The organism is Rickettsia endosymbiont of Polydrusus tereticollis, assembly GCF_964026385.1.
Lineage (GTDB): Bacteria > Pseudomonadota > Alphaproteobacteria > Rickettsiales > Rickettsiaceae > Rickettsia.
The window spans coordinates 1,211,103-1,441,788 of record NZ_OZ032142.1 but is presented as its reverse complement, the minus strand read 5'-3'; the positions used below and the strand labels follow the sequence as shown (position 1 = coordinate 1,441,788).

Below are 230,686 nucleotides of genomic sequence, written 5' to 3'. Positions count from 1 at the left end.
CCGCTTTCGATAGTAAAATTTATATTATGCAAAATAGGTCGCTCAGGGTTATAAACAAAGCTGACATTTTCAAAAGCTACTACTCCTTTCGGTATCTGTAATATCGTACTAGTAGGAGAATCCTGTATTTCAGCCGGCACATCTAATAACTCAAACATATCTTCCATACTAATTATAGCATTCTTAATTTCTCGATAGGCAAAACCAAGCATCGACAACGGAATAGATAATTGAAAAAGATAAGAATTAACCATAATTAAATCGCCGACCGTCATTTTATCCTGCTCAATGGCGATAGCGGAAAGTATCATAAGGCTAACTAGACCAAGCGATATAATGACATCTTGACCGACATTTAAAATAGACAGGCTAGTAGTAGTTTTTACAGCGGATTTTTCATATGTTACTAACGCTTCATCAAATTTTTTAGCTTCATATTCTTCATTACCAAAATATTTAACCGTTTCAAAATTTAATAAGCTGTCAATAGCTCTATTATTAGCGACGTTATCGCTTTGGTTCATTTGCCTTGCAAAGGAAATACGCCACTGACTAATTGCGAAAGTATAAATAGTATAAACTAGCATAGTAGCTAAAATAGTTGCCGCAAACCAAACTCCGTAACTATACCACAGCATTGTGCAAACTAATATCACTTCTACACTTGTCGGAATGATGTTAAATAACGAATAGCGTAGTACCGACTCAATCCCTTTAGTCCCTCTCTCTATCGATCTACTAAGCCCACCGGTTTTACGATCCAGATGAAAGCTCATACTAAGGCTATGCATATGCTTAAACACATTCAGAGCAATTAAACGTGTGGCTTGGTGTCCTACTTTCGCAAAAATAAAGTTACGTAACTCACTGAATATTTGTGCAAATATTTTAGTAGCACCGTAAGCAATAACCATGCCGATAATTACCGAAAGAACTATCTTATTATTTAATCCGTCTATTACATATTTATAGACAATCGGCACTAATACATTAATTATTTTGGCTATTAATAGACAAATAAGTGAGACGACAACACGCAACCGAATTTTAAAGTCATTCGGCCATAGATAAGGTAGAAGAGAAGAAAAGGCATTCTTTTTTAAAGATTTTTCAGTCATTATTTAGTTTGTTGTTGTTATTATTGTGTGAAAGCAATGTTGAGTGGATCGAGATTTTGCAAAGCGTTCGGTGTCATGCCGTGACTTGATCACGGCATCCAGTTTTATAACGTCATAAAAAGGCTCTAAAATAAGTCTAATATGGCTTTATTTTTCTGGATGCCGTGATCAAGTCACGGCATGACACAGCCTTTTCTTTAACGTTTGTACACTAGAGGGCTTGACCACGGTATCCAGTCTTTTTATTAAGGTTTTTTCTGGATTCCTGCTTTCGCAGGAATGACATATAGCACTTTTTTAGAGCCATGCAGCAATGCCATCTACCTTGCAACAAAAACTTAACTCCCAAGTGCCACCGGCGGAATTTTTTTCGGCTGACCTTCTAATAACTTATCTAGCCTTCCCTCTTTTTCAAGAGCAAACAAATCATCACATCCGCCGATATGCATATTATCAATAAATATTTGCGGTACTGTTTTTTTGCCGCCGGCTTTTTTTATCAATTTTTCCTTCTGTTCTTCAGTAAAATCCTCAACAGCTATCTCCTGATAAGCAACATTTTTACTATCAAGTAAAGCTTTTGATTTAATACAATAAGGACAATGAGCAAGTGTATAGATAATAATAGTGTGTAATATAGTTTTATTCATATTAATATGTTTTTTTATTTAGTTTTAGGCTATTTTATTATCTAGCACCGTAATTTTTAAAGCAAGTAAATAGATGAATAATTTTTCCATTGTCTCGGAATTTAAGCCCGCCGGTGATCAGCCGAAAGCGATAGATGCAATTGTCAAAGGACTAGCAGCTAAGGAACGCTCTCAGATGCTACTCGGTATTACCGGCTCCGGCAAAACTTTTACTATGGCAAATATTATAGCCAGAACCGGTAGACCGACGCTTATTATGGCACATAATAAAACCCTTGCCGCACAAATTTATTCAGAAATGAAATCGATTTTTCCACAAAACGCCGTCGAATATTTTGTTTCATATTACGATTATTATCAACCTGAAGCCTATATAGCACGGACGGATACTTTCATTGAAAAAGATTCATCTATTAATGAACAGATAGATTTACTCCGTCACTCCGCCACTAGGTCATTGCTTGAGCGTCGTGACGTAATAGTTGTTGCTTCTATTTCTTGTATTTACGGTCTCGGCTCGCCTGACCTTTATTATCAAATGACGATTAATTTACAGCCCGGCGAAATCTATCCACGTGATAAATTACTAAATGATCTGGTGAATTTACAATATGAGCGTAATGATATTGGTTTTGAGCGAGGAGCTTTTAGAGTAAAAGGTGATAATATTGACGTTTTCCCTTCACATTATAGCGAGAAAGCTTGGCGTTTGTCATTTTTCGGTAATGAGCTTGAACATATCCACGAATTTGATCCGCTGACCGGTGAGAAGTTGGCGAAGCTTGATAAAGCTATAATTTACGGTAATTCCCACTTTGTAATGCCGAAAGAAGCAGTACAAAAAGCTATCGTGCAAATTGAAGATGAATTACAGCAACGCTTAGCGTTTTTGAAATCGCAAGATAGGTTATTAGAATTCCAAAGACTTAACCAACGCACACAATATGATTTAGAAATGTTAACTGAAACCGGTAGCTGCAAAGGTGTTGAAAATTATTCTCGTCTCTTTACCGGCAGAAAACCGGGCGAGCCGCCGCCGACTTTATTTGAGTATCTTCCTAAAGATGCCTTATTATTCGTTGATGAAAGTCATGTATCAGTACCACAAATTAGGGCGATGTATAACGGCGATAGAGCTCGAAAAGAAGTATTAGTCGAACATGGCTTTCGCCTCCCTTCTGCTCTTGATAACCGCCCTTTAAAGTTTGAAGAATGGGAAGCTTTTAGACCGCAAACTATTTTTGTATCGGCGACGCCGTCATCTTTTGAACTTGAACAATCGGGCAACAATTTAATAGAGCAGATAATTAGACCTACGGGACTGCTCGATCCTGAATGCATAGTAAAACCTGCTACCAATCAAGTAGAAGATTTAGTTGGCGAGATTCAAGCAACGCTGCAAAAAGGGTTTCGTGTTTTAGTAACTACTCTTACTAAAAAAATGGCAGAAGATTTAACCGCTTATTTGCAAGAATTAAATTATAAAACATCTTATTTGCATTCTAATGTTCATACACTTGAGCGTATTGAAATCTTAAGAGATTTGCGGCAAGGTACAATAGATATATTAGTCGGGATAAATTTACTGCGTGAGGGTCTTGACATTCCTGAATGCGGGTTAGTGGCAATTTTGGACGCCGATAAAGAAGGATTTTTACGCTCGGAAGTATCGCTAATCCAAACTATCGGTAGGGCTGCCAGAAATAGCGAAGGCAGAGTAATACTTTATGCCGATAAAATGACTAAATCAATCGATAAAGCTCTTAGTGAAACTTTGCGTAGAAGGGATATTCAGGAAGAGTATAACAAGAAAAATAATATAATACCGAAAACTATTAACCGCACTATCCATGCTTTAATGGAACTTGAAAAAGTAGATAGTAAACTTCAAGATAAAAAACAAACTCATTTGTTATTTGATAATCCTGCCAAGCTAAAAGCTCATATTGAAAAGCTGAAAAAAGAAATGTACCTAGCTGCTAGCAACCTAGAATTTGAACGAGCGGCAAATTTGCGAGATCAACTAAAAACGCTGGAAGAGGCAGCCCTTGAATTGAGTTAACTCATATAGCGTCATTGCGACATTGTTGAGCGGCTCGAAAAACCCCGGGCGAAGCCACGAAGAGCTTTGCTGCATGGCTCGAATTTTTGATGTCATTCCCGCGAAGGCGGGAATCCAGGCTTTTTTTGTCATGCTGAACTTGTTTCAGCATCCCTTGAAAAATATCCTGAAATAAATTCAGGATGACTTAAAAATATTTTTTTCTGGATTCCCGCCTTTAGCTAGAATGACAGCTCAAGTACTTTACCTATCCACACAACAACGCCGGAGGCATTGTTGCGGGAACGGTATCACAACGGGCATTCTGTAAATTAACCTGGTATACAAATTTGTTGGTACAAGTCAAAACCGGCTGGTCTTAATTTAAAATCAACTTCGGCTTGCTGCAAGACTGCTAAAGTTTTTATACAATCTTGCAAACTAACTTGATTAGCGGTTTGTTTAAAGTCGTTAATATATTGATAAAAAATCGGCGGCGAGAGCGATTTTATCGCTAAATCAAGCTGTTCGCCGTTTGCTACTTTTGATAATACTATATATAAATTTAAATAATATCTAATTAATGCTCGAATCATCAGCACTTCGTTAATATTTTGTTTTTTTAATATAGTAAATTCATGCAAAAAATTATCGTAATCTTTTTTAGCAAAATAAATAGCTAAATCCGTACCGTTTGCCGTAATCTCGTCGCTAATTACAGCTTTTACGTCTTGTAAAGTAATTTCTTGTTTATCAAAAGCAAAATTTATTAATTTATCAATTTCATTACAAATTAACCCATGATCCCCTTTTAAGTGAGTTTTTAAGTAAACAAGTGCTTCTCCCCTGATAGTTTTCGCTGCTTTATTAAATTCATTTAATATTAGTTTTTCAATTTTCTGCTCGTTGTCATGGTAACAGGCAATAGCAGCCAATTGCTCTTCCGTTTCAAAAAATTTTTTAATAGTTGAACTAGCGGCAATTTCATCGCCGATAAATACCGGCAAATGAAAATAGTCGCCCGTAAGAACCGTTTTTAAACTTTTATCAATAGAGTTCGTTACCGATCTTATTTTGATTAATTCTTTTTGACCAAAAAAATTCCGTGAGTTAAGTAACGTCTCTAAAGAAGAAACATTAAGATTTGTATACTCCATAGAGGTTTGTAACATAGCGAATTTTTTGATTAACAACTTACAAATTTTATCTATATAACCTTTATCGGGACCGTAAAGTAATATAGCTTTAATTTTACCGGTTAAGATTAATTCAAATAATTGACTCGTCTGAGAAATATATAATTTCATGAAGCCCTTATATTCTTAGCAAAATATAAAATTAATCTACTACGAATTTCTTCGGCTGCTTGATGTGCTAGTTCTATTTGCGTTTCTTCTCTTTCGACATCAGCAGCATAAGGCATAAAAATTGCATTATATGAAGTAGTTTGATAAAATTTTTCAGAGATTAAAATTTTATTGGTTTTAATATCAATTAATTGATACTTAACTAATTGATTTATAGATTCTCGTAAAACATTAGAATTTTTTTCTATAGTTGCCGGCATACTTATATTGGAAAATTGGGCTCTTAATAAATATTGTGCTTTTGCCCTTTGCGGTAAAATACTAACGAGTCGGTGATAAAATTCTGCTCCGTCAACAGACTTTATCGGCTCAACATCAATAGCATTTAATTCATTATGCAAAAATTGATTATTATAATATTTTTCGTTATATACAGGTTTTAAAGTGCAAGAACTCAAAAAAAATATTAAGCCGAAAAATATTGAGCCAGAAAATATTGAGTTGGGAATGATCCGTAAATAATGCATAAGTTTCAAATTATTTATTATATATATTAATACTAGTTTCTTACGTCTACAACAATTTTCTCTATCAATATCTAAAGTTATACCTTAATGCTCTTTGCTATATAACAATATTATAAGAAATATTAATAATAATCGTTATAGATAATTAATATTTCTTGACATATAGAGATATAGCTTTATTTTGAGCACCTTAAATTAATAAAAATTTTAAATCGATAGGGAGGTGTATTAATATGTTATTTGATTCTTTACTTAATTCTCAAAGCATTAGTCGCAACAAAATTTTTAGTATTATTAACAATGCTCCTAGGATTATTAGCAAATTGAAAGAGAAAGCTTCAAGTTTATTCTTTGACAATAAAAATGAAGCACCTTGTAATAAAATAGTTGATACTGATCCTACTATGACATTACCGGATAACACGGTAACGGGAATAGCGGTTGCCGATAATAAAAAGCATTGTGGAATAATTAATTATAATAAGCCGGCTAACTTTATTTTTTCTTCTTTTGCCGGTAACACATATAAAAAGATTAAAGAAACATTTAGCCCGGATATTGCATGAGATATAGGAGACAAAATCCTCGTAAAGCTGTATAATACTGGTATTTCATTAGAATAATACAAAGGATTTTGTCATGACAAATTGTATAGCATATAGTTACCAGTTTTCCAAAGTAAAAAATCGGACAATAGAGATAAATTTCACTGGAGGTGATATTAGTAGCGATGGAGGTGTGTTGTTATTAAGAGAAGCAGATAAAAGGCTTGGTATAACAGAGGAGCTTGCTAAAATATTTCCTGATAGACGAGATGGTAGTAAAATTACCCATAATATGGCAACAATGCTGAGGCAACGAATTTATGGTATTGCATTAGGTTATGAAGATTTAAATGACCACAATTATCTACGAAAATGTCCTGCTATGCAAACAGCTATGGAAACAATTGATGATATGGCAAGTAGTTCTACCTTATGTCGTATAGAAAACAATGCTGATAGACACTTTGCAATTAAAGTGCATGAACTAATGCTTGATAAATTTATTAAGTCTCATAAAATAGTACCAAAGCAGCTAATACTTGATTTTGATGCTACGGATGATGAAATTCATGGGCAACAGGAAGGTAAGTTTTATCATGGTTATTACGGTCATAATTGCTTTTTACCTTTGTATGTTTTTTGTGGAAAGCATCTGTTAGTTAGTTATCTTAGGACGTCAAAGCAGGATCAAGCAAAACATTCTTGGGCAATATTATCATTGTTAGTAAAACGTTTTCGCCAAGCTTGGCCAGAGGTAAAGATTATTTTTCGTGGTGATAGTGGATTTTGTCGTCATCAGATGTTTGATTGGTGTGATATTCATAATATAAAATATATTGTAGGAATGCCCCAAAATAACAGACTAAATGAGTTACTGAAACCTACAATGGAGAAGTCAAAAGCAGCATTTATTATAACCCAAGAAAAGCAACGTCTTTTTAGTGAGTTTCCATATAAGGCTGGTAGTTGGAGTCATGAACGTAGAATAATTGGTAAGGCAGAAATGACAATGCTTGGAGAAAATCCAAGGTATATAGTAACTAATTTATCAGATAAACCTGAAGATTTATACGACAAAGTTTACTGTGGTCGTGGTGATATGGAAAACCGTATAAAAGAGCAACAACTAGAATTATTTGCAGATCGTACTTCTTGTCATAGATGGTGGGCTAATCAGCTCAGAATGATTTTATCGGGTCTTGCATACACTTTAGTAGAATATATCAGAGGTAATTTATTACAAGGTAGTGCATTAGCAAAAGCACAAATAGGTACAATACGTTTAAAATTATTAAAAATTGGGGTAGTAATTATCCGTAATACTAGGCGTATTAAGTTTTTGTTATCTTCATCATATCCTTACCGACAGGTATGGAATCATGTGATGAAGAAATTAGCATTAGAATAACCTAGATTAGCACTGTTCCCGGTGCTTAGAAAAAATGGGGTAAGGGGCATTACATCTAAAATTTGAAAATAACGGCTTCAAAGCACTTTTTGGCAAAATTTTTACAAAAGTATCATTGCTAATATTATAAATTACTCAATTTCTTACTTTAAATCTCACTTCATGCAATATCCGGGTTAGCATATATTCACACAGCTAAAAATAACATGTCTGATAATTATAAACAAAAAATAGTTACTGATTTTTTTGCTAGTGGCTTTGATAAAGAAAAAATTGAGCATTTACTTTTTAAAACTAATATTACCGACCCGAATGTTAGAAAAGATAATATTAAACCAGATTTTAGAGAAGCTGGTAATAGTGATTTATTAGCAGTAATAAAAACTCATGCGACTCCTGAGCAAAAAGCACTTTTACTTCAAGAATTTGAAAAATATGCTAAATCTACTATTGTAGAGCAATATTTAAAATCCTCAACTGATTCATTAAAAAGAGTATTACCTCTTGCAAATGCTAAATCGCTTGAAGATTATGCACAAACAATGGTTGATATTAAAACTCAAGGAATGGGATTTGTAGAAGCTAATAATATATTAAAGGCAAAAAATCTAATCACTAATGATTTAAACGAAGAAGAATTTCAAGCATTAGTAAAGGTCTTTAATAGTCGTGTGTACAATGAGCTGATGGGCGTTGTTGGTGAAAAAGTAAAAAGTGATGACGTAAGAAAAGATATAAAAGATAATAAAGAATTAGTCGGGCTAAATGCCCAAGCTCAACCTCAAATACAAGGAAACGGTGCACCGCCTCCGCCTCCTGGTAATGGAGCACCGCCACCGCCTCCTCTTCCCGGAGCAAGAAACGTTGGATTAGTAGTAAATAAATATTCAAATATTGAAGCTTTAAAAGGCGGTGTAAAAGATTATTTATATAATAAAGGTCAAGAATTAATAAAATTTGAAAAGAGAGATAATAGAGACGTACCGCTTCCACCTCCTGCACCGCCTGTTGATGAACCTGATGGGAATGTTGGGGTTGAAACTAAGTTAACTCCCGAAGGTAAGATTTACCAAGCTTATTATGCTCTTAAAAATCCTAAAAAACAACCTAACAATCAAAATAAATTAATATCTGCAGAAGAAGATTTAAAATCAGCAATACGACTTCGTGTTAGTGAAATTTTTGGAGATGATAATCCTGATTTAACTCCTAAACAGATTGTTGAATTATTTACTAATGAATCAGTAGATAAAGCTAAATTAAAAGCTGAATCTAAAGATATTTTTTTAAAGTTTAAAGAAGATGAGCATATAAACTATATATTATCAAATACTTCAAGTAAAAATATAGGTAGTGAACAATTTTTTGATAGTCTTTTTGAAGAAAAAAGAGAGGATGCACTTGAGCGTATGACCTTTTTTAATAAAGTGCATTTAGTACAGGATCCTTTAGATGCAAGAATAAACTTAGAGGTGGAATTTAAAATAGGAGATGATATAGCAGCTCAGAATTTAGTAAGCTATATTGCAGGTGAAAAAAATAAAATTCTTAGAGAAGACGAATTAAAAGATAAAAAACAAATTGTTGAAAGAGTCAATTTCTTAGCTACTCATGCAGCAATTTTTGACGCAAGAGATGCACATGGCGGCTTAGTAGAAACTGCAGTGAATAAAGAAGTAAAGAATATAGTTAACGATTTTGATAAAATTTCAACTGCAGATAAAATAGACTTATTGTTAAATAAGCAAGGTGTAAATAAGAGTATTGCAAAAGCCGGTGAGCATACTCAAAACACTCTAAAAACAAAGTTAAAAGAGTGGCTTAATGATAATATTATTCAGCTGCAACTGCAAAATAACCTTACAGCAGCAATAAATACGAAAATAAATACGAATGATTTAAATACGTTAACTGCTTTAGCTGATTATGAGCTAATAAGAAATTATTTTGAAGAATTAGTTGCTGCAAAAAAACAAATAATTGAAACAGCAAAATTATCAGGAGAGATCGCTGCAAGGATTCAGGAAAAAGACATTACTAATGATATAAGTAAGGCAATAAACGACTTGATGCCTGCGGGTTCTAAAAAATTCTCTAAAAAAGAAATAGCTCAATTAATTGAAAGCGGCACCGGTAAAGTAAAAAATGTACTTAAAGAAAAGAAGAAGCAAAGTATTGCTCGACTAGTAGTACCGATAGCCAATGTAGGAAATGGTGCTCCACCACCGCCGCCGCCGCCGCCTCCTCCTCCTCCTCCTTTAAGAAGAGGTGCTATTGCACTGGTTAATAATGAATTTACTAAAGACTTCCGTACTTTGCCAAACTCTGATGAATTTTTAAAGTCGTTAGATAATTTAGCTCAGCTAGAAAAAGAAAGAGCAGATTTTGCTAAGAATAATAAAGCTGACGACAAGCAAAAAGATAATGTTGCTGTTAAAGCAACCACTAAACTTGGGCAAAAATATCAAGATTTAATAAATACTAAATATGGTAAAAAAGATGATGGTAAAGAAGGTGATAAAAAAGATGACCGTAAAGGAGATTTTACAGTAGCATTAGCTGCAAAAAATCAAGGTTCAGATTTATTCAATGGTTTTATTCTTGAAGAATTAGCAGAAAAATTACAAGAGAGTAATCCAACTCTAAATGATGATACAAAATTAAATATTTTAAAAGAAGTTTTAAGTTCAGAATTTATCGGACCAGTACGTAAAGAAAGTTTTGAGTTACAACAAGAGCGTACTAAAATATTAGTCGAATTAGTGCAAGATGAAGGTTTTATTGCAACATATGAGAAAATTAACCTTGATGGTGCTAAAGCTTTTTATCAGGAAGTTGATCAAGTAACTGATGTAAGAATTCAAAATAATTTAAAGAAAGAAGCAGAAAAGCAAAGATTAAAAGAGGAAAAAGCTGCCAAAATGGAAGCTCAAAGGTTACTAGATGTAGAGCAAGAATTGCATTTAGCAGATATTGGAAATATGTTTGAGACTGCTGAAAAAATAGTCGAAATTAAAGAAAAGGCTAATATTGAAAAGAAAAAAAGAGCAGAAAAAAGAGTACAAATTAAACATAGAGTACAAGCAGGTCTTGAAGAAGAACAGCAGCAAAATTTAGCAAATGACGTAGTTGAGGATGAGGAAGTTGTTGTAGATAGAGAAATGCCGATACTTCCAGATAATGTACTACAAAATGGAGGTTTTGATGAAGGCAATGAAGAGATTGATTTTGACGAAGATGACTATGATGATGAAGATGATGAAATAGAGGAAGAAGATCAACAAGCTGACGAGCCGCAAGCCGTAGCTCTGCAGGAAGCTCTGCCGACTAAAGCTTATGAAGAGTTTAAGTCTGATATTACAGATCAAGCAAAGGAGCAAACTAAACAAGAAGAAAAGACAAAAATAGCTGAAGAAGAAGCTAACCCGCATATTGCATGAGATATAGGAGACAAAATCCTCGTAAAGCTGTATAATACTGGTATTTCATTAGAATAATACAAAGGATTTTGTCATGACAAATTGTATAGCATATAGTTACCAGTTTTCCAAAGTAAAAAATCGGACAATAGAGATAAATTTCACTGGAGGTGATATTAGTAGCGATGGAGGTGTGTTGTTATTAAGAGAAGCAGATAAAAGGCTTGGTATAACAGAGGAGCTTGCTAAAATATTTCCTGATAGACGAGATGGTAGTAAAATTACCCATAATATGGCAACAATGCTGAGGCAACGAATTTATGGTATTGCATTAGGTTATGAAGATTTAAATGACCACAATTATCTACGAAAATGTCCTGCTATGCAAACAGCTATGGAAACAATTGATGATATGGCAAGTAGTTCTACCTTATGTCGTATAGAAAACAATGCTGATAGACACTTTGCAATTAAAGTGCATGAACTAATGCTTGATAAATTTATTAAGTCTCATAAAATAGTACCAAAGCAGCTAATACTTGATTTTGATGCTACGGATGATGAAATTCATGGGCAACAGGAAGGTAAGTTTTATCATGGTTATTACGGTCATAATTGCTTTTTACCTTTGTATGTTTTTTGTGGAAAGCATCTGTTAGTTAGTTATCTTAGGACGTCAAAGCAGGATCAAGCAAAACATTCTTGGGCAATATTATCATTGTTAGTAAAACGTTTTCGCCAAGCTTGGCCAGAGGTAAAGATTATTTTTCGTGGTGATAGTGGATTTTGTCGTCATCAGATGTTTGATTGGTGTGATATTCATAATATAAAATATATTGTAGGAATGCCCCAAAATAACAGACTAAATGAGTTACTGAAACCTACAATGGAGAAGTCAAAAGCAGCATTTATTATAACCCAAGAAAAGCAACGTCTTTTTAGTGAGTTTCCATATAAGGCTGGTAGTTGGAGTCATGAACGTAGAATAATTGGTAAGGCAGAAATGACAATGCTTGGAGAAAATCCAAGGTATATAGTAACTAATTTATCAGATAAACCTGAAGATTTATACGACAAAGTTTACTGTGGTCGTGGTGATATGGAAAACCGTATAAAAGAGCAACAACTAGAATTATTTGCAGATCGTACTTCTTGTCATAGATGGTGGGCTAATCAGCTCAGAATGATTTTATCGGGTCTTGCATACACTTTAGTAGAATATATCAGAGGTAATTTATTACAAGGTAGTGCATTAGCAAAAGCACAAATAGGTACAATACGTTTAAAATTATTAAAAATTGGGGTAGTAATTATCCGTAATACTAGGCGTATTAAGTTTTTGTTATCTTCATCATATCCTTACCGACAGGTATGGAATCATGTGATGAAGAAATTAGCATTAGAATAACCTAGATTAGCACTGTTCCCGGTGCTTAGAAAAAATGGGGTAAGGGGCATTACATCTAAAATTTGAAAATAACGGCTTCAAAGCACTTTTTGGCAAAATTTTTACAAAAGTATCATTGCTAATATTATAAATTACTCAATTTCTTACTTTAAATCTCACTTCATGCAATATCCGGGCTAAGATGATTGCAGCTATCGAAGAGGCTAAAATTGCTGAAGAAGCAAAAAAGTTTGAAGCAGCGGAAAATTTAGCGATGAGTCAAGGCGTTCAACAAGATAAGGAAATGATAAATACAACGCATAGTACGGCACATATTCAAAATATTAATAATATTATCAGTAATGTTATCTCAAATAGAATGATGCATACTACAACGTCGGTTGCTGCGGTTGCTGCCGGTGATGAAGATGAGAGAGTTTTAGACAAAGGCGTCTGGATTGCAGGGCTTTACGGTACTAATAAGCAAGGATCGCAAAAAGGTTTTGCCGGTTATAAAGGTCATGCCTTAGGCTGTACAATCGGTTTTGACATCGGTTTTGACATCGGTTTTGATAACTATAAAGATATAGTAGGTATTGCTTATACTAAGCTAGATTCAAAGTTTAAATCTGTCGGTGGAAAATTAAATACTACTATCGATAGCCATATTTTAGCTTTATACGGTCAAAAAGAGTTACCGGAAAACTTTGCAGTGCAAGCAATGTTTGCTTATAACCATAATATTGTAAAGAGTAAAATTAACCGTTTAGGTACTATTACAACCGGTAAATATAAAAATGATAATTATAATTTTGAAACTTTATTAAGCTATAATTATCTGACCAGCGGCAATATCGCCTTTACTCCGAATATAGGTGTAAGATACGGATACTCTAAGGACGGTATGTATAAAGAAGGCGATATCGGTATACAACATTTAACTATTGCTGCTAAGAAGCAAAATTTGTGGACTGATATTTTAGGCGGTAGTGTAGCTTTAGCTCCGCAAAAAATATCTGAAGGGTTAAGTATTACGCCAATGCTTCAAGCATCTGTAGAAAATTACTTTAATAATAAAAGTAAGAAGCTTAATGCTAAAGTAAAATGGAAGAACCGAATAGTAGAAGATACTATAGTTTTACCAAAACAACCGAAAACCGGTTATAATATCGGTGCTAGTGTTCTTGCACAAAAAGGTAATGTTGATGTATTGGTCGAATATAACTGTCACTTACAAAAGAAATATCAAAGCCATCAAGGTTTTGTTAAGTTAAAAATTAATTTCTAAAAACTCTCCAAAACGTTTCAGTGTCATCTAGTTGCTTGACCCAGAAGTGTACGAACGTTCCCGATGTCATTCCCGCGCAGGCGGGAATCTAGACTTTTCTTTGTCATGCTGAACTTGTTTGCCGCACCTTTTTGTAATAGATCCTGAAATAAATTCAGTATGACTATTATTTTTCTGGATTCCCGTTTTCACGGGAATGACATACAACGAATACACTCATAAAAATTAATCCATGATTCTCAGTTTTTTTATAGCTTGTCTTAATAGTTGTATTATAATACTTGCAAAGTTAAATTAGATAAATAGAATCTATAAAAAATATAGGAGAGGAAAAAATATATGCTTAATATAAATTTTACTAAAGAAGAGTCGTTACACAATCAGGGAATAGTAGTTTTTATTAGTGATCAATTAAAGCTTGATAGTAATTTAATAGCACTTGATCAGCAACATCACGGTTTAATTTCTAAAACCATGCAGAATAAACTAAAATTTACCGGCAAATTCGGACAGGTGAAACTCATTACTTCCGTTATTAAAACCGGTGAAATTAAATATTTAATTCTAGTCGGTTTAGGAGCGGAAGAAAAATTAAAAGAATCACAAATTGAAGAATTAGGCGGTAAAATTTTATCGCAAAGCACTTGTGCAAAGATTAGCAGTATCGGGCTGAAATTAACCGGTAGGATCGGCAATTTTGCACCGCATATTTTTACTGCTCTAATAGCTAGCGGTGCTCTTCTTGCATCTTACCGATTTGATAAATATAGAACTACTTTAAAAGAAGAAGAGAAATTTGCCGTTGAGTCTTTGGAAATCGTTACTGATAACCAGCCTGAAGCAGAAAAATTATTTGAAGAGAAAAATTTAATCGCTAAAGCGGTATTTTTTACCAGAGACATTAGCAATGAGCCGGCAAATATCAAAAGCCCACAAGTTTATGCCGATAGAGCAGCAAAATACCTTGAAGAATTAGGAGTAGACGTTGCTATTATCGGCGAGCGAGAAATGAAAAATCTCGGTATGGGGGCGTTGCTCGGTGTCGGTCAAGGTTCACAAAACGAATCTAAATTAGTAGTTATGGAATATTACGGCAGCGATGAAGATACTGCTCCGATTGCTTTTGTCGGGAAGGGAGTTACATTTGATACGGGCGGAATTTCTATTAAGCCTGCCGGAAATATGGACTTGATGAAATATGATATGGCGGGATCGGCTGCCGTAGTCGGTGCTATTGCGGCACTTGCTGCTCGTAAAGCTAAAGTTAACGTAATCGGTGTAATCGGACTCGTTGAAAATATGCCTTCAGGTAATGCACAAAGACCCGGCGATGTTGTGACTACTATGTCCGGTAAGACTGCCGAGGTGCTAAACACCGATGCGGAAGGGCGGTTGGTTCTTGCCGATGCTATTTGGTATGCTCAAGAAAAATTTAAACCTGAATGCGTGATAAATCTTGCCACGCTTACCGGTGCTATCGTAGTAGCTTTGGGGCATACATATGGCGGGTGTTTTTCAAATAACGATGAGTTAGCAGAAAAATTAATTAAGAGCGGTGACAAAGTTAACGAAAAATTATGGCGGATGCCGCTACATAACGATTATGATGAAATGATTAATTCCGATATTGCCGATGTTGCAAATATCAGTAACGTTCCGGGAGCAGCCAGTAGTTCAACGGCAGCACATTTTATCAAACGTTTCGTAAAAGATGAAACGGCTTGGGCACATTTAGATATTGCCGGCGTTGCTGATCGTAAAAAAGCTTCTTCTCTTGGTCCTAAAGGTGCTGTAGGGTACGGCGTAAGGCTGCTTGAGCAATTTGTTAAGGACTATTATGAGCAAAGGTAATCCTCCTTATATATTTGTAGTCGGCAATGAAAAAGGCGGGGCAGGGAAAACTACCTGCTCCATGCATTTAGTAGTCGCTTTGCTTTATCAAGGATATAAGGTTGCAAGTATTGATATCGATTCACGCCAGGCCTCTTTAACAAATTACCTGAAAAATAGGGAGTTATATAATAAGCAAAATCCTGATAAACAAGTGGTAAGTCCTTGGCATTTTCATTTGTCTGAAACTCTTAAAGAAAATAAAGGCGACGAGGAAGAAGAGCAGAAAATATTATTTGAAAAAGCTCTAGTTGAAGCGAGTAGTGCTGATTATATAGTAATCGATACGCCCGGGAGTCATACATTTTTATCAAGGCTTGCTCATTCTTATGCCGATACAATCATTACGCCGATTAACGATAGTTTCCTTGATTTAGACGTAATAGCTAAAATTGATGATAAAGACAACATTATCAGCCCGTCAATTTATAGTCAAATGATTTGGGAGCAGAAAATGCAGCGTGCTGGTCGTGACGGCGGTAGTATTGAATGGGTTATTTTGCGTAATCGTTTAAGCAACCTTGATGCAGTAAATAAACGCCGAGTCGGTAACGTTTTAAATAAGCTTGCTAAAAGAATTAGCTTTAAATTAGCCGACGGTTTTAGCGAACGGGTAATATTTAGGGAATTATTTTTGCAAGGTTTAACTTTACTTGATTTAAAAAATGCTAACTATGATAAAGCGTTTAGTACGTCGCATGTTTTAGGGCGTCAGGAATTACGAAATTTTTTAAGTTTTCTAGGTATAAAGCCCAGTTTTTAATTGCACAATAGTAGGGTTTTATATATATCTAGAATATATTATTGCTCAAGACATGTCATCTCGTGGCTTGATCGGTGTTGTACGAACGTTAAAGAAAAGTGCCGTGTGTCATTCCCGCGAAAGCGGGAATCCAGAGAATATTTAAGCGAATTATATAGTAAATTTTTATATAATTTTACTTATTTTAGGTGTTTTTTCTGGATTCCCGCTTTTAGCTAGAATGACATACTGCTACTTTTGTCGATCCATGCAACAATGCCATGCGGGAATGACATATAACACTTTTTTCGAGCTACGCAACAACGCCCCTGTGCAGGAATGACATAAATTAGCTCATCATCAAATAAAACCAAAACAAAAAATGCATAAATATAGAACTCATAATTGTAATGAATTACAAATTACTCATGTCGGAGAGGAAGTTAAATTATCCGGCTGGATACATCGAAGAAGAGACCACGGTAATCTAGTTTTTATAGATTTACGAGATCATTTCGGCGTAACGCAATTAGTATTTACCGATCAAAATCCGGAGCTAATGGATGAGGCAAGTCGTTTGCGTTATGAGTCGGTAATTACTATTACCGGTAAAGTCGTAGCAAGGTCCGAGGATACTATCAACGATACGCTTACGACCGGACAAATTGAGATATTAGTTAAAGAATTTATTATTGAATCCGCTGCCGAAACTTTACCTTTTGTGATTAATATTGATAAAGAAGCACCGGAAGAAACTAGGCTTAAATATCGGTTTCTTGATTTAAGACGAGAAAAACTACATAATAATATTATTCTTAGATCGCAAATTATTTCGCATATACGTTATTTAATGACGCAAAGAGGATTTACGGAATTTCAAACACCGATTTTAACGGCAAGCTCGCCCGAAGGAGCTAGGGATTTTTTAGTACCGAGTAGGTTACATCCCGGTAAATTCTATGCACTACCTCAAGCACCTCAGCAATTTAAACAGTTATTAATGGTTTCGGGGTTTGACCGTTATTTTCAGATTGCACCGTGTTTTCGTGATGAAGACGCAAGGGCCGATAGATCGCCGGGCGAATTTTATCAGTTAGATATTGAAATGTCATTCGTCACGCAGGAAGACGTGTTTTACACAGTCGAGCCTGTTATGCATGAATTATTTACTAAATTTTCCGATAAGAAAATATCCTCATTGCCTTTTATCCGCATTCCCTACCATGAAGCGATGTTAAAATACGGCTCGGATAAACCTGATTTGCGTAATCCTATTATTATTGCCGACGTAACCGAAATATTTAAAGATTCTAATTTTACTATTTTTAAAGAGAATATTAAAAAAGGTTCGATCGTTCGAGCCATACCGGCACCCAAAGCTGCAAGTTTGCCTCGTAGCTTTTTCGATAAAATGATTGATTTTGCTATATCTGAAGGTGCGGGCGGTCTTGGCTATATTCAATTTAGCGATAGCGGTGAAGCCAAAGGACCGGTAGCAAAATTTTTAACGAAAGAGCAACTAGAAACTCTAAAAGCTACTGCTAATATTGAGAATGGTGATGCGGTATTTTTCTCAAGCGATAAAAAAGATAAAGCAGCAAAATTAGCCGGAAAAGTTAGGATAAAACTTGCAGAGGAGTTAGATTTACTGAAAAAAGATTGTTTTGAATTTTGTTGGATTACCGATTTCCCGTTTTATGAATTAAATGAAGAAACCGGTAAAGTGGATTTTAGTCATAATCCGTTTTCTATGCCGCAAGGTGGTTTAGAAGCCTTAGAAAATGCTAAAACTACCCAAGAATTGTTGGCAATTACCGCCTATCAGTATGATATTGTTTGTAACGGCATAGAACTTTCTAGCGGTGCAATTAGGAATCACAAACCGGATATAATGTATAAAGCTTTTGCTATTGCCGGCTATAGTGAAGAGGAAGTAGATAAAAGATTCGGCGGTATGATTAGAGCGTTTAAATTCGGTGCACCGCCGCACGGCGGAATAGCACCGGGCATCGACCGGATTGTTATGTTACTAGCCGATGCAGCTAATATTAGAGAAATAATCGCCTTTCCGCTTAATCAACAAGCTGAAGATTTGCTAATGAATGCCCCGAATTATGTAGAAGAGAAGTCTTTAAAAGAACTCAATATAGCATTATCGCCTTCTGCGAAGAATAATAAATAGCTTAACGTGTCATCCTTTCGAAAGAGGAGCGTTGTTGCGTGGCTCGAAAAAAGTGCTGTATGTCATTCCCGCGAAGGCGAGAATCCAGAAAAAACACTTAAAATAAGCAAAATTATATAAAAATTTACTATATAATTCGCTTAAATATTCTCTGGATTCTCGCCTTCGCGGGAATGACATCAAAAATTCGAGCCATGTAACAATACTTTCAGTCGCTCGCAATGACGTTTGGGGTATCCACGCAACAATGCCTCACCTTCGCAATAATGACATCAAAAATAGGAAAATTTAATAATATGCCGAGACCTAATTTTTCTGAACCTCATAATAAACTACAAGAAATTATTAGAGTTAATCATGCCGGCGAATACGGTGCAAAAAGAATTTACCAAGGGCAATTAAAATATACAAAATCCTCAACGGATTACGCATTAATAACAGAAATGCTTGAGCAAGAAGAAATACACTTAAATTATTTTATCGATGAATTACTAAAACGACAAATCAGACCGACAATTTTAATATTTTTCTGGCATCAATTCGGTTATTTGCTAGGAGCGGCATCGGCTATATTAGGTCCTAAAACTGCTATGCTGATAACTCAAGCGGTAGAAGAAGTAATAGAAGATCACTATCAAAAACAGATAGATTATTTAAAGGATAAAGATACGGAATTATTAGACAATATAACACAGTTTCAAGCTGACGAAATTGCCCACAAAAACACTGCTATAATAAATGATAGCGAAAAAGCTTTCCTTGCACCGATAATTAGCAAAATAGTTAAGCTAATTTGCCATATTTCCATTAATTTAAGTAAGAAGATTTAATAACAGAAATAAGTGGTGTTGCATGGCTCAATAAAAGCAGTAGTATGTCATTCCCGCGTAGGCGGGAATCCAGGCTTTTCTTTATCATGTTGAATTTATTTAAGCATTTCTTACAAAAGATCCTAAAACGAGTTCAGGATGACTATAATATTTTTCTGGATTCCCGTTTTCACGGGAATGACATCGAAATTGTTTGTATTTTGAGAGGTGAGCACTAGAGTATACAAATTTTTGAAGTTCCATCTGAGTCTATATGAGTGATTTACAAAGACAAGCATCAGACCCTGAATATTCCGTTTGGGTGGCGGCATCTGCCGGCACTGGAAAAACAAAAATCCTAACCGACCGTGTTTTGCGGTTATTAATCAAAGGTGCAGAATTTAAAAATATTCTCTGCCTTACTTTTACTAATGCCGCTGCTTTAGAGATGCAAACAAGGATTAGTAATAAACTCAGAAATTTTGCCCTTGCAGATGTAAGTAAATTAGAGGAGGAGCTTTTTTTAATAACGGGCGAAAAGCCTTTAGCTAGCGAAATAGCTAATGCTCAAACTTTATATCCTAGATTATTAAATACCGATGCCCCGCTAAATATCTATACCATTCATGCCTTTTGTCAAAGAATCCTTAAATCTTTTCCGCTTGAAGCCGGTGTTACGCCTGAGTTCCAAATTCTTGATGATTCTCTACTGCAAGACATTTTTCTGAAAATAAAAAGTGAGATTTATTTAAATCCTACACACCACTCGCTTATTAATTTTTTGCTTAGCAATTTTCATGAAACAACCATACAAGATATTTTTGATGAAATAATAACGCAAAAAATCAAATTTAAAAAACTATTTACGTTAGAGTCACGTGAAGTAAATAACGAATTATCCGCTGCTAAGCAATTATCGCATATGTACGATAATATAAAATCATTACTAGCAAAATATTCATTAAATATTAGCCCAAAAGAGTTATTTTTTACTAAAGACGGTAGCAAACGGAAAAGCATTTTTTCTAAAGAATTACAAAAACAATATCTGAAATTGTTAGTAGAGCTTGAAAATATTAGTACAGAAATTTATAGATTAGACCAATTAAGCAAAGCAGAAGAAATAACTTATTATTCAACTTTACTTATCAACCTCGCACAAATTTTTCTTAAAAAATATGAGCAATATAAGCTAGATAATAATTTTCTCGATTATGATGACCTTATTTATTATACGAAATTATTGTTGTCTAATGATAATATAGAGTGGGTGTTGCATAAGCTAGAAGGCGAAATACATCATATACTTATCGATGAAGCACAAGATACTGCACCCGATCAATGGGCAATTATCAGTGCAATCATTACCGAATTTAATACTTCCGCTAAGTCTAATAGCAGTATTTTTGTAGTTGGAGACGAAAAACAATCAATTTTTAGCTTTCAGGGAGCTAACCTTACTATTTTCAATAATATTAATAATGTTTTAAAAGACAACCTGGCTAAAGCTAATAAAAAATTTAAAAATATTACGCTTGAATGGTCATATAGATCAACTGAGGAAATTTTACAGGTTGTTCACAAAGTTCTCAAACAAATAAAAATCGATAACTCTTCGTTATTTATTTCCGATAATCCGTTAATTTCATCCTTTCGTCGGGTTAACAAATCCCACAACGGCAGTGTTGAATTATGGCCATTAGTCGTTGCCGATAAAAAGGAAGAATTATTTTGGTCACTACCGGAAGAGTATAATAAATCACTATCTTCCGCCGAGCTACTAATTGAAAAAATCACTGATTTTATAAAAGATCAAATAAAAAGCAAAAGAATTTTACCCTCTACCGGTCAAGAAATAACACCAAAGGATTTTATGATTTTGGTTAGAAAAAGAGACGATTTTAGTAACGGGCTGATAAATCACCTTAAACAATCAGGGCTTAAGGTAGAAGGCAGCGACAGGGTAACGCTAAAAGAAAATTTATCGGTAATGGATTTAACTTCAATAGCAAAATTTGTTTTGTTGCCGGATGATGATTTAAATCTAGCAAGCTTACTTAAATCGCCGATAATCGGTATGAGTGAAGGGCAGTTATATGAGCTTGCCTTGAGTCGCAAGGATTGTTCTTTATGGGCAGCTTTATTTGATAATATTTTACTCTACAAAAATATATATGAAAAATTAAGTTACTTGATAGAAATCTATCAAACTTCAAATGCCGGAAATTTTTTTATTTCAGTAATTAATAATTTAAATTTAAGAGAAATTTTAAATACCGCCAACGGAGCGGATAGTGATGATGCTATAAATGAATTGCTTTCTTTAAGTGCTGATTATGCTCATAAAATTGATAATTCTTTACAAGGATTTATAGCTTGGTTTGAAAATAACGACATTAAAATTAAACGAGATATTGAGCATTCAGATAAAATAAGAATAATGACCGTTCACGGTTCTAAAGGGTTGCAATCCCCGATTGTTATATTATGCGATAATACTATAATGCCCATTAACAAAAACAAATTTATCTGGACGGAAGAGGGAGAAGTATTTTTTTCTACGCAAACTAGCAATAGCCCTGATTTTTTTAAGGATTTAAAAGAACAAGAGCAACAAAAAGATATTCAAGAATATATTAGGCTGCTTTACGTTGCTATGACCAGAGCAGAAGATCATTTAATTATCTGCGGTTACAGCAATAAAGCCAAAATACCGGAAAATTGTTGGTATCAACTTGTAGCAAAATCAATTATTGTTGTGTAGCTCGAATTTTTGATGTCATTCCCGCGCAGGCGGGAATCCAGAAAAAACACTTAAAATAAGCAAAATTATATAAAAATTTACTATATAATTCGCTTAAATATTCTCTGGATTCCCGCCTTCGCGGGAATGACATATAGCACTTTTTGCTATTTTTTCTTTAGATTGCCACGGAGATAGCTGTGCATCTCCGTGCAATGGCGAAGTGGGATTGATTTGCTGTTTATGCCATAATTCGGCATAGCGACCTTTTTGTTGTAATAAAGTTTGATGGGTGCCACGTTCTAATATGTAGCCGTTATCTATAACAATAATCTCATCGGCATCGATAATTGTCGATAATCTATGAGCAATGATTAAAGTGGTATGTTGGCTGGAGATTTCCTTAAGGCTAGCTTGAATTAACTTTTCGGTTTTGGTGTCAAGTGAGGAAGTAGCCTCATCAAAAATATATATTGACGGATTTTTAAGGATAGTTCTAGCAATGGCAATGCGTTGTTTCTCTCCGCCGGAAAGTTTAAGCCCACGCTCGCCTACCATTGCATTATATCCTTCAGGCAGCGAGGTAATAAACTCATGAATATGTGCATTGGCGGAAGCCTTTAAAACCTCATCATCGGAAGCTGCACTATTCCCGTAAGCAATATTATAATAAATAGTGTCGTTAAATAAAACGGTATCTTGCGGTACGATGCCAATAGCTTTGCGTAACGACTCTTGCGTTACCTCTCTTATATCTTGTCCGTCAATAGTAATTTTCCCGCCCGTTACATCGTAAAATCTAAAAAGCAACCTTGAGATTGTTGACTTACCTGCTCCGCTGCTACCTACAATAGCTAAAGTCTTACCGCTTTCGATAGTAAAATTTATATTATGCAAAATAGGTCGCTCAGGGTTATAAACAAAGCTGACATTTTCAAAAGCTACTACTCCTTTCGGTATCTGTAATATCGTACTAGTAGGAGAATCCTGTATTTCAGCCGGCACATCTAATAACTCAAACATATCTTCCATACTAATTATAGCATTCTTAATTTCTCGATAGGCAAAACCAAGCATCGACAACGGAATAGATAATTGAAAAAGATAAGAATTAACCATAATTAAATCGCCGACCGTCATTTTATCCTGCTCAATGGCGATAGCGGAAAGTATCATAAGGCTAACTAGACCAAGCGATATAATGACATCTTGACCGACATTTAAAATAGACAGGCTAGTAGTAGTTTTTACAGCGGATTTTTCATATGTTACTAACGCTTCATCAAATTTTTTAGCTTCATATTCTTCATTACCAAAATATTTAACCGTTTCAAAATTTAATAAGCTGTCAATAGCTCTATTATTAGCGACGTTATCGCTTTGGTTCATTTGCCTTGCAAAGGAAATACGCCACTGACTAATTGCGAAAGTATAAATAGTATAAACTAGCATAGTAGCTAAAATAGTTGCCGCAAACCAAACTCCGTAACTATACCACAGCATTGTGCAAACTAATATCACTTCTACACTTGTCGGAATGATGTTAAATAACGAATAGCGTAGTACCGACTCAATCCCTTTAGTCCCTCTCTCTATCGATCTACTAAGCCCACCGGTTTTACGATCCAGATGAAAGCTCATACTAAGGCTATGCATATGCTTAAACACATTCAGAGCAATTAAACGTGTGGCTTGGTGTCCTACTTTCGCAAAAATAAAGTTACGTAACTCACTGAATATTTGTGCAAATATTTTAGTAGCACCGTAAGCAATAACCATGCCGATAATTACCGAAAGAACTATCTTATTATTTAATCCGTCTATTACATATTTATAGACAATCGGCACTAATACATTAATTATTTTGGCTATTAATAGACAAATAAGTGAGACGACAACACGCAACCGAATTTTAAAGTCATTCGGCCATAGATAAGGTAGAAGAGAAGAAAAGGCATTCTTTTTTAAAGATTTTTCAGTCATTATTTAGTTTGTTGTTGTTATTATTGTGTGAAAGCAATGTTGAGTGGATCGAGATTTTGCAAAGCGTTCGGTGTCATGCCGTGACTTGATCACGGCATCCAGTTTTATAACGTCATAAAAAGGCTCTAAAATAAGTCTAATATGGCTTTATTTTTCTGGATGCCGTGATCAAGTCACGGCATGACACAGCCTTTTCTTTAACGTTTGTACACTAGAGGGCTTGACCACGGTATCCAGTCTTTTTATTAAGGTTTTTTCTGGATTCCTGCTTTCGCAGGAATGACATATAGCACTTTTTTAGAGCCATGCAGCAATGCCATCTACCTTGCAACAAAAACTTAACTCCCAAGTGCCACCGGCGGAATTTTTTTCGGCTGACCTTCTAATAACTTATCTAGCCTTCCCTCTTTTTCAAGAGCAAACAAATCATCACATCCGCCGATATGCATATTATCAATAAATATTTGCGGTACTGTTTTTTTGCCGCCGGCTTTTTTTATCAATTTTTCCTTCTGTTCTTCAGTAAAATCCTCAACAGCTATCTCCTGATAAGCAACATTTTTACTATCAAGTAAAGCTTTTGATTTAATACAATAAGGACAATGAGCAAGTGTATAGATAATAATAGTGTGTAATATAGTTTTATTCATATTAATATGTTTTTTTATTTAGTTTTAGGCTATTTTATTATCTAGCACCGTAATTTTTAAAGCAAGTAAATAGATGAATAATTTTTCCATTGTCTCGGAATTTAAGCCCGCCGGTGATCAGCCGAAAGCGATAGATGCAATTGTCAAAGGACTAGCAGCTAAGGAACGCTCTCAGATGCTACTCGGTATTACCGGCTCCGGCAAAACTTTTACTATGGCAAATATTATAGCCAGAACCGGTAGACCGACGCTTATTATGGCACATAATAAAACCCTTGCCGCACAAATTTATTCAGAAATGAAATCGATTTTTCCACAAAACGCCGTCGAATATTTTGTTTCATATTACGATTATTATCAACCTGAAGCCTATATAGCACGGACGGATACTTTCATTGAAAAAGATTCATCTATTAATGAACAGATAGATTTACTCCGTCACTCCGCCACTAGGTCATTGCTTGAGCGTCGTGACGTAATAGTTGTTGCTTCTATTTCTTGTATTTACGGTCTCGGCTCGCCTGACCTTTATTATCAAATGACGATTAATTTACAGCCCGGCGAAATCTATCCACGTGATAAATTACTAAATGATCTGGTGAATTTACAATATGAGCGTAATGATATTGGTTTTGAGCGAGGAGCTTTTAGAGTAAAAGGTGATAATATTGACGTTTTCCCTTCACATTATAGCGAGAAAGCTTGGCGTTTGTCATTTTTCGGTAATGAGCTTGAACATATCCACGAATTTGATCCGCTGACCGGTGAGAAGTTGGCGAAGCTTGATAAAGCTATAATTTACGGTAATTCCCACTTTGTAATGCCGAAAGAAGCAGTACAAAAAGCTATCGTGCAAATTGAAGATGAATTACAGCAACGCTTAGCGTTTTTGAAATCGCAAGATAGGTTATTAGAATTCCAAAGACTTAACCAACGCACACAATATGATTTAGAAATGTTAACTGAAACCGGTAGCTGCAAAGGTGTTGAAAATTATTCTCGTCTCTTTACCGGCAGAAAACCGGGCGAGCCGCCGCCGACTTTATTTGAGTATCTTCCTAAAGATGCCTTATTATTCGTTGATGAAAGTCATGTATCAGTACCACAAATTAGGGCGATGTATAACGGCGATAGAGCTCGAAAAGAAGTATTAGTCGAACATGGCTTTCGCCTCCCTTCTGCTCTTGATAACCGCCCTTTAAAGTTTGAAGAATGGGAAGCTTTTAGACCGCAAACTATTTTTGTATCGGCGACGCCGTCATCTTTTGAACTTGAACAATCGGGCAACAATTTAATAGAGCAGATAATTAGACCTACGGGACTGCTCGATCCTGAATGCATAGTAAAACCTGCTACCAATCAAGTAGAAGATTTAGTTGGCGAGATTCAAGCAACGCTGCAAAAAGGGTTTCGTGTTTTAGTAACTACTCTTACTAAAAAAATGGCAGAAGATTTAACCGCTTATTTGCAAGAATTAAATTATAAAACATCTTATTTGCATTCTAATGTTCATACACTTGAGCGTATTGAAATCTTAAGAGATTTGCGGCAAGGTACAATAGATATATTAGTCGGGATAAATTTACTGCGTGAGGGTCTTGACATTCCTGAATGCGGGTTAGTGGCAATTTTGGACGCCGATAAAGAAGGATTTTTACGCTCGGAAGTATCGCTAATCCAAACTATCGGTAGGGCTGCCAGAAATAGCGAAGGCAGAGTAATACTTTATGCCGATAAAATGACTAAATCAATCGATAAAGCTCTTAGTGAAACTTTGCGTAGAAGGGATATTCAGGAAGAGTATAACAAGAAAAATAATATAATACCGAAAACTATTAACCGCACTATCCATGCTTTAATGGAACTTGAAAAAGTAGATAGTAAACTTCAAGATAAAAAACAAACTCATTTGTTATTTGATAATCCTGCCAAGCTAAAAGCTCATATTGAAAAGCTGAAAAAAGAAATGTACCTAGCTGCTAGCAACCTAGAATTTGAACGAGCGGCAAATTTGCGAGATCAACTAAAAACGCTGGAAGAGGCAGCCCTTGAATTGAGTTAACTCATATAGCGTCATTGCGACATTGTTGAGCGGCTCGAAAAACCCCGGGCGAAGCCACGAAGAGCTTTGCTGCATGGCTCGAATTTTTGATGTCATTCCCGCGAAGGCGGGAATCCAGGCTTTTTTTGTCATGCTGAACTTGTTTCAGCATCCCTTGAAAAATATCCTGAAATAAATTCAGGATGACTTAAAAATATTTTTTTCTGGATTCCCGCCTTTAGCTAGAATGACAGCTCAAGTACTTTACCTATCCACACAACAACGCCGGAGGCATTGTTGCGGGAACGGTATCACAACGGGCATTCTGTAAATTAACCTGGTATACAAATTTGTTGGTACAAGTCAAAACCGGCTGGTCTTAATTTAAAATCAACTTCGGCTTGCTGCAAGACTGCTAAAGTTTTTATACAATCTTGCAAACTAACTTGATTAGCGGTTTGTTTAAAGTCGTTAATATATTGATAAAAAATCGGCGGCGAGAGCGATTTTATCGCTAAATCAAGCTGTTCGCCGTTTGCTACTTTTGATAATACTATATATAAATTTAAATAATATCTAATTAATGCTCGAATCATCAGCACTTCGTTAATATTTTGTTTTTTTAATATAGTAAATTCATGCAAAAAATTATCGTAATCTTTTTTAGCAAAATAAATAGCTAAATCCGTACCGTTTGCCGTAATCTCGTCGCTAATTACAGCTTTTACGTCTTGTAAAGTAATTTCTTGTTTATCAAAAGCAAAATTTATTAATTTATCAATTTCATTACAAATTAACCCATGATCCCCTTTTAAGTGAGTTTTTAAGTAAACAAGTGCTTCTCCCCTGATAGTTTTCGCTGCTTTATTAAATTCATTTAATATTAGTTTTTCAATTTTCTGCTCGTTGTCATGGTAACAGGCAATAGCAGCCAATTGCTCTTCCGTTTCAAAAAATTTTTTAATAGTTGAACTAGCGGCAATTTCATCGCCGATAAATACCGGCAAATGAAAATAGTCGCCCGTAAGAACCGTTTTTAAACTTTTATCAATAGAGTTCGTTACCGATCTTATTTTGATTAATTCTTTTTGACCAAAAAAATTCCGTGAGTTAAGTAACGTCTCTAAAGAAGAAACATTAAGATTTGTATACTCCATAGAGGTTTGTAACATAGCGAATTTTTTGATTAACAACTTACAAATTTTATCTATATAACCTTTATCGGGACCGTAAAGTAATATAGCTTTAATTTTACCGGTTAAGATTAATTCAAATAATTGACTCGTCTGAGAAATATATAATTTCATGAAGCCCTTATATTCTTAGCAAAATATAAAATTAATCTACTACGAATTTCTTCGGCTGCTTGATGTGCTAGTTCTATTTGCGTTTCTTCTCTTTCGACATCAGCAGCATAAGGCATAAAAATTGCATTATATGAAGTAGTTTGATAAAATTTTTCAGAGATTAAAATTTTATTGGTTTTAATATCAATTAATTGATACTTAACTAATTGATTTATAGATTCTCGTAAAACATTAGAATTTTTTTCTATAGTTGCCGGCATACTTATATTGGAAAATTGGGCTCTTAATAAATATTGTGCTTTTGCCCTTTGCGGTAAAATACTAACGAGTCGGTGATAAAATTCTGCTCCGTCAACAGACTTTATCGGCTCAACATCAATAGCATTTAATTCATTATGCAAAAATTGATTATTATAATATTTTTCGTTATATACAGGTTTTAAAGTGCAAGAACTCAAAAAAAATATTAAGCCGAAAAATATTGAGCCAGAAAATATTGAGTTGGGAATGATCCGTAAATAATGCATAAGTTTCAAATTATTTATTATATATATTAATACTAGTTTCTTACGTCTACAACAATTTTCTCTATCAATATCTAAAGTTATACCTTAATGCTCTTTGCTATATAACAATATTATAAGAAATATTAATAATAATCGTTATAGATAATTAATATTTCTTGACATATAGAGATATAGCTTTATTTTGAGCACCTTAAATTAATAAAAATTTTAAATCGATAGGGAGGTGTATTAATATGTTATTTGATTCTTTACTTAATTCTCAAAGCATTAGTCGCAACAAAATTTTTAGTATTATTAACAATGCTCCTAGGATTATTAGCAAATTGAAAGAGAAAGCTTCAAGTTTATTCTTTGACAATAAAAATGAAGCACCTTGTAATAAAATAGTTGATACTGATCCTACTATGACATTACCGGATAACACGGTAACGGGAATAGCGGTTGCCGATAATAAAAAGCATTGTGGAATAATTAATTATAATAAGCCGGCTAACTTTATTTTTTCTTCTTTTGCCGGTAACACATATAAAAAGATTAAAGAAACATTTAGCCCGCATATTGCATGAGATATAGGAGACAAAATCCTCGTAAAGCTGTATAATACTGGTATTTCATTAGAATAATACAAAGGATTTTGTCATGACAAATTGTATAGCATATAGTTACCAGTTTTCCAAAGTAAAAAATCGGACAATAGAGATAAATTTCACTGGAGGTGATATTAGTAGCGATGGAGGTGTGTTGTTATTAAGAGAAGCAGATAAAAGGCTTGGTATAACAGAGGAGCTTGCTAAAATATTTCCTGATAGACGAGATGGTAGTAAAATTACCCATAATATGGCAACAATGCTGAGGCAACGAATTTATGGTATTGCATTAGGTTATGAAGATTTAAATGACCACAATTATCTACGAAAATGTCCTGCTATGCAAACAGCTATGGAAACAATTGATGATATGGCAAGTAGTTCTACCTTATGTCGTATAGAAAACAATGCTGATAGACACTTTGCAATTAAAGTGCATGAACTAATGCTTGATAAATTTATTAAGTCTCATAAAATAGTACCAAAGCAGCTAATACTTGATTTTGATGCTACGGATGATGAAATTCATGGGCAACAGGAAGGTAAGTTTTATCATGGTTATTACGGTCATAATTGCTTTTTACCTTTGTATGTTTTTTGTGGAAAGCATCTGTTAGTTAGTTATCTTAGGACGTCAAAGCAGGATCAAGCAAAACATTCTTGGGCAATATTATCATTGTTAGTAAAACGTTTTCGCCAAGCTTGGCCAGAGGTAAAGATTATTTTTCGTGGTGATAGTGGATTTTGTCGTCATCAGATGTTTGATTGGTGTGATATTCATAATATAAAATATATTGTAGGAATGCCCCAAAATAACAGACTAAATGAGTTACTGAAACCTACAATGGAGAAGTCAAAAGCAGCATTTATTATAACCCAAGAAAAGCAACGTCTTTTTAGTGAGTTTCCATATAAGGCTGGTAGTTGGAGTCATGAACGTAGAATAATTGGTAAGGCAGAAATGACAATGCTTGGAGAAAATCCAAGGTATATAGTAACTAATTTATCAGATAAACCTGAAGATTTATACGACAAAGTTTACTGTGGTCGTGGTGATATGGAAAACCGTATAAAAGAGCAACAACTAGAATTATTTGCAGATCGTACTTCTTGTCATAGATGGTGGGCTAATCAGCTCAGAATGATTTTATCGGGTCTTGCATACACTTTAGTAGAATATATCAGAGGTAATTTATTACAAGGTAGTGCATTAGCAAAAGCACAAATAGGTACAATACGTTTAAAATTATTAAAAATTGGGGTAGTAATTATCCGTAATACTAGGCGTATTAAGTTTTTGTTATCTTCATCATATCCTTACCGACAGGTATGGAATCATGTGATGAAGAAATTAGCATTAGAATAACCTAGATTAGCACTGTTCCCGGTGCTTAGAAAAAATGGGGTAAGGGGCATTACATCTAAAATTTGAAAATAACGGCTTCAAAGCACTTTTTGGCAAAATTTTTACAAAAGTATCATTGCTAATATTATAAATTACTCAATTTCTTACTTTAAATCTCACTTCATGCAATATCCGGGTTAGTTGGGTAAGTGAAAAAATACTTCCTGATTCTAAAGCAAAAAAAGAAGCGAAGTTATCTGAGGAAGAAGATATTTTTAAAGGGTTTTTCCCGGAAGTGAAAATTGATAATGATGGAGATGTCTTAGCCGTTAATAATGAACGGGGTTTTTTTGAAGCACGCAGTATTCCTACCGTAAAAGAAGATAAAGGCGTTAATTTAGGGACTATAGATAATGTCCTTAAAGAAGCAGAGATATTTATGTATAAGGGGGGATATTATTTGGTACATAACAATGATGAAGTTCTAAAGCCTTTTGTACAAAACTATCTTAACAAGTGTAAAAAGATTAATATAGTAGACGGTAAGATTACATTAGTGCAGCCGGATTTAGATAGTGTAAGGGATGCAGATGAGAAAATTGATATAATGCAAGCAAAATTAAATGATGCAAATGCTAAAAAGATTGCAATATATTTAGAAAGCGGCAGTAATAAATGGTATGCCTTAAGCAATTACGGTTCGAATAATAAAAATGTCAAGAAAGAAGAATTAACTAGTATCCTTAAGAAAGGTGAGGTAATTGCTCACAATAATGAATTTTATATATTACCAAAAAGTGTAAAAATGCCTTATGGATACAAGAAAATTGATATGGTAAACGGTAAGATTAATATAGTACAAACAGATTTAGAGAATATTGAAAAGGTAGCAATATATTTTGAGAAGGGGAGTGAAAAATGTTATGTCTTAAGTAATGGCGGCTCAAACGGCAAAAATATAAAAAAAGAAGAATTAAATATTATTCTTGAAGAATTTGAAATAATTGCTGTTAATAATGCATTCTATATATTTCCGAAAAATGCAAAATTGCCTGAGTCGTGTAAAAAAATCAGTATGGAAGGCGGTAAAATTAAAATAGTATCGGCAGGTTTAGATAATGCAGCTGTTAAAGTCGTTACCTCTATTGAGATAAAGCAACAAGATGAAGAGGAAGAAGAAGAGGAATATGAATATGAAGAAGATGAGGAAGAAGATGAGGGTTATAATTCTGACGGAGAAGAAAACGAGTATCTAATAAATGAAGTTATTGCCCAACCGATAAAATATGATAATATTCGTGAAAATGAGGATAGCGATTATTTCTCTTATGAAGTTCAGATACAAGGCGACGTGCCTGTGCCGGTTACCGAGCTTTAATAATTCCTTTTTTTTATATCCTAGCAGCTTAGGATATTCCAAGCTGTTGAGGACGTTGTTGCATGGATCAATTTTACCTCGTCATTGCGAGGAGGCATTGTTGCGTGGATCATAATTTACCGTATTATGGTTATTACAAGTATGGTGTCGTACCGTGGCTTGACCACGGTATCCAGAAAAAACCTTAATAAAAAGACTGGATGCCGTGATCAAGGAACTAGAATGACACCGAACGCTTTACAAAAATTCGATCCATGCAACAACGCCGTTGTTGAGTTGTAATAATTTCTTAAATTTATTCCTCTACGTCATTATTAATGCCCAGAAGTTCTAAAGCTTTATTATAAAGACATAAAACATAACTGTTATTTACTGTAGAATTTTGTGCATAATGGCTAAATATTTTTGCTATTTTTCTGGTATTAGTGATGTTATCCGTCAATATTTCGCCGCCAAATCCACGAGTTTCTCCGTAATAGACAAGTGTCTTACCAAATTTATCCGGTATATCAATTAATGTTGGTTTAGTTTTAAGTAGTATTTTAAATATTTCTATATTTGCTATACCTAAAACTGCCGAATGTAATACTGTCAAATTTTGACCAATTACTGCATCAATTGATTTCGGTTTTAGTTTTAAAATTTCTTCAACAAGTCCCTTTTCTCTGTGTTCTGCTGCTGTGTGTAGAATGTAAGGATGGTTTTCGAAAAAAGTTTCTATTGAATCTTTATCTTTATCCTTAATTAAAGTACGAAACTCTTCCAATATAAGAATATTATCTTTATATTTTATATTTTCCGGTTTATTTTCCGGTTCTTTAAATTCCGATAGCTCATCATCTTCTGAGCTTGGAGAATTTAACAATTGATTATTTTCCGGGTTTGCGGTCGATTGGTTTAAAGGTAGGATCGGTACGTGAGGTTTATTGCGCATTAATTCTCCTTAAATTTTAATTAATATAGGTATCTTAAAATTTAAGGGATTCTAAACTAAAGTAAAATATTATTATGATTAATTAGGTTGAATTTTTTATTTTAAAGTTGTTAATTTGACGCAGTTATTGCTCGCTAGCCCGGATATTGCATGAAGTGAGATTTAAAGTAAGAAATTGAGTAATTTATAATATTAGCAATGATACTTTTGTAAAAATTTTGCCAAAAAGTGCTTTGAAGCCGTTATTTTCAAATTTTAGATGTAATGCCCCTTACCCCATTTTTTCTAAGCACCGGGAACAGTGCTAATCTAGGTTATTCTAATGCTAATTTCTTCATCACATGATTCCATACCTGTCGGTAAGGATATGATGAAGATAACAAAAACTTAATACGCCTAGTATTACGGATAATTACTACCCCAATTTTTAATAATTTTAAACGTATTGTACCTATTTGTGCTTTTGCTAATGCACTACCTTGTAATAAATTACCTCTGATATATTCTACTAAAGTGTATGCAAGACCCGATAAAATCATTCTGAGCTGATTAGCCCACCATCTATGACAAGAAGTACGATCTGCAAATAATTCTAGTTGTTGCTCTTTTATACGGTTTTCCATATCACCACGACCACAGTAAACTTTGTCGTATAAATCTTCAGGTTTATCTGATAAATTAGTTACTATATACCTTGGATTTTCTCCAAGCATTGTCATTTCTGCCTTACCAATTATTCTACGTTCATGACTCCAACTACCAGCCTTATATGGAAACTCACTAAAAAGACGTTGCTTTTCTTGGGTTATAATAAATGCTGCTTTTGACTTCTCCATTGTAGGTTTCAGTAACTCATTTAGTCTGTTATTTTGGGGCATTCCTACAATATATTTTATATTATGAATATCACACCAATCAAACATCTGATGACGACAAAATCCACTATCACCACGAAAAATAATCTTTACCTCTGGCCAAGCTTGGCGAAAACGTTTTACTAACAATGATAATATTGCCCAAGAATGTTTTGCTTGATCCTGCTTTGACGTCCTAAGATAACTAACTAACAGATGCTTTCCACAAAAAACATACAAAGGTAAAAAGCAATTATGACCGTAATAACCATGATAAAACTTACCTTCCTGTTGCCCATGAATTTCATCATCCGTAGCATCAAAATCAAGTATTAGCTGCTTTGGTACTATTTTATGAGACTTAATAAATTTATCAAGCATTAGTTCATGCACTTTAATTGCAAAGTGTCTATCAGCATTGTTTTCTATACGACATAAGGTAGAACTACTTGCCATATCATCAATTGTTTCCATAGCTGTTTGCATAGCAGGACATTTTCGTAGATAATTGTGGTCATTTAAATCTTCATAACCTAATGCAATACCATAAATTCGTTGCCTCAGCATTGTTGCCATATTATGGGTAATTTTACTACCATCTCGTCTATCAGGAAATATTTTAGCAAGCTCCTCTGTTATACCAAGCCTTTTATCTGCTTCTCTTAATAACAACACACCTCCATCGCTACTAATATCACCTCCAGTGAAATTTATCTCTATTGTCCGATTTTTTACTTTGGAAAACTGGTAACTATATGCTATACAATTTGTCATGACAAAATCCTTTGTATTATTCTAATGAAATACCAGTATTATACAGCTTTACGAGGATTTTGTCTCCTATATCTCATGCAATATCCGGGCTAGGCAATGGCACTTGCATATATAGGATTTTTGGTGTCATACCAGCGAAAGCTGGTATCTAACTTACTAATTTTGTTATATTGTTAAGTAGATTCCCTCTTTCGAGGGAATGACACAAAGTGTAAAACCGATCCATGCAACAACACAGCTACAAGCCACGGTATGACATTGAAACCATTTTTCAGCCATGCAACAACGCTTGAGCGAGTTTGGAAAGAACTCTAATATTGAAAATAAACTTGAGATTGACCTTACCTGCAATGTATATATAATTAAAAGATTAGCTATAATTATATGACGCTACTTTTTAACTGCTTCTCTTATTATGCGAACCTAATTAATTCTTCTTACATTAATTATATTTATTTATATGTTTATTCAAACTGAAAATACTCCCAACCCAAATGCAATAAAATTTTTCCCCGGGTTACAGGTTAGTCCCGATCAACCGATATTTTTTAGTGATTTACTTGAGGTAAAAGGTAAAAGTAAATTAGCCGAATTATTATTTAGTATCGCTAATGTGAAATCGGTATTTTTCGGCAGTGATTTTATTACTATTACTAAACAGGATGAAGGCAATTGGCAGGTTTTAAAACCTGAAATTTTAATGACTATTATGGATCATTTTGTTGCCGGTTTTCCGGTATTTGAGGAATCAAATTTACCTGCGGATCATGCTGATAAATATAACAATGAAAATCTTTCCGAAATTGAAAAGCAAATTATAGAAATTATTGAAACTAGAGTTCGTCCTTCAGTTGCTATGGACGGCGGTGATATAGTCTATAAAGGATTTGAAAACGGTATAGTGAAATTAGAACTTCACGGATCATGTGCCGGTTGTCCGAGTTCTAGCATCACTTTAAAGAACGGCATCGAGTCAATGCTAAAGCACTTTATCCCGGAAGTCGAAGCGGTCGAGGCCGTGGAGGAGGGTTAAAGGTATCTAAATAAATTTGATGTTAATTTTTTTCGCACAAAAATATCTTACAAAGAAAAGCTACAAGAAAGCGATTTAATGTAATTCTCCATAAACTCCCAATCTGGTTCACCTTGAGAAGTTGCCGGTAGTTTGGTAGCTAATTTTTTGCAACCATTTAATCCAATTTTTCTTCCATAATTCCATTTATATTTTTCCTGATTCATAACTGTTGCTATAAATAAAGCTATATATTTATTAAATAACTTTTTACATTTTGGTATCAAGATTGTTACATCAGATGTTGGGACAAAAGGTATACTTTGATAATAAGTAGACATACCTATTTTGCTAACAGTTAAACAATTTTCATATATAGGTTCTAAGTCAGTAAACTCAATTACTCCATTATTATTTTCGCTTGCAGAGACTAGAGGGGTGTTTCCTTCTTCATATGATGATTCAAGGTGATGACGTTTGCCTGCTTTCATATCAAAAATATCTTCATAGTTAAAAATTTTCCATTTTTGAGTGTCTAATTCAATCTTTTTTTGATGGAAAGGTTTTTTTGATGGCATTTTTATTTTTTCAAGTACGCAATTAACATAAGAAGGTATACAATCTGGATGTGGCACAAGAATATGATCGATCGTTTTATTTGCTTCTCTACCATGAGAAGTATAGCGAAACCTATTTTTTGCAATTATGTAGCAATAGAAAAGTTTAACTTCTATTGTCATATTTTCATCTATTGAAGTGAGAACTTTAACATTTTGTGCAGTATAAAAAGGTTCTTGCTGTAAAAATGCACTTAAAAGATATTCTCCGCCAAGAGAAATTGTAATACATCCACTATTAAATGGGAGTATGTTATTAAACTTTAAAACTTTACATATTATCCCACAGTTTTTAGAGGTTCTGCTGACAAAATTGATACCATTTGTATCTTTAGCTTTTCCTAATTTATTTAGGTCAAATTGATTACCGTATTTAATAGAAAAAATTTCATTTAAAGGAACTAATTTATTCATTTTTAGAATTTAAAAATTGGAATGCTATATACTCTTTAATTGTTTTAATAAAATCATTTTCGTTTAAACTAGAATAATCTGTTTCCATATAAGCTTCTGCACACCACTCATCCTCGGCTGAAACGTGTTGTGTAACACTAAGGGCTGGTTGTGATTCTTTATTAATATATAAATTTAATATTTGCTCTTTTTTCTCTTGCCAAAAGCCTTTATCAATTCTTCCTTTATGTTTTCTTAATACATAACCGTCATCTTTTAAATACCCAAAAAATGTCTTTTTATTATTTGAATGTGGGCTATGTGCTTTGAAAATTAATATAGATGTTATTACTCCAACCGGATAAAATAAATCATTCGGCATTGAAAATACAGCTTCTAAAGTATGTTTTTCAAGTAACCTTTTTTTAACTTCTAAAACTTCTTTTTTATTCGAAACAACTGTAGACATTTGGCAAATTGCAACACAAATTCCATCCTTTACTAAGCATTCTAAAGTATTTTCTATAAATTCTAATTGTTCGTTCGCATTTCCGTCTTGATAAGGCGGGTTTAAAAAACCTTTATTAGATTCATATTTTTTAATTATTTCTTTGTTTTTTTGATCAAAGCAATTGCCATATAAAATATGGCTTTTTCCATCCCCTCTCATCATCATATTTGAACAAGCATGCGAAAACATATCTGGCCTTTTCTCAATTCCAATTAATTGATTTGATTTAATATTTTTTTGTTTGTCTATATCATTTCCTGCTTTTTTGACCATATAGTTCATTGCAGAAACTAAAAAACCTGCTGTCCCGCAACATGGATCAAAAACAATATCATCAACACTTAGTTCAGCTATATCACAAAAAAAATCTGTAATGTGAGAAGGGGTTAATACTAGACCGGTTTTCTTATCACTTCCGGCGTATCTTATAAATTGAGTATAAAATTTACCTAGTACGTCAAATCCACTTTCATTTATATGAGGTAAAATATCTTGATTAATCGATAAAATAAAATCTCTTAGTAATGTATTAACTTCATCTTTTTTAATTTTTTTATTATAAATTAAATCAGAATTAAAATCGCTATTGTTACTAAATTTTGAGTATTCTGATATTATAATTTCCCTTCTTTCCGGCTCTAAACCATTTTTCTTTAAAACACTCTCGCAGGCTAAAAGTAAAGCAGAGATTAATTCTTTGTTTGAAGTATAATATTTATAACTATTTAAAAAAGGGACGTGTTGTAACGCTACTAAGATGGCACTGATTAAAGTACATCTTTCAACTTCGGGAATGGAGTAATTATGTAAAAATCCATTATATTTTATCGCTTTAGTAATTAACTCTTCTTCTTTAAACGGTTTGGATTGTTCTTTAATGATATTTTCAACTTCTACCGATTTTAAAAGTATCCTATCTTGAATATTTTTGTAAGTGTAGTGCCGTTTTAACCACAAGAAAGTTGAAATTTTTTTGTCTCGTTCGTTTTCTCCACTAACGGCAAACGCTATAATATTAAACTCTTTACTTAAATAGGAAGCATATAACAAAACTCCATCAACGGCGTAATCTTTGTATTTTGTTCTATCTTTACTTTCGTGATAAACTGTAGTTGCTTTGCATTCTATAATAATTAAATTATCAGGATTGTTTTTAAAAGAGATAATAAATTCAGGTTTACCAACACCATCTCCACTTTTTGAAGCGTTTTGTAAGAGTTTATTTATTTGGGGATTTTGTGATTTTTGTTCTTCTACTAAAATATTTTGGTCATCGTAATAACCTTTTTCTCGCAAAAGATTTCTAACAATATTTTCAGTAATACGTTCATTTAGCATAAATACTCTGCTTCGCCAATAAATTACCCATATGGCTTAATGTCCTTGTTATCCATAGTAAGCTTTTCATCATTGGGTAACTTAGTAATTTTTCTTCTAAAATTATGAACATATTCTTAAATCAATCCCTCTTCTTCCTTAAAAAAGCAGGGATATCGTGGATATCCGATTCTGCTTTAGTGTCTTGGTCGGTTGAGGTAACTACAATATTCTTAGAGCGTTCCTGTGTTTGAGAATTTGGCGTTTTTAAAGAGTTCCACATTCTGCCGAATAGCGAAGGTTTTGGACTGTCTTCTACCGGTTTATTTGCCGTATTTACCGGCAAGATTTGGGTGCTTTCACTTAAATCTTGATTTAAAGAATCGATTATTTCTGCTTCTTCAGTATTATACCGGTTAAAATCAGGTATTTCTTCTATCTCTGTTGACGGTGGAATATTTTCGGTATTTTTACCTTCTCGAGATGTTAAAGCAGCTTCATCAGCTAAAGCTTTATGAGCTATTATTTTATCGGCATCAATGCCGGTTGCCACAACCGATACTCTGACGAGACCGTTTAATTCAGGGTTAAAGGTTGAGCCGAAAATAATATTTGCTTCTAAATTATCAACCTCTTCTCTAATTCTATTAGCGGCGTTATCAACTTCAAATAAAGTCATATCGGAGCCGCTAATGTTAATTAATACCGCTTTAGCACCTCGCATTGAACTGTGGTCAAGTAAAGGGTTAGAGATCGCCGCTTCTGCCGCCTTAATGGCTCTGTCCTCACCGTTTGCTTCGCCTGTACCCATCATTGCTTTACCCATTTCGCTCATTATGGCTCTAATGTCGGCAAAATCAAGGTTAATAATTCCGGGCATAATCATTAAATCCGTTATACCTCTGACGCCTGCATGAAGTACGTCATCTGCCATTTTGAAGGCGTCGGAAAATGTCGTTTGCTCATTTGCTATGCGAAATAAATTTTGATTCGGTATAACAATTAAAGTATCGACGAATTGCTGTAATTCTATCAGCCCTTTATCAGCTGTTTTCATACGATGACCGCCTTCAAAATGAAAGGGTTTGGTCACTACCCCGACAGTAAGGATACCTAATTCCTTAGCAATTTGGGCAATAATAGGTGAAGCACCTGTACCTGTACCGCCGCCCATACCGGCAGTGATAAATACCATGTTGCTACCTTCTAGATAGCTACGAATTTCATCTCCTGATTCTTGGGCAGCAAGTGCACCGACTTCCGGTGATGCTCCTGCTCCAAGACCTCTAGTAGTTGTGACTCCTAGCTGGATTTTATTATTACATAAAGAATGTTCAAGCGATTGAGCATCGGTATTAGCTACCACAAAGTTAGCACCTTGTAGTTTATCGTTGATCATATTATTTACTGCATTGCTGCCGGCACCGCCGACGCCGAAAACCGTAATAACCGGCTTAAGTACTATATTTTCCGGTGCTTTAATGCTTAGAGCCATGATAATTTTTACCTAAATAAAGTATTTTTGCTTAAGTATAATAAAAATTAAGTGATATTGCCATAGTCTTTTATAAAAAATGCGGATTATTTTCTTTTAATAAAGGTACACCGTTATTATGACATGCTTTGATTAATGCTTTATCGTTAGTAGCTATAGGAAGTCCCTCATGCATGGCAGTTAGCAAATAAGTTGCATCATATGCAGTAAGATTATTGCTTCTTGCCGCTTGGATAATTTCATGTATGGAAAAATTAAAATTTGATATGTTAAGAGGTAGAGAATTATATAAATCTATAAATTTAACGGTATCGGCTATATATAATCTATTACGTTTTTCTGATACTAATAGTGTATTAGTTATTTCAAGTTTCCAAAGAGAAGGTACTGTAGCTCCGTGCTTCATACAATAATTTAACACGAATTTTGAATAGTCATTATTTTCATCTTCAAAACACCATGTTATAGCTACAGAACAATCTAATATAAAAGAAGGATTATTCATCTTCTACCTTCATCTCTAAGCTCTTTAATAGTATAAGGTGCTAATGTCTTGCCTTTACTAAATTCAGCAAATTTTTCCACAATATTCTCTATTTTAGGTCTTTCTGTTATAGGTATCAGCTTTGCAACCGGCGTATTATGTTTACAGATGGTAATTTGTTCGCCGTCTTGTACACGTTGTATAAGATTTGAGAAATGAGTTTTTGCTTCAAATAAATTAATTTGATTAGGTAGATGTTGTTTCATATAGATAATATAATAAATTAAACTAGTCTTATGCTAGTCTATCTTTATTTCTTAATATTGTCAACCATATTTTCCGCTACTACTATTTTATCAAACTCCTCTGCCGATAAGAGTCCTAATTGCAGTGCTGCCTGTTTTAATGTGATTCCTTGTCTATAAGCTTCTTTAGCAATTTTTGCTGCATTATCATAACCGATATGAGGATTAAGAGCGGTCACCAGCATAAGGGATTGTTCACGTAAATTATTAATCCGTTCTATATTAGGTTCAAGTCCTTTTATACAATGCGAGACAAAGCTATTAATGCTATCTGAGAGTAACTCGATAGATTGGAGAATATTATAGATTATAACCGGTTTGAAAACATTAAGTTCAAGATGACCGTTTGAGCCGGCAATCGTCACGGTTACGTGATTACCCATTACTTGCGTACAGACCATTGTTAAAGCTTCGACTTGCGTTGGGTTAACTTTGCCGGGCATGATAGAGGAACCCGGTTCGTTTTCCGGTAGATGTAACTCACCGAAGCCGCATCTTGGACCAGAGCCGAGCAGTCTTATATCATTGGCTATTTTCATTAAGCTCACTGCAATAGTATTAAGTGTGCCGGAAAATTCCACTAATGCATCATGTGTGGCTAGTGCTTCAAATTTGTTGGGGGCGGTTTTAAAAGGATATTTAGTATGCTGTGCTACTTTTTCGGCAAATTTTATGTCAAATCCTGCCGGTGAATTTATACCGGTACCGACTGCCGTTCCACCTTGTGCAAGCAAATAAACTTTTTTAAGCGCATCTTCTATTCGCTCTAATGCATAAGCAATTTGAGTAATATAGCCGGAAAATTCTTGTTTTAAGGTTATAGGAGTAGCATCTTGTAGGTGGGTACGTCCTATTTTAATTATATGTTGCCAATTTTGTGATTTACCTTGCAAGCTAGTTAATAAATTTGTAAGTGCCGGTATTAGCTGCTCTTTCGTTGCAAGTACGGTTGCTATATGCATAGCGGTTGGGAAAGAGTCATTTGACGATTGCCCTTTATTGACGTGGTCGTTAGGATGTACAGGGGATTTACCGCCTTTCTTGCCGGTTAATTCTTCGTTAGCAATAGAGGCTATTACCTCATTCATATTCATATTAGTTTGCGTACCCGATCCCGTTTGCCATATTACTAGCGGAAAATTGTCGCTAAATTCACCGTTTAAAATTCTATCTACAGCTCTATCTATTGTACTTGCTATTTTAGGTTCAAGGCTACCTAATTCTTGATTGACCATTGCAGCACATTTTTTTAAAATCGCTAAAGAGCGAATTAAAATCAAAGGCATTTTCTGCTCGCCTATCTTAAAATTTTCTAAAGATCTTTGAGTTTGTGCCCCCCAATAAAATTGATCGTCTATTTTAACTTCACCGAATGAATCTGTTTCCGTCCTATAATTTTTCATATGTAATGTATAATTTAATTTTCTCGTGAAAATGATCGCTTATTGCTTCTAATCCTAGTTGTTTACATAATTTTGCAAAACTATAATATAATTTATCCTTTAAGGAAGAAGTTGCTAAGTTATTAGAAATAAAAGCTAAAGTGTTATCTAGCATAATATCATGGTTAAAATTATAAAATTTCTGCCATTGGTGTATGTCTCGGTCGGTAGATAAATCATTGCTCGGATAGGCTATATTTTCAATTATTGCCTTACCTCGATAGATATCAAACGTTATTTCGTTAATTAAATTTTTGTTTTTTAAATTATTAATTACATCATCAAGAAATTTACCGAGTATTTCTTTAGTAATTTCTTTTTCTTTTAACTCTTTTATAAACTTATCTAACTGCTTTTCAAAAATTTCAATAATTTTTTTATTTCGTTCTACGTTTTTCGGCATGACGCACTCATTATTTAGTTTATTATAAAAAGTTATGAGTTTGTATAAAGCTGTATTTTGCACTCAATTATAATATGATACTTAAATAAGCTATTTAAGTATCATATTATAGTAGACTACTCTTTTCCTGTTAAGTAAATAAAAAATGAACAAAACATAATATTTTATTTACTTAGGATGTTTTGTATATAACAAATGAAAAATTATAGAAGCGGCATTTGATACGTTAAGGCTTTCTACCTTATTGGAAATAGGTATTTTTACTAAATAGTCGCATGTTTCTCTAACTAGCCTTCTCATTCCTTTATCTTCCGAGCCGAGTACGACGACGATTTTATCCGAAAATAAATTATCGTTAAAAGAATTTACTCCTCCCGAGTCAAGCCCGATAATCCAAAAGCCTTGTTTTTTAAGATATTCCATAGAGATACGTAAATTAGTAACTTTTATAACTTGTACTAGCTCCAAACTACCTGAAGCCGCTTTAGCCATCATCGCATTTTCATCCGGAGCATTATCTGCCGGTAATATTACGGTATTAATTCCAAAGGCGGCGGCACTACGAATAATTGCACCGATATTTTGAGGGTCGGTTACTTGGTCAAGAATTGCAATTCTACAATTCGGATTATTGACGTCGATATCTTCGATATTATTAGAAAAAATAGTCTTAACTTTAGCTGCTATTCCTTGATGAATATGGCTTGGTTCTAAAAGTTTAGATAAAAAATCGTTAGTAATAATTTTATAAGGGTAAAGGCTTATTAATTCCTTGTTAGCATTAAAAATATCAGAGGTACAAAAGACGCTTTCAATTTGACGTTTTGGATTTCTAAGAGCTGAATATACAGGGTGTTTGCCGTAAAGATAATAAAAATTTTTAGAGTTAGGCTCTTTATTTCTCATGTTATTAAAAACCTAGAGTAATTTGTTCTTGACACAAACTACTATTTATTATAGAAACTTACAACTAAATAAACGTGCTAGCTGCTGTTTGTTTATTTGATGATTCGGCAAAAGATTTTATTAAATCCTATACTAATTTCTATTGTACTTTACAGTGAATTAGTCTATTTAATACAGTAGTCTTTGTAGGAGGGGTGGCCGAGTGGTCAATGGCAGCAGACTGTAAATCTGCCCGCGTAAGCGTACGAAGGTTCAAATCCTTCTCCCTCCACCACACTAAATGGTTCGGAGAAGCGTGCGGGTGTAGTTCAATGGTAGAACTCCAGCCTTCCAAGCTGGTTGCGTGGGTTCGATTCCCATCACCCGCTCCAGATATTTAGTAATAAAGTTTGTGAAGATTTAGCAAGATAAATAAATATGCACTTTAAAAATCAGTTTGTATTAAACCTAAAAAATTGTAGAGAGTAAATAATATGGCAAAAGCAAAGTTTGAAAGAAACAAACCACATGTTAATATAGGTACTATCGGTCACGTAGATCACGGTAAAACTTCTTTAACGGCGGCAATAACAATAGTGCTTTCCAAAGAAGGCGGAGCAAAGGCGACAGCTTATGATCAAATCGATGCGGCTCCTGAAGAGAAGGAGAGAGGTATAACAATCTCTACTGCACATGTGGAATATGAAACTAAGGCTAGGCATTATGCTCACGTTGATTGTCCAGGACATGCCGACTATGTAAAAAATATGATAACGGGTGCCGCTCAAATGGATGGAGCGATACTTGTTGTTTCTGCTGCTGACGGTCCAATGCCTCAAACCAGAGAACATATATTGTTAGCTAAGCAAGTAGGCGTTCCGGCTATGGTCGTCTTTTTAAATAAAGTAGATATGGTCGATGATCCTGAATTACTAGAATTAGTTGAAATGGAAGTAAGAGAGTTATTATCAAAATACGGTTTTCCCGGAGATGATATACCTTTTATTAAAGGTTCTGCACTTCAAGCGTTAGAAGGTAAGCCTGAAGGGGAAAAAGCTATTCATGAATTAATGGATGCCGTAGATAGCTATATTCCTCAGCCGAAAAGAGAAACTGAAAAGCCGTTCTTAATGCCGATAGAAGATGTATTTTCTATCTCCGGAAGAGGTACTGTTGTAACCGGTAGGATTGAAGCCGGTATAGTAAAAGTCGGTGATTCTATAGAAATCGTCGGTATGAAAGAAACCCAAACAACTACTTGTACCGGTGTTGAAATGTTTAGAAAACTTCTTGATAGCGGAGAAGCAGGGGATAATGTCGGTATATTACTACGCGGTACAAAAAGAGAGGAAGTTCAAAGAGGGCAAGTACTGGCGAAGCCCGGTAGTATAACTCCGCATGATGAATTTGAAGCCGAAGTATATGTGCTTACCAAAGATGAAGGTGGGCGTCATACCCCGTTTGCTAATAATTATCGTCCACAATTTTATTTTAGAACAACGGACGTAACCGGTGAAATAACCTTGAAAGACGGTAAAGCAATGGTTATGCCTGGTGATAATGCAAATCTAATCGTAAAGTTGATTGTTCCGATAGCTATGCAGGAAGGTCTGCGTTTTGCTATTCGTGAAGGCGGTAGAACGGTTGGAGCAGGCGTTGTATCAAAAATTATAAAATAACTTGTTTTATAAATGCCTATTATCTTGTATAATGGGCATTTATTATTTTGAGATATAGCAAACATATTTTAATAATATTGTTTTGAATAATCTTGCTGTTTGTAAATAAGGTTTACTAAATGAAAAATAGTCAAAAAATCAAAATTCGTTTAAAGTCATTTGATCATCGTATTCTTGATCAAGCTACGAAAGAAATAGTCGGTGCTGTTAAAAGAACCGGTGCTGATGTTAGCGGACCTATTCCTCTACCTAGAATGATTGAAAGATTTACCGTAAATAGATCTCCTCACGTACATATAAAGTCAAGGGAACAATTCGAGATTAGAACCCAAAAAAGATTGCTTATTATAAGCTATCCAACGCCGCAAACCGTTGATGCTTTAAAGAAAGTTGATTTGCCTGCCGGTATTGATGTTGAGATTAAATTAGAGAGTGGGGAGTAATGAGAACTGGTATAATCGCCCAAAAAATCGGTATGACTTCAGTATTTAATGAAAAGGGAGAGCGGGTTACTCTTACCTTAGTAAAGGTTGATAACTGTCAAGTTGTTGGGCATAAAACTGAAGAAAAACATGGCTATAATGCTATAGTTATCGGCGTAAAAGATAAAAAAATATCGAGAGTAACTAAGCCTCTAAAGCAAATATTTGCGAATGCTAAAGTACCGCCTAAAGTTAAATTAAAAGAATTTAGAGTTTCTAAAGACAATTTTATTGATATAGCTGCTAATTTAGAAGTGGATCATTTTACCGCCGGTCAATTTATTGACGTGTCTGGAACTACTATAGGTAAAGGATTTGCCGGTAGTATGAAAAGACATAATTTTAGAGGGCTTGAGGCTTCTCACGGTGTGTCGATATCTCATCGTTCTCATGGTTCTACCGGTGGAAGACAAGACCCGGGTAAAGTTTTTAAGGGGAAGAAAATGGCCGGACATATGGGATGTCAAAAAATTACTATTCAGAATCTAAAAATATTCGGAGTTGATAAAGAGCGTAGCGTTATCATGATTAGCGGCAGTATTCCTGGTTCTAAAGGTTCTTATCTTTGCATTAAAGATGCAATAAAAAAGGCATCAATAACGATATAAATTTAAGAGAATAGTTAAAAATTACTGTGTAATTGATAAGCACAGTGAAGTAATTTAAATGTCGTTCAATAAGGCGTATGGCGTTGTTGTGTGGCTCAAAAAATGGTTTCAATGTCATACCGTGGCTTGATCGGCGTTGTTGCATGGATCGAATTTTTGATGTCATTCCCGCGAAGGCGGGAATCCAGAAAATATTTAAGCGAATTATATAGTAAATTTTCATATATATTTTGCTTATTTTAAGTGTTTTTTCTGGATTCCCGCCTTCGCGGGAATGACATACGGCACTTTTTTAGAGCCATACAACAGCCATTATTTACTCGTAATTACGGTTAGAAGATATATAGGTTAAACAAATATGAAGACTAAAATATTAAATCTTGCAAATGAAGAAGTAGGCGAGATTAATTTAGATAAAGATATATTTGCTTTGGAATTTATCAGAGAAGATATTATAAAGCTTGTTGTTGATTGGCAACGTGTTAAGGCGATGTCCGGCACTCACCAAACTAAAACGGTATCAGGGGTATCCGGTACTACAAAAAAACCGTTTAAGCAAAAAGGTACGGGTAACGCAAGGCAAGGCTCACTCAGGTCTGCTCAAATGCGTGGCGGTGGCGTAGCTCACGGTCCGGTATCAAGAAGCCATGCAACAAAATTGCCTAAAAAAGTTAGAAAGCTTGGGTTGATGCACGCTTTATCAGGAAAATTAGCTGAAGGAAAATTATTAGTAATAAATTCTTTAAAGCTAGATGAGCCGAAAACTTCTATCCTTGCAAATATATTAAGTAAATTTCAAGGAAAAAGCTTTTTTGTAATTGACGGAAATGAGGTTGACGTTAATTTTTCCTTAGCGGCAAAAAATATTCATAATACAATAGTAGTTCCGCAAATAGGTGCAAATGTTTACGATATAATACGTCATGAATATGTGTTGATATCACAAGAGGCGGTTGATGTTTTAGAAAAGAGGTTAAAATGAATTCTTATAAACATTACGATTTAATTAGAAGACCGGTTATAACAGAAAAAACTACCGCTCTTTCTGAACAAAATAAATTTACTTTTTATGTAGATCAAATCGCTAAAAAAGCCTCTGTTAAAAAAGCTATTGAAGAAATATTTAAAGTGAAAGTTAAAAAAGTCAATATTTTAAATGTGAAGGGTAAAAAGAAAAGATTTAAAGGGTTTAACGGATGTCAATCTGATAAGAAGAAAGCTATTGTGACATTAGAAAAAGATCATACTATTGATTTTACTGGAGGAATTAAATAAAATGGCTTTAAAGAAATTTAACCCGGTCACTCCCTCGCTTAGAGAGTTAATACAAGTTGATAAAGCTAGCCTTTGGAAAGGTGATCCTTTTAAGCCTTTAACTAAGGGAATAACTAAGACGGGCGGAAGAAATAATCAAGGTAGAATTACCTCGTGGCACAGGGGTGGCGGGCATAAAAAACTATATCGTCTTATTGATTTTAAAAGAAATAAATTAGATGTGTTTGCTACTGTTGAAAGAATAGAGTATGATCCGAACCGCACCGCTTTTATTGCGTTAATTAAGTTTGAGGACGGTGAATATTCTTATATTCTAGCTCCGCAAAAATTATCTATAGGCGAAAAAATAATATCTAGCAAAGATGCCGATATTAAAATCGGCAATTGCATGCCGTTAAGGTTTATTCCGGTTGGAACTACTTTACATAATGTTGAAATGAAAGTAGGTAAGGGCGGTCAGATTGCAAGATCAGCCGGCACTTCAGTAGATTTGGTAGGTAAGGATTCAGGATATGCACAAATTAAGCTTAGATCAGGTGAATTTAGATTAATACCTTTAGATTGTAAAGCTACTATAGGTGTTGTTTCTAACTCTGATCAAAAAAATATTAATTTAGGAAAAGCCGGTAGAAATAGGTGGTTAGGACGCAGACCTCACGTTAGAGGGGTAGCTATGAATCCGGTCGATCATCCACATGGCGGCGGTGAAGGTAAAACTTCCGGCGGGCGTCATCCCGTTACTCCTTGGGGATTCCCGACTAAAGGTAAAAAGACTCGTAAAAATAAATCTACTTCAAAGTTTATTATTAAAAAAAGAAAGTAATTAAAATTAGGTATTAGTTATGGCACGTTCAGTTTGGAAAGGGCCTTTTGTCGACGGTTATTTGATAAAAAAAGTACATAAGTTAATGGAATCCGGTAAGTCGGAAATGATTAAAACTTGGTCCAGAAGGTCAACTATTTTACCTTTTTTTGTCGGTTTTACATTTTCGGTTCATAACGGAAATAAGTTTATACCGGTTTCCGTAAGTGAAGAAATGGTTGGCAGAAAATTAGGAGAATTTGCACCGACTCGAACATTCTACGGTCATGGAGCAGATAAAAAAGTTAAAAGAAAATAAATTATATGGCACAAGTAAGTAAAAATTTTGCTACGGCAAAAGCTAAGTCTATTAGGGTTAGTCCAAGAAAGTTAAATTTAGTTGCGGCTTCTATTAGAAATATGAGAGTTGCACAAGCATTAGTGCAGTTAACTTTTTCACCAAAACGAATTGCACATGATGTAAAAAATTGTTTACATTCCGCAATTGCTAACGCTGAAAATAATTTAGGTTTAGATATAGATAGATTAGTTATTACAAACGCCACGGTCGGTAAAGCTTTAGTGATGAAAAGAGTTATGCCGAGAGCTAAAGGGAGAGCGGCTCGAATTAATAAGTTTTTTAGTAATCTCTATATTACCGTTACAGAAAAAGAGGAGAATTAAAATGGGACAAAAAATTTGCCCACATGGTTTTAGAGTTGGACCGACATTAATTAAAGGATGGGATTCAGTATTATATGCTGAAAAACATTATAAAACTCTTTTTATACAAGATATAAGGATTCGGGAATTAATAAATAAAAATTGTAATCAAGCTCAAATTAGTAGGATACTTATCGAAAGACCTTCTAATAAAAGTATTATAATTAATATCTATGCAAAAAAACCAAATATTATTATCGGTAAAAGCGGTAGTGATATTGATAAATTAAAAAAGACTGTAGAAAAAATGGCTTCTTTGAAAGAAGTTTATATTAATATTCATGAGGTAAGGAAATCTAATATCGATGCTCCTATAGTAGCACAAAATATTGCTTCGCAACTTGAAAAAAGAGTTTCTTTTAGGAAAGCAATGAAAACCGCTATTCAAGCTTCTTTTAAACAAGGTGGTCTTGGTATAAGGGTTAGTTGTTCGGGACGTCTTGGCGGAGCTGAAATTGCTAGAACGGAATGGTATAGAGAAGGGAGAGTCCCTTTGCATACCTTAAGAGCCGATATTGATTATTCAACGGCTGAAGCTATAACTACTTATGGAGTTATAGGCGTAAAGGTTTGGATTTATAAAGGTGAGTATACCGAAAATAAAAAATATAACTAATTTTAAAGTACAAAAATGTTAGCTCCGAAAAAACAAAAATTTAGAAAAGCTCATAAAGGACGAGTCACTTCAAAAGCAAAATCAGGTACTATGCTTGCTTTTGGTTCTTTTGGGTTAAAATCTATAGACGGTTGGCGAGTGACTGCGAGGCAAATAGAAGCAGCAAGGAAAGCCGCAACCAGATGTATGAAAAGACAAGGTAGATTATGGATAAAAATCTTTCCTGATTTGCCTGTTTCTAAGAAACCTGCAGAGGTAAGAATGGGTAAAGGTAAAGGAACGCCGGAATTCTTTGCGGTAAGAGTCTCGCCCGGAAGAATTATGTTTGAAATTGAAGGAGTGGAAGAAAATATAGCCCTTAGAGCTTTAGAGCTTGCTAGTGCTAAACTACCGGTAAGAACAAAGATAGTGAGACGTTATGACTGATTTAAAATCCTTAAAAAAAGAGCTGGCTCCTAAAACTATAGAAGAGCTTAATAAAAATCTTATTGCTTTAAAAAAAGAATTGTTTAATTTGAGATTTCAGCAGACTTTAGGAGAATTAAAAAATACAAGTAGATTTTCTTTTGTTAAAAAGTCAATTGCACGTATTAAGACCGAATTAACCAAAAGATCTGAGAGCGAGGAATATTAAAATGCCAAAAAGAGTCTTACAAGGTGTTGTAGTAAGTGCAAAGGCGGATAAAACTGTTACCGTAAAAGTAGAACGTAAATTTAAACACCCTATTTATAAGAAATTCGTAAAAGTATCTAAAAAATATGCTGCTCACGATCCTGAAAATAAATTTCAAGACGGAGATAAAGTTAATATAATAGAAAGTCGCCCTATCTCAAAAACAAAAACATGGATAGTATTGAATGATGAAGCATAGTAAAAGCGGTTGAGTTTGCGTATAAGATGCTTTGTAATAGCCTAAAGTAATTAGGTAAACGACAAGCAATGAGGTAGGTAAGTTAAAATCACTTTACTATAAAGGCTTTTAGGGCATTGCCAAATAAAGATAGATACCTTGGAAAATCTACGTCATTGCGAGGAAATTACGAAGTGATTGACGAAGCAATCTAGCTAAAAATTAGCAATTTTTTGTTATTTTTTATGGATTGCCACGCTCCTTACAGTCGCTCGCAATGACGATATCTATCTTTATTTTACAATGCCGCTTTTAGTCTTTGACTTTATCGGATAGATTGTTTATTTTGTGTTTTGTAAAAAGTATATAAGTGGAAGTAATTTATGATTCAGATGCAAAGCATCTTAGATGTTGCGGATAATTCCGGTGCTAAGAAAGTTATGTGTATTAAAGTTCTAGGAGGTTCGCATCATATGATAGCTAAGCTCGGTGATGTTATTGTAGTTTCAATTAAGGAAGCTATGCCCGGCGGTAAAGTTAAAAAAGGTGATGTATATAAAGGATTAATAGTTAGAACAAGAACAGGTGTTAGAAGAATCGACGGCAATACAATAAAATTTGATAAAAATGCAATAGTACTTCTAAATAAGCAGGGTGAACCTATCGGTACTAGAGTTTTTGGACCGGTAACTAGAGAGCTTAGAGCTAAAAAATTTGTTAGGATAATGTCACTTGCAGAGGAAGTATTATAAATGATTAAGTTGAAAGTTAAAAAAGGTGATGAAGTTGTTGTTATCACCGGCAAATACAAAGGGAAAAAGGGGAAGATATTAAAAGTTTTTCCTGAAGATAATAAAATTATTGTTTCCGGGGTAAATTTGGTGAAAAAACATACCAAACCAAGCCAAGTAAGTGAAGGAGGAATAATAACTAAAGAATTGCCTATACACATCTCAAATGTTGCTCATATCGATCCTAAAACCGGTGAATCTACAAAAGTAGGTTTTAAAATTTTAGAGGACGGTTCTAAAGTTAGAGTAGCAAAAAAATCAGGTGAGATTATCGGCAAGGAAGGTAAATAATGTTATTAAGATTTAAAGAGTTATATACTCAAGAAATTATAAAAAATTTGCAAAAAGAATTTTCTTATAAAAATAAACACGAAATACCGGAAATTAAAAAAATCGTTATAAATATGGGAGTAGGTGCCGCAGTAGCCGACTCTAAAGTAATGAATAACGTTGTTAACGACTTAACTTTAATTTCCGGACAGAAGCCTGTTGTAACTTTAGCCAGAAAATCTATAGCAACCTTTAAGCTTCGTGAAGGAATGAAGATAGGTTGTAAAGTAACTTTACGCAAAGACAGAATGTATGATTTTCTTGAAAGGTTGGTAATTGTAGCGCTGCCGCGTGTTAAAGAGTTTCGAGGTTTTTCTTATAAAAGTTTTGACGGTAAAGGAAATTTTACTTTCGGATTAAAAGAACAAATAGTCTTTCCCGAAATTAATTACGATAAAATTGATGTAATAAGGGGTATGGATATTACAATTGTTACCACGGCTAAAAACGATAAAGAAGGTAAATTGTTACTTTCGGGCTTTAATTTACCTTTTTATAATTAATTTTTAGGATATGTAGATGGCAAAATTAAGTTCTATAAAAAAAAATGAAAGAAGAAAAAAATTCTCACAAAGCTTATATAGTAAGCGTACTAAATTAAAAAATAAGATTTACGATAAAAATATTTCGTTAGAAGAACGTTTTTCATTAGTGATGACTCTTGCTCAATTGCCAAGAAATTCAGCTGCTATTAGAGTAAGAAATAGATGTGAATTAACAGGAAGACCAAGAGGCGTGAGCAAAAAATTCGGTATTTCACGGAATATGTTAAGAGTTTTAGCGGGCAAGGGTTTAGTACCCGGAGTAATTAAGGCAAGTTGGTAAGAATTAAGAGATATATAATATGTCAATGACTGATAACGTAGCGGATATGCTAACTAGAATTAGAAATGCTTATAAAAGTAAATTAATGAGCGTTGCTTTTCCTGGTTCTAAAATGAAATGTGCAATTTTAGATGTATTGCAAAAAGAAGGTTATATAAAAGAATATAAGGTTACCCAAGAAAATAATATTAGCCATGTTGAAGTAGATTTGAAATATTCTAGTAAAGGTGAAGCCTCTATACGTGAAGTTCATAAGGTTTCAACACCCGGAAGAAGAGTATATTCAGCAATCAAAGATTTGAAAGGATATTATAATAATATGGGAATTTATATTCTTTCTACTTCTCATGGAGTAATGTCGGATAGAGAAGCTCATATTCAAAATGTTGGCGGTGAAGTAATTTGTAAAGTGTTTTAAGGTAAAAAAATGTCACGTGTCGGAAAGTTACCAATTATTATACCGGAAGGGGTGAAAATTGGCTTAAACGGTTTAGAAGTAAATATATCCGGACCTAAAGGTAAATTATCAAAAGCTTTTAAAGGCAGTATAGAAATTTTGTTAGAAGATAATAAAATTTTAGTAAAACCGTTAGCTCAAAATAAAAATGCTCGCTCTATGTGGGGTACCGCAAGAAGTATAATATCTAGCATGGTTAAAGGGGTAAAGGAAGGCTTTAAATTAGAGCTGGAAATTAACGGCGTCGGTTATAGAGCTATGGTAAAAGGAGAATATTTAAATTTAATGCTTGCCAAAAGCCATAACACAAAAATTGAAATACCTAAAGATATTAAAGTTGATGTTCCTAAGCAAAATGTGATTATTTTGGAAGGGACGGATAAAGAAAAATTAGGTCAGTTTGCATCAATTATTATAAAACAAAGACCGCCTGAACCTTATAAAGGTAAAGGAATTAAATTTAAAGGTCAGTATATACCACGGAAAGAAGGCAAGAAAAATTAAAATTTAAGAGTTAAATATGCATAGTGCGAAACTTAAGTTTGAAAGAAGACAAAATAGAGTAAGATATAAGATAGCCAAACTATCTAATAGACATAGATTATCTATTTTTAAATCCGGAAGACATATATATGCTCAGTTAATTGATGATTCAAAATCAATAACGGTTGCTTCGGCTTCAACTTTAGACGAAAAAATTAAAAAATTAAAAAAGTCTAATTGTAATGTAGACAATGCTACTAAAATTGGTGAATTAATAGCTGAAAAAGCTATTTTGAAAGGAATAGAGGAGGTCGTATTTGATAGAGGGGGGTATAAATACCACGGTGTTATCAAAGCTCTCGCTGATGCGGCACGGAAAAAATTAAGATTTTAGGTTAAGGTTATTATAAATGTCTAAAGTTAAAAAAAATGAAGAAGCTTTAAGCGAAACTGTAGTTGACATAAATAGAGTTACTAAAGTAGTTAAAGGCGGACGAAGATTTTCTTTTGCTGCATGCGTAGTTGCAGGAGATCGAGCAGGTAAAGTAGGTTATGGTCACGGTAAAGCAAAAGAAGTGACTGAAGCTAGAGGGAAAGCGACTCAAGAAGCTAGGAAAAAATTGACTAAGATTCCTCTTTATCAAAATAGAACAATTCACCACGATGTTGTTGGGAAAAGTGGTGCCGCTAAAGTAATTTTAAGAAGAGCTAAAGCAGGTACCGGAGTTATTGCCGGCGGTGCTATGAGAGCAATTTTTGATTCTTTAGGAGTACATGATATTGTTGCTAAGTCGTTAGGTTCTAGTAATGTATACGCAATGATTGCTGCAACATTTGATGCATTAAGTAAACTTTCTTCGCCAAAAACTATCGGATTACGAAGAGACAAAAAAATAAATGAAGTATCGGTAAAAGCTACCGATCTTCAAGTTAGTGAATAATATCGTATTATAAATAACAATATTAAATAATATTTTAGGTTTTTTAAAAGCTTGAGGTGTATTAAGGAATTATGAGTAATAAAAAAGAAGAAAAATTAGCTGATATACAATTAAAAGTTACTCAAGTTAAAAGTAGCATAGGTCGTAAATATGATCAGAAACAAACGTTAATCGGACTCGGTCTAAATAAAATCGGTAGAGTTGTTATTCTTGATGCTACTAATTCAATTAAAGGTATGCTTAAAAAAGTTGAGCATTTATTAAAAATAGAAAATATCAATTAGAGTTTCAAAATGAAATTAAACGAATTATATAATAATTTTGGTTCTAAAAAAAATAGAAAAAGAGTCGGACGAGGCATCGGCAGCGGAAAAGGTAAAACTTGCGGCAGAGGTGTGAAAGGACAAAAAGCTAGGTCAGGTGTGGCAATAAAAGGTTTTGAAGGCGGTCAAACTCCTATAATAAAAAGATTGCCGAAAAGAGGATTTAATTCTTTGTCTCCTAAAAAATATAATATTGTAAATGTTTATGATATCGAAGCTTTATTATTGGCCGGGTGTTTAAATGAGGCTGAAATAATTACTAAAGAAAAATTGGTAGAGGTCGGGTTAATTAAAAATAGTAATTTATTAGTTAAATTATTATCGGTTAGCACTGAAGGCTTCGCTGCCCCTTTATCATTTAAGTTAGATGCTTATTCTTCTAAAACCAAAGAATTGATTGAAAAAGCCGGCGGGCAAATATTATAACTTATGAATGCACATTCTTCAAAAAAGACCGGCAATGATCTTACTAATCGCATTATTTTTACTGTTTTAGTTCTTATAATATGTCGGTTTGGATCATTTATACCTATAGCGGGTATTGATTCGGTTGCTTTAAATAGTGTTGCTGAGCAGAATCAATCCGGTATACTTGGCATGTTTAATATGTTGTCAGGCGGTTCTTTAGGCAGGATGTCTATTTTTGCTTTAGCGGTTATGCCTTATATAACTGCGTCAATTATTATTCAATTGATGTCGGTAGCTTATAAACCTTTGGAAAATTTAAAAAAAGAAGGTGAAGCCGGAAAAAGAAAAGTTAATCAGTTATCAAGATATTTAACAGTTTTGCTAGCTTCTTTTCAAGCTTACGGGGTGGCCATAAGTTTGGAATCTATAGTAACAAATACCGGACCGGTAGTGATTATACCGGGTCTTTTCTTCAAGGTTACCACAGTAATTACCTTAGCTGTCGGAACAATGTTTTTAATGTGGCTGGGTGAACAAATTACGCTTCGTGGGATAGGAAACGGCACTTCTTTAATTATATTTATAGGTATAATTTCAGGCGTGCCTAGTGCTATTATTAGTATGTTTGAATTATCTCGTAAAGGGGCTTTATCTCCATTAGTGGGGATAACTGTCTGTATAGGAGTAGTCATTTTAATAGCTATAATAATTTTTTTCGAGAAGGCTCAAAGAAAATTATTAGTGCAATATCCTAAACGGCAAGTAGGAAATAAGATTTACGGCGGAGAAGCAACCCATATGCCGCTTAAACTTAATACGGCAGGTGTAATCCCGCCGATATTTGCTAGTTCAATTTTATTATTTCCTGCGACACTTGCAAATTTCTCTACTAATAATTCGGAAATTATGGGGACATTGACATATTATTTGGGTCACGGGAAGCCTATTTATATTTTGTTGTATGTCGCTTTAATAATGTTTTTTAGCTTTTTTTATACGGCAATAGTATTTAACTCTGAAGAAACAGCCAATAATTTAAGAAAATACGGTGCTTATCTTCCGGGTAAAAGACCCGGAAAAAACACGGCAGAATATTTTGATTATATACTTACTAGGCTTACGGTTATAGGGGGGATATATTTAAGTTTAATATGTGTGATTCCTGAATTATTAATGAATAAATACGTTGTATCACTTTCTTTGGGAGGGACAAGTTTTTTAATTGTAGTTAATGTAGTACTTGATACATTCGCCCAAATTCAAACTTACTTATTTAGTAGTAGATACGAAGGACTAATGAAAAAGGTAAAATTAAAAAATTAAAAATGAGTTAGAAGTGATAATAGTTCTTATAGGTCCGCCTGGAGCCGGAAAAGGAACCCAAGGGAAAAAATTAGCCGAAAAAAGTCATCTACCTCATGTGTCTGTCGGCGATATATTTAGAACAATTATTATGTCCTCAAGTGAGGAGAGTAGGTTAATTAATAATTATATAAAGCAAGGAAAACTTATTCCTAATGAAATAGTAAATGGAATAGTTGAGAAATTTTTATCGTCGGATAAATATAAAAACGGTTATATATTAGATGGATATCCTCGCAATCTAGAACAAGCCGAATTTTTTAAAACTATTAGCAATCAAAAAATAAAAATTATTTACTTTGATATTTCTGATGAAATATTAATTAAAAGAATTTTAGGCAGATATAATTGTGCAAATTGCGGCAAGATATATAATAATTATTTTTTAAAGCCTAAGGTTGAAAATATTTGTGATGCTTGTGGCTCAAATGCGTTTGTTTGTAGGAAAGATGATAGTGAAGAAATTATAAAAAAAAGAATAGAAGAGTATAAAATTGAAACTTCTCCCTTGATAAATTATTATAAAGATAACGGTGAATTTTATACAATAAATGCAAGTAAAAAAGAAGAAGAAATAGAAAGTGATTTATATAAAATACTAAAAATAAATTGACTTTATAAAAGTTTTTTATATTATTTTTTTAGTTGTTAGTGAAATTTTGGAGATTATTTGTGGCAAGGATTGCGAGCGTTAACATTCCCGATAATAAGCGTTTAGTAATAAGTTTAACATATATTTACGGTCTTGGAAATAGTATTGCAAAGGAAATTTGTAATAAAACAAAGATACCGGAAAGTAAAAAAGTTAAAGATCTTAATGATCAGGAACTTATTAGTTTACGTAATGTTATTGAAAAAGAATATAAAGTTGAAGGTGATTTAAGGCGAGAAGTTAACCTTAACATTAAAAAGAAAAAAGATATAAGGTGTTTTCAAGGGCTTAGGCATATACGCAAATTGCCGGTTCGGGGGCAAAATACTCATTCTAATGCTCGTACGAGAAAAGGAAAAGCCGTGGCAATTGCCGGTAAGAAAAAAGCCGTAAAATAATAGAGTAGAATATAAAGATGAGTCAAACTAAAGTTAAGAAAAAAAAGAAGACTATTACCCTTGGTGTTGTGCATATACAAGCAACATTTAATAATACTATTGTTACATTTACCGATGTTCAAGGTAATGCAATATCTTCATCATCCGCAGGAAGAAACGGATTTAAAGGTGCTAGAAAAGCGACCCCTTACGCTGCTCAGATAACTGCAGATAAAGCTTCTGAAGAAGCAAAAGAATATGGGCTTAAAACTGTTTCTATTAGAATTCAAGGACCGGGTGCTCAACGTGAATCGGCGATGCGTGCAGTATTTGGGCAAAATTTTGTAATTACATCAATTCTAGATGTTTCAGCCATTGCACATAATGGAGTAAGGCCGCCAAAAAGAAGAAGAGTATAAGGAAGACATAGATATAGGTATAGAATGTTATCGCTAAGTAAAAATTGGAACTCTTTAATAAAGCCGCATAAGGTAGCTTATCAAAGCTCTCCTGAAACTAACAATATCGCAAAAATTATAGTCGAACCATTAGAAAGAAGCTTTGGTTTAACATTAGGTAATGCTATGAGAAGGGTTTTACTTTCTTCTCTACAAGGAGCAGCCGTAACGTCTATAAAAATTCCCGGGATAGTGCATGAATTTTCTTCTATTCCCGGGATAAAAGAAGACTTAGTTGAGATAGTTTTAAATATTAAATCTATAGCAATAAAAATGCATGTTGCAGATAAAAAAATTGTTAAGTTAAAAGCTTCAGGACCTTGTGTAGTGACTGCCGGCATGATCGAAACCGGTCATGATGTAGAGATATTAAATCCGGAACATGTAATTTGCAACTTGGCTAAAGGTAAGCAGCTCGAGATGGAGTTAACTTGTAGAATAGGAAAAGGATATGTGCCTAATACAAGTAACAGTGAAAATAACTTACCTATCGGAGAAATTGCTATAGATGCTTTATTTAGTCCGGTAAAAAGAGTTACCTATAGAGTTGAAAATACTAGGGTCGGTCAAGTTACCGATTATGATAAATTAATTATGATGGTGGAAACTAACGGAGATATTTCTCCGGAAATGGCTATCGGTTTAGCCGCTCGTATTTTACAAGAACAATTGCAACCATTTATTTCTTTTGAAGAACAAGAGGAAGTTAAACAAGATAAAACAGAATCCTTGCCGTTCTCTCCTTATTTACTTAAAAAAGTTGATGAATTGGAGTTATCTGTTCGATCTGCGAATTGTTTAAGGAATGAAAATATAGTTTATCTTGGTGATCTTGTTAAAAAAACTGAAGCTGAAATGTTAAGAACTCCAAATTTCGGCAGAAAATCTTTAAATGAAATTAAAGAGATATTAGCAAAATTCAGTTTAAAATTCGGTATGGATTTACCTGACTGGCCACCGGAAAATATACAAGAATTATCTAAGCGTTACGAAGATTTCTATTAATTTAAGGATATATAAAAAAGATGCGGCATAAAATTAAAGGTAGAAAGCTTAATAGAACTAGTAGTCATCGGCAAGCAATGTTTGCTAATATGGCTGTAGCACTTGTTATGCATGAGCAAATACAAACGACGCTGCCAAAAGCTAAGGAATTACGACCTTATGTGGAAGCTTTAGTAACTAAAGCTAGAAATACTAATTTGGCAACCAGAAGAAGTGTATTAGCTAAGATAAAAGATAAGGTTGCGGTAGAAAAGTTAATTAATGTCTTAGGAAAAAGATATAGTAATAGACCGGGCGGCTATACTAGAATAATAAAAGCCGGTTTTCGTTACGGTGATTTAGCCCCTCTAGCGTATATTGAATTTGTTGATAGGGATGTGAATGCCAAAGGAAGCACAAATCATAATATTGATACTCAAAAAGATATTAAAAATAAGTAATAAATCTGTATAAGGGAAAATAATGGCTAATCATTCTTCAGCAAAAAAAGCTGCAAGGCAAACCATAAAGAAAACGTTGGTTAATAAAAAAAGATCAAGTGCAATAAAGACTTATATTAAAAAAGTTTTGCACGAAATTAATAATGGATCAAAAGATAATGCTAATCTTGCTTTGATTACAGCCCAATCTAAAATAATGAAAGGGGTGAAGAAAAACATTATTAAATTAAATACCGCCTCACGAAAAATTAGTCAATTATCTCAAAAAATTAAACAAATGGTTAAAGAAGAAGCATAGTTTCGGATTCGCTTTTTTTTAAGTGTTCCCGGAGCTTAATTTGTTGAAAATTTAATTCTCAAAATTTAGCTTGATTATTTTCCAAAATTAGTGCATATTTTGCTCGTAGAATGTGGGCGATTAGCTCAGTTGGTAGAGTATCTCGTTTACACCGAGAGTGTCGGCAGTTCGAGCCTGTCATCGCCCACCATTAATATAAAAAATTTTAGTGTTTAGGTTTAACTATATGAAAAGTTATTTAAAAAAAACTTTATTTGTTTTTGCGGGGCTTCTATTTATAGGTGGAGGTTTCTTTTTCGGTCAGCCGGGAAAGGTTGATGCAGCTTCTAAAGAAGAAAAGAAAAAATTTGGTAACTGGTCTTTGAATTGTAGTGTTGACGATAAGAAAAAGCAAATTTGTTTTTTATCACAGCAGATTAATAATACTATTAAAGGTAAAGAGCAAGAAGTTTTAGCTCTGTATCAAGTCGGTAATTTTGGTCAAGAAAAAGAAGTAAAAATAGTTGAAACATTACCGGCAAATATTCTAATTGCTCCCGGTACTTCAATTATTAGCGGGACACAATTAATAGCACCCGGTAAATACGTTAATTGTACCTTAGGTAACTGTCAGGCTGTGGCTTCAATTTCTCAAAGTGATTTGAAAACTATTTTGTCAAGTGATAATAACTTCGTGGGAGTAATGACGGCGGAAGGTAAGCAAGTAAATTTTCCACTTTCTAAAGAGGGTTTAGAAGAAGGATTGAAAGCTTTAAAAATAAAAATTAATTAAGTTTAGAGTTCTAAATTTAATTTTAAAATAGCAAAAATAAAAAGTGAGGAAATTATTTTTCTCACTTTTTTTATAGTGAGCGTTCACGGTTTATTATAGCAAAATTATTTTTATATTATGATTAACTATCCACGTGTTGGCATCGGTGTTTTAATATTTAATGCTAAAAATGAGATATTACTCGGCAAGCGTATAAGTTCTCATGGTGAATCTACCTATGCACTGGCAGGCGGGCATTTAGAATTTTGCGAAATGTTTGAGCAGTGTGCTATTCGTGAGGTTTTAGAAGAAACAAATCTTATAATTGAAAACCCTGAATTTATAGGTGTTACTAATGATATTTTTGAAAAAGAGCAGAAATATTACATCTCAATTTTTCTTAAAGCTCATTGTTTAAATGAGCTCGAATTACAGAATTTAGAACCACATAAGGTTGAAAGCTGGCAGTGGTTTACCTTGGGTAATTTACCAGATAATCTTTTCCCGCCATTGAAAAAGCTATTTAATGATAGAGGTTATGGAAAGAAGTTATAAATTAACTCACCTTATCTAATTTTAAATATCCGTAGGCATATTTATGTAAAACACTAGAAATAAGGTGACCGCTCGCTTTTTATGAGCATCGTCAAGTAATGTATAGCAAAGCTTATTAATGTCATTCTAGCTAAAGGCGGGAATCCAGAGAATATATATAGTAAATTTTTATATAATTTTGCTTATTTTAAGTGTTTTTTCTAGATTCCTGCTTTCGCAGGAATGACATATAGCACTTTTTTGATCCATGCAACAATGCCGCAACTGAAAGGAGTGCGGCAATCCAGGAAAATAATAGTTATCCTGAATTTATTTCAGGATTCTACTACAAGAGATGTGCAAAACTTGTTCAGCATGACAAAAGATTGCCGTGCCGGTGCTACGTACCTCCTCGCAATGACGAGGTAAGATCGAGCCATGCAAAAACGCTGATGAATAAGAAAAAGAGAAGGTTAATGAGGGATATTATTTGTTACCAAATGAAGATACTAACTTATTAATTAATGATTCCACATTAATGGCCGGTTGAGTATATTTTATTTGATCATTGGCGGCAAGGTTTTCGTCTTCGCTACCGGGAGTGATAGAAATATATTTCCCGCCTAGTAACCCGCTAGTAACCACTGATGCTCTTGAATCTTTAGGCAATTTTACATCATCATTTATACTTAAATATACTAGGGCAAAAAAACTATTCGGGTCTAAGGTAATTGCTTTTACTACACCTATTTTTATACCGGCGACCATTACGTCGCTTCCCGTAGCTATCCCCTCGACGCTTTGAAAGCTAGCGGTTACTTGATATCCGTTAGAGTTATTTGAAGAGCTGCCGGTTTTATAGGCAAAAGTTAAAAATAATACCGCAATAATTAGTACCGTAAAACCGACCATAGTTTCTATAATATTTTGCTTCATTGTTTTAATTCGTTATTTTGTATTTAAAATATTTATTATGGCTTCCATCTATTATAGTTAGAATTTACTATTTTATCCTCAGAGGCAGTATTAAGTAGGTGATTTTTTTGCCATGGAAAATTATTAATATGCGGCACTTCATTAATCATATGATGTAACCAAGCGTGCCACATAGGAGGAATTTTTGCAGGTTCACTTTCTCCTTTATAAACGATAAATCTTTTATTACGCCCTAGATAATCAAGCTTTTTGCTTTCATAATATTTATTAAAAAATGCATCTTCTCCAACTTTTTTATAAAAAAAAGCAATAAAAAAACTATTCATCCTTGAATTATTCATTTTGGGCATTTGAGCATCTTTATAGCTAGTTCTTTTCCTTTTACGGCTAACTTATCGGCGACAATATTACCTTGATTATCGGCATGACCTTTTACCCATTTCCAGATAATAGTATGCTTCCCGAGTTCGGCGTACAGATTTTGCCATAAATCGGCATTTTTAACTAGTTCATTGTTGCTTTTGTACCAGTTATTTTTTATCCATTTATAAATCCATTCGGTAATTCCTTGCTGGAGATATTTACTATCAGTATGGATTTCAACAAAACATGATTTTTTCAACGACTTTAATGCTTCAATTGCGGCTTTCATTTCCATGCGATTATTAGTTGTATGTAACTCATAACCGGTTATTTCTTTATTAAGACCGTTAAATTGTAGTAAAGCTCCCCATCCTCCGGGTCCGGGGTTGCCTGAGCAAGCACCGTCGGTGTAGATAATTACGTATGGTTTATCTTCTGTCAATATTTTACTAAAGAGTTAGTTACTTTGGCTTAGAGGGTTTAGATTTTGAAGAATTTCGAAATTTATCTAAAATTATTACATTCGGGGATAAATTAGTTTCGTCATCATCTTTATTTTTTTCTTCTAAAAGTTGTTTTTTAATTTTTAATATTTCGTTTTGAGAATTATTATATGAATTTAGCTGCCGGTTAAATGTTAAACTATAATTATTATTAGAATCAACAAAGCTAATAAGCGAATTAAACGGTATATAAATTGCCTCTTTTATCCCGTCAAAACTAACCGTTAAAGAAAATCCTTCATCTTTTACTATCAAATTTTCAAATTGATGTTGCAAAACTATCGTTATTTCTTTCGGATAGACTTCTCTTATTTTAAGCGGCAGTACTACTAACGGGTTATCGGTTCTATATGAGATATATATTAGTTGATCCCAATACAAATTTTCGCTTTGAATCCTTGTAAGAATTTTTTTTACGAATTCTAACATAGATTCATTAAGAAATTTTTGATATTGAATATTCATATTACAAATTAAGAATTTAAATAATATACATTATTAGCAAAACCAAAAGTCGGCATTGCAAGGAAGCATTAGCGTTGTTGTTTGGCTCAAATTTTTGCGAAGCGTTCGGTGTTGTCATTCTAGTTCCTTGATCACGGCATCCAGTCTTTTTATTAAGGTTTTTTCTGGATACCGTGGTCAAGCCACGGTATGACACCATACCAGTATATGGGGCTTTTTCTGTTGCCCGGTAAAACCCCCAACCGCGCAAGTTTAAGCTACAGCTAAAGCTGGGCTACCTGCGAAACGTTTATTATCATTTGCGTTTCTTTTGTTTGATCCATAGACTAAAAGTCCGGCGGAATCATCCCGAGTAAAAGCAATTTTTTTATTAAGTACGTCGATCCTATTTCGCCCCCCTAAATACTCGATGAACTTCAAAAATTGGCTGTGTCGTCTTATAAGTTCGCAGGTAGCCACGTATTAAGTATACGCTGTGCTCCTCGACTTATAGACTCCTTGCTCTTTTTGAAGTTGATCTTCGTATTACTGCTATATATTATTTCTGGTGGAAGCGCCGGGTACCGCCCCCGGGTCCGCAACTTCTATTCTAAACTACGTTTATTACTATAGCTATTACTAGCCTTACTATTATGCCTTAATTTAAATAAAATGTAAAGTTTACTTTTAAGAATCCTAGATTTATGTTTGAAATACTTTTATACTTAAACACGTCATTAGAATTAACAATATTTTATGCTAACAAAAATCGGAATTATAGCCGGCAAGGGTGCTCTTCCCTATTTAACAGCCAATAATTATACCAAACAGGGCGGTAAATGCTATATAGCTGCTATTAAAGGTGAAGCTGATACGGATTTGATTAAAGATTTTGAATATAAGGTTTTTAAAATCGGCATGGTCGGCGAGGTTATTCACTACTTTAAAAAACATAACGTGCAAAATTTAATTTTTATTGGCGGAGTTAATAGACCGAATTTTAGCAATCTAGCTGTGGATAGAATAGGCGGCTTATTACTTTTTAGAATAATTGGACAAAAAATTTTGGGAGACGATAAAGTATTAAGAATAATCGCAAATTTTTTTGAAGGTTATGGTTTTAAGGTAATTTCAAATAATGACATATATAAAAATCAAAAGTATTATGTCTACAATACTACCAATACCCTCCCTTCTGATTCAGATGAACGAGATATTGAGCTTGGAATAAAATTATTAAACCATTTAAGCAAGTTTGATGTCGGTCAGTCAGTTATAGTCGAAGATTCGTATGTGCTAGGTATTGAAGCCGCCGAAGGAACGGATAATTTAATAGCTAGATGTATAAACTTACGTAGAAAACGGCAAGGCGGAGTGTTGGTAAAAATACCGAAATTAGGTCAAGATATTAGGTTAGATATACCGACGATCGGACCTGATACTATATTAAATCTTGCTAAATATAATTATAACGGTATAGCAATCAAAGCAAATGACGTAATTATAGTCGAGCAAGAACTAACCGTAAAACTTGCCAATGAACATAAAATTTTTATGGTAAAATGTTAGCGATAGGCATCACGGGTAGTTACGCATCGGGAAAAACAGTTGTTTTAGATTACTTAGCAAGTAAGGGGTATAAAACTTTTTCCGCCGATGAATGTGTAAAAAATTTGTATAAAAACATAGAAATACAAAGCCAAATTTTAAAATTATTGCCTAGTTTAAAAATATTTGATCGAATAGAAATTAGTACATTAATTTATAATGACGATAAAGCTCGCCAAAAATTACAGGATTTTGTTTATCCGCTTTTAATAAAAGAATTAATCTTTTTTAAACAACAAAATAAAATTGCTGATAAAATTACTGAATTTATATTTGCAGAAATTCCTCTACTTTTTGAAGCCAATTTTAAAATATATTTTGATTTCGTAGTAACAATATTTTGCTCGGAAGAAACAAGAATAAAGCGTGCAATCGGTCGCCCGTCATTTGACCCGGAAATTTATAAAAAAATAGAAAAAATCCAATTATCTCAGGAAGATAAAATAGCAAGAGCAGATTTTGCTATAAATAGTGACTGTGATATGTTAAAGTTAGAAAAACAAATAATGCAATTAATAAAGAAATTAGAGTGTCACAAGTAAGAGAAGTAATTTTAGATACCGAAACTACAGGGTTAGAGCCACGAGACGGTCATCGGATCGTAGAAATCGGTGCTATCGAAATGATCAATAAAGTATTAACCGGCAAGCATTTTCATTTTTATATCAATCCTGAACGTAACATGCCGACGGAATCATATAGGATACACGGCATATCAGGTGAATTCCTTAAAGACAAACCTATTTTTCAAGATATTGCCGATGATTTTTTAGAATTTATAGCAGATAGCAAACTTGTTATTCACAATGCACCTTTTGATATTAAATTTATTAATCACGAATTATCTTTTCTCAAAAAATCCACGGTTAAGCCTCTAGAGCTTTCAAGTGCTATCGATACCCTAATTATGGCAAGAAATATGTTCCCGGGAAAAGGTGCTAGTCTTGATGCCTTATGTAAGAGATTTAAAGTTGATAATTCTTCTCGTCAATTACACGGTGCTTTGAAAGATGCGGCTTTACTTGCCGAAGTATATGTCGAATTAACAGGAGGCAGGCAAGCCGCCTTCAATCTCACTAAAGAGATATCTACAACAGATAGGTTAGTGGTGAGCCCACTGAGCCATTCGGCAAGCCGTACTAAAATAGTTGCACCCACTAAGGAAGAATTAAAAAAACATAAAGATTTTTTAGCTACAATCCTTTCTGCCGCTGCTGCTTCATAGTAATTTGCTCTTCAAGATAAAATTATAATTCCTTAGGTTCTGTGGGCGTTGTTGTGTGGATCATAATTTACCGTATTATGGTTATTACAAGTATGGTGTCATGCCGTGACTTGATCACGGCATCCAGAAAAATAAAGTCATATTAGACTTGTTTTAGAACCTTTTTATGACGTTATAAAACTGGATTCCGTGGTCGTAGCCACGGAATGACAGAATTTTTACCTCTTTATTTAAACGTTCATACAACGCCAGGTACAAGCCGCGGTATGATATTGAAATCATTTAATTAGCTCCCGGATTTCCTTCCTCTTTATTTTCTCCAAAATTTTCTCCAAATTTCAGCTCAAGCAAATTAATTGAACCGATATTTATTCCTTTATCAGAAAATTCTATATCAAATTTTGCTTTTTCAATTTTATTATACGGTATATTTGCTTCAGCTACCGTATCAGGATTTATAACGGGAGGCTCTGAAGCTAAAGATTCTGAAGAGGTCGTAGTAACGGCTTTGGCTATAATTGCTTTAATAATTTTTTTGGAAAAAATAATATTATTTGGTACTAACTTATCAATAATAGTGTGATAATTTTCAAGTTCTAAGTATAGTTTGCCCTCCGGGAGTCTACCGATAAAAAACTGCATCCCTCCTTTTAAATCAATTTTTGAATCATTATCGCAAGTAAAAATAAGGCGTTCTATAGTAAAATTACTTAAAGTAGTTGCTTCATTATTATCCTGAACAAATTTTAAAGAGGTAGCTAAATCTAGACTAGCATTTTTAAAATTAAGATGATTTTCCGGCGAATCATAATCTACGTTAAGTAATAAAAAGATATTCTCACCTTCTAAATTATTTGTTTTTCTTAATAAAAAACCTAAATTTTTAATATTAAAAATTTCTTGGTCTTGACCTTGATCTTGCTTAAATACTGATAATAGCTTATTACTTAATTGAATAGATTTAGTAATAGATTTTAAATCATCATCTTTAGCCATTTTATATAAAGGCTTATTTAGTTTGACTATACCTTTTATATCTTCATCGCCACGCACTAAATAATCTAATGATTTATCGCCGTAATTCTCAATTTTCTTTATATAAGGACCTAAATCAATAGTCGCTTTTTTAACGCTAAAATCGACGGTTAAAGTAATATTATTACCGGAGAATTCCTTAGAATTCACATGATCGATAAGCTTTACTTTCGGCTGCATTATAAGTATTTTCCAATTAAAGGGATAGCCGGAAATTTTAATATTCTCATAAGATATTTTAATATTATCCGACTCGGAATTTTTAATTAAATTTACCACATTATCCTTTATGGTATAGGCAATCGCAAACCATGTTACGGTAAAAATTAAAAAGGTAAAAAGAAGAGCTTTACGTATCACGGCTTAAATCCATTATAATTTGATATTACGGGTAGCAGAAGGAAGACGAACTTTTATACCGTCAAGTTCCTCGGTTATAATAATCTGACACCCTAATCTAGAAGTATCCGTAAGACCAAACGCTAAGTCAAGCATATCTTCTTCTGCTTCGGAAGGTTTTTTTAATTTGTGGTAAAATTCTTCATCAAGGATAACGTGGCAAGTAGCACATGCTAAGGAACCTTCACAAGCACCTTCAAGGTCAATACCGTTTTGATGAGCAATTTCCAGGATTGAAAGCCCGAGCGGTGCTTCTATTATTTTTTCTGCTCCGCTGTTATCTATAATAAAAATTACTTTTGGCATTATTTATGATTCCTTTTTTATATTTAGTTGTTGTCATGCTGAACAAGCGTTATTGCATGGCTCGAAAAAAGTGCTGTATGTCATTCTAGCTAAAAGCGGGAATCCAAAAAAAACACTTAAAATAAGCAAAATTATATAGAAATTTACTATATAATTCGCTTAAATATTCTCTGGATTCCCGCTTTTAGCTAGAATGACATCAAAAATTTGATCCATGCAACAAGGCTGATCAAGTCACGGCATGACACAGCCTTTTCCTTAACGTTCGTACAGTACTAATGACATACTGCCTTAATATTCCAACCTTTTAACGAAAGCTGAGCCTTTGTGCAATAAAATCTTTGGCTATAAATTCAAAATTTTTAGTTAATTTTATAATTAACTCACGATTTCTTAATGTTATTGCTTCCTTTAAACCCTTTATTGCTCGGTATATTTCTTGCCTTTCATTTTCCGAACGCAAATTAGGTAACTCTTTCATAGCATTTTCTACACTAAAAATCAAAGATTCCGTATTAATTATCGTTTCTTGTAATAACCTGGTAGTATAATCGTTTGCAGCATTTTTATAGGCATTTTCTAACGATTTAGTAATTTCTTCTTCATTTAAACCATGAGTCGGTTTTACCTCTATAGCGTGCGACTTGCCGCTAGTTTTTTCAAGTGCCGAAACCGATAATATCCCGTCGGCATCGATAGCAAAAGTTACCTCTACACGAATACCGCCTGCCTTCATGAGCGGCAAATTAGTTAACTCAAATCTAGCAAGCGAGCGGCAATCTGCTACCGTTTCTCTCTCTCCTTGTAAAATATGAAATTGAATGCCGGTTTGATTATCGGCATAGCTAGTGAATTCTTTAGTTACCGAGATAGGTAACGGGCTATTTCGTAGGATAATTTTTTCAACTAAGCCGCCATATAACTCCATGCCGAGCGATAAAGGTACAACGTCAATTAATAAAGAATTGATATTTGGCGAAGTTAAATTTTCTGCCTGCAAAGCTGCACCGAATACTACGGCTTTATCGGGATCAATATCAGAAAAAATCCTAGTTGCAAATGATTCTTTTAATCTATTAGTAATTAACGGAATGCGAGTCGTGCCGCCTACTAAAATAATCCCGTCAATATTGGGATTTTCCGCTTCTAGTAAAGTATCTTTTACTATAGTAATTGTTTTGTTTATTAACGGAAAAATTAATTGCTCAAAAGTTTGCTTATTTAATGATAGATACCCCTCTTTAAAATCATTTTGATAAGACAGTATTTCCTTAGCCTCTTTTGCTGCCTTCAAGATTTGCACCGAATATGGTACATTAAATTTATTACAAAAATATTCAGCAATTAAATTATCGATATCGTCACCGCCGAGCATATTATCACCGCCGGTAGCAATAACCTGAAAAATGCCTTCCTGCATATTAAGAATCGATACGTCAAAAGTTCCTCCTCCCAAATCATATATAAGATAGCAGCCACTTTGTTTTTTATTTAGTCCGTAAGCATAAGCGGCAGCGGTCGGCTCGGCGATTAATCTAAGAACTTCTAAACCGGCTATTTTAGCAGCCCACATAATTTCGCCTCTTGCCGCATCGTTAAAATGTGCAGGGACGGTTATTACGACTTTGGTAATTTCAGTCATTAATTCTTTTTCTGCTTGCTGCTTTAAATATATAAAGATTTTGGCGGCAAGTTCCGTAATACTTATTAACTCCCCGGCAAAATCTAGTTTAAGCTCCTTGCTATTCACCTCAATATAATCTTTAATCAGTGAAAAAAGTACGGCATTATTTAATATTTCTGCAAATGATTTTCCGAATAATCTTTTAATTGAGCGAATTCCCTTATTACTGCCTATAATAAAATTTTCATCTTTAAACTCTATAGTGGACGGGATTAGCTCCTGATTATTTGCGGTTTTGATAATTTTGGTTATTCCACCGTTTGAAACGGCAATTAACGAATTAGTCGTACCGAAATCAATACCGACGGCGATTTGTTGACCATTCTCGTGAATCGGCAAGCCCGGTTCTTGAATCTCTATTATTTGCATAGTTTCATTTTATCTTGAAGATTAGTAAGTAAAGTTTTAAAATATTTAAGCTTGATAGTTATATCACTCGCTTCCTTTAAATTTTGTTTGTGAAAAGCTTTAATTAAATGCTCAATTTCGCTAGTTTGCATTAATTTATATTTATCATACATTTTTTCTAAATCGGTAAATTTTTCCGTATTTTCTATAATTTCTAGCTCATCCCAAAACATACTTAACTCCGAGCTATTTAGCTTTTTGCGTGCTTCTTCGTCATTTAAGTCTATATTGTTTAAGCTAAGTAGATATTCCGCACGCTTCAACTCATCTTTAAGCACCCCGTAAGCCTTATTTAGTTCCGTAGAAACAACTAGATTTTGTTGTTTTTCTTGTGCTTCTCTTGCTCTATCGGGATGATATTTTGCTTGCATAGCAAAATATTGCTTTTCTAATATTTTTAAATCAATATCATAAGTTTTTTCGATGCCTAGCAATTCAAAGTAATTTTGCATTTTTTCACTTTATTTTTGTATATTATACATTAAAAACTAAAAAGAAACAATTATGGAAAAAGACATACTGCAGTTCGAGAAAAAATATAACCCGCTTGTCATAGCCGGAGTAGACGAAGCGGGCAGAGGTCCCCTTGCAGGACCGGTAGTAGCTAGTGCGGTAATAATCGATCAAACAAATATTATCGCCGGTATTAAAGATTCCAAAAAACTTAGTTTTAACAAAAGAGAATTTTTATACAAACAAATTACCGAGAATTATATTTGGGCGGTTGCTATAATATCCCACCTAGAGATAGATGAAATTAATATTCTTGAAGCTACCAAAAAAGCTTGCATAGCGGCAGTCGAAAAACTTGATACTAGCCCCGATATAGTATTAGTTGACGGTAACATGAAATTTTTTGATGAACGATTTATTAGTATTATTGACGGTGATAATTTATCCCTATCAATTTCCGCCGCCTCCATTATCGCCAAAGTAACCAGAGACCGTTTAATGCTTGAATACAGCACCGAGTTTCCGGAATATAATTGGCATAAAAATTTTGGCTACGGCACTAAAGAGCATATAAACGCTATAAATTTATACGGTCAGTCGCCGTATCATCGCAGAAGTTTTAAAGTGAAAATATCTACTAACCCCGGTTTAGGATAAGATTTTTAAAAAATCTTATCCTAATAAAATTATCGGATTATATAAATCATCTGGACAAATACAGATTAATCAATTATAAGAATTTAAGCCATACCTATATATACGTGAAGTATTTCGGGAATTAGATTTTATTTTGATGGGTGAACACGCACAGCATACTTAGAGTGGTGTTGTTGCGTGGATCGAGAAAAGTGCTAGATGTCATTCCCGCGAAAGCGGGAATCCAGAAAGAATATTTTTAAGTTATCCTGAATTTATTTCAGGATCTACTAAAAAGATGCTGAAACAAGTTCAGCATGACAAAAAAAGTCTGGATTCCCGCTTTCGCGGGAATGACATCAAAAATTTGATCCATGCAACAACGCTATTTAGAGTAGGTGAACACAGGCAAATCCAGAAAATTCGCTTGTATCAAGCGATCGAGATGACACTGTATAATGGCCGAATAGCTCAGTTGGTAGAGCAAAGGACTGAAAATCCTTGTGTCGCTGGTTCAATTCCGGCTTCGGCCACCACTTCTATATTAAATGCTTGCTTAGGTTTTTTATGGTATATAGTAACTTTTATAAAAATCTAGGTCCTCATAAATTATCGGCAATTATTGAATTTTTACATGATACTATAGAAGTTCCTATAGGTAATTATGAAGACATAATCATTGACGATATAAAAACCATCGAAGAAGCTTCCCCCTGTGATATTACTTTTTTAAGTAACCGTAAATATGCAAGTTTGCTAAAAGATACTAAAGCCGCTGCTGCAATAATTCCTAAAGATTTTGTTGAAGACGTCAATGCTCAAACTATTTTATTAAGAGCTCAAAATTCATATTTTGCTTACGGCAAGTTAATTGATTTTTTTTATAGCCCGGTAAAATCTTATCAGCCGAAAATAATGAAATCAGCATATGTGGCAGATTCGGCAGTTATCGGTAAAAATTGTTATATAGGTCATAATGTTGTTATTGAAGATAATGTTGTTATAGGCGATAATAGCGTTATAGAATCCGGAACTTTTATAGGTGCCGGCGTAATAATCGGTAAGAACGCTTTAATATACTCAAATGTTTCGATAACTTATAGCATTATCAAGGATGATGCGGTAATTTTATCGGGTGTTCGAATCGGTCAAGACGGCTTCGGCTTTGCTACTGAAAAAGGTACACATTATAAAATATTTCATACCGGTATAGTTAGAATCGGTAATAATGTTGAGATAGGGGCAAATACCACTATCGACAGAGGTTCAATAAGCGATACGATAATAGAAGATTTATGCCGTATAGATAATTTGGTGCAGATCGGGCATAGCGTAAAAATAGGCAAAGGATCAATTATTGTAGCACAAGTAGGAATAGCCGGCAGTAGCGTAATCGGTCAATATTGTGTTCTCGGCGGTCAAGTCGGTGTAGCCGGTCACTTAACGATAGGCGATAAGGTGCAAATAGCGGGGCAGGGCGGCGTAATTCAAAATATAGAATCAGGACGCATTGTCGGCGGAACTCCAACGGTATCACTTAGAGATTGGCATAAACAATCAATAATTATGAAACAATTAGTAAAAGAGAGAAGTAAATAAATGACTATTGAGATTGTCGAAATTATGTCGATGCTGCCGCATCGCTATCCTTTCTTGTTGATTGATAAGGTATTAGAGTTTGAACTTGGTAAGTCGATTAGCGGCATAAAAAACGTTACTTTTAATGAACCGCAATTTATGGGGCATTTTCCGGAAAAACCTGTTATGCCCGGGGTTTTAATAGTTGAAGCAATGGCACAGTTGGCAGCTATTTTGGTAGCAAAATCTTTAGACTCGACTGAAGATAAAGAAGTTTTTTTAATGTCTATTGAAGATTCGAAATTTCGGAAAATTGTTCAGCCGGGCGATACTATGCATATTTATGCTCAAATCGACCAGCAAAGAGGACCGGTGTGGAAATTTTATAGTAAAGTTATGGTTGATGGTGTGCTAGCTGCCGAAAGTAAATTTACTGCGACGGTTAGAATTCGTGTTTAAAATAGGAAGTAAAAATAGGAAGTAATAGTGGCAACATCTAATATACATCATACTGCAATAATAGATCAAAACGCTTCTATCGGTAAGAATGTAAAAATCGGTCCTTACTGTATTGTTGGTCCGCAAGTAGTGCTTGGCGATAATGTAGAATTAAAATCTCATATAGTGATTGAAGGGATAACTAAAATCGGTGCAAATACGGTGATTTATCCCTTTGCCTCTCTAGGTCAACCCCCGCAAATTTTAAAATATGCTCAAGAAAAATCCGAAACAATTATAGGTGCTAACAATACCATTCGTGAATATGTAACTATCCAAGCGGGCAGTAAGGACGGGGGAATGGTAACGATTATAGGTGATAATTGCTTGTTTATGGTCGGTGTTCATATCGGTCATGATTGCCGAGTCGGTAATAATGTGATATTTGCCAATTACGTAAGTTTAGGCGGACATGTCAAAGTCGGTGATTACGCAATAATCGGCGGGCTTTCTGCAGTTCTGCAATATGTACGAATCGGTACGCATTCAATGATCGGCGGGATATCGGCAGTAGTTGAAGATTTAATACCTTTCGGGCTTGCTAGTAGTGAAAGAGCAAAGCTTGAAGGTATGAATTTGGTAGGAATGAATAGGCGAGGTTTTGACAAAACAGAAACTTTAAATGCTATAAAAGCACTTGAAGAAATTTTTTCCGGCAAAGGAATATTTACCGATAGGGTTAAAAAAACCTCAGAAAAATATAAAGATAACTCCATTGTGCAGCAAATTATTGAGTTTATTAATCAAGATACCGCCAGAGCCTTTTGTTTTCCTAGGGAGAATAATAAATAAAATCCAAAATAATACTGGACAAAGTGTCGCTTTTGTACGACAATATTATTATATGTAAATTTTATTAATACTATAATGCAAAAAATTAAAGAAATACAATTTTTTGTAACAAAAAACGGTAAGTGTTATATTAAGACCTGGCTACAAAAACTGGATATTCAATTACGAGAGAGAATTATTACCAGATTGGTTAGATTAGAATATGGGGTATATGGTGATTACAAACATATAAAAGCAAACTTATATGAGCTGCGTTTTTTCTTTGGAAAAGGATATAGAATATATTTTATTGAAAAAGATAATAAAATTATTTTCTTATTAAACGGAGGAGATAAAGATACTCAAACAAAAGATATTAAAAAAGCTCAAGAAATAATGGAAGAAATTTATTAGGGATGAGATTCTATATGGAAAAATTTACAAATTATTTAAGAGAACAATTACAGAATGAAGAAGAAGTAGTGGCATATGTAAATGCTGCATTGGAGCAATATTTTTTAGATCATAACAAAGAATTATTTTTTGCTACTTTAAAAGAAGCTATTATTGCAAGAGGAGGAGTAACAAAAATAGCTAAAGAGGTGAGTATTAATAGACAGCATATATATAAAATGCTATCTCCTAAAGGAAATCCCAGTTTTGATAATGTTGGTTCTTTATTAAATATTTTGGGTCTTCAGCTGAAAGTTGAGAGCCACCCTAATCATTAGACTTCTTTAACAATCAATTATGAAAGCAAAGAGAAATATTGGAGCAGAAATTTTACAATCTATTCAAGATATAAAAATAGGAAAGGGAAATATAAAAAAAATAGAAACAAGATATGATATAATAGATATTAGAAAGCATTTATGAAAACTATTTTACCCGATCGCTCCCTGAAAATCCAAGTGAGGCTTAATTATAAGTTTAATGTCATTCCTGCGAAGGCAGGAATCCAGAAAAATTAAAGTGTAATGTACTGGGTATATATATTATGTTCTGATCGAAATGGTACTTTATATATTGGTATAACTAATAATATAATTCGCCGTGCTTATGAACATAAACAAAAAATAATTAAAGGATTTAGCACAAAATACAACGTTACAAAGCTTGTGTATATTGAAGAATTTACTGACATTAAAGAAGCAATTGCAAGAGAAAAAGTAATAAAAAAATGGAAAAGAGCTTGGAAATTAAAACTAATAGAACAATATAATCCTGATTGGAAAGATTTGTTAGAATAATTTTCTGGATTCCTGCCTTCGCAGGAATGACATTTAAGAGCAGCAAATTATAATAGCGAATTATGGGAAGTATTTCCTAAAGCAACAGAAGAACAAAAAGAGTGTTTTAAATTACTTCGAGATGCTTATGTAAAAGCTAGGTACGATAAAAATTATAAAATTAGTAAGGAACAACTGCTTTATCTTATTGAGAGAATAGAAAAATTAAAAGAAATCACCGAAAGAATCTGCATAGCAAGAATTAATCAGTGAATAAATTATTGAATTATATGGTTTATTAATTAATATTATATTAAAAAATGCAGGAGGTGCAAATGTATTTAACTAAAAAAGATAATTTAGGTCTATATATTTGTTAAAGAGCGTGTTATCATTTATCCTTGCAAATTTAATATTTAATGTTAAATTTACAAGAGTATAATGGTACCCAAAAACTAGACAAGAAAATAGAGAAAAGTAGGTATAATATCTCCTAGGAAAAGGAGCAAAAAATGAAAAAAAATGAAAAAACAAGTTAAAAAATATAGTGCAGAAGAAAAAGCAAAAATAGCAATTGAAGCAATATCTGGAGAAATGACTATAGCTCAAATTACCAGCAAATATGGTGTTCACGCTAATCAGATTTATAAATGGAAGAAAGAAGCTTTAGATTTTATGGTTTCTGGATTTAAATCGAAATCTAAACAACAAGATACCGGCCAAGAAGATTTAATTAAATCATTATTTGAGCAAATAGGCCAGTTAACAGTTGAAAGAGACTGGCTTAAAAAAAAATCTAGTATCTTTGGATTTAGAGGTTAGGAAAAAAATGATAAGTTATGCTTCAAATTTAACCATAGCAAGACAATGCAAACTTTTAGATTTAAACCGCTCAAGTTACTACTACCGAGCTAGGAATACCTTAGATGATAAGGAGTATAGAGTACTGAACAGAATTGATGAGATTTTTACAGAGCATCCCTATTATGGTACTAGAAGAATGTCTCATGTCCTAAAATCCGAAGGGTTAAATGTTAGTCGTAAGATGATAAGAAAATATTATAAAATACTTGGTATTGAAGCAGTATACCCAAAGATTAATTTAAGCCGTAGGAATCAGGCTCATAAAGTATACCCATATCTATTAAATAATATAGAGGTGGTTTGCTCCAATCAAGTTTACTGTGCAGATATTACTTACATAAGATTAAAGCAAGGTTTTGTATATTTGGTTGCTATAATGGATTGGTATAGTCGTTATATTTTGAGTTGGCGGGTGTCGATTAGTTTAGAAAATGATTTTTGTATTGAAGCTCTAAATGAAGCAATATCTATACATGGCAAGCCTGACATTTTTAATACGGATCAAGGAGTACAATTTACATCAAAAGATTTTACTCAAATACTTGAGCAACAAGGCATAGCTATTAGTATGGACGGCAAAGGCAGAGCCTTAGATAATGTATTTATTGAACGTTTTTGGTGATCTTTGAAACAAGAGAAGATTTATCGTTTTGATCTTGAAACGGTACGTGAAGCAAAGATAGCTATCAGAGATTATATAGAATTTTATAATAAGCAAAGACCTCATCAATCGCTTGAATATAAGACACCTGAAATGATACATTTTGCAGAAAAACTAGAAAATTATCAAGAGGCTATATGACATAGAAAATGCAAACTTTACTTTGAAAAACCAATACATTAATACAGGAGAATTACACCTCTAAAATTTAAAAAATTTGTCTAGACAAAGGGTACCACCTCACTCTTTTATTAAATTCTTCCATTTTATTTTATAGCTCCTTTCTAATGTCTTATCTTCGCTATTTCTCCTCATACTCTTACTCCGTTGACTTTAGTTATTACATTATAACTTTTTGTCAACGAATTACGTAACCTTTACAGGGGGCGACGTAGTGAATCCTGAAGCTATTAACTGGGGTTGTTTAGTTAAATTATCACCCCGTGGTTTGATCGGTGTTGTTGTATGGATCTAAAAAAGTGCCGTATGTCATTCCCGCGAAAGCGGGAATCCAGACTTTTTTTTTGTCATGCTGAACTTGTTTCAGCATCCCTTGAAAAATATCCTGAAATAAATTCAGGATGACTTAAAAATATTTTTTCTGGATTCCCGCCTTCGCGGGAATGACATAGAAAATTTGAACCACGCGACAGTGCCTAGTTTGAACTAGAAATAACATCATCAAAGAAGGAGTTGAATTCGATATGTTCCACAAAAATAATTTTCAGATTATTAAAATATTTCCACAAAAAATATGGAGTTTAGAACAAGTAAAAAATTATATGCGAATTGAGGGCAGTTATGACGATGATTTAATATTAGGGCTAATTGACGCCGCAATTACGGCGGCAGAAAATTTTACCAAATTAAATTTTATCTCAAAATATGTAAAATTTATTTGTAATATTCAAGGTAAAAATAATTTTGCTCTAAAATATCAGCCTGTAAAAGAAATATTGAAGGTAACAATACAAGAAAAAGAGCAAGAAGCCGGTAGCTATTTTTTTGACGAAAATATTTTAAGGTTAAAAAATACATTAGCGAGCGAGGAGCTAACTGTAGAGTATATTAGCGGCTTTGACGATAAAAATATCCCTCATGCGGTAAAACATGGGATTATGCTACATATTGCCGAAATGTATGACCGTCAGGGGCAAAGCTCGGTCGGTTTATCGCAGGAAGTAAAAAACTTATACCTGCCGTATAGAAACATTCAAATCTAATTTAAGGTAATAAAATGACAAAATCAATAATAAGGAATTTTCAGCATCAAATTAAGTTCTTAGAGAATTTTGCCGCAAGTAGCATAGATAAAGATCGCTGGGAAGAGAAGTTAACCGTCTATGCCGAAATAAAGCCTTTATGCGATAATAAATTTATTGCCTTAGAAAATATAAATTTCGGGCATGTAATAACGGAAGGGTTTTTTCTTTTTAAAATTAGGTTTATAAAAAATATCACTACTAAAATGCGTATTTTATTTAAGGAACGACAATTTGAAATTAAACGCATTATTAATGTTAATGAAAAAAGTAAATTTTTAAATATTCTAGCGTTAGAAATATATGTATCATGATGTTATCGGTGATTTTCAATTAAGCTTATATAAGTTGCTTGCAAATGATAATGAAATAAGGCAAAGCGTTGATCAAATATATCTTTCTGTTAAGCAGGATGCAAAATATCCATTTTTGTTAATCAATATGTTAAATGTTGATAATATAGCAAATTTGCAGCAAAATATTTCTAGGATAGAATTTGAAATATGTATTTTTGCCGGTGATAAAAGTCATAACATTTTGCTAGAGCTTGCTGATAAGATTATAAATAAAATAGCGGTATATTCATTTGAATTACAAAATTATATATTAGCCGGTATAAAAGCCGGTAATATGAAATTCCAAAACGGTAAAGATTTAATTAGTACAAAACTAACGATAAATTACCAAGCTTTGTTAAAACAAAAAATAATTAGGTAGATTATGACACATTTAATTGAAGGGATCGATATTAGCGGTTTACTTCGAGCAAGAAAAAAATTTGAAGAGTTTCGCTTGCATTTAGACACGGAGCAAAATAAAGCCGGGAGCATTCAGGCATTTGAGTTTTGTTATGAATTGAGCTGGAAAATAATGAAGCGTTTTTGTGAAAAGGCAGGCAAAACTCCTTACACTTTAAAAGAAATATTTCGTGAGGCTGCCGTTAGCGGTTTAATTTCAGATCCTCGTATATGGTTTAAATTTATTGAAATTCGAGAACTTGCTTTTCATACTTATAATGAGGAAAATGTTGAAAAAGTGATTAGTATTTTTGATGATTTTTCAAATGCCTTAAATGAGCTTTTAAGAAATTTGGAGAAGTATAATGATCCATCTTGATAAACAAGATTCATTGATATTACGCTCTATATTACAAAAATATCCGTATAAGTTTTATGCTTATGGGTCACGAACTAAGGATAACTATAAAAAATTCTCTGACCTTGATCTTTGTATTATGGAAAATATTAGTGATGAGCAATTATTTGCTTTGCAAAATGCTTTGGAAGAATCTGATATATCGATAAAAATTGATGTAAAAAGATGGTTTATAGATATGAATGCAGGGTTTCGTTCGTTGATTGAAAAGGATATAACTCCTTTGTCACCTAAGAATTAATAAGGTAGATTTATGAATTTTCATAATATCCGCATGCCGGAATTTATTGAAGCTTTTGCCGTAGGGAAGGCTGAATTTTCAACTTCTCATGCTTTAACTATGTCGGGGAGAGAAGTGAGGCATTTAGACCGCATAAATGCTTGTCAAAAATATTTAATTAAAGATTGTCGGTTAAGTGCTGACGAATTCAATCACTTTAATAGTTTTTTTAAAGCCAGGCGAGGTAGTAATTTTGCTTTTCGCTTTAGAGATTACGCAGATTATAAAGTAAGCGGTGAATTTGTTGCGAAAGGCGATGGAAGTCAAAAGCAATTTTGTTTAAGCAAGTTATATGACGATCCTATTTTCCCTTATAGCCGCACTATTACTAAACCCGTGGAAGATAGTATTGTGTTATATATTAATAATGTGAAAACCGATTATAGTGTAGATTATAATCAAGGAATAATTACTTTGCCGCAAGCTCTAGAGCATGAGCAAATTTTAACTGCCGATTTTATATTTGACGTAGCCGTAAGGTTTGGAAGCGATAGTTTTGAATATGCTTATTGTAGTGACGGGTCTATTGGATTGTCGACTATAGAGTTAGTCGAGGTAGCAGTATGAGTATATTATCATCCGAAAATATTGAAGAAATTACTGCAAAATTACAAAATTTTACTTATTGTTTTCAAATTAAATTACCGGAAGGAAAAGAGATATACCTAACAAGTAGCGATAAGCTGGTTAAAAACGGTGATATAAGTTTTTTACCGAATTCAGGTTTATTGGTAAAGCAAGCGGAGTTTAACGATTCTGCGCAAAATTACGTTGATATAGAAGGAATTTTTGAAAGCGGCGGGATAGAATATTCTATGGATTTGACCGGTGCAGCGGTAAAAATAATATTATATACCAACAATATTTTTGAGCATTTTATAACATATTATTGTAGTATCTACACCAAATATGATTTAAATTTTAAAATGCATTTAAAGCCTGAAGCGGTAAAATATAACCAAACCATAATTAATAGCTTTAGCAAAAATTGTCGTGCAAATTTCGGCGATGCTAAATGCAGCGTAGATAAAAGTTTATATAGTGCCGTCTATAACGTAAAAGAATTTTTTAAGAAAAGCTTTACTATAGCAAATTTAGACAAGGAAAGCGGGTATTATAGCGGCGGGGAAGCTAGGCTCGGAGATAATTTATTTAATAGTAAAATCCTTGATCATTTAGGCGATTTAATTATAGTTGAGAGTATTATACCGGAAAATGTTAAAGCTACCAAGAATATACGGCTCACTAGCGGCTGCGATAAAAAATTTATAACTTGTTGCAATAAATTTAATAATGCTATAAATTTCAGAGGTGAACCTTTAATTCCGAATTATAATTTTATAAATGTTAATTTAAATGAATAAAAATTTTATAAGGCTTGTTTTGCGGGAGATTATAAATACGTTCAGCATTACTAAAAATTCTATAAGAAAAAGAAAAGAAATACATATAGTTGATTATTTTAAAATAATTACAGATGATCTAAATTGCTCGTTTCAAAAAATAAGAAGTGACAAAAAATAGAAATGAATATGAAAGAGACCAAAAATTTTTTTACAAAAAATAATAGATTAAATAAAGGCTATTCTAAGCCTCTAAATTCACGCGAGCAAGATAATAATTTTTACCGTAAAAAATTCGAGCATATTTTACCGCCGATTGATGTAATGTCCGAATATGAAAATATTCACCCCGGTACTTTAGAGAAGTTAATAAGTATGGCACAGAAAGAACAAACTCATCGGCATGCTCTAGAGTTGAAAAATTTAGAGGTTCAGGAAAAGGCGACCAAAGTTAGTAAGGTCTGTGCGTTGGTATTTGGAATATTTTTGCTAAGCTCAATAATATTTCTTATATTGCTAGAAAAATTTATAATTGCCGGAATAATGATTTTATTTATTATCGGTTTTGGAATGTTCTTTTTACGCAAGACTACCAAGAAAAATGAGTATATAAGAAGTAAAAACTACACAAATTCATAGTTTTTATAGATAAACGAAATAATATAATGCTATTTAACTTGTAATTATACCTAAAATAAGTTATATGCGATATACTAATAGAATTGGAAACTGTCACGCCGTGGCTTGATCAGTGTTGCTGTGTGGATCGAATTTTTGATGTCATTCTAGCTAAAAGCGGGAATCCAGAAAAAATATTTTTAAGTCACCCTGAATTTATTTCAGGATCTACTACACAAGATGCTGAAACAAGTTCAGCATGACAAAAAAAGTCTGGATTCCCGCTTTCGCGGGAATGACATCAAAAATTTGAGCCATGCAACAACGCTGGCTTGACCACGGTATGACACCGTACTTGTAATAACCTAATAATTTTAAATAATACGGAGATAGGCTTATTTCTAAAGTTAAAAATAATTTTCCTAAAGCGAATAAAGATATTAAAGCTAGCAAAGTTCGCTTAGTAGGCGAAAACGGTGAAATGTACGGTATTGTAAGTATCAAAGAGGCCATGGAGGCGGCTGAAAAAGCCGGGCTTGACTTAGTTGAGATTTCGCCCAATGCAGAACCGCCCGTGTGTAAGATTTTGGATTTCGGTAGATTTAAGTATGAAAGTAAAAAGCGTTTACATGAAGCACGTAAAAAGCAAAAAATTATCGTACTTAAGGAAATGAAATTTAAGCCTAATATTAGTCAGGGCGACTTTGACGTTAAGGTGCGTAAAATAAAAGGGTTCTTGAAAGACGGCGATAAAGTAAAAATTTCTTTATGGTTTAAAGGTCGTGAAATTATTCATAATGAACTCGGTAAAAAATTATTTGAACGTATCGAAGTAGAATTAGAAGGATTAGCAAGGATTGATCAACCCGCTAAAATGGAAGGTAAGCAAATTACTATGATCGTAAGCCCTGATGTTAAAATAGCGGCGAAGTAAAGTTTGGTCGATGTCATTCTAGTTCAAACGGGGCGTTGTTGCGTGGTTCTAAAAAAGTGCTCGATGTCATTCCCGCGAAAGCGGGAATCCAGAAAAAACACTTAAAATAAGCAAAATTATATAAAAATTTACTATATAATTCGCTTAAATATTATCTAGATTCCCGCCTTTAGCTAGAATGACATCAAAAATTCGAGCCATGCAACAACGCTCGCCTTTAGCTAGAATGACATAAATAACTCAGGCTATACAACATAATACCCATATCACAAATCTTAAAAATTAAATTATGCCAATTAAAATTTTAATGCCGGCCTTATCCCCTACTATGCTTGAGGGCAACATTGCCAGGTGGTTAAAAAAAGAAGGGGACAAAATTAATCCCGGTGAAGTAATTGCCGAAATCGAAACCGATAAAGCAACTATGGAAGTAGAAGCGGTTGACGAAGGTATTCTTGCTAAAATATTGATAGCTGAAGGGACGGAGAACGTACCGGTAAACTCCCTTATTGCCGTTTTAATTGAGGAAGGTGAAGATATTTCTGTAGTTGCCGATTTTGTTAAAAATAACTCCACTGTGAAATTAGTAGAGAAATCACCGCCGCCGTTATCTAATAATGTAGCAGTGCCGCCAATAGAAGTTGCAGAAAACGGTAATAATAGTAAGGTATACTCAAACGACTCTTCAAATCAGAAGAGTATATTTGCTTCGCCGCTTGCAAGAAGACTAGCAGCTATCGACAATATCAACCTTAAAAATGTTAAAGGTAGCGGTCCGCACGGTAGGATTATTAAGAGAGATGTATTAGAGGCTTCTAATATCTCGGTTAAAGCTAATGATAAGGCTATAAGGAGAAATAGTGAAGAATATTATCTAGTCCCGAATAATAATATCCGCAAAATTATAGCTAAACGTTTGCTTGAATCAAAGCAAACAATACCGCATTTTTATTTATCTATTGAGTGTAATGTTGATAAGTTACTGGATATAAGAGAGGATATTAATAAATCATTTGGCGATGATAAATCACAAAAAATTTCCGTAAATGATTTTATTATTTTAGCGGTAGGAAAAGCTTTAAAAGAAGTGCCTAGAGCTAATGCGAGTTGGCAAGACGAAGCAATTAAATATTATAACAATATTGATATTTCGGTGGCAGTAGCAATTGAAGGTGGTTTAATTACGCCGGTAATTAGAAATGCCGATCAAAAAAATATTATTGATTTATCTCGTGAAATGAAAGAATTAATAAAAAAAGCTAGAGAAAATAAACTTACCCCTGCCGAATTTCAGGGCGGAGGGTTTAGTATTTCAAATCTCGGTATGTACGGGATCAAAAATTTTAGTGCTATTATTAATCCGCCGCAAAGTTGTATTATAGGAGTAGGGGCTAGCTCAAAACGTCCGATAATAGTAAATAATCAAGTGACAATAGCAACTATTATGGATGTTACGCTTTCTTCCGATCATCGAGTTGTGGATGGAGCGGTCGGTGCTGAGTTCCTAGCTGCATTTAAGAAGTTTGTGGAGAGTCCTGCGTTGATGTTGATAAGTTGTGGATAGGTAAACACGTTCGATGTCATTTCCGCATCCTTTTATGTCATTCCCGCGTAGGCGGGAATCCAGACTTTTCTTTTGTCATGTTGAACAAGTTTGCAGAGCCTCTTATAGTAGATCCTGAAATAAATTCAGGATGACTGTAATTTTTCTGGATTCCTGCTTTCGCAGGAATGACATATTGCTGCTTTTAATGACATCCTAATTTGATAATAACAAAAATATATGAGTTTTTCAGATAATTTAACAAAGATTTTGAATAAATACGAAGAATTATCTAAAAAGTTATCTACAGGTATAGTTGGAGATGAATTTGTTAAAGCTTCTAAAGAATATGCTGAACTTGAAAATATAGTTGAGAAGATTAAAGAATATAATAAAGCTATATCGGAATTAAAACAAGCACGGGAATTTAAGTTAGAAGTAGGCTTAGATAATGAAACTTATGAAATGGTGAATGAGGAAGTTAATCGCTTAGAGGATACTGTTCCTAAATTAGAACGGGCAGTAAAAATAGCCCTTTTGCCGAAAGATGAAGCCGATAGTAAAAGTGCTATTATTGAAGTGCGAGCTGGTAGTGGAGGCGAAGAGGCTGCACTTTTTGCGGCAGTATTATTTAATATGTATCAAAGATATGCAGAATTAAAAAAATGGCGTTTTGAAATATTGTCAATTTCCGATACCGGCATCGGCGGTTATAAGGAGGCTACCGCTTCAATAAAGGGCAAAGACGTATTTTCTAAATTAAAATTTGAGTCCGGCGTTCATCGAGTTCAAAGGGTACCGGAAACCGAGTCAAACGGTCGAATCCATACCTCCGCCGCAACGGTTGCCGTGCTTCCTGAAGTAGAAGAAGTTGACATAAAACTTGAAGAGAAAGATCTAAGGATTGACACTTATCGTGCTTCCGGTGCCGGAGGGCAGCATGTTAATACAACAGATTCGGCAGTTCGAATTACCCATATTCCTACCGGTATCGTGGTCGCATTACAAGATGAGAAATCCCAGCATAAAAATAAAGCTAAAGCGTTAAAAATCTTAAGAGCTAGAATTTACGAAGAAGAACGCCGTAAAAAAGACCAATCACGTGCAGATACCCGCAAAGGTCAAATCGGTTCAGGCGATAGGTCGGAGCGTATCCGTACTTATAACTTTCCGCAAGGGAGGGTATCCGATCATAGAATAAATTTAACTCTTTATAAAATAGAAGAAATAGTAAAAAACGGTCAATTAGATGAATTCATTGAAGCCTTAGTAGCGGATGACGAGGCAAAAAAACTTTCAGAAGTGTAAATTTTACTATTATCATGAGCAACAATTAGCCTTGTTGCGTGGAGCAAATTTTTGATGTCATTCCTGCGAAAGCAGGAATCCAGAGAATATTTAAGCGAATTATATAGTAAATTTTTATATAATTTTACTTATTTTAAGTGTTTTTTCTGGATTCCCGCCTTCGCGGGAATGACATATAGCACTTTTTTTCGAGCCATGCAACAACGCTGCAACAGTTAAGCGAGTATATATATTAACTTTTAAAATATTAATTATGAAAACAGCATTTATTTTTCCCGGGCAAGGGGCACAGTTAGTCGGGATGGGCAAAGATTTTTACGACAACTTTAAAATAGCTAGAGAAACCTTTGATATTGTCGATGAAGTATTAAATCGTAAACTCACCGATGTTATTTTTAACGGACCGTTAGAAGAACTTACACTAACTATTAATGCACAACCGGCATTAATGGCAGTATCTGCGGCAATAGTAAATGTTATTAAAGAGCAAACGAAAAAAAATATTGATGAGTTATGTAGTTACGTTGCCGGTCATTCTTTAGGAGAATACACGGCATTATGTGCAGCAGGTAGCATTAGCCTAGAGGATACAACGAAATTGCTAAACGTACGGAGTCGATCGATGCAAGAAGCATGCGTTGAAGGAGAGGGGGCTATGGCAGCTTGCATAAATATTAATTTAAAGGAGCTTGAGCAAATAGTCGAAGAGGTAAGTGAATTCGGCGTATGTCAAATAGCTAACGATAATATAGTCGGGCAAATAGTCATTAGCGGTAAAGTCCTAGCGGTCGAGAAAGTTATCTCTATAGTTAAAGATTTGGGATATAAAGCTATAAAATTAAAAGTTAGTGCACCCTTTCACTGTAGTTTAATGAAGCCTGCGGAGCAGAAAATGCAAGTTGCGTTAAATCAAACGGTTATTAGTAAACCGCTTATTCCGGTGATACAAAATTTTACCGCTCAGCCGGTAACGGATATTAATCAAATTAAACAAAATCTAATTTTGCAAATATGCGGTCGAGTAAGATGGCGAGAAACTCTCGAACAATTAAATAAATTACAAGTTACAAATATAGTTGAAATAGGCTCAGCTAGCGTTCTAACCGGTATGCTACGAAAAACCGATTATCAGTTTACATTAACTAATATAAGTAATTTAGAAGACATAAAGCTGTTTCTAAAAACTTATGAAATTGCAAATTAAATTCTTTGCTAATTTGTCTGATTTTTTAACTAAAGATTGTCATTAAAATGTTCAGCATCACACTAACGGAATTGTGGTTAATAATAGGGGTAATTTGTTTCATTATAGAATTTGGTGCTGCTCCTAATATTGGGTTTTTATTTTTTGGTTTCGGTGCATTATCAAATGCTATTATAACATATAATTATCCTATTTTATTAAAAGAGCAGTTAACAATTTTCGGCTTACTGTCTTTGTTATGGTTTATTATGTTATGGCGACCTATTAAAAAATATATTTATAAAAATAGTAACCTAAAACAAAGTAATTATTCTGATATGATTAATAAAGAAGTAGAGGTTTATAGCCCTACAATCTCTTCTAGCAAAATAGGACAAGTAAAATGGTCAGGGGTTATTATGAATGCATTATTAGAACAGAATGAGCCGGAAGAAGCTAAAGCCGGCGATAGGATTTTTATTGTAGAAGTACAAGGTAATATATTAATTTGCTCAAGGACCAGTAATTTAAAATGATTCAGTGTATTTCTGCGTAGATAAAGCCTATCATTGCGTGTGGAGTAATGGCGTTGTTGCGTGGATCAAATTTTTGATGTCATTCCCGCGAAGGCGGGAATCCAGAGAATATTTAAGCGAATTATATAGTAAATTTTTATATAATTTGCCTATTTTAAGTGTTTTTTCTGGATTCCCGCTTTTAGCTAGAATGACATACTGCCGCTTTTTGTTGAGCCATGCAACAACGCCATTACCTCCACGCAACAATGACGATTTTTATGCTAATTTTATTAATTGATTGGATTCTATAAACAAATTTATGAAAGAAACTTTTAATGTTAGTAAGCTTAATAACGGCTTAACTATCCTTACTTACAATATGCCTTATGTAAATTCGGTAGCGATAAATTTAATTGCCAAAGTCGGCAGTCGCTTTGAAACTTCTGAGGAAGAAGGTATGTCTCATTTTCTTGAACATATGGCGTTTAAAGGTACAAAAACGAGAAACGCTAAACAAATTGCCGAAGAATTTGATGAGATAGGGGGGCATTTCAACGCCTATACCGGTCATGAGCAAACAATATATTACTCAAAAATACTACCGGAAAACTGCCGTAAAGCTCTAGAGATATTGGCGGATATAATCCAAAATTCTACTTTTGCCGAAGAAGAAATCGCTAAAGAATATCAAGTAATTTTACAAGAAATTGCCCATAGCCAAGATAATCCCGATGACCTAATATATGAGAAATTTTATAATAGCGTTTATAAGGGGCAGCCTTTAGGCAAGCCCATTTTAGGAACGAGTAAAACCCTTGCTATTTTTAATAAAAAACATTTTTCTAACTTTATCGATAAACATTATACCGCACAAAATCTTTACTTATCGGTAGCAGGTAATATTACCCATGATGAAATAATAAAGATAGTGGAGCAATTATTTCCTTCTTTAAAACAGGGAACGAGTAATAATTTTGAGCCGGCAAGGTATGTCGGCGGTTACTGTCCCGTCATCAAAGATTTAGAACAGACCACTTTAATATTAGGCTTTGAAGGGGTAGGATATCTTAATATGCAACAACTTTACCAAGCCCAACTACTTGCTTTAATATTTGGCGGCGGTATGTCGTCAAGATTATTTCAGCAAATTAGGGAAAAATTAGGTTTAGCCTATGGAGTAGGCAGTTATAATAGTTCTTATTGCGATAGCGGTGTATTTACTATTTATGCTTCCACTGCTCATGATAAATTAGAATTATTAAGTACGGAATTGATAAATGAAGTAAAGAAAATTATGGAATCGGTACAGGAATCTGAAATTATTAGGGCTAAAACGCAATTAAGAAGTAATATTTACATGGCTCAAGAAAAGCCTGCTTACAAATCTGAGGAAATCGGCAAAAATTATGCTATTTTTAATAAATATATATCTATAGATGAAATTATGGAGCTTATTATGAATATAACAGCTGCAGATATTCTAAAAATAGCCGGCAAAATATTCTCGACAGTCCCGACGCTTGGAATCATCGGACCGGAAGTTAAAAATGTTGATTATTACACAAATATCGCCGATGTCATTCCTGCGAAGACGTAGCGTTGTTGCGGGACTCCCGGAATCGTCATGGCGAGGTGCCTCTGGTCTTGTTGCATGAATCAAATTTTTGATGTCATTCCCGCGAAGGCGGGAATCCAGAGAATATTTAAGCGAATTATATAGTAAATTTCTATATAATTTTGCTTATTTTAAGTGTTTTTTCTGGATTCCCGCCTTTAGCTAGAATGACATATAGCACTTTTTTAGAGCCACGCAACAACACTCTTGCACAGGAATAACATCGATCTCAATTTTTAGGTTATACTTGAGTATAATATATGAACGATACCAACGAAATAGAGCAATTAATCTATCTTTTTTCTAAGCTGCCCGGTCTTGGCGGGCGTTCTGCTCGGCGCATTGTTTTATATCTGTTACAAGATAAAGACGTAAGATTGAAAGGACTAATTACTAATTTAATAAATGTTGAAAATAAAATAGTAAAATGTGAGATTTGCGGCAATATGGATACGGCAAGTATTTGCCATATTTGTTCATCGCCGGTGCGAGATAAAGCCGTTATTGCTATCGTGGAAACGGTGGCGGAATTATGGGCTATGGAACGTAGCGGTATTTTTAAAGGCGGGTATCATGTGCTGGGTCATAATTTATCTGCCGCAGCTAGGCAAAACCCTTCGATATTAAGGTTGCCAGAATTACTTACTAGATGCCGAGAAGAAAATATAGAGGAAGTTATTATTGCGACCAACTCTACTCTAGAGGGGCAAACTACCGCTTATTTTATCACCGAATATTTAAAATCTCATCCCGCTAAGATTTCACGCCTAGCCAGCGGTATTCCTATCGGCGGGGAATTAGACTATTTGGATGAGGGAACATTATCGGCAGCTATCACGCTGCGACAACCATTTGAGTGATATGAATATTTTACTTACCAGAAGTATTGAAGGAAATAAGGAAATTATCGAAGAAATAGCAAAATATAATACCGATAATTTAAGCTTTCATTATATTCATTGTCCTTTAATTGAATATAAAAATTTAAACCTTACTCCGGAAATATTAGGTAACTACCACAATATAATTATAACTAGCAAATACGCTGCGACAATTCTTGCTAAGTGGCAGAAAGATTATACTATTAATAGAAAACATAGTATTTGGGTAGTAGGGGAAGCTTCCAAGGCAATTTTAGAGCGTGACGGCTTTATAGTAAAATACGCCGCAAAAAACGTCGATGATTTGATTAAGCATTTTCCAAGCCGATTATATAATCAAGCGATATATTTATCTTCCAACGAAATCACTTGCGATTTACCGCCCCCAATAAAGAGGCAAATTATCTATAACGTCAAATATTTAGAGCAACTACCGCTAATAGAATTGTTTAAGAACAATATAGATTATATTTTGCTTTACTCGCAAAATAGTGCCAAAATATTTAAAAAATTATTACTGCAAAATCATTTATCGGAAGTGTTGCAAAATTCATTAGTCATAGCTATTAGCTTGAAAGTAGCAAATATAATTAGACCTTTTTTTAAAAATGTGGTTTATTGTAATAATGAAAATTCACATACGATAATAAACTTATTAATGCATGATGCAAAAATCCGAAATTAATCTTAAAAATAAAAATATTTTTTCTATAGCGGTAATATTAATATTTATGCTACTTGCTTTTATGCTTTATTATGATAGAGCTGAAATTTTTAAGTTATTTAGCAGTGAAATTACTTCTTATAAAGATGATGCTCCACCTATAAACGATATTGACAACGTGACCACTAGCAATAATGAGCAACCGAACGAACCTTCTTCGGCTAAGTCCTTAATAAATTATGTAAATTCATTTATTCCTCCTATTCCTGCCCCTATTCCTGCAGTTCCTACCGCTACTATTAATTTTGAGATAAATGATTATCGTCATTACTTATTAAACGTGAATCTATTAATATTTAATTTCTTACAAGATCAAAATTATACTAAGCAATTGCAAGCAATAGAAATAATCTCATTACCACCGGAGATAAAAAACATTTTAGCCGATTTAAATAGCTATAATAACAATTATTTGCTCAATAAAATTGCAAATAGTGAAAAAATTTTTCCGACTAATTACCTATGGTTAGAAAAATTTATAAAAATAGAGAAAAAATCTTCCGCTGAAAAAGAGAAAGAACAATTACATATTGCTATTTTGGCAAAGTTAGAATTTTTTATTAACTTTTTTTATTCGGATAATTTTAAGGAAAAATTCATAAAATAATTATCCGGAATCGCCATTGCGAGCGGGCATAGATATTGTTGTGCGGCTCAAGAAATCAGTGTGTCATCCCGTGCATCGGTGTTGTTGCATGGCTCGAATTTTTGATGTCATTCCCGCGAAGGCGGGAATCTAGACTTTTTTTTGTCATGCTGAACAAGTTTTGCACATCTCATTAGTAGATCCTGAAATAAATTCAGGATGACTATGATTTTCTGGATTCCCGCCTACGCGGGAATGACATACAGCATACAACAACGCCTTTAATAGATGCTAAAACAAATTCAGCATGACTTTTTGAGTATTTATATGTTCAGACTCCTTATAATATGTATTGTATTTCTACTGCTTTATCTTGGATTTTCCATTATTGAAACGCTTGACTCGCAAGTTGTTTTGACCTTATACGATTATCATGTAGAAACTACGTTTTTTTCACTTCTGACTTTCGGGGTTTTGTCATTACTCATAAGTTTTATTGTTATTAAAATTTTAATATTAATTATCGATTTACCGTCAAAAATACAAGATATTTTTACTACACGAAAAATTAATAATAATCAATATTCCCTTGTTAGATCGATATCGGAATATATTATCGACAATAAAAGTAAAGCCGGTTCTATCGCAAGAAAAATTTCTTTACCTATAAAAAAAGAAAATAGAGAGCTTTATACTTTAATCTTAGCTAAAACTGAGGAAGAAATAAGTAAAAAAATTGCATATTTTGAAGAATTAGAAACATCTAAACAATTTACGTTTTTTGCCGCTAAAAATCTTGCTATATTATTTTATCGTAAAAGTTTTTACCAAGAAGCAGAAGGCTACGCTAGTAAAGCTTATAATTTAAATGAATTTGATAGCGATGTCATAGCAATTCTTATTAATTGCTATGGAAAACTTGCCTTATGGGAGAAATTTACTTTTGTAGTAGCCAAGCTTGCAAAGCTTAATAAGTCCAAATTTGCGATGATGAATTCGGAAATCGCCGAATATTATTTATCGGCAGCAAAAATGACGGTAGAGAATAATAATACTGAAATTGCAATTGATTATTTAGAGTTAGCCTTAAGCTTGAATTGCGTAACTCCGGCAATATTAGAGCTTTATTTAACTTTAAATTCTAATATCAATAACAATAAAAAAATCAAAATACTAAAAAATGCTTTTAACGCTCATCCTTCTTTAGAAATAGTCAAGATATTTAAGAAATTTACAGAATTGCTTAATTATCAAATCTATGAGGAACTAACTTCAGAGCTAAATATTAAAGATCATTTAATATTATTTTTAGCTATAGCAGCTTATTTAGATTTACCGGATAAAATAGCCTCTTTAAAAGCCGCTCCAAAGCTTTTATCTTTTTCTGAAGCGTAATTAATTTCTTTCCTTCAGAAGCTCAGCTATTAACTGATATGATTCAAAAGCTTTGTTTGGGTCTTGAGTAAGTAGTTCAAAACCAAGTTTCTCGTTATTATCGGCTTGCCACAATCGGCAATTATCCGGACTAATCTCATCGGTTAACATTATTATAGTTTCTTCGCCGTTAAATACTCTACCGAATTCAAGCGTACATTCAACAAGCCTAATACCGATGCCGGTAAATAAGCCGCTTAAAAAATCAAATATGCGGGTAGCTTGCTTTTTTACGGCAGAAATTTCAGCTTTGGTTAACCAACCGAAATTTAATATTTGATATTCATTAACGATAGGATATTTTAAATCACGGCTCCTAACTTTAAAATCAATAATCGGTTTATCAAATACATACCCTTCTTCCATACTAAATTCCTTAACAAATCTACCGCAAGCAACGGAAGAAATTGATAATTGCATCGGAAAAACTTCCACATATTGGATTAATTGCTCTCGCATATTTAGTTTTTCTATAAAATGATTTTCAATTCCGAGCATATCGAGCTTACCCATAATAAAAGAAGAAATATTATTATTAAGCACTCCTTTACCGGAAGTATCAATAATTTCTCCGTTTTCTAAAATAGTCTTATCGGTGAAAGCCATGATAATAAGAAAATCTTCTTCGGAAGTGTATAGGGATTTACGAGAACCTTGATAAAGTATTTTTTTCATTTTATTAAAAATTTTTATATATATTGTTACGCTCAGTTAAAAGCACCATCGACGTTATTCCTGCACAAGCGGAGCGTTGTTGCAGGGCTCGAATTTTTGATGTCATTCCCGCGAAGGCGGGAATCCAGACTTTTTTTGTCATGCTGAACTCGTTTCAGCATCTTTTTAGTAGATACTGAAATAAATTCAGGATGACTTAAAAATATTTTTTTCTGGATTCCCGCTTTCGCGGGAATGACATACAGCACTTTTTTCGATCCATGCAACATGCCGATCAAGTCCCGCTTGCAATGACGATTTGGGCAAGTTCTAGAGCCATGCAACGATGCCTGCAGGCGGGGCAATAACATTTAGGATGCTTTAAAAACTATTCGATCAAGCCTAACGCCTCTTGAGCCCTTTATTAAAATAAGTTCGTCTGTACCTAATAAATTCGGTAAATCTTTTATTAAAGTATCAACATTTTCAAAATATGCTTTAGTTAGTCCTTTCGGTAATAAGTCGTAAATACATTTAGTATGTGATCCGACGAGAAAGACCTTAGGGCAATCCGCATCTAAAATATATGGTATTAAATCTTTATGCAGCCGCTCGGAGTCTTTGCCGAGTTCTAGCATTTCCCCTATTATAGCTATCTTATTAGCATTTTTAAACAGTTTTAAATATCTTAAGGAAGCTTTCATAGATTCGGGGCTAGCATTATAATAATCACAAATTACTCGATAATTATTTACACCGATTTTTGCAGTAATTATTTCCCCACGACCTTTAGTTAACGGAATATTGCCAAGCTGCTGCGAGGCATTTTCTAAATTTTTACCAAGCAGATAAGATACTAAAAGAATGGCGGTAAAATTTTCTGCATAATGCTTAGGGATAAAAGGTATAGTTACCTCTATTTTATTATTACTTATTAAATATACTAAATGAACTTTATTATCATCATGCTCGTATGATATTAGTTTTGCATTTGTATTATTAGAATTACCGAAACTATATATGTTACTAATAGAGAGTTGCTTAAGATTTGCTAAAATATTATGATAATATTGAGTATCCGTATTAATAATTGCCGTTCCATTTTTTACTAAACCTGCAAAAATTTCGCATTTAGCATTAGTAATTTCCTCTAAAGAATCAAAAAACTCTAAATGTGCTTCCGAGATATTAGTAATAATTGCGATATCGGGTTTTATTATTTTACTAAGTTCTTTTATCTCTCCTTTGCGATTCATGCCCAGTTCAAAGATAGCATATTTTATACTATTCGGCATTGATGCAAGATTTATAAGTAATCCTAAATAATTGTTAAAGTTACCTCTACTAGAAAAAACGCTATCAGTACTTAATATAATTTTTAAAGCTTCCTTAGTAGAAGTTTTGCCGACACTGCCGGTAATACCGATAAATGTCGCCTTAGAGTTTTGCCTTTTATATTTAGCCATTCTTTCTAAAGCATCAAACGTATCGTTTACCATGATAGTTTTATGGCTTGGTACTCCTGGGATATTTTTGTTAACAATTACTGCAGTTGCACCTTGCTCAATTGCATGCATTACGTAATCATGTCCGTCTCTATTACCTTTTAGAGCAATGAATAAATCGCCTTGTTGTACGTCATTAGAATTAAATTGTACTTCATTAGCATAAATAGAGGAGGGTACTATTATGCCGAGTGCTTTACTTAGAGTTTCAGAGTTCCATATCATATATTTAGTTCTATTATGTGTTTATTGCATGGTTCTTATGTCATTCCTGCGAAAGCATTGTTGCGTGGATCATAATTTACCGTATTATGGTTATTACAAGTATGGTGTCATACCGTGGCTTGACCACGGTATCCAGAAAAAATGAGGTGGTACCCTTTGTCTAGACAAATTTTTTAAATTTTAGAGGTGTAATTCTCCTGTATTAATGTATTGGTTTTTCAAAGTAAAGTTTGCATTTTCTATGTCATATAGCCTCTTGATAATTTTCTAGTTTTTCTGCAAAATGTATCATTTCAGGTGTCTTATATTCAAGCGATTGATGAGGTCTTTGCTTATTATAAAATTCTATATAATCTCTGATAGCTATCTTTGCTTCACGTACCGTTTCAAGATCAAAACGATAAATCTTCTCTTTGTTTCAAAGATCGCCAAAAACGTTCAATAAATACATTATCTAAGGCTCTGCCTTTGCCGTCCATACTAATAGCTATGCCTTGTTGCTCAAGTATTTGAGTAAAATCTTTTGATGTAAATTGTACTCCTTGATCCGTATTAAAAATGTCAGGCTTGCCATGTATAGATATTGCTTCATTTAGAGCTTCAATACAAAAATCATTTTCTAAACTAATCGACACCCGCCAACTCAAAATATAACGACTATACCAATCCATTATAGCAACCAAATATACAAAACCTTGCTTTACTTATGTAAGTAATATCTGCACAGTAAACTTGATTGGAGCAAACCACCTCTATATTATTTAATAGATATGGGTATACTTTATGAGCCTGATTCCTACGGCTTAAATTAATCTTTGGGTATACTGCTTCAATACCAAGTATTTTATAATATTTTCTTATCATCTTACGACTAACATTTAACCCTTCGGATTTTAGGACATGAGACATTCTTCTAGTACCATAATAGGGATGCTCTGTAAAAATCTCATCAATTCTGTTCAGTACTCTATACTCCTTATCATCTAAGGTATTCCTAGCTCGGTAGTAGTAACTTGAGCGGTTTAAATCTAAAAGTTTGCATTGTCTTGCTATGGTTAAATTTGAAGCATAACTTATCATTTTTTTCCTAACCTCTAAATCCAAAGATACTAGATTTTTTTTTAAGCCAGTCTCTTTCAACTGTTAACTGGCCTATTTGCTCAAATAATGATTTAATTAAATCTTCTTGGCCGGTATCTTGTTGTTTAGATTTCGATTTAAATCCAGAAACCATAAAATCTAAAGCTTCTTTCTTCCATTTATAAATCTGATTAGCGTGAACACCATATTTGCTGGTAATTTGAGCTATAGTCATTTCTCCAGATATTGCTTCAATTGCTATTTTTGCTTTTTCTTCTGCACTATATTTTTTAACTTGTTTTTTCATTTTTTTTCATTTTTTGCTCCTTTTCCTAGGAGATATTATACCTACTTTTCTCTATTTTCTTGTCTAGTTTTTGGGTACCATTATAGAGTATGACATCGAGAAGCATATTTCTTTGCAATTTCAATATCGTCAAAGGGTAATTTTTTATCACCTATAATTTGATAATTTTCATGCCCTTTGCCGGCTATTAATAAAATATCATCTTGTTTTAAATTATTTATTCCATATTTAATTGCTTCTTCTCTGCTTTCTAGCTCAATATATTTATCCGATATTTTAATTACTCCGTCTATAATTTCTTTTCTAATATCACTTGGGTTTTCGTCTCTAGGGTTATCGTCGGTAATAATTATATTATCGGCAATTCTTGCTGCTATTTTGCCCATTAAACTTCTCTTCGCCTTATCTCTATTACCGCCACAGCCGAAAATTACAATTAGTTTGCTGCCTTTTAATTTAATATTTTTTAGCTCGGTTAAAGTTTGTTCTAATGCATCGGGAGTGTGAGCATAATCAACAAAAATATTTTTATGACGTATTCGCTCCATTCTACCTTTTACCGGTCTAACTTTGGGGAGGAGGTTTATGACTTCATCAAAAGCAAAGCCGGTATTATGCACGGCTAGAGCAGCAATTAATAAATTACTCGCCTGAAAACTGCCTATTATCTCGGTATTAAATTCATAATCCTTATTATTAAAAGTAAAATTAATATTTTGTCCACGAATAGAGCTAACAGTTTTAGTTATTTTCAAGTCTCCTTCTTGACCAATGGTTGTAAATTTAACGTTATGGCGGTTTAAATAGTCTTCTATTTCTGCTATGTCAGAATTTAGTATAGTTATACCGCTCGGCATTAAATTATCGGTAAATAATTTTAATTTAGCAAGCAAATAAGCCTCTTTTGTCTGATGATAATCTAAATGATCTTGACTAAAGCTAGTAAAGCAAGCGACATTAACTTTTATGCCGTATAGTCTTTCCTGGTCTAAGCCGTGGCTGGAAGCTTCAAAAGCCAAATATTCTATATCATTGTCAGTTAGATTATGGATAATTTTTCTAAAATTTATAGGGTCAAGAGTTGTCAAAGGAGGTATATTTTCTAAAATTTCAGGTAATTTAATAATAGAGTTCTTTCCAAACTCTACTTCTAGGGGTAATTTATACGTCGATCCGGTACTCGAATCCTCACGTACGTTTGAGTACGCTGCGGTTCTGCGTTCCGTGTCTCCTTTAAATTCCTCCCTATAAGCGAGTTTGGAAAGAACTCTATTACCAAAATACTCTACGCCGAGTGTCCCGATAGTAGCGGCATTTTTGCCGAGTAAGGAATATAATTGTGCTATGTAAGATACTACCGAACTTTTGCCGTTAGTACCGGTTACGGCTATTAAATATTTTGGTTCTTTCGGGTAAAGGATTTTTGCTGCCAAACTTAACGCTATACGTATATCTTCTACATATATTATTTTTGTAGGATTTAGCTCTACACTTTCTTTATTATCGGTAATAATAATTCCTGCCTTATGATTTAAAGCATCGAGAATAAATTTATTTCCGTCGTAATTTTCTCCCTTAATAGCAAAAAAAACCTCATTTTCTTTGATACTACGAGAATCAGTAGACAGACCGGTAATATTATGCTGCTGGAATAATGTTTGTAATTTCTGTAATAATAAGGAGTAGGGCATATAAATATTGTTTTTTTATTACTGTCATATTGTAGTGGCATTGTTGCGTGGATCTAAAAAAGTGCCGTATGTCATTCCCGCGAAAGCGGGAATCCAGAAAAAACACTTAAAATAAGCAAAATTATATAAAAATTTACTATATAATTCGCTTAAATATTCTCTAGATTCCCGCTTTCGCGGGAATGACATCAAAAATTCAATCCATGCAACAACGCTGACAAGCCACGGAATGACAGAATTTTTACCTCTTTATTTAAACGTTCGTACAACACAGGGTCAAGCCACGGTATGACAAAGACTAGATTGCCACGTCGGTACTACGTACCTCCTCGCAATGACGGGGTTTTTTGTAATGATTCCGATTCACGCAACAACGCCTTTAGTCACTCGCAATAACAAGTTAACTTATCCAGTAACTGATTCGTTTCCGTAATAATATTTTCATCGGTTAATTTCTTGGTAAATATTAATTTGTTATCAGGTTTTACTTTAGCTTGTTGTGAATATTGGCTTACGAATTTTATAATCTTCTCTGCCATATCGGCATTTTTATAAAATCTTATTACAAAACCGCCTTGACCTGAATCTAAATTTTCGATATTTAGCTTAAAGCATACTAATTTTATTTTTACTATATCGAGTAAATTATTAAATTCAGTAGGGATTGGACCGAACCTGTCAACCATTTCATCTTTAAATTTTTCTACTTCTGCGTTATCGCTTAAGCTACCTATCCTTCTATACAACCCAAGTTTAAGTATGCCGTCCGATATATAGCTGTCCGGAATAAATACCGGTAATCCTAAATTTATCGTCGGCACAAAATTTTGTTCTAAATTCTGCGGTTCATTTTTCAAAATAGCTATTTGCTCTTCTAGCATTTCTTGATAAAGCTCCGTGCCGACTTCCTTAATTTGCCCTGATTGCTCTTCACCGATTAAATTACCGAATCCTCGCAAATCCATATCATGGCTAGCGATCGTAAAGCCCGAACCCAGCACACAACTATTTTGTATTATATCCAAACGCCTTAGACTATGTTTGGTTATTTTTTTATAATTAGCTAATGTAAGATATGCGTACCCTCTAACTTTACTTCGTCCGATTCTTCCCCTTAATTGATATAGTTGACTAAGCCCTAGCATATCTGCTTTATGAATAATCATAGTATTTGCGTCGGCTATATCAATACCCGATTCAATTATTGTCGTCGAAATCAGTATATCAAATTTACCGGCATAAAATTCACTCATAATCTCATCGATTTTATTCGGTGCCATTTTGCCGTGAGCTATTTTATATCTTAGCTCCGGCACAATTTGCGTTAACTGTTTTTCAACTTCCGGAATATCATTAATTCGTGGCACTACGTAAAAACTTCTTCCGCCTCGGAAATGCTCACGCAGCAAAGCGTCTCTAACAATAACGGGATCAAAAGGCATAATGGTAGTGCGAACTTCCAACCTGTTCATCGGCGGCGTTGCTATAATGCTCAGCTCTTTTAGCCCGTTCATCGACATTTGCAAAGTTCGTGGAATCGGTGTTGCCGACATTGCTAAAACATGTACGGAGGATTTTAGTTCTTTGAGAAATTCTTTTTGACTAACGCCAAAATGTTGCTCTTCATCGATTATTAATAATTTGAGGTTATGATATCTTATATTTTTATGTAATAATGAGTGGGTGCCGATTATTATGTTTATTTCGCCGTTTTCAATTTGTTGCCTAACAATTTTAGCTTCCTTTGTGTTAACAACGCTAGATAACTGTTTGATATTTAGTCCCAAATCTTTAAATCTTTCCAGAAATCTTAAATAATGCTGACTGCATAAAATAGTTGTCGGTACTATTATAGCAATTTGCGGCAAATGTTCATTTAAGGATTTCGCTACCATAAAAGCGGCACGCATTGCCACTTCCGTTTTACCGAAACCGACATCGCCGCATATTAGCCTATCCATTAATATTCCGGAGTTTAAATCTGCTTTAACGTCGTTAACGGCATTTAGTTGATCTTCAGTTTCGGTAAAAGGGAATTTATTACAAAATTTGTTATACTCATCAAGGTCAAATTCTATAGCAGCCGCAAGGTTAAGCTTTCTTTTTGCGGCTATTTGCAGTAATTGCAAAGCAATTTCTTTGATACGGTTTTTTAACTTAGCTTTATTTCGTTGCCACGAAGAACTACCAAGCTTATCAAGCTCGGCATTGCTGTTGCCGTATTTTTTTATTACTTCAATATTTTCAACCGGTATATATAACTTATCGTTACCGGCATATAAGATTTTTAGAAAATCATGGGCTTTGCCTCTAACCTCTAAGGTCTCGACTTTTAAAAATTGTCCTATTCCGTGATCTTTATGAACAACAAACTCTTCTTCGTTTAAATTATCCAATTCCAGTAAAATATTTTTAAGCTTACGATTTGCATCTGACGGGGAATTACTAACTAATTTTTTTTCTAATACATCACTAGCGGCAATAAATAAATATTGCTCTGTATAAAAACTGTGATTAAGCGGAATGCGAGCAAGATTTACGACGCCGATTTTTGCTTCCTTCAGTTCGCTAACTTCATTATATTGATATTCGTAATTTTCTATTATGGTTTTTAACCTTTCTAAACCGCTGACGGAAGAGCAACATATTATCGGCATTTTAGAGTGATTAGCGGTTATTATTTCAAATAATTTATCAAAAACCGTTTTTTTCTCGGCAAAGCTAGTAGAAGCGATATTTTCAAGTAAACTAATTTGATCGGAATTTTCGGAAATAATTAAAATATTTTCTTCTTGTTCAAGTAATTTTGTTATTTCGAGAGATGAAAAATATAATTGCGAAGGTTCAAGAGCAGGGTAGAAGTTATTAAATTTAAGCTTATTTGATTCAATTCTTGCTTGATAGAAATCATTATAACTATGTTCAAATTCTAAAATAGCTTGTTTAGATAAATTATCAAAAATAATTATAGGTCTGTCTAAATAATCGATTAAATTATAACAGGAATCATAGAATAACGGTAGTAATTGCTCATAACCCGGGAATTTTCGCCCCTCCATTATTGCTTTGTATAAAGGCGTATTAGTATGGTTCACGCCGAAATTTTGTAAGTAATTATTTTTAAAATTACTTATCGTATCTTGATTTAATATTATTTCACTAGCGGGGCTAATAATTAATTCCGTGTGTGCCGTATGTGATTTAGTAGAAATTTGACTATCAATATCAAATTCCTTAATCGATTCAATATGATCCCAACTAAAGTTGATTCTGTAAGCTTTCGGACCGGATAAAATTACATCAACAATTTCACCTCTCACCGCAAACTCACCGCTATCGATAGCACTAGCATTCCTAGTAAAGCTATTACGTACTAAAAAATCGGCAAGCGAGGCGGCAGTAAGTTTCATCTTAAGATAAAGTTTTAAAGATGATTTGACAAAAAAATCAGGAGGGGGTAATTTATTCAGCAAATTAGTAGCTTGGGTAATAACTATATTCTTATTATTGTTCGTTACTAGCTTAGTTAAAATATTGGCTCTTGCCGATAAAATATTTTGATTAGGTGATATATGATCGTAAGGGACAGTATCGACAGAAGGAAAATATAGTATATTTTCTTGTGGAGAAAAAAATAAAGCCTGTTTATAGAGCTTTATTGCTTCTTCTTCATTACTCGCCAGTAAAATAATATTTTTGTGTGAATTGCTTATAGAATACCGGTTAGCAAAAAAACTTTTCGCTACCGATGGAAATTTTTGCGTCAACATTATTGATTTTTAACTTTTTGAAAATTCACGTAATTTATTCATTATTTCAGTATTTAGATAAGAAGGAATAGGGGATTTACCGGTAATCCAATTATAAAGCTCATTATCATTTTGATCAAGTATTAAAGCAAAGTCGTTAAGGCTTTTTTCGTCTAATTTAAATAAAAATTGTTCGGCAAATTTGCTAAATATATAATCTGTTTCTCTGCAACCACGATTTTTACTTCGGTAAAAGAGTTTTTTTTGAAAATCTTTTTTATTTAATTTATTCATAAACTAATCTTGCAAAAATTTTTTATAATAATATTATTAAAACTATCAAATACCAAGATAATTTTAAAAGCTTAAAGTTGTCAGGTATAAATTTAAACAGGTCGTCATTGTGAGGAGGTATTGGCGTTGTTGCATAGCTAGAATGACATACAGTACTTTTTAGAGCCATGCAACAAAGTCCTATTTTTACGGGAATGACATTGAGATTAGGAAGAGCAAATATATATAATTATGAACGTTAAAAATGTAAATTCTCTAGATGCTTATAGCTTACTTATGGTGGATGAAGATGCCGTTCTTATAGACGTTAGAACTCCCCAGGAGTGGGAAAAAACAGGTGTTCCGTATTTAGATGATAAAAATAAAATAGTTTTTTTAAGCTGGCAATTGCTCCCTAATATGTCGTTAAATAAAAATTTTGCACCGCAATTTATATCGTGTATTAAAAATAAAATGAGTAATATATTTTTTCTATGTCGCTCCGGAGATAGGTCACTTTCGGCAGCAACTTTCATAGCCCAAATGCACTATGAAAATTGTTATAATATTATTGACGGCTTTGAAGGAAATAACCGTAATATCGGATGGAAACAAAATAATTTACCGTGGCAATTTTAAGTGAATACTAATCAAAATCAGATAATTTTAGGAAAACAAACAGATATTTTTATAGATGTTTGGGGACACGTGGCCCAAGATCTTTATAAATATTACGGAGAAGCTTTATATAATAGTTGGTTTAGCAAAATCAATTTTATAGAATTTTCTGTAAATAACGTCATACTTTGTGCACCGACAAATTTTATCCGTGATTGGGTAAAATCAAAATATTCTATCGTTATATTACAATTATTTCAGCATTATAACGAGGGGATTAAATCAATAGAAATAATTACCAGAGAATTACCGTTATCCGAACAAACTATTTTGGAGTTACCTGCCAAGTCTTTAGCAGATTTGGAGACAACCGACCTAAATTCAGAAAATATTTTTTCAACGCTAGATATTCGTTTTACATTTGATAATTTTGTTGTCGGAGCACCGAACGAACTAGCATATGCAGCAGCAAGGGCGGTTGCCGAGTCCGGTAATGTGGTATCCGAATCGAATCCGCTTTTTTTATACGGCGGGGTGGGTCTTGGAAAAACGCATTTAATGCATGCAATTAGTTGGTATATAAAACAAAATAATCCGAACCGTAAAGTAATATACATGTCGGCGGAAAAATTTATGTATCAATTTGTTAAGGCACTTCGTAATAAAGAGGTTATGGCTTTCAAAGAAAGATTCCGCTCGGTTGATGTATTAATGATCGATGATATTCAATTTATCTGCGGTAAAGATAGCACGCAAGAGGAATTTTTTCATACCTTTAATACTTTGATTGATAATAATCGCCAAATGGTTATCTCTTGCGATAGGTCGCCGTCTGATCTGGATAATATTGAAGATAGAATTAAATCACGTTTAGGGTGGGGGCTCGTTGCCGATGTTCACAGTACTACTTATGAGCTACGCCTCGGTATTTTAGAGTCCAAGCTTGAACAAATGAATATTCATATCCCAAAAAATGTTATAGAGTTTTTAGCTGCTAAAATAATCTCAAATGTCAGAGAGTTAGAGGGGGCTTTAAATAAAGTTATTGCTCATTCTAATCTTGTCGGTAGGGAGGTAACTTTAGAAAATACCCAAAATATTTTACGAGATTTACTGCGTTCTAACGAAAGGATAATTACCATTGAAGATATTCAAAAAAAGGTAGCAAGCCGTTATAATATTAAATTTTCCGATATGTCTTCGGTAACACGGCAACGTGCAGTAGCTAGACCTCGGCAAATTGCTATGTATCTTAGTAAGGTGCTGACACCTAAAAGCCTTGCCGATATCGGTAAGAAATTCGGTAAAAAAGATCACACAACCGTTATGCATGCCATCAAGAAAGTAGAAGAATTATCGAAAACCGACATAGAACTTCGTGAAGAAATTAATTTGTTAATGAAAATATTACAGAATTAGAAATTAAACCACGAAACCGAATAATTCTTTTACTTCAGTAACCGTTTTTGTTGCCCTAGCACTCGCTTTCTCCGCTCCGTTATGTAATACTCTTAGCAGATAATCTTGATTATTCATTAAATCTAAATATTTGCTATGAATCGGCTGTAATTGAGAGGTAATAATTTCTGCTAAATCTTCCTTAAACTTAGCGAAGCCTTTATTTTGATAATTTTGGGTTATTGTCTCAATATTAGCTTCAGATAGGTTAGCATAAATATCAATTAAATTGCTAATTTCCGGTCGATTTTCCTTATCATAACTAATTTCGGTTAAATGATCAGTTTTAGCTTTTTTTATTTTTTGCTGAATAAGGTCGGCATTATCCTTTAAATTAATCCGTGAAGAATCAGAAGAATCGGACTTACTCATTTTTTTACGCCCGTCTTTCAAGCTCATTATTCTTGCTGCCGTTCCACCAATTAACGGTTCCGGCACTTTCAAAACTTCTTTATTAAATTTCCTGTTAATTACGCCGGCGATATCTCTAGTAAGCTCTAAATGCTGTTTTTGATCTTCACCGACTGGGACGCAATCGGCTTGATATAATAATATATCCGCTGCCATAAGCACGGGGTATGACAATAACCCAAGGCAAGCTTTTTCCGGGGTCTTGCCGGCTTTATCTTTAAATTGTGTCATACGTTTAAGCCAGCCAAGAGGCGTAACACAATTTAATATCCAAGCAAGTTCGCTATGTTCTTTGACCATACTCTGGGCAAAAATAGTAACTTTATCGGGAGAAAGTCCGGCAGCTAGATAAATAGCTAAAGTTTGCATTATAGAGTTTTTAAGCTCTTCAGGCGTACGCTCTATAGTAATAGCATGCAAATCAGCTAAAAAGAAAAAGCAATTATATTCTTCCTGCATTTTAACCCAATTTTTAATAGCACCTAAGTAATTGCCGAGATGTAAAGAACCTGTGGCTTGAACGCCGGAAAGGATAGTTTTTTTCATTTAGTACCTTATTTATTTTATTCATTATAAATTTATGCTATATATCTTAATACTTGCTCTAAATATGAGTCGAGGTTGTGGTGCGGATACTCTCAACGTCATTGCGAGCGATTGGAAACTTCGTTGCATGGCTCGAACTTTCGATGTCATTCCCGCGTAGGCGGGAATCCAGAGAATATTTAAGCGAATTATATAGTAAAATTTTATATAATTTTGTTTATTTTAAGTGTTTTTTCTGGATTCCCGCCTACGCGGGAATGACATACTGCTACTTTTATCGAGCCACGCAACAATGCCTGTCAAGCCACGGGATGACATGCTTTAACCTATTATACCGGCAGTATATTTTATTAACAATTTTAATTAATTAATTATTTATGTTTTGGCGTTTAAGGATTTTACTATTTTATGGCTTACTTGCCATATTTACTTTTATTTTTTTTCTTATATGTTACATACCCGTAACGTTTTTCAATGTCAACTACCAAATAAGATATAAAATCGGCGTTATTTTTTCCTATGCTTTTATTTGGTTGGCAAGATTTTGTTGTGGGCTTAAATATCAAGTTTCCGGTCTTGAGAAGCTGCCTAAAATACCTTCGATAGTTGTCTCTAATCATCAATCATTTTGGGATCAGATATTTATGCAACTAATTATTCCGGAGCATTCATGGGTATTAAAACGTGAATTATTTAATATGCCTTTGCTTGGATGGGGGCTTAGAATGGTTAAGCCTATTGCGGTAGATCGTAACGTTAATATTTCCGTTACTCAAATTTTAAGAGAAGGGCAAGAAAAAATAAAGCAAGGATTATGGTTAATTATTTTTCCCGAATCAACTAGAGTATTACCGGAAAAAACAGTAAAATTCAAACCGAGTGCCGTAAAATTAGCTTCGCTTGCAAAAGTACCGATCGTTATGATGGCACATAATGCCGGGCTTTTCTGGCCTAAAGGCTTTTGGTTTAAAAAACCCGGGACGATTCAAGTGAAAATTATTGATGTTATAAACACAGAAGAAGTAGAACAATCCGATGTACGAGAGCTTAATGAAAAAATAGAAAAGATAATTAACAAGGAAAAGCAAAAGTTGCTAAATTAATATTATTTTGATAGATTTAATTTTAATTGTAGTTATCATACTTAAGTTACATGGATAAAAATATTTTTGAGAGGTATTTATGAAAAACGGAACACAATTAAAGCTAGTTGCGGTTATTGATAGTTTGCATATGATGCTTTACGATGCTCAAGGAATAAAAATTACCGGTAAGCCTGAAGAAATATCGTTAATGCCCGAAGAACATCACCATCATAGAGAAAAAAGCCAAAGTCATTATCAAAATAAATCAAATCCGGGTTCTTTGTTTGAACCGCACACTTCCCTTAAAGACATAGAGCATAAAGAAGCAGCAAGAAGCGTTGCTAAGCATTTAGATAAAATAATGCAGATACCGCATAAATATAAAGAATTAATTATTGTTGCCGAGCCGCAAATGCTAGGATGCGTAAGACAAGAGTTAAATAATAATTTAAAGAAAATGATAACAAAAGAGGTGGCTAAGGACTTAGTTCATCATAAAGCGGAGGCAATTGAGCATGCGGTATTTTCTTGAATGAAGCATAGACACTAGAATTGTCATGGCGAGGAGATTGAAGCGTTGTTGCGTGGCTTGGATTTTTGATGTCATTCCCGCTTTTTGATGTCATTCCCGCTTTTTGATGTCATTCCCGCGAAGGCGGGAATCCAGAAAAAAATATTTTTAAGTCATCCTGAATTTATTTCAGTATCTATTAATGAAATGCTGAAACAAGTTCAGCATGACAAAAAAAGCCTGGATTCCCGCCTTCGCGGGAATGACATACAACAACACAGGTACAAGCCACGGGGTGACAACCTTACCTATAATATTCATCTTAACAAAAGGGTTACTTTATGCAAAATGATATACAAAAAATATGCGTATCGGTTCAGGAGTTATGGGGGCGGGAATCGCCGCTTTAATTGCTAACGCTTCTCATAAAGTCGTGTTATTGGATATTGCAGCGAATGACCCAGACGATAAAAATAAAATTGTTAAAAGTGCGATAGAAAATTTGCATAAACAAAAACCTCCTGCCTTGTCTTTTCCTGATAAAGCAAATCTTATTACTATCGGTAATTTAGAAGATGATCTAAATTTAATTAAAGATTGTGACTTAGTTATTGAAGTTATTATTGAGAAGCTAGAAATAAAACATCAATTATATGATAAAATTACTCCTTATTTAAAGAAAGATGCAATTATCGCCTCCAATACTTCTACATTGCCGTTAAAACGCTTAAAGGAAAATTTGAGTAGCGAGTTTAAGACTCGATTTGTAATTACGCATTTTTTCAATCCGCCGAGATATATGGAGCTACTTGAATTAATTACGGATAATGAAGTAGAACCGGAAGTAATCACCTTAGTTTCCGAATTTTTAACCGGAATCCTCGGTAAGACTATAGTAAAATGCAATGATACACCAGGCTTTATCGCTAACAGAGTCGGGTGTTTTTTACTTGAGCTAGTAGTTCGCAAAGCTATAAAAGAGAATTTAGACCCTGTAATTATCGATAAAATATTTACTACTCAATTTGGTTTGCCGAGTACCGGAATTTTTGGCTTATATGATTTAATAGGTCATGATGTAATGAAATTAATATCCGGTTCGTTGCTTGCTAGCTTGCCGGAAAATGATTATTACCACAAAATTTATTTAAATGCTCCCACCCTTGATAAGATGATTGAAAATAAATTAATCGGTCGTAAGGGAGGAGGGGGGTTTTATCGCTTCTCTTCAGTAAACGGGAAAAAAATAAAAGAGGTTATAAATTTAGCCGATTTATCTTATAAATCGGTACAGAAAATAGAAAATGAGTTTAAGGATGTTAATGAGCTTTTAACAAGCAATTCTATTTACGGCAAGTTTTTTGTTGAAGTTTTAACAGAATTTTATATTTATTTGACAGGTTTAATACCTGAAGTCACTAGCAATATTTATGATATTGATTTAGCTATGAAGCTTGGTTATAGCTGGAAATTTGGACCTTTTGAGCTACTGACATTTCATATAAAAGACAGCTGGCAATGGTTAATTCGTCAAGCTAATTTTATGAAATTGTCGTTGCCTGATTATCTAGCAAATGCCGAATATAAAAATATTGATAAAGAAAAATTTAGGTCAAGAAAAGATATAACAAAGCTAAGTAAACTAATAGCGGAAAATGATTCAGCTACGTTATTACTCTATCAACGCCAATTAGTGTTTGTTATTAATACTAAAATGAACTGCCTAAATAAAGAGGTCTTTGATTTACTACAAAAATCCGTCGAGATAGCCGAGAATAAAGAGCAAAATCTTTATATTTGGTCACAAGGCAATAATTTTTCCGCCGGTGCCGATTTAAAATTAATTCTTTCTTATATAGAAAATCAGGATTTTCAAGGCTTAGAAGAGTTTTTAAAGCTAGGGCAGCAAACTATGCAGAAGCTAAAATACTCATCTTCTCATGTTATTAGCTGTGCACTGGGGGTAGCACTCGGAGGTGGGTGTGAGTTGTTGCTGCATTCGAGTTTTATAGTAGCTAACCAGGAATTAAACGCCGGACTTGTTGAAGTTTCGGTAGGTTTAATACCGGGATGGGGCGGTGTTACCGAGATGTTTTTAAGAAGCGAAGGCGATAAAGATAAATTAGTTAAGAATATCAAAAATATTTTAACTTCAAATAAATCAAGTTCAGCCGATTATTTCGCCGCTGATTATAATATTGCTCATTTACAAATAAATATGAATAAGAATTATATTTTAGATGAAGCGTTGCAATTAAAATTACCTAAAAAAATCATACCTCCTGCCGGTAAAATAACTCTACCGAAAATCACTTTAGCCAATGAGCTAGATACCTCTAAATATAATGACGTACAAAATAAAATATTATCAAAGCTACAGGATTTTATAAATAACCACTCAGAGATAAGTGAAGAAGAAATATTATCGTTTGAGCGAGAAATGTTTTTAGAGTTAGCTGAAGAACCTAAAATTATAGATAAGTTGAGATTGGTGTAAAAGCTACTGTCATGTAGTTGCTTGACCGGTATTGTTGCATGGATAATTAAAGCACTCTCTATGTCATTCCTGCTTGAACTGGAATGACATACCCCCTTAGTGAAGTAATTAATTACTGATATATTATACCAAATTTAATTTGGTATGTTTATGATTACTTTACTTGCAACAATAATAGGTTTTATTAGCTCTATATTGCCTGAAATTTTAAAAATATTAAAAGACCTTAATGATAAAAAACACGAACTACATATTTTAGATCGGCAGATTGAAAATAATAAACTTAACCACTCTAAAACTTTTACGGAACTAACTATCTCTAAAGAAATGGCAGAACAATACTCGCTTTACTCAACTTACAAATCAGGAATAAGTTGGGTTGATGCCTTAAATAGTTCGGTACGCCCCGTTTTAGCTTACAGCTTTTTTGCTATGTATGCGGGGGTTAAATATATCCAATATAAAGCTGTAAAAAGCACGGCTATTTTGGTAGAGTATCTGGATGTTTTATGGAGCATAGAAGATCAAACAATCTTCGCAGGGATTATTAGTTTTTACTTCGGTCAACGCACTTTTAGTAAGTTTTGGAAGTAAAAAATATGCTGAACGATGTCATTCCCGTGAAAACGGGAATCCAGAAAAATAATAGTCATCCTGAATTTATTTCAGGATCTACTACAAAAAGATGCTGAACCAAGTTCAGCATGACAAAGAAAAGTCTGGATTCCCGTTTTCACGGGAATGACATCGAGCACCTAACACCTCTTTAACTAAAGGGATAGTTACTTTACGTTTGGATGTTAGAGCGAAATGATTAATTTGCTCTAATATTTCTATAATTTCTTTATGTTGTCTTGGCAGGTTTACTAATAAAAAATCTACGATGCTTTCGGGGATTGTTATAGAAGAAGTAGCAAAATGTTTGAAGATTAATATCCTCATTAATTCATCGTCCGGCGGCTCTATTTCAATAGTTAATACGGATTTTATTCTTGAAGATAAATCGGGCAATATAAAATTTTTGCTTATATTAGACTGCGTCAGCAATAAATATTTTTGCCGCTCATTAATTAGGTTAAATAAATACAATAAAATTACCTCTTGCCATTTTTCAATATCTTCAATAATGAAACTATTATATTTAGCTAAAATTTCTTCATCAAAAAAAATATCTTTAATGATAAAGCTGTTAGCTAGGTTTTGCCATATTTTTGCAAGGTAGGTTTTGCCTGAAGCAGGCTCTCCTTTAATTAACATAGTGGATTTATAAGGATTTACTCCCCAATTTGTTTGCCAGTTTTTTAACGTATTATGAGCGAGCTTATTAGAACTAGAAACAATAAACTCATCGGGATGATATTGTGTATTGTTAGGTAAAGGAAATATAAGTTGCTGCATGGCTCCGATGTCATTCCTGCGGAAGCAGGAATCCAGAAAAAATAACCTTAATACTGGTACAAAAATTACATATTTGATAAAATAAACATATAAAAAACAAGTTTTTTATATGTTTTACTGGATTCCCGCCTTTGCGGGAATGACATAATAAGTATCCCTAATCTTTATCGTTCTTGACTATAAAATTTGCTAGCTTTGTAAAAGTCAATTACGTTAAAAAGTAGAATTTTGGTAATGCCGGCGATCGGTATAGCAAAAAATATGCCGACAAAGCCGAATAAACTACCGCACGCCAAAATTGAAAATATTATCCAAACCGGATGAAGACCTATTTTATTACCGATAATTTTAGGCGTTAAAATATACGATTCGCCGATATTACCGATAAGATAAATCATTATTATATATAACAATTTTATTTTCATACCGAAAGTTAAATAGCCGACAATTAGTGCCAGAGAAAAAGATATTAAAGTGCCGATAAACGGGATGATAACAAGAAAACCGCTTAAGATACCAAGTAAAATGGCTAAATCTACCCCGACAATAGATAATGAAATGCTATAAAAAACCGATAATAATAAGCAGATATTTAGCTGTCCCCTTATATAAGCCGATAGTAAACTATTAATGGAAAATAATATTTCCGTTATTTTCTTTTTGCTGTGTAACGGTAATAATGATTCCATATTTGCTATAATTTTTGGCCAGTCCCGTAAGAAATAAAATAATATTATAGGTATTAATAACAATAATACAAATATATTGATTGTAACTATCGTATAGTGCCAGAAATTATTAGCAAGGCTGGTTAATATAGTGAATATATTATTTATAAAATTACTTAGCGAATCTTTAATTTTATCGGCAATATTCGGCTCTATTGAATAAATTTTTGCCGAAAGATGCGGCATTATTTCTGCTTGAAAATAATTTTTATATTTAGGTACGTTATTTATAAAAATAGAAATTTGTTGATAAATTATCGGTAATAATATAACAAGTGCTACAAAAAATACTCCTAAAAAAATCAGGAATATTATAGATGCCGCTAGGTTTCTCGGTAGTTTGAGCCGTAATACAATAAAATCAATGGTCGGCTGTAATAAGTAAGCAATTATAAAAGCAATAAAGAAAGGTTTTATAGCACCTGAAATTAATGTTGAGGCAGTTATAAAAACCCCTAAAAGGAGAAACCAAAATATAGCTATTCTATTCAAAATATTTCCCTTTTTTTGATTAGGTTATTCCGATGCCGTACCGCAGTTAATTTGATGCCATTCCCGTTAAACGGAGTGTCGTTGCATAGATTAAATTTTTGATGTCATTCCCGCGAAAGCGGGAATCCAGAGAATATTTAAGCGAATTATATAGTAAAATTTTATATAATTTTGCTTATTTTAAGTGTTTTGTCTGGATTCCCGCTTTCGCGGGAATGACATACGGCACTTTTTTAGAACCATACAATAACGCCGGCTTGACCACGGTATCCAGTCTTTTTATTAAGGTTTTTCTGGATGCCGTGGTCAAGCCACGGCATGACACCGAACGCTTTGCAAAAATTCGAGCCACGCAACAACACAAATACAAGCCACGGTATGACAACCTATTTATACTAATCATAGTACAATAATTATGATCCACTTAATAATGCAACTACTTAGCCACCTGAACAGTTGCAGGGCGTAATAGCCGATCTTTAATTTTATAACCTACTTGCATTACGGCAACTATACTCCCGGATTCATACTCGTCACTATCGATTTGTGAGATTGCGTTATGTATATTATAGTCAAATGCCTCGCCTATTGTCGGCTCTATCAATTCTATATTATGTTTTTTAAATATTTTTGCAAGCTCTAGTGCAGTCATTTCCACTCCTGAAATAACACCGGTGACAATATTAGCTGCTTCTCCTTCAAGATTTTGTGGCTTATACTCTAACGCTCTTGATAAATTATCGCTAACGGTTAGAATATCTTTGGTAAAAGAAACTATAGAATAGTCACGTGCATCATCACGGGATTTTTCTAAACGCTTCCTAGTATTTTCAGCCTCCGCTACACTTCTAAGTAATTTATCCTGTAATATTTCAATCTGATTCTTTAGCTTAATTACTTCTTCTGATTCTGGTTGCGGTGTTTCTTCCTGCTGTACTTCTTCTATAGCATTATTTACTTCTTCATCATTTTTTTCTTTATTATTATTATCCATTTTATTATCTATATTTATTAAAGATTAATGCTAATTATATAATGAAAAGCTTGAAGTTTTCAAGTAGCTTCTTTATTACTAATCATAACAATTATAGAATAAATTACAATTATGAGACCATCAGGCAGAAAAAACAATCAAATACGTCAAATATCAATAGAATTATCTCCTCTTGTTAATGCAGAAGGCTCTTGTCTGATTAAAATCGGCAATACCCATATTATGTGTAGTGCTACTTATGAAACAAGCATACCGCCTTTTTTGCGTGGTCAAGGTCAAGGGTGGATTACTGCTGAATACGGCATGCTGCCCGGCTCTACTAACCAGCGTATTAAAAGAGAAGCAGCTTTAGGCAAACAAGGCGGTAGAACGCAGGAAATCCAGCGATTAATAGGTAGATCAGTGCGTTCGATAATTAACCTTAAAGCCTTAGGGGAGCGTCAAATTATTATTGATTGCGACGTAATAAACGCCGACGGCGGTACTAGAACGGCGGCTATTACGGGAAGTTATATAGCTCTTCATTTAGCGATTAAGTCATTAATGAAAAGAAAAGTGCTAAAAGTGAATCCGTTAACTACTCAAATTGCTGCTATTTCTTGCGGTATATATAAAGGTGAGCCGATAGTTGATTTAGATTATTTAGAAGATAGCAATGCCGAAGTGGATGCGAATTTTGTTTTTGCCGGTAACGGCAATTTAATTGAAGTACAAAGTACAGCTGAACAAAAACCGTTTTCCGAAGAACAGTTTTTAGCGATGCTAAGCTTAGCAAGATCGGCAAGCACTGAATTGTTTGAGTTGCAAAACCGAGTATTGCTGGGGGAGTAAATATTACTCTGTCATCTTGCAACTTGATTGGCATTGTTGCGTGGCTCGAAAAAAATGCCGTATGTCATTCCTGCGAAAGCAGGAATCCAGAAAAAATACTTAAAATAGGCAAAATTATATAAAAATTTACTATATAATTTGCTTAAATATTCTCTGGATTCCCGCCTTCGCGGGAATGACATCAAAAATTTGATCCATGCAACAATGCTGGTCAAGCCACGGTATGACATTGAAGCCATTTTTCGAGCCACGCAGCAACATTAGCATTTTTCTTATTCCGTCGGTTCTACTGCCGTTTCTCCTAAAAATACAATTTTTGATAATTCATATGTTTCTCCTAAAGATATAACTTTTAATGTCTCATATTTATTATTACAAAGTATTATATCTTTACCTTCTGTAAAGACTATGTATGAGTTCAAGCTTTCCCCTATAGTACCTTCTATAGTTAAGGAGTTTGCGGATGTAAGCGTAATTGTGCCGGCCTTGCCTGTAGGCACGTTATTGTGCATCACTACGCCAGTATTAGCTCCATTCATTAAAGCTATACCAGCATTAGCATTTTTAGACATAAGTATCTCCTTTAAATGACTAAAATTTTCTTAATATAAAAATACTTATTAAGTACCCTCAAGTACAAATACAATAAAATATTTTATGTTTCAATTTAAATTTTATTAAAAAATCCATTTAGTCCTTTATTCAACTTTAAATTGTATTATAATGCTATATTTTTAAATTCATATGGCTTATAATGCTAAATCTACCTAAGTATTTTATTCCAATTTTGGTCTTTATTATTTTAAGCACTAATAAAGTTAATGCTTCGGCTTGGCTGTTAGAGGAGGGCAGGTATCGGTATAGTATAAATGTCAGTAATGTTGATAAAGCTTCAAAAAAAGAGAAAAAACAACGAGAGGTTTTTGCACGAGAGATAAAGGAAGAGATTGAGCAATTAGAGATGTATGCAGGGCAATTAAAAGCTAATTCGCCTGATTATAAAAAAATATTAAAACGCATAAAAAAATTACGGCAAGCAGCTCGACAATTACCGCCATATCAAGAGGAATGGTTTACTAGCGGAGCTATTGAATACGGCATTACAGACAATCAAAATTTCGGTGTTCATTTTTTATTTAAAAAAGAGAAATTTAACGGCAAAAAAACCTTTAATGAGGAAGCTAGCTTATTTTATAAGCTTAAATTATTCCAAGAAAATGATTTTGTTTTATCGCTGCAGCCTAAAATATTCGTTAGTAAAAATAAAGGTCGTGCAGAAGAATTTTTTGCTGAAATCTCATTATTAGCCGGTATGTCGGAAAAAATTTATTCTGCTAGTGTGTTTAATCAAAATACCGTAAGCATAGGTCATTACCTTAATTATTTCGGCTATAAAAAAAGATATTATAATGTTTCTACTACTGAAGGAGTTAAATTTAAAAATGGTTTTATGTTGGTAAGTTTTACCAAATACCATAATCGTCAGGATTACGGTTATATTTATGAAAAAACTGTCTATGAACAACTTTCAGTTGCAAAAATAATAAAATTTGATAATGTAGGGAAAAATTTTTTAACAACCCAACTTGGTTATTTTTGGGATCAGAGTCTATCAAATAAAAAATATAAAATATCGGGTATAACATTTTCAATATGGTTAGATGTATAGATGAAGAGATTATTTTACAAATCATTAAAGATAAAGGATTATTAGATGAGCTTCAAATTACTAACTTAAAATTGATTCAAGCAAAGACAAAAGAGACTTTTATTAAAATTATCATTCAGCAGGAGTTATTGATAATGAATTAATGATAGATATCTTATGTGAAAGTTTGTCATTCCGTGGCTTGACCACGGAATCCAGTCTTTTTATCCAGGCTTTTCTGGACTCTGTGGTTAAACCACGGGGTGATGCTTCCAACTCTTTACTTATAAAAAATATGAACGGCAAAATTCATGATTATTTTCGTTTTAAAGAATATATAATGAAGGGATATTTTATTTATGAAGATCATCAAAATAACAAAGTAATTGCAATAAACGACCTTAGAATGTTGTTTTTATTAGCAAACACTAAGAACTCTATACGCTTAATTAAAAAATCGGATTTTTATAAAGCTCTTGAAAATAACTTTGCTTATCTAAATATCATTAAGTCCAAATATTTCTTGGAATTTACTAGTGAGGCGGTCATCGCTAAAAATATTAACTATGGTCATAAAGTAATAATTTTCTTTGCTGTTTTTTTAATAATACTTATATATTTTCCTGTGCTATTTCATATCACCAATAATGCCGGTTATTTTTTACAAAATTTTTTGAAAATATTATTATTTTCTCGTGCTCTCTTGCCTTATAAGATTACTTTATTTAATCAAAAATCCAAGGAGTTTCCGATCTATACTATTCTGATACCTTTATATAAAGAAACCGGCAAATTAAAATCGATAATCAAAAATATCTCTCTTCTAAATTATCCTAAAAATAAATTAGACGTTAAAATTATTATCGAAGCCGATGATTATTTAATGATCAAAGAAATCGGCATATATGATTTACCTTCATATATTCACGTCTTGCAAGTGCCGGTTTCTTTACCGAGAACCAAACCGAAAGCCTTAAATTATGCTATAGAATATTCGCAAGGGGAATATTTAGTCGTATATGATGCGGAAGATATGCCCGATCCCGATCAGTTAATTACGGCATTAAAAGCCTTTGAAGCTTTGCCGTCTGAATATGCTTGCTTGCAAGCTAAACTTAACTTTTACAATAAAGACGAGAATTTACTGACCAAAATGTTTAACATCGAATATAGCTTATGGTTTGAATATATTTTAAAGGGGTTGAGTTTACTAAATTTACCGGTGACGCTCGGCGGTACTAGTAACCATTTCAAAACAAATATACTATATGAAATGGGCGGCTGGGACGCCTATAATGTTACGGAAGACGCCGAACTTGGGATAAGGCTTTATTCAAAAGGCTATAAAGTATATATGATTGATTCGTATACTTTAGAGGAATCGCCCATTAGTATCGGAAATTGGTTAAATCAAAGGTCACGTTGGATTAAAGGCTTTCTGCAAACTTCTTTTGTTTTTAAAGCATGCAAAGATAAATATAAAAAATTTAATTTATGGCAAATAATAACTATTTATATTTTTATCGGCTTATCTCCTTACTGTTTTTGGTGCTTACCTTTTGTAATATTTACCATTATCATAAACAAAAATCCTATAATTAATTATTTATGGCTGATTAACGGATTTTTTGCCTACTCATATTTATATATTAGTGCTTGTTATATATTAAAAACTTATCGCAACAAGGCAAAATTACATTTCCTTGATATTATTGCCTTAATTCTCTGGCCTAGTTATTTTATATTACATACGCTAGCGTCCTATAAAGCAATCTGGGAAATTATTTTTCAGCCGTTTAAATGGAATAAAACTAAACATGCCGTTAGTAGGCAAAATTTTGATTAAATAATTTAAAATTTTTTAGTGCTTACCTCTTGAACTAGTAAAAATAACCTATTATATAGAAGATACATTTAAAATATTTATAATTTGGAGGTTAGAAATGTCTTTTAAACCGTTATATGACAGAATTGCCATAAAACCGATTCAACAAGAAGAAAAAACTGCCGGTGGAATTATTATTCCGGATACTGCAAAAGAAAAACCGATGCAAGGAGAAGTAGTTGCGGTAGGTAAAGGTAGCAGAGGAGAAAAGGGTGAGCTTCATCCTTTAGAGCTTAAAGTGGGTGATAAAGTTCTGTACGGTAAATGGGCCGGTACTGAAGTTAAAATAGACGGGAAGGATTTGATCATCATGAAAGAAAGCGACGTTATGGGTGTTATCAATTAATGAGCTAGGAAATCCTTGTCATCCCGTGATTTGATCAGCGTTGTTGTATGGCTCGATTAACACTGCATCATTGCGAGGAGGCATTGTTGCGTGGATCGAATTTTTGATGTCATTCCCGCGAAAGCGGGAATCCAGAAAAAACACTTAAAATAAGCAAAATTATATAAATAATTTGCTATATAATCTGCTTAAATATTTTCTGGATTCCTGCTTTCGCAGGAATGACACAGAAAATCTGAACCATACAACAACGCAGGTACAAGCCACGGCATGACACCATACTTGTAATAACTAATAATAATTTATTTTAAGGAGAATTTAATATGGAAGCAAAAATAATTAAGCACGGTTCAAAAGCACGTGAACAATTGTTAGAAGGTATTGATATCTTAGCCGATGCGGTAAAAGTAACCTTAGGTCCGAAAGGCAGAAACGTACTTATTGAGCAATCATTCGGAGCACCGAAAATTACTAAAGACGGCGTTACGGTGGCAAAATCAATCGAAATAAAAGATAAAATTAGAAATGCCGGAGCTCGTTTAGTTAGGTCTGTTGCTACTAAAACGGCAGAAACAGCCGGTGACGGTACTACTACCGCAACCGTGTTAGCACGTGCTTTAGCTCGTGAAGGCAATAAACTCGTTGCAGCGGGCTATAATCCGATGGATTTAAAACGCGGTATGGATTTAGCAGTTAATGCTGTAGTAGAAGAAATTAAAAAATCTAGTAAAAAAATCAGTAGTCAGGAAGAAATTGCTCAAGTAGGTACTATTTCATCAAACGGCGATAAAGAAATCGGCGAAAAAATTGCTAAAGCAATGGAAGAAGTCGGCAAAGAAGGAGTAATTACCGTTGAAGAAGCTAAAAACTTTAGCTTTGACGTGGAAGTAGTTAAAGGCATGATGTTTGATAGAGGTTATTTATCACCGTATTTTGTAACTAATTCCGAGAAGATGATTGCCGAACTTGAAAATCCTTACATTTTGTTATTTGAAAAAAAATTATCAAATTTACAAGCAATGTTACCGATACTTGAGGCTGTACATCAGTCAACTCGCCCTTTACTTATTATTGCCGAAGATATCGAAGGTGAGGCTCTTGCAACTCTAGTTGTTAATAAATTACGTGGCGGTTTGAAAGTTGCAGCAGTAAAAGCTCCGGGTTTTGGTGATAGAAGAAAAGCTATGATGGAAGATATCGCCGTTTTAACCAAAGGTGAACTAATAACCGACGATCTTGGCATGAAACTTGAGAATGTAAATATTAAAAGCTTAGGTCAAGCTAAGAAAGTTACTATTTCCAAAGAAAGTACCGTTATCGTCGACGGGGCAGGTAGTAAAGAGGCTATAGAAACAAAAGCTTCGCAAATTCGTAAACAAATTAGCGAATCTACTTCCGATTACGATAAAGAAAAACTACAAGAGCGTTTAGCTAAGCTTTCCGGCGGTGTTGCCGTCTTAAAAGTCGGGGGTGCTACCGAAGTGGAAGTAAAAGAGCGTAAAGACCGTGTTGAGGATGCACTTCATGCGACTAGAGCAGCGGTAGAAGAAGGCGTTGTTGCCGGTGGCGGCGTTACTCTGCTACATGCAGTCGGAGTTTTAGAGTCATTAAAAGGAGCTAACCATGACCAGCAAGCCGGTATAGAGTTAGTAGCGAAAGCTTTGCAAGATCCGGTAAGACAAATTGCGGAAAATGCCGGTGAGAATGGCGGCGTCGTAGTCGGTAAACTTCTAGAAAGCAAGGACAAAAATTTTGGCTTTAATGCTCAAGATATGACTTATGTTGACATGATTAAAGCAGGAATTATTGATCCGGCGAAAGTAGTTCGTACAGCACTGCAAGATGCGGCTTCCGTTGCTTCATTAATTATTACCACCGAAACGTTAATTGTTGATGAGCCTTCCGAGAAAGAAGATTCAGCACCGCGTGGCGGTGGAATGGGCGGCATGGGTGGTATGGACGGTATGGGTTTTTAACCTAAATTGAGGCTACTCCGAAATGCGTTTTTAGCAAGTTCCTTCGAGTCCTCCTTGCATGGATCGTTAAACGTCATCGCAAGGAGGTACGTGGTCTGGAGCAGCAATTCAGGCTATCTCGGGAATGGGCATTGTTGCATGGCTCTAAAAAAGCACCGTATGTCATTCCCGCAAAGGTGGGCTGTGTTGTATGGATCAAATCTTTGATGTCATTCCCGCGAAGGCGGGAATCCAGAGAATATTTAAGCGAATTAATATAGTAAATTTTTATATAATTTTACTTATTTTAAGTGTTTTTTCTAGATTCCCGTTTTCACGGGAATGACATAGAGCATGCTGTAATCTATACACGCAACAATACATTCTCATATGTCACAGATCACTTACCCTTAGCTGCTACCCAATTGTCAAAATCTTCTTTGCTAACTACTTTGATGGCAATCGGCATAAAGCCGTGATTAATGCCGCAAAGTTCGGAGCATTGACCGTAATATACACCTTTTTTAGCAATTCTTGTCCATGTTTCGTTAATTCTTCCGGGGACGGCATCTATTTTAAAACCGAGTGACGGCACGGCAAAACTATGTATTACGTCGCCGGAGGTAACCAGGAATCTTACGGTGGCATTTTCCGGTATCACTATTGGGTTATCAACGTCCAACAGTCTTTTCTGGTCGGCTTTTAAATTCTCGTCGGTAATCATATAGCTATCAAATTCTACATTATTGTGATCGGGATATATATAATGCCAATACCATTGATAGCCGACGACTTTAATAGTTATATCGGCATTGGGAATTTTTTCGGCGATACGTAAAATTCTAAAAGACGGCACGGCAATAATAACCAAAATTATTATCGGGATTATAGTCCAGATTATTTCAATCAAAATATTATGAGAGAATTTAGCCGGCACCGGATTAGCTTTAGCGTTAAATTTAATACATACGTAAGCGAGCAAAGCGACGACAAAAAACACGATACCGCCGGATATGAAAAGTAAAAAATTATGAAACCAATTTAATTCTTCCATAATGGGACTTGCCGGAGGCTGAAATAACATTTGCCAAGGTTGCGGCTCCGAGCCTAAACAATTAGTGCTAATTATCAATAAACTAAGGAGGATAATAATATTTTTCATAATTTGTAGCTGAATATGTCTTTAAGGTTTATGTTTAATGTAGTCAATATAAAACGATATTGAGTTTTATTAAAGCAAAAAACAGATTAATTTTTATAAAAAATTATACAAATTTTTGTTGTAATTTGTTTTTCTATGCTTCATATTAAGCTTACTAGTAAAAAATTGATCCAATATACTGAGCAATTTTAATGAGAGACACAATACTATCTTATAATTTTAATTCCGTACTAATAAATCCTGATATTAGTTTTCGATTAAAAAAAATCCTTAACTATTTTTCATTATTATTATTTATTATTTTAGTTGTTTTTATTTCATCTAATGTTAATAAATATGTTAACGATACCTTATCGATAACATTAGTACAACCGGAGTCTGAAGATTTTCAAGAAAATATTTTTGCAGAGACTGTAACGGTTAAGAAAGGCGATACCTTAAAAACTATTCTCTTAGGTCAAAATATTCCCAAAATAGACATAGAAAAAATTGTCAAGTTAGTAAAAGACGGCAAGCTAGAAGCTTCGCTTAAAATAGGTCAACAAATTACTTTTGAATATGAAACAAAAATTATTGAAAATGAAGATGAGGAACTAGCTACCGAGTTACGTTTTTTTAATAAATTAATTATTGCGGTCGATAAATTAAAAACTATCGAGGTTATTAAAAGCGATGATAATTTTCTTGTACAAGATGTAATTATTCCTTTAAATAAAGAGCTTGCTAAATCCGAGATAGTTATTAATTCAAATTTTATGGCAGCTCTTAAAGCCCTAGGTTTATCAAATAATAGTATAATAGAGCTGATAAATGCTTATGCTTATCAAATCGATTTTCAGCGTCAGATAAAAAACGGCGATACCGCAACGGTAATAACGGAAAAATACGTAACGGAAGACGGGAAGTTTTCTCATCACGGTAAAATTTTATATGTCTCGTTAAATTTGTCGAGCAAAGAATATAATATTTATCGTTATTCACCTGATAACACGCAGAATAATCATAGTTTTTTTTCTGAGGACGGTAAAAGCGTCAAAAGAAGTTTACTTAAGACTCCACTAAAACTTGTTAAAATTTCTTCTCATTACGGGAATAGAAAACATCCGACACTTGGCTATACAAAAATGCATAAAGGAGTTGATTTTGCCGCTCCGACCGGTACTCCTATATATTCTGCCGGTAACGGTGTAATAACGGAAATAGGTTGGAAATCCGGTTATGGGAAATTTATACAGATAAAACATAGCGGCACATTATCCACGGCTTATGCTCATGCTTCTAGCTTTACTAAGAATCTTAAAATAGGTAGCATAGTAAAACAAGGACAAGTAATTGCCTTAGTCGGTAGTACGGGCAGAGCTACGGGACCGCATTTACATTATGAAGTTAAAATTAACGGCAAAAATGTTAATCCGATGTCGGTTAAAACTACGCCGGGTATAGAGCTAAACGGCAAAAAACTAGCAAGCTTTAATCAGTTTAAAAAAGAAATCAAAACGTTGAGCGTTAAGCTTGATAAGGGATTAAAGACTGACAGCAGGACGGAAGTATCTTTGTGAGTTGTCATACCGTGGCAGTACGAATGTTGTAATAATGTCATTCCTGCGAAAGCAGGAATCCAGAAAAATTAAACTAAATACTAACGATAATTTATAATTATATAGAAAAAAGCCTTACAAGTTAAGGCTTTTTAGCCTGGATTCCTGCTTTCGCAGGAATGACATCGAAAAGGTTTGCTAAAAACTCGTTCCTTAAACTACTATGTCTGCACTATGCCCACACCTACCTACAATAAAATATAAATATGCCGTTATTTCAGAAATTAAAAAAATTATATCTAACTTTTGCTCGCAGTAGTCGTATAATAATAACTTTAGTAAGTATTGACCAATTAACAAAATGGTGGTTCATTGATAATTTAAGGTGGAGACCCGGGTTAACGTTAAAGCTCACTTCTTTTTTAGATATGGTTTATAGCTGGAATTATGGAATTAGTTTTGGGTTACTACGAAATTATTACCAATATAGTAACAGTTTTTTTATAGTAACTAATTCGGTTATCGTCTGTTATTTATATTATATGATGATCTGCTCTACTACCATAGCCGCTTTTGCCGGCTATAGTTTTGTAATTGGCGGTGCTATCGGGAATTTAATTGATAGATTCGTTCGTGGTGCAGTATTTGATTTTATCCATTTTCATTATTACGATTATAGCTTTCCTATCTTCAATTTGGCGGATAGTTTTATTTCGCTCGGGGTGTTTGTCTTAATAAGAGATTTTTATAATAGTAAAAAAATTGTTGAAGAAAAAGCTAAGGCTGACTATGATAAAGCACAAATTGAAGCTATGGCGGAAAAAATCCGTCAAGCGGACTATAAAGATACTAATTTATAATATTAATTTAAGGGTAATTAAGTGCGTATAATTTTTTTATTATTTACAATTTTGATAATTACGTCTGCATGTAATAAAAAGTTTAAAGAAACTGTTGGAATATCAACGTCGGGACCGAATGAGTATCAAGTTCAGCGTAGCAAAATGCTAGAAGTCCCGCCGCATTACGATTTACCGCTTCCGGCTGTTCAGCAAATATCCGGTAATACAAGTATGAAAGCATCGGGAGAATTTAATGACGGTGAGAAAGCTTTGATGCAAGAAATAGAGTGATTGTTTGGGCGGTTATTTTCAGATTTTATGTCATTCCCGCGAAGGCGGGAATCCAGGCTAAAAAGCCTTAGCTTGTAAGGCTTTTTTCTGTATAATTGTAAGTTATCTTTACATTTCTAGTTTAATTTTTCTGGATTCCCGCTTTCGCGGGAATGACATCGGAGAGGTTTGCTAAAAACTCGTTTCTTAAACTGACGCATATGCGTCATTGCAACAACGCCCCGTTTGAACTAGCATGACATAAATAGTAATACAACATAATCATAATGGTTACCTCATCGCAAAAGCAAAATATCGGTATTTTCGGTCTCGGTAAAACCGGTCTATCAGTTTATGAAGTATTGAAAGAAGAAGCACAAATAATCGTTTATGACGATTCTAAAGATAATAGGGATATATTTGCCGGTTTATATGGAGAAGAATATCTAACTAATTTAGCAAGCTCTAAATGGCAAAGCTGCGATAAAATCATACTAAGCCCGGGTATTCCGCTCGATCATGAAATAGTCCGATTAGCAAGCCGTTATAACATACCTATTATTTCAGATATAGATTTATTATTTGAAAATTCTAAAAATTCCAATTTCATTGCCGTTACCGGTACGAACGGTAAAAGTACTAGCACTGCCTTAATCAGTCATATTTTAAATTTAAACGGTTTTGATTACCCGGCTGTCGGCAATATAGGGCTTCCTGCTTTAAAAGCCGGAACGGCTAGAGCAGGTTACGTACTTGAATTATCTTCTTTTCAATTAGATTTAATAAAAATTTTTAAAGCCAATATAGCAATACTTCTTAATATTACGCCTGATCATTTAGATAGGCATAAAAATATGGATTCGTATATTGCTGCCAAATGTAAGATTTTTGACCGCATGGCTAAAGGTGATTATGCAATAATTAATATCGATAATGATTATTGTCGAGAAATATTTTTAAGTTTGAAACAAGAGAAAAATATAAATGTAATTGCTTTTTCAGTTTCTGAAATTCTTAATAAGGGGATATCAATTGTCAAAGACAAAATTTATGATAAATTCTTTGCCGATGTGAGTTTTACTTTGCCGTTTAATAAGAATCTTCAAGGACTGCATAATTACGAAAATATCGCAGCAAGCTATGCTGCGGCAAGAGCTATGAGCCTCGAGCCTTCGCAAATACTCGCATCCATAAAACAATTCCAAGGTTTACCGCATCGGATGCAGTATATCGGTAGTGTGGGGCGGGTCGGTTTTTATAATGATAGTAAAGCAACCAATGCCGAAGCCGCCTCTAAATCGATTAAAGCACTTGATAATATTTACTGGTTAGCGGGCGGAATAGCTAAAGAAGGGGGGATTGAAGAAATAAAACCTTTATTTGATAAAATTAAAAAAGCCTATCTATTTGGACAAGCTAAGGAAATCTTTGCAAGAACGCTTAAAGGTAAAGTAGATTTTGAAATATGCGAGAATTTAGAACAAGCTTTTAATAATGCTTATGAAGATGCTAGTAAAGATAAGGAAGGGGTTAAAAATATATTACTTGCTCCTAGCTGTAGCTCTTACGATCAGTTTAAAGATTTCGAACAGCGTGGGGAGTTGTTTATTAAATTGTGTCAAGAGAAGATAGGTTAAAGTGTCGCAAAATAACCAAATATCTAATAATTTTATTAAATCATGGTGGCGTAGTACCGATCAGCAAATCATCATTTCGTTAATGATTTTATTTGCTTTTAGTCTAATGTTAGTTACTACATCAGGTTCGGCAGTGGCGAACAGAATCGGCTTAGAAGAAAATTATTTTTCTTCACGACAAATATTTTATTTAAGTGCAGCTTCAGGACTTATAATATTATTTTCGTGTTTTAATAAAAAATGGCTTAAACGATTTGCCATATTGGGTTTTATTTTTAGTATAATATTACTAATTTTAGTTAAATTTTTTGGCTATGAAGTAAAAGGGGCTACTCGCTGGATTAGTATTGGAGGCTTATCGATTCAACCGTCGGAATTTATAAAACCGTTCTTTGCGGTGGTTATAGGCTGGATATTATCGTTAAAATTTGAAAAAGATTTTCCTAGCTTTTTTGTCGGTATTATACTCTATTTTATCGTGGCGTTATTATTAATTATTCAGCCAGATTTTGGCATGTTAGTCATGATTACGGCAGTTTTCGGTATTCAGCTTTTTATCGCCGGTATGCCGATATTCTGGATTATACTAACTAGCTTTATAGGGTTGATAGGGGTAAGTGTTGCCTATTTTTGGCTGCCGCACGTGACGCAAAGAATCAATTCTTTTTTAGACCCCGATAGTAGTGAAAATTATCAGGTTAGTAAATCTCTTAGAGCCTTTGAGCATGGCGGTTTATACGGTCGTGGACCGGGAGAAGGTGCAGTAAAACAGGTGTTACCGGATTCACATACGGATTTTATTTTTGCGGTTGCAGGAGAAGAATTTGGGGCAATTATTTGTTTAATCGTCATCGGGATATTTGCTTTTATAGTGCTTAGAAGCTTTGTTAAAGTGATGAATGAAAAAAATAAATTCATCCAATTTGCTGCAAGCGGGATAATTGCCCAGCTAGGTCTACAATCAATTATTAATATCGGCGTAACACTGCATTTATTGCCGACAAAAGGCATGACGCTGCCGTTTATCAGCTATGGCGGGTCTTCAACACTTGCTATAGCGATTGCAACCGGTATGCTGCTTGGTTTTACCAAATATAAAACTCCTCTGACCTCGTATAAGATTCGTAATATTGAAATATGAAAAAAATAATTTTAGTAGCAGGCGGCACAGGCGGACATTTTTTTGCCGCCACAGCTATTGGCGAAGAATTAATAAGCAGAGGCTACGAAGTGCATCTTATTACTGATTTTAGATGTCAGAAATACATAACTCCCGATTTAAAATTGACGTTTCACGTAATAGATTTAAAAAGATACTCAAAATCCTCCTTGCAAAAAATTAAATTTTTCGTAGCTTTATTGGGAAGCGTGCTTAAATCCGTTAAACTATTACATAGCCTTAAACCAAGCGTGGTAGTTGGATTTGGGGGATACCCTGTTGTTTCCTCGTTATTTGCGGCAATGTGGCTAAGAATACCGATTATAATCCATGAGCAAAATTCTTACTTCGGAAAAGTTAATAAGTTTTTTGCAAAATTCGCTGCAAAAATTGCTTTAGCTTATGAGAAAACAAAGAATTTACCTGATATCCTAAAAAATAAAATAGTAATTACCGGCGGAGTAGTTAGAGCGAGTATTAGAGATATACTGCTCGTAAAGGAAGAGTTAGCAGTGTCATCCCGTGGCTTGACCACGGGATCCAGAGAATATTTGATACAAAAACTGGATTCCGTGGTCAAGCCACGGAATGACAAGTTATTCAATAGTAACACTTTTAGAATATTTATTTTCGGAGGAAGTCAAGGAGCTAAATTATTTTCCGAATTATTACCTGCAAGTATAAAGCTTTTAATGCAAAAACATTCGGAATTAAAATTGCATGTAATTCAGCAAGCTACTCGTGAGGATCAAGAAAAAATTAAAAAAATATATTCAAAATTAAATATCTCTTATGAGCTAGCAGAGTTTTTTGACGATATTGCTCACCGATACCAAAATACGGATTTAGTAATTTCACGAGCCGGAGCGTCTACGATAGAAGAGTTAACCTATATAGGCTTACCTGCTATTTTTATCCCGTTACCGACAGCTACTGAAAATCATCAATTTCATAATGCTAAATTACTAGAAGATGCAGGAGCGGGGTGGTGTATGGAGCAGTCAGATATTTCTGAGGAAAAATTAGCCGACAAAATATTATTGTTAATAAAAAACCGCAACATGCTTGAGCAGGCTACAAAAAATTTACTAAAAAGAAAAAAAGCAGGGCATAAATTTTTGAGTGATTTGATAGAAGAGGCGGTAAATTAGTATGTGATGCCATTCTTGTGCAGGCGGGGTATTGTTGCATGGATCGAATTTTTAATGTCATTCCCGCGAAGGCGGGAATCCAGAGAATATTTAAGCGAATTATATAGTAAATTTTTGTATAATTTTGCCTATTTTAAGTGTTTTTTCTGGATTCCCGCCTTCGCGGGAATGACATATAGCACTTTTTTAGAACCATGCAGCAACAGAGGTACAAGTCACAGCATGACACTGTACACTTTGCAAAAATTTGATCCATGCAGTAACGCCAACGCCAGGCGGGGATGAAAAATTACTATAAATCAAATACATAGCTTATGACATTTTTACATTCCAATATAGATGTTATCATTTTTACCGGTTTTTTAGTCGTTAATATAATAATAGGCTTCCTTAATATTAAAGGAATAAAAAATATTCGGGAATATGCTATAGGAAAAAGAAATTTTTCCACCGGTACTATAGTTGCAACGCTTATTGCTACTTGGATCGGTACTAGTAGTTTTTTAGTAGATAGTTCAAGAGTCTATACGGAAGGATTATTTTACCTAATACCGAGTATAGTCGGCAGCGTTGTTAGCTGGCTGTTGATTAGTTACTTTTTAGCTCCTCGCCTGGAAAGATTTTTAGGGGCATTGTCGATAGCGGAAATAATGGGTAATATCTACGGCAATAAGGTTCGAGCCGTTACGTCCGTAGCCAGTATATTAACGGCTATCGGCAAAGTTGCTATGCAATTTCACGTAGCTAGTTTGATATTAGAATTATTTTTTAATATTTCAAATTTTTATGTAGATTTACTCATGGCTGCCGTAATAATAAGTTATTCGGCTTTTGGCGGCATAAGATCAGTGACTTTTACCGATGCCGTACAGTTTTTTACTTATAGTGCCGTTATACCGGTGATAGGGGTAATTGCTTGGAATATTTTTAGCGATCCGAATATTACGGTTAACTCGGCGGTGCAAAGCCATATAATTAACTTCCACGAGTTATTTAGTTATAAAAATCCTAAATTTTGGATGTCGTTAAGTATTTTTGTATATTTTTCTATTCCGTCCCTCGGTCCGTCAATTTTTCAGCGGATTTTAATGGCAAAAGATATGAAGCAAATATCGAGCTCTTTCTTTATTGCGGTTATGATATGTTTTTGCTTATCGGCACTGTTTATTTGGATTGCTATGTTATTATTGTCCCAAGCACCCAATATTGAACCGAATATATTATTTTTGCAAATTATTAAAAGCTATACGGGCTTTAAGGGGTTAATAGTCGGCGGAGTTATGGCGATGATAATATCAAGTACTAATTCCTATATTAATGTTGCTACCGTGACTTTTTCAAACGATTTAGCTAAAAAATTTCCGCTAGCTTTTTCTTATATAGCGGCAATTATTATCGGTATATTAGGTTTTATTTTATCGCTTTATACGAAAAATTTAGTAAATTTATTTTTGATAGTAACCGGCTTTTATTCACCGTTAATTACTATGCCGTTAATTTTGTTAATATTCGGTTTCCGCTCTACTGCTAAATCCTTTTTTATCGGCATGGTTGCAGCAATAATAACTATTTTATTATGGTATTTATTTTCTTTAAGAGAATTTACCGGCATATATGCAATATTACCGGCAACGCTTGCAAATGTAATATTTTTTGTCGGTAGTCATTATATTTTGAAGCAGCCTGGAGGATTTAATTCTTTCGAGTTGCCTTTAGCATTAAAAATATTAAGGTTGGAGCGAAAACGTCAATTAATAAAATTATATAGTTTAATAAGAACATTTAATATTGTTAAATTTTGGCGAAATACGCTGCCTAAACAAGAAATTACTTATAGCTATGTCGGTATATTTATTGTTGCGTCTATTTTTTCCTCTTTATATACTACTCCGGCCGGTAAAATAAAAAATCATTTAGAGATATATAATTTTATTTATCACTGCGTGCTTGCCGTTTCAACGATTCTTATAACTTATCCGTTATGGCCGGTAAGATTTAAAAAAGAAAATATTATAGCATTTTTCTGGTTTATCGGCATATTTGTTATCTTAATATTTTTTGCCGGTTTACTTGTTATCACTAGTAATTTCCATAAATTAGAAGTGATGATTTTTATGATTAATTTAATAATAGTCGCTACCCTATTTAAATGGCATATTACTTTAATTATGACTATAAGCGGTGTCTTTGCCGGAGTTGAATTTTATAAATATTTTATGAAAGAAAAGTTGTTAATTGATGAGTATAACCTGCAAGCAGAGATAATATATTTGCTGACGTTATTTAGTAGTCTGTTAATAATTTTTTTAAAACCGAAACAGGAGCAGCATCAATTAATTGAGTCACAAAATACTCATTTAGAAAAACAGGTAAGTTATAGAGAAGAAGAATTAGAAAAATTATTAGATTTAAAACATGAATTTTTACGTAATATAAACCATGAAATCCATACACCTTTAACCGGCATTATTAGTTTAGGGGAAACTTTATGGGAAAAATATGACAAATTCGACGATGAACAGCGACGCAAGGCGGTAGAAATAATTGCTAAAAGTTCCACTAGGCTAAATAGCTTAATGAATAACATCTTAGATTTTTCTAAATTATCGACGCTTAGCTATCGTTTGCATAAGAAAAATTTAAATTTAAGCGAGCTTTTATATGAGAGAATTAAAGTTTGTCGTAAATTATATTTAAATAACAAAGAGCTAAGTTTTGCTTTTGAGATTGATGATAATATTATATTTAAGGGTGACCTTCATTATATCAAGCATACATTTGATAATTTAATTATTAATGCAATTACTTATAGTAATGAGGGCATTATAAAAATTACCTTAGAAAAAACAGAATTTGGTATTTTATTTAGCATAAAGGATAGCGGAATAGGAGTCCCTAAAGAAGAGTTAAAAAGTATATTCGGGGTGTTCGTCGTCAGCTCAAAGACTCGCAGTGCAGCAGGAGGAAGAGGGGTAGGGCTGGCGTTATGTAAGAAAGTAATAGAATTACATGGCGGTAAAATCTGGGCAGAAAATGATAGCAAAGGTAAAACTCGTTTTATTTTTACTTTACCGTTTTAGCTGTTAGGTGTCATTTCCGCATAGCCCGGATATTGCATGAGATATAGGAGACAAAATCCTCGTAAAGCTGTATAATACTGGTATTTCATTAGAATAATACAAAGGATTTTGTCATGACAAATTGTATAGCATATAGTTACCAGTTTTCCAAAGTAAAAAATCGGACAATAGAGATAAATTTCACTGGAGGTGATATTAGTAGCGATGGAGGTGTGTTGTTATTAAGAGAAGCAGATAAAAGGCTTGGTATAACAGAGGAGCTTGCTAAAATATTTCCTGATAGACGAGATGGTAGTAAAATTACCCATAATATGGCAACAATGCTGAGGCAACGAATTTATGGTATTGCATTAGGTTATGAAGATTTAAATGACCACAATTATCTACGAAAATGTCCTGCTATGCAAACAGCTATGGAAACAATTGATGATATGGCAAGTAGTTCTACCTTATGTCGTATAGAAAACAATGCTGATAGACACTTTGCAATTAAAGTGCATGAACTAATGCTTGATAAATTTATTAAGTCTCATAAAATAGTACCAAAGCAGCTAATACTTGATTTTGATGCTACGGATGATGAAATTCATGGGCAACAGGAAGGTAAGTTTTATCATGGTTATTACGGTCATAATTGCTTTTTACCTTTGTATGTTTTTTGTGGAAAGCATCTGTTAGTTAGTTATCTTAGGACGTCAAAGCAGGATCAAGCAAAACATTCTTGGGCAATATTATCATTGTTAGTAAAACGTTTTCGCCAAGCTTGGCCAGAGGTAAAGATTATTTTTCGTGGTGATAGTGGATTTTGTCGTCATCAGATGTTTGATTGGTGTGATATTCATAATATAAAATATATTGTAGGAATGCCCCAAAATAACAGACTAAATGAGTTACTGAAACCTACAATGGAGAAGTCAAAAGCAGCATTTATTATAACCCAAGAAAAGCAACGTCTTTTTAGTGAGTTTCCATATAAGGCTGGTAGTTGGAGTCATGAACGTAGAATAATTGGTAAGGCAGAAATGACAATGCTTGGAGAAAATCCAAGGTATATAGTAACTAATTTATCAGATAAACCTGAAGATTTATACGACAAAGTTTACTGTGGTCGTGGTGATATGGAAAACCGTATAAAAGAGCAACAACTAGAATTATTTGCAGATCGTACTTCTTGTCATAGATGGTGGGCTAATCAGCTCAGAATGATTTTATCGGGTCTTGCATACACTTTAGTAGAATATATCAGAGGTAATTTATTACAAGGTAGTGCATTAGCAAAAGCACAAATAGGTACAATACGTTTAAAATTATTAAAAATTGGGGTAGTAATTATCCGTAATACTAGGCGTATTAAGTTTTTGTTATCTTCATCATATCCTTACCGACAGGTATGGAATCATGTGATGAAGAAATTAGCATTAGAATAACCTAGATTAGCACTGTTCCCGGTGCTTAGAAAAAATGGGGTAAGGGGCATTACATCTAAAATTTGAAAATAACGGCTTCAAAGCACTTTTTGGCAAAATTTTTACAAAAGTATCATTGCTAATATTATAAATTACTCAATTTCTTACTTTAAATCTCACTTCATGCAATATCCGGGTTAGAGCTATTTTTCAGGAAGGTAGACGAAATTATGGATCTAGACCCATTAAAAAGGCTTTGTTGAGGCAAGGCATAATTGTTAGTCGTAGGAGAATTACAAGACTAATGAATGAAGCTGGCTTAGTATGTAAAACTAAGTATAAATTTAAAGCAACTACTGATTCTAAGCATAATAAGCAAGTTGCTCCTAATTTATTGGATAGACAGTTTAAAGTTTCTAATGTTAATTGTTATTGGGTTGGTGATATCACCTATATCCCAACTGGAGAAGGATGGTTATATTTAGCAACAGTTATTGATCTATTTTCTAGAAAAGTAATAGGCTGGTCAATGAATAGTAATATGAAAGCTGATTTAGTTAATAATGCTTTGCTAATGGCAATATGGCAACGTAAACCACCTAAAAAGCTTATTTGGCATACTGATAGAGGTAGCCAATATTGTTCTGATAGTCATTTAAAACTTATAAAACAACATGGTATTATACAGAGTATGAGTCGTAAAGGAAATTGCTGGGATAATGCTGTTGCTGAAAGCTTTTTTCATACTATAAAAACAGAATTAATTTATCAACATAAATTTAAAACTAGGGAGGAAGCAAAACATGCTATATTTGAATATATAGAGGTATTTTATAATCGTATAAGAATGCATTCTGCTAACGATTATCTATCACCAGTACAATACGAAAAAATACAAAAATGTGCGTAAAAAACTGTCCGGAAAACTGTTGACAGATCAGTTTGTACATAACTTAAACCTTCTTTGTTCTTTATCTTAAATACCTTTCTACGAAAATCTATACTATATGTCATAAGTCTTTTTTTATAGCCGTTTTATTAGCTTCTAGCTATAGAAAACAATGCTGATAGACACTTTGCAATTAAAGTGCATGAACTAATGCTTGATAAATTTATTAAGTCTCATAAAATAGTACCAAAGCAGCTAATACTTGATTTTGATGCTACGGATGATGAAATTCATGGGCAACAGGAAGGTAAGTTTTATCATGGTTATTACGGTCATAATTGCTTTTTACCTTTGTATGTTTTTTGTGGAAAGCATCTGTTAGTTAGTTATCTTAGGACGTCAAAGCAGGATCAAGCAAAACATTCTTGGGCAATATTATCATTGTTAGTAAAACGTTTTCGCCAAGCTTGGCCAGAGGTAAAGATTATTTTTCGTGGTGATAGTGGATTTTGTCGTCATCAGATGTTTGATTGGTGTGATATTCATAATATAAAATATATTGTAGGAATGCCCCAAAATAACAGACTAAATGAGTTACTGAAACCTACAATGGAGAAGTCAAAAGCAGCATTTATTATAACCCAAGAAAAGCAACGTCTTTTTAGTGAGTTTCCATATAAGGCTGGTAGTTGGAGTCATGAACGTAGAATAATTGGTAAGGCAGAAATGACAATGCTTGGAGAAAATCCAAGGTATATAGTAACTAATTTATCAGATAAACCTGAAGATTTATACGACAAAGTTTACTGTGGTCGTGGTGATATGGAAAACCGTATAAAAGAGCAACAACTAGAATTATTTGCAGATCGTACTTCTTGTCATAGATGGTGGGCTAATCAGCTCAGAATGATTTTATCGGGTCTTGCATACACTTTAGTAGAATATATCAGAGGTAATTTATTACAAGGTAGTGCATTAGCAAAAGCACAAATAGGTACAATACGTTTAAAATTATTAAAAATTGGGGTAGTAATTATCCGTAATACTAGGCGTATTAAGTTTTTGTTATCTTCATCATATCCTTACCGACAGGTATGGAATCATGTGATGAAGAAATTAGCATTAGAATAACCTAGATTAGCACTGTTCCCGGTGCTTAGAAAAAATGGGGTAAGGGGCATTACATCTAAAATTTGAAAATAACGGCTTCAAAGCACTTTTTGGCAAAATTTTTACAAAAGTATCATTGCTAATATTATAAATTACTCAATTTCTTACTTTAAATCTCACTTCATGCAATATCCGGGCTAAATTAGCGAGCATGGCATAAAGCTTTACTAATTCTTCCATATTAACCTCTACTGCTCCGAGTACCATAGATAAGCCGTATATTTCCGGTTCTCGTAATTTAGCAATTTTTGCTTGTCGTAAAAATTCGTAGAAGTTAGGGTTTTTTAATTTAGAAGCAAGAAATATTACCGGTATATTACGGCTTTTTATTAACGACTCTCCGGCACTTAACCCGCCGGTAAAACTACTGTCAAAATTTTCCGGCTTATAGTTATTGTAATGGATAGGAGAATCTTTTAATAAAGTTAAAGGATGAATTAAAGATTGATCAAAGGCTAAAGCATAAACGAAAGGCTTTAAAGTTGAGCCTGGGGATCGGTAGGATTTAGTGCCGTTTATTTGTCCTTCTATATCGGCATCGAAAAAATCACCGGAGCCGACACTTGCCAGCACTTCCATATTAGTAAAATCCACCAGCATTGCAGCGGCATTTGTTACGCCATATTTCCGGTGTGCATTGATATATAGCCGAATTTGTGTCTCTAAAATAGTTTGTAAATTCTTATCTATAGTGGTGAAAATATCTTTAACACTACTATTTTGTGCTAATGTATCTAAAGTAAAGTGCGGTGCTATAAACGGTAAATTTTTAGTTTGATTAAATTTGATGGGTAAATTAAATAAATTACTATAAATAATATCTTTTGGGTGCTTTTCTAACCATTTAGAAAATAGATATTTGCGGGCTTTAAAAGCTTTACTTGTTTCATCTCCTATAATCGATGGTGCTTTTTTAACCGGATTTTGCGGTATTATGGCTAAACTTAAAATATCCAGTAAATTTAAATTTTTAAGCTCTCGCCCGAAATAAATATAGCTTGCAGCTGCTACACCTTCAATATTACCGCCGTAAGGAATTAAATTTAAATAGGCTTCTAAAATTTCGTTTTTTGAGTAATGTAACTCCAAATGCATTGCTTTAATAATTTGATATAATTTGCCAAGTATAGTGCCGGAATTTATCCCGAACCTTATACGTGCTACCTGCATGGTGATAGTAGAGGCACCGATTTTTCGACCGTTTTTTAAATAGGTAAAGTAAAAAGCTTTAAGTAATGAAATAGGGTTAATTCCGCAATGTGAATAAAAATATTTATCTTCATATAATAATACCGCTTCGATGAATTGAGGCGGTATCTCGTTAATCGGCGTATATATTCTATATTTGTCATCTTTTGAGAGAGAAATACGCATTAATTGCCCGTTCCTATCAAATACTTTTTGCGAAAAGCTAACTTTGTCAAGCAGCGGTGGAGGGGGTACTATGAAATATATTATAATGCCGATTGCTAATAGCGTGATAATTAGCTTTGTTTTAGAGAACAAAATATATACCGCTTATTGTTGTTTTATGTTGATGTTATTCTGTCATTCCTGCGGAGGTACGACCTTGCTGCATGGCTCGAAAAATGATTCCAATGTCATACCGTGGTCAAGCCACGGTATGACACCGTACTTGTAATAACCATTACGATAAATTATGAACCACGCAACAACACCCCGTTTGAACTAGAATAACAAAAATCAAAGCTTAATTATACCAGAATAACATAATAAAAAACGCTGTATTTTAATATTATATGTAATTAAAATATTAATAATGTATTGACTATTTAATTTGCTTTTTGTATAATGCATTTTGAATTAGTTGATAATCAGCTAACTAACTAATTTTTACTAATAAACCTACCTGTGCCTGTCTCAATTAATTTATGTAAATCATAGTTAAATCCTCAACATACAACACAAAATTACAAAATCTACCTATAATATCTACGTATAAATAAATCTCTTGACTTTAATTTTTTATCCTATATAATGACTTCTAATTATATAATAATTTATTAATATTTTAATAAAAACATTAAGAATTATGAAAAATACCTTTTCTAAAAAATCAAATACCTTGAAATATTTTTTGTTAGGCTGTGCTAATGCTGCAATGCTTACTGCATTGTCGGGCGAGGCGTTGGGGAAGGTTGGGCTTGCGGATATAATAGGCAAAAAAACTGAATATACAAAATTACTTCCTAACCCGGATATTGCATGAGATATAGGAGACAAAATCCTCGTAAAGCTGTATAATACTGGTATTTCATTAGAATAATACAAAGGATTTTGTCATGACAAATTGTATAGCATATAGTTACCAGTTTTCCAAAGTAAAAAATCGGACAATAGAGATAAATTTCACTGGAGGTGATATTAGTAGCGATGGAGGTGTGTTGTTATTAAGAGAAGCAGATAAAAGGCTTGGTATAACAGAGGAGCTTGCTAAAATATTTCCTGATAGACGAGATGGTAGTAAAATTACCCATAATATGGCAACAATGCTGAGGCAACGAATTTATGGTATTGCATTAGGTTATGAAGATTTAAATGACCACAATTATCTACGAAAATGTCCTGCTATGCAAACAGCTATGGAAACAATTGATGATATGGCAAGTAGTTCTACCTTATGTCGTATAGAAAACAATGCTGATAGACACTTTGCAATTAAAGTGCATGAACTAATGCTTGATAAATTTATTAAGTCTCATAAAATAGTACCAAAGCAGCTAATACTTGATTTTGATGCTACGGATGATGAAATTCATGGGCAACAGGAAGGTAAGTTTTATCATGGTTATTACGGTCATAATTGCTTTTTACCTTTGTATGTTTTTTGTGGAAAGCATCTGTTAGTTAGTTATCTTAGGACGTCAAAGCAGGATCAAGCAAAACATTCTTGGGCAATATTATCATTGTTAGTAAAACGTTTTCGCCAAGCTTGGCCAGAGGTAAAGATTATTTTTCGTGGTGATAGTGGATTTTGTCGTCATCAGATGTTTGATTGGTGTGATATTCATAATATAAAATATATTGTAGGAATGCCCCAAAATAACAGACTAAATGAGTTACTGAAACCTACAATGGAGAAGTCAAAAGCAGCATTTATTATAACCCAAGAAAAGCAACGTCTTTTTAGTGAGTTTCCATATAAGGCTGGTAGTTGGAGTCATGAACGTAGAATAATTGGTAAGGCAGAAATGACAATGCTTGGAGAAAATCCAAGGTATATAGTAACTAATTTATCAGATAAACCTGAAGATTTATACGACAAAGTTTACTGTGGTCGTGGTGATATGGAAAACCGTATAAAAGAGCAACAACTAGAATTATTTGCAGATCGTACTTCTTGTCATAGATGGTGGGCTAATCAGCTCAGAATGATTTTATCGGGTCTTGCATACACTTTAGTAGAATATATCAGAGGTAATTTATTACAAGGTAGTGCATTAGCAAAAGCACAAATAGGTACAATACGTTTAAAATTATTAAAAATTGGGGTAGTAATTATCCGTAATACTAGGCGTATTAAGTTTTTGTTATCTTCATCATATCCTTACCGACAGGTATGGAATCATGTGATGAAGAAATTAGCATTAGAATAACCTAGATTAGCACTGTTCTCGGTGCTTAGAAAAAATGGGGTAAGGGGCATTACATCTAAAATTTGAAAATAACGGCTTCAAAGCACTTTTTGGCAAAATTTTTACAAAAGTATCATTGCTAATATTATAAATTACTCAATTTCTTACTTTAAATCTCACTTCATGCAATATCCGGGCTAAACAACAGTTAGAAGCAATTGAAAGTCTATATGAAAAAGGTTTAACTATTGCTCAAAGAAAACAATTAGATATTGTTTTAAAAGATTTAAGAAATAATCCTGATATATATAAAGTTAACAAAGATATTGATGTAATAGCTGAGCAGCGTGAAAATAATACTGTTAAGCTTGGTATAATGAATAACGAAAAAATCTTAAATGCACTTTTCAAAACTAAAAATCCAGCTTTATTAGCATTAAAAGAAAGTGCTCAATCTGCTGTACACCAAGAAGTATTACAAAATATAAATAATCCTCTTGAATGCTTAGCATATATTCACACAGCTAAAAATAACATGTCTGATAATTATAAACAAAAAATAGTTACTGATTTTTTTGCTAGTGGCTTTGATAAAGAAAAAATTGAGCATTTACTTTTTAAAACTAATATTACCGACCCGAATGTTAGAAAAGATAATATTAAACCAGATTTTAGAGAAGCTGGTAATAGTGATTTATTAGCAGTAATAAAAACTCATGCGACTCCTGAGCAAAAAGCACTTTTACTTCAAGAATTTGAAAAATATGCTAAATCTACTATTGTAGAGCAATATTTAAAATCCTCAACTGATTCATTAAAAAGAGTATTACCTCTTGCAAATGCTAAATCGCTTGAAGATTATGCACAAACAATGGTTGATATTAAAACTCAAGGAATGGGATTTGTAGAAGCTAATAATATATTAAAGGCAAAAAATCTAATCACTAATGATTTAAACGAAGAAGAATTTCAAGCATTAGTAAAGGTCTTTAATAGTCGTGTGTACAATGAGCTGATGGGCGTTGTTGGTGAAAAAGTAAAAAGTGATGACGTAAGAAAAGATATAAAAGATAATAAAGAATTAGTCGGGCTAAATGCCCAAGCTCAACCTCAAATACAAGGAAACGGTGCACCGCCTCCGCCTCCTGGTAATGGAGCACCGCCACCGCCTCCTCTTCCCGGAGCAAGAAACGTTGGATTAGTAGTAAATAAATATTCAAATATTGAAGCTTTAAAAGGCGGTGTAAAAGATTATTTATATAATAAAGGTCAAGAATTAATAAAATTTGAAAAGAGAGATAATAGAGACGTACCGCTTCCACCTCCTGCACCGCCTGTTGATGAACCTGATGGGAATGTTGGGGTTGAAACTAAGTTAACTCCCGAAGGTAAGATTTACCAAGCTTATTATGCTCTTAAAAATCCTAAAAAACAACCTAACAATCAAAATAAATTAATATCTGCAGAAGAAGATTTAAAATCAGCAATACGACTTCGTGTTAGTGAAATTTTTGGAGATGATAATCCTGATTTAACTCCTAAACAGATTGTTGAATTATTTACTAATGAATCAGTAGATAAAGCTAAATTAAAAGCTGAATCTAAAGATATTTTTTTAAAGTTTAAAGAAGATGAGCATATAAACTATATATTATCAAATACTTCAAGTAAAAATATAGGTAGTGAACAATTTTTTGATAGTCTTTTTGAAGAAAAAAGAGAGGATGCACTTGAGCGTATGACCTTTTTTAATAAAGTGCATTTAGTACAGGATCCTTTAGATGCAAGAATAAACTTAGAGGTGGAATTTAAAATAGGAGATGATATAGCAGCTCAGAATTTAGTAAGCTATATTGCAGGTGAAAAAAATAAAATTCTTAGAGAAGACGAATTAAAAGATAAAAAACAAATTGTTGAAAGAGTCAATTTCTTAGCTACTCATGCAGCAATTTTTGACGCAAGAGATGCACATGGCGGCTTAGTAGAAACTGCAGTGAATAAAGAAGTAAAGAATATAGTTAACGATTTTGATAAAATTTCAACTGCAGATAAAATAGACTTATTGTTAAATAAGCAAGGTGTAAATAAGAGTATTGCAAAAGCCGGTGAGCATACTCAAAACACTCTAAAAACAAAGTTAAAAGAGTGGCTTAATGATAATATTATTCAGCTGCAACTGCAAAATAACCTTACAGCAGCAATAAATACGAAAATAAATACGAATGATTTAAATACGTTAACTGCTTTAGCTGATTATGAGCTAATAAGAAATTATTTTGAAGAATTAGTTGCTGCAAAAAAACAAATAATTGAAACAGCAAAATTATCAGGAGAGATCGCTGCAAGGATTCAGGAAAAAGACATTACTAATGATATAAGTAAGGCAATAAACGACTTGATGCCTGCGGGTTCTAAAAAATTCTCTAAAAAAGAAATAGCTCAATTAATTGAAAGCGGCACCGGTAAAGTAAAAAATGTACTTAAAGAAAAGAAGAAGCAAAGTATTGCTCGACTAGTAGTACCGATAGCCAATGTAGGAAATGGTGCTCCACCACCGCCGCCGCCGCCGCCGCCTCCTCCTCCTCCTTTAAGAAGAGGTGCTATTGCACTGGTTAATAATGAATTTACTAAAGACTTCCGTACTTTGCCAAACTCTGATGAATTTTTAAAGTCGTTAGATAATTTAGCTCAGCTAGAAAAAGAAAGAGCAGATTTTGCTAAGAATAATAAAGCTGACGACAAGCAAAAAGATAATGTTGCTGTTAAAGCAACCACTAAACTTGGGCAAAAATATCAAGATTTAATAAATACTAAATATGGTAAAAAAGATGATGGTAAAGAAGGTGATAAAAAAGATGACCGTAAAGGAGATTTTACAGTAGCATTAGCTGCAAAAAATCAAGGTTCAGATTTATTCAATGGTTTTATTCTTGAAGAATTAGCAGAAAAATTACAAGAGAGTAATCCAACTCTAAATGATGATACAAAATTAAATATTTTAAAAGAAGTTTTAAGTTCAGAATTTATCGGACCAGTACGTAAAGAAAGTTTTGAGTTACAACAAGAGCGTACTAAAATATTAGTCGAATTAGTGCAAGATGAAGGTTTTATTGCAACATATGAGAAAATTAACCTTGATGGTGCTAAAGCTTTTTATCAGGAAGTTGATCAAGTAACTGATGTAAGAATTCAAAATAATTTAAAGAAAGAAGCAGAAAAGCAAAGATTAAAAGAGGAAAAAGCTGCCAAAATGGAAGCTCAAAGGTTACTAGATGTAGAGCAAGAATTGCATTTAGCAGATATTGGAAATATGTTTGAGACTGCTGAAAAAATAGTCGAAATTAAAGAAAAGGCTAATATTGAAAAGAAAAAAAGAGCAGAAAAAAGAGTACAAATTAAACATAGAGTACAAGCAGGTCTTGAAGAAGAACAGCAGCAAAATTTAGCAAATGACGTAGTTGAGGATGAGGAAGTTGTTGTAGATAGAGAAATGCCGATACTTCCAGATAATGTACTACAAAATGGAGGTTTTGATGAAGGCAATGAAGAGATTGATTTTGACGAAGATGACTATGATGATGAAGATGATGAAATAGAGGAAGAAGATCAACAAGCTGACGAGCCGCAAGCCGTAGCTCTGCAGGAAGCTCTGCCGACTAAAGCTTATGAAGAGTTTAAGTCTGATATTACAGATCAAGCAAAGGAGCAAACTAAACAAGAAGAAAAGACAAAAATAGCTGAAGAAGAAGCTAACCCGCATATTGCATGAGATATAGGAGACAAAATCCTCGTAAAGCTGTATAATACTGGTATTTCATTAGAATAATACAAAGGATTTTGTCATGACAAATTGTATAGCATATAGTTACCAGTTTTCCAAAGTAAAAAATCGGACAATAGAGATAAATTTCACTGGAGGTGATATTAGTAGCGATGGAGGTGTGTTGTTATTAAGAGAAGCAGATAAAAGGCTTGGTATAACAGAGGAGCTTGCTAAAATATTTCCTGATAGACGAGATGGTAGTAAAATTACCCATAATATGGCAACAATGCTGAGGCAACGAATTTATGGTATTGCATTAGGTTATGAAGATTTAAATGACCACAATTATCTACGAAAATGTCCTGCTATGCAAACAGCTATGGAAACAATTGATGATATGGCAAGTAGTTCTACCTTATGTCGTATAGAAAACAATGCTGATAGACACTTTGCAATTATAAGTGCATGAACTAATGCTTGATAAATTTATTAAGTCTCATAAAATAGTACCAAAGCAGCTAATACTTGATTTTGATGCTACGGATGATGAAATTCATGGGCAACAGGAAGGTAAGTTTTATCATGGTTATTACGGTCATAATTGCTTTTTACCTTTGTATGTTTTTTGTGGAAAGCATCTGTTAGTTAGTTATCTTAGGACGTCAAAGCAGGATCAAGCAAAACATTCTTGGGCAATATTATCATTGTTAGTAAAACGTTTTCGCCAAGCTTGGCCAGAGGTAAAGATTATTTTTCGTGGTGATAGTGGATTTTGTCGTCATCAGATGTTTGATTGGTGTGATATTCATAATATAAAATATATTGTAGGAATGCCCCAAAATAACAGACTAAATGAGTTACTGAAACCTACAATGGAGAAGTCAAAAGCAGCATTTATTATAACCCAAGAAAAGCAACGTCTTTTTAGTGAGTTTCCATATAAGGCTGGTAGTTGGAGTCATGAACGTAGAATAATTGGTAAGGCAGAAATGACAATGCTTGGAGAAAATCCAAGGTATATAGTAACTAATTTATCAGATAAACCTGAAGATTTATACGACAAAGTTTACTGTGGTCGTGGTGATATGGAAAACCGTATAAAAGAGCAACAACTAGAATTATTTGCAGATCGTACTTCTTGTCATAGATGGTGGGCTAATCAGCTCAGAATGATTTTATCGGGTCTTGCATACACTTTAGTAGAATATATCAGAGGTAATTTATTACAAGGTAGTGCATTAGCAAAAGCACAAATAGGTACAATACGTTTAAAATTATTAAAAATTGGGGTAGTAATTATCCGTAATACTAGGCGTATTAAGTTTTTGTTATCTTCATCATATCCTTACCGACAGGTATGGAATCATGTGATGAAGAAATTAGCATTAGAATAACCTAGATTAGCACTGTTCCCGGTGCTTAGAAAAAATGGGGTAAGGGGCATTACATCTAAAATTTGAAAATAACGGCTTCAAAGCACTTTTTGGCAAAATTTTTACAAAAGTATCATTGCTAATATTATAAATTACTCAATTTCTTACTTTAAATCTCACTTCATGCAATATCCGGGATAGGTGTCTGTGTTGTACGAACGTTTAAATAAAGAGGTAAAAATTCTGTCATTCCGTGGCTACGACCACGGAATCCAGTCTTTTTATTAAGGTTTTTTCTGGATACCGTGGTCAAGCCACGGTATGACACCATACTTGTAATAACCATAATACGGTAAATTATGAGCCATGCAACAAGCCCTGCCGTTGCTGGGATGACATCAAGGATACGGAAAGGGCATTAAAGAGTACTGAAACATAATTATCTTAATTTTATAGCCTATTCGGTAGTTAATGAAACAGCTTATTAAAATAGGGACAAGGAAGAGTCCTTTAGCCTTAATTCAAACTAATCTAGTGGTTGAGCAAATAAAACTTAACTTTCCCGCTATTGATTGCGAAATAGTCCCTATTGTAACTAGCGGGGATTTAATTCAAGATAAAGCTCTGTATGACATTGGCGGTAAGGCTTTATTTTTAAAGGAAATAGAGCAAGCATTGTTAGATAAGAAAATAGATTTAGCCGTTCATTCTTTAAAAGACGTACCCGGAAGAATACCGCAAGGATTAGTAATTGCTGCCGTGTTAGAGCGAGAAGACCCAAGAGATGCTTTTATTTGCACGCAGTACAAATCAATCGAAGAGTTGCCGCAACATGCAACAGTAGGTACGTCATCTCCCCGAAGAAAGGCATTTTTACAAAAAATAAGACCGGATTTGCAAATAGTAACTTTTCGTGGAAATATAGATTCAAGAATCAAAAAATTAATGAATAAAGAAGTTGATGCAACGATTTTAGCCTATGCCGGGCTTGCAAGGTTTGAATGCTTTAACCCCGAATATTGTAATTTAATTGATATCAGGCAAATGCTCCCCGCTATAGGGCAAGGGGTTATTGCAGTAGAAACCCGAGAAGAAAATCACAAGATGCTTGAGATATGCACTAAAATTAATCATTTACCGACCTTGGAATTAATAAAGTCTGAGCGAGCTTTTTTAGAATATTTAGATGCACATTGCCGCACGCCCGTAGCTGCTTATTCTAGTTACACAGAAGAAAAAGAGATTAAAACCGATTATATGCTAGGTAATTTAGATGGTAGTAAAATGGTTTTCCATACTGAATTTGCTACTATAAAAAATTCTAGACAATCAGGAATAAAAGCAGCAAAAATAATGCTCTCTAATCTCTCAACATCCTTCTAAGAACGTTATCTTTCCTAATAAAATGGTGATAAAGAGCAGCTAAGATATGAAGAATAATCAGAGCGGAGAATATAAAGGCACAGAATGTGTGAATTTTATTAAAGATTTTTGCCGCTTGTAGATTTTGCATGAATGGTTTAATAGTAAATAATCCATAAAAATCAATATCGTAATTTGCTAGGATCGTCATAAGAAAGCCGCTAATAGGCATGACTAGCATCAAGACATATAATAAATTGATATTGAAGTTAGCGGCTTTTTTTTGCCAATTCGGTAAATCATGAGGTAAAAGAACAGAATCATTATAGAATTTCCATAACAACCTTACTATTACTAACGATAATACTAATATACCGGTTGCTTTATGAAGGGCGTAAATCTCCCATTTTTGAGGTTGATCGGCAAGGTTAGACATAACAAAGCCGACAATAAGCATCATAATAATTATCACGCTCATTATCCAATGAAGGAGTTTGGTAATTAAGCCGTACGAATTTTCGGTATTTGTAAGTAACATAATGACCTCAAAATTTTAGCTGTTATTCTTATATAATGTTGCCGTCGTTCGGATGTCGTGCCGTGACTTGTACCTGTGTTGTTGCGTGGCTCTAAAAAAGTGCCGTATGTCATTCCCGCGAAGGCGGGAATCCAGAAAATAAGTAAATTTCTATATAATTTTACTTATTTTAAGTATTTTTTCTGGATTCCCGCCTTCGCGGGAATGACATATAACAAAGCCTTACGAAAATGACACCGAGGAATAAAATTTACTTACTTAATAGCCTAGTCAATAATTTTTTCTGCCGTGTCTCGCCGGTAAAGTTTTCTTTGTCGTTTAATATTAGGTTAGAGCCTTTTAAATCTGTGCCTATATGTTCTGCTCTGCCTTTTAATATTTTAGCTAAAAATTGCTCGGCTAAAGCATAATATGATAATCTATTTGCCGGTCTTGCAAAGCCGTGTCCTTCGTCTTTATAAAGTGCATAAATCACCGGAATTTTTTTAGCCTGCATAGCTTTTACTATTTGGTCGGATTCCGCTTGTACTACACGTGGGTCGTGAGCTCCTTGAGCAATAAAAAGCGGTTTTTTAATATTGTCGATAAAGTTTATCGGTGACCTTTGCCTTAAAAATTCTTTTTCTTCTTCGGTATCCCATGGACCGATTCTTGTTTTATAAATACTAAGAAGAGGGATTACGTAAGGTGCTTTAGTTTCTACGTGAGTTAATAAATTAGACATGCCGACCACATCGACACCGCAAGTAAATATGTCCGGGGTCATAGTCATACCCACTAACGTTGCGTAACCTCCGTAGCTTCCGCCCATAATAGCGACTTTATCGGGATCGGCTATATTATTTTTAATCGCCCAATTCACGCCGTCAATGAGATCGTAGTGCATTTTTCGCCCGTATTCTAAATTGCCGGCATTAAGGAAATTTTTACCGAAACCGGTAGAACCCCTGAAATTAATACTTAAAACCGCATAACCTCGATTTGCTAGCCATTGATGTTCCGGATTATACCCCCAGCTATCACGTGCCCACGGTCCGCCATGTACGTTAATTATTAGCGGCAATTTTCTACCTGGTATATTATCTTTATCAAGCTTAACGTCATTCGGGAAAGTGATATAGCTAACTAAATCTAAGCCGTCTCGTGACTTAATAATTACCGGTGTCATCTTAGCTAAGTTATATTGCTCTAATGCGGTGCGATTAGTAAATAAAAATTCGGCTTTTTTCTTTTCACGATCGTATTTATAATATTTTACCGGTGCATTATCACTTGAATACGCTACTAACCACATCTTATCGTCAAGTGTTCGGCTATTGATAATTAAGTCTCCACGATCAATATTTTGTAAATACTCAATATCTTCTTTAATTGAATTATCTAAAACTTTATAAGAAACTCTTTCATAATTAACTGCTACACCTTGCGGTATTCCTGTAGTTGGATGTACGGCAAATATCCCCATATCTGCTTTATCGTCTTCAGCGATCAACTCCGTCTTACCGGTAGTTAAGTTTAAAGCTTTGAGAGCAGAGGTATTACGGTCACGCCCGTCAAGTATATAAAGAATATCACCGCTAGCATCAAAACCAAGAAAGGAAGTATTAAAGGAATCTTCCATAGATATTTTGGTAAATAATTGCCATTCGCCGTTTTTCAGTTCGTAATATTCGGTGTTGCTGTTTTCATCTAATAGCTCGCCGAATCTTATTTGTAAGTCATTGTCAACCGTGAAGCCGGTAAATTTTTCGTTTTTAAATATTAGTTCTTTTTCTAAACTATTAAGGTTTAATTTATAAATATCGAAATATTTAGGATTGCGATCATTTAAAGAAATTAATATCTCATTAGGGAGCTTATGGCTAATTCCTAAAATAAAGGCTAATACTTTACTTTCAGGCGTAATAAGCTTTGTTTCTTTGGTCTCGATATTATAGCTATAAATACGAAAATTTTCGTCTCCTTTATGATCTTGAGAGTATAAAATATTTTTATTATTATAAGCTATGGAGTATGATCTAATACCCCGTTCCTTATCATTTGTTATTACTTCTGCTTTACTTAAGTCATCTGAAGGTGCTAGCCAAATATTTAATACGCCGTCTTTTGGTGCGATATATAAAATATATTTACCGTCATGGGTAAAAGAAACCTTCATTTTATCAGGATTACCGAATAAAACTTGTCGTGGGATTAGTGTATTGTCGTTAATTGTTTTAGCTTGGGTTTGAGACATAGAAATAGTTAATAATGTTAATATGAAGATAATAATACGGGAAAAATACATAAAGACTAAGTTATTTATTGTGTTATAGTAAATAAGGGGAAAAAATTGTTACCCCATGGCTTGTACCTATGTTGTTGTGTGGATGCCCCAAACGTCATTGCGAGCGACTGAAAGCGTTGTTGAGTGGCTCAAATTTTTGATGTCATTCCCGCTGCCCCCGATGTCATTCCCGCGAAGGCGGGAATCCAGAGAATATTTAAGCGAATTATATAGTAAATTTCTATATATATTTTGCTTATTTTAAGTATTTTTTCTGGATTCCCGCTTTCGCGGGAATGACATAGACCGCTTTTTCCTATCCACGCGGAGAAAGCTACACTAATGTATCACCGCACTATTCCATGGCTATTATTTTTCTTACTGGTGCCTGGCGTATCGTGAGGGCTAAACGAGGAGGAAGGAGTTTGTATCGAACTTTTGTAAGATGGGTTTAATTTTTCTCGTATTCCTTGAGCTATTTCTTTACTTTCCTTTTTATTTATTACATTACCGGAAATTTTTTTAGCGTTATTATTTTTTAATTCTGCTGCTAATTTTTCTTGGTTTAGCTCTCTTTTTTGCTCTTCTACATACCCCTTGTGATCTGTTCCATTAAGTTTTGCATATACTTTTTCTAAGATTGAGGGCTTGTTAAGATATTGATTATTATCTGTCCTATTTTTAAATTTTTCGGATACCGGTTTTTCTATTTTTTCTCTTAAATATTCTTGAACACGATAATTTAAGTCTCCCAGTTTTGCCTTCATATTTTCAAAAAATGTACTATTTCGAAAAACAGTTTTTATTCCTTCTGTTTCCGGTACTTGTGTTGTTTTTCCTGCTTTCGGTATACTTGGTTGTTCCTTGTCATTAATACCAGCCATAATAACCTATTTTAAAAGTTTTAAGAGTGATCAGAAGCTTTCTATAAGTTAATTGAACTATAAGTAATCAGTTTTTGCAACTTAACAAACCTTAATCAAGTTATTATTAGTACTACGCCATTGTGTAAAAAGCACGATGTCACCCGCATGGTTTGAAAAATCTCCAAAATAGCCATTGCGAGGAGGTATTGTTGCATGGCTCAATGTCATTCCCACGGAGGCGGGAATCCATTATTCGTCATTGCGAGAAGGCACAAGCCTTGTTGCATAAATCGATAAAAGTAACAGTATGTCATTCCCGCGAAAGCGGGAATCCAGAGAATATTTAAGCAAATTATATAGTAAATTTTTATATAATTTTACTTATTTTAAGTGTTTTTTCTGGATTCCTGCTTTCGCAGGAATGACATGCACTTTTTTAGAGTCACGCAGCAACACCAATGCCATGCGGGAACGGCAATAAGGTATTTTCAAGAATTGTGCAACAAGACCGGTTTTTTTAGGCAATGTTCTCTTTTTATCACACCCTTTCAACGTTACTTAAAAACCAATCTACCTCGTTAGCGTTAGTGCTACGGGTAAATGTCCATTCTTCTTTAAGGTTTTCAAGCTTATCAACAACATTTTTGCCTTGAAATAATAGCTTAATAAAAACATTATTGCCAAACATATAAATCTCGGAAAATTGGGCATTTAAACTAGTTGAATCTATAAAATCCCCGTAACTTGGTGCTATTTCTTCAAATTTTTCTAAAAATCTTTTATCTACTAATTGTGATAACTCATCTTTTTGCTTATTAGTTACTGCTTCAATAATCATTTGAAACGCTGCTTTGGCGTTATTTATAAAACTAATCGGTCTAAATGATCTAAGGCGTTTTTGTAGCATTTCCATACCGTCAACGACCGGCGTTAGATTTTGCTCGACTATCAAACCGTCTAAAGCTTTTAAATCTTCGGCAGTCGGTTCAGTTTTTTTAGCAGAATCATTTGAGTTTTTTGAAGTATAAGTAACGTCTTTAACAGGCGGCTCGCCGAAATATGATTTGTCTTTGGTCGGATCGTCGTCGGAAGTAGAGCCAAGTGTAGTAATTAGCTTATTAACGATAAAAAAAGCGATACCTGCAAAAATTAATAACTCGATTATTTGAGCGGACATTGATGTTTTACTCTCAAAATATTTAAAAATGATAATAATATTCTATTACAAAAGAGAAGTTTTTAAAAGTTATTTATGTTAAAGAGTCTATAGTTTTTAGAAATCAATTCGAGGAAATATTGCTTGTGGAGGTTAAAATTATTATAAAAAAGCTGTTTTGAATATATAAATAAATTATTTTAAGACTTCTTTATATAATTCTAAATTTTTTCGGAGCATCAAATCAAGAGAAAAATCATTAATTACAGTATGCCTTGCTGCTTCTTCAATTTTTTTAGCTTCATCGGTATTAAGGATCGATAAACAATAATCAATTTTTTGAGCTAAATCATTGGCATCATTCGGTTTGACATGAAAACCTGTTATATTATCGCTTATTGTTTCAACCGCTCCGCCGATATTAGTAGCAATAACAAGTTTTTCCATAGCCTGACCTTCAATAATAGTGCGACCAAAAGCTTCGGGTTCAATTGAGGCAGATATAATTATATCCGAAATGCCGTATAAATGTATTATATCGGCATCATTACCGAAAATTTGAATTTTATTTTGTAATTTTAAATTAGCAATAAGTTCTTTTACTCGATTTGTGAAACTAGGGTGTCTAGACAAATCTCCAACCATTAAACAATAAAAATCTCGATGTTTTAATTTACTTAACGCTTCCACTAAAACAAGGTGACCTTTCCAGCTTGTCATACGAGCGGGCAATAATATTATAGGAAGGTTGCTAGGTGCACCGTATTTTTCTCGGCATTTTGTGAGCTTTTCTTTGGTAAGATTCGTCGGATCAAAATAATCACAATTTACTCCACGATTAATTACCTCAATTTTATCTTCATCAACTTTATAATTTTCTAATAAATGTTTTTTTACGAAATTAGAAACGGCGATAATTTTTTCGCCTTTAAGCATGATGCTATTATAATATTTTTTAAGCGAATTGGAAATATTATAAATGCCGTGAAAAGTGGTTACGAACTTAGTATGAGTTGCTTTTGCCGCCAAGTAAGAACTCCAAGCCGGTGCTCGTGACCTAGTATGTATTAAATCCACCTTATATTTTTTAACTACTTTTGCTATTATTTTTGCATTACGCCAAATCATAAAAGGATTTTTAGTAGCACTATTCACGCAAATATGCAATATATCGTGGTCGTCTAATTCTTTAACTAAGGTACCGCCGGCAGAAATAACGATCGGGGTATGACCGAGTAGCTTAAGATGTTTTGCGACTTCTATCGTACCTCTTTCTACTCCGCCTGAAACCAGAGCAGGAACTACTTGCAAAATAGTATATTTATTGTATCGTTTAGTTGAGTCTGAGGAAGACATTAAACTAATATATTGTAATGAATAAGTTATATTATACACCACAAGAGGGGTTTGTTGTCTATAACAATTATAAAATTACCGACAAAAATGTTCCGTCTGTAATTTTTTTACACGGATTAATGTCCAATATGAGCGGAGAAAAAGCTCTTTATTTAATGGATTATTGTAAAAAAAATAATTATAATTTTATCGCCTTCGATAATTTCGGTCACGGCAATGCCTCGGGAAATTTTGTAAGCCAGACAATCGGCTCATGGCTTTCGGGGCTTGAGTTAGTGTTAGATAAATTGATAGACGATGAAGCCATTTTAATCGGCTCGAGTATGGGCGGATGGTTAGGCATACTTGCCGCTTTGAATTTTCCAAGCAAAATAAAAGCTAAGATAAAGGCTTTGATTTGTTTAGCGCCGGCGGCTGACTTTACCGAAGATATTTGGCAAAATTTATCGAAAGAAGATAAAACTAAAATGCAACAAGAAGGTTTTCTTGAAATAAGCGGACGGAATTGCCGAGATAAATATCCGATAAGCTATAATTTAATATTAGAAGCAAAAAATCATTTATTATTAATGCGTGATAATATTGATATAAATATTCCTATTCATTTAATTCACGGAATGCTTGATGAGGATGTGCCTTATAATATTTCTATTAAATTATTGGAAAAAATAGTAAGTAAAAAAATGGTAATGAAACTTATAAAAGACGGAAATCATAAACTTTCGAGAGAAGAAGACTTAAAAATAATCGTCAATTCCCTTGAGGAAGTAATTACAGCAACTAAACTTAAAAATATTTTATGAATCAATCTAATTTTACAAAAATAACTAAAGTTCACGATTTTAAAGAAATTATGGAAGAAGTTGAACAGGCAAACCATGATAGTTTAGTACTTTTCGATGTTGATGACGTAGTAGTTATGGATACCGATGAGTATAGGCAAACTCATGATTATAGAAGAGAATTATTTAGCAAGATTGAAAAACGACTATCAAAAGAGCAATGTGAATTATTAATTAGCGTCATTTTAAAAGAGCGAAAAGCACGCTTTGTTAATCCCGATATTCTTAAGATATTTGAGAAATTAAAGCAAAATAAAATTCCGACTATGGGTTTGACTAAACTTGCTACCGGTAAATTCGGCGTTATTGAAGATATGGTAGAGTGGCGTATTAAAGAGTTAAATGAGTTAGAGGTGAATTTTGCAGAATTAACACCGCTGAATGACGAAATATTAATAAAAGAATTTGATGCAGGTTATGGCATTCCAACCCTAAAAGCCGGAATAATATTTACGGCTGAATATGATAAAGGAAGCGTACTTGAATATATTTTACGTGAAAAAAATTATTACCCTAAATCAATAATATTTATCGATGATATTTTAGAAAATCTAGAATCATTACAAAAAACATGTAATGAGCTACAAATTAATTATCACGGGTTTGAATTTATGGGGTCAGCTATCGTACCTGAAGCCGATTTAGATGAGCAGCTTGAGAAAATTAGATTTGAGATTTTGGAAAAAGAATATCGCTGGTTAACTGATAAGGAGTTAAAGCTACATGTACAATAAATTTACTATTTTCTTAATCGTAATGGTGATTTCTCTATCTGTTGCAGCTGCTAAGCCGGTAAAATCAAATGCGGTAGGAGTAACGGCTGCCAAAGTTCAAATGGCTGAACTTTTTGACGTATTTAATGTTGTCGGGCAATGTAAAAACGATAATAGCCGTGATTATTATGCGAATGTTGCCGGTAAGCTGGAAGTAGTATCGTCAAGCCAAGGGAATAATGTAAATCAAGGAGAAGTGTTATTCATAATCGATAAGAATATAGCGGAAACAACCAAAATGAATGCCGAAGCTTTATTAAGTACTAAACAAGATAATTATACTAGAAATAAAATATTATTTGCTAAAAAATTTATTAGTGCTGAAGAATTAGAAAGGTCTAAAAGTGATTTTGAGGATGCCAGATTTAATTATTCTAAAGCGGTAAAAACCTATAATGATATGTTAATTACGGCACCTTTTGACGGTAAAATAGGTGTGATTAAACCAAAACCGGGAGAGGATATAAAACAAGGCGATTATCTTTTTAGTATCGTTGAAGGAGAGGGAACACAAAGTATTTTTATTGAGTTGCCTGAATCGTTATACGGAAAAGTATCAAATGATACCGAAGCGATAATAACGGTCAATAAAACAGACGGTAAAGACAAGCAAGCTACTCCTCTTAGTGAAGAGATTAAAGGAAAAATTTCCTCAGTTTCCGGGTATTTATCCGATAACGGTACTATGGATGCTAAAATAATGTTACCGGCTAACAATAAAATGATGCATAATAGTTATGTAAATGTTACGCTTATTCTCAACCCGCATAAAAATTTAGCCGTGCCGGAGCAATGTATACAAAGAAATAATCAAGGTAATTTTATTTACAAGATAGATAATAATATAGTAAAACAACTATATGTAGAAATCGGCTCACGAACTAACGGCTTAATTGAAATCACTTCAAAAGATATCCATGAAGGGGATTTAATAGTAGCGGAAGGTACAACCAAAGTCGATGACAGGACGGAAGTCAAGTTGCAGGAAAGTGAGGGGTAGAGAAGGTGTTGTTGCGTGGATCAAAAAAAGTTCTGTATGTCATTAAAAGCACTGTATGTCATTCTAGCTAAAGGCAGGAATCCAGAAAATATTTAAGCGAATTATATAGTAAATTTTTATATAATTTTGTTTATTTTAAGTGTTTTTTCTAGATTCCTGCTTTCGCAGGAATGACATACTGCTACTTTTAACCATCTATGCAACAACACAGGTACAAGTCACGGCATGACACTGAAACGCTTTGCAAAAATTAAATTTATATTAACTTAAAAAGGATCATCAAATGGAATATTTATTATTAGTTTTTAGTATTATAGCTATTTTAGTTATAGTGCAAATGGTAAAAGTCGTGCCTCAACAACAGGCATGGGTTGTGGAAAAATTAGGGAAATTCGATAAAGTCTTGCAACCCGGTTTAAATCTTTTAATACCTGTAATTCAAAGAGTAGCTTATAAACATACTTTAAAGGAAGAAGCAATAGACGTGACGGCACAAACGGCTATTTCCAATGATAATGTAACATTATCTATTGACGGGGTTTTGTATGTAAAAATTATTGATCCGATGGCAGCTTCTTACGGTGTTAATAATCCTTATTATGCAATCACCCAGCTTGCTCAAACTACTATGCGGTCGGAAATCGGTAAATTACCGTTAGATAGGACTTTTGAAGAAAGAGAAACCTTAAATGTTGCAATCGTTGCTGCCATTAATCAAGCAGCTATAAATTGGGGAATACAATGTATGCGTTATGAGATTAAGGATATTCAACCGCCTCAAACGATCCTTAAAGCTATGGAATTACAAGTTGCGGCAGAGCGTCAAAAACGTGCACAAATTTTAGAATCGGAAGGAAATCGACAAGCAAAAATTAACCATGCCGAAGGAGAAAAAGCACAAATTGTTTTAAATTCCGAAGCTTCCTATACCGATCAAGTCAATAGGGCAAAAGGTGAAGCGGAAGCGATCGGTTTAGTTGCTACCGCTACGGCAAAAAGTATTGAAATCGTTGCGTCTGCAGTGCAGAAAACCGGTGGCAGTGAAGCCGTATCGCTAAAGATAGCAGAGCAGTATATTAACGCTTTTAGTAATTTAGCTAAGGACAGCAATACAGTAATTTTACCGGCTAACCTTTCGGAGCCGAGCAGCTTTATAACCGGAGCATTAAGTATTTTTAATCAATTAAAAATACCCACCGAACAGAAAGCGGGTAAGTAAGATTTCTTTACGTTAACGTAAAAATTTACTGTTGTAATAATTAATTATCTTATATATCATGTAAACGTATTTTATAACATTTATAAGGGACATATAACAATGCAAGTATTTATCGGTAAAGCTGCTCCGGATTTTATAGCAAAAGCTATTATGCCGGATAATAATATAGAAAATGAATTTACTTTTAGTCATTACGCAAAAGGTCATAAAGTAGTGGTATTCTTTTATCCGCTTGATTTTACTTTTGTTTGTCCGTCGGAAATTATTGCGTTCCACAATAGACTCGGTGATTTTACGGAACGACATACTAAAATAGTAGCGGTAAGCGTTGACTCTCATTTTGCTCATCTAGCTTGGAAAAATACCCCCTATAACAAAGGCGGAGTCGGACAGATTCAAATCCCCATGGTTTCCGATCTTAAGAAAAATATTTCTTCAATGTATAATGTCTTAAATGAAGACGGTATTTCGCTACGTGGAACTTTTTTAATTGACGAAGATTTTATAGTACGTCATATGCTAGTTAACGACTTACCTCTCGGTCGTGATATTGATGAAGTATTAAGGGTTATTGACGCTTTAACTCACTTCAAACAACACGGTGAAGTTTGTCCTGCCGGGTGGCGTAAAGGAGGGGAGGCAATCACTCCGTCACATCAAGGAATTGCACATTATTTAGGCTCTCATGCGGAGAAGTTGTAACTATATCGCTATCTTTCAGGAATGGCGTTGTTGCGTGGATCAAATTTTTGCAAGGTGTACGGTGTCATTTTAGTTCCTTGATCACGGCATCCAGTCTTTTTATTAAGCTTTTTTCTGGATACCGTGGTCAAGCCACGGTATGACATCTGAACGCTTTGCTTGTAATATACCAATTTAAATTATCAATAAAGTTAAGGTGTCGTTTAAATAATGCTTAAAGAGTTATTTTTTGGGGAAAGGTCTCAGGCATCTTATACACTAGAAACGATTAATATTTTACGATTAATTAGAAGTGAAAATGTCGGTTCTAGAACTTTCTTTAGTTTGATAAAATTATTCGGTGATGCAAGTACCGCAATTGAAAATATTAAAGATTTTTCTGTTCGTGGCGGACGCTCAAAACCTATTAAAGTTTTTTCTCAAAGTGACGCAGAAAAAGAATTAGAACTTTTAGAGAAGAATAACGCTAAAATCATTACTTATAAATCTCCCGAATATTCAAAATTACTACTTGAAATTTATGACCCTCCGCCGATACTAAGCTATAAAGGCAATATTGAATTACTTGGATATAAAAAATGTGTGGCTATTGTCGGTGCTCGTAACGCCTCGGCAAATGGTCGCATCTTTGCTCATAAAATTGCCGAAGGGTTAGTTAATAACGATTATATAACCGTCTCAGGACTGGCTCGCGGTATCGATAGTGCCGTTCATCAAGCGAACACTTCAAGAACTATCGGTGTTATTGCCGGTGGAATCGATCATATTTATCCCGTAGAGAATAAAAAATTATTTGAAGCATTAGAGGCAGAAGGGCTAATAATAGCCGAATTACCTATCAAGTCCATTCCTTTGGGACAGCATTTTCCGCAACGTAACAGGTTAATCTCCGGTATATCTCTTGGCACTGTCGTAATTGAAGCTAGTTTAAAGTCCGGCTCATTAATAACCGCAAGGCTTGCTCTTGAGCAAAATAAAGAAGTATTTGCCGTGCCTGGATTTCCGTTAGACCCTAGATGTCAGGGTACTAATAAACTAATCAAAGAAGGAGCACATTTGGTGGAGTCGGTAGATGACATAGTAGCTAATTTACCACGATATGAAAATATTATAAGTAAAAAAGATAGTACGATGAAAGATTTTGTTGATGTAAATAGCGATTTCAAAAGACTAGATGCAAAATATATAAAGCAAATAACGGAAACCGATCGTACTACGATTATCGAATTATTATCGTCAGTGCCGCTCGATTTTGATTACTTACAAGAAGCAACAAATTTACCGCTGCCTATTATATATACGGTAATATTGGAGTTGGAGCTAGCCGGTAGAATTACTCGCCATTCTGGTAATAAGATCTCATTAATGTATAAATAATGTATACTACTCATCTTTCAAAAATTGTTTCTTCATTTTATCGGGGACTCACGTGCTCACGTACTAAATGTACGCTCCGCTCGCTCGCCCCTCAAAATAAAGTCCAATTTTCGAAATATAAGCAGTATATTTGAGCTAAGTTAGAAATTGGTAGATATGAAATTAGTAATAGTAGAGTCGCCCGCGAAGGCAAAAACGATCAATAAATATCTCGGTGATGATTTTAAAGTTATTGCCTCATTCGGTCATATTAGAGATTTGCCTTCTAAAAAAGGTTCGGTATTGCCTGATGAAAATTTTTCAATGAAATATGACATATCGGATAAGGCGGACAAGTATGTTGATGCAATAACGAAGGATGCTAAAAAAGCCGAAGCAGTTTATTTAGCAACCGATCCGGATCGTGAAGGAGAAGCAATTTCTTGGCATGTGGCGGAGGTGATTAAAGAAAAAAATGGCGTTAAATCCGATGATTTTTTTAAGAGAGTGGCTTTTAATGAAATTACTAAAAAAGCAATTATACATGCAGTTGAAAACCCTAGGAAACTTGATATTAACTTAGTTAATTCTCAGCAAGCAAGAAGGGCATTAGATTATTTAGTCGGCTTTACTTTATCACCCCTTTTATGGCAAAAACTCCCGGGCTGTAAATCAGCCGGTAGGGTGCAGTCGGTGGCACTTCGTCTTGTTTGTGAGCGAGAAGATGAAATAGAGCGTTTTAAGACGGAAGAATATTGGGATATTAGTCTTAAAATGCAAAATAGTAATAAGGAATCTTTTTTAGCTAAGCTAACTCATGTAGAAGGTAAGAAGTTAGAAAAATTTTCGATTACTAACGAGAAAGATGCTAAAGATTTAGTAGAGGCGGTTAAATCAAAAAAATTTCATATTGAAAAAATAGAGAAAAAACAGCAAAAACGCCAGCCGCAAACGCCCTTTATTACCTCTTCATTACAACAGGAAGCTGCAAGAAAATTAGGTTTTAGTGCTAAAAAAACTATGCAAATAGCACAAAAACTTTATGAAGGTGTGGATATAGGCAAAGAAACGGTCGGGCTTATTACCTATATGAGGACGGACGGCGTTACTTTGGCGAATGAGGCGGTTACGGAAATACGTAAGTTAATCCATAAAAATTTTGGTGATAAATATCTGCCAAACGCCCCAAGAGTTTATAAATCGAAAGTAAAGAATGCCCAGGAAGCTCATGAAGCAATAAGACCGACGACAATTACTTACACCCCGGAAAATTTAAAAGAAAAATTAGATAAAGATTATTACCGGTTATATGAATTAATTTGGAAAAGGACAATAGCCTGCCAAATGGAAAATGTTATTATGAATTTGGTAGTAGCGGGGCTTGAGTCTGAAAATAAAGAATTTTCAGCAAAAGCGACCGGATCAACCATAGCATTTGACGGTTTTTATAAAGTATATCGTGAGAGTGTAGACGATGAAGCGGAAGAAGAAAATAAAATGCTACCGCCTTTAAAAGAAGGAGAGAAATTATTAACCGAAGAGATAAAACCCAATCAGCATTTTACAGAGCCACCGCCAAGATATTCCGAAGCTAGCTTAGTCAAAAAACTTGAGGAATTGGGGATCGGTAGACCGTCAACTTATGCATCTATTTTATCGGTATTACAAGAGCGGAAATATGTAAGCTTGGGGAAAAAACGTTTTATACCGGAAGAGCTTGGGCGTTTGGTTACGGTATTTTTAGTCGGCTTCTTTAAAAAATATGTCGAATATGATTTTACCGCTAGTTTAGAAAACGAATTAGATGAAATAGCTGCCGGTAAACTTGAATGGAAAACGTCGCTGAGTAATTTTTGGGGCGGTTTTAATAATAATGTCGAATCGGTTAGTGAGCAAAAGATAGCCGACGTAATCGGCTATGTGCAAAAAGCTTTAGATTATCATCTATTCGGTGAAAATAAAGACGCAAAGAAATGTCCGTCATGTGCTACGGGTGAGTTAAGTTTAAAATTAGGTAAATTCGGGGCATTTTTAGCATGTAGTAATTATCCCGACTGTACTTTTAAAAAGCCGATTACTACCGGTAACGGTAATAGTGACACTGACGGCGATAATTATGCGGTTAATGAGAATAAAATTTTAGGTACTGACTCGGAAGGAGTCGAGATTTATCTGAAAAAAGGTCCGTACGGTCTGTATATCCAGCGTGGAGAAAAGGATGCCGCTAATGAAAAACAAAAACCCAAGCGTGTTCCCGTGCCTCCTGCGTTGCAGAAGGATATCACTTTTGAGACGGCTTTGAAGCTGTTAAGTTTACCTCTTAAATTAGGTATTCATTCAGAAACAGGAGAAGAAATTTTAGTAGGATTCGGCAGATTTGGTCCTTACTTAAAATATATGGGTAAATTTGTTTCAATTCCTAAAAAATATGATTTTTTAACTATCACGCAAGAGCAGGCAATAGAGTTAATTAAGGAAAATAGTAATAAGTTACAGAAGAAGGAAGGTACTATGTCATTCCCGCGAAAGCGGGAATCTAGAAAAAACACTTAAAATAGGCAAAATTATATAAAAATTTACTATATAATTCGTTTAAATATTCTCTGGATTCCCGCCTTCGCGGGAATGACATACAGCACTTTTTTAGAACCACGCAACAACGCAGGTACATCCTACGGCATGACATAATAACCATAATAAAATTAAATATGAAAAAAGTTATCACACGTTTTGCTCCGTCACCGACCGGTATGTTACATGTCGGTAATAGTAGAGCAGCCCTTATTAATTGGCTTTATGCCAGAAAAAATAATGGGCAATTTATTTTAAGGTTTGACGATACCGACCTTGAGCGTAGCCGTCAGGAATATAAAGATGCTATTGTAAAAGATTTAAAATTTTTAAATATCGATTGGGATCAAACATTTAATCAGTTAAGTCGGTTAGATAGATATGACGAAATAAAGAAAATACTGTTAGAAAAAAAACGATTATATCCTTGTTTTGAAACGCCTGAAGAATTAGAATTAAAGCGTAAATTTCAGTTATCAAAAGGCATGCCGCCGATTTATGACCGTGCCGCTTTAAATTTAACTAAAGAACAAACCCTGAAATATCAAGCACAAGGCCGGAAACCGCATTATAGATTTTTAATAAATCATACCCCGATAAGCTGGCATGATATGGTGAAAGGTGAAGTTAAATATGAAGGCAAGTCTTTAAGCGATCCGATAGTTATCAGGGCGGACTCGAGCATGACTTATATGTTATGTTCAGTTATCGACGATATTGATTATGATATTAGTCATATTATCAGGGGAGAAGACCATGTAAGCAATACCGCTATTCAAATTCAGATGTTTGAAGCTTTAGGCACAATTCCGCCGATATTCGGGCATTTAAGTTTAATTATTAATCGGGATGAGAAAATTTCTAAAAGAGTAGGGGGATTTGAAATTGCCTCTCTTCGAGACAAAGAAGGTTTTGAGTCAATGGCTATCGCTAGTTTTTTTAGCCTGCTCGGTTCATCGACGCAAATTTTGCCGTTTAAAACTATGAAAGAGTTAATAGAGCAATTTGCTATAAATAATTTTTCCAAAAGCCCGACTATTTACCAACCGGAAGATTTAGAGCGATTAAATCACAAATTACTTATACATTTAAGTTTTAATGAGATAAAAGACCGCCTTGTAGAAATCGGGGCGAGTCATATTGACGAAAATTTTTGGTTATCGGTGCGACCTAATTTACAAAAACTTTTTGATGTAAAAGAATGGTGGGATATTTGTCATGAATCGCCAAAAATACAAAATTTAGATAAGCAATATTTAAAACAAGCGGTAGAATTATTGCCTGCCGGAGAACTAACTAGTAATAGCTGGAGTGTTTGGACAAAAAAAATTGCTGAAATAACAGGCAGAAGGGGTAAAGAGTTATTTTTGCCGCTACGCCTCGCTCTAACCGGTAAAGAATCAGGTCCCGAAATGGCGAATATCTTACCGCTAATTGAACGTGCAAAGATTGTCCGACGCTTAAGCTAGTCTACTAATTAGAAGTTGTTTATCCGTGTTTGGTCAACCTATCCGATGTTGTCGTTCTAGCTAAAGGCGGGTGTTGTTGTGTGGCTCTAAAAAAGTGCCGTATGTCATTCCCGCGAAGGCGGGAATCCAGAGAATATTTAAGCGAATTATAGAGTAAAATTTTATATAATTTTGCTTATTTTAGGTGTTTTTTCTGGATTCCCGCCTTCGCGGGAATGACATCAAAAATTCAATCCAGGCAACAACGTCCGATCCACACGAAAATGACATTGAGAGTGTTTGCCAAGTCAACATTAAAAGAATAAAAATATGACGACTAAAAAATCGGTTAACGGTAAAATATGGCAGCAAAAATTTATTAATGAAAGTGATATTTCAGAGCTAAGCCGTAATCTAGTAGTAAGTGATTTTTTAGCTAGGTTATTATCTTGCCGAGTGAGTAATTTAGATCAGGCGGAAAATTTTTTATCACCGAAAATTAAAAATCTACTCCCCGATCCTTTCCATTTGCTTGACATGCGAAAAGCAGTCGATAGAGTTATTGCGGCGATTTTAAATAAGCAAAAAATATGTATATTTGCCGATTACGACGTTGACGGGGCAACTTCTGCGGCACTGCTTAAAAATGTATTTAGGGATTTAAGCCATAATTGTGATATTTACGTGCCTGACCGTATAGCGGAAGGCTACGGTCCGACGCCAAGCGCTATGCAAAAAATCAAAGATAACGGTGCAAAGCTGCTTATTACGGTTGATTGCGGAGCTATGGCATATGAAGCTTTAGAATATGCTAAAGAGGTGGGGCTTGACGTGATAGTAATCGATCATCATATCAGTGCAGACATACTACCGGAGGCTGTTGCTATAGTAAACCCTAATCGTATAGATGAGAAAAGCGAATATAAATATTTAGCCGCTGTCGGAGTATCTTTTTTATTTGCTACCGCCTTATTATCGGAATTAAAAAAACAAAGTTATTTTGTCGATATTCCAATGCCGAATTTAATGCAATATTTAGATTTGGTAGCACTTGGAACAGTTTGTGATGTGATGAAATTGATACAGCTAAATCGGGCATTTGTTGCTACCGGTTTAAAAATAATGACAAAAAGGCAAAATATCGGTATCAAAACCTTATATGATATTGCAGGGCTTAACGAAGTGCCGCGTTGTTATCATTTAGGATTTATTTTAGGTCCACGAATTAACGCCGGCGGTAGAGTCGGGAGATCGAGCTTAGGAGCTACTTTATTATCGACGGAATGCACAATAGAAGCAGAGAATTTAGCAACAGAGCTTGAAAAGCATAATAACGAGAGGAAAGTAATCGAGCTAATGATGATAGAGGAAGCAACTAATATTGCTTTGACTCAAGAAAATAATAGTTTATTATTTATCGCAAAAGAAGGTTGGCACCCTGGAGTTATCGGTATTGTTGCCGGAAGGCTAAAAGATAAATTCAATAAACCCGTAGCAATTATAGCTTTAAATGACGGGATTGGTAAAGCCTCATGCAGGTCTATTGCCAATATTGATTTCGGTGCTAAAATTATTAACGCTAAAAGTAAAGATTTGCTAGTAGCGGGCGGCGGGCATGCTATGGCTGCAGGCTTTTCCGTAAAAGCCGAAAAATTGCAGGAATTACAAGAATTCTTGAATGAAGCTATTAAATTTGATATAAGCAAATTAGGAGATTATACGCAAGCAGAATATGATGCTGAATTAACTACCTCGAGCGTTAATATGTCGTTAATGGAAGAGCTTAATAAGTTAGAGCCTTTCGGTCAAGGTAACCCGGAACCTATATTTAAATTTGATAATCTTTTTATTATCAAGGCAGATATCGTCGGCAGTAAACATATTCGGTGTTTACTTGCACCTACTCTTAAGGCTTACGGTAATAAAGCATTACAGGCAATTACTTTTAATGCAGTCGCAACGCCCCTTGAGGAAGCAATATTTAATGCTCAAGGGAAAAAGCATATTTCCGTGATAGGTTCGTTAAAAACTAATAACTGGCAGGATAATTATACTGTTCAGTTACATATAAAAGACATAATATTAACTTGATACTCGTTCAAAAGTAGTAAATTATCGTATTATGGTTATTACAAGTACGGTGTCATACCGTGGCTTGGACTAGTGTTGTTGCATGGATCTAAAAAGTGCTATATGTCATTCCCGCGAAAGCGGGAATCCAGAAAAAACACTTAAAATAAGTAAAATTATATAAAAATTTACTATATAATTCGCTTAAATATTCTCTGGATTCCCGCTTTTGCGGGAATGACATCAAAAATTCGATCTACACAACAATACCTTTGCAGGAATGACATACAACGATGCTAGGCTGTGAAGTGTCTTGCTCTTTTTCAAGAAGCTATATCTCAATTCTTTACTTAACAGGAAATATATAATGACCGATTTAAAAAAAACAAAAACTAAAATTACAAATTCAGCTACTTCAAAAGACTTAGCAGAAGTTCAAGAACATTATCAAGATTACCCTTATCCATATAGAAATCCTGAAGAGGAAAGAACCAGGCTGCTTTCTATTGTCGGTGAAGGTTTAGGAGAATTAAATCATTTCTTATATAAAGGAAAAGAGAATTTTAACAATGGCTTTCGCTGTTTAATAGCCGGTGGCGGTACGGGCGACTCTACTATTTTTCTTGCCGAACAGCTTAAGGATAAAAAAAATGCGGAAATAATATATTTGGATTTTAGTAAACCAAGCATGGAAGTAGCACAAAAACGTGCTGAAGTGCGGGGACTTACAAATATTAAATGGATTAATGACTCAATACTGAATATTCCGAATTTGAAACTTGGGAAATTTGATTATATAAATTGTACCGGTGTATTACATCACTTGCAAAACCCGCCTGAAGGTCTAAAAAATTTAAAAGACTCATTAACTCCTAAAGGCGGTATGGGATTAATGGTTTATGCTAAATATGGTCGTACCGGCGTTTATCATATTCAAGAAGTCATGAAAATGGTAAATAACCAGGTACAAAGTCGAGTAGAGGAGGTTATGAACGGGAAAATTATACTTGATAATTTACCTGCTACTAACTGGCATAAAAGAGGATGGGAGTTATTTTCGGATTATCAAAATTTCGGTGATGTAGGGGTATATGATATGTTCTTGCATAAACAGGACCGTGCTTATTCCGTGCCTGAATTATATGAATTTGTTCAAAATGCGGATTTAAATTTTGTCGATTACCTTGATCCGGTGGAGAAATTACTACTTAGACCCGAAAATTATATTAAAGACTTCTCGTTATTACAAAAAATTAAGAAGATGGATAAAATAACCCAGCAGGCAATTAGCGAGATAATTACCGGAAATATTATAAAGCATTCTTTTTACGTATCTAATCAAAAAGATAGTGTAGCCACTATTGATGACCTTGATAACGTGCCTTATTTCTATAATATTGCCAATTTTGCTAAGCAAGTTTTTGATTATCTAGAAGCTAATCCGGTGCTGGTAAATAACAGTGTTAATTTTACGGTAAATAACGGCGTATTAAAAAACGTCAATATATCAGTTTCCGTATTTGCTTATACTAAATATATTTTTAAATATATAGCAGAAGAGAAGAGTTTAAGGGAAATATTTGATGCTATACGTGAAGAATTAAAGCAAGAAATAACTAATGAAGCATTATTAAATGAGGTTAGAAATATTTTTACCCCATTATTTGAAGCAAATATTTTATTATTAAAATCAAAGAAACTGTAGTAAATTGCAGTATTGTTGAATGATTAACAAGCATATAGAGTCCCTGCGAAAGTTATTTATAGAACTCGGTATAAACGGCTACGTTATTCCCTCTAATGATAAATATATGAGTGAATACGTGCCGGAATATGCTAAAAGGCTTGAGTATATAACGGGTTTTACGGGTTCAAACGGGCTAGCGGTAATATGCGAAGATACGGCTTTATTTTTTACCGACGGTAGGTATTTAGAGCAAAGTGCTAGAGAGCTTGATCTAAGTATTTTTCAAATTTTCGATCTCAAAGACATATATTTATTTCCTTGGGAAAGTTATATAAAAGAAAATGCTATAATAGGTTACGATCCTGAACTTTTTACTTATCCGCTAAAATCTAGGCTTTTCGGGTCTTTAAAGTCACCTTTACATAAAATTTCCGGTAATTTAGTCGATCAGATTTGGGAAAATCAGCCGCAAGAGCCAGTTTCTAAAGTTTATTTACACGATATTGCCTTTGCCGGTATTTCTCATAAGGCAAAAATAGAGAAATGCCGGAAAGTTTTAACAGAAAATTCGGCAGATACAATTATTATTACTGATGCAAGCTCTATATGTTGGTTGTTGAATCTTCGAGCGAGTGACGTTGCTTATTCTCCTTTAATGTTTTCTCTAGTAATACTGACTCATTCGCAACTATATTTATTTATAAATCCTGCAAGAGTCGGCAAGGAAATTATTGCTGTCCGTCCCGAAATAACAATTTTACCGGAAAATGAGTTTGAAAATATCTTATTAAAAGATAGCCAAAAAATCCTAGTTGACGATAGTTTTTTATCGATTCATATAGTGGATTTGATAGTTGGTAAAGAGGTTAAGAAAACCCTGGATCCTTGTCAGCTACTTAAAGCTTGTAAAAATGCGATAGAAATCCGACATGCAGTTAACTTTCATATTAGCGATGCGGTGGCGTTATGCGAGTTTTTTGCCGAGCTTGAAGGCATAAATAACTTACATGAGCTTACGGAGTATGATTTAGCAGAAAAATTGACCAACTATAGAAGTAGCCAAGGCGGCTATATAAGTGATAGTTTTCCGACTATTTGCGGCTTTAAAGAAAATAGTGCTGTTATTCATTATCGTGCCGATCAAAAACACGCAAAGAAAATAGCAGGGGACGGCATTTTACTAATTGATTCCGGCGGGCAGTATCAAGGTTGTACGACCGATATAACTCGGACTATTGCAATAGGTGTACCGACAAGTGAACAAAAGAAACGTTATACACAAGTTTTGAAAGGGCATATTGCTCTAGCAAATGCAAAATTTCCCAAAGATAAAATTACAGGTAGCAATCTTGACATATTAGCACGGCAATATTTGTGGCAGGATCATTTGGATTATCCACACGGCACCGGTCACGGAGTCGGCAGCTTCTTAAGCGTTCACGAAGGACCACAAAGTATAAACTTACGTAATCAAATTATTTTGCAGCCCGGGATGATTTTGTCTAATGAACCGGGCTATTATATACCGGGTGAATTCGGTATCAGAATAGAAAATTTGATGTATGTTAAAGAAAATAATAATTGGTTAGAGTTTGAAACTTTAACCTTAGTACCTTACGCTAAAGAATTAGTGGAGTTCTCTATATTAAATATCGACGAAATAAATTATATAAAACAATATTACCAAAAAATTAAATCTAAAATTTATTCTTTATTGTCTACAAAGACTAAGATATGGTTAGATAAACAAATAAAATTTTTCTTAGAATAATAATTATTATATTTGACTGTCACCGTATTTATTGCTATAAATCATTCAAAAAACCCCGTCATTGCGAAGACATGTCTTGTTGCACGGATCATAATATGGTTATTATAAGTATGGTGTCATACCGTGGCTTGTTGACCACGGTATCCAGAAAAAACCTTAATAAAAAAGACTGGATGCCGGTGATCAAGGAACTAGAATGACAAAAACTGGATGGCCACGACGCCAAAAGGCGTCTCGCCATGACGGGTTAGGTATCCATGCCACAATGCTAGCCATGAAGCGGCTGTAGCAATTCCGGAATTACATTCGGAATTTAATGAGAATGCCAAAAAGCTTATATAAATGGCAAGTTTAGCATTCTAATATGTTTAACCGGATTGCCGCATTGAGACTAATGTCTCTTCTTGCAATAACGGTAATTAAATGGGGCGTAGCCAAGCGGTAAGGCAACGGTTTTTGATATCGTCATTCGGAGGTTCGATCCCTCCCGCCCCAGCCATTCGCCTCTTGAAGGACAAATTTACGAAGCTATTGAACGGCGGACGTAGATTATAATCAAGTTTCTCGCTGCTCAATGTTAAGTTCGCAAATACTAAATTTACTAAACCCCTTTTTTCTTCAATATTCGAACAGCTAAAGGTCTGAAGAGCGTTGAAGGCAAGACCTACTAAGGAAATTAGCATGTTTATAAACTCATCATCTGCTTTATGGTGTGCTTCGATTTCCCTAATGATCTCTTCTTTTTTTGTATTAATTGTAAGTGTTTCTCTTCATGTGTTGTTTTGTCTAATTCACCATCAAGGTATAAATCCATTAGCCTATCTACACGTGTTTTTACTTTTGTGTCTTCCGCATATAACACACTTAATCGTTGCTTATGAAAATCCTTGTACTACTAATCTTGTGTCTATAACCTTATAAACTAAACGATATCCTACTGTCCGAAGTTTAATTTTATAACAATCTGGCATTTATGCGAGAGACGAAAAATTAACAGGCTTAGTAAAACGCCGCCAGCTAGAGCGAGCGGTGTTTTTGGGTGAGGTGGATTTATCTTTGTTGAGCGAGAAAGTATAACAAGAGAAGTAGACATGCAGAAAGTTAAATTAATTTAATGTTCTATTTCAAATTATTTGAGAATTATTATAAATAATAAGGTTAAAAAAATATGCCCTGTTGCAATTTATTACTTTAAATTTTCAATAGAAAATGTTATAAGGATTAATCTAATAAATTTGGGTTAATTTTTGTGGAAGATATTAATTGCTGGGAAGAAAAGTTTGAGATGTGCGGTTATGCCGCAAAGCTATTGGATAAAATTACCTATTTAAACAGGTTGGTAAAACACCCGATAGATATTAGAGAAGTTAAAAAGGGCATTTACTACGCACGGAAGTATCACGGCACACAAATGCGGCAATCAGGCGATCCATATTACTCCCATCCGATAGAAGTTGCATATATGGTGGCGGAGTATACGGCTTATATGGAGCAAAATTTTTTTACTGCTGATATAATCATTACTAGTTTGCTTCACGATACTATTGAGGATACGGAGCTTAACGAAGAAATGATTACAAAAATTTTTGGAAGAGAGATAGCTATTCAAGTAGAAGGTTTAACTCGAATCAAACCACACGGGAAAATAACCTCGGCAGAAATGTTAAAATTATTATATCATAATTTAGAGAAAAAGTTATTAGTTATTAAATTATTTGATAGATTTCATAATATCCAAACTTTAAAGGTCAAGTCTCCTGAAAAAGCTAAAAAAATAATAGATGAAACTTTAGAGGACTTTTTAATTCTCGCAGAATATTTAAAACTACCTCACATAGCACAAGAAACAGCTAAATTTTGCAAAATCTATTATTAATAGCTGTTAGCTTTCTTTCCTAACGTTTCAAAATGGTTTATAGCAAACGCAGTGCCTAAAGCTATAGGAACCATGATAATTAGTAATCCAAAGTTATTAAAATACTTTACTAAATAAATAATTCCAAAAGAGGTAATTAAGTAAGTAATAGCCCTTGATATAGCAATTGTAAAGCAAGTATAAGTAAATCTTTTAAAAATTGGTATATACTGATAGAAAATTGATTTTGCTGGTGTAGTATCTAGAACAAAAAACATAGCAAAACATTGAAAATAAAATATTCCTGAAGGAGTACTAATATTATTTAATAAATAAGGACATGCTAAAATAAATATAGAATAGATTATTAACCTAATTTTTAATATAAGTAATGGATAAATATAGTATCCTAAGTATATTAGGGGTAAAATTCCTAGCATTTCTACTAATCCAACAAAAAAATTATTATGTATTATTTGATCTGAAGTATAACCAAAAGAATTTTGAAGTATATTACCACAATGAATGAACGCAATATAAAAACATACCGGCCACCCGCAATTTATTAAAAGTAAAGCAAGTAGAGTTTTTTTATTAACCTTTTCTTTTACTATATAATTATTATTAATTAACTTTGGGGCTTTTCCAAATTGCTCTAAAATACTTTGTACTCTACGTTTTGCGTCTGCAAATTCTGGCGTTTCCCTAAGTCTAGTACGTGCCACTCCCCCTACTAAGGCAATTACTGCACCAATCCCAAAAGCATACCGCCAATAACCCTTCAACAGTACTAAAAGATGCTACCCCTAGAGCTGCCACGCCCCCTAATGCAGCTAAGAGAGCTAATACTGATACGACTACAAATTGTAATGGTGGTTTTATTGTTTCAGTAAAATAAATTTCTGCTCCTGTTATTTCTCCCATAGAAGACATTCCTTGGACTATACGACAGATTACCATTACACATGAAGCTGTTACACCTACTTGCTTATAAGTCGGTAATATTGCCATTATCACACAAGAACAAGCCATCATAATAGTAGTTATAACTACTGTTGATTTACTCCGATATTATCACCTATCCAACCAAATATAAGAGCACCGAGGGGACGAACTACAAATGTTATACAAAAGATAGAAGCAGAGAGTAGTGAGGCAGTACGAGGATCATACTCAGGAAAAAATAATTGGTTAAGAAGTACCGCCATATGTACATAAAGCATAAAGTCAAAATATTCGAGAAACGTGCCTATAGATAATAATCCAACGGCTTCTTTTTCTTCTTTTGTTAAGCCTCTTTGCTCAGCTTGATATCCTAACAATTTCCTAACCCGGATATTGCATGAGATATAGGAGACAAAATCCTCGTAAAGCTGTATAATACTGGTATTTCATTAGAATAATACAAAGGATTTTGTCATGACAAATTGTATAGCATATAGTTACCAGTTTTCCAAAGTAAAAAATCGGACAATAGAGATAAATTTCACTGGAGGTGATATTAGTAGCGATGGAGGTGTGTTGTTATTAAGAGAAGCAGATAAAAGGCTTGGTATAACAGAGGAGCTTGCTAAAATATTTCCTGATAGACGAGATGGTAGTAAAATTACCCATAATATGGCAACAATGCTGAGGCAACGAATTTATGGTATTGCATTAGGTTATGAAGATTTAAATGACCACAATTATCTACGAAAATGTCCTGCTATGCAAACAGCTATGGAAACAATTGATGATATGGCAAGTAGTTCTACCTTATGTCGTATAGAAAACAATGCTGATAGACACTTTGCAATTAAAGTGCATGAACTAATGCTTGATAAATTTATTAAGTCTCATAAAATAGTACCAAAGCAGCTAATACTTGATTTTGATGCTACGGATGATGAAATTCATGGGCAACAGGAAGGTAAGTTTTATCATGGTTATTACGGTCATAATTGCTTTTTACCTTTGTATGTTTTTTGTGGAAAGCATCTGTTAGTTAGTTATCTTAGGACGTCAAAGCAGGATCAAGCAAAACATTCTTGGGCAATATTATCATTGTTAGTAAAACGTTTTCGCCAAGCTTGGCCAGAGGTAAAGATTATTTTTCGTGGTGATAGTGGATTTTGTCGTCATCAGATGTTTGATTGGTGTGATATTCATAATATAAAATATATTGTAGGAATGCCCCAAAATAACAGACTAAATGAGTTACTGAAACCTACAATGGAGAAGTCAAAAGCAGCATTTATTATAACCCAAGAAAAGCAACGTCTTTTTAGTGAGTTTCCATATAAGGCTGGTAGTTGGAGTCATGAACGTAGAATAATTAGTAAGGCAGAAATGACAATGCTTGGAGAAAATCCAAGGTATATAGTAACTAATTTATCAGATAAACCTGAAGATTTATACGACAAAGTTTACTGTGGTCGTGGTGATATGGAAAACCGTATAAAAGAGCAACAACTAGAATTATTTGCAGATCGTACTTCTTGTCATAGATGGTGGGCTAATCAGCTCAGAATGATTTTATCGGGTCTTGCATACACTTTAGTAGAATATATCAGAGGTAATTTATTACAAGGTAGTGCATTAGCAAAAGCACAAATAGGTACAATACGTTTAAAATTATTAAAAATTGGGGTAGTAATTATCCGTAATACTAGGCGTATTAAGTTTTTGTTATCTTCATCATATCCTTACCGACAGGTATGGAATCATGTGATGAAGAAATTAGCATTAGAATAACCTAGATTAGCACTGTTCCCGGTGCTTAGAAAAAATGGGGTAAGGGGCATTACATCTAAAATTTGAAAATAACGGCTTCAAAGCACTTTTTGGCAAAATTTTTACAAAAGTATCATTGCTAATATTATAAATTACTCAATTTCTTACTTTAAATCTCACTTCATGCAATATCCGGGCTAACAATTTTAATTGAACTGTAAAGAAATTATATTTTTTCTATTAAAAGTCAATATTTTTTTGCTTAAGGGATAAATGTGCGTTAACAATAAATTTCAACCGGCATTCAAAGCCGAATATCCGGAGCTTTACGGAGTTTAATAAATACAGCAATTAATAGTGAGGAGGGCGAGCTTATTATATTAGGCGGATTAATGAGTTTAGGGGACGCTTGAATAAAGCAGCAATTTTTTAAATGTGTTTATACTATAATTAAAGAGAAGGGGCAATTGCCCCGTCCATAGACTAGGTTTTGTTACAATTACGTATAACCTGCTTTCATGCGAAAAGTGTTGCATATTTCGGTTCTGTTTATATTGGTTAGCAAACTATGCACCAAGGTTCAGACATTCAACATTTTCGGACAAATTTACTAAATTCCCCGCTCAAATCTTTAAATTCCTTCTTATAAGCGAGTTTAGAAAGAACTAAAATAGATTAATTTTAATTTTGTTCACAGAGCCTAAATACTAATTAAATAATTATTAAAAACTATTTGACAGAATATAGAAACTAATATAACTTCTTTATTTTTTAATAAACCTTAATTATATAACTTAATATTGTATTCAAATGAAAAAGCTTTTTTGTCAATGTACAATTTTTATTATTTTGACTTCTTTACTTACCGGTTGTGCACGTGACCTTTCGAGTAACGTATATACTAGCGATTCAACATTAAACCTGACATTGGAAGGAGAAGTTATTTCCATACGTCCTGTTATAATAAAAGAATCGGATAGATTATCCGATAATAGCGGTGGAATGCTTGCCGGCGGAGTAATGGGAGGCGTATTAGGTAGCGGAGTAGGACAAGGAACCGGTAATGCCGCAGCTATTGTAGGCGGGGCTATTGCAGGGGCAGCTCTTGGCTCTGGATTACAAGGAAAATTAGGCGAGAAAAAAGGATATGAATATTTAGTTAAAGTTGATACCTCTAAAATAAAAAGTGATTATTACGAAGGTAATTCGGCAATGAGAAATGTTATTTCTACTGCCGTTACAAGCGGCTTAATTACAGTTGTCCAAGCTACGGATTCTAATATTAAGACAGGTCAAAAAGTATATATAATTTTTTCCGAAAAACGTACACGTGTAATTCCTGCTTAATAATGAATTAATTAATAGAATATTCTAATGTATTTCAAAAATTTTGTATCTTTATTCTTCGTAATTTTAGTAACTTCCGGCTGTGCAAAAGTAACTTCAATACGTCATGTTGCAGGATATAACAATAACATGGTTCAACCTAAAGAAATATTAATTTTACCCCCGCAGGTTGAAGTGTATACTTTAGATATATCTAGCCGTAAAGAACGTATGTATGATTACGAAGATCATTTAGAAGAACTTATTAGGAGAGAAATACCGTTAGCTATTCAAGAGAACGGTTTTAGAGTTAAATTATTACATAAAAGAGATATTAGAGATCAAAAACTGGATAATGTCGTTTCTCGTTTTCGTGACTCTTATAATTCGGCTCATAAAACACTTTATACCCCTCTATTATGGGAAGAAAGCAAAGCATTTGCAATTACGCAAAATGTCGGAGAAGCAGCGATAACTTTAGGGCAACAAACTAATAGTGATATATTGTTATTAGTTGATTATGCACAGATAATCAAGACTAATGGAGCCCGTGCACGTGATTTTGCCATGAGTATTATTTTCAATAATTCTAACGTCACGGACAATGCAGATAATTCAGTTCTGGCTATCGGAATTGTCGATACAAAAACCGGTAATATATTATGGACAAATATGAGTTCTACTTCTCAGGATCTTTATAGTTGTGCTATAAGTAATTTCTCTTCTCGTGATAAGGTAGAGATTGCCAATTTACATACACTTATAAAGGCTATTTTGCTGCCGTTACGGAAATAAAGAACTAAAGCTTTTCACTCTCTTACAATCTTGGCGTTGTTGCCTGGCTCAAAAAACCCCGTCATGGCGAGGCACCTCTTAGCACCATGACCATCCAGTTTTTGTCATGCTGAAACCCGTTTTGCATTGTTGCGTGAATACCTGTAACGTCATTGTGAGCCGCTGCAAGCGGCGTGGCAATCTAGAAAATAATAATTTTCATAGCATTTTTTGCTGTTTTTTTTCCTAGATTGTCACGTCGGCACTACGTCCCTCCTCGCAATGACGGGGTTTTTCGAGCCAGGTAACAATGCCCAGTATAGGACAGGATGCCGATAAATACCGTCATACTTGAACCCTCCACCTCGATATTTCCTTATTCTAAGGCGTTTTAATAACAGTTTTGCCAAAATTTTAAAAAATAAATAAAAATTCCTATTGACTTTCAATAGATACAGCTTAGCATAATTATAATTAAAAAATCGTAAAAATGTTAGGTTATGAAACAGAACAGCGAAGCTTAACAAAAGAACAAAAGCGGGCAGTTAGTTTGTTATCTGTGGGCACTTTCCTAGAGTATTTTGACCTAATGCTTTATGTGCATATGTCGGTACTTCTAAATGAGTTGTTTTTCCCTGAAACCGATCCTTATACTGCTTCTCTTATTTCGGCTGCGGTTTTTTGCTCTACTTTTGTTTTTAGACCGATAGGTGCACTTATTTTTGGCTATATAGGGGACAAGCATGGTAGAAAAGCTACGGTTGTTATAACAACGATGATGATGGCAATGTCTTGCCGTCGCAATGGCATTGATGCCGACTTATGCAGAAAAGGGGATTATAGCTACTATTGCGGTGATAATTTGCCGTATCGTGCAAGGACTTTCTTCTATGGGAGAAGTAATAGGTACAGAAATTTACTTAACTGAAAGTGCCAAACCACCTATACAATATCCCGTAGTAGCACTAGCAACTGTTTTTGCTACTGTTGGAACATTTGCGGCTTTAGGGATTGCTACTATTGTTACCTCATTCGGCTTTAATTGGCGAATTGCTTTTTGGATCGGTGCTATAATTGCCGTTATCGGAACGGTAGCACGAAGAGCTCTACGTGAAACACCGGAATTTGTCGATGCAAAGCTTAGGTTACGAAAAATTTTTGAAAAAGCCAATAGAGACCCCAAAATATTAGAAAATAACCCTATCTGGAAAGAAAAAATAAATAAAAAAACAGCAATAGCATTATTTGTAATGTATTGTGGTTGGTCAATATCCTTTTATTTAGCTTATATACATTGTGGAGAAATTCTTAAAACTTCCTTTAATTATACCCCTGAACAAGTTATTCAACAAAATTTTAATTTATCTATAGTCGAGTTAATTAGTATTTTAACCTTTGCAGGCTTAAGTTATTGGATATACCCATTAAAACTTTTAAAGATATTATTAGGAATGTTTACTATTGCTGCTTTAGCTTGCCCATATTTACTAGATCATGCTACAACTCCCTTTCATATATTTATAATTCAAGCATTTATTATGGCCTTCGCACTGAATGTTATGCCGGCCGTACCAAATTGTGTGAGACATTTTCCGATTTTTAAGCGTTTTACTTATGTTACCTTTGCTTATGCTTTATCGATGGCTTGTATGTATGTAATTAGCTCTTTTGGTATTATTCATTTGACAAAGTTTTTCGGTAATTGGGGATTGTTGGTTATTATGATTCCAACAAGTATTGGGTTTGGATTTGGTATACTTCATTTTGAAAAATTGGAGAAAGAAGCGGGGCTTTATCCTCTAAATCACCGAACAACTATTCTCAGGCTGTTGTTTAAGAGTAAAATATTGATAACAAATTTGTCTTAACTTGTCTGCAATATCTCTCAGCTCAAGATATTCTGCTAAAATTACAAAGTGATCAAAAGTTTCATCTATAATTTTTTTAGCTTTCTCCGGAGATTTTGCTCCTAATGTTTGTAAATTATGTACCCGATCAAAGATTTTTATAAGTGCCGTATCATGTTGTTTTTGCTGAATTAATAAATTTAAACTATCCTCAACACTGAGTTTTCCGGAAGGTTTAATTCTAGTTAAACCTTCCACATGAGTTGCAACGTTTCTATCGAAAATAGCAGCAATATTTTCTTCCGTAAGCAGCGTGTCTTCTATAGTATCATGTAATAAAGCAGCATTTAACATATTAGGGATGAAAAGTTTAGGGGCTTCATAAGCAGTAAATTCCGCCACCATATAAGCAACTTCTACCGGATGGGAGTAATAAGGCTCACCTGATTGCCGCATTTGAGAACTGTGATATTTTCGTGCATAATAAATACCCTTTTTAATATCCCTAAGGTCTATCGGATATTGTACTAACTTGTTTAAAGAAGTAATTTGATCTAATAGCCTTGCGGCATAATTACAAACTTCAAACTTTTCTTCCCAATAATTAAGGTCTTCCATAATACCTGGTATTTAATTTTATATTTTATACGATTTTTGATTAAAGAAGCAAATATAAATATTAAAGATGAGTAGGCTTTATGATAAAATAAAGGCTTATGCTGTATTTATATTCATTGTGTGAAGGTAATGGCCTTGCTGCGTGGCTCGAAAATTAATAAAAACTCCGTCATGGCGAAGACACGAAGACATTGTTGCATGGATCGAGAAAAGTAGCAGTATGTCATTCCCGCGAAGGCGGGAATCCAGAAAAAACACTTAAAATAAGTAAAATTATATAAAAATTTACTATATAATTCGCTTAAATATTCTCTGGATTCCCGCCTTCGCGGGAATGACATCAAAAATTTGATCCATGCAACAATGCCACCTCGCAATGACGGTTTCTTAGAGCCATTCAACAATGCCTGCTATCGCTCCTAATGACAAGATTTTTTGTGTTTTCAATCCCCACAACAATAACATCGACACAATTTTTTATTTTAAACGCTCTTTATCTTCATTTGATTCTTGCAACTTTTGTAGTTCTATGGCATTAATTAACGATATAGAAAGATTACTTAGGTTATATTATGTTAAAAAAGTGTATTATTTTATTTTTAGGATTGTTTCTTCTTTCAGGCTGTATTGATGGATTTAGAGACTATTTTAAAAAATCTGCAAATAATAAATTAGTTGATAGTAAAGGATTTAAAGGCGGTAAACGTAGACCTTTATATAATGGTAAATATATTAATTTGGCTAAAAAGAATATTGTCGAAGATAATCTTGATGAAGATAACGATGATGACTATAATGATAATCCTTTAAGTAGTGAAGCGATTAATCCATCAAAAAGAAATCGTGATATGTATCTTAAAATGATCAAGAGAGATATGACCCGTCAAAAGGCTCAAAAAAATATCGATGCTGACTATATAGATGATTCCTCCCTAGCTCAAGCAAATAAAAAAGTTAGAAAAAATAATAGCGATAAAGAAGAAAAACTGCAGCAGGAGCTAGCTCAGATTAAGGCTATGCTTAAGGAAACCAGGCAAGATTTATCAAAATATTCCTGTTCGGGTGCCGTGCAAGAGCGAAACTATACGCCGCCGGTTACAAATTATGCACCTTCGACTTATTCTCCCGTAAATGATAATAGTAAGACATATAACCGGAAATCTAAGGTAAAACAGAAATTTATCAGAGAAGACGAAGACGAAGACGATACGAGCAAAAAAGACAATGAATGTGCTATATAATTTCTATGGTTCACGGTAATGATTAATAATAGTTTACTTACACTTAGTTCCGTAACTCAAACAGTTATGACTAATAACAATGTAAGAAAAAAAATACTTGATAATATTAATCTTACTTTAAAATCTAATGAAATAGTTGCTATTCTTGGAAAATCGGGAGCCGGTAAGTCAACATTGCTTAGAATAATTGCCGGCTTAAGCAGCCCCGCTACCGGTAGGCTAATTTACCGTAACCAAGAAAAAGCTAATGATTGTTTTGAAATAGGTATGATATTTCAAACATTTGCTCTTTTTCCTTGGCTTACGGTTCTTGAAAATGTTGAACTCGGTTTAAAAGCTTTAGAAATTTCTGAACGGGAACGTCGAACTAGAGCATTAGCCGCTATAGATTTAATAGGACTTGACGGTTTTGAATCGGCATATCCAAGAGAGTTATCAGGAGGGATGAAACAAAGAGTAGGCTTTGCTAGAGCCTTAGTTTTAAGACCGGAAATTTTGCTTATGGATGAGCCTTTTTCTGCTCTTGACGTGTTAACGGCAAATAATTTAAAGAATGACTTTCTTGATTTATGGAGCAACGGTAAAACTCACATGAAATCGGTAGTTATTATTACTCATTCTATTGAGGAAGCTATAATTATGGCGGATAAAGTATTAATTTTTTCATCCAACCCCGGGCGTATTGTGTCCGAATTATCTATTACGTTGCCACGTCCAAGAGACAACCAAACGGCTGAATTTCGTGCTATAGCCGATAAAATCTACGGCTTGATGGTATCCGCTTCTGATAAACCCACTGTCAGCGAGAAGAAACTAGATATTTCTAATATTACTCAAAAAATTCATTTAACTCAAGTAAATCAATTAATCGGTAGTGTGGAAGCTTTATTTGTTCCTCCTTATAAGGGTGTTGCCAACCTTGCTGAATTATCCAAGATTTTTCATATTAATAATACCGAGGAGATACTGCGGATAGTCGGGGCATTAGACATGTTAAAGTTTGCAACCGTGACAAACGATAATATCAAGTTAAATAAAGCCGGCAAAGAGTTTGCAGCTGCAGATTCCGAAGCCCGTAAAAAAATGCTGGCACGGCACTTGCTGGATAACGTAGCGATTGCGTCTTATATATGTGAAGTTCTACATCAACGTTTTGATCATAAAGCACCTTTATCTCGTTTTCAAATGCAACTTGAGGATAAATTATCTAAAGAAGATGCCGCTATGACTTTAAAATCTATAATCACTTTCGGAAGGTACGCAGAAATTTTTTCATATGACGATAACAAAAAAGTCTTCAGTTTAGATAACCCGACCGGATAATAAATTAAATCTAAAATGATTTGGGCGTTGTTGTATGGCTCGATTTTACCTCGTCATTGCGAGGAGATTCGAAGAATCGACGTGGCAATCTAAAGAAAAAATAGCAAAAAATGTTATGAAATTTATTATTTTCTGGATTGCCGTACTCCTTTTAGTTGCTCGCAATGACGTTTGGGGTATCTATGCAACAATGCCAATGATTTGGAAAAATAACCTATCCAATACATAACTAAATATAAACCAATAAGTGCCTTTTTATTTTATAGAGCAACTTAAATACTTGACTATATTTTTATTTTCATTATTTTTAATTAAGATAACGTGGTGTTTAGCTTCCATCATCTATAAAAAACAATTTTATTACATCGAATTAACCGGTATATTTACGTATTAAGAAAATTTATCTTAGATCAGTAAAATCGTTACGTTAAAATAGTGGGAGCCGGTTTATAATTTTAGTAAACCTGTTGGTTGATTTATCTTAATAACCATATAAACAAGGAGAGGAAAAAATGAGTAATGAAGAAGAAAAAAAATTATTAACTCCTATGTACGAAGACGAGGAAACAGAAGAAGAAAAAAGGCAAAAAGCTGAGGATTCAAAAAAGCAGCTCAAAGCAATATTATTTACTTTTGTTCCTTTGTTAGTCGGCTTTTTAGTATTTACTTATTATTTCCTTAATTCTATAGAAGAAAAGGCAAGAGAACAAAGAAGGCTTGAAGCTCGAGAAGCAAAGAAAATAGAAAGACAAAATAGAGCTCAGCAGATCCAACAGACCCCACAGCTTCAACAGAATCAGCAGACACAACAGTAAAGAACTGTTGTTATAGGACAGTATCGGCCCTGTAATAACATTTTTTTGTTATTCTTGCGTGGATACCCCAAACGTGGCATTGTTGTATGGATAAAAAAAAGTGCTATATGTCATTCCTGCGAAAGCAGGAATCCAGAAAAAACACTTAAAATAAGTAAAATTTTACTATATAATTCGCTTAAATATTTTCTGAATTCCCGCTTTCGCGGGAATGACGTACAGCACTTTTTCTCGATCCACGCAACAACACCCCAAACAAGCTATAATTCCATCACTTTTTCCCTCATAATCTACCCTAAATATATATTGTGACAAAAATGTTATAAAAAACTATTGATTTCTTTTATATTCAGCACTAACGTATATACTTGCATTAATATTTTAAGGTAAACCAATGTCGCTAATAGATGTTCTTGTAGTAGATGATGAAGAAGATATAAGGAATATAGTTGCTGCAATTTTAAAAGATGAAGGATTTAATCCTAAAGTGGCAGCTAATAGTACACAGGCTTTGAGAATACTTGCCGAAAAGCCCGTATCGGCAGTTATTTTAGATATTTGGCTTCAGGGGAGTGAAATTGACGGACTCGGAATTTTAGAGATAATAAAAAAACGTTATCCGTTAATGCCGGTAATAATAATTAGCGGACACGGTACAATTGAAACTGCGGTAAATGCTATAAAAATGGGTGCCTATGATTATATAGAAAAGCCGTTTAGTAATGATAAGCTAGTTATTTTACTTAAAAGAGCATGCGAAGTAACAAAGTTAAAGCGTGAAAATATTGACCTTAAATCAAAAGTTATAGATAAAACCGAACTGATAGGCGAATCTTCCGTTAGTGTAAAACATAAAATAGAAATTGAAAAAGCAGCTTTTGCTACTAGCCGTGTTATGATTCACGGTAAAGTCGGTAGCGGTAAGGAACTTGCTGCAAGATTAATTCATAAAAAGTCTAAGCGAGTAAATAATCCTTTCATTATTTTTAGTCCGATGTGTATGAGTACCGAGAAGATTCATCAAGAATTATTCGGGGAAGTAGATAAAGTAGAAAACGGTAATAAACGTCCTACCTTACTGGAATTTGCTAATAACGGTACGTTATATATTGATGAAGTCAGTAATATTCCTATACCTATCCAAATAAAATTTCTTAAATTTTTAAAAGACCAATCAATAAAAAAACCTTGCGGGAAAAATATCAAACTTGATATAAAAATAATAACCGGTACTTCTAAAAATATGCAAGAAGAAGTAAATAACGGTAAATTTTTAGAAGATCTTTATTATTGTTTTAACGTTGCTTCTTTAAAAGTACCTTCATTATATGAACGGAAAGAAGATATACCTCTGTTAGTGAAGTATTTTGTAAAGCAGCTTTCTAAATTTTCAGGGTTAAAAGAGCGTAATTTTGCCGATGAAACTATCGCTGCTCTTCAATCTTATGAGTGGCCGGGTAATATTAGACAGTTACGTAACGTAGTTGAATGGACTTTAATTATGAATCCGTTAACGTCCGGCAATAATGAAGTAATCAAGCCTTATATGATACCCTCCGAGATTTTAACGAATAGTGCTAACCTTACTAAATTAGAAGATAGCTTTGATATGTTATCTATGCCGCTTAGAGAAGCTAGAGAAGTTTTTGAACGGCAATATTTATCGGCTCAAATGAGTCGTTTTAATAACAATATTTCTAAAACTTCATCCTTTGTAGGGATGGAACGCTCTGCACTACATCGTAAATTAAAATTATTAAGTTTACATGTTCCTCTAAATAGACTAAATGATGAAGAATATGAGGAAGGAAATGCTTAAAAACTTAAATATGAGCAATATATTATGTGCAGTAATTATCTTATTTTTAGTCGGTTGTTCAGAACCGACTCGTGATGCAAATGGTTTGCTGACTGATAAGCAAAGTCTAGTAATTAAAAATTATATAGCTGCCCAAAATGCTAAAAAACTTAAAGTTAATATTAAAGATAAATTCGGTTCAAATTTAAGGGGATTGAAATTAATTGGCGTAAAACTAACTAACGAAGATTTATCGGGAATAGATTTAAGTTTCTGTGAAATATTACGTGTTGATTTTTCCGGTACAAATTTACAACAAGCAATTTTAACAAACGGGATAGTACAAGAAAGCGATTTCTCAAATTCGGTAATACAAAATGTGTCTGCTTATAACTCTGATTTTCAAGGTTCTATTTTTGAAGGAACAACATTAATAGATACAAATTTTATCCAAGCAAATTTTACCGATACTGCATTTAATAAAACCCACATTAAAAATGTAAATTTTGAAAATACAAAATTTGCTTCCTCGCTTTGGAATAATGATAATATAGAAAATGTTAACTTTCAAAAAGCTAGCCTTAGAGATAGTAGTTTTAAAAATACGACAATATTAAACTCTATTTTTTACGGTGCCGATTTACAGGGAATATCGGCAAGTAATAGCAATCTAAGTAATAATTATTTTGAATCGGTCGACTTAAGTAAAGCTAAGTTAAATTCGCTAGTTATTAAAGATTCAAATTTTACTCAAAGCATTTTTAATGAGGCAAGTTTTAATGATATTCAAGCTAATAACTCCATATTTTCATTTTCTTCATTTCAATCTACTATTTTTAAAAATGTTAATATTGTCGGGTGTGATTTTCAAGATGCAGTTTTTACTAGTTCTATTTTCGAACAATTAAGGATTGAAAACGGCTTGCTAAATAATACAAATTTTAATGATAACAAATTAAATAATTTATCAATCAAAAATAGTAACGTTAATTTTGCCAAATTTAATAAAATACAAATGACAAATATTACCTCGGAAAATTCTACTTATATTAATACATTTTTTAATAATAATGAGGTCAAGCAGTTAGCGTTTATTAGCAGTGACTTAACCAATAGTGGAATAATAAACTCGAATATTTCAAATAGTCAATTTACTAAAGTCAATTTTGCTAAAGCTTTAATTCAAAATGTTAACTTTTTGGAGGTCAAGTTTGCTTTAAGCAACTTATCGCAAATAGCTTTAATTAATTCCACTCTAACAAATACGGTATTCGATACTTCCCCTATTACAAATTCGCAAATAAATAATACGGCTTATGTAAATTCTAGCTTTGTGAATGCTCTATTCACTAAAAATATTATTTTAAATAGTAATGATTTTAATAAATTCCAGACAGGAATAATAATAAGCTCAGTTAAGGACTTGCAAAAAATCAACGACTTAACGAATATGAATTTTCAAAGCCTTGATTTTAGTAATGTAACATTTGATAAAACAGATTTTTCCGGCTCAATCTTTAAAAATGCAAATTTATCAAATGCCGTAATCAAAGATTCTATTTTAGAAAATACTGATTTTACTAGGGCAACACTTAATAAAACAAATTTTTCCGGTTCAATATTAACTAATAGTGTATTAGAGTCAGCAAAGATTTATCAAACGAATTTTAGTAATACTGATTTAACAAATGCCGATTTTAGTAAGGCTTTTATTGAAAATATTTTATTGGATAATGCAAAAACCGCCAAGGTTACAGGTCTTAATCTTATCCCGTCAAATGCTAAATAATTCTTACTGAGTAAGGGCATTGTTGCATGGATCATAATTTACCTATGGTTATTACAAGTATGGTGTCATGCCGTGGCTTGACCCACTGCTGTACGAACGTTTAAATAAAGAGGGGAAAATTCTGTCATTCCGTGGCTACGACCACGGAATCCAGTCTATAATGTCATAAAAAGACTCTAAAATAAGCCTAATACTGCTTTATTTTTCTGGATGCTGTGATCAAGGAACTAGAATGACACAGCCTTTTCTTTAACATTCGTACAACACAGGGCTTGACCACGGTATGACACTGTACGCTTTGCAACATTTCGAGCCATGCAACAATGCCGATCAAGTCGCTCGCAATGACGTTTTTGGTACCCATGTAACAAATACCTTGCAGAAGACACGGTTTTAAGCAATATTTGCTTTATTTTGAAAGTTAAATTTCCATGGTTTAAGGTCGCCGACTTTAAAATATATCTCTTTATTTTCTAATTTGGACGATACAGGAATTATATTAGGATTACGTTCTAGTAAAATAAAATGTTCATTATTTTCATGAGCATATACGAATTGTTGAGTTGAAAAATTACCTCTAATCATTTCTTGAATTTGATAGATATCCGTGTCTAACTTTTGCCATTTTTGAAATTTAATAATTTCAGAACCCCACATTGCTAAATTCCAATCATTATTTACTAACTCCTCAAAGTTTTTGCAGCTAACAACAAGTTTAGATATTGTATCAGTTTCTGAAACGTTAATATTCGCCGCATTTTCAAACTTAACCACCGATCCTATATAAGTGCGTTTAGTTAAATTAGCTATTCTAATATAGCTAGAAGCTAATAAAACGGCTATAAAAAAAGACTTATGACATATAGTATAGATTTTCGTAGAAAGGTATTTAAGATAAAGAACAAAGAAGGTTTAAGTTATGTACAAACAGCCAAGCGTTTTGATGTAGGGAAGACAACATTAGTGCGTTGGGCAAAACGTTTGGAGCCTTCACGTACTCGTAATAAACCTGCAACAAAAATCAACATGGAAGCATTAAAACAAGATGTCAAGGACTATCCTGATGCTTATAATTATGAGAGAGCTGAACGTTTAGTTGTAAGTACACATGGCATTTGGAGAGCTCTTAAACGCTTAAATATTACATATAAAAAAAACACTGAATCACCCAAAAGCCAAAGCAAAAGAGAGGTTATGCTTTCAAAATAAAATTACTCAATATACACATGATGGAAAACCTATAGTATACTTGGATGAAAGTGGTTTTATGCATGACATGCCTCGTACTCATGGATATTCTATGAAGGGAGAAAGATGTTTTGGTACACATGATTGGGGAGCTAAAGGACGTACTAATGCTATAGGAGCCTTGCTAGACAAAGCACTTTTGACAGTTAGTCTTTTCGAACATAATATTGATACACAAACTTTTACTCATTGGGTAAAAGAGGATTTAATGCCTAAATTACCAGATGGTTGTGTAATTGTTTTAGATAATGCTGCTTTTCATAAGAATAAAGATATGCAATATTATATCAAAAATGCTGGGCATATCCTTGAATATTTACCGGCATATAGCCCAGATTTAAATCCAATTGAACATAAATGGGCTCAAGCTAAATCTATTAGGAGAAAATATCAATGTGATATTGATCAACTCTTTAGAGATTATTGTCCATAGCCGTTTTATTAGCTTCTAGCTATATAATCCTCACCGGACTCGGAAATATATAAAAATTGATTAATATTGCTCTGTAAATAAACAGCTAAATAAGGTTGGTTATTGGTACTGACAATATTAAAAGGCAGGTCAAGAATAATACATTTAATTTCTTCTAAACTAGTTAACTCTATCATATTAGCAAAGCTAGCTGCCGGTAAATAATAAGAATCTGCCTCATCGATAATACCGGTAACAAGAGAAGTAAGGTTTGATAATTCAATACTAACTATTCTCGTTTGATAGCGATAATTAAAATAATGTAACGCGAATAGTGAATTAATGAGAGTATAAAAAAGAATAAGAAAAAGTAGACAGGATAAGGGATCATAGGCTATTTTTTTGGTTTAAAAACTAAAGGAAATAACCTATGAAAACTGATTTTACCTCATTATTTTGTTTTGTCGATGATTTGTTTAAAGAATTTGATAAAAATACTCTAGCAATTAATAGTAGCAAAGCTAAACCTGGTCCGAAAAGTTCTTTAACTAAAAGTGAAGTTTTAACCATATTAATAGGCTATTATCAATCATCATCAGATTGCTTTAAAAATTATTATAAATACACAATTTTACCTATACATTCCAAAGATTTTAAGCTAGTTTGTTATGAGCATTTTAATAAATTGATAGGAGAATATCTGCCTTATCTTACGATTTTACTAAATCATCTATTTGATAAATGCACCGGTACTTCGTTCGTAGATTCAACTTCTATTGCTGTTTGTAAGAATTATCGTATTTATTCACATAAGGTTTTTAATGGCTTAGCTGCTCGAGGAAAAACAACAAAAGGATGGTTTTTTGGACTTAAATTGCATTTGATTATAAACCCGCAAGGCTCTTTAATAAAGGCATCTTTCAGTAGTGGTAATAAAGATGATCGCAAACATTTTTCTTCTAGGATTAAAGATATTTTTGGCAAGGTATTTGGTGATCGTGGTTATATAAGTAAAGAGTTATTTAATGATTTACTTGATAAAAATATTCAGCTTATTACAAGAATTAAGAAAGGTATGAAAAATATCTTAATGCCTCTTAATGATAGAGCACTACTGCTAAAACGAGCTTTAGTTGAAACGGTTATCGGCAAAATAAAATTGCTCAATAAGTTCGAACATTCAAGGCATAGATCAGTCAAAAATGCCTTCTCTCATATGATCGCTTCTCTTATCAATTACCAGTTGCTCCCTACCAAGCCTTCTATCGACACGATACTTAATTCTTCATCTCTTTAATTCGCTATTCGCGTTAATCTAACATAATCTTCTCACTTTTATCTTTTAATGTATCTTATCTAAAATAATTGCTAACGATATACTAAATTATTAACAGTTTATCAAGTATTGTTTTAAGCTAACAACCTTATAAGTGCACATAGGAGCGTTGTTGCATGGATCGAATTTTTGCAAAGCGTACAGTGGTGTCATGCCGTGGCTTGACCACGGCATCCAGAAAAAACCTTAATAAAAAGACTGGATGCCGTGGTCAAGCCACGGCATGACACGAATTTTTAATTATTATACGCTTTCTTTATCTTCTTTACTTAATTTAGTAACGGCAACAAGAGCTTTTTTTAATACCTCCATTGCGTCTTCTATTTCCCCCAAAGCTTCTAATGCTTCGGATTTACGATATAATGTAACTATATCGTAAGGATTAAGCTTTAATTTTTCATCGCAATATTTTACTACTTCATTCATTCTGCTTAAATCATTTGACTCTATTATTGCATCATAATAACTTGTATCAACTTTATTTTTATCGGTCATTTTTAACTCTGTTTATGACATTATTGAGTAACCTATTAAATTAATTAGAAAGAAGTAATAAATATTGAACTTAACTCTAAAAAACAGTAGTTTTTTGTTATTGTAGTTGAAATTTAATAGACTATTTTGCAATCAATAATGGAGTTTAAACATCATTAACGGTTTGCATATTAACAAAATAATAAAAATAATCAAGAAAATTAAGTTATTTTCTAAAATAATAACATAATTACTAGTTGTAGTTTGTGTCAAAAAGATTGTATAACTAAAATTCTTCGTGGCTTCGCCATGACGATTCGGGGCACCACGCAACAACGCCATATCTATACGGGAATGACAACGAAAGCATTTAACCTTGCTAAACTATTTGCTTTCCCTAAAATCTCAGCCATTTCAAATATTCCCGGGGAGGCAGTCATACCGGTCATTAAAGCCCTAACCGGCTGCATCAGCTCATTAAGTTTTAAGTTCTGAGATTTTGCTATTTCTTTAAATTTATTTTGTAATATATCTTTGTTAAAATTATCAATCTTTTCTAGCTCGGTTATTACCTGATTAATCAAATCACGATTGCATCCCTTTATTATTGCTTTTGCTTCTTCCGAATAATTAATAGGTGTATTAACTAAATAAATTTTAGCGAGATTTGCAAGGTCGATTAAAGTTTCGCTTCTAACCGTTAAGCTTGGCAAAGCTTGCTTAATATAATTTATTTCTCGTTCATTAATTATATAATCTTTCTGTAAAATTTCGGTAACCATTGAAATTAAACTATCATCATCAAGCTTCCGTAAATAATGTGCGTTGATATTATTCATCTTAACAAAATCAAGCTTAGAAGGTGACTTACCAAGCCCGTCAAGGTCAAACCATTCTATAGCTTGTTTTAGGTTAATAATTTCATCATCTCCATGTCCCCAACCGAGTCTTAATAGATAGTTACATAAAGCATTCGGTAAATAGCCCATTTCTTTATAAGCTTCAACACCGAGTGCACCGTGCCTTTTAGATAATTTAGCACCGTCTGCACCATGGATTAGAGGTATATGAGTCATAGAAGGTATTTGCCAATTAAAAGCGTCGTAAATGGCAATTTGTCTAGCAGCATTGGTTAAATGGTCGTCGCCCCTAATAATATGAGTTATGCCCATATCATGATCATCCACCACCACCGCTAGCATATAGGTAGTGCTGCCATCGGCACGGAGCAACACCATATCGTCAATATGGGAGTTTTCAATTACTACTTCCCCTTGTAAGGTGTCATGGATTATAGTATTACCTTCTCTACTAGCTTTAAGCCGTATCACCGGTTTTTTGTCAGTTGGGTAAGTAGCAGGATCGCTATCGCGCCAAGGACTATTAAAAATAAAATGCTGTTTATTCTCTATAGCTAGTTTCCTCTGCTGCTCTATTTCTTCTTGCGAAGTAAAACAATAATAGGCTTTCCCTTCTTTTAATAATTTTAAAGCGGCTTCCTTGTATAGTTCATTGCGTTTTGATTGAAATATAACCTCACCGTCCCAATTTAAGCCAAGCCACTTAAGCCCTGAAAATATAGCTGCCACCGCTTCCGTTGTTGATCTTTCTCTGTCGGTATCCTCAATACGCAGAAAAAATTTACCGCCGTGATGCCGAGCAAATAAATAGTTAAATAACGCTGTTCTTGCCGAACCGATATGTAAGAAACCGGTAGGGGACGGAGCAAATCTAGTAATTATATTTTTGTTCATGGATATTTAATTTGTTTATTTTTATAATTCGATGTTATTCTTGCAAGCCATAGGCGTTGTTGCATGGCTCGAATTTTTGCAAAGCGTACGATGTCATTCTAGTTCCTTGATCACGGCATCCAGTCTTTTTATTAAGGTTTTTTCTGGATACCGTGGGAGGGGCCTCGGTATGACACCATACTTGTAATAACCATAATACGGTAAATTATGATCCATGCAACAACGCCCAAGCCACAGGGTGATGCTTTTGACCTTTACCGCTTAAGTTAAGACCGCACAGAACCTAAATATGCAAAATAATTCACGTCTATATCATCACTTAATTGCCATTTATTGTCGGCAATATCAAATACTAAACCTTTTAGCTCTTTTATCTCCATATCTAGAGGCTTTAACATTTCGTAAATCTCCGACGGTTTTAGGAATTTACTATAATCATGCGTGTTTTTTGGCACCCAGCTTAATATATATTCTGCAGCTATTATAGCCAATAAATAAGCTTTTTTAGTGCGGTTAATCGTTGAAATTATTGCCATGCCGCCCGGCTTTACTAACTTTGTTAGATTGAGCATAAAAGCCGGCACATTATCAATATGCTCTACAACTTCCAAGCAAATTATTACATCATATAATTTACTATTCGGTAATTCTTCTATTGTTGATTGCAGGTAATTTATCGTTAAATTATTCTTTTTAGCGTAATCGTTAGCCGTATTAATATTACCCTCCAATGCATCAATAGCGGTAACGTTAAAACCTAACTTACTCAGCGGTGCACTAATCAACCCACCGCCGCAACCGATATCAAGGATGTTTAACCCCGAAAAAGGTAAGGCGGATTTTTCAATATTATAATGTGAAGTTATTTTATCTATTATATAATACAAACGAATAGGATTTATTCGATGCAAAATACCGAATTCTCCCTTTTCATTCCACCATTCATGCGAAATTTTAGCAAATTTTTCTAATTCCTTTTTATCAATCGAAGACATAATAGATATTTTTTGTTAACATTCACGGATTAAAGGTTTATTAGTGCCTCATTATCTGCTATTTTTTACCTTTTGTCATATATTAATTTAAAATGCTTTCAATAATACTAGCGTTAATTTTAATTAGCCTAATCTTCGCACCACTTGGCTGTATTGCTTTATGGAAGAAATACGTTTATTTCGGTGACGGTCTTGCTCATGCTAGTTTTCTTGCGGCAAGTATCAGTATTATTGCTAACTTTCCGTTAATATATTCCGGCATGGCAGTTGCTGTTTTTTTTGCAATTTTTGTTTTTATCTTAAAAAATTATTCCGGAAGAAGTGCCGTTATAAGCCTAATATCAAGTTTTATGTTATCTTTGGCATTAATTATAAATTATCTCAGTTCTAGCCAGAATAACATTATTAACTTATTATTTGGAGATATTTTGCTAGTATCACTTAGTGATTTAACATTATTATCTATAATGTTAGTACTAATTATATGTTTTATAGGGTATTTTTATAATCAGATTATCTTGATTATTATTAATAGGGATATTGCGGTAATAAGAGGGATACAGGTTAAAACAATTGAATTACTATTTTTGCTTCTTCTTTCTCTATCGGTATTTTCTACTATAAAAATAGTCGGTGCACTAATGGTAACGGCAATTTTATTAATTCCGGCTATGACTGCAAGATTTATTGCCCGCACTCCTTTGCAGATGATTATCTACTCAATAATAGTCTCGGTATTTATAAATTTTTGCGGGGTAATAGCGTCTTTTTACTTCGACATTCCTCTTACACCGATAGTTATTATAATAGGCACGTTTATTTACGGTATATTTTATATCGGGAATGTATATAAGCAGGGGTGAATTGAAACGGCGGGGGTTGTGGTATAGTTATTACAAATACTAGGGTGTCATACCGTGGCTTGACCAGGTTTGTTGCATGGATCGAATTTTTGATGTCATTCCCGCGAAAGCGGGAATCCAGAGAATATTTAAGCGAATTATATAGTAAATTTTTATATAATTTTGCTTATTTTAAGTATTTTTTCTGGATTCCCGCTTTCGCGGGAATGACATACGGCACTTTTCTAGAGCCACGCAACAATACCTCGTTTCCACGGGAATGACATCGAAACACAACAAACTTTTCTTGCAATAGCGGAATTCTTTACATATTATCAAACATTTGCTTACGAGCAACTTTTCTTATTCTTCTAGCAGCTTCTTGACCTTTGCGAACACGCTTTGCTGAGCGAGTTTCATAATAACGCTGTTCTTTCATTTTACGAAAAATAAGCTCTCTTTGTGACTTTTTTTTCAAAGCTTTTAGAGTATTATCACAATTGCCGGCGTGAACATTTACTAATATCACTAAAATTACTCTCCTTAAATAATTATATATATCATTGAACAATATTCGTATTATCTATATACTAGGCTTATGTGTCAAGCCTAAATATAGGTATCCTAATATGAATATCCCTGAAGAATACTATACCAAGAAGATAAACTTTATGCAATCTTTATTAACGTTATTGCCGTTTAATGAATGGAATAATAATTTGCTTGCGGAAGCTGAAGAACAAAGCGGGTTTGCCAGCGGATATAACACTCTACTTTTCCCTAACGGTTTACAAGAAGTAATAGATTTTTTTGAAAGCCGGCAAGATGATAAAATGTTAATGCAGTTAGCAGAAATTGAAGCTCCAAAAAAAATAAGAGATAAATTATCTTTAGCTTTAAAAATTAGAATTAAAAATTGCCCGCCGATTATTCATAGTAAAAACGCTGCTTATTTTGCCATGCCTAGTAATATATTATTTGCCACAAATTTAGCTATGCGTAGTTGTGATATTATTTGGCGTTATGCGGGAGATAAGTCCCTTGACTATAATTACTATACTAAAAGAGGGTTGCTATTTACTGTTTATCTACCTGCAATTCTATATTATATCCAAGATGAATCAGAGAATTATATTGAGACGGATAAGTTTATTGATGAGTCTCTAACAAATGTAATAAATGGTTTTACACATTTTAAGAATTTGTGTAAATTAGCCGAACCTTCAAACATACCGATTATTAGGTTGTTTGTATAATGTTAATTAACATATTGAGGTCGTCATTGTGGAAGCCGGAATAGCTTGTTGCGTGGATATCCCAAACGTCATTGCGAGCGACTGTAAGGAGCGTGGCAATCTAGAAAATAATAAATTTCATAGCATTTTTTGCTATTTTTTCTTTAGATTGCCACGCCGTTTGCAGCGGCGTCGTCGTTGCATGGATCAAAAAAAGTGCTATATGTCATTCCTGCGAAAGCAGGAATCCAGAAAAAACACTTAAAATAAGCAAAATTATATAAAAATTTACTATATAATTCGCTTAAATATTTTCTGGATTCCCGCCTTTAGCTAGAATGACATCGAAAGTTCGAGCCATGCAACAACATATGCAGCGGCTCGCAATGACGTTACAGGTATCCACGCAACAACGCCACCTCGCCATGACAATGAAAATATAAAAAACTAAATATCTTAAACAATGACAAAAAAATATTACCCTGAAGTAGGTTCAAATGCTGATTTTGCAGCCATAGAAAAAGAAATATTAGCCTATTGGCAAGAAAATAATATATTTCAAAAATCTATCGATAATAGAAGCAGCGAATCCGAATTTATCTTTTACGACGGTCCGCCTTTTGCTAACGGTTTGCCGCATTACGGGCATTTACTTACCGGCTTTATTAAAGATGTGTATGCTCGCTACCAAACTACGAAAGGTAAAAAAGTTGAGCGACGTTTTGGCTGGGATTGTCACGGCTTACCGGCAGAAATGCAATCCGAGAAGGAGCTTGGTATTTCGGGAAGGCTAGCCATTAATAACTACGGTATTGAAAAATTTAATGAACATTGCCGTAAGTCGGTTATGAAATATGCCGAGGATTGGGAAGAATACGTAACTCGTCAAGCAAGATGGGTAGATTTTAAGAATTCTTATAAAACGATGGATAAGAATTTTATGGAATCTGTTTTATGGGCATTTAAGGAACTCTATAATAAAGGGTTATTATATGAATCGATGCGAGTCATGCCTTATTCTTGGGCTTGCGAAACACCATTATCTAACTTTGAAACCAGGCTTGATAATTCATATCGTGAAAGAGCCGATAAAGCCGTAACGGTTAGTTTTATACTATGTCATCCCGGGGCAAAGATCCCGGGATCCAGTAAGAACCCTGAAACAACTAATATTATAAGTTGTTTTCTGGATACCGTGGACAAGCCACGGTATGACACCGGGGGCTTCGCGGGAATAACACAGGAGGGTAATTATGAAGAATATAGATTACTTGCTTGGACGACTACGCCCTGGACATTGCCGTCAAACTTAGCACTAGCGGTAGGTAGCGATATCGAATATGCGTTAGTTCCTAAAGATAATATTTGTTATATTTTAGCTAAGTCTTCGGTCGGTAAATATATAAAAGAATTAGGACTTAGCGGTGAAGAAAATTTTGAGATAATTAAAGGCAGTGAATTAGCCGACCTTTCATATAAGCCGTTATTTAATTATTTTGCCAATCATCCGAACAGCTTTAAAATATTTGCCGGCGACTTTGTCGTTGAGGGTGACGGCACCGGTATAGTACATATGGCACCGGGATTTGGTGAAGATGATCAAATTCTTTGCGAATCCAAAGGAATTGAACTAGTTTGTCCGGTTGATAATAGCGGGAAATTTACCAAAGAAATTCCCGATTTTGAAGGTCTACAAGTATTTGATGCTAACGATAAAATAATTATTAAACTTAAAAACCAAGGAAACTGGTTTAAAACCGAACAATATATTCATAACTATCCCCATTGTTGGCGGACGGACACACCGCTTATATATAAGGCTGTGCCGTCATGGTATGTTAAAGTTACTGAATTTAAAAACAGAATGGTAGAGTTAAATCAGCAAATTAACTGGATACCTACGCATGTAAAAGATAATTTATTTGGCAAATGGCTTGAAAATGCTCGTGATTGGTCGATAAGCCGTAATAGATTTTGGGGAACGCCGCTGCCGGTATGGAAATCCGACGACCTGAAATATCCACGTATAGATGTTTACGGTTCTATAGAGGAGCTAGAGAAAGATTTTGGCGTTAAAATTACCGATTTACATCGTCCATTTATTGATGAGCTAACAAGACCCAATCCGTCCGATCCGACAGGCAAATCCACGATGAGAAGAATAGAAGACGTATTTGATTGCTGGTTTGAGAGCGGCTCGATGCCCTATGGGCAAGCTCATTATCCGTTTGAGAACAAAGAGTGGTTTGAGGATCACTTCCCCGCCGATTTTATCGTTGAGTATTCCGCTCAAACTCGTGGCTGGTTCTATACTTTAATGGTATTGTCTACTGCACTTTTCGATCGCCCGCCATTTTTAAATTGTATATGCCACGGCGTAATTCTTGATGCTACCGGTCAAAAATTATCGAAACGCCTTAATAATTATGCCGATCCGTTAGAGCTATTTGACAAATACGGCTCGGACGCTTTAAGGGTTACAATGCTATCGTCAAATGTCGTTAAGGGACAGGAATTATTAATTGATAAAGACGGCAAAATGGTATTTGATACTTTGCGTTTATTTATCAAGCCTATTTGGAATGCTTACCATTTCTTTACTATGTACGCCAATGCCGATCAAATCAGAGGAGAACTTAATTTTACTTCCGCTAATGTGTTAGATATTTATATACTGTCAAAGCTTAAAATAGCCGTGCAAAAAATCGCAGAAAGTTTAGATAACTTTGATACGCAAACTGCTTATTATGCGGTGACGGATTTTTTTGAAGTTTTGAATAACTGGTATATTCGTCGTAGTAGAGCTAGATTTTGGAAAAGCGAAAAAGATGAAGATAAGCAAAATACTTATAATACACTATATTCTTGTCTTATAACTATGTCAAAAGCCATGTCCGCTTTACTACCGCTAATCTCGGAAGCTATTTATTTGGGATTGACTGGATCGGTAAAAACCGAAGTATGTCATTCCCGCGAAGGCGGGAATCCAGAAAAAAAACAGAGTTATCCTGAACTTGTTTCAGGATTTAATAAAAAGATGCTGAATCAAGTTCAGCATGACGGTCTGGATTCCCGCCTTCGCGGGAATGACACTGAAAAATGTATAAGCGTACATTTAACCGACTTTCCTATTCTTGCGGAATTTGAAATAAACCACGAATTAGTAAGCACGATGGATAAGGTGTTAGATATTTGTAGTAATAGCCTATTTGTTAGAAGTCTTGAAAATATTAGAGTACGCCAGCCATTGGCATCTTTGAGTGTTATAAGCAAAGATAATGAGCCTTTAAAAATTTTTGAAGACTTAATTAAAGACGAAATTAATGTTAAATCGGTAATTTATCGTGATGATTTAGAAAGTTACGCAACTAAAAAATTATCAATTAATTTTCCGGTACTCGGTAAACGCTTGCCGCATAAGATGAAAGATATTATAGTGGCATCTAAAAAAAATGCGTGGGAACTAACAAAAGAAGGTTTATTAATTAGCGGTGAAATATTAAATTCTGATGAGTTTAGTATAATTTTAGAGTCGCATCAAACTATAAAAGGTGCAAAAGCCTTTGCCGACAATAGCGGTTTACTGGTACTTGATTTAGAGTTAACGCCGGCATTAATCCAAGAAGGTACGGCAAGGGATTTGGTGCGTTCCATTCAGCAAGCTCGAAAAGATGCCGATTTTTCAATAAGCGACCGGATTATGATCGAAATTACCGGTGATTTAGATTTATCAGAAATATTAAAGCAATACGGAGATTTTATCCAAGAGCAAACTTTAGGTGAATTTAGCCATGATTTTACCGCCGATTATGTAAGCGATGTGGAACTTGAAGGACAGAAACTTAAAGTAAAGATTAAGAAAATAATATTGTGAAAATCTAAAATAAAAGCATCTATGAAAACCACTTTACCTAAACGTTCGCTTGAAGTTTAAGACAGGCTTGATTAAGTATGGTGTCATACCGTGGCTTTGATGGCATTGTTGCATGGTTCTAGAAAAGTGCTGTATGTCATTCCCGCGAAGGCGGGAATCCAGACTTTTTTTGTCATGCTGAACTCGTTTCAGCATCTTTTTTAGTAGATACTGAAATAAATTCAGGATGACTATAATTTTCTGGATTCCCGCCTTCGCGGGAATGACATATTGCTACTTTTACTGAGTCATGCAACAAGGGCGTCTCGCCATGACGATTCCGGGAGCCATGCAACAACGTCAATGCTACGCCGGAATGATATCGTAGAGGTTGGGATGTACCGAAATAAAAAATAATACTATGAAAATAATTGCACAAATCCCGCCTTGGATGCTTCTTTGTTTATTTGTTTTATCCCCTACAACGGAAACAATGTATACCGCAGGGCTGCCTAGTCTTTCGGCATTTTTTAATATTAGCGGCAATACGGCACAAATTACCTCTACCTTATATTTTTTAGGTTTCGCTTTCGGTATATTATCTTTAGCCCGGATATTGCATGAGATATAGGAGACAAAATCCTCGTAAAGCTGTATAATACTGGTATTTCATTAGAATAATACAAAGGATTTTGTCATGACAAATTGTATAGCATATAGTTACCAGTTTTCCAAAGTAAAAAATCGGACAATAGAGATAAATTTCACTGGAGGTGATATTAGTAGCGATGGAGGTGTGTTGTTATTAAGAGAAGCAGATAAAAGGCTTGGTATAACAGAGGAGCTTGCTAAAATATTTCCTGATAGACGAGATGGTAGTAAAATTACCCATAATATGGCAACAATGCTGAGGCAACGAATTTATGGTATTGCATTAGGTTATGAAGATTTAAATGACCACAATTATCTACGAAAATGTCCTGCTATGCAAACAGCTATGGAAACAATTGATGATATGGCAAGTAGTTCTACCTTATGTCGTATAGAAAACAATGCTGATAGACACTTTGCAATTAAAGTGCATGAACTAATGCTTGATAAATTTATTAAGTCTCATAAAATAGTACCAAAGCAGCTAATACTTGATTTTGATGCTACGGATGATGAAATTCATGGGCAACAGGAAGGTAAGTTTTATCATGGTTATTACGGTCATAATTGCTTTTTACCTTTGTATGTTTTTTGTGGAAAGCATCTGTTAGTTAGTTATCTTAGGACGTCAAAGCAGGATCAAGCAAAACATTCTTGGGCAATATTATCATTGTTAGTAAAACGTTTTCGCCAAGCTTGGCCAGAGGTAAAGATTATTTTTCGTGGTGATAGTGGATTTTGTCGTCATCAGATGTTTGATTGGTGTGATATTCATAATATAAAATATATTGTAGGAATGCCCCAAAATAACAGACTAAATGAGTTACTGAAACCTACAATGGAGAAGTCAAAAGCAGCATTTATTATAACCCAAGAAAAGCAACGTCTTTTTAGTGAGTTTCCATATAAGGCTGGTAGTTGGAGTCATGAACGTAGAATAATTGGTAAGGCAGAAATGACAATGCTTGGAGAAAATCCAAGGTATATAGTAACTAATTTATCAGATAAACCTGAAGATTTATACGACAAAGTTTACTGTGGTCGTGGTGATATGGAAAACCGTATAAAAGAGCAACAACTAGAATTATTTGCAGATCGTACTTCTTGTCATAGATGGTGGGCTAATCAGCTCAGAATGATTTTATCGGGTCTTGCATACACTTTAGTAGAATATATCAGAGGTAATTTATTACAAGGTAGTGCATTAGCAAAAGCACAAATAGGTACAATACGTTTAAAATTATTAAAAATTGGGGTAGTAATTATCCGTAATACTAGGCGTATTAAGTTTTTGTTATCTTCATCATATCCTTACCGACAGGTATGGAATCATGTGATGAAGAAATTAGCATTAGAATAACCTAGATTAGCACTGTTCCCGGTGCTTAGAAAAAATGGGGTAAGGGGCATTACATCTAAAATTTGAAAATAACGGCTTCAAAGCACTTTTTGGCAAAATTTTTACAAAAGTATCATTGCTAATATTATAAATTACTCAATTTCTTACTTTAAATCTCACTTCATGCAATATCCGGGTTAGGTAGATTATCGGACATTTACGGCAGAAGACCTATCGTTCTCTCAGGGTTATTTATTTATATCATATTCTCTATTGTCGGTATCTTAGCAGTTAATATAGAGATGCTAATGGTTGCACGTTTTGCTCAAGCTTTCGGTGCAAGTGTTGGTTCCGTAATAGGGCAGGCAATGGCAAGGGATTCATATCAAGGAAGTAGATTATCTTATGTTTATGCTAGTCTATCGGCATGGTTGGCATTTATTCCGTCACTCGGTTCATCGGTCGGCGGCTATATTGTTGAATATTCGGACTGGCGTTATGTTTTCGTCTTTTCAAGTCTTTTAGTTACTTTATTATTTATTTTATATTGTAAAATTTTACCCGAAACAAATCCCTATATGGATATCTCTCACGTTAGTAAATATTTTGAAGTTTTTAAAATAGTAATAAAGGATAAAATTATCTGGCTTTATGCTTTTATTATCGGTGCATTTAACGGCATGACTTACGGTTTTTTTATCGAAGCACCGTTTATTTTTATTGAAAATATGAGGTTATCGCCGTCTTTTTACGGTAAATTAGCACTCTTATTATGTTTAGCTAATATTTTTGGTGGCTTACTTGGCAGGTATTTAATAAAAAAACGCCGTGTGGATGATAAAAAAATAATGGTTTTGGGTCTCGGATTTAGCTTATTTGGCTGCATTATGCTAGTAATAGCAGCTTTTTTATTAACTAATAATCAGATCAACAATAATTTTGCTATAGCGGTAATATTCATTCCGATAATGTTGCATATGACCGGTCATAATCTTCTTATTCCGATGACGCTGCGTTATGCTTTAGAAGATTATGCCAAAGTTACCGGCACTGCCGGCTCAATTTTCGGCTCATTATATTATATGCTAATAGCATTAATAACTTTTATCGTCTCAAAATTACATAGTGAAACAATAAATAATTTTGCTTTATTGTTCTTATGTCTAAGTATTGGTTGCACCTTATCATTTTATTTGATTAGGGTTTTATCGTATTCTAGAAGGGCATCATCCGCTTAACGTAATTTTAATGAAGATAGACCGATAAGAGCAAATATGACGGCAATAATCCAAAATCTTATTACTACTTTTGACTCAGCCCAACCATTCTTCTCAAAATGATGATGCAAAGGTGCCATTTTAAAAATTCGCTTGCCGTTAGTAGTCTTAAAATAATATACTTGCAAAATCACCGAGATTGTTTCAATAACGAATAACCCGCCAATGATGCCAAGCACTAATTCATGCTTGGTAATGACACTTATAACGCCAAGAACGCCGCCAAGGCTTAAACTGCCGGTATCTCCCATAAAAACTTCCGCCGGCTGTGCATTAAACCATAAAAATCCAAGGCTCGCTCCCGCAATGGAAGCACAAAAAATAGTTAGTTCTCCGCTATTTGGAATATACATTATCTGCAAATAATTTGCATAAATATGGTTACCGGCTAAATAGCTTATTAAAGCAAAAGAGCCGGCGGTAAGTGCTATCGGAACAGTAGCAAGCCCGTCAAGACCATCGGTTAAGTTAACTGCATTGGAGGCACCGACTATGACAAACATCGCAAACGGGATATAAAAATATCCGAGATTAAGAAGTAAATTTTTAAAAAATGGGATGGCAAGCTGATTATCTCCGGGGTTACCGGTATATTGCAATGAAATACATATAATTAAACTGATAAGTATTTGCAGTAAAAATTTGTTTTTGCTCTTGATTCCCTTATGATTATTTTTGGTTATTTTTGCATAATCGTCTATAAAGCCGACAATACCGAAGCTAATAAAGCCAAATATCGATAGCCAAATATATTTATTAGTAAGATCGGCAAGTAATAGAGTAGAGAAGCAGACGGATAAAATAATCATTATCCCGCCCATAGTAGGAGTGCCGGCTTTCATCTGATGAGATTCAGGACCGTCGCTACGAATCGGTTGACCGTGTTTTTGCAAGGTATGTAAAAATCTAATAAGTCTTGGACCTATTAGGAAGCAGAAAATTAAGCTAATCAGAATAGCCAAGCTACTTCGGAAAGTAATATAATGAAATAAATTGGCAATGTGCGAATTATGCACATACGGTAGTAAAAGATTATATAACATGGTTATCCTTTAAAAACTTCAATATTAAAATCAAGCTATTTTAGTGCTTTTTAACTGCAAATTAAATGTCTTTTTGGGATAAATTAAAATATAAGTAAAGCCCATACAAGCTATGCTTATTCCAATAATTGAACCGTGATAATGAGCAGGCGTTACTATATTTATTCCTGCGATTCCAAAAGCAGTAAGTCCGCCGAATAAAAATAATATACTAGAGCAGATTATAGTTGCTTTGGTGCAAGTTTTGAAGTCATTCCTGCACAGGCGGGAATCTATAATTATTTTACTAGATTTTAGTCGTTGCCGGAATGACATTAATATCTCATATAACATTACCACCAAACTAATAACAGGTGCAAACCCGCCAAAATATTTCATATGACTCATATAATATTCTTTAAATTCACCGTCGATAATATCATAAAAAAAATGTCCGGCGACGATAAATAAGCTAAAAATAAAATTTAAACATAATAAAAAAAGATAAAATCTTTGGAATTGTAGCTTTTTACCTAACCAAACTTCAAATAATATAATCCATATGGTCATTAGAATTTGCGTATATATAAATTGTAATAAATGCCCGCCGCTCCAAAAAAGTAGTTCGTAATAAAATTCTATCTCAATCGGGATGACATCAATAATGCACTGCAGTTGGAGGTAAGAACAAGTAAAGCACACCCAGGTTAAAATAAACATTATTGCCGTGGATAAAATAGCGAAGTTCATTAAACTCTGCCAATTTTGCCAATCAGAAAGATATAGGGTATTGACGGCAAATAACAATGTGGCAACGCCAAATAAAGTGAGCCCTAGGACGAATATAATATTCTCTAACATCGGTATATAATTATTCATTACCGGATTTTGTCCCGCTATCGGGGAGATAGCTATAAGTATGGTGCCTAAGAAAGCGAGTTTGGGGTAGATGTTTAGGTATAGTACAACAATGTCATTCCCGCGAAAGCGGGAATCCAGAAAAAATATACTAGATTCCCGCTTTTGCGGGAATGACATACCATAACTCCAAATACTAGCCGTAATTGATAACAACCAAACTAGTACCGATAAGTTAATGTGAATAATTAAAGCTGATTTAAAAATTTCAGGATTTGGAAAGAAGTGAGATAGCTGAGAAGTCCGAAGAACTACTAAAATCACCGAATATACTCCGGCAAATCCTAAAGACATTATACCGAGTTTAAGCCAGTTACGAGTTAACGTATTATTTCGTAATTGCTCAATATACTGCTCGTCTTTCAAAAATTGTTTTTTCATTTTATCGGGGATTCGTGTACTCACCTAGGCGTTGTTGCATGGCTCAATCTTACCTCGTCATTGTGGGAGGTGCGGGAATTGTTGCGTGGCTCTATGGTCATTACAAGTATGGTGTCATACCGTGGCTTGACCCTTTCAATTACCCATAAGTCATTTTCATTGCAATATTAAATCCTAACCTAAGGTCAACCAACCTAGACAACCCTCTCCACATTACTATATTCCCAGGAGGTGGGTCTAATGCTCTGTTCATATACCCGCCAAGCCTGGCTATCTTGGTTAAGTAATAAGAAAGAGTTTTGTTTTGTATGTTATCACTAGCTTTATTATTGGGCAAGGCATTAATTAGGGTAATTTCTTCATCTGTTAGAGCTAATTCTGGTGGTGCATTAGGTGTACACCTATTCATCATAGTCATCCAAAAAATTCTCCAACTTACTATACAGAATATAGCAATAATATTATTCAGGCGTGCCTCTGTCCTGAGTTTTAATGATTCAACTCTGCAACCGGACTTGAGTATTTTATGAAAAGTTTCTATTTTCCATCTTAAGGCATACCAATCGAGTTTTTCAATGGCTTCATCTATTGTTGTAACAGGTAAATCTGTAACAAGCTTCCATATTATTTTTTCTCTACTAGTTGGCGTTTCTTTTTCTATTGCATGGATGATTGTGAGTAGTAATGCTGGATATTTCTTCTGCTTAATACCAACAGGAGGAAGTATTTTTATATTCTGATATCTGATTTCTAAGGCCACTTCTATCATACTACCATCCGAGCTCTTGATCGCAATATTGTGCAATCCATTGATTTTTACCGTATTCATTTTATTAGTAATAGTACGAGAGCCATCTTCAATTAACCGATCCTGACAAATTCTGACAAGAAAATGCGTATCAAATTCTTTCGCTATTACAAATAATTCATAAATGTCACTTTCCCTATCCCCAATATGAACACATCTCTGTGGTGCCTTCAGTAGAACAGTCGATTGTGTCAAATTTTCTAGCCAGCGATAACTTTCTTTTTCTTCAATAGGTAATCTGGTATAGTTAATACGTTTTTTTAATTCATTAGTTCCTTTAAATTGCTTGCGTGTCCAAAACTTGATGGCACAAAGACCTAGTGGTAAACCTGATGTGGCTATAGTATTCCGGACAGTTAGTATGAGACAATATTAACAGAAAGGAAATACAGTATGACAAAAACAAAAATGTATTCTAGTGAATTTAAAGAATCAGCAGTTAAATTGGCAACTGAATCGAAGCGACCTGTTATTCAGACTGCAAAAGAATTAGGTATCAGTAAGAATACTTTATATAGTTGGATAGATAAATATTCTAAACAATTTGAAGAATCAATAACAAGAACAGATGAACATCTGTATGATGAATTAAAAAGATTAAAGAAAGAGCTGGTGATAGTAACACAGGAGCGTGATATACTAAAAAAGGCTGCAGCGTACTTTGCAAAAGAGTCCCTGTAAGGTATGCATGGATAAAGAAGCATCAAGATGATTTCTCAATTGCAATTATGTGCAAATGTATGAAGGTATCACGTAGCGGTTATTATGAGTGGTTAAATAACCCTGGATGCAATAGGGATAAAGAAAATAGAGAATTAACCTGTAAGGTTAGAGCTATTTTTCAGGAAGGTAGACGAAATTATGGATCTAGACCCATTAAAAAGGCTTTGTTGAGGCAAGGCATAATTGTTAGTCGTAGGAGAATTACAAGACTAATGAATGAAGCTGGCTTAGTATGTAAAACTAAGTATAAATTTAAAGCAACTACTGATTCTAAGCATAATAAGCAAGTTGCTCCTAATTTATTGGATAGACAGTTTAAAGTTTCTAATGTTAATTGTTATTGGGTTGGTGATATCACCTATATCCCAACTGGAGAAGGATGGTTATATTTAGCAACAGTTATTGATCTATTTTCTAGAAAAGTAATAGGCTGGTCAATGAATAGTAATATGAAAGCTGATTTAGTTAATAATGCTTTGCTAATGGCAATATGGCAACGTAAACCACCTAAAAAGCTTATTTGGCATACTGATAGAGGTAGCCAATATTGTTCTGATAGTCATTTAAAACTTATAAAACAACATGGTATTATACAGAGTATGAGTCGTAAAGGAAATTGCTGGGATAATGCTGTTGCTGAAAGCTTTTTTCATACTATAAAAACAGAATTAATTTATCAACATAAATTTAAAACTAGGGAGGAAGCAAAACATGCTATATTTGAATATATAGAGGTATTTTATAATCGTATAAGAATGCATTCTGCTAACGATTATCTATCACCAGTACAATACGAAAAAATACAAAAATGTGCGTAAAAAACTGTCCGGAAAACTGTTGACAGATCATTACTACTCACAATCATCCATGCAATAGAAAAAGAAACGCCAACTAGTAGAGAAAAAATAATATGGAAGCTTGTTACAGATTTACCTGTTACAACAATAGATGAAGCCATTGAAAAACTCGATTGGTATGCCTTAAGATGGAAAATAGAAACTTTTCATAAAATACTCAAGTCCGGTTGCAGAGTTGAATCATTAAAACTCAGGACAGAGGCACGCCTGAATAATATTATTGCTATATTCTGTATAGTAAGTTGGAGAATTTTTTGGATGACTATGATGAATAGGTGTACACCTAATGCACCACCAGAATTAGCTCTAACAGATGAAGAAATTACCCTAATTAATGCCTTGCCCAATAATAAAGCTAGTGATAACATACAAAACAAAACTCTTTCTTATTACTTAACCAAGATAGCCAGGCTTGGCGGGTATATGAACAGAGCATTAGACCCACCTCCTGGGAATATAGTAATGTGGAGAGGGTTGTCTAGGTTGGTTGACCTTAGGTTAGGATTTAATATTGCAATGAAAATGACTTATGGGTAATTGAAAGCTTTACCAGACGCTTACTTTCTATCATCATAATAATCATAATTTCCAAATATTCTTCTCTGTGTTATACAAACAAAGAGCTCCCACTACTACTAAGATTTATATTTTTTATGTGGTAACTTTGCGGTATTCAGTTGAATATAACTCCAAAAGAGTTATCATTGTAGTGGGTGCAGGCTTTTAAAAAAATAAAACAGCATATAACGATTTGCAAGGTAAGTTTGAAAATAACGGAGCGAGATCAGGAATCTCAAGCAGACGATAGGGTAGAGGTATACCAACTTTATATATGGATTAACAGGTATTAGCCCAATGATTTGGATAAGGTTGCTCGTGAGAAGTGATACGAGCATATATGATCTACATCATTATATCCAAATACTCATGGGTTTGTAAGTGGCTGATCAAATCTGCCTTGGTTTTATCTGCTCTCCTATTAGGTATGTAATTAAGGAAACTTAAATGATATAGTGGTTTTATTATGACATCAATCCACTATATCACACTACGAATATTATTTAAACTTATCCCATTAGTAGAAGCAATTATCTTACTTATTAAAAACGGAGTTTATTATGAAATTTAAACATTTTTTATACGGCCTAGGTGTTGCTACCATTGGTTATCTTGGAATACAGAAGGTTACTCATTTATTAAACCTAGATCCAAACCACAATAAAGACTACCAAACTTATCCTATAGATTTTGTACACATAAGAGAAGAAGTAGAACAAGTAGTAAGTTCAGAAGAAAATAACATAGTTAAAATTGATCAATTAAAACGCATAGAGAAAGAACAATATAAACCTTTGATCCATCAACTAGCTCATAAGGAGACACTAGAAGAATTAAAGGATTTAGTAATAGTTCTGAAAGATCTTGGCTATTTAGCCACCAAGCTAGGAGAGTTAAGCAGGGAGCTGAAATATTACACCGAGGCTGCAGTATTTTATCAATATGTCATTACTATACTAAAAGAAAAGCTAAACGAGCAGTTAATAAGTACAGAGGATAAAAGTGAATTTATAAAACAAGAAAAACTAGATCCACCTCAACAATTAACTGACATACAACAGCTGATATTCTCAGCAATTGGCGGAGATCAAGAGAAAATGTCGGTTGTTCAAGAAGAAGCGATGAGTAATAAAGCACTGTTATTAGCATTGCGAAACAAAACTGATCAAGAGATGCAAACAGTAGAAGGCTATTACCAAAAAGCGAAGACTGACAATCAAGAGGATAAACAAAAATATCAGGAGTTATATGTTAAAACTGCAAGAGAGTTGTTTGAAAAGACAGCTGATAAAATGAAAGACTTCTTAGCCAAATTATACAAAAAAGCTGAATCAGAGCTAGGCAAAGCACCTTGTGAATATGCAGTAGTAGGACTTGGTTCAATGGCACTAAAACAAATGACGCCATATTCAGATTTGGAGTTTGCTATCCTTACCGAAAATGAGGATTATAAACAAAGTGATGATCCAAAGATAAAAGAATATTTTAAAAACTTAAGCCACTTAGTAAACTTTAAGATGATTAATCTAGGGGAGAGCATAATTCCCACCAGTCAATATGGTTTAGATATGAGTCATCTAGTACACGTGGCAGTTAACTTTGATCTAGGAGGCAAAACACCACTGGGAAGGATAGGAGATGACAAAAAATATGAATTAATACAAACAATAGATGGGATGCTGAGTTATGTACATAATAAAGAAAGTTGGGCAAGTCATATAGATAAGAACCTACCATATATATTAGAAAATGTTTGTTATGTGTATGGAGATAAGGGGCTTGTAAAAACTTATAAAGGCAAAGTTACAGAGTTTTTGCATAGTGTAAACAAAGAAGACCCACAAAGCAGATTAAACTGTGAGATAAGAGCCATTAAACTACTAGAAGAGGAAGCCGTGGAACTTGACTATCTTCAGCAAGTATCTGATCTAAAACCTAAAGAAACTTCGTTTAAAGGTGATCTAGATAAGTTAAAACCTAACCTATCTAGTTATGAAGGCAGATTATTTGACGTTAAGCAGGAGATTTACCGATTACCTGATCGTATGGTATATAATCTTGGTCTGTATTATGGTATTGAAGGAGATAGTAGTTGGGATACAGTAGAAAAATTAGAGGCTAAAGGGATAATCAATTCACAGGCAGCACTTAATCTAAAAAATGCTATAACTTTTGCCACTACCCTAAGATTAAATACCTATTCTCACCATGAAGCACAAAAGGAAGATATGTCGATATTTGTTAGACCAGCTGAAACTGAATCTGAACGTACAGAACAAGCTAAACAGATATTCCATTTAGCTGAAGCAGATTTAAGAGAACAAGGTGGGTTGTTTCAATATTTTTATACTGCATTACCTTTACATGAGAGATTAAAAGATTTCTGCGACCAATATCAAATATTAGATAAAACAAGCAAGCAAATTTTTTTCAAGGACACTAAGTTTTATAAAGATGATTATGCTAGTAAAGGTTTCATCCATTATAGATTAGCACAATATAAGGAGGCTCAAAACAATTTAGGGAAAGCGTTAGATGATCCACATAATAAAGATAATTGGCAAATAAAAATAACTTTGGGAAATATATATGATACTTTTGGTAATAGCTATCAGGCTATAAAACAATTCCAAGAGAGTTTGGATATTTTAAAATGCATATATGGAGAAGAGCCTAATACAAATGTTGCTACTGCTTTACTTGATCTAGGGAGGGCTTATGATACTCAAGGACAATATGATCAAGCAATAAAGTGCTATGAAGAGAGCCTGAAAATGAATAAACTCATCTACCAAAATGAACCTAATCTAAATGTTGCTGGTGCTTTAAATAATTTAGGTGCAGCTTATGATGCTAAAGGACAATATGATCAGGCGATTAACTACTATAAGGAAAGCCTAAAAATGAGAAAACTGATCTACCAAGATCAACCTCATCCAGATGTTGCTGATTCTTTACTTGGTTTAGGCGGAGGGTATAAAGCTAAAGGACAATATGACCAGGCGATTAACTACTATGAGGAGAACCTACAAATGAATAAACTCATCCATAAAGATCAACCTCATCCAGATGTTGCTGCTTCTTTAAATAATCTAGGGGGAGTGTATAAAGCTAAAGGACAATATGATCAGGCGATTAACTACTATAAGGAGAGCCTAAAAATGAGGAAACTGATCTATCAAGATCAATCTCACCCGACTGTTGCTGCTTCTTTAAATAGTCTAGGGGTAGCTTATGATGCTAAAGGACAATATGATCAGGCAATGAAGTACTATGAGGATAGCCTAAAAATGAGGAGACTGATCTACCAAGATCAACCTCATCCAGATGTTGCTGCTTCTTTGAATAATCTAGGGGAAGTGTATTATAGAGCTCAAGGAAATTATGATCAGGCGATTAATTACTATAAGGATAGCCTAAAGATGAACAAACTTATCCATAAAGATCAACTTCATCCGGATATTGCTGTTTCTTTAAATAATCTAGCCCGGATATTGCATGAAGTGAGATTTAAAGTAAGAAATTGAGTAATTTATAATATTAGCAATGATACTTTTGTAAAAATTTTGCCAAAAAGTGCTTTGAAGCCGTTATTTTCAAATTTTAGATGTAATGCCCCTTACCCCATTTTTTCTAAGCACCGGGAACAGTGCTAATCTAGGTTATTCTAATGCTAATTTCTTCATCACATGATTCCATACCTGTCGGTAAGGATATGATGAAGATAACAAAAACTTAATACGCCTAGTATTACGGATAATTACTACCCCAATTTTTAATAATTTTAAACGTATTGTACCTATTTGTGCTTTTGCTAATGCACTACCTTGTAATAAATTACCTCTGATATATTCTACTAAAGTGTATGCAAGACCCGATAAAATCATTCTGAGCTGATTAGCCCACCATCTATGACAAGAAGTACGATCTGCAAATAATTCTAGTTGTTGCTCTTTTATACGGTTTTCCATATCACCACGACCACAGTAAACTTTGTCGTATAAATCTTCAGGTTTATCTGATAAATTAGTTACTATATACCTTGGATTTTCTCCAAGCATTGTCATTTCTGCCTTACCAATTATTCTACGTTCATGACTCCAACTACCAGCCTTATATGGAAACTCACTAAAAAGACGTTGCTTTTCTTGGGTTATAATAAATGCTGCTTTTGACTTCTCCATTGTAGGTTTCAGTAACTCATTTAGTCTGTTATTTTGGGGCATTCCTACAATATATTTTATATTATGAATATCACACCAATCAAACATCTGATGACGACAAAATCCACTATCACCACGAAAAATAATCTTTACCTCTGGCCAAGCTTGGCGAAAACGTTTTACTAACAATGATAATATTGCCCAAGAATGTTTTGCTTGATCCTGCTTTGACGTCCTAAGATAACTAACTAACAGATGCTTTCCACAAAAAACATACAAAGGTAAAAAGCAATTATGACCGTAATAACCATGATAAAACTTACCTTCCTGTTGCCCATGAATTTCATCATCCGTAGCATCAAAATCAAGTATTAGCTGCTTTGGTACTATTTTATGAGACTTAATAAATTTATCAAGCATTAGTTCATGCACTTTAATTGCAAAGTGTCTATCAGCATTGTTTTCTATACGACATAAGGTAGAACTACTTGCCATATCATCAATTGTTTCCATAGCTGTTTGCATAGCAGGACATTTTCGTAGATAATTGTGGTCATTTAAATCTTCATAACCTAATGCAATACCATAAATTCGTTGCCTCAGCATTGTTGCCATATTATGGGTAATTTTACTACCATCTCGTCTATCAGGAAATATTTTAGCAAGCTCCTCTGTTATACCAAGCCTTTTATCTGCTTCTCTTAATAACAACACACCTCCATCGCTACTAATATCACCTCCAGTGAAATTTATCTCTATTGTCCGATTTTTTACTTTGGAAAACTGGTAACTATATGCTATACAATTTGTCATGACAAAATCCTTTGTATTATTCTAATGAAATACCAGTATTATACAGCTTTACGAGGATTTTGTCTCCTATATCTCATGCAATATCCGGGCTAGGGGAAGCTTATGATGCTAAAGGACAATATGATCAGGCAATGAAGTACTATGAGGATAGCCTAAAAATGAATAAACTCATCCATAAAGATCGACCTCATCCAGATGTTGCTATATCTCTAAATAATCTAGGAACAGTTTATGATAATAAAGGACAATATGATCAGGCAATGAAGTACTATAAGGATAGCCTAAAAATGAATAAACTCATCCATAAAGATCGACCTCATCCAGATGTTGCTATATCTCTAAATAATCTAGGAACAGTTTATGATAATAAAGGACAATATAATCAAGCAATGAAGTGCTATAAGGAGAGCCTAGAGATGAAAAAACTCATCTATAAAGATCATCATCCGGCAGTTGCTGCTTCTTTAAATAATCTAGGGGGAGTGTATAGAGCTAAAGGACAATATGATCAGGCAATGAAGTACTATGAGGAAAGTCTAGAGATGAGAAAACTCATCCATAAAGATCGACCTCATCCAGATGTTGCTTCTTCTTTAAATAATCTAGGGGGAATGTATTTAGCTAAAGAACAATATGATCAGGCGATTAACTACTATGAGAAAAGCCTAAAGATGAGGAAATTGATCTACCAAGACCAACCTCATCCGGATATTGCTAAGTCTTTAAATAATTTAGGGTTAGCTTATGTTGCTAAAGGAGAATATAAGATAGCCCTAGACTATAGTAATCAAGCTTTGAAAATAATATCTGTTTTTCCAAACCATTCTTATCAAAATACAATACAAAATTTTATGGCGGAAGTAGCGGAGTTAATTAATTCATCTACAACTAACCAAGTAAATGCCTCCGACACTAGCACTAATGATAATATTGATGTAGATGTGAGTTTGCTAGGGGATGATTCATCTGCAAAGGATTCACCAAGCTATTGTCAGCTACTTTAGCAATTATCGCAACTAATAAACAAGTTATATTGTAAATTATGAGAATAGATTGTACTAATAAAAATTATTATAGACAACATTATATTAGTTTAGTAATCTTAATATAAGGTAAAATTATATTAATATAAATTAACTCCAAGGAGGTACATATGTCTAAACAGCATCCTACTGATTTTATTCATGGTTTACTTAGCTCGCATGTTTACACAAATAGTAAAGAAGGTGATATTGTACAATTTGCCCCTAATACAAATAAGACCAGTGATAAATATTATAGTGCTAATTACAATACACTATTAACAGATTGGCATGTACATAAAACCTATGGTGATACAAACCAGCTAATTACTTATGGTGTTTTATATGTTAATGATGTGCTTAAGCAAGCTGTATTAGCCTACCGTGGTGTAGATGTAATGCCTCTCTTAAGGGTAAGCATGGGTCTCTTAAAGCTGCCTGTAAAATGCTTAATAAAGAAATCGGTAGTCAACAGCAGGGTGTTCACATTTCAACTAAAGATGCTGTAGATATCGTTCATACCAAAGGATATAATCTTTCGTTGACCGGTCATGCACTTGGTGGGTGGCTTGCTGAACTTGGTTTATATTTTTGTCATCAGGATTTTGGTTGTGATATCACAGATAACATTAAGTCGGTAACATTTGATAGCCCTGGTACGGCAGGACAAATAAAAAGTTATCAATCTAGTATTAAGAACCCAGATACCACTGATATTGCAGCTTCTTTAAATACAGTAACATATCTATCAGCACCTAATTTAATTAATATATGTCATGGGCATGTAGGTAAGGTATATAGGTTATTTCCAGAAATACCACCAGTTAAATCAGCTGAAAGTGTTAGGAAGTTCTTGTCTAACTTTCCTAAGTTTATCGCTGAGAAACAAATTTATATTGATGCATTATTAGCAACTAGAGGAGACAACTTAGATTTAATGCTAGCAACATTTGATTCTACAACTGGTAAGCCTAACCCTAGCAAATATAGAGAAGTGTTAGATTGGCCGAGTATACAATATAGCTCTAATCCTACTGATTACGGTTCAAAGGCTGTTAAAGTGGCTGTAAAAGCAGGCCTACAAGCAGCTGGTGTGCCAAGCTTTGTTGCATCTCCTATAGCTTTGGTAGCTCAAGGAGTATCTAAACTGATACCAACCACTACTTATGGTTCATTAACTAATGCAATAGTGAGTTTTTTAACAAATGATAAAAAATTAGACCAGCTATTTGAGGCTTATAAAAGACTTGACATTACTAAACCTGATTTAGGGTATCCAACACCAGAGCAACAAATAGATGGAGAAGGATTTTATCTGAAATATAAAGGGCATTACCGACTTGATCCTGATGAAGTCAACCCCAATAAAGCTAGTGTGCCTCTACAAGATGGTACTCTAGAATGGTATTTGATGAAGCTGTGTAAGTGTAGTGAAGCAGATATTAGGGGTAAGTTACAATCTATTACAAAAGAGTTATTAGCTCTCAGAGAGCAATATGATATCGAACCACCAAACAATAAAGGAATGAGGGTAATTATGTCTAAATCTAGCAGTGTAGAAGAATTAAAAGATCAAATAAGCAGTTTAATTAAAAGTAACGATGATATTAGAAATGTGTTAGGAGGGGTGGTATCAGAAACCCCAATAGAAAACATAATTTTAGAAATGCAAGAAGAGGCTGCAGAGTGGGTTAAAACTTGTTCTGCCAATAATGTAATGAAAGCAGAAGGAGAGAGTAATCATAGGTTTATTAATAAAATAGAAAAACTAGTAACTCAACTTGCACAAGAAAAAATACAAACATATTTTTTGAGCAAAGACGTATCACCACAACACTTATTAAATAGCATATATGGTATGAATGCCTTAGCAAATTATTATCTTTATAATGAGCATAATGGAGAAAAAGCCCGTGAAATATTACTTAGCTCTAAAAAGCTAGCAGAGCAGTATGTATTAAATAGGAGTGTAATCAAATTTGATTTTGATAGTTTAAGTGAACAAGAAACATATACAAACCTTAAAATAATTACGGATTTACCGGAAATGTATACGAGTACCATCTATTTATTAGCTAGGACCTATATGTATCAAGGGGAGAAAACTGAAGCCATACCATATTTTGAATTATTAAAATATTTAGGAAATGAATTAAAACTATTTGAAGGGTATTTAAGTGATAGGGGTAAGCTTACAATAGAAAGAGAAAAAATAGACTGGAATATAAAGAATAAAGCCTGCGATCATGCCAAGGCAACAAGAGAATTAACGAAAATTGCTGAATCATTTCAGAAATTAAAAAATGATCATACAGAATATAAAGAGGGATATAAGCCCGGTATAGGAGAAAATAGTAAGGTTATTCCAGCTAAAGATGTTTATAATCAAGTAGAATGTAGCGAACAATTAGCTAAATGCTACATGCAACTAATTATGCTTACAGATAATGAAGAACAACACGAAAAATATGTAGCTGAACTATCCAATCAGTTTATTGGAAGCGACGAACTGCCGGGTATGCTAAAACAGTTAGGGGATGTTTTACCAAAAAAAGCAGCTTCTATATATAACAGTTTAGGCAATATATTATTAAAACTATGCGATCAAAATATAGATTTTCATGATTTTAAGGTTGCAATTAGTGAAAAATTATTATTACCAAAAGTAGATGAATTAACAGCAAGGGATGATCTAACATTGATATATAAGATATTTACCTTGGCAAAAGAAGAAAGTAGACAGAGTGAATTTACTAAAGCAGATGCCCATGATGGTTTAAGAATGGTATGCGAGAGACAACTTAAACAAGAATATCTAGAAGAAGCACAAAGAGAAGAGTTATTAATATCTATATCAGAACACATAATAGCTAGAGATAAAATAAATAAAGAGCTAAAAAGAGAGACCAAGGATGAAAGTAGTGCTGAATCCGATATTAAACTGTCAGATTCTACAGATCTAGAAGTTGCTAGTACTTCCACCACTGTGAGTACAGCAGGAGGACAAGAGTCTAGCATTCTTCCAATAGATCCGAGTTTAATTGGTGCAGATTCTAGCCCACATGATTCTGTATAGCAGTTGCTAAATGGCTAAAATTTTACTATGGAGAAAAAATAGATTCTTTACTTTAATTCATTATCTGAACTTAATTATTGGTTGAGGCATATATGAAGCAAGTCTTAACTCTTACAAATAATCGGGATATTAAGGCATTTCAACAAGAAAAGTACTATAAAGCAATTGCCATTTGGCATGAAGCTCTTAAGATAGCTGATGCTGATCAAACAATTATTAATGATGATTATTCTTTGATTCTTTTTAACAAAGCCCGTGCTTATGAAAAGGTAGGATGTTTGTATTTAGCTCAAAAGGGTTATCATGAAGTTTTAAAAAAAGATTTTCATCATGTTAAAGCTAAAGAGTCTTTAAAAAGTGACGAGAAGTTGTTAGAGAGTTTTAAATTAGAGACATTAAGGAATAACGTAAAGCAATTTATAATGTTAGAAGGTCAAAGTAATAATGAAACAAAAATTACCATTTTAAAAGAGATAGAACAAATCGAATATGGAGCTTTAGTAAGGCAATTCGCTTACAAAAAAACTGCAGAGGAGGTGAAGAACCTAGTAATAGTCCTAAAAGATATTGGTTATTTAACCACCAAGCTAGGAGAGTTAAGCGGGGAGCTGAAATATTACACCGAAGCTGCAGTATTTTATCAATATATCATTACTATACTAGATGAGAAATTAAACGAGAAGTTAATAAATATTAAGGATAAAAATGAATTTATAAAACAAGAGTCACTATATCCACATCAACAATTAACCAATATACAACAGTTGATATTCTTAACAATTGGTGGAAACCAAAAGAAAATACCTGTTGTTCATGAGGAAGCAAAAACTAATAAAGAGCTATTATTAAAATTGCGGGACAAAACTGATGAAGAGATACAAAAGATAGAAGATTGTCGTCAGCAATCAAAGACTGATAATCAAAAAGAAAAATATGTAAATACTGCAAGACAGTGCTTTAAAGACATAGCTGATGAAATGAAAAAGTTTTTGGCTAAGTTATATAGTGATAGTGAAAATGCAATCGGTACACCACCTTGTAAATATGCAGTAATGGGACTTGGTTCGATGGCACTGCAGCAAATGACGCCATATTCAGACTTAGAATTTGCTATCCTTACGGAAAATGAGGATTACAAACACAGTTCAGATCCAAAGATAAGAGAATATTTTAAGAACTTAAGCTACTTAGTAAACTTTAAGGTAATCAATCTAGGGGAGAGCATCATTCCTACCAGTAAATATGGTTTAGATATGAGTCATTTGGTGCATAGAGCAGTTAACCTAGATCTAGGAGGCAAAACTCCATTAGGTAGGGTAGATAATGACAAACCATATGAGTTAATACGAACAGCAGATGATATGCTGTGGTATGTATATAATAAGGGAGATAAAGCCAGTCACATAGATAAGAATCTTCCGTATATACTAGAAAATGTGTGCTACGTATATGGTGCAAAGGATATTGTGGGAAGCTACCAAAGTAAGGTTACAAAGTTTTTGTATAGTATAAGTGAAGAAAATGACCAACAAAACAGATTAAATTGCGAGATAAGAGCCCTAAAGATATTAAAAGAGGGATATGTAGAACTTGACTATCTTCAGCAAGCAATGAGTCTAGAACCTTAAAAAACTTCGTTTAAAGGCGATCTATATAAATTACAACCTGACTTATCTAACCCAGCTAAGATGTTAAAGTTATTTGACGTTAAGCAGGAGATATACCGGTTACCTGATCGTCTAGTGTACAACCTTGGTCTGTATTATGGTATTGAAGAAGATAGTAGCTGGGATACAGTTGATAAATTAGAGGAGAAAGGGATAATCAATTCACAGGCAGCACTTAATCTAAAAAATGCTATAACTTTTGCCACTACTCTCAGATTAAAGACCTATTCTCACTATAAAGCACAAAAGGAGGATATGTCGATATTTGTTAGACCAGTCGAAACTGAATCTGAACTCAAAGAACAAGCTAAACAGATATTCCATCTAGCTGAAATGGATTTAAGAGAACAAGGCGGATTGTTTCAATATTACTATACTGCACTACCGTTACATAAAAGATTAAAAGATTTTTGTAGTCAAAATGAAGGATTAGACGAAACAAGCAAGCAAATATTTTTTCAGAAAGATAAATTTTATAAAGATGATGTAGCTAATAAAGGTCTTATTCACTATAGATTACTACAATATAAGGATGCTCGAGATAACTTAGAAAAAGCACTAAATATTAGCTTAAAAGAAGTAGTAGATATTAACTCAGAAGGAATAGTAAATATTAACTTAGAAAAAGCACTAAATAATCTATACAATCAAGATAATTTTCATATAAGATTTGCTTTAGGAGCTATATATAATGATTTTGATGATGGAGATAAAGCTATAAAACTATTTCAGTATTGTTTAAAATATTTCGAACTTTTCTACAAGAAAGAGCCTCATCCTAATATTGCCGCTTGTTTAAATAACCTAGGTATAGCTTATCAAGCTATAAAACAATATGAACAGGCGTTTGACTATCATCTGAAGAGCCTAGATATGCAAAAATGTATTCACAAAGATGTAGCTCATCCAGATGTGGTTGGTGCTTTATACAGCCTAGGGGAAGTGTGTAGGGTTAAAGGGCAGTATGATCAGGCGATTGGCTATTATGAGCAAAGCCTAAAGATTGTTGGAAGTGATTTGCAAGAACCTTATCCAAATGTTGCTGGGGTTTTAAATGGCCTAGGTATAGCTTATCAAGCTATAAAACAATATGAACAGGCGTTTGATTATTATAAGCAAAGCCTAAAGATGTGGGAACTGTGCTACCAAGGAGAACCTAATGTAAATGGTGCTGGTGTTTTAAATAACTTAGGTATGGCTTATAGAGATATAAGCAAGTATGACCAAGCGATTAAGTGTTTTCAAGAGAGCCTAACAATTGTGAAACTCACCTACCAAGAAGAAGTTCATCCAAGTATTGTTGGTACTTTAGAGAACTTAGCGGGGGCATATATGCTTAAAGCGATCCAGCTAAATAGCTCAGGGGAAGAGTGTAGGATTAGAGAACAGTATGATCAGGCGATTGATTATTATAAGCAAAGCCTAAAGATGTGGGAACTGTGCTACCAAAGAGAACCTAATGTAAATAGTGCTGATGTTTGCAATAACTTAGGTATGGCTTATAAAGCTAAATGCCAGTATGATCAGGCAATTAAATGCTATCAGGAGAGTCTAAGAGTGATGAAACTGATATGCCAAGAAGAACCTAACGCAATTGTTGCCATGTCTTTAAATAACCTAGGGCAAGTATATATGTGTCAAGCACAATATGATTGGGCGATTGACTATTATAAGGAAAGCCTAACAATGATGGAACTTATCTACGAAAAAGATCACCTTTATATTGTTTTTGTTTTAAGTAATCTAGGAATTGCTTATAGTGCTAAAGGAGAATATAAGCAAGCCCTAGAGTATAATATTAGCCAAGCTTTGGAAAAAATATCTGCTTTCTTAGACGATCCTTATCAAAAGGCAATACAAAATTCTATGAAACAAATAGCTATGTCATTTGCTGAAAAATATTTTTTAAATCCACAAGAGATTGTCAGTAAAATTCTTTCTTTTTCTTCAAAAAAATTAGATTTTACAGATTATAAACTACATTATGATATTGCATTATCACAAGATGATAATAATAAAAGTGAGCAGCAAGTAGCAGAAATAATAGAAGAATATAAATTAGCACTGATATTTCTGCCTAAGGAGGAATTAGCAACTAAATTACTAATAGGCAATAAATTAGTTGAGCTTACAAGAGAATATCCTCAAAGCATTGAATTATGGCTAGCTGTAGCAGAATGGGATACAGATAAGGTACAGGAATTAATTACTGCTATGGTTGTTGATAGTGTCCTATTCACAAACACCACACCATTAATACAGGCTGTAGTTAAAGGAGATGTTGATATAGTATCGATGTTAATTCAAGCAGGAGCTGATATTAATAAACCCAATAATGATCAAGAGCAAATTACCCCTTTATATTACTCTTTAGGATTTAATAGACAACCAATCAATATGAAGATAGTTGAATTGTTACTTAAAAACGGAGCTGATGTCAATAAACCAATGTATGACAGAGATACGCCGATGCATATGGCACATTATAGCGGTCACAAAGAGGCTATGAAATTACTACACCAATATAAAGCTAATATTAATGTCCAGAATAATCAAGGCAAGACACCATTACACTGTTTATTAGAGAGCCAAAATGTTACTGCAGCAACTAAACTAGAACTAATACAAGAATTTCGCCAACTATACGATATTAGTACTAGTGATAATATGGATGATATAGAAGTGACTTTGCTTGCTGATACTGATTTATCTGCAACAAATCAGTATTTACCAAGTCCTTGAATAAGGTTGTCATGAGTGTGTGAGCGTTGTAAGTTAAAAATATGATATAACAAATTTTGAAGTCAGTATAAAAGAAGTTTATACTGACTTTAAGAGGGTTGGATTTACCGCTTATTAATGTGATTAGCGGTAAGACAGGGGCGTGAGGTACCGTAAGCGTCTGGTAAAGCTTTCAATTACCCATAAGTTATAAAATAATATACAATAGGAAAAAATTTATGAGTAAATAATGCCAAGAAATAAATTTTCAACACAAGCAGAATTAAGTAAGGTAGTAAGAAACCATGGTCAGAAGAAGTGGTTAGATAGCGATAGTGCAGGTAATGGTTTTAAGGATAAGCGTTTACAGCAACGTTTTAGAAAACTACTTGAACAGATATGGAACAGTTTAGGTCAAACTATACCTCTTGCCTGTCAAGACTGGGCAAATACTAAAGCTGCATATAGATTTCTGTCAAATGATAAGGTAAGCACACAAGAGATATTAGAAGGACATTTCCGGATTACAAAAGAACGTGTATCAGCTCATAAAGAAGGAAAGATACTTGTACTTCAGGACACTACAGAGTTTTCATATAATAGAATAAAAGCTGAAGATATAGGCTGGACTCAAAACATCCATACAGGTAAGGATATAATGGGTAGACCTATCTTGCATAAAAAATGTGGTATTTTAATGCATTCAAGTTTAGCAATAACTGACAATGGTTTACCACTAGGTCTTTGTGCCATCAAGTTTTGGACACGCAAGCAATTTAAAGGAACTAATGAATTAAAAAAACGTATTAACTATACCAGATTACCTATTGAAGAAAAAGAAAGTTATCGCTGGCTAGAAAATTTGACACAATCGACTGTTCTACTGAAGGCACCACAGAGATGTGTTCATATTGGGGATAGGGAAAGTGACATTTATGAATTATTTGTAATAGCGAAAGAATTTGATACGCATTTTCTTGTCAGAATTTGTCAGGATCGGTTAATTGAAGATGGCTCTCGTACTATTACTAATAAAATGAATACGGTAAAAATCAATGGATTGCACAATATTGCGATCAAGAGCTCGGATGGTAGTATGATAGAAGTGGCCTTAGAAATCAGATATCAGAATATAAAAATACTTCCTCCTGTTGGTATTAAGCAGAAGAAATATCCAGCATTACTACTCACAATCATCCATGCAATAGAAAAAGAAACGCCAACTAGTAGAGAAAAAATAATATGGAAGCTTGTTACAGATTTACCTGTTACAACAATAGATGAAGCCATTGAAAAACTCGATTGGTATGCCTTAAGATGGAAAATAGAAACTTTTCATAAAATACTCAAGTCCGGTTGCAGAGTTGAATCATTAAAACTCAGGACAGAGGCACGCCTGAATAATATTATTGCTATATTCTGTATAGTAAGTTGGAGAATTTTTTGGATGACTATGATGAATAGGTGTACACCTAATGCACCACCAGAATTAGCTCTAACAGATGAAGAAATTACCCTAATTAATGCCTTGCCCAATAATAAAGCTAGTGATAACATACAAAACAAAACTCTTTCTTATTACTTAACCAAGATAGCCAGGCTTGGCGGGTATATGAACAGAGCATTAGACCCACCTCCTGGGAATATAGTAATGTGGAGAGGGTTGTCTAGGTTGGTTGACCTTAGGTTAGGATTTAATATTGCAATGAAAATGACTTATGGGTAATTGAAAGCTGGTAAAGGCGGTCTATAAAAGCAAAAGGGTTGTAGTATTATTCTATAGTATTAATAACATTAGGAATAATAGTGTGATGAATATTAGAAGGAAGAATATTACAGCGGAACAGAGGGCACAAATAATTAGTGAATCATGTGTTCCAGGGTGCATTATATCAAAAGTTGCACGGTCTTATGGGATTTCGGAGAAGACATTATATGGGTGGCGTAGTAGGGGGAAGTTTAGCAGAAGAAAAGCAGAAACATCTAATAATACAGGTAATAAATTTGTAGAATTATTAGTACAAGAAAGAGAGTATACACTATTAAAAAAAGCAGAATTAACCTTTAGTAATTTTTCTTTATTAATTGAGGGCAATATTAGTAGCACAAAGCTCTTGGAGATAGTCAAAATATTGGACGGATCATGTTAGATATAGCTTCAGATAGCAGAATATATCTCTGTACTGGTTATACCGACATGCGTAAGGGTATTAATGGTTTATCGTTACTGGCACAATCAATATTGTCAGATCAGTTTGACAAGAGTGTCTTATTTGTCTTTAGGGGTAAACAGGCTGACAGAATAAAAATTATAATGGTACCCAAAAACTAGACAAGAAAATAGAGAAAAGTAGGTATAATATCTCCTAGGAAAAGGAGCAAAAAATGAAAAAACAAGTTAAAAAATATAGTGCAGAAGAAAAAGCAAAAATAGCAATTGAAGCAATATCTGGAGAAATGACTATAGCTCAAATTACCAGCAAATATGGTGTTCACGCTAATCAGATTTATAAATGGAAGAAAGAAGCTTTAGATTTTATGGTTTCTGGATTTAAATCGAAATCTAAACAACAAGATACCGGCCAAGAAGATTTAATTAAATCATTATTTGAGCAAATAGGCCAGTTAACAGTTGAAAGAGACTGGCTTAAAAAAAAATCTAGTATCTTTGGATTTAGAGGTTAGGAAAAAAATGATAAGTTATGCTTCAAATTTAACCATAGCAAGACAATGCAAACTTTTAGATTTAAACCGCTCAAGTTACTACTACCGAGCTAGGAATACCTTAGATGATAAGGAGTATAGAGTACTGAACAGAATTGATGAGATTTTTACAGAGCATCCCTATTATGGTACTAGAAGAATGTCTCATGTCCTAAAATCCGAAGGGTTAAATGTTAGTCGTAAGATGATAAGAAAATATTATAAAATACTTGGTATTGAAGCAGTATACCCAAAGATTAATTTAAGCCGTAGGAATCAGGCTCATAAAGTATACCCATATCTATTAAATAATATAGAGGTGGTTTGCTCCAATCAAGTTTACTGTGCAGATATTACTTACATAAGATTAAAGCAAGGTTTTGTATATTTGGTTGCTATAATGGATTGGTATAGTCGTTATATTTTGAGTTGGCGGGTGTCGATTAGTTTAGAAAATGATTTTTGTATTGAAGCTCTAAATGAAGCAATATCTATACATGGCAAGCCTGACATTTTTAATACGGATCAAGGAGTACAATTTACATCAAAAGATTTTACTCAAATACTTGAGCAACAAGGCATAGCTATTAGTATGGACGGCAAAGGCAGAGCCTTAGATAATGTATTTATTGAACGTTTTTGGCGATCTTTGAAACAAGAGAAGATTTATCGTTTTGATCTTGAAACAGTACGTGAAGCAAAGATAGCTATCAGAGATTATATAGAATTTTATAATCAGCAAAGACCTCATCAATCGCTTGAATATAAGACACCTGAAATGATACATTTTGCAGAAAAACTAGAAAATTATCAAGAGGCTATATGACATAGAAAATGCAAACTTTACTTTGAAAAACCAATACATTAATACAGGAGAATTACACCTCTAAAATTTAAAAAATTTGTCTAGACAAAGGGTACCACCTCAAAAAGGCTGCAGCGTACTTTGCAAAAGAGTCCCTGTAAGGTATGCATGGATAAAGAAGCATCAAGATGATTTCTCAATTGCAATTATGTGCAAATGTATGAAGGTATCACGTAGCGGTTATTATGAGTGGTTAAATAACCCTGGATGCAATAGGGATAAAGAAAATAGAGAATTAACCTGTAAGGTTAGAGCTATTTTTCAGGAAGGTAGACGAAATTATGGATCTAGACCCATTAAAAAGGCTTTGTTGAGGCAAGGCATAATTGTTAGTCGTAGGAGAATTACAAGACTAATGAATGAAGCTGGCTTAGTATGTAAAACTAAGTATAAATTTAAAGCAACTACTGATTCTAAGCATAATAAGCAAGTTGCTCCTAATTTATTGGATAGACAGTTTAAAGTTTCTAATGTTAATTGTTATTGGGTTGGTGATATCACCTATATCCCAACTGGAGAAGGATGGTTATATTTAGCAACAGTTATTGATCTATTTTCTAGAAAAGTAATAGGCTGGTCAATGAATAGTAATATGAAAGCTGATTTAGTTAATAATGCTTTGCTAATGGCAATATGGCAACGTAAACCACCTAAAAAGCTTATTTGGCATACTGATAGAGGTAGCCAATATTGTTCTGATAGTCATTTAAAACTTATAAAACAACATGGTATTATACAGAGTATGAGTCGTAAAGGAAATTGCTGGGATAATGCTGTTGCTGAAAGCTTTTTTCATACTATAAAAACAGAATTAATTTATCAACATAAATTTAAAACTAGGGAGGAAGCAAAACATGCTATATTTGAATATATAGAGGTATTTTATAATCGTATAAGAATGCATTCTGCTAACGATTATCTATCACCAGTACAATACGAAAAAATACAAAAATGTGCGTAAAAAACTGTCCGGAAAACTGTTGACAGATCATACAACTTAATCATATCTTTTTGGGATTCTATCAATCTATACTCTATATCAACTCTTGATGATGGTCTAATTTGTCTAGAAAAAAAAACAGATATATTGGATAGAATTCTCATAAATTAATGATTTTAATACAATATTTTTCTCAAAATATATAAATTCTGGAGTCTTATAATCCAAAGCTTGATGCATTCTTTGTCTGTTATAAGGATAAACAGCTGCAAGTCCCATTATCCGGTAGTAACGCCTTACACCGCTGCGTCCTACTGCAAACCCTTGGGTTTGTAAATACTTCGCCATACGCCGCATAAGTGGGTAGACGTAAAAGTTACCCCTTACGCCCCTCGTGAGAACCTCATCATACCCTATTAAGGCAATGGGCTCAGGATATCATCATTCACATGGTCTTTTACTTATGTTAAGGCGTGGTAGATTTTTACCCTTAGTAATGGGTTGCGTTCTATAAATAACTTAAATTTCTCCCAACTAAATGATTTTCTCTGACTACGACGATTTAGCCATTTGAACATTATTGCTACTGCTTTCCATACAAAATTCTCTACTGTTTTAATGTTAAAAGTTATTCCGTAATATTGGATGTGTCCTCTCAACTTGCTGCAAAAGCTTTTCCATATGGTTGGCAGCCTATACGTTTATACACAACCTAAAATCTTTTTTATAGCCAATACAGTGGTATCAATATCCTTATAACTTATATCCCTATGAGTTATAACTCTAATCTTACTCAATACGATAGGCATCCTTATCCTGTATTCTTTTATTAATATATCTACTAGTTGTTTTTCAGATACAGAGGTATTGACTAATGTAAAATATGCTATATTTGTTTTATACAAATTTGAATCTATATCAATTTGTTCTATTTTACTCAAACATTCCACTAGATAATTTGTTTTTTTATGATCTTCCTCTAAGGAATTTATATTATTCTTTAAGCCATACAAGCAGCCAGCCGCAATAATACCCGCTTGATGCATTCCACCGCCAATTTGAAATTTATAGTACCAAGCCTGTTCTATAAATTCCTTACTACCAACTAGTACAGCACCCATAGGGGCTCCCAGTCCTTTACTAAAATCAACAAATACAGAGTCAAAATAATCCGCATATTCTTTTGAAGAAATCTTAGTATAAGTGCAGGCATTAAATAATCTAGCTCCATCTAAATGGGTTAATACATTATTTGCTCTACATAATTTAGAAATATCCTTAATATATTCTAAAGGCCATACAGCACCACCACCAAAGTTTGTTGTTTGTTCAATTGATACTAATCTAGCTTTTGGTATGTTCCTTAAGTTAGGACGGGTAACAAACTCTCTAATTTGGTCTGCTGTAAATATACCTCTGTTTCCTTTTATTGGTAATGGAGTAGCATGTGCTTGGCCAGCAATAAGACCTGATTGTACTAATAATGGGTGTGATGTTTCATCAAGTATTAAATAATCTCCAGGATTTTTTATATGAGTTTTATATGCAATTACATTACACATTGTACCTGAAACTAAAAATATCCCCGCGGGCTTTCCTAATATTTTACAGGTTTCTTCTATTAACTCATTTACAGTTGGATCTTCACCTGCAACTTCATTACCAACTTCAGCTCTTGTCATAGCTTTTCTCATCTCAATAGAAGGATTAGTATTTGAATCACTGAAAAAGTCGATTTCCATTTTCATATTACTTTTTATAAACTAAAACTACCTTTTGTATAATTCCAATAGCATTTGCAATGTCTAATCTAGTTATACCTAGATGAATTACTGCTCTAATATGATGCTGGAGCCAAGGAAATAACAGCAAGCCATAAGTTTGACACTCATTCAGAAAAATATCGTTAGTAATGTTTAATTCTTTTATACTAAAACTTACTATGTTAGTTTCAGGATATGGATAGATTAATTTTATATGTTGGATTTCTTTGATGCCATCACAAAATAATTTAGCAAGCTTATTGTCATCTTTGAGCCTGGATATATTATTCTGAAGCACATATTTTGCTGCATTAGCATAATAGCCAATTTGGTGATATCCACTACCTAGCCAAACTTGTAATTTTCTAGCTTTTTCAATTATTTCATTTTTTCCTATTAACATTGATCCAAATGGAGCCCCTAACCCGGATATTGCATGAAGTGAGATTTAAAGTAAGAAATTGAGTAATTTATAATATTAGCAATGATACTTTTGTAAAAATTTTGCCAAAAAGTGCTTTGAAGCCGTTATTTTCAAATTTTAGATGTAATGCCCCTTACCCCATTTTTTCTAAGCACCGGGAACAGTGCTAATCTAGGTTATTCTAATGCTAATTTCTTCATCACATGATTCCATACCTGTCGGTAAGGATATGATGAAGATAACAAAAACTTAATACGCCTAGTATTACGGATAATTACTACCCCAATTTTTAATAATTTTAAACGTATTGTACCTATTTGTGCTTTTGCTAATGCACTACCTTGTAATAAATTACCTCTGATATATTCTACTAAAGTGTATGCAAGACCCGATAAAATCATTCTGAGCTGATTAGCCCACCATCTATGACAAGAAGTACGATCTGCAAATAATTCTAGTTGTTGCTCTTTTATACGGTTTTCCATATCACCACGACCACAGTAAACTTTGTCGTATAAATCTTCAGGTTTATCTGATAAATTAGTTACTATATACCTTGGATTTTCTCCAAGCATTGTCATTTCTGCCTTACCAATTATTCTACGTTCATGACTCCAACTACCAGCCTTATATGGAAACTCACTAAAAAGACGTTGCTTTTCTTGGGTTATAATAAATGCTGCTTTTGACTTCTCCATTGTAGGTTTCAGTAACTCATTTAGTCTGTTATTTTGGGGCATTCCTACAATATATTTTATATTATGAATATCACACCAATCAAACATCTGATGACGACAAAATCCACTATCACCACGAAAAATAATCTTTACCTCTGGCCAAGCTTGGCGAAAACGTTTTACTAACAATGATAATATTGCCCAAGAATGTTTTGCTTGATCCTGCTTTGACGTCCTAAGATAACTAACTAACAGATGCTTTCCACAAAAAACATACAAAGGTAAAAAGCAATTATGACCGTAATAACCATGATAAAACTTACCTTCCTGTTGCCCATGAATTTCATCATCCGTAGCATCAAAATCAAGTATTAGCTGCTTTGGTACTATTTTATGAGACTTAATAAATTTATCAAGCATTAGTTCATGCACTTTAATTGCAAAGTGTCTATCAGCATTGTTTTCTATACGACATAAGGTAGAACTACTTGCCATATCATCAATTGTTTCCATAGCTGTTTGCATAGCAGGACATTTTCGTAGATAATTGTGGTCATTTAAATCTTCATAACCTAATGCAATACCATAAATTCGTTGCCTCAGCATTGTTGCCATATTATGGGTAATTTTACTACCATCTCGTCTATCAGGAAATATTTTAGCAAGCTCCTCTGTTATACCAAGCCTTTTATCTGCTTCTCTTAATAACAACACACCTCCATCGCTACTAATATCACCTCCAGTGAAATTTATCTCTATTGTCCGATTTTTTACTTTGGAAAACTGGTAACTATATGCTATACAATTTGTCATGACAAAATCCTTTGTATTATTCTAATGAAATACCAGTATTATACAGCTTTACGAGGATTTTGTCTCCTATATCTCATGCAATATCCGGGCTAACCCTTTGGAAAAACAAAAACTTAATGTATCTGTATATTTTGCATAATCTGCCAGATCAATATTTGTTTCAACATGGCTATTAAATAACCTAGCCCCATCTAGATGAAGATTTATATTATTAGACTTTAAATACTTATATAACTCTACTTGTTTTTCAAATGGATAAATCTTACCATTAAAACCATTTATGCTATTTTCTATGGTAACTAGCTTAACTTGAGCAAAAATTTTATACCTTGGCTTGGAATTAATAGCGTACTTTATGTCTTTGTTTTCTAAGATTCCACTAGTATTATTTATACAGTTGAATACAATATTACTTACTTTTGCATTACCGGCACTATCAAAAAAATTTATATGATAATTATAATGAGTAATTATCTCGTCCCCAGAGCTTGTTTGACTGGCAATAGCTAACCTATTTGCAAGCATACCACTTGTAACAAATAATGCATCCTCTACTTTAAATAAGTGTTTGCAATATTCTGTTAAATCATTACAACTTTGATCTTCACCATAAGCAGAATCACCTGCAACAGCTGTGTTCATTGCTTCTATAACTTCCGGGGTTTGTAAAGTTACAGTATCACTCCTTAAATCTATAATTTTTACTTTTTTCATAATTAATATAGTCAATAACGTAATATATCATCTGTTTGAGTATTCCATATATCTTGATAAAGTCCCTTCTGTATAACTAATTCAGAATGACTTCCATCTTGAACTATTGTACCATTATCAAATACTAAAATACGATTCATATGAAGAAGAGTAGAAAGACGATGGGCTATTACAATTGTAGTCTTATGTTCCATTAACTTAAATAAACTTTCTTGGATTTCTTTTTCTGTTACTGAGTCTAACTGATTTGTTGCCTCATCAAGAAGTAATATTGGAGTATTTTTAAGAAAAACTCTCGCAATTATTATTCTTTGCCTCTCACCCCCTGATAATTTCAAACCTTTCTCGCCTACTATAGTATAATAGCCTTTAGGCAAACCATTGATAAACTTATGAATACCTGAAAATTTAGCAGCTTGAACTACCGCTTGCTCAGTTGTCTCGTTATTACCACCATAACGAATATTTTCTAAAATAGTATCATGAAATAACATTAAATCTTGAGGTACTACAGCTATTTTCTGCCTTAATGAGTTTTGAGTAACATCAGTTATAAATTGATTATCAATTTGTATCGTTCCTTCTTTAACTTCAAATAATCTTAAGATTAAATTTATAAAAGTGGATTTACCACTACCGGAGTGGCCTACTAAACCTATTTTTTCTTTAGGATTAATAGTAACTGAAAAATCTTTAAATAAAGGCTTTTTATTAGGATAACAAAACAAAACTTGCTTGAATTTTATTTCTCCCTTGTTGACTTCAAGTGTTGTTGCATTTTCTTTATTTGTGATTTCTAATTTAGTATTGATAGAAGACAAAGCATCTGAAACTTTACCAAAATGAGTAGAAAATTGAGTCATATATCCAGTAAGTTGATTCAAGAATTCTACTATTGCTATATTAATACCAAGTACAAGAGCTATATCTCCGAGTTCTACCTCTCCTGATTGATAGCCATAAATTAAAAAGTATAAGCTTATAGCTTGTAATAATTCAAATGAATAGCCATATATGAACCAAATCCAGAAATATGCCCTTTGCATTTTTTTTTCTGTATCTATTTTTTCCTTGTAAATCCGCAGAAATTTAAGCCTCTTATAAGTTTGCTTAGTAAATAGACGTATTATTGTTATGTTTGATAAGCTATCAGTTAGATTGGCAGTAGCTTTAGTACCGCTACTTGAATAGCAGTTAGCTAAATTACTTAGTTTTCAAAAACATAAAATTGAAACTAGTATAAAAATAATTACCCAAATTAAAGTAGCTATCGCAAACTTTATATTTGCTAACGATAAAATATAAATAGCAAAAATTAATGCTAAACTATAGGCAAAAAAACGATCTATAATTAGCTTAATTAATTCTATTGTACTATCAATTAAATTATTTACTTTATGCGTTAAATCACCTGAGAAATTATTTAGGAAGTAAGAATGACTTTGGTTTAATAACATATAAAAAGCTCTGTCAGCTATTTTTCCTTTAAGTAATGGAACCATTTTGATATCTACAAAATAGCCATAAAGCCTAAAAATAGTAGTAATAAACAATCCCATAAAAATATAAATGCTTATAGGTAAAAAAAGATGTTCAATAATACTACCCCCTTGATATTTTACAGCTATATCCAAAATATCCTTTATTACATATTTTCTCAAAGATAAATCAATAGCCCACATTAAAGATACCAAAAACATTATTACTATATTTAGCTTGAATTGAGGTAATATCTTTAATATAAATAAAAGAACATTTTTTAAATCATGAAAGGTACTTTTACTCATTGTAACTCTAGATTTTTTAATACTTGAACCTTTTTATTGAGAAAGTTGAGAAAAGAAAACCATAGGTTTTTATATATTTTACCAGAAATATCTCCAGCATTATGTAGCACAGTAGCTTGATCAAGAATCAGTAATTTAGATAGGTCTTTACTAGCTGCAGCAATGTCAATTTCAGAAATATCATGATTATTTTCTAGATAAGATAACCAAGTTTTTATAAGTTCTTCTTTGTTTTTTTCTTTTACATCATGGTAGTTATTAAAATATAATAAGGCCTTTTTAAGTATATCTTCTGTTAATAAACCACAATTATACATACCAAAAATTAATGGCTTAGGTTTTGGAATAACAGGAAATTCTTTATTCTTTATAACCCATCTTGTAACATAAGCAAACCTATCTTTAGCATCTAAATTCTCTCCACTACCATGCCATAATCTTGAATTAAAAACTATTGCATCACCTGCTGAAATAGGTAATGTTATAGTTTGCTGATTAGTTAATTTAGCTGAATATTTATCGATAAAATATGGTGACCAAAAATCAACAGCTGGTTTTATCTTCCAATTATGACTATTTTTTATAATTTGTAGAGCGCCTGAAGTCTCATCAACATCATTTAACGCAAGCCATACGGAAAAGTGATAAGGGCTATCAGGACTGTAAGAAATATCTTGATGAAAAGGTACAGCATCAACTAAATCAGCAGTTTTACATATAATATTTGATTTTTTGTTTAGTATTTGACATTGTAATAATTTTTCAAGATTATCTTTAATTGTATCATTTAATAAATCTGAGATAGTTTTAGTAATTTGTGATGGAGTACCCCATCTACCAGTACAATTTAGATAATCTGGAACAGATACATTAAGCTCCTCTGCTGATCGATCTATTTTATTCTTAATATCATGCAAATACCAGACAATTAAGTCTAAAGAAACAAGGTTTTTTATAATAAAAAAACCATCATCTTGTAATTTTTCCATATTATGGACACCTTATATCAATAACTGATAAATAATTAGTTAAAGGCAAAACATCAAATATTTTTAGACCACCTACTTGTGCTAATATTACTTCCCAATCATCTAATTTTCTTAATCTTCCACCTGTTTCAACCATTATATTGATATCTACAGCACCTCCCATTGGAGAACTATCAGTTAAAATAGTTTCAATTAGCAAAATACGCTCTATTTTCTTATCTTTTACAAGTTTGAAATAAGATATTACTTTCTCGTCATCTTGATTTTGCAAGAAACGACAGAATATACTTAAATCATAATTTGCTAATTTATCTTGGGTACTCAAGCTAACATTATAGGCTTTTATTAACTCCTCAGGAATTTCTTGATCATTATAATAATTTAAATTTGTAGTGTTCATGTCTTTATTTCTTAAGGCTTCAGTTAAAGCTAAAGAGTGTACCCCAAATAGTAATATATTTTTACTATCTTCTATACTTATTTTGTTATTAAACTCCTTAGTATCAAGTTTAGTATAACCTATCAAGGCTTGATAAAATTCAGTTTTTGTCTTTAATGAAGTTTCTTGTTCCTTAAAAGATGAAAATGAATATATAGCTTTTTGTTTTAATAAATCTGTTATTTTTAACCAATTTTTTTCAGTAACAACTCTTGCCCACATTTTTGCTGCTTGAGGCAAAAATGAGCTATCTTTTAGGAATTCTCCCTTTACTGAGAGTTGCCATAGGTCTTTATTGTGATTATATACTATTAATTCTATTTCCCACAAAGCTCTGAGTAATCTCTGTAAATTTGACTCAATAATACCTAATTTCTTAGATAATAATTCCGTAGTTGCTGGTAAGATATTTAATAAATCAAGCTCAATAGCAACATTTGTTAAATAGGTTTTCCAAAAACCGGCAAGTTCTGCAGAAATTTTATGTATCTGAGATTCTGTCCCTGGAGTAAAAGTAGTAAGCCTTATATTGCCTATAGTATCAATTTGTCCTAAAGTATTGTTATACGTCTCTATTCTAGCAAGTCCATTATAAAACGGCTCAACAGTTTTATATCTTTGTAAATAAACTCCATTTCCTTCTATATCTATATGGAACCAACCATTATTATCTTCGGCTATGGCAAATCCTTTATGAAAAATACCTAGCTGTTTATACCACTTATTATGTATTAATTTCCCTTGAGGATTAATATGAGTAGCTTTGTCATCTTTATAAATTACCGCAATATCATCTTTGAAATCCCCAACATAATCATATTCTTCCCGGTAAAGTTTATTACCATGTAAATCAATATGGTAAAATTTATTAGATATTCTTACTACACAAATATTTTCTTGATAATTTCCAATCCACTGGTATGATTGCTTGTATATTCTACTACCGTAAGAGTCTATATGATAGCACCTATTATCATCTTTTACCGCTGCTCTTCCACAATAAAACCCATGGGTTTTATTAAACCTTTTTGTATAAATCGCTTCTCCTTTTAAATTGATATGATAGGCTCCTGTTTTATCATGAACAGGAGCAAGACCTGGTTCATGAAATTTCTCTACATGCAGAAACCTTGCTGCATATAATGGTTTCTCATGGAGCGTATGAAATTGCCTACAAGGTGAAATCTTAATAAACTTCAGTTGATTATTTTCTCTTAACTGACCAGTGGTTTTCTCATATTGCATGTCTTGCATAACTCATGATTAAAATAGTTTTTTTGTAAGTTTTTATACTGGTTACTCTGCCATATATCTTCTAATTTTACTTCATTTATATTACCAAAATTTCCTAACTTTTGTCGTAAATCATCAGGAGCACAACAAGGACTAAATTTTCCTTCAGGATTAATCCATGCTTCTTTACCCAAAAACGGACATGGACCACCTGGAGCTAAATCTTCTACTCCTTCTTTAGCAAGAATAGTAAAATTTTCTAATATTATTTTCTTGCCATTTGGCAATAACATGTTATCTCTTAATTCATATAATTTTTTTACTTCAGTATTCCATCTCTTTACTGATGATTCATCCCTTCTCATTGATAAATCTTTAATTTCTTCAAAATGTGCCCATAGATGATGCCCTTTAACTCTATCAATACCTAACCCTATAGCCATTTTAACTATACCATACAACTCAAATAGATTACTTTCTAAAAATGTTAATTGCAGGGTAACACTACAACGTTTTTTTGTTTTAGAAAAATACTCATCCCGCACATCAAGAAAGGTTTTTAAATTTTCTGTTACAACTTCCCATTTTGAGCCAATCATAATTTTCTCATGTACTTCTTTACTCGCTCCATTCCAGGAAATTTTAATATCAGATAAAATTGGTACTAATAACTCCGCCCATTTTTTAGCTCCCTTAGCAGGAAAAGAACCATTAGTTGTTAGATTCAGTTTTAATCCGTATTCATGACATATGTTTATTATTTCATCAAAATTTTTATACATTAAAGGTTCTCCCATAGTAGATGGGATAATTTCTCTTAAAGGTGTGCCAGCTGTTTCTTGTATTACCTTTCTAATAGTGGCAATTGGCATTATTTTAGGTCTAATTCCTTTGGCTTTTTTGTTTTCCTTGACTTTACTATAAGGAGAAAAACATTCACACATGACACAAGCGTAATTACAATAATCTGGATTAGTATCAAAAGTAATTCTCCAAGGTCCAGGCTTTGTAGATATTGACTTGTTCTTGCTTGTAATGATATTAAAATAAATTTTTTCAAGTTGCTTAGTATGTTCATTTATAGAGGGTACGTTACCATCATCAGAGTAAAGGTAACCTTTCTGGGTGAGTTTAGTATATAGTTTTTTATCTGTAACTAAGTTTTCCATCTTCGCTGATAAACTTTCTACGTCTCTATGCTTAAATAACAATCCATTTATTCTATCTTGTACATATTCTGCCATTCCACCATAATCAGCAGTAACTACAGGTATTCTTAATTGCTCGGCTTCATGAATAACTAGCGGGGAATTTTCTCCCCAGATCGATGGGACAACAATGGCATCAAGCTTGTTAAATACCTCTGTAACTATATTTTCATTCCTGTAATGTCCCACCCATTCTATCTTATCTTTGACTTTTTGTGAAAATTGATCAGCGATTGCTTTAAGTCCAGCAGTTTCTTGGCTTAACACCCCCCAAATTCTAAGTTTAGCCTTTGCTAATAAACTAGAAAAAGCTTTAAGTAATAAATCTATACCTTTCTCTGGAGTATGAGTACCAATATAACCAAAAACAAAGTCTTCTTCTGGAATTCTATTTCGATCCTTTAGACGATTTAAATCAAAACCATAGTCAAGATAAGAAATTTTCGTATGTGGAATGTTAAATTCTTTAACAAACTTATTCATCAAAAATTTTGATGGAGCAACAAAGCAATCAACGTAATCAACTATTTTGTTAGTTTGCTTCATTCTAGTAGATACCCATTGCTTCCAATAGGTTATCTCTGAATTTAAAAATACTTCATCCCCTGTAAAATATCCTTTATAACACTCTATTGCGCATTTTTTGTCCTCTTGTCCATCACAAAGTTGCAGTAATTCTCTAGAATTACGTTGAATGAACCTTCCTCTTGGACACATTAACCAAAAGTCATGTAAAGTATATACTGTAGGTATATCTCTTTTTGCGGCAATTTCAGGTAAACTTGTAGATAAATGGTTCAAGTGACCAAAATGGATAAGATCAGGTTTGAAATCATCTATTATTTTTTCAAATCTTATATTTACTTCTTCATTAATAAATTTATAACGATATTTAGTTATAGGTATATTAATCAAATGTAATAAAATTCTAGGATCTCCATAATCTAAAACTGTACTGTAGTGAAAACTAGGTAAAAAACTATTTTCAAGCCGAGCAAAAACTTGCACCTCGTGATTGTCAGATAATTTTCGCGCAAGGATTTGACTATATACTTCAGAACCAGCACTATAATAAGGCGGGTAGCCATGAATAACTTTCAATATTTTCATATATTACCATATCTAAATTTTTAGGACATTTTTTCTTACCATTCTTAAGATTTGCTATGAATTTACTTAACCCATCTTCTAAAGAATGTTTTGGTGACCAACCAAGTAATTTTTTA

216 protein-coding genes, 5 tRNA genes, 1 other RNA gene and 17 pseudogenes (2 of these 239 only partly in view) are annotated in these 230,686 nt (G+C 33.7%); 157 read left to right on the top strand and 82 right to left on the bottom strand.

Annotated elements, in window-relative coordinates; genetic code table 11:
- Window positions 1-1,118: pseudogene (locus AAGD48_RS07080) on the bottom strand (ABCB family ABC transporter ATP-binding protein/permease) (its annotated part extends 631 nt beyond the left edge of the window); the annotation flags it as partial.
- A 338-nt stretch (window positions 1,119-1,456) separates the two neighbouring features.
- Complete coding sequence (gene grxC, locus AAGD48_RS07075; protein WP_341789545.1) at window positions 1,457-1,768, bottom strand: glutaredoxin 3; 312 nt, start codon at window positions 1,766-1,768, stop codon at window positions 1,457-1,459.
- Window positions 1,769-1,841: 73 nt separating this feature from the next.
- Here grxC (AAGD48_RS07075) and uvrB (AAGD48_RS07070) point away from each other — a divergent pair, with 73 nt between their 5' ends.
- A complete protein-coding gene (gene uvrB / locus AAGD48_RS07070) occupies window positions 1,842-3,830 on the top strand; it encodes an excinuclease ABC subunit UvrB (protein WP_341789544.1) in 1,989 nt (662 codons plus the stop codon).
- Here uvrB (AAGD48_RS07070) and AAGD48_RS07065 read toward each other — a convergent pair.
- The 3 genes from AAGD48_RS07065 to AAGD48_RS07055 form a co-directional block, all read right to left on the bottom strand.
- Window positions 3,792-3,926, bottom strand: a complete 135-nt coding sequence (locus AAGD48_RS07065) for a hypothetical protein (protein WP_341789543.1) — start codon at window positions 3,924-3,926, stop codon at window positions 3,792-3,794. The two genes, uvrB (AAGD48_RS07070) and AAGD48_RS07065, sit on opposite strands and share 39 nt — an antisense overlap.
- A gap of 215 nt (window positions 3,927-4,141) precedes the next feature.
- A complete protein-coding gene (gene holA / locus AAGD48_RS07060) occupies window positions 4,142-5,116 on the bottom strand; it encodes a DNA polymerase III subunit delta (protein WP_341789542.1) in 975 nt (324 codons plus the stop codon).
- Complete coding sequence (locus AAGD48_RS07055; protein ID WP_341789541.1) at window positions 5,113-5,643, bottom strand: hypothetical protein; 531 nt, start codon at window positions 5,641-5,643, stop codon at window positions 5,113-5,115. The genes holA (AAGD48_RS07060) and AAGD48_RS07055 overlap by 4 nt, the downstream gene beginning before the upstream one ends.
- A 639-nt stretch (window positions 5,644-6,282) precedes the next feature.
- Between AAGD48_RS07055 and AAGD48_RS07050 the strand changes: the two genes are divergently transcribed.
- The 9 genes from AAGD48_RS07050 to AAGD48_RS07010 all read left to right on the top strand — a co-directional run bounded on the left by AAGD48_RS07050 (window position 6,283) and on the right by AAGD48_RS07010 (window position 22,077).
- On the top strand, window positions 6,283-7,596 hold the full coding sequence (locus AAGD48_RS07050; protein WP_341789277.1) for an IS1380 family transposase: 1,314 nt from the start codon (window positions 6,283-6,285) through the stop codon (window positions 7,594-7,596).
- 206 nt (window positions 7,597-7,802) lie between these two features.
- Window positions 7,803-11,036 (top strand): hypothetical protein, encoded by a 3,234-nt coding sequence (locus tag AAGD48_RS07045; RefSeq protein ID WP_341789551.1) that lies wholly within the window; start codon window positions 7,803-7,805, stop codon window positions 11,034-11,036.
- Window positions 11,037-11,109: 73 nt separating this feature from the next.
- Complete coding sequence (locus AAGD48_RS07040) at window positions 11,110-12,423, top strand: IS1380 family transposase (RefSeq protein ID WP_341789277.1); 1,314 nt, start codon at window positions 11,110-11,112, stop codon at window positions 12,421-12,423.
- A gap of 181 nt (window positions 12,424-12,604) precedes the next feature.
- Window positions 12,605-13,690 carry an autotransporter outer membrane beta-barrel domain-containing protein gene (locus tag AAGD48_RS07035; protein WP_341789550.1) on the top strand — a complete coding sequence of 362 codons (1,086 nt, stop codon included), beginning with the start codon at window positions 12,605-12,607 and terminating at the stop codon, window positions 13,688-13,690.
- Window positions 13,691-14,029: 339 nt separating this feature from the next.
- A complete protein-coding gene (locus AAGD48_RS07030) occupies window positions 14,030-15,541 on the top strand; it encodes a leucyl aminopeptidase (RefSeq protein WP_341789549.1) in 1,512 nt (503 codons plus the stop codon).
- Window positions 15,528-16,343, top strand: coding sequence for a division plane positioning ATPase MipZ (locus tag AAGD48_RS07025; RefSeq protein ID WP_341789548.1), 816 nt, complete (start codon window positions 15,528-15,530; stop codon window positions 16,341-16,343). Before AAGD48_RS07030 ends, AAGD48_RS07025 begins: the two co-directional genes overlap by 14 nt.
- 361 nt (window positions 16,344-16,704) lie before the next feature.
- Complete coding sequence (gene aspS, locus AAGD48_RS07020; RefSeq protein ID WP_341789547.1) at window positions 16,705-18,504, top strand: aspartate--tRNA ligase; 1,800 nt, start codon at window positions 16,705-16,707, stop codon at window positions 18,502-18,504.
- A gap of 296 nt (window positions 18,505-18,800) precedes the next feature.
- Window positions 18,801-19,334: a demethoxyubiquinone hydroxylase family protein gene (locus tag AAGD48_RS07015; RefSeq protein WP_341790762.1), complete on the top strand. Its 534-nt coding sequence runs from the start codon at window positions 18,801-18,803 to the stop codon at window positions 19,332-19,334.
- A 253-nt stretch (window positions 19,335-19,587) separates the two neighbouring features.
- Window positions 19,588-22,077, top strand: a complete 2,490-nt coding sequence (locus AAGD48_RS07010) for a UvrD-helicase domain-containing protein (protein WP_341789546.1) — start codon at window positions 19,588-19,590, stop codon at window positions 22,075-22,077.
- A gap of 213 nt (window positions 22,078-22,290) precedes the next feature.
- Here the strand turns inward: AAGD48_RS07010 and AAGD48_RS07005 are convergent.
- A pseudogene (locus AAGD48_RS07005) lies at window positions 22,291-24,039 on the bottom strand (ABCB family ABC transporter ATP-binding protein/permease); the annotation flags it as partial.
- Window positions 24,040-24,377: 338 nt separating this feature from the next.
- Complete coding sequence (grxC, locus tag AAGD48_RS07000; protein ID WP_341789545.1) at window positions 24,378-24,689, bottom strand: glutaredoxin 3; 312 nt, start codon at window positions 24,687-24,689, stop codon at window positions 24,378-24,380.
- A 73-nt stretch (window positions 24,690-24,762) separates the two neighbouring features.
- Here grxC (AAGD48_RS07000) and uvrB (AAGD48_RS06995) point away from each other — a divergent pair, with 73 nt between their 5' ends.
- Window positions 24,763-26,751, top strand: a complete 1,989-nt coding sequence (gene uvrB, locus AAGD48_RS06995) for an excinuclease ABC subunit UvrB (RefSeq protein ID WP_341789544.1) — start codon at window positions 24,763-24,765, stop codon at window positions 26,749-26,751.
- Here the strand turns inward: uvrB (AAGD48_RS06995) and AAGD48_RS06990 are convergent.
- From AAGD48_RS06990 to AAGD48_RS06980, 3 genes are all read right to left on the bottom strand, one after another.
- Window positions 26,713-26,847, bottom strand: a complete 135-nt coding sequence (locus AAGD48_RS06990; RefSeq protein ID WP_341789543.1) for a hypothetical protein — start codon at window positions 26,845-26,847, stop codon at window positions 26,713-26,715. The two genes, uvrB (AAGD48_RS06995) and AAGD48_RS06990, sit on opposite strands and share 39 nt — an antisense overlap.
- Before the next feature lie 215 nt (window positions 26,848-27,062).
- On the bottom strand, window positions 27,063-28,037 hold the full coding sequence (gene holA, locus AAGD48_RS06985; RefSeq protein WP_341789542.1) for a DNA polymerase III subunit delta: 975 nt from the start codon (window positions 28,035-28,037) through the stop codon (window positions 27,063-27,065).
- Window positions 28,034-28,564, bottom strand: a complete 531-nt coding sequence (locus AAGD48_RS06980) for a hypothetical protein (RefSeq protein WP_341789541.1) — start codon at window positions 28,562-28,564, stop codon at window positions 28,034-28,036. Before AAGD48_RS06980 ends, holA (AAGD48_RS06985) begins: the two co-directional genes overlap by 4 nt.
- A 639-nt stretch (window positions 28,565-29,203) precedes the next feature.
- Here AAGD48_RS06980 and AAGD48_RS06975 point away from each other — a divergent pair.
- The 3 genes from AAGD48_RS06975 (at window position 29,204) to AAGD48_RS06965 (ending at window position 32,156) form a co-directional block, all read left to right on the top strand.
- Window positions 29,204-30,517 carry an IS1380 family transposase gene (locus tag AAGD48_RS06975; protein WP_341789277.1) on the top strand — a complete coding sequence of 438 codons (1,314 nt, stop codon included), beginning with the start codon at window positions 29,204-29,206 and terminating at the stop codon, window positions 30,515-30,517.
- A 274-nt stretch (window positions 30,518-30,791) separates the two neighbouring features.
- Window positions 30,792-31,874: a hypothetical protein gene (locus AAGD48_RS06970; protein ID WP_341789540.1), complete on the top strand. Its 1,083-nt coding sequence runs from the start codon at window positions 30,792-30,794 to the stop codon at window positions 31,872-31,874.
- A gap of 126 nt (window positions 31,875-32,000) precedes the next feature.
- Complete coding sequence (locus tag AAGD48_RS06965) at window positions 32,001-32,156, top strand: hypothetical protein (protein ID WP_341789539.1); 156 nt, start codon at window positions 32,001-32,003, stop codon at window positions 32,154-32,156.
- Between the two features lie 13 nt (window positions 32,157-32,169).
- On the opposite strand, the gene AAGD48_RS06960 is transcribed toward AAGD48_RS06965, so the two are convergent.
- Both AAGD48_RS06960 and AAGD48_RS06955 read right to left on the bottom strand, forming a co-directional pair.
- A complete protein-coding gene (locus AAGD48_RS06960; protein ID WP_341789538.1) occupies window positions 32,170-32,808 on the bottom strand; it encodes an ankyrin repeat domain-containing protein in 639 nt (212 codons plus the stop codon).
- Window positions 32,809-33,122: 314 nt separating this feature from the next.
- Window positions 33,123-34,436, bottom strand: coding sequence for an IS1380 family transposase (locus tag AAGD48_RS06955; RefSeq protein WP_341789277.1), 1,314 nt, complete (start codon window positions 34,434-34,436; stop codon window positions 33,123-33,125).
- Between the two features lie 460 nt (window positions 34,437-34,896).
- Here AAGD48_RS06955 and AAGD48_RS06950 point away from each other — a divergent pair, with 460 nt between their 5' ends.
- Entirely contained in the window at window positions 34,897-35,469 is a 573-nt protein-coding gene (locus AAGD48_RS06950; protein WP_341789537.1) for a NifU family protein, read from the top strand.
- A gap of 47 nt (window positions 35,470-35,516) precedes the next feature.
- Here AAGD48_RS06950 and AAGD48_RS06945 read toward each other — a convergent pair whose 3' ends face one another.
- The 9 genes and pseudogenes from AAGD48_RS06945 to rlmB form a co-directional block, all read right to left on the bottom strand.
- The gene (locus tag AAGD48_RS06945; protein WP_341789536.1) at window positions 35,517-36,479 is read right to left on the bottom strand and encodes a restriction endonuclease subunit S; all 963 of its coding nucleotides are present in this window, start codon (window positions 36,477-36,479) and stop codon (window positions 35,517-35,519) included.
- Window positions 36,472-38,307: a class I SAM-dependent DNA methyltransferase gene (locus AAGD48_RS06940; RefSeq protein ID WP_341789535.1), complete on the bottom strand. Its 1,836-nt coding sequence runs from the start codon at window positions 38,305-38,307 to the stop codon at window positions 36,472-36,474. The genes AAGD48_RS06945 and AAGD48_RS06940 overlap by 8 nt, the downstream gene beginning before the upstream one ends.
- Before the next feature lie 121 nt (window positions 38,308-38,428).
- Window positions 38,429-38,734, bottom strand: a pseudogene (locus AAGD48_RS10660) (cell division protein FtsZ); the annotation flags it as partial.
- Between the two features lie 71 nt (window positions 38,735-38,805).
- Window positions 38,806-39,781: pseudogene (ftsZ, locus tag AAGD48_RS06935) on the bottom strand (cell division protein FtsZ); the annotation flags it as partial.
- Window positions 39,782-39,851: 70 nt separating this feature from the next.
- On the bottom strand, window positions 39,852-40,286 hold the full coding sequence (locus tag AAGD48_RS06930; protein WP_341789533.1) for a type II toxin-antitoxin system VapC family toxin: 435 nt from the start codon (window positions 40,284-40,286) through the stop codon (window positions 39,852-39,854).
- Window positions 40,283-40,531 carry a type II toxin-antitoxin system Phd/YefM family antitoxin gene (locus tag AAGD48_RS06925; RefSeq protein ID WP_341789532.1) on the bottom strand — a complete coding sequence of 83 codons (249 nt, stop codon included), beginning with the start codon at window positions 40,529-40,531 and terminating at the stop codon, window positions 40,283-40,285. Before AAGD48_RS06925 ends, AAGD48_RS06930 begins: the two co-directional genes overlap by 4 nt.
- Window positions 40,532-40,575: 44 nt before the next feature.
- On the bottom strand, window positions 40,576-41,973 hold the full coding sequence (gene fumC / locus AAGD48_RS06920; RefSeq protein ID WP_341789531.1) for a class II fumarate hydratase: 1,398 nt from the start codon (window positions 41,971-41,973) through the stop codon (window positions 40,576-40,578).
- On the bottom strand, window positions 41,960-42,415 hold the full coding sequence (locus tag AAGD48_RS06915; RefSeq protein WP_341789530.1) for a hypothetical protein: 456 nt from the start codon (window positions 42,413-42,415) through the stop codon (window positions 41,960-41,962). Before AAGD48_RS06915 ends, fumC begins: the two co-directional genes overlap by 14 nt.
- 168 nt (window positions 42,416-42,583) lie before the next feature.
- On the bottom strand, window positions 42,584-43,321 hold the full coding sequence (gene rlmB / locus AAGD48_RS06910) for a 23S rRNA (guanosine(2251)-2'-O)-methyltransferase RlmB (protein ID WP_341789529.1): 738 nt from the start codon (window positions 43,319-43,321) through the stop codon (window positions 42,584-42,586).
- A 188-nt stretch (window positions 43,322-43,509) separates the two neighbouring features.
- Here rlmB and AAGD48_RS06905 point away from each other — a divergent pair.
- The 5 genes from AAGD48_RS06905 (at window position 43,510) to rplC (ending at window position 46,069) form a co-directional block, all read left to right on the top strand.
- Window positions 43,510-43,595 (top strand) — tRNA-Tyr (locus tag AAGD48_RS06905).
- 23 nt (window positions 43,596-43,618) lie between these two features.
- A tRNA-Gly gene (locus AAGD48_RS06900) sits at window positions 43,619-43,692 on the top strand.
- Between the two features lie 102 nt (window positions 43,693-43,794).
- Entirely contained in the window at window positions 43,795-44,979 is a 1,185-nt protein-coding gene (tuf, locus tag AAGD48_RS06895; RefSeq protein WP_341789528.1) for an elongation factor Tu, read from the top strand.
- A 119-nt stretch (window positions 44,980-45,098) separates the two neighbouring features.
- The gene (rpsJ, locus tag AAGD48_RS06890) at window positions 45,099-45,422 is read left to right on the top strand and encodes a 30S ribosomal protein S10 (RefSeq protein WP_341789527.1); all 324 of its coding nucleotides are present in this window, start codon (window positions 45,099-45,101) and stop codon (window positions 45,420-45,422) included.
- Window positions 45,422-46,069, top strand: a complete 648-nt coding sequence (gene rplC / locus AAGD48_RS06885) for a 50S ribosomal protein L3 (RefSeq protein ID WP_341789526.1) — start codon at window positions 45,422-45,424, stop codon at window positions 46,067-46,069. The genes rpsJ and rplC overlap by 1 nt, the downstream gene beginning before the upstream one ends.
- Here rplC and AAGD48_RS06880 read toward each other — a convergent pair.
- Window positions 46,032-46,235 carry a hypothetical protein gene (locus AAGD48_RS06880; protein WP_341789525.1) on the bottom strand — a complete coding sequence of 68 codons (204 nt, stop codon included), beginning with the start codon at window positions 46,233-46,235 and terminating at the stop codon, window positions 46,032-46,034. The genes rplC and AAGD48_RS06880 overlap by 38 nt on opposite strands.
- Before the next feature lie 192 nt (window positions 46,236-46,427).
- On the opposite strand from AAGD48_RS06880, the gene rplD reads away from it, so the two are divergent.
- From rplD to AAGD48_RS06730, 30 genes and pseudogenes are all read left to right on the top strand, one after another.
- Entirely contained in the window at window positions 46,428-47,051 is a 624-nt protein-coding gene (gene rplD / locus AAGD48_RS06875; protein WP_341789524.1) for a 50S ribosomal protein L4, read from the top strand.
- Complete coding sequence (rplW, locus tag AAGD48_RS06870) at window positions 47,048-47,344, top strand: 50S ribosomal protein L23 (RefSeq protein ID WP_341789523.1); 297 nt, start codon at window positions 47,048-47,050, stop codon at window positions 47,342-47,344. Before rplD ends, rplW begins: the two co-directional genes overlap by 4 nt.
- 1 nt (window position 47,345) lies before the next feature.
- Complete coding sequence (gene rplB, locus AAGD48_RS06865; RefSeq protein ID WP_341789522.1) at window positions 47,346-48,167, top strand: 50S ribosomal protein L2; 822 nt, start codon at window positions 47,346-47,348, stop codon at window positions 48,165-48,167.
- Between the two features lie 19 nt (window positions 48,168-48,186).
- Entirely contained in the window at window positions 48,187-48,465 is a 279-nt protein-coding gene (gene rpsS / locus AAGD48_RS06860; protein WP_253308017.1) for a 30S ribosomal protein S19, read from the top strand.
- A gap of 5 nt (window positions 48,466-48,470) precedes the next feature.
- Window positions 48,471-48,830: a 50S ribosomal protein L22 gene (rplV, locus tag AAGD48_RS06855; RefSeq protein ID WP_341789521.1), complete on the top strand. Its 360-nt coding sequence runs from the start codon at window positions 48,471-48,473 to the stop codon at window positions 48,828-48,830.
- Window position 48,831: 1 nt separating this feature from the next.
- Entirely contained in the window at window positions 48,832-49,485 is a 654-nt protein-coding gene (rpsC, locus tag AAGD48_RS06850) for a 30S ribosomal protein S3 (RefSeq protein WP_341789520.1), read from the top strand.
- Between the two features lie 15 nt (window positions 49,486-49,500).
- Window positions 49,501-49,911 (top strand): 50S ribosomal protein L16, encoded by a 411-nt coding sequence (rplP, locus tag AAGD48_RS06845; protein ID WP_341789519.1) that lies wholly within the window; start codon window positions 49,501-49,503, stop codon window positions 49,909-49,911.
- Window positions 49,904-50,119: a 50S ribosomal protein L29 gene (gene rpmC, locus AAGD48_RS06840; protein WP_341789518.1), complete on the top strand. Its 216-nt coding sequence runs from the start codon at window positions 49,904-49,906 to the stop codon at window positions 50,117-50,119. Before rplP ends, rpmC begins: the two co-directional genes overlap by 8 nt.
- A gap of 1 nt (window position 50,120) precedes the next feature.
- Window positions 50,121-50,357: a 30S ribosomal protein S17 gene (rpsQ, locus tag AAGD48_RS06835; protein WP_341789517.1), complete on the top strand. Its 237-nt coding sequence runs from the start codon at window positions 50,121-50,123 to the stop codon at window positions 50,355-50,357.
- Window positions 50,358-50,719: 362 nt separating this feature from the next.
- Window positions 50,720-51,088, top strand: a complete 369-nt coding sequence (gene rplN / locus AAGD48_RS06830; protein ID WP_253308011.1) for a 50S ribosomal protein L14 — start codon at window positions 50,720-50,722, stop codon at window positions 51,086-51,088.
- Window positions 51,089-51,418 (top strand): 50S ribosomal protein L24, encoded by a 330-nt coding sequence (rplX, locus tag AAGD48_RS06825; protein WP_341789516.1) that lies wholly within the window; start codon window positions 51,089-51,091, stop codon window positions 51,416-51,418.
- Window positions 51,418-51,960, top strand: a complete 543-nt coding sequence (rplE, locus tag AAGD48_RS06820) for a 50S ribosomal protein L5 (protein WP_341789515.1) — start codon at window positions 51,418-51,420, stop codon at window positions 51,958-51,960. The genes rplX and rplE overlap by 1 nt, the downstream gene beginning before the upstream one ends.
- A gap of 16 nt (window positions 51,961-51,976) precedes the next feature.
- Window positions 51,977-52,282, top strand: a complete 306-nt coding sequence (gene rpsN / locus AAGD48_RS06815) for a 30S ribosomal protein S14 (protein WP_341789514.1) — start codon at window positions 51,977-51,979, stop codon at window positions 52,280-52,282.
- Window positions 52,283-52,301: 19 nt separating this feature from the next.
- Window positions 52,302-52,700: a 30S ribosomal protein S8 gene (rpsH, locus tag AAGD48_RS06810; protein ID WP_341789513.1), complete on the top strand. Its 399-nt coding sequence runs from the start codon at window positions 52,302-52,304 to the stop codon at window positions 52,698-52,700.
- A gap of 9 nt (window positions 52,701-52,709) precedes the next feature.
- Window positions 52,710-53,243: a 50S ribosomal protein L6 gene (rplF, locus tag AAGD48_RS06805; RefSeq protein WP_253308006.1), complete on the top strand. Its 534-nt coding sequence runs from the start codon at window positions 52,710-52,712 to the stop codon at window positions 53,241-53,243.
- A gap of 16 nt (window positions 53,244-53,259) precedes the next feature.
- On the top strand, window positions 53,260-53,616 hold the full coding sequence (rplR, locus tag AAGD48_RS06800) for a 50S ribosomal protein L18 (protein ID WP_341789512.1): 357 nt from the start codon (window positions 53,260-53,262) through the stop codon (window positions 53,614-53,616).
- Window positions 53,617-53,632: 16 nt separating this feature from the next.
- A complete protein-coding gene (gene rpsE / locus AAGD48_RS06795) occupies window positions 53,633-54,163 on the top strand; it encodes a 30S ribosomal protein S5 (RefSeq protein ID WP_341789511.1) in 531 nt (176 codons plus the stop codon).
- Between the two features lie 71 nt (window positions 54,164-54,234).
- Window positions 54,235-54,447 (top strand): 50S ribosomal protein L30, encoded by a 213-nt coding sequence (gene rpmD, locus AAGD48_RS06790; RefSeq protein ID WP_341789510.1) that lies wholly within the window; start codon window positions 54,235-54,237, stop codon window positions 54,445-54,447.
- A 9-nt stretch (window positions 54,448-54,456) separates the two neighbouring features.
- Window positions 54,457-54,912 carry a 50S ribosomal protein L15 gene (rplO, locus tag AAGD48_RS06785; protein WP_341789509.1) on the top strand — a complete coding sequence of 152 codons (456 nt, stop codon included), beginning with the start codon at window positions 54,457-54,459 and terminating at the stop codon, window positions 54,910-54,912.
- Between the two features lie 3 nt (window positions 54,913-54,915).
- On the top strand, window positions 54,916-56,217 hold the full coding sequence (gene secY, locus AAGD48_RS06780) for a preprotein translocase subunit SecY (RefSeq protein WP_341789508.1): 1,302 nt from the start codon (window positions 54,916-54,918) through the stop codon (window positions 56,215-56,217).
- 13 nt (window positions 56,218-56,230) lie between these two features.
- Complete coding sequence (locus AAGD48_RS06775) at window positions 56,231-56,869, top strand: adenylate kinase (protein ID WP_341789507.1); 639 nt, start codon at window positions 56,231-56,233, stop codon at window positions 56,867-56,869.
- 59 nt (window positions 56,870-56,928) lie between these two features.
- Window positions 56,929-57,306, top strand: a complete 378-nt coding sequence (gene rpsM, locus AAGD48_RS06770; protein ID WP_341789506.1) for a 30S ribosomal protein S13 — start codon at window positions 56,929-56,931, stop codon at window positions 57,304-57,306.
- Between the two features lie 17 nt (window positions 57,307-57,323).
- Window positions 57,324-57,704, top strand: a complete 381-nt coding sequence (gene rpsK, locus AAGD48_RS06765; protein WP_341789505.1) for a 30S ribosomal protein S11 — start codon at window positions 57,324-57,326, stop codon at window positions 57,702-57,704.
- A gap of 24 nt (window positions 57,705-57,728) precedes the next feature.
- Window positions 57,729-58,748 carry a DNA-directed RNA polymerase subunit alpha gene (locus tag AAGD48_RS06760; RefSeq protein ID WP_341789504.1) on the top strand — a complete coding sequence of 340 codons (1,020 nt, stop codon included), beginning with the start codon at window positions 57,729-57,731 and terminating at the stop codon, window positions 58,746-58,748.
- Window positions 58,749-58,768: 20 nt separating this feature from the next.
- Complete coding sequence (gene rplQ / locus AAGD48_RS06755; RefSeq protein WP_253307996.1) at window positions 58,769-59,188, top strand: 50S ribosomal protein L17; 420 nt, start codon at window positions 58,769-58,771, stop codon at window positions 59,186-59,188.
- Between the two features lie 22 nt (window positions 59,189-59,210).
- Window positions 59,211-59,486 (top strand): 30S ribosomal protein S20, encoded by a 276-nt coding sequence (gene rpsT / locus AAGD48_RS06750; RefSeq protein WP_341789503.1) that lies wholly within the window; start codon window positions 59,211-59,213, stop codon window positions 59,484-59,486.
- 114 nt (window positions 59,487-59,600) lie between these two features.
- Window positions 59,601-59,676: transfer RNA gene (locus AAGD48_RS06745), tRNA-Val, on the top strand.
- 36 nt (window positions 59,677-59,712) lie between these two features.
- Complete coding sequence (locus AAGD48_RS06740) at window positions 59,713-60,258, top strand: invasion associated locus B family protein (protein WP_341789502.1); 546 nt, start codon at window positions 59,713-59,715, stop codon at window positions 60,256-60,258.
- Between the two features lie 117 nt (window positions 60,259-60,375).
- Window positions 60,376-60,702 (top strand): annotated as a pseudogene (locus AAGD48_RS06735) (nucleotide triphosphate diphosphatase NUDT15); the annotation flags it as partial.
- Window positions 60,703-61,014: 312 nt separating this feature from the next.
- Complete coding sequence (locus AAGD48_RS06730; RefSeq protein WP_341789501.1) at window positions 61,015-61,200, top strand: hypothetical protein; 186 nt, start codon at window positions 61,015-61,017, stop codon at window positions 61,198-61,200.
- Between the two features lie 57 nt (window positions 61,201-61,257).
- On the opposite strand, the gene mlaD is transcribed toward AAGD48_RS06730, so the two are convergent.
- The 5 genes from mlaD to ssrA form a co-directional block, all read right to left on the bottom strand.
- Window positions 61,258-61,707 (bottom strand): outer membrane lipid asymmetry maintenance protein MlaD, encoded by a 450-nt coding sequence (gene mlaD / locus AAGD48_RS06725; RefSeq protein WP_341789500.1) that lies wholly within the window; start codon window positions 61,705-61,707, stop codon window positions 61,258-61,260.
- Between the two features lie 35 nt (window positions 61,708-61,742).
- Window positions 61,743-62,048: an NADH-ubiquinone oxidoreductase subunit NDUFA12 family protein gene (locus AAGD48_RS06720; protein WP_341789499.1), complete on the bottom strand. Its 306-nt coding sequence runs from the start codon at window positions 62,046-62,048 to the stop codon at window positions 61,743-61,745.
- On the bottom strand, window positions 62,045-62,512 hold the full coding sequence (gene rnhA, locus AAGD48_RS06715; protein ID WP_341789498.1) for a ribonuclease HI: 468 nt from the start codon (window positions 62,510-62,512) through the stop codon (window positions 62,045-62,047). Before rnhA ends, AAGD48_RS06720 begins: the two co-directional genes overlap by 4 nt.
- A gap of 19 nt (window positions 62,513-62,531) precedes the next feature.
- A complete protein-coding gene (locus AAGD48_RS06710; RefSeq protein WP_341789497.1) occupies window positions 62,532-63,038 on the bottom strand; it encodes a ClpXP protease specificity-enhancing factor SspB in 507 nt (168 codons plus the stop codon).
- Between the two features lie 207 nt (window positions 63,039-63,245).
- Window positions 63,246-63,700: a transfer-messenger RNA gene (gene ssrA / locus AAGD48_RS06705) on the bottom strand.
- Between the two features lie 73 nt (window positions 63,701-63,773).
- Here ssrA and AAGD48_RS06700 point away from each other — a divergent pair.
- The 3 genes from AAGD48_RS06700 to dnaQ are packed head-to-tail and all read left to right on the top strand — an operon-like array spanning window position 63,774 to window position 65,850.
- Window positions 63,774-64,586 (top strand): LpxI family protein, encoded by an 813-nt coding sequence (locus AAGD48_RS06700; RefSeq protein WP_341789496.1) that lies wholly within the window; start codon window positions 63,774-63,776, stop codon window positions 64,584-64,586.
- Complete coding sequence (coaE, locus tag AAGD48_RS06695) at window positions 64,580-65,167, top strand: dephospho-CoA kinase (protein WP_341789495.1); 588 nt, start codon at window positions 64,580-64,582, stop codon at window positions 65,165-65,167. The genes AAGD48_RS06700 and coaE overlap by 7 nt, the downstream gene beginning before the upstream one ends.
- The gene (dnaQ, locus tag AAGD48_RS06690) at window positions 65,155-65,850 is read left to right on the top strand and encodes a DNA polymerase III subunit epsilon (protein ID WP_341789494.1); all 696 of its coding nucleotides are present in this window, start codon (window positions 65,155-65,157) and stop codon (window positions 65,848-65,850) included. The genes coaE and dnaQ overlap by 13 nt, the downstream gene beginning before the upstream one ends.
- A 282-nt stretch (window positions 65,851-66,132) precedes the next feature.
- Here the strand turns inward: dnaQ and AAGD48_RS06685 are convergent, their stop codons facing one another.
- The 4 genes from AAGD48_RS06685 to hscB all read right to left on the bottom strand — a co-directional run bounded on the left by AAGD48_RS06685 (window position 66,133) and on the right by hscB (window position 70,134).
- Window positions 66,133-67,245, bottom strand: coding sequence for a hypothetical protein (locus tag AAGD48_RS06685; RefSeq protein ID WP_341789493.1), 1,113 nt, complete (start codon window positions 67,243-67,245; stop codon window positions 66,133-66,135).
- 12 nt (window positions 67,246-67,257) lie between these two features.
- Window positions 67,258-67,590, bottom strand: coding sequence for a ferredoxin family 2Fe-2S iron-sulfur cluster binding protein (locus AAGD48_RS06680; protein ID WP_341789492.1), 333 nt, complete (start codon window positions 67,588-67,590; stop codon window positions 67,258-67,260).
- 307 nt (window positions 67,591-67,897) lie between these two features.
- Window positions 67,898-69,643, bottom strand: coding sequence for a Fe-S protein assembly chaperone HscA (gene hscA / locus AAGD48_RS06675; protein WP_341789491.1), 1,746 nt, complete (start codon window positions 69,641-69,643; stop codon window positions 67,898-67,900).
- Window positions 69,634-70,134, bottom strand: coding sequence for a Fe-S protein assembly co-chaperone HscB (hscB, locus tag AAGD48_RS06670; RefSeq protein ID WP_341789490.1), 501 nt, complete (start codon window positions 70,132-70,134; stop codon window positions 69,634-69,636). The genes hscA and hscB overlap by 10 nt, the downstream gene beginning before the upstream one ends.
- A 52-nt stretch (window positions 70,135-70,186) precedes the next feature.
- On the opposite strand from hscB, the gene AAGD48_RS06665 reads away from it, so the two are divergent.
- From AAGD48_RS06665 to AAGD48_RS06515, 31 genes and pseudogenes are all read left to right on the top strand, one after another.
- Window positions 70,187-70,792 (top strand): ribonuclease HII, encoded by a 606-nt coding sequence (locus tag AAGD48_RS06665; protein WP_341789489.1) that lies wholly within the window; start codon window positions 70,187-70,189, stop codon window positions 70,790-70,792.
- 439 nt (window positions 70,793-71,231) lie between these two features.
- Window positions 71,232-71,307: transfer RNA gene (locus AAGD48_RS06660), tRNA-Phe, on the top strand.
- A gap of 31 nt (window positions 71,308-71,338) precedes the next feature.
- Window positions 71,339-72,370, top strand: a complete 1,032-nt coding sequence (gene lpxD, locus AAGD48_RS06655; protein WP_341789488.1) for a UDP-3-O-(3-hydroxymyristoyl)glucosamine N-acyltransferase — start codon at window positions 71,339-71,341, stop codon at window positions 72,368-72,370.
- The gene (gene fabZ, locus AAGD48_RS06650) at window positions 72,371-72,808 is read left to right on the top strand and encodes a 3-hydroxyacyl-ACP dehydratase FabZ (RefSeq protein WP_341789487.1); all 438 of its coding nucleotides are present in this window, start codon (window positions 72,371-72,373) and stop codon (window positions 72,806-72,808) included.
- A 27-nt stretch (window positions 72,809-72,835) separates the two neighbouring features.
- Window positions 72,836-73,639, top strand: coding sequence for an acyl-ACP--UDP-N-acetylglucosamine O-acyltransferase (gene lpxA, locus AAGD48_RS06645; protein ID WP_341789486.1), 804 nt, complete (start codon window positions 72,836-72,838; stop codon window positions 73,637-73,639).
- A 75-nt stretch (window positions 73,640-73,714) separates the two neighbouring features.
- Window positions 73,715-74,032 (top strand): type II toxin-antitoxin system RelE/ParE family toxin, encoded by a 318-nt coding sequence (locus AAGD48_RS06640; protein WP_341789485.1) that lies wholly within the window; start codon window positions 73,715-73,717, stop codon window positions 74,030-74,032.
- Window positions 74,033-74,046: 14 nt separating this feature from the next.
- The gene (locus AAGD48_RS06635) at window positions 74,047-74,349 is read left to right on the top strand and encodes a transcriptional regulator (protein ID WP_341789484.1); all 303 of its coding nucleotides are present in this window, start codon (window positions 74,047-74,049) and stop codon (window positions 74,347-74,349) included.
- A 19-nt stretch (window positions 74,350-74,368) separates the two neighbouring features.
- Window positions 74,369-74,494, top strand: coding sequence for a hypothetical protein (locus AAGD48_RS06630; protein ID WP_341789483.1), 126 nt, complete (start codon window positions 74,369-74,371; stop codon window positions 74,492-74,494).
- Window positions 74,495-74,595: 101 nt separating this feature from the next.
- Window positions 74,596-74,868, top strand: coding sequence for a GIY-YIG nuclease family protein (locus AAGD48_RS06625; RefSeq protein ID WP_341789482.1), 273 nt, complete (start codon window positions 74,596-74,598; stop codon window positions 74,866-74,868).
- Window positions 74,869-75,006: 138 nt separating this feature from the next.
- A pseudogene (locus AAGD48_RS06620) lies at window positions 75,007-75,120 on the top strand (nucleotidyltransferase); the annotation flags it as partial.
- 249 nt (window positions 75,121-75,369) lie between these two features.
- Entirely contained in the window at window positions 75,370-75,669 is a 300-nt protein-coding gene (locus tag AAGD48_RS06615) for a transposase (RefSeq protein WP_045812944.1), read from the top strand.
- A gap of 7 nt (window positions 75,670-75,676) precedes the next feature.
- Window positions 75,677-76,333, top strand: a complete 657-nt coding sequence (locus AAGD48_RS06610; protein WP_341789481.1) for an IS3 family transposase — start codon at window positions 75,677-75,679, stop codon at window positions 76,331-76,333.
- Window positions 76,334-76,336: 3 nt separating this feature from the next.
- Window positions 76,337-76,513, top strand: a complete 177-nt coding sequence (locus AAGD48_RS06605) for an IS3 family transposase (RefSeq protein ID WP_341789480.1) — start codon at window positions 76,337-76,339, stop codon at window positions 76,511-76,513.
- 563 nt (window positions 76,514-77,076) lie between these two features.
- Window positions 77,077-77,595 (top strand): head-tail connector protein, encoded by a 519-nt coding sequence (locus AAGD48_RS06600; protein WP_341789479.1) that lies wholly within the window; start codon window positions 77,077-77,079, stop codon window positions 77,593-77,595.
- 14 nt (window positions 77,596-77,609) lie between these two features.
- On the top strand, window positions 77,610-77,948 hold the full coding sequence (locus tag AAGD48_RS06595) for a phage head closure protein (protein WP_341789478.1): 339 nt from the start codon (window positions 77,610-77,612) through the stop codon (window positions 77,946-77,948).
- Window positions 77,938-78,351, top strand: coding sequence for a hypothetical protein (locus AAGD48_RS06590; protein ID WP_341789477.1), 414 nt, complete (start codon window positions 77,938-77,940; stop codon window positions 78,349-78,351). Before AAGD48_RS06595 ends, AAGD48_RS06590 begins: the two co-directional genes overlap by 11 nt.
- 3 nt (window positions 78,352-78,354) lie before the next feature.
- Complete coding sequence (locus AAGD48_RS06585; protein ID WP_341789476.1) at window positions 78,355-78,750, top strand: HI0074 family nucleotidyltransferase substrate-binding subunit; 396 nt, start codon at window positions 78,355-78,357, stop codon at window positions 78,748-78,750.
- Entirely contained in the window at window positions 78,737-79,030 is a 294-nt protein-coding gene (locus AAGD48_RS06580; RefSeq protein ID WP_341789475.1) for a nucleotidyltransferase domain-containing protein, read from the top strand. Before AAGD48_RS06585 ends, AAGD48_RS06580 begins: the two co-directional genes overlap by 14 nt.
- 12 nt (window positions 79,031-79,042) lie before the next feature.
- Window positions 79,043-79,636 (top strand): TIGR02217 family protein, encoded by a 594-nt coding sequence (locus AAGD48_RS06575; RefSeq protein WP_341789474.1) that lies wholly within the window; start codon window positions 79,043-79,045, stop codon window positions 79,634-79,636.
- The gene (locus AAGD48_RS06570; protein ID WP_341789473.1) at window positions 79,633-80,433 is read left to right on the top strand and encodes a DUF2163 domain-containing protein; all 801 of its coding nucleotides are present in this window, start codon (window positions 79,633-79,635) and stop codon (window positions 80,431-80,433) included. The genes AAGD48_RS06575 and AAGD48_RS06570 overlap by 4 nt, the downstream gene beginning before the upstream one ends.
- Window positions 80,434-80,601: 168 nt before the next feature.
- A pseudogene (locus AAGD48_RS06565) lies at window positions 80,602-80,919 on the top strand (DUF2335 domain-containing protein); the annotation flags it as partial.
- A 508-nt stretch (window positions 80,920-81,427) separates the two neighbouring features.
- Window positions 81,428-81,964, top strand: coding sequence for a translation initiation factor IF-3 (infC, locus tag AAGD48_RS06560; protein WP_341790761.1), 537 nt, complete (start codon window positions 81,428-81,430; stop codon window positions 81,962-81,964).
- A 289-nt stretch (window positions 81,965-82,253) separates the two neighbouring features.
- Window positions 82,254-83,528: a pyruvate dehydrogenase complex dihydrolipoamide acetyltransferase gene (locus AAGD48_RS06555; protein WP_341789472.1), complete on the top strand. Its 1,275-nt coding sequence runs from the start codon at window positions 82,254-82,256 to the stop codon at window positions 83,526-83,528.
- A gap of 219 nt (window positions 83,529-83,747) precedes the next feature.
- A complete protein-coding gene (gene prfA / locus AAGD48_RS06550; protein ID WP_341789471.1) occupies window positions 83,748-84,815 on the top strand; it encodes a peptide chain release factor 1 in 1,068 nt (355 codons plus the stop codon).
- Between the two features lie 253 nt (window positions 84,816-85,068).
- Complete coding sequence (gene fabD, locus AAGD48_RS06545; RefSeq protein WP_341789470.1) at window positions 85,069-86,019, top strand: ACP S-malonyltransferase; 951 nt, start codon at window positions 85,069-85,071, stop codon at window positions 86,017-86,019.
- 47 nt (window positions 86,020-86,066) lie between these two features.
- Window positions 86,067-86,534: an NfeD family protein gene (locus tag AAGD48_RS06540; RefSeq protein WP_341789469.1), complete on the top strand. Its 468-nt coding sequence runs from the start codon at window positions 86,067-86,069 to the stop codon at window positions 86,532-86,534.
- 301 nt (window positions 86,535-86,835) lie between these two features.
- Entirely contained in the window at window positions 86,836-88,113 is a 1,278-nt protein-coding gene (locus AAGD48_RS06535) for a pitrilysin family protein (RefSeq protein WP_341789468.1), read from the top strand.
- Window positions 88,114-88,391: 278 nt separating this feature from the next.
- Window positions 88,392-88,991: a recombination mediator RecR gene (gene recR / locus AAGD48_RS06530; protein WP_341789467.1), complete on the top strand. Its 600-nt coding sequence runs from the start codon at window positions 88,392-88,394 to the stop codon at window positions 88,989-88,991.
- A gap of 1 nt (window position 88,992) precedes the next feature.
- Window positions 88,993-89,697, top strand: a complete 705-nt coding sequence (locus tag AAGD48_RS06525; protein WP_341790760.1) for a uroporphyrinogen-III synthase — start codon at window positions 88,993-88,995, stop codon at window positions 89,695-89,697.
- Complete coding sequence (locus tag AAGD48_RS06520; RefSeq protein ID WP_341789466.1) at window positions 89,678-90,343, top strand: hypothetical protein; 666 nt, start codon at window positions 89,678-89,680, stop codon at window positions 90,341-90,343. The genes AAGD48_RS06525 and AAGD48_RS06520 overlap by 20 nt, the downstream gene beginning before the upstream one ends.
- A gap of 306 nt (window positions 90,344-90,649) precedes the next feature.
- Entirely contained in the window at window positions 90,650-91,717 is a 1,068-nt protein-coding gene (locus AAGD48_RS06515; protein ID WP_341789465.1) for a hypothetical protein, read from the top strand.
- On the opposite strand, the gene AAGD48_RS06510 is transcribed toward AAGD48_RS06515, so the two are convergent.
- From AAGD48_RS06510 to AAGD48_RS06475, 9 genes are all read right to left on the bottom strand, one after another.
- The gene (locus AAGD48_RS06510) at window positions 91,718-92,431 is read right to left on the bottom strand and encodes a phosphoribosylaminoimidazolesuccinocarboxamide synthase (protein WP_341789464.1); all 714 of its coding nucleotides are present in this window, start codon (window positions 92,429-92,431) and stop codon (window positions 91,718-91,720) included.
- Between the two features lie 350 nt (window positions 92,432-92,781).
- Window positions 92,782-94,140 (bottom strand): UDP-N-acetylmuramoyl-tripeptide--D-alanyl-D-alanine ligase, encoded by a 1,359-nt coding sequence (locus tag AAGD48_RS06505; RefSeq protein WP_341789463.1) that lies wholly within the window; start codon window positions 94,138-94,140, stop codon window positions 92,782-92,784.
- 244 nt (window positions 94,141-94,384) lie between these two features.
- Window positions 94,385-94,501: an integrase core domain-containing protein gene (locus tag AAGD48_RS10655; RefSeq protein WP_410526037.1), complete on the bottom strand. Its 117-nt coding sequence runs from the start codon at window positions 94,499-94,501 to the stop codon at window positions 94,385-94,387.
- A gap of 31 nt (window positions 94,502-94,532) precedes the next feature.
- On the bottom strand, window positions 94,533-94,823 hold the full coding sequence (locus AAGD48_RS06500) for a DDE-type integrase/transposase/recombinase (RefSeq protein WP_341789462.1): 291 nt from the start codon (window positions 94,821-94,823) through the stop codon (window positions 94,533-94,535).
- Window positions 94,798-95,220, bottom strand: coding sequence for an IS3 family transposase (locus tag AAGD48_RS06495; RefSeq protein WP_341789461.1), 423 nt, complete (start codon window positions 95,218-95,220; stop codon window positions 94,798-94,800). The genes AAGD48_RS06500 and AAGD48_RS06495 overlap by 26 nt, the downstream gene beginning before the upstream one ends.
- A gap of 7 nt (window positions 95,221-95,227) precedes the next feature.
- On the bottom strand, window positions 95,228-95,527 hold the full coding sequence (locus AAGD48_RS06490) for a transposase (protein ID WP_045812944.1): 300 nt from the start codon (window positions 95,525-95,527) through the stop codon (window positions 95,228-95,230).
- Between the two features lie 80 nt (window positions 95,528-95,607).
- Complete coding sequence (gene murE, locus AAGD48_RS06485; RefSeq protein WP_341789460.1) at window positions 95,608-97,218, bottom strand: UDP-N-acetylmuramyl-tripeptide synthetase; 1,611 nt, start codon at window positions 97,216-97,218, stop codon at window positions 95,608-95,610.
- Window positions 97,219-97,601: 383 nt separating this feature from the next.
- Window positions 97,602-100,988, bottom strand: coding sequence for a transcription-repair coupling factor (gene mfd / locus AAGD48_RS06480; RefSeq protein WP_341789459.1), 3,387 nt, complete (start codon window positions 100,986-100,988; stop codon window positions 97,602-97,604).
- Between the two features lie 9 nt (window positions 100,989-100,997).
- A complete protein-coding gene (locus AAGD48_RS06475; protein WP_341789458.1) occupies window positions 100,998-101,261 on the bottom strand; it encodes a succinate dehydrogenase assembly factor 2 in 264 nt (87 codons plus the stop codon).
- Between the two features lie 231 nt (window positions 101,262-101,492).
- Between AAGD48_RS06475 and AAGD48_RS06470 the strand changes: the two genes are divergently transcribed.
- Window positions 101,493-101,879: a rhodanese-like domain-containing protein gene (locus AAGD48_RS06470; protein WP_341789457.1), complete on the top strand. Its 387-nt coding sequence runs from the start codon at window positions 101,493-101,495 to the stop codon at window positions 101,877-101,879.
- Window positions 101,880-103,277 carry a chromosomal replication initiator protein DnaA gene (gene dnaA, locus AAGD48_RS06465; RefSeq protein ID WP_410526009.1) on the top strand — a complete coding sequence of 466 codons (1,398 nt, stop codon included), beginning with the start codon at window positions 101,880-101,882 and terminating at the stop codon, window positions 103,275-103,277. It abuts the gene before it with no gap.
- A 3-nt stretch (window positions 103,278-103,280) separates the two neighbouring features.
- Here dnaA and trpS read toward each other — a convergent pair whose 3' ends face one another.
- Entirely contained in the window at window positions 103,281-104,273 is a 993-nt protein-coding gene (gene trpS, locus AAGD48_RS06460) for a tryptophan--tRNA ligase (protein WP_341789456.1), read from the bottom strand.
- 24 nt (window positions 104,274-104,297) lie between these two features.
- Window positions 104,298-104,423 (bottom strand): hypothetical protein, encoded by a 126-nt coding sequence (locus AAGD48_RS06455; protein ID WP_341789455.1) that lies wholly within the window; start codon window positions 104,421-104,423, stop codon window positions 104,298-104,300.
- A 227-nt stretch (window positions 104,424-104,650) separates the two neighbouring features.
- Here AAGD48_RS06455 and AAGD48_RS06450 point away from each other — a divergent pair, with 227 nt between their 5' ends.
- The 4 genes and pseudogenes from AAGD48_RS06450 (at window position 104,651) to AAGD48_RS06435 (ending at window position 108,960) form a co-directional block, all read left to right on the top strand.
- The gene (locus tag AAGD48_RS06450; protein WP_341789454.1) at window positions 104,651-105,376 is read left to right on the top strand and encodes a lysophospholipid acyltransferase family protein; all 726 of its coding nucleotides are present in this window, start codon (window positions 104,651-104,653) and stop codon (window positions 105,374-105,376) included.
- Between the two features lie 79 nt (window positions 105,377-105,455).
- Window positions 105,456-105,890 carry a host attachment protein gene (locus AAGD48_RS06445; RefSeq protein ID WP_341789453.1) on the top strand — a complete coding sequence of 145 codons (435 nt, stop codon included), beginning with the start codon at window positions 105,456-105,458 and terminating at the stop codon, window positions 105,888-105,890.
- A 320-nt stretch (window positions 105,891-106,210) separates the two neighbouring features.
- Window positions 106,211-108,366: pseudogene (locus AAGD48_RS06440) on the top strand (3-hydroxyacyl-CoA dehydrogenase/enoyl-CoA hydratase family protein).
- 150 nt (window positions 108,367-108,516) lie between these two features.
- Window positions 108,517-108,960 (top strand): hypothetical protein, encoded by a 444-nt coding sequence (locus AAGD48_RS06435; RefSeq protein ID WP_341789452.1) that lies wholly within the window; start codon window positions 108,517-108,519, stop codon window positions 108,958-108,960.
- A gap of 105 nt (window positions 108,961-109,065) precedes the next feature.
- On the opposite strand, the gene AAGD48_RS06430 is transcribed toward AAGD48_RS06435, so the two are convergent.
- A complete protein-coding gene (locus AAGD48_RS06430) occupies window positions 109,066-109,764 on the bottom strand; it encodes an HdaA/DnaA family protein (RefSeq protein ID WP_341789451.1) in 699 nt (232 codons plus the stop codon).
- A 164-nt stretch (window positions 109,765-109,928) separates the two neighbouring features.
- Window positions 109,929-110,984 carry an AI-2E family transporter gene (locus AAGD48_RS06425; RefSeq protein WP_341789450.1) on the bottom strand — a complete coding sequence of 352 codons (1,056 nt, stop codon included), beginning with the start codon at window positions 110,982-110,984 and terminating at the stop codon, window positions 109,929-109,931.
- A gap of 215 nt (window positions 110,985-111,199) precedes the next feature.
- On the opposite strand from AAGD48_RS06425, the gene AAGD48_RS06420 reads away from it, so the two are divergent.
- Window positions 111,200-111,397 carry a palindromic element RPE4 domain-containing protein gene (locus AAGD48_RS06420; protein WP_341789449.1) on the top strand — a complete coding sequence of 66 codons (198 nt, stop codon included), beginning with the start codon at window positions 111,200-111,202 and terminating at the stop codon, window positions 111,395-111,397.
- A 23-nt stretch (window positions 111,398-111,420) separates the two neighbouring features.
- Here the strand turns inward: AAGD48_RS06420 and grpE are convergent, their stop codons facing one another.
- Window positions 111,421-111,978 (bottom strand): nucleotide exchange factor GrpE, encoded by a 558-nt coding sequence (grpE, locus tag AAGD48_RS06415; RefSeq protein ID WP_341789448.1) that lies wholly within the window; start codon window positions 111,976-111,978, stop codon window positions 111,421-111,423.
- Between the two features lie 111 nt (window positions 111,979-112,089).
- On the opposite strand from grpE, the gene rph reads away from it, so the two are divergent.
- On the top strand, window positions 112,090-112,809 hold the full coding sequence (gene rph / locus AAGD48_RS06410; protein ID WP_341789447.1) for a ribonuclease PH: 720 nt from the start codon (window positions 112,090-112,092) through the stop codon (window positions 112,807-112,809).
- 138 nt (window positions 112,810-112,947) lie between these two features.
- Window positions 112,948-113,073 carry a hypothetical protein gene (locus AAGD48_RS06405; RefSeq protein ID WP_341789446.1) on the top strand — a complete coding sequence of 42 codons (126 nt, stop codon included), beginning with the start codon at window positions 112,948-112,950 and terminating at the stop codon, window positions 113,071-113,073.
- Window positions 113,074-113,081: 8 nt separating this feature from the next.
- Here the strand turns inward: AAGD48_RS06405 and AAGD48_RS06400 are convergent, their stop codons facing one another.
- Window positions 113,082-113,381, bottom strand: a complete 300-nt coding sequence (locus tag AAGD48_RS06400) for a hypothetical protein (protein ID WP_341789445.1) — start codon at window positions 113,379-113,381, stop codon at window positions 113,082-113,084.
- 215 nt (window positions 113,382-113,596) lie between these two features.
- Here AAGD48_RS06400 and AAGD48_RS06395 point away from each other — a divergent pair, with 215 nt between their 5' ends.
- The 5 genes from AAGD48_RS06395 (at window position 113,597) to groL (ending at window position 118,664) form a co-directional block, all read left to right on the top strand.
- On the top strand, window positions 113,597-114,478 hold the full coding sequence (locus AAGD48_RS06395; protein WP_341789444.1) for a hypothetical protein: 882 nt from the start codon (window positions 113,597-113,599) through the stop codon (window positions 114,476-114,478).
- Complete coding sequence (locus tag AAGD48_RS06390) at window positions 114,463-114,621, top strand: hypothetical protein (RefSeq protein ID WP_341790813.1); 159 nt, start codon at window positions 114,463-114,465, stop codon at window positions 114,619-114,621. The genes AAGD48_RS06395 and AAGD48_RS06390 overlap by 16 nt, the downstream gene beginning before the upstream one ends.
- A gap of 131 nt (window positions 114,622-114,752) precedes the next feature.
- Entirely contained in the window at window positions 114,753-116,303 is a 1,551-nt protein-coding gene (locus AAGD48_RS06375) for a glycosyltransferase family 2 protein (protein ID WP_341790758.1), read from the top strand.
- A gap of 97 nt (window positions 116,304-116,400) precedes the next feature.
- Window positions 116,401-116,688: a co-chaperone GroES gene (locus AAGD48_RS06370; protein WP_341789443.1), complete on the top strand. Its 288-nt coding sequence runs from the start codon at window positions 116,401-116,403 to the stop codon at window positions 116,686-116,688.
- Window positions 116,689-117,011: 323 nt separating this feature from the next.
- Entirely contained in the window at window positions 117,012-118,664 is a 1,653-nt protein-coding gene (groL, locus tag AAGD48_RS06365) for a chaperonin GroEL (protein ID WP_341789442.1), read from the top strand.
- A gap of 379 nt (window positions 118,665-119,043) precedes the next feature.
- On the opposite strand, the gene coxB is transcribed toward groL, so the two are convergent.
- A complete protein-coding gene (gene coxB, locus AAGD48_RS06360) occupies window positions 119,044-119,805 on the bottom strand; it encodes a cytochrome c oxidase subunit II (protein ID WP_341789441.1) in 762 nt (253 codons plus the stop codon).
- A 191-nt stretch (window positions 119,806-119,996) separates the two neighbouring features.
- Here coxB and AAGD48_RS06355 point away from each other — a divergent pair, with 191 nt between their 5' ends.
- From AAGD48_RS06355 to AAGD48_RS06310, 10 genes are all read left to right on the top strand, one after another.
- A complete protein-coding gene (locus AAGD48_RS06355) occupies window positions 119,997-121,364 on the top strand; it encodes a M23 family metallopeptidase (protein ID WP_341789440.1) in 1,368 nt (455 codons plus the stop codon).
- A gap of 245 nt (window positions 121,365-121,609) precedes the next feature.
- Entirely contained in the window at window positions 121,610-122,203 is a 594-nt protein-coding gene (gene lspA, locus AAGD48_RS06350) for a signal peptidase II (protein ID WP_341789439.1), read from the top strand.
- Between the two features lie 21 nt (window positions 122,204-122,224).
- A complete protein-coding gene (locus AAGD48_RS06345; RefSeq protein ID WP_341789438.1) occupies window positions 122,225-122,476 on the top strand; it encodes a DUF3035 domain-containing protein in 252 nt (83 codons plus the stop codon).
- Between the two features lie 266 nt (window positions 122,477-122,742).
- Window positions 122,743-124,092 carry a UDP-N-acetylmuramoyl-L-alanine--D-glutamate ligase gene (murD, locus tag AAGD48_RS06340; protein WP_341789437.1) on the top strand — a complete coding sequence of 450 codons (1,350 nt, stop codon included), beginning with the start codon at window positions 122,743-122,745 and terminating at the stop codon, window positions 124,090-124,092.
- 1 nt (window position 124,093) lies between these two features.
- Entirely contained in the window at window positions 124,094-125,233 is a 1,140-nt protein-coding gene (ftsW, locus tag AAGD48_RS06335) for a putative lipid II flippase FtsW (RefSeq protein ID WP_341789436.1), read from the top strand.
- Window positions 125,230-126,402 carry an undecaprenyldiphospho-muramoylpentapeptide beta-N-acetylglucosaminyltransferase gene (gene murG / locus AAGD48_RS06330; RefSeq protein WP_341789435.1) on the top strand — a complete coding sequence of 391 codons (1,173 nt, stop codon included), beginning with the start codon at window positions 125,230-125,232 and terminating at the stop codon, window positions 126,400-126,402. The genes ftsW and murG overlap by 4 nt, the downstream gene beginning before the upstream one ends.
- A gap of 314 nt (window positions 126,403-126,716) precedes the next feature.
- Complete coding sequence (locus tag AAGD48_RS06325; RefSeq protein WP_341789434.1) at window positions 126,717-129,482, top strand: sodium:solute symporter family transporter; 2,766 nt, start codon at window positions 126,717-126,719, stop codon at window positions 129,480-129,482.
- A gap of 113 nt (window positions 129,483-129,595) precedes the next feature.
- On the top strand, window positions 129,596-130,909 hold the full coding sequence (locus tag AAGD48_RS06320) for an IS1380 family transposase (RefSeq protein ID WP_341789277.1): 1,314 nt from the start codon (window positions 129,596-129,598) through the stop codon (window positions 130,907-130,909).
- 130 nt (window positions 130,910-131,039) lie between these two features.
- Window positions 131,040-131,798 (top strand): IS3 family transposase, encoded by a 759-nt coding sequence (locus AAGD48_RS06315; protein WP_341790757.1) that lies wholly within the window; start codon window positions 131,040-131,042, stop codon window positions 131,796-131,798.
- 189 nt (window positions 131,799-131,987) lie between these two features.
- Window positions 131,988-132,908, top strand: coding sequence for an IS1380 family transposase (locus tag AAGD48_RS06310; RefSeq protein WP_341789433.1), 921 nt, complete (start codon window positions 131,988-131,990; stop codon window positions 132,906-132,908).
- A gap of 180 nt (window positions 132,909-133,088) precedes the next feature.
- Here the strand turns inward: AAGD48_RS06310 and pbpC are convergent.
- Window positions 133,089-134,453, bottom strand: a pseudogene (pbpC, locus tag AAGD48_RS06305) (penicillin-binding protein 1C); the annotation flags it as partial.
- A 480-nt stretch (window positions 134,454-134,933) separates the two neighbouring features.
- Window positions 134,934-135,191 (bottom strand): hypothetical protein, encoded by a 258-nt coding sequence (locus AAGD48_RS06300; protein ID WP_341789432.1) that lies wholly within the window; start codon window positions 135,189-135,191, stop codon window positions 134,934-134,936.
- A gap of 59 nt (window positions 135,192-135,250) precedes the next feature.
- On the opposite strand from AAGD48_RS06300, the gene AAGD48_RS06295 reads away from it, so the two are divergent.
- The 4 genes and pseudogenes from AAGD48_RS06295 (at window position 135,251) to hemC (ending at window position 143,062) form a co-directional block, all read left to right on the top strand.
- The gene (locus tag AAGD48_RS06295) at window positions 135,251-136,564 is read left to right on the top strand and encodes an IS1380 family transposase (RefSeq protein ID WP_341789277.1); all 1,314 of its coding nucleotides are present in this window, start codon (window positions 135,251-135,253) and stop codon (window positions 136,562-136,564) included.
- Window positions 136,565-136,919: 355 nt separating this feature from the next.
- A complete protein-coding gene (locus tag AAGD48_RS06290; RefSeq protein WP_341789431.1) occupies window positions 136,920-140,312 on the top strand; it encodes a hypothetical protein in 3,393 nt (1,130 codons plus the stop codon).
- Between the two features lie 73 nt (window positions 140,313-140,385).
- A pseudogene (locus AAGD48_RS06285) lies at window positions 140,386-141,700 on the top strand (IS1380 family transposase).
- Window positions 141,701-142,150: 450 nt separating this feature from the next.
- Window positions 142,151-143,062, top strand: coding sequence for a hydroxymethylbilane synthase (hemC, locus tag AAGD48_RS06280; RefSeq protein ID WP_341789430.1), 912 nt, complete (start codon window positions 142,151-142,153; stop codon window positions 143,060-143,062).
- Here hemC and AAGD48_RS06275 read toward each other — a convergent pair.
- The 8 genes from AAGD48_RS06275 to AAGD48_RS06240 form a co-directional block, all read right to left on the bottom strand.
- The gene (locus tag AAGD48_RS06275; protein ID WP_341789429.1) at window positions 143,040-143,579 is read right to left on the bottom strand and encodes a cytochrome b; all 540 of its coding nucleotides are present in this window, start codon (window positions 143,577-143,579) and stop codon (window positions 143,040-143,042) included. The genes hemC and AAGD48_RS06275 overlap by 23 nt on opposite strands.
- Complete coding sequence (locus AAGD48_RS06270) at window positions 143,543-143,692, bottom strand: hypothetical protein (protein WP_341789428.1); 150 nt, start codon at window positions 143,690-143,692, stop codon at window positions 143,543-143,545. The genes AAGD48_RS06275 and AAGD48_RS06270 overlap by 37 nt, the downstream gene beginning before the upstream one ends.
- Window positions 143,693-143,829: 137 nt before the next feature.
- On the bottom strand, window positions 143,830-145,866 hold the full coding sequence (locus AAGD48_RS06265; RefSeq protein WP_341789427.1) for a S9 family peptidase: 2,037 nt from the start codon (window positions 145,864-145,866) through the stop codon (window positions 143,830-143,832).
- A 326-nt stretch (window positions 145,867-146,192) separates the two neighbouring features.
- Window positions 146,193-146,729: a hypothetical protein gene (locus AAGD48_RS06260; protein ID WP_341789426.1), complete on the bottom strand. Its 537-nt coding sequence runs from the start codon at window positions 146,727-146,729 to the stop codon at window positions 146,193-146,195.
- Window positions 146,730-146,810: 81 nt separating this feature from the next.
- Entirely contained in the window at window positions 146,811-146,939 is a 129-nt protein-coding gene (locus AAGD48_RS06255) for a hypothetical protein (protein ID WP_341789425.1), read from the bottom strand.
- A 153-nt stretch (window positions 146,940-147,092) separates the two neighbouring features.
- The gene (locus tag AAGD48_RS06250; RefSeq protein WP_341789424.1) at window positions 147,093-147,236 is read right to left on the bottom strand and encodes a hypothetical protein; all 144 of its coding nucleotides are present in this window, start codon (window positions 147,234-147,236) and stop codon (window positions 147,093-147,095) included.
- Between the two features lie 13 nt (window positions 147,237-147,249).
- Window positions 147,250-147,888 carry a Tim44 domain-containing protein gene (locus AAGD48_RS06245; protein WP_341789423.1) on the bottom strand — a complete coding sequence of 213 codons (639 nt, stop codon included), beginning with the start codon at window positions 147,886-147,888 and terminating at the stop codon, window positions 147,250-147,252.
- A gap of 174 nt (window positions 147,889-148,062) precedes the next feature.
- Window positions 148,063-149,223, bottom strand: a complete 1,161-nt coding sequence (locus AAGD48_RS06240; protein ID WP_341789422.1) for a glycosyltransferase family 4 protein — start codon at window positions 149,221-149,223, stop codon at window positions 148,063-148,065.
- Window positions 149,224-149,240: 17 nt separating this feature from the next.
- Between AAGD48_RS06240 and AAGD48_RS06235 the strand changes: the two genes are divergently transcribed.
- From AAGD48_RS06235 to AAGD48_RS06175, 13 genes are all read left to right on the top strand, one after another.
- Complete coding sequence (locus tag AAGD48_RS06235) at window positions 149,241-150,026, top strand: alpha/beta hydrolase (RefSeq protein ID WP_341789421.1); 786 nt, start codon at window positions 149,241-149,243, stop codon at window positions 150,024-150,026.
- Window positions 150,023-150,799 (top strand): DUF2608 domain-containing protein, encoded by a 777-nt coding sequence (locus AAGD48_RS06230; RefSeq protein WP_341789420.1) that lies wholly within the window; start codon window positions 150,023-150,025, stop codon window positions 150,797-150,799. Before AAGD48_RS06235 ends, AAGD48_RS06230 begins: the two co-directional genes overlap by 4 nt.
- On the top strand, window positions 150,789-151,838 hold the full coding sequence (locus AAGD48_RS06225; protein ID WP_341789419.1) for an efflux RND transporter periplasmic adaptor subunit: 1,050 nt from the start codon (window positions 150,789-150,791) through the stop codon (window positions 151,836-151,838). Before AAGD48_RS06230 ends, AAGD48_RS06225 begins: the two co-directional genes overlap by 11 nt.
- A 283-nt stretch (window positions 151,839-152,121) precedes the next feature.
- Complete coding sequence (locus AAGD48_RS06220) at window positions 152,122-153,057, top strand: stomatin-like protein (RefSeq protein WP_341789418.1); 936 nt, start codon at window positions 152,122-152,124, stop codon at window positions 153,055-153,057.
- A gap of 99 nt (window positions 153,058-153,156) precedes the next feature.
- A complete protein-coding gene (locus AAGD48_RS06215; RefSeq protein ID WP_341789417.1) occupies window positions 153,157-153,759 on the top strand; it encodes a peroxiredoxin in 603 nt (200 codons plus the stop codon).
- Window positions 153,760-153,969: 210 nt separating this feature from the next.
- The gene (dprA, locus tag AAGD48_RS06210; protein ID WP_341789416.1) at window positions 153,970-155,136 is read left to right on the top strand and encodes a DNA-processing protein DprA; all 1,167 of its coding nucleotides are present in this window, start codon (window positions 153,970-153,972) and stop codon (window positions 155,134-155,136) included.
- A gap of 156 nt (window positions 155,137-155,292) precedes the next feature.
- Window positions 155,293-157,668, top strand: a complete 2,376-nt coding sequence (topA, locus tag AAGD48_RS06205) for a type I DNA topoisomerase (RefSeq protein ID WP_341789415.1) — start codon at window positions 155,293-155,295, stop codon at window positions 157,666-157,668.
- A 155-nt stretch (window positions 157,669-157,823) separates the two neighbouring features.
- Window positions 157,824-159,155, top strand: a complete 1,332-nt coding sequence (gene gltX / locus AAGD48_RS06200; protein ID WP_341789414.1) for a glutamate--tRNA ligase — start codon at window positions 157,824-157,826, stop codon at window positions 159,153-159,155.
- A gap of 309 nt (window positions 159,156-159,464) precedes the next feature.
- The gene (gene recJ / locus AAGD48_RS06195) at window positions 159,465-161,225 is read left to right on the top strand and encodes a single-stranded-DNA-specific exonuclease RecJ (RefSeq protein WP_341789413.1); all 1,761 of its coding nucleotides are present in this window, start codon (window positions 159,465-159,467) and stop codon (window positions 161,223-161,225) included.
- Window positions 161,226-161,571: 346 nt separating this feature from the next.
- On the top strand, window positions 161,572-162,909 hold the full coding sequence (locus tag AAGD48_RS06190; protein WP_341789412.1) for a class I SAM-dependent methyltransferase: 1,338 nt from the start codon (window positions 161,572-161,574) through the stop codon (window positions 162,907-162,909).
- Window positions 162,910-162,928: 19 nt separating this feature from the next.
- Entirely contained in the window at window positions 162,929-164,662 is a 1,734-nt protein-coding gene (locus AAGD48_RS06185; RefSeq protein WP_341789411.1) for an aminopeptidase P family protein, read from the top strand.
- A gap of 424 nt (window positions 164,663-165,086) precedes the next feature.
- Window positions 165,087-165,161: transfer RNA gene (locus AAGD48_RS06180), tRNA-Gln, on the top strand.
- A 750-nt stretch (window positions 165,162-165,911) separates the two neighbouring features.
- Window positions 165,912-166,538 carry an HD domain-containing protein gene (locus tag AAGD48_RS06175; protein ID WP_341789410.1) on the top strand — a complete coding sequence of 209 codons (627 nt, stop codon included), beginning with the start codon at window positions 165,912-165,914 and terminating at the stop codon, window positions 166,536-166,538.
- Here AAGD48_RS06175 and AAGD48_RS06170 read toward each other — a convergent pair.
- The 3 genes from AAGD48_RS06170 to AAGD48_RS06160 are packed head-to-tail and all read right to left on the bottom strand — an operon-like array spanning window position 166,535 to window position 167,839.
- Window positions 166,535-167,242, bottom strand: a complete 708-nt coding sequence (locus tag AAGD48_RS06170; RefSeq protein WP_341789409.1) for a hypothetical protein — start codon at window positions 167,240-167,242, stop codon at window positions 166,535-166,537. The genes AAGD48_RS06175 and AAGD48_RS06170 overlap by 4 nt on opposite strands.
- Window positions 167,229-167,552, bottom strand: a complete 324-nt coding sequence (locus AAGD48_RS06165; protein ID WP_341789408.1) for a hypothetical protein — start codon at window positions 167,550-167,552, stop codon at window positions 167,229-167,231. The genes AAGD48_RS06170 and AAGD48_RS06165 overlap by 14 nt, the downstream gene beginning before the upstream one ends.
- 14 nt (window positions 167,553-167,566) lie before the next feature.
- Window positions 167,567-167,839, bottom strand: coding sequence for a hypothetical protein (locus AAGD48_RS06160; protein ID WP_341789407.1), 273 nt, complete (start codon window positions 167,837-167,839; stop codon window positions 167,567-167,569).
- Between the two features lie 97 nt (window positions 167,840-167,936).
- On the opposite strand from AAGD48_RS06160, the gene AAGD48_RS06155 reads away from it, so the two are divergent.
- From AAGD48_RS06155 to AAGD48_RS06140, 4 genes and pseudogenes are all read left to right on the top strand, one after another.
- Entirely contained in the window at window positions 167,937-169,250 is a 1,314-nt protein-coding gene (locus tag AAGD48_RS06155; protein WP_341789406.1) for an IS1380 family transposase, read from the top strand.
- 828 nt (window positions 169,251-170,078) lie between these two features.
- On the top strand, window positions 170,079-170,576 hold the full coding sequence (locus AAGD48_RS06150) for a hypothetical protein (protein ID WP_341789405.1): 498 nt from the start codon (window positions 170,079-170,081) through the stop codon (window positions 170,574-170,576).
- A 27-nt stretch (window positions 170,577-170,603) separates the two neighbouring features.
- The gene (locus AAGD48_RS06145; RefSeq protein ID WP_341789404.1) at window positions 170,604-171,350 is read left to right on the top strand and encodes a hypothetical protein; all 747 of its coding nucleotides are present in this window, start codon (window positions 170,604-170,606) and stop codon (window positions 171,348-171,350) included.
- A 469-nt stretch (window positions 171,351-171,819) separates the two neighbouring features.
- Window positions 171,820-173,197 (top strand): annotated as a pseudogene (locus AAGD48_RS06140) (MFS transporter).
- On the opposite strand, the gene AAGD48_RS06135 reads toward AAGD48_RS06140, so the two are convergent.
- Complete coding sequence (locus AAGD48_RS06135) at window positions 173,129-173,794, bottom strand: HD domain-containing protein (RefSeq protein ID WP_341789403.1); 666 nt, start codon at window positions 173,792-173,794, stop codon at window positions 173,129-173,131. The pseudogene AAGD48_RS06140 and the gene AAGD48_RS06135 overlap by 69 nt on opposite strands.
- Before the next feature lie 572 nt (window positions 173,795-174,366).
- On the opposite strand from AAGD48_RS06135, the gene AAGD48_RS06130 reads away from it, so the two are divergent.
- The 5 genes and pseudogenes from AAGD48_RS06130 to AAGD48_RS06110 all read left to right on the top strand — a co-directional run bounded on the left by AAGD48_RS06130 (window position 174,367) and on the right by AAGD48_RS06110 (window position 180,760).
- Complete coding sequence (locus AAGD48_RS06130; RefSeq protein WP_341789402.1) at window positions 174,367-175,035, top strand: hypothetical protein; 669 nt, start codon at window positions 174,367-174,369, stop codon at window positions 175,033-175,035.
- A gap of 18 nt (window positions 175,036-175,053) precedes the next feature.
- A complete protein-coding gene (locus AAGD48_RS06125; RefSeq protein ID WP_341789401.1) occupies window positions 175,054-176,358 on the top strand; it encodes a nitrate/sulfonate/bicarbonate ABC transporter ATP-binding protein in 1,305 nt (434 codons plus the stop codon).
- 512 nt (window positions 176,359-176,870) lie between these two features.
- Window positions 176,871-177,107: pseudogene (locus tag AAGD48_RS06120) on the top strand (hypothetical protein); the annotation flags it as partial.
- Between the two features lie 460 nt (window positions 177,108-177,567).
- Complete coding sequence (locus AAGD48_RS06115) at window positions 177,568-178,992, top strand: sigma-54 dependent transcriptional regulator (RefSeq protein ID WP_341789399.1); 1,425 nt, start codon at window positions 177,568-177,570, stop codon at window positions 178,990-178,992.
- A complete protein-coding gene (locus AAGD48_RS06110) occupies window positions 178,961-180,760 on the top strand; it encodes a pentapeptide repeat-containing protein (RefSeq protein ID WP_341789398.1) in 1,800 nt (599 codons plus the stop codon). Before AAGD48_RS06115 ends, AAGD48_RS06110 begins: the two co-directional genes overlap by 32 nt.
- Window positions 180,761-181,153: 393 nt before the next feature.
- Here the strand turns inward: AAGD48_RS06110 and AAGD48_RS06105 are convergent, their stop codons facing one another.
- The gene (locus AAGD48_RS06105) at window positions 181,154-181,417 is read right to left on the bottom strand and encodes a hypothetical protein (protein ID WP_341789397.1); all 264 of its coding nucleotides are present in this window, start codon (window positions 181,415-181,417) and stop codon (window positions 181,154-181,156) included.
- Window positions 181,418-181,615: 198 nt separating this feature from the next.
- Here AAGD48_RS06105 and AAGD48_RS06100 point away from each other — a divergent pair, with 198 nt between their 5' ends.
- The 3 genes from AAGD48_RS06100 (at window position 181,616) to AAGD48_RS06090 (ending at window position 183,717) form a co-directional block, all read left to right on the top strand.
- Complete coding sequence (locus AAGD48_RS06100; protein ID WP_341789396.1) at window positions 181,616-181,969, top strand: IS630 transposase-related protein; 354 nt, start codon at window positions 181,616-181,618, stop codon at window positions 181,967-181,969.
- Window positions 181,899-182,441, top strand: coding sequence for an IS630 family transposase (locus AAGD48_RS06095; protein WP_341790702.1), 543 nt, complete (start codon window positions 181,899-181,901; stop codon window positions 182,439-182,441). Before AAGD48_RS06100 ends, AAGD48_RS06095 begins: the two co-directional genes overlap by 71 nt.
- 409 nt (window positions 182,442-182,850) lie before the next feature.
- The gene (locus AAGD48_RS06090) at window positions 182,851-183,717 is read left to right on the top strand and encodes an IS982 family transposase (protein ID WP_341789395.1); all 867 of its coding nucleotides are present in this window, start codon (window positions 182,851-182,853) and stop codon (window positions 183,715-183,717) included.
- 282 nt (window positions 183,718-183,999) lie between these two features.
- Here AAGD48_RS06090 and AAGD48_RS06085 read toward each other — a convergent pair whose 3' ends face one another.
- From AAGD48_RS06085 to ubiG, 3 genes are all read right to left on the bottom strand, one after another.
- On the bottom strand, window positions 184,000-184,251 hold the full coding sequence (locus tag AAGD48_RS06085; protein WP_341789394.1) for a hypothetical protein: 252 nt from the start codon (window positions 184,249-184,251) through the stop codon (window positions 184,000-184,002).
- Between the two features lie 323 nt (window positions 184,252-184,574).
- On the bottom strand, window positions 184,575-185,984 hold the full coding sequence (gltX, locus tag AAGD48_RS06080; protein ID WP_341789393.1) for a glutamate--tRNA ligase: 1,410 nt from the start codon (window positions 185,982-185,984) through the stop codon (window positions 184,575-184,577).
- A 266-nt stretch (window positions 185,985-186,250) separates the two neighbouring features.
- Window positions 186,251-186,979 (bottom strand): bifunctional 2-polyprenyl-6-hydroxyphenol methylase/3-demethylubiquinol 3-O-methyltransferase UbiG, encoded by a 729-nt coding sequence (ubiG, locus tag AAGD48_RS06075; RefSeq protein ID WP_341789392.1) that lies wholly within the window; start codon window positions 186,977-186,979, stop codon window positions 186,251-186,253.
- Window positions 186,980-187,071: 92 nt separating this feature from the next.
- Between ubiG and AAGD48_RS06070 the strand changes: the two genes are divergently transcribed.
- Window positions 187,072-187,842, top strand: a complete 771-nt coding sequence (locus AAGD48_RS06070) for a metal ABC transporter permease (RefSeq protein ID WP_341789391.1) — start codon at window positions 187,072-187,074, stop codon at window positions 187,840-187,842.
- 304 nt (window positions 187,843-188,146) lie between these two features.
- On the opposite strand, the gene rpsU is transcribed toward AAGD48_RS06070, so the two are convergent.
- Window positions 188,147-188,350: a 30S ribosomal protein S21 gene (gene rpsU, locus AAGD48_RS06065; RefSeq protein WP_341789390.1), complete on the bottom strand. Its 204-nt coding sequence runs from the start codon at window positions 188,348-188,350 to the stop codon at window positions 188,147-188,149.
- 100 nt (window positions 188,351-188,450) lie between these two features.
- Between rpsU and AAGD48_RS06060 the strand changes: the two genes are divergently transcribed.
- Together AAGD48_RS06060 and ileS are read left to right on the top strand one after the other, a co-directional pair.
- Window positions 188,451-189,077 (top strand): COQ9 family protein, encoded by a 627-nt coding sequence (locus AAGD48_RS06060; RefSeq protein ID WP_341789389.1) that lies wholly within the window; start codon window positions 188,451-188,453, stop codon window positions 189,075-189,077.
- Window positions 189,078-189,519: 442 nt separating this feature from the next.
- Window positions 189,520-192,930, top strand: coding sequence for an isoleucine--tRNA ligase (gene ileS, locus AAGD48_RS06055; protein WP_341789388.1), 3,411 nt, complete (start codon window positions 189,520-189,522; stop codon window positions 192,928-192,930).
- A gap of 172 nt (window positions 192,931-193,102) precedes the next feature.
- Here ileS and AAGD48_RS06050 read toward each other — a convergent pair whose 3' ends face one another.
- Window positions 193,103-193,225: a hypothetical protein gene (locus AAGD48_RS06050; RefSeq protein ID WP_341789387.1), complete on the bottom strand. Its 123-nt coding sequence runs from the start codon at window positions 193,223-193,225 to the stop codon at window positions 193,103-193,105.
- A gap of 105 nt (window positions 193,226-193,330) precedes the next feature.
- Between AAGD48_RS06050 and AAGD48_RS06045 the strand changes: the two are divergent.
- The 3 genes and pseudogenes from AAGD48_RS06045 to AAGD48_RS06035 form a co-directional block, all read left to right on the top strand.
- Window positions 193,331-193,525 (top strand): annotated as a pseudogene (locus AAGD48_RS06045) (Bcr/CflA family multidrug efflux MFS transporter); the annotation flags it as partial.
- An 81-nt stretch (window positions 193,526-193,606) separates the two neighbouring features.
- Window positions 193,607-194,920: an IS1380 family transposase gene (locus AAGD48_RS06040; protein WP_341789277.1), complete on the top strand. Its 1,314-nt coding sequence runs from the start codon at window positions 193,607-193,609 to the stop codon at window positions 194,918-194,920.
- Window positions 194,921-195,087: 167 nt separating this feature from the next.
- Window positions 195,088-196,137: pseudogene (locus AAGD48_RS06035) on the top strand (Bcr/CflA family efflux MFS transporter); the annotation flags it as partial.
- Here AAGD48_RS06035 and mraY read toward each other — a convergent pair.
- The 3 genes from mraY to AAGD48_RS06020 form a co-directional block, all read right to left on the bottom strand.
- Window positions 196,134-197,219, bottom strand: coding sequence for a phospho-N-acetylmuramoyl-pentapeptide-transferase (gene mraY / locus AAGD48_RS06030; RefSeq protein ID WP_341789386.1), 1,086 nt, complete (start codon window positions 197,217-197,219; stop codon window positions 196,134-196,136). The pseudogene AAGD48_RS06035 and the gene mraY sit on opposite strands and share 4 nt — an antisense overlap.
- A gap of 30 nt (window positions 197,220-197,249) precedes the next feature.
- Entirely contained in the window at window positions 197,250-198,497 is a 1,248-nt protein-coding gene (locus tag AAGD48_RS06025; protein ID WP_410526008.1) for a hypothetical protein, read from the bottom strand.
- A 139-nt stretch (window positions 198,498-198,636) separates the two neighbouring features.
- Window positions 198,637-199,647, bottom strand: a complete 1,011-nt coding sequence (locus AAGD48_RS06020; protein WP_341790756.1) for an IS4 family transposase — start codon at window positions 199,645-199,647, stop codon at window positions 198,637-198,639.
- A 51-nt stretch (window positions 199,648-199,698) separates the two neighbouring features.
- Here AAGD48_RS06020 and AAGD48_RS06015 point away from each other — a divergent pair.
- From AAGD48_RS06015 to AAGD48_RS06005, 3 genes are all read left to right on the top strand, one after another.
- Window positions 199,699-200,846 (top strand): IS3 family transposase gene (locus AAGD48_RS06015; protein WP_410526007.1). Its coding sequence is split into 2 segments (ribosomal slippage): window positions 199,699-199,945 and window positions 199,945-200,846, totalling 1,149 coding nucleotides; the frame shifts between segments, so codons are not numbered across the junction.
- 42 nt (window positions 200,847-200,888) lie between these two features.
- A complete protein-coding gene (locus tag AAGD48_RS06010; protein ID WP_341790755.1) occupies window positions 200,889-201,422 on the top strand; it encodes an IS4 family transposase in 534 nt (177 codons plus the stop codon).
- Window positions 201,423-202,003: 581 nt separating this feature from the next.
- On the top strand, window positions 202,004-204,970 hold the full coding sequence (locus AAGD48_RS06005) for a tetratricopeptide repeat protein (protein WP_341789384.1): 2,967 nt from the start codon (window positions 202,004-202,006) through the stop codon (window positions 204,968-204,970).
- Window positions 204,971-205,105: 135 nt separating this feature from the next.
- Here the strand turns inward: AAGD48_RS06005 and AAGD48_RS06000 are convergent, their stop codons facing one another.
- Window positions 205,106-206,419 carry an IS1380 family transposase gene (locus AAGD48_RS06000; RefSeq protein WP_341789277.1) on the bottom strand — a complete coding sequence of 438 codons (1,314 nt, stop codon included), beginning with the start codon at window positions 206,417-206,419 and terminating at the stop codon, window positions 205,106-205,108.
- 59 nt (window positions 206,420-206,478) lie between these two features.
- On the opposite strand from AAGD48_RS06000, the gene AAGD48_RS05995 reads away from it, so the two are divergent.
- From AAGD48_RS05995 to AAGD48_RS05950, 11 genes are all read left to right on the top strand, one after another.
- A complete protein-coding gene (locus AAGD48_RS05995) occupies window positions 206,479-207,423 on the top strand; it encodes a tetratricopeptide repeat protein (protein ID WP_341789383.1) in 945 nt (314 codons plus the stop codon).
- Window positions 207,424-207,572: 149 nt separating this feature from the next.
- The gene (locus AAGD48_RS05990; RefSeq protein WP_341789382.1) at window positions 207,573-207,950 is read left to right on the top strand and encodes a hypothetical protein; all 378 of its coding nucleotides are present in this window, start codon (window positions 207,573-207,575) and stop codon (window positions 207,948-207,950) included.
- Window positions 207,887-210,517, top strand: coding sequence for a hypothetical protein (locus tag AAGD48_RS05985; RefSeq protein ID WP_341789381.1), 2,631 nt, complete (start codon window positions 207,887-207,889; stop codon window positions 210,515-210,517). Before AAGD48_RS05990 ends, AAGD48_RS05985 begins: the two co-directional genes overlap by 64 nt.
- A 92-nt stretch (window positions 210,518-210,609) precedes the next feature.
- Window positions 210,610-212,145: a DUF294 nucleotidyltransferase-like domain-containing protein gene (locus AAGD48_RS05980; RefSeq protein WP_341789380.1), complete on the top strand. Its 1,536-nt coding sequence runs from the start codon at window positions 210,610-210,612 to the stop codon at window positions 212,143-212,145.
- A gap of 60 nt (window positions 212,146-212,205) precedes the next feature.
- Window positions 212,206-214,926, top strand: a complete 2,721-nt coding sequence (locus AAGD48_RS05975; RefSeq protein WP_341789379.1) for a tetratricopeptide repeat protein — start codon at window positions 212,206-212,208, stop codon at window positions 214,924-214,926.
- Between the two features lie 229 nt (window positions 214,927-215,155).
- Window positions 215,156-216,631: an IS4 family transposase gene (locus AAGD48_RS05970; RefSeq protein WP_341789378.1), complete on the top strand. Its 1,476-nt coding sequence runs from the start codon at window positions 215,156-215,158 to the stop codon at window positions 216,629-216,631.
- Between the two features lie 85 nt (window positions 216,632-216,716).
- The gene (locus AAGD48_RS05965; RefSeq protein WP_341790754.1) at window positions 216,717-217,055 is read left to right on the top strand and encodes a transposase; all 339 of its coding nucleotides are present in this window, start codon (window positions 216,717-216,719) and stop codon (window positions 217,053-217,055) included.
- Window positions 217,049-217,237: an IS66 family insertion sequence element accessory protein TnpB gene (gene tnpB / locus AAGD48_RS10650; RefSeq protein WP_410526006.1), complete on the top strand. Its 189-nt coding sequence runs from the start codon at window positions 217,049-217,051 to the stop codon at window positions 217,235-217,237. Before AAGD48_RS05965 ends, tnpB begins: the two co-directional genes overlap by 7 nt.
- Before the next feature lie 53 nt (window positions 217,238-217,290).
- Entirely contained in the window at window positions 217,291-217,590 is a 300-nt protein-coding gene (locus AAGD48_RS05960) for a transposase (protein ID WP_045812944.1), read from the top strand.
- Between the two features lie 7 nt (window positions 217,591-217,597).
- Window positions 217,598-218,434 (top strand): IS3 family transposase, encoded by an 837-nt coding sequence (locus tag AAGD48_RS05955; RefSeq protein WP_341789327.1) that lies wholly within the window; start codon window positions 217,598-217,600, stop codon window positions 218,432-218,434.
- Window positions 218,435-218,510: 76 nt separating this feature from the next.
- Window positions 218,511-219,434: an IS3 family transposase gene (locus AAGD48_RS05950; RefSeq protein ID WP_341789377.1), complete on the top strand. Its 924-nt coding sequence runs from the start codon at window positions 218,511-218,513 to the stop codon at window positions 219,432-219,434.
- A gap of 680 nt (window positions 219,435-220,114) precedes the next feature.
- On the opposite strand, the gene AAGD48_RS05945 is transcribed toward AAGD48_RS05950, so the two are convergent.
- The 11 genes and pseudogenes from AAGD48_RS05945 to AAGD48_RS05895 all read right to left on the bottom strand — a co-directional run.
- Window positions 220,115-221,161, bottom strand: a complete 1,047-nt coding sequence (locus AAGD48_RS05945; protein WP_341789376.1) for a threonine aldolase family protein — start codon at window positions 221,159-221,161, stop codon at window positions 220,115-220,117.
- 1 nt (window position 221,162) lies between these two features.
- Window positions 221,163-221,606: pseudogene (locus AAGD48_RS05940) on the bottom strand (beta-eliminating lyase-related protein); the annotation flags it as partial.
- A gap of 170 nt (window positions 221,607-221,776) precedes the next feature.
- A complete protein-coding gene (locus AAGD48_RS05935; RefSeq protein WP_341789277.1) occupies window positions 221,777-223,090 on the bottom strand; it encodes an IS1380 family transposase in 1,314 nt (437 codons plus the stop codon).
- A 90-nt stretch (window positions 223,091-223,180) separates the two neighbouring features.
- Window positions 223,181-223,804 (bottom strand): annotated as a pseudogene (locus tag AAGD48_RS05930) (threonine aldolase family protein); the annotation flags it as partial.
- A gap of 11 nt (window positions 223,805-223,815) precedes the next feature.
- Window positions 223,816-224,688: an ABC transporter ATP-binding protein gene (locus AAGD48_RS05925; RefSeq protein ID WP_341790753.1), complete on the bottom strand. Its 873-nt coding sequence runs from the start codon at window positions 224,686-224,688 to the stop codon at window positions 223,816-223,818.
- A 42-nt stretch (window positions 224,689-224,730) separates the two neighbouring features.
- Window positions 224,731-225,000, bottom strand: a pseudogene (locus AAGD48_RS05920) (ABC transporter transmembrane domain-containing protein); the annotation flags it as partial.
- 18 nt (window positions 225,001-225,018) lie between these two features.
- Window positions 225,019-225,591: a hypothetical protein gene (locus tag AAGD48_RS05915; RefSeq protein WP_341789375.1), complete on the bottom strand. Its 573-nt coding sequence runs from the start codon at window positions 225,589-225,591 to the stop codon at window positions 225,019-225,021.
- The gene (locus AAGD48_RS05910; RefSeq protein ID WP_341789374.1) at window positions 225,588-226,580 is read right to left on the bottom strand and encodes a phytanoyl-CoA dioxygenase family protein; all 993 of its coding nucleotides are present in this window, start codon (window positions 226,578-226,580) and stop codon (window positions 225,588-225,590) included. Before AAGD48_RS05910 ends, AAGD48_RS05915 begins: the two co-directional genes overlap by 4 nt.
- A gap of 1 nt (window position 226,581) precedes the next feature.
- Entirely contained in the window at window positions 226,582-228,273 is a 1,692-nt protein-coding gene (locus AAGD48_RS05905; protein ID WP_341789373.1) for a WG repeat-containing protein, read from the bottom strand.
- Window positions 228,234-230,570, bottom strand: coding sequence for a glycosyltransferase (locus tag AAGD48_RS05900; protein WP_341789372.1), 2,337 nt, complete (start codon window positions 230,568-230,570; stop codon window positions 228,234-228,236). The genes AAGD48_RS05905 and AAGD48_RS05900 overlap by 40 nt, the downstream gene beginning before the upstream one ends.
- Window positions 230,527-230,686, bottom strand: partial view of an NAD(P)-dependent oxidoreductase gene (locus AAGD48_RS05895; RefSeq protein WP_341789371.1) — the 3' portion only. It continues 803 nt past the right edge of the window; the window shows 160 of its 963 coding nt (coding positions 804-963); the start codon falls outside the window, past its right edge; it ends in the stop codon at window positions 230,527-230,529. Before AAGD48_RS05895 ends, AAGD48_RS05900 begins: the two co-directional genes overlap by 44 nt.

Bases quoted from the DNA above. Each gene is read 5' to 3' on its own strand.
- coxB (WP_341789441.1), bottom strand. From the start codon at position 119,805: ATGAAAAATATTATTATCCTCCTTAGTTTATTGATAATTAGCACTAAT.
- topA (WP_341789415.1), top strand. From the start codon at position 155,293: ATGAAATTAGTAATAGTAGAGTCGCCCGCGAAGGCAAAAACGATCAAT.
- groL (WP_341789442.1), top strand. From the start codon at position 117,012: ATGGAAGCAAAAATAATTAAGCACGGTTCAAAAGCACGTGAACAATTG.
- AAGD48_RS06275 (WP_341789429.1), bottom strand. From the start codon at position 143,579: ATGTTACTTACAAATACCGAAAATTCGTACGGCTTAATTACCAAACTC.
- AAGD48_RS06130 (WP_341789402.1), top strand. From the start codon at position 174,367: ATGTTAAAAAAGTGTATTATTTTATTTTTAGGATTGTTTCTTCTTTCA.
- AAGD48_RS06115 (WP_341789399.1), top strand. From the start codon at position 177,568: ATGTCGCTAATAGATGTTCTTGTAGTAGATGATGAAGAAGATATAAGG.
- AAGD48_RS05985 (WP_341789381.1), top strand. From the start codon at position 207,887: ATGCTTAATAAAGAAATCGGTAGTCAACAGCAGGGTGTTCACATTTCA.
- AAGD48_RS06730 (WP_341789501.1), top strand. From the start codon at position 61,015: ATGACATATAGCACTTTTTTGATCCATGCAACAATGCCGCAACTGAAA.
- AAGD48_RS05910 (WP_341789374.1), bottom strand. From the start codon at position 226,580: ATGGAAAAATTACAAGATGATGGTTTTTTTATTATAAAAAACCTTGTT.
- AAGD48_RS06980 (WP_341789541.1), bottom strand. From the start codon at position 28,564: ATGCATTATTTACGGATCATTCCCAACTCAATATTTTCTGGCTCAATA.
- AAGD48_RS07030 (WP_341789549.1), top strand. From the start codon at position 14,030: ATGCTTAATATAAATTTTACTAAAGAAGAGTCGTTACACAATCAGGGA.
- AAGD48_RS06680 (WP_341789492.1), bottom strand. From the start codon at position 67,590: ATGCCAAAAGTAATTTTTATTATAGATAACAGCGGAGCAGAAAAAATA.
- hscB (WP_341789490.1), bottom strand. From the start codon at position 70,134: ATGCAAAATTACTTTGAATTGCTAGGCATCGAAAAAACTTATGATATT.
- rplR (WP_341789512.1), top strand. From the start codon at position 53,260: ATGCATAGTGCGAAACTTAAGTTTGAAAGAAGACAAAATAGAGTAAGA.
- trpS (WP_341789456.1), bottom strand. From the start codon at position 104,273: ATGAAAAAAACTATCCTTTCCGGCGTTCAAGCCACAGGTTCTTTACAT.
- AAGD48_RS06930 (WP_341789533.1), bottom strand. From the start codon at position 40,286: ATGAATAATCCTTCTTTTATATTAGATTGTTCTGTAGCTATAACATGG.
- AAGD48_RS07015 (WP_341790762.1), top strand. From the start codon at position 18,801: ATGCCGAGACCTAATTTTTCTGAACCTCATAATAAACTACAAGAAATT.
- AAGD48_RS06260 (WP_341789426.1), bottom strand. From the start codon at position 146,729: ATGGCTGGTATTAATGACAAGGAACAACCAAGTATACCGAAAGCAGGA.
- AAGD48_RS06640 (WP_341789485.1), top strand. From the start codon at position 73,715: ATGCAAAAAATTAAAGAAATACAATTTTTTGTAACAAAAAACGGTAAG.
- AAGD48_RS06155 (WP_341789406.1), top strand. From the start codon at position 167,937: ATGACAAATTGTATAGCATATAGTTACCAGTTTTCCAAAGTAAAAAAT.
- AAGD48_RS06320 (WP_341789277.1), top strand. From the start codon at position 129,596: ATGACAAATTGTATAGCATATAGTTACCAGTTTTCCAAAGTAAAAAAT.
- AAGD48_RS06720 (WP_341789499.1), bottom strand. From the start codon at position 62,048: ATGAATAATTCAAGGATGAATAGTTTTTTTATTGCTTTTTTTTATAAA.
- AAGD48_RS06950 (WP_341789537.1), top strand. From the start codon at position 34,897: ATGTTTATTCAAACTGAAAATACTCCCAACCCAAATGCAATAAAATTT.
- AAGD48_RS06555 (WP_341789472.1), top strand. From the start codon at position 82,254: ATGCCAATTAAAATTTTAATGCCGGCCTTATCCCCTACTATGCTTGAG.
- AAGD48_RS06400 (WP_341789445.1), bottom strand. From the start codon at position 113,381: ATGTCTAAAAATGCTAATGCTGGTATAGCTTTAATGAATGGAGCTAAT.
- AAGD48_RS06495 (WP_341789461.1), bottom strand. From the start codon at position 95,220: ATGATAAGTTATGCTTCAAATTTAACCATAGCAAGACAATGCAAACTT.
- rplC (WP_341789526.1), top strand. From the start codon at position 45,422: ATGAGAACTGGTATAATCGCCCAAAAAATCGGTATGACTTCAGTATTT.
- AAGD48_RS06375 (WP_341790758.1), top strand. From the start codon at position 114,753: ATGAACGGCAAAATTCATGATTATTTTCGTTTTAAAGAATATATAATG.
- recJ (WP_341789413.1), top strand. From the start codon at position 159,465: ATGACGACTAAAAAATCGGTTAACGGTAAAATATGGCAGCAAAAATTT.
- AAGD48_RS05965 (WP_341790754.1), top strand. From the start codon at position 216,717: ATGAATATTAGAAGGAAGAATATTACAGCGGAACAGAGGGCACAAATA.
- AAGD48_RS06390 (WP_341790813.1), top strand. From the start codon at position 114,463: ATGGTTAGATGTATAGATGAAGAGATTATTTTACAAATCATTAAAGAT.
- AAGD48_RS06040 (WP_341789277.1), top strand. From the start codon at position 193,607: ATGACAAATTGTATAGCATATAGTTACCAGTTTTCCAAAGTAAAAAAT.
- lspA (WP_341789439.1), top strand. From the start codon at position 121,610: ATGCCGTTATTTCAGAAATTAAAAAAATTATATCTAACTTTTGCTCGC.
- AAGD48_RS06510 (WP_341789464.1), bottom strand. From the start codon at position 92,431: ATGAAAAAAATACTTTATCAAGGTTCTCGTAAATCCCTATACACTTCC.
- AAGD48_RS05955 (WP_341789327.1), top strand. From the start codon at position 217,598: ATGATAAGTTATGCTTCAAATTTAACCATAGCAAGACAATGCAAACTT.
- fumC (WP_341789531.1), bottom strand. From the start codon at position 41,973: ATGAAAAATTATAGGACGGAAACAGATTCATTCGGTGAAGTTAAAATA.
- AAGD48_RS06105 (WP_341789397.1), bottom strand. From the start codon at position 181,417: ATGTGGGGTTCTGAAATTATTAAATTTCAAAAATGGCAAAAGTTAGAC.
- AAGD48_RS07010 (WP_341789546.1), top strand. From the start codon at position 19,588: ATGAGTGATTTACAAAGACAAGCATCAGACCCTGAATATTCCGTTTGG.
- murD (WP_341789437.1), top strand. From the start codon at position 122,743: ATGGTTACCTCATCGCAAAAGCAAAATATCGGTATTTTCGGTCTCGGT.
- rlmB (WP_341789529.1), bottom strand. From the start codon at position 43,321: ATGAGAAATAAAGAGCCTAACTCTAAAAATTTTTATTATCTTTACGGC.
- fabD (WP_341789470.1), top strand. From the start codon at position 85,069: ATGAAAACAGCATTTATTTTTCCCGGGCAAGGGGCACAGTTAGTCGGG.
- AAGD48_RS06025 (WP_410526008.1), bottom strand. From the start codon at position 198,497: ATGAAAAAACAATTTTTGAAAGACGAGCAGTATATTGAGCAATTACGA.
- AAGD48_RS06220 (WP_341789418.1), top strand. From the start codon at position 152,122: ATGGAATATTTATTATTAGTTTTTAGTATTATAGCTATTTTAGTTATA.
- AAGD48_RS06955 (WP_341789277.1), bottom strand. From the start codon at position 34,436: ATGACAAATTGTATAGCATATAGTTACCAGTTTTCCAAAGTAAAAAAT.
- grpE (WP_341789448.1), bottom strand. From the start codon at position 111,978: ATGGATAATAATAATAAAGAAAAAAATGATGAAGAAGTAAATAATGCT.
- AAGD48_RS06000 (WP_341789277.1), bottom strand. From the start codon at position 206,419: ATGACAAATTGTATAGCATATAGTTACCAGTTTTCCAAAGTAAAAAAT.
- rplQ (WP_253307996.1), top strand. From the start codon at position 58,769: ATGCGGCATAAAATTAAAGGTAGAAAGCTTAATAGAACTAGTAGTCAT.
- gltX (WP_341789393.1), bottom strand. From the start codon at position 185,984: ATGAACAAAAATATAATTACTAGATTTGCTCCGTCCCCTACCGGTTTC.
- holA (WP_341789542.1), bottom strand. From the start codon at position 28,037: ATGAAATTATATATTTCTCAGACGAGTCAATTATTTGAATTAATCTTA.
- rplO (WP_341789509.1), top strand. From the start codon at position 54,457: ATGAAATTAAACGAATTATATAATAATTTTGGTTCTAAAAAAAATAGA.
- AAGD48_RS06515 (WP_341789465.1), top strand. From the start codon at position 90,650: ATGTTCAGACTCCTTATAATATGTATTGTATTTCTACTGCTTTATCTT.
- AAGD48_RS06635 (WP_341789484.1), top strand. From the start codon at position 74,047: ATGGAAAAATTTACAAATTATTTAAGAGAACAATTACAGAATGAAGAA.
- AAGD48_RS06570 (WP_341789473.1), top strand. From the start codon at position 79,633: ATGAGTATATTATCATCCGAAAATATTGAAGAAATTACTGCAAAATTA.
- AAGD48_RS06580 (WP_341789475.1), top strand. From the start codon at position 78,737: ATGATCCATCTTGATAAACAAGATTCATTGATATTACGCTCTATATTA.
- murG (WP_341789435.1), top strand. From the start codon at position 125,230: ATGAAAAAAATAATTTTAGTAGCAGGCGGCACAGGCGGACATTTTTTT.
- holA (WP_341789542.1), bottom strand. From the start codon at position 5,116: ATGAAATTATATATTTCTCAGACGAGTCAATTATTTGAATTAATCTTA.
- rpsJ (WP_341789527.1), top strand. From the start codon at position 45,099: ATGAAAAATAGTCAAAAAATCAAAATTCGTTTAAAGTCATTTGATCAT.
- recR (WP_341789467.1), top strand. From the start codon at position 88,392: ATGAACGATACCAACGAAATAGAGCAATTAATCTATCTTTTTTCTAAG.
- AAGD48_RS06135 (WP_341789403.1), bottom strand. From the start codon at position 173,794: ATGGAAGACCTTAATTATTGGGAAGAAAAGTTTGAAGTTTGTAATTAT.
- AAGD48_RS07045 (WP_341789551.1), top strand. From the start codon at position 7,803: ATGTCTGATAATTATAAACAAAAAATAGTTACTGATTTTTTTGCTAGT.
- grxC (WP_341789545.1), bottom strand. From the start codon at position 1,768: ATGAATAAAACTATATTACACACTATTATTATCTATACACTTGCTCAT.
- AAGD48_RS06435 (WP_341789452.1), top strand. From the start codon at position 108,517: ATGATTACTTTACTTGCAACAATAATAGGTTTTATTAGCTCTATATTG.
- AAGD48_RS06255 (WP_341789425.1), bottom strand. From the start codon at position 146,939: ATGACATTGAGCCATGCAACAATACCTCCTCGCAATGGCTATTTTGGA.
- AAGD48_RS06575 (WP_341789474.1), top strand. From the start codon at position 79,043: ATGAATTTTCATAATATCCGCATGCCGGAATTTATTGAAGCTTTTGCC.
- dprA (WP_341789416.1), top strand. From the start codon at position 153,970: ATGCTTAAAGAGTTATTTTTTGGGGAAAGGTCTCAGGCATCTTATACA.
- AAGD48_RS06270 (WP_341789428.1), bottom strand. From the start codon at position 143,692: ATGACATACGGCACTTTTTTAGAGCCACGCAACAACACAGGTACAAGT.
- rpmC (WP_341789518.1), top strand. From the start codon at position 49,904: ATGACTGATTTAAAATCCTTAAAAAAAGAGCTGGCTCCTAAAACTATA.
- AAGD48_RS06540 (WP_341789469.1), top strand. From the start codon at position 86,067: ATGTTCAGCATCACACTAACGGAATTGTGGTTAATAATAGGGGTAATT.
- ileS (WP_341789388.1), top strand. From the start codon at position 189,520: ATGACAAAAAAATATTACCCTGAAGTAGGTTCAAATGCTGATTTTGCA.
- AAGD48_RS06370 (WP_341789443.1), top strand. From the start codon at position 116,401: ATGTCTTTTAAACCGTTATATGACAGAATTGCCATAAAACCGATTCAA.
- AAGD48_RS06455 (WP_341789455.1), bottom strand. From the start codon at position 104,423: ATGACATCGAAAGTTCGAGCCATGCAACGAAGTTTCCAATCGCTCGCA.
- rpsS (WP_253308017.1), top strand. From the start codon at position 48,187: ATGGCACGTTCAGTTTGGAAAGGGCCTTTTGTCGACGGTTATTTGATA.
- AAGD48_RS06325 (WP_341789434.1), top strand. From the start codon at position 126,717: ATGACATTTTTACATTCCAATATAGATGTTATCATTTTTACCGGTTTT.
- AAGD48_RS06525 (WP_341790760.1), top strand. From the start codon at position 88,993: ATGAATATTTTACTTACCAGAAGTATTGAAGGAAATAAGGAAATTATC.
- AAGD48_RS07065 (WP_341789543.1), bottom strand. From the start codon at position 3,926: ATGACATCAAAAATTCGAGCCATGCAGCAAAGCTCTTCGTGGCTTCGC.
- AAGD48_RS06245 (WP_341789423.1), bottom strand. From the start codon at position 147,888: ATGTCCGCTCAAATAATCGAGTTATTAATTTTTGCAGGTATCGCTTTT.
- AAGD48_RS06070 (WP_341789391.1), top strand. From the start codon at position 187,072: ATGCTTTCAATAATACTAGCGTTAATTTTAATTAGCCTAATCTTCGCA.
- AAGD48_RS06470 (WP_341789457.1), top strand. From the start codon at position 101,493: ATGAACGTTAAAAATGTAAATTCTCTAGATGCTTATAGCTTACTTATG.
- AAGD48_RS07055 (WP_341789541.1), bottom strand. From the start codon at position 5,643: ATGCATTATTTACGGATCATTCCCAACTCAATATTTTCTGGCTCAATA.
- AAGD48_RS06060 (WP_341789389.1), top strand. From the start codon at position 188,451: ATGAATATCCCTGAAGAATACTATACCAAGAAGATAAACTTTATGCAA.
- AAGD48_RS06965 (WP_341789539.1), top strand. From the start codon at position 32,001: ATGGTTATTACAAGTATGGTGTCGTACCGTGGCTTGACCACGGTATCC.
- AAGD48_RS06925 (WP_341789532.1), bottom strand. From the start codon at position 40,531: ATGAAACAACATCTACCTAATCAAATTAATTTATTTGAAGCAAAAACT.
- AAGD48_RS05970 (WP_341789378.1), top strand. From the start codon at position 215,156: ATGCCAAGAAATAAATTTTCAACACAAGCAGAATTAAGTAAGGTAGTA.
- AAGD48_RS06945 (WP_341789536.1), bottom strand. From the start codon at position 36,479: ATGAATAAATTAGTTCCTTTAAATGAAATTTTTTCTATTAAATACGGT.
- AAGD48_RS05915 (WP_341789375.1), bottom strand. From the start codon at position 225,591: ATGAGTAAAAGTACCTTTCATGATTTAAAAAATGTTCTTTTATTTATA.
- AAGD48_RS06975 (WP_341789277.1), top strand. From the start codon at position 29,204: ATGACAAATTGTATAGCATATAGTTACCAGTTTTCCAAAGTAAAAAAT.
- hscA (WP_341789491.1), bottom strand. From the start codon at position 69,643: ATGCAAATAATAGAGATTCAAGAACCGGGCTTGCCGATTCACGAGAAT.
- AAGD48_RS06990 (WP_341789543.1), bottom strand. From the start codon at position 26,847: ATGACATCAAAAATTCGAGCCATGCAGCAAAGCTCTTCGTGGCTTCGC.
- coaE (WP_341789495.1), top strand. From the start codon at position 64,580: ATGTTAGCGATAGGCATCACGGGTAGTTACGCATCGGGAAAAACAGTT.
- AAGD48_RS06960 (WP_341789538.1), bottom strand. From the start codon at position 32,808: ATGCGCAATAAACCTCACGTACCGATCCTACCTTTAAACCAATCGACC.
- AAGD48_RS06215 (WP_341789417.1), top strand. From the start codon at position 153,157: ATGCAAGTATTTATCGGTAAAGCTGCTCCGGATTTTATAGCAAAAGCT.
- fabZ (WP_341789487.1), top strand. From the start codon at position 72,371: ATGACTATTGAGATTGTCGAAATTATGTCGATGCTGCCGCATCGCTAT.
- rpsK (WP_341789505.1), top strand. From the start codon at position 57,324: ATGAGTCAAACTAAAGTTAAGAAAAAAAAGAAGACTATTACCCTTGGT.
- uvrB (WP_341789544.1), top strand. From the start codon at position 24,763: ATGAATAATTTTTCCATTGTCTCGGAATTTAAGCCCGCCGGTGATCAG.
- tnpB (WP_410526006.1), top strand. From the start codon at position 217,049: ATGTTAGATATAGCTTCAGATAGCAGAATATATCTCTGTACTGGTTAT.
- AAGD48_RS06710 (WP_341789497.1), bottom strand. From the start codon at position 63,038: ATGAATATTCAATATCAAAAATTTCTTAATGAATCTATGTTAGAATTC.
- AAGD48_RS06185 (WP_341789411.1), top strand. From the start codon at position 162,929: ATGATTAACAAGCATATAGAGTCCCTGCGAAAGTTATTTATAGAACTC.
- rplN (WP_253308011.1), top strand. From the start codon at position 50,720: ATGATTCAGATGCAAAGCATCTTAGATGTTGCGGATAATTCCGGTGCT.
- AAGD48_RS06505 (WP_341789463.1), bottom strand. From the start codon at position 94,140: ATGATATGGAACTCTGAAACTCTAAGTAAAGCACTCGGCATAATAGTA.
- AAGD48_RS06535 (WP_341789468.1), top strand. From the start codon at position 86,836: ATGAAAGAAACTTTTAATGTTAGTAAGCTTAATAACGGCTTAACTATC.
- AAGD48_RS06225 (WP_341789419.1), top strand. From the start codon at position 150,789: ATGTACAATAAATTTACTATTTTCTTAATCGTAATGGTGATTTCTCTA.
- AAGD48_RS06430 (WP_341789451.1), bottom strand. From the start codon at position 109,764: ATGCAGCAACTTATATTTCCTTTACCTAACAATACACAATATCATCCC.
- AAGD48_RS07050 (WP_341789277.1), top strand. From the start codon at position 6,283: ATGACAAATTGTATAGCATATAGTTACCAGTTTTCCAAAGTAAAAAAT.
- AAGD48_RS05980 (WP_341789380.1), top strand. From the start codon at position 210,610: ATGAAGCAAGTCTTAACTCTTACAAATAATCGGGATATTAAGGCATTT.
- AAGD48_RS07035 (WP_341789550.1), top strand. From the start codon at position 12,605: ATGATTGCAGCTATCGAAGAGGCTAAAATTGCTGAAGAAGCAAAAAAG.
- AAGD48_RS06125 (WP_341789401.1), top strand. From the start codon at position 175,054: ATGATTAATAATAGTTTACTTACACTTAGTTCCGTAACTCAAACAGTT.
- rpsN (WP_341789514.1), top strand. From the start codon at position 51,977: ATGGCAAAATTAAGTTCTATAAAAAAAAATGAAAGAAGAAAAAAATTC.
- AAGD48_RS06290 (WP_341789431.1), top strand. From the start codon at position 136,920: ATGAATAACGAAAAAATCTTAAATGCACTTTTCAAAACTAAAAATCCA.
- mlaD (WP_341789500.1), bottom strand. From the start codon at position 61,707: ATGAAGCAAAATATTATAGAAACTATGGTCGGTTTTACGGTACTAATT.
- AAGD48_RS06740 (WP_341789502.1), top strand. From the start codon at position 59,713: ATGAAAAGTTATTTAAAAAAAACTTTATTTGTTTTTGCGGGGCTTCTA.
- rplW (WP_341789523.1), top strand. From the start codon at position 47,048: ATGAATTCTTATAAACATTACGATTTAATTAGAAGACCGGTTATAACA.
- AAGD48_RS06880 (WP_341789525.1), bottom strand. From the start codon at position 46,235: ATGACATCAAAAATTCGATCCATGCAACAACGCCGATCAAGCCACGGT.
- rpsQ (WP_341789517.1), top strand. From the start codon at position 50,121: ATGCCAAAAAGAGTCTTACAAGGTGTTGTAGTAAGTGCAAAGGCGGAT.
- AAGD48_RS05905 (WP_341789373.1), bottom strand. From the start codon at position 228,273: ATGCAAGACATGCAATATGAGAAAACCACTGGTCAGTTAAGAGAAAAT.
- AAGD48_RS06420 (WP_341789449.1), top strand. From the start codon at position 111,200: ATGACATACGGCACTTTTTTAGAACCATACAATAACGCCGGCTTGACC.
- rplF (WP_253308006.1), top strand. From the start codon at position 52,710: ATGTCACGTGTCGGAAAGTTACCAATTATTATACCGGAAGGGGTGAAA.
- AAGD48_RS05945 (WP_341789376.1), bottom strand. From the start codon at position 221,161: ATGAAAATGGAAATCGACTTTTTCAGTGATTCAAATACTAATCCTTCT.
- rpsE (WP_341789511.1), top strand. From the start codon at position 53,633: ATGTCTAAAGTTAAAAAAAATGAAGAAGCTTTAAGCGAAACTGTAGTT.
- AAGD48_RS06165 (WP_341789408.1), bottom strand. From the start codon at position 167,552: ATGATGGCTTGTTCTTGTGTGATAATGGCAATATTACCGACTTATAAG.
- prfA (WP_341789471.1), top strand. From the start codon at position 83,748: ATGAGTTTTTCAGATAATTTAACAAAGATTTTGAATAAATACGAAGAA.
- rplB (WP_341789522.1), top strand. From the start codon at position 47,346: ATGGCTTTAAAGAAATTTAACCCGGTCACTCCCTCGCTTAGAGAGTTA.
- AAGD48_RS06090 (WP_341789395.1), top strand. From the start codon at position 182,851: ATGAAAACTGATTTTACCTCATTATTTTGTTTTGTCGATGATTTGTTT.
- lpxD (WP_341789488.1), top strand. From the start codon at position 71,339: ATGGTATATAGTAACTTTTATAAAAATCTAGGTCCTCATAAATTATCG.
- AAGD48_RS05900 (WP_341789372.1), bottom strand. From the start codon at position 230,570: ATGAAAATATTGAAAGTTATTCATGGCTACCCGCCTTATTATAGTGCT.
- AAGD48_RS06915 (WP_341789530.1), bottom strand. From the start codon at position 42,415: ATGCCGAAAAACGTAGAACGAAATAAAAAAATTATTGAAATTTTTGAA.
- rplE (WP_341789515.1), top strand. From the start codon at position 51,418: ATGTTATTAAGATTTAAAGAGTTATATACTCAAGAAATTATAAAAAAT.
- AAGD48_RS06490 (WP_045812944.1), bottom strand. From the start codon at position 95,527: ATGAAAAAACAAGTTAAAAAATATAGTGCAGAAGAAAAAGCAAAAATA.
- secY (WP_341789508.1), top strand. From the start codon at position 54,916: ATGAATGCACATTCTTCAAAAAAGACCGGCAATGATCTTACTAATCGC.
- ubiG (WP_341789392.1), bottom strand. From the start codon at position 186,979: ATGTCTTCGATTGATAAAAAGGAATTAGAAAAATTTGCTAAAATTTCG.
- AAGD48_RS06450 (WP_341789454.1), top strand. From the start codon at position 104,651: ATGTTTTGGCGTTTAAGGATTTTACTATTTTATGGCTTACTTGCCATA.
- AAGD48_RS07040 (WP_341789277.1), top strand. From the start codon at position 11,110: ATGACAAATTGTATAGCATATAGTTACCAGTTTTCCAAAGTAAAAAAT.
- AAGD48_RS06520 (WP_341789466.1), top strand. From the start codon at position 89,678: ATGCAAAAATCCGAAATTAATCTTAAAAATAAAAATATTTTTTCTATA.
- AAGD48_RS06145 (WP_341789404.1), top strand. From the start codon at position 170,604: ATGTATTTCAAAAATTTTGTATCTTTATTCTTCGTAATTTTAGTAACT.
- AAGD48_RS07025 (WP_341789548.1), top strand. From the start codon at position 15,528: ATGAGCAAAGGTAATCCTCCTTATATATTTGTAGTCGGCAATGAAAAA.
- rpsC (WP_341789520.1), top strand. From the start codon at position 48,832: ATGGGACAAAAAATTTGCCCACATGGTTTTAGAGTTGGACCGACATTA.
- AAGD48_RS06240 (WP_341789422.1), bottom strand. From the start codon at position 149,223: ATGTCTTCCTCAGACTCAACTAAACGATACAATAAATATACTATTTTG.
- grxC (WP_341789545.1), bottom strand. From the start codon at position 24,689: ATGAATAAAACTATATTACACACTATTATTATCTATACACTTGCTCAT.
- AAGD48_RS06295 (WP_341789277.1), top strand. From the start codon at position 135,251: ATGACAAATTGTATAGCATATAGTTACCAGTTTTCCAAAGTAAAAAAT.
- rpmD (WP_341789510.1), top strand. From the start codon at position 54,235: ATGAGTAATAAAAAAGAAGAAAAATTAGCTGATATACAATTAAAAGTT.
- murE (WP_341789460.1), bottom strand. From the start codon at position 97,218: ATGCCCTACTCCTTATTATTACAGAAATTACAAACATTATTCCAGCAG.
- AAGD48_RS06235 (WP_341789421.1), top strand. From the start codon at position 149,241: ATGAATAAGTTATATTATACACCACAAGAGGGGTTTGTTGTCTATAAC.
- rpsH (WP_341789513.1), top strand. From the start codon at position 52,302: ATGTCAATGACTGATAACGTAGCGGATATGCTAACTAGAATTAGAAAT.
- rpsT (WP_341789503.1), top strand. From the start codon at position 59,211: ATGGCTAATCATTCTTCAGCAAAAAAAGCTGCAAGGCAAACCATAAAG.
- AAGD48_RS05935 (WP_341789277.1), bottom strand. From the start codon at position 223,090: ATGACAAATTGTATAGCATATAGTTACCAGTTTTCCAAAGTAAAAAAT.
- AAGD48_RS05990 (WP_341789382.1), top strand. From the start codon at position 207,573: ATGTCTAAACAGCATCCTACTGATTTTATTCATGGTTTACTTAGCTCG.
- AAGD48_RS06085 (WP_341789394.1), bottom strand. From the start codon at position 184,251: ATGACCGATAAAAATAAAGTTGATACAAGTTATTATGATGCAATAATA.
- AAGD48_RS06355 (WP_341789440.1), top strand. From the start codon at position 119,997: ATGAGAGACACAATACTATCTTATAATTTTAATTCCGTACTAATAAAT.
- rplV (WP_341789521.1), top strand. From the start codon at position 48,471: ATGGCACAAGTAAGTAAAAATTTTGCTACGGCAAAAGCTAAGTCTATT.
- AAGD48_RS06630 (WP_341789483.1), top strand. From the start codon at position 74,369: ATGAAAGCAAAGAGAAATATTGGAGCAGAAATTTTACAATCTATTCAA.
- AAGD48_RS06230 (WP_341789420.1), top strand. From the start codon at position 150,023: ATGAATCAATCTAATTTTACAAAAATAACTAAAGTTCACGATTTTAAA.
- AAGD48_RS06665 (WP_341789489.1), top strand. From the start codon at position 70,187: ATGGAAAAAGACATACTGCAGTTCGAGAAAAAATATAACCCGCTTGTC.
- mfd (WP_341789459.1), bottom strand. From the start codon at position 100,988: ATGTTGACGCAAAAATTTCCATCGGTAGCGAAAAGTTTTTTTGCTAAC.
- AAGD48_RS06590 (WP_341789477.1), top strand. From the start codon at position 77,938: ATGTATCATGATGTTATCGGTGATTTTCAATTAAGCTTATATAAGTTG.
- AAGD48_RS06005 (WP_341789384.1), top strand. From the start codon at position 202,004: ATGAAATTTAAACATTTTTTATACGGCCTAGGTGTTGCTACCATTGGT.
- AAGD48_RS06310 (WP_341789433.1), top strand. From the start codon at position 131,988: ATGCTTGATAAATTTATTAAGTCTCATAAAATAGTACCAAAGCAGCTA.
- hemC (WP_341789430.1), top strand. From the start codon at position 142,151: ATGAAACAGCTTATTAAAATAGGGACAAGGAAGAGTCCTTTAGCCTTA.
- AAGD48_RS06615 (WP_045812944.1), top strand. From the start codon at position 75,370: ATGAAAAAACAAGTTAAAAAATATAGTGCAGAAGAAAAAGCAAAAATA.
- AAGD48_RS06475 (WP_341789458.1), bottom strand. From the start codon at position 101,261: ATGAATAAATTAAATAAAAAAGATTTTCAAAAAAAACTCTTTTACCGA.
- rplX (WP_341789516.1), top strand. From the start codon at position 51,089: ATGATTAAGTTGAAAGTTAAAAAAGGTGATGAAGTTGTTGTTATCACC.
- tuf (WP_341789528.1), top strand. From the start codon at position 43,795: ATGGCAAAAGCAAAGTTTGAAAGAAACAAACCACATGTTAATATAGGT.
- AAGD48_RS06265 (WP_341789427.1), bottom strand. From the start codon at position 145,866: ATGTATTTTTCCCGTATTATTATCTTCATATTAACATTATTAACTATT.
- AAGD48_RS06760 (WP_341789504.1), top strand. From the start codon at position 57,729: ATGTTATCGCTAAGTAAAAATTGGAACTCTTTAATAAAGCCGCATAAG.
- rplP (WP_341789519.1), top strand. From the start codon at position 49,501: ATGTTAGCTCCGAAAAAACAAAAATTTAGAAAAGCTCATAAAGGACGA.
- AAGD48_RS06625 (WP_341789482.1), top strand. From the start codon at position 74,596: ATGTACTGGGTATATATATTATGTTCTGATCGAAATGGTACTTTATAT.
- AAGD48_RS06610 (WP_341789481.1), top strand. From the start codon at position 75,677: ATGATAAGTTATGCTTCAAATTTAACCATAGCAAGACAATGCAAACTT.
- uvrB (WP_341789544.1), top strand. From the start codon at position 1,842: ATGAATAATTTTTCCATTGTCTCGGAATTTAAGCCCGCCGGTGATCAG.
- AAGD48_RS06700 (WP_341789496.1), top strand. From the start codon at position 63,774: ATGCTAACAAAAATCGGAATTATAGCCGGCAAGGGTGCTCTTCCCTAT.
- AAGD48_RS06190 (WP_341789412.1), top strand. From the start codon at position 161,572: ATGACCGATTTAAAAAAAACAAAAACTAAAATTACAAATTCAGCTACT.
- mraY (WP_341789386.1), bottom strand. From the start codon at position 197,219: ATGTTATATAATCTTTTACTACCGTATGTGCATAATTCGCACATTGCC.
- rplD (WP_341789524.1), top strand. From the start codon at position 46,428: ATGAAGACTAAAATATTAAATCTTGCAAATGAAGAAGTAGGCGAGATT.
- aspS (WP_341789547.1), top strand. From the start codon at position 16,705: ATGCATAAATATAGAACTCATAATTGTAATGAATTACAAATTACTCAT.
- AAGD48_RS06595 (WP_341789478.1), top strand. From the start codon at position 77,610: ATGACAAAATCAATAATAAGGAATTTTCAGCATCAAATTAAGTTCTTA.
- AAGD48_RS06940 (WP_341789535.1), bottom strand. From the start codon at position 38,307: ATGCTAAATGAACGTATTACTGAAAATATTGTTAGAAATCTTTTGCGA.
- AAGD48_RS06445 (WP_341789453.1), top strand. From the start codon at position 105,456: ATGAAAAACGGAACACAATTAAAGCTAGTTGCGGTTATTGATAGTTTG.
- AAGD48_RS05975 (WP_341789379.1), top strand. From the start codon at position 212,206: ATGTTAAAGTTATTTGACGTTAAGCAGGAGATATACCGGTTACCTGAT.
- AAGD48_RS05960 (WP_045812944.1), top strand. From the start codon at position 217,291: ATGAAAAAACAAGTTAAAAAATATAGTGCAGAAGAAAAAGCAAAAATA.
- rph (WP_341789447.1), top strand. From the start codon at position 112,090: ATGAGACCATCAGGCAGAAAAAACAATCAAATACGTCAAATATCAATA.
- AAGD48_RS06585 (WP_341789476.1), top strand. From the start codon at position 78,355: ATGACACATTTAATTGAAGGGATCGATATTAGCGGTTTACTTCGAGCA.
- AAGD48_RS06110 (WP_341789398.1), top strand. From the start codon at position 178,961: ATGATGAAGAATATGAGGAAGGAAATGCTTAAAAACTTAAATATGAGC.
- gltX (WP_341789414.1), top strand. From the start codon at position 157,824: ATGAAAAAAGTTATCACACGTTTTGCTCCGTCACCGACCGGTATGTTA.
- AAGD48_RS06600 (WP_341789479.1), top strand. From the start codon at position 77,077: ATGTTCCACAAAAATAATTTTCAGATTATTAAAATATTTCCACAAAAA.
- AAGD48_RS06100 (WP_341789396.1), top strand. From the start codon at position 181,616: ATGACATATAGTATAGATTTTCGTAGAAAGGTATTTAAGATAAAGAAC.